Here is a 179759-nt window from a genome sequence, read left to right on the forward strand (position 1 = left end):
GCGGTCGCGCGAGAAGGCGCGTTCCTGGGGTTCGACGGACTGCCCACCTTTGCGAGCGATCTCGCGCCGCCGCTCAGGCGAGAGCGATGCGAAACCTCGGGGGGCCTTGGGATCATCGGACATCGGAATGCTCGGCTGCGGGATCGGCATGTTGCAGCTTTCCGGCGGCCCAGGCCTCAATCTGTCGTCGGCGCGCCGCCAGTCGAGACTTTCCGACAGGCGAGCGCGCCTGCGCCGGCGTGATGCGCACAAATCCGACATAGGCATAGGCTGCAGCCAGGCCGCCGAAGCGCTTGCGGTAGTAATCTGCACTTGGGAGATCCGGATCGGCGTCTATCAGCCTTGGCGTGAGGTCGCCGCTGCGCAGGAATAGCCTGGCGAGGCCTTGCAGGAGATCGTCTTGGCTCAAACTGCGCTTGGGGAAGTGCTTGGGAGCCGTATGGCCAAGCAGCGCGAACGCGGCCCGCAGACTGCCGAAGCGCGCGCGGTAGCTGCGGTAGTACGGCACGCCCATTGCCTTCAAGCGTGCTTCGCTGACCATGCCGTGGGTTGCTGCGATCGCTCCTAGCGCCTCAAGCAGTGCGGCCTCATCGGGGGGCGGGGTGACGTGGAGCGCGACTTGGGCGGCGCCGAAGGCTTCCCGAGAGATCAGCGAAGGGCCCGCACCCTTGACCGTGATCCAGGCGTCCTGCGGGGTGGTCCGTCGCCGGCCCCCGAGCGGTGTCGTTCTACGCTGCGTGGAGAGGTCGCCCATGTACTTTGGGTTGGTGAGGATGTCTCGCACCCGCTCGCCCGACCAGGTGGCCCCGCTGGGGGAGGGGACGCCTTCCTGGTTCAGGGCTCTTGCGATGGCCCCGGCCGTGAGGCCGTCCTTAGCGCAGAGCGCGAACATCCGCTGCACGACCTCGACCTCCTCGGGTGGGCCAGGGGTGACGATGGTGCGCAAGTCCCGATCGCCATTGCGCTCGCCTCGCGCCAGGCGTGAGCCGAGCCTTCCGTCCGCATGGATGACCTGGCGGGCAAGGCCAAAGCCCGGCTCTCCGTGCAGCCAATATCCTTGGGAGGCGTATCGTCGCTGAGCAGTTCTTACCTTGGCGCCAAGCTCGCGTGAAAACTCCGCCGCCATGGCGCGTTTGAGCGCCTTCATCAGGGCGTCAGGGGCTCCGGCTCCTTGCCCGAAAACTTCGGCGCAGTAGACGATACGCACGCCTTCCTGGGCGCAGAGGAACTCATAGTGGGCCGCCTCGTCGGGATCCTGGAAGCGGCCCCATCGGCTGACGTCGTAGACCAAGATCGCTTCAAAGTCGGCCTTCCCGCCAAGGACGGTGGCGAGCAGCTCGCGAAAAGCGGGGCGGTTCTTGGCGCCCACGCCGCTTAGGGCCCCATCCTCGTAGGTTCGGATGATCTCGTAGCCTTGGCTCTGCGCGTAGGCATCGAGCGCAATGGCTTGCTGGGTCAGGGAATTGGGCTGTTGAGGCGTCGACATCCGCAGGTACTGCACGGCGCGGACCTTGGGAGGCTTGGGAGAGCTCGCCTTGGTGCGCGTCACGGCGTTTTGGCCTTGAGGCGGCGCGTGCGGTGGGCCCTGGCGAGCTCGGCGGGCCGGCGTCTGGCGCGGGTCGCTTCGTAGTCGTAGCCGATCAGCTCGTAGGCCTTCATCAGGCTGCCGAACCGATTGGAGTAAGTGGCGGGGCAGGGGAGATCCTCCGCCGCCTTGATGAGCGGGCCCGACAGGCGGCCCTTGCGCCTGGCCAGCGCCTTGAGCCGCGCCAGCATCTCTTCATCGCTCAGCATCACCATCCTGGCCGCAATGATGCGCGCGGCCCGGCCTTGCGCCTCGGCGCTCACCGCCTGCGTCTGCGTCCTCGCCGTCACCCAATCCTTGGGCGGGCGCTTCTGGGGACGGGCGCCCAGCCGCGTCACCGTCCGGCCGAACGCCTGAACACCCGCATAGATCGGGTTGGTCAGCACATTGCTGACCCGCTGATAGGTCCAGGGGCGGCCATCGCCGTATGGGATGTCCTCCACGTTGAGCAGCCTGACGATCCCCGTGCGGCTGAAGTGGTCCTCCAGAAATAGCTGGTAGATCCTGGCGATAACCGCCTGTTCCTCGGGCGGGCCGAGCACCAGCACGACCTTGTCCGAGGCGATCGCCTTCTGCTCTCCGCGCTCCAGAATGGCGACGATCTCGCCGTCGGCGCCCAGCAATGCGCGCCGCAGGCCATAGCCTGGAGGTCCGCCCTGCCAGAGGCCCTTGGCGGCATATCTGCGCTGAGCGCCAGTGACGGTCACCGAGAGGTGGCGGCTGTATTCGGCGGCCATCACTCGCTTGACCTGCTTGAGCAAGGCGCTAGTGACGCCGCCGTCCCCAAACTCCTCGGCGCAGTACACGACGAAGACGCCTTCCTGTCGGCAGACGAACTCGTAGTGCGCGCTCTCGTCGGGATTCTGGAAGCGCCCCCATCGGCTGACGTCGTAGACGAGGATGGTCTCGTAGTCGGCCGATCCGCCAACGACGTCGGCCAGCATCTGCTGCAGTCCCTTGCGGCCAGACGTCGACAGGCCGCTGACGCCGGCGTCGACGTAGCTCCGGACGACCTTGAAGCCGTGACGCTCGGCGAAGGCCTCGATCTGCGCCGCCTGGCCGGCCAAAGAGTAGCGCTGCTGGTCCGACGAGACCCGCAGATACTGCGCAGCCCTGCGCGGCGCTTCCTGCACGGCTAGACCCCAGTGGTCCGCAGGACGCGCCTGGCCTGGTGGGGGGGAATGATCGCGGTGATGTGGGCCGCCCAGCGGATCTTGGCGTCCTCCCTAACAGGGCCCACCACGCTTTCCAGATCGTACCGGCCTCTGCGCGAGCCGCGCAGCAGGCGCTTGACCAGCACCTCGCCCTCGAGCGTCTCGATAACCACCACCTGGCCATACATGTCCGGGGTTGGCGGGGTCCGCTGATCCTCAAAATAGATCAGCCCGCCTTCGTCAGCGACGCCTCGCATCGAATGGCCGACAACGCTCAGAGCCACGGCCTTCTCCGTTCCTCCCGGAGGGAGCGGGACCAGGTCGCCCGTCTCCTGGCCGGTTGCGAAGAGAACCCGGCCCTCGGTGTCGGCGCCGACCCTTCCGATCACGGGGACAAGGACCTCTCGCGAAGCAGGGGGCGGCACGTCCGAATCTGGCGTGCCGGCGCCGTCATATAGCCAGGCGGCCGAAGCGCTGAACGCGGCGGCATACTGCTTAGCCATTGCATAGGAGAAAGGCGCGTTGCCGTTCTCGTTGGAGGCGTAGGTGTTGTAGTTCCAGTGGAAGTGGTCTGCGGCCGCCCGGGCAGTTTTGAACCCCGCCTGGCGGCGGGCGACCTTCAGTCGTGCTGCACGGTCATCGATTACCATGATCCGTATATAACATACATAACGCGCTTGCCAATCGAATGTATGAAACATACGGTGAACGCATGGTGACGCATTCCAAGCCTTCTCTCCCGTCCGCCAAAGACTCGCTCTCTGTCGAGGTCGGAGGTTGGTTCAAGGCCAACGCCACAGGCGCAGGCGTCTTCGTGATCGGCGTGATCCTGGTGATCCTCGCCGCACTTGGCCTATTGCAGGTTTGGTTGAGCTTGCCAGCCTAGTCCCGCCGCTCGGCGTTCAAGTTTATGGTATAGCTTGATGAGAGAGCTTGCCCGCTTGGCGATTGAATTGCTGGGCAAAATGCAGGGGGCGGCGGCTGCCGATTAGGATGACATGGCTCGATTTGGACTGGCGACGGCGTGCGTCGCTGCGTTGGGTCTGGCCGGCCCAGTCGCCGTTCCCGGCTCTGCTATCGCTCATCCGGGTGGCCTGAATGCTGAGGGCTGCCATCACAACCGCAAGACCGGTGACTATCACTGTCACCGCGGCGAGGGCCGCCAGGCCCCGGCTGTTCAGTCCTTTGCGGGCGTAGGATCAGGAGCCTTCCGCAACTGCACCGAAGCGCGTGCAGCCGGCGCAGCCCCGATCCGGCGAGGAGAGCCAGGTTATGGCCCGCACCTTGATCGAGACGGCGACGGAATAGCCTGCGAGCCTTACCGCAAGCGGTGAGCTGAGCGGCGCTCCAGAGGATGTTGCGATTGTATCTGGGCCATCTCGCTCGCTATCGGGCGACGGGCGGCGAACATGGAACTCCGCACTAGGCTCCGCGCCGCCACGTCCTCTTCGTGCGATCAGGCCGAGGGGGCGGTCGGACGCAACGGCGCGCGGCGGCTTCCTTCCCCTGACGCCTGCGGCGTCATTCCTCGCGATGCAAACAAGCCGCCGCGCGCCGTCCTGCGCTGACGCTTCGGGCCTTCGGCTGCGCCCGCCCGTCCCCCCGGCGTCCGTCCGCCATCGAGGCCGCGATCGGCGCGGCCCAAGCAAGGACGGAGATCACCAATGGCCACCATCGGCACGTTTGCCAAGTTCGAGGACGGCTCGATCCAAGGCGACATCAAAACCCTGACGCTCGATGTCAAAGCGGCTCATTTCCGGTTGGCCGAGAAGGACAACGACAGGGCGCCGGACTTCCGCATCTTCGCCGGTCAGACAGAGTTCGGCGCGGCCTGGAAGAAGGTCTCGCGGGACAGCCGCGATTACCTCTCGGTCAAGCTGGACGATCCGAGCTTCGTCGCTCCGATCTACGCCTCGCTGGTCGATGCGGACGAAGGCTACGCCCTGATCTGGTCGCGCAGCCGCGTCGCTGACTGACCTCTTCCGCCGTCCCGGCGGGAGCCGGGCCGGCGGCTCTTTCCGAAAATCAGAACCCAAGAGGCCGCAATGTCGCGCCACCAAACCACTGCGCGTGAGACGCCGCGCCAGGATCTCTATTCCCGCGTCACGTCAACGATCATCGCAGACCTCGAGCGGGGCGTTCGTCCCTGGACCAAGCCCTGGTCGGCCGAACACTTGGCCGGCCAGATCACCCGCCCGCTGCGCTCCACGGGCGAGCCTTACAAGGGGATCAATGTGGTGCTCCTCTGGTGCGATGCGGTCGCTCGCGGCTACTTCGCGCCGATCTGGATCACCTTCCGCCAGGCCCTCGCCCTTGGTGGGCATGTCCGAAAGGGCGAGACGGGCGCCAGCGTGGTCTACGCCGACAAGTTCGTTCGCAGCGAAGCGGACGAACACGGGCAGGATGTCGAGCGTCAGATCCCGTTCCTCAAGGCCTATACGGTCTTCAACGTCGAGCAGGTCGAGGGGCTTCCGGTCCACTTCTATGCCCTTTCAGAGCCGACGATTTCTCCTGCCGCGCGGATCGGGCATGCCGACGCGTTCTTCACCGCGGTTGGCGGTGAGCTGCGTCACGGTGGCGATATGGCCTACTACGCGGTGCACGAGGACTTTGTGCAGGTCCCGCCTTTCGAGTGCTTTGCTGACGCCGAGGGCTACTACGCCACCTTGGCGCACGAATTTACGCACTGGACGCGCCACCCGACGCGACTGGATCGGGACTTCGGCCGCAAGCGCTTTGGCGACGAAGGCTATGCGCGTGAGGAACTGGTGGCAGAGCTTGGCGCGGCGTTTCTTTGCGCCGATCTGGGCCTGGAACTGACGCCTCGGGCCGATCATGCGGCCTATCTCGGCCACTGGCTTGGGGTGCTGAAAGCCGAACCCAGGTTCCTGTTCAGCGCCACAGCGCACGCCCAACGGGCCTGCGACTACCTTCACAGCCGGCAACCCAACTAGCCAAATTAGCCCCGGCGCCATGCCTACGGTGCTGGGGCTTTCTCGCGCTCCCTTGGTCTGGGGGGATGGACCGGTTGGGCGCCGCGTTTGCCTGAGTGTGGGGGGCGAAGGAAAGGACCGGGATGGACAGGAGAGGCTGGAGGGCAAGATAAAAGGGGGAGGGAGGGACGCTCAGTCAGCGCTGAGCACAATCAATCGCTTATGCCTGGAAGCTCAAAGATCCCACGACTTGCGACGAGTTCTGTTTCCCGGGGGTTCAGCGCTTTTCTAGATGGGTATCGCTCCATCAGCCTGCTGCGCGTAACCCGAATCCTCTTCGCCGGACGGCGTCGAGGCACCTTCCGTAATTTCCCTTAGCCCAAGCAAATCGGCGAGATTGGAGGTGCAATCAATTGGCGAGCATGGCAAAGGCGTTATCAAGTTGAACTACATAACCAGCGCAGCATCAGGGCCTATGCCAGTCCGCCGTCGTGTGCTTGCCGCGATCAATGCGGCTATCTTTGTCTTGATCGTTCCCCATGACGCCCTGGCCGCTGAGACACGCGTAGCCGTGGCTGCGAACTTCACACAGCCAGCTAAGGAGATCGCCGCCCGCTTCGAGACCAAGACAGGCCACAAGGCGACCCTGAGTTTCGGGTCATCGGGCCAATTCTTCGCCCAGATCGCCAACGGCGCTCCGTTCGAGGTCTTCCTGTCGGCGGATGTGGAGCGGCCCCAAAAGGCGGAAGTCGAGGGTCTGGCCGTCGCCGGGACGCGATTCACCTACGCGACCGGCAGGCTGGTGCTTTGGAGCAAGGATCCCCGCCTCGTTGATGGGCGGGGGATGATCCTCAGCAAGGGTGGTTTCGAGAAGATCGCGATCGCGGATCCGAAGGCCGCGCCATACGGCCTTGCGGCGGTGGAAACCATGCGCAAGCTCGGAGCATACCAGCAACTGTCGCCCAAGGCGGTAATGGGTTCCTCGATCACCCAAGCCTACCAGTTCGTGGAAACCGGCGCCGCGGAACTCGGCTTCGTGGCGCTCTCCCAGGTGATCGCGCACAAGGAGGGATCGCGCTGGCTCGTTCCAGCGTCGAACCATACTCCTATCGACCAAGACGCCGTGCTGCTCAAGCCGGGCGCCAACAGCGCTGCCGCCAACGCCTTCCTTCAGTTTCTGAAGGGACCAGAAGCCAAGGCTATCATCCTCCAGCACGGTTACGAAGTGCGCTGAGACATGCTGGATATCCTGTGGGTCACGGTTAAGCTAGCTGGCGTCACGACGGCCGTGCTGCTTGTCCTGGCGACGCCGCTGGCCTGGTGGCTCGCCCGCAGCCGTCGCTGGTGGAAAGAGATCGTCGGTGCTCTCGTCTCCCTGCCGATCGTGCTGCCCCCCACGGTTCTTGGCTTCTATCTGCTCATCGCGCTTGGGCCGAACAGCCCGCTGATGGCGCCGCTCCAGGCTCTTGGCGTCCGAACCCTCGCGTTCACCTTCGAGGGGTTGGTGATCGGCTCCGTGGTCTATTCTCTGCCCTTCGCCGTGCAGCCGATCCGCAACGCGTTCCAAGCTGTTGGCGAGCGGCCCTTCGAAGTGGCCGCCACCTTGCGCGCCTCGCCTGTGGACGCGTTCTTCAGTGTCGCACTGCCCCTGGCCCGCCCAGGTTTTGTGGTCGCCGCCATCCTGGTCTTCGCCCACACCGTCGGAGAGTTCGGAGTAGTTCTGATGCTTGGGGGCGGCATCCCCGGCGAGACCGACGTCCTCTCGATCGAGATCTATCGCCTGGTGGAAGCGCTGGAATGGGACAAGGCTCATCAATTGGCGGGGGTGCTGCTGACCTTTGCCTTCGCGGTTATGCTTAGCCTGCTGCTGATCGAGCGGCGCACCGGTCGCCTGCGTCCATGACCATGGCGTGCGACACCATCGAGGCGAGCTTCCGGGGGCAGGTCGGGGATTTCGCCCTGGACATCGAACTCACCGTTCCAGCTGCCGGCGTGACGGTGCTCTTTGGTCCCTCCGGATGCGGCAAGACGACCCTTCTGCGCTGTCTTGCGGGGCTTGAGCGCTTGCCCGGACGCCTGCAGGTCGCAGGCGAGGTCTGGCAGGACGCGTCCGGTTTCTTGCCTCCGCACCGCAGGCCAATCGGCTTCGTCTTCCAGGAGGCCAGTCTGCTGGCCCATCTGTCGGTCCGCAAAAACTTGCTGTTCGGCCGCAATCGGGCCAAGGGCGAAGCGCCAATCGGATTCGATCAGATCGTCGCTCTCCTGAGCCTGGAGTCTTTGTTGGACCGCGGCGTCGCAAAGCTTTCTGGAGGCGAGAGGCAGCGCGTCGCCATAGGTCGCGCCTTGTTGGCGCAGCCGCGGCTGCTGCTCATGGACGAACCCCTCGCGAGCCTCGACCGCCAAAGGAAGTCCGAGGTGCTGCCATACCTGGAAGCCCTTCACGAAGAACTCGCCATTCCGGTGGTCTATGTCACCCACGATTCGGCTGAGGCCGGTCGTCTTGGGGACCGCATGATCCCCATGCGTGATGGCCGCGCAGGACGTGCGGTCGATCTGTGTCGTGGCTCTACAACCACGTCACCTGAGTTTCTGGCGCAACGTCTCGACGAGCGTGGTGCTGAGGGGCTTGTCGCCGAACTGCAGGCCTCCGGCGCCGACCGGCTGCTGGCCAGACTCGCCGTCGCGGCATTGCAGGCAGGCCTGCCGCCGGCAGGGACTTGAGGCTACACATTAGCGCCTCAGCGGATGCGGGAGACCCCGCTTAAGGTCTTCGGCATTTTCGGTTGGGGGCGTTCCCAGGTGGCGGGCGCCTATCCAAGATCAATTGGTTGATTGATCAGGCTCAAAACTCATCCCCTTCAGAAGGCCTAGTCTCCTCACAGAAGGAGAAAACTATGTGGCCGGATGTGACCCTCATATTGCGCGAGTTCGCCCGCCGCCCGCCGCTGGACCTACCTGGACAAATTGACCCCGGCTTGGAGGTCTCCCGGTTGCGCTTGGCTCCTCGGTCAACGACGCCAGCAGCGCGCCGGGGAGGTTTGGAGCTCTTGAACCTCGTTACTCCCCGCCTTCGCTAAGCAGCGCCTACCCACGCGCCGCCAGCACCTGGCGGCCAGATCAAGGTTTGAATTCATGGACTTCTCGCTGAGCGGTCGTCAGTCGTACTGGCGCGACCGTGTTCGCGCCTTCATGGTCGACCACATTTTGCCTGCCGTGCCCGTCTATGAGGCCCAAACCCGGAAGGAAGGCGCTGAGCGCTGGCAGGTCATTCCGATCGTCGAGGAACTCAAGGCGCGAGCCTATGTCAGCGGCCTCTGGAACCTCTTCCTGCCGCCCTCCGAGCACGACGAGGGTGAGTTCCGCGGTGCTGGCCTGACCAATCTGGAGTACGCCCTCTGCGCCGAGGAAATGGGCAGGGTTGGCTTCGCCTCCGAGGTGTTCAACTGCTCTGCGCCGGACACCGGCAACATGGAGGTGCTTCACCGCTACGGGACCGCGGCGCAGAAGGCTGCCTGGCTCGCGCCGCTGATGAGCGGCGACATTCGTTCTGCATTCCTGATGACCGAGCCGGACGTCGCGTCTTCGGATGCGACCAACATCGAGACACGCATCGTGCGTGATGGCGACAGTTACGTCATCAACGGCCGGAAGTGGTGGTCTTCGGGGGTCGGTGATCCCCGCTGCAAGGTCGCGATCGTCATGGGCAAGACCGACCCCGAGGCGGCTCGCCACGCCCAGCAGTCGCAGATCATCGTGCCGCTCGACACGCCCGGCGTCCATATCGAGCGAATGCTCCCGGTCTTCGGATACGACGACGCTCCCCACGGTCACGGCGAGGTGGTGCTGCGCGACGTCAGGGTGCCGGCGCAGAATCTCATTCTCGGGGAGGGGCGCGGCTTCGAGATCGCCCAGGGTCGGCTGGGGCCGGGCAGAATCCATCACTGCATGCGAACGCTCGGTGTGGCCGAGGTCGCGCTGGAGAAGATGACGGACCGCCTTCTGGCGCGCGTCGCCTTCGGCAAGCGCCTGGCCGATCAATCGGTCTGGGAGCAACGGATCGCCGAGGCCAGGCTCGACATCGAGATGACCCGGCTGCTGTGCCTGAAGGCGGCCGACATGATGGACAAGCGCGGCGCCAAGTCGGCCCAGTTGGAGATCGCCCTGATCAAGGTGGCGGCCCCGCGTACGGCGCTGAAGGTCATCGACGACGCCATACAGGCGCACGGCGGGGGAGGCGTCTCCGAAGACTTCGGACTGGCACGGGCCTATGCGGGCATGCGGGCGCTGCGGATCGCCGACGGGCCGGACGAAGTGCACAAGCGGGCGATCGCGCGGCTGGAGTTCGCGCAGCACGGCAAGCGCCTTCGCGCGTGGCGAAATGGTGAAATCCAACCAGATCACGCTCCAGCCTGAGGGCCTGCGCGGGCTGCCGCCGCTTGATTGTCGGCAGCCCGACGCTTGATCTGCATCAAAGATGACGCCAGCGTCATCTTTTAGGGTGTCCTTCAGCCGCATCAGCGGCGAGGGAGGAAAACACCATGCTTCAAGTGAATGAGGTCGCAGGACCGCCGACCGAGATTCAGTATTTCGACGACGAGGATATCGCCGCCCGTCTCACCGATCGTGACGTCGAGACAATCCGCGAGATCTTCCAAACCCCGCTGACCGGTTCCTTCAACTGGGACTATGAGACGGCCAACAGCAAGATCCGGCGGCTCTACGAACTGGGCAAGCGCTTCAACTGGAACGTCGAGTACGACATCGACTGGAGCCAGCCGCGACCTGCTCCGGCAAACGCGGCCGGCGAGCCGGAAGGTTTCGCTGCGCATCCGAAGTTCCAGGCGCTGACTGCAGAGCAAAAGGCCGAGTTCGGCCGCCGCTCAGTGGCCCAGACACTCTCCCAGTTCCTGCATGGCGAGCAGGGCGCCCTGATGGTGGCGTCTCAATTGGTGAGCTGCGCGCCGACCCATGACGCAAAACTGTATGCCGCGTCGCAGACCTTCGATGAAGCCCGCCATGTCGAGGTGTTCCACCGATACCTGATGGAACGCTGCCGCATGATCTATCCGATCAATCCGAGCCTGAAGTACCTGCTCGACAAGGTGCTCACCGATTCCCGCTGGGATTTGAAGTTCATCGGCATGCAGATCCTGATCGAGGGCCTGGCCCTGGCGGCGTTCCAGACCATCCACTCGACCACCGACGATCCGCTGCTGCGAGATGTCGTTGGCCTTGTGATGCGTGATGAGGGTCGGCACGTGGCGTTTGGTGTCAACTATCTCGAAGACTGGATCCGTGCGCTTCCGGAAGACCAGATCGAGGAGCGCGCGCAGTTCGCCTACGAGGCCTGTGTGGTCATGCGCAATCGCTTGGTTTCGACCAATGTGGCCGAGGAGTTCGGCTTCACCCATGAGGAGGCGATCGAGATCAACAACGCCACCCAGGGGGGGCAGGCGTTCCGCACCTTCCTGTTCGAACGCATGATCCCGAACCTCAAGCGGATCGGGCTGCTGACCGACAAGATTCGACCCAAGTTCGAAGAGCTCGGCGTGCTTGAATTCGAGAACCTCAAGCATGACGGAATGATCGATTGGTCGGCGCTTGAGGCGCCGCTCGCCTTGACCAGCCGGACGGCCTGAACCGCGATCGTAGGCATGACGATAGTCAAGCCTGAGATTGTCTTTAGCCACCAAGCGCCCGGCGCTGTCGGCGCGATGAAATGATTGATGTCATGGGAGGACGGTCTACCCGAACCTAGCATGTAGTTGTCCTGCAAACTCAGTCCTCCCAGACGTGCAGTGCGAGCAGGGCGGCCGGCGCGGCGCCGGCAGGGGGCGTTGGCGCCTGCCCGTCCAACGCCCCCTTCACCCCGAAGGGGCGCCGGCGAATTGGATGGCCGATGCAGAATTCAAAAGAGTTGCTGAAGGTTGCGAGCGCGCCGGCCTCTTATCTGCAAACTCTGAGCTGGAGCGCCGAGCACTCAGATGCGCCGCGCAAGCGCCAAAGAACGCGCGCTCGCCTGCTGGCTGCGACGGCGCGCGTCCTGTCTGCCCGGGGCTATGTCGACTTTCGAATTAGCGACGTCGCAGCTGAGGCCGGGATGTCGAACGGCGCCTTCTACGTCTACTTCGCCGACCGTGAGGAGGCCGCGCGCGAGGTCCTCTCGGGCCTGATCCGTCGGCTATACCTATTCGACCGGCTTCAAGGCAGGGACGACAACGGCGTCCTGCTGATCGCTCGCCACCTGGAGGCGCTCCAAGGGGACGCGCCGTTGGTCGGCGCGCTCCGCCAGGCCGCGACGCTCGATGATGTGCTGGCGCGCCTTCGCGCTAGCGCAATCGGGCTCTGGCGCGCTCATCTATGCGCGGTGCTGCTTGGGTCGCCCGAAGCAGACCATATCCTGGGGGAGGGGCCAGGCCCCGATGTCCTGGACCTCATGATCGAGGGCATGGCCTGTCGGGCTGGAGCGCCCATGCTGACGCATAGCGAACTGCTGCGAGTAGCGGCCGAGGTCGCCCAGGCCTGGCGAGCGGCCCAGGCCCCAATGCAGCCCCCGTTTAGCGCGCGTCCGCCTAGGTCCGTGTCGATGCAGCCCCATGCTCCCCCGTTTCGCGTGGCTTGATATTCGACAAGGAAGGTTCCGGGGCGCGGCCCTATGCATCGGCCGAACGGGAATGGTCAATGACTGACACCACCATGTCTGAGGGTGCTGGATCGGTTCGAGTGCTCTTCTTTGGACACTTGGCCGATATCCTCGGCCGCGAGCGGGCGGTGGCCCTGCCGGCTGCAGGATGCACTCTGGGACAGCTTCGCCGACGTTTGGCGGCGGCAGCATGTCCGGAAGGGCGTGCGGCGCTGCTGCGTCCCGACGTTCGCGCATCACTTGACCAGGTCATTTCACACGACCGGACCAGGGTGGAGCGTGGCTCCGAAGTCGCCTTCCTGCCGGTGTTCTCGGGCGGCTGACCAGTGCCGCTTTGCCTCTAATTTCTGCAGACTAGGGATATGAACTCATGAAGTCCGGGATCGACGAGGGCCTTCCATTCTACGCGCTGAACATCGCCGTCCTGACGATTTCCGACACCCGCACAATGGAGACCGATACCTCTGGCGGCCTATTAGCCGAACGCCTGCTGGCGGCCGGCCACAAGCTCGGCGCACGCGCGATCGTCGCTGACCAGGTAGACGCTATTCGTGGCCAGATCCTCTCATGGGCGGCCAACCCGGCGGTCGACGTTATCCTCACAACAGGCGGAACCGGGTTTTCGCCGCGGGATGTTACGCCCGAAGCCGTGCGGCCGCTGCTGGACCGCGAGATGGACGGGTTCGCAGTCGTCTTCCACCAGGCGAGTCTTGGCACGGTCGGCGTCTCGACTCTCCAGTCGCGGGCGCTGGCGGGACAGATCGGTGATCGCTTCATCTTCTGCGTGCCAGGGTCGACAGGCGCCTGCCGCGATGCCTGGGATCTGGTGCTCTCTCAGGAACTCGACAGTCGCTTTCGGCCTTGTTCGCTGGTGGGACAGATCCCCAGGTATGTAGGCGTCTGCGCATGATGGGTTTCGATGAAGCGCTGCAGGTCGTCCTGGGACTAGGGGAGCCGCTCGCCCTCGAGAGGGTGCGCCTTGACGACGCCTGCCAGCGCGTATTGGCCGTGCCTGTAGCGGCACGGAACGCTTCGCCCCCCGTCAATGTATCGGCCATGGACGGCTACGCCGTACGAGACGCCGATCTGCGCGCTGGCGAGGTCACCCTGAAGCTGGCGGGAGACTCGCGCGCGGGCCAGGCGCCGCCCGGTCCGCTCGCCCAGGGAACTTGCCTCCGGGTCTTTACCGGGGCCCCGACCCCATCCGGCGCAAGCCGCGTCGTCATCCAGGAAGATGTCCAGCGCGCCGGCGAGTTCGTGACGTTTAGCGGCGTCGGGCGCGGACGAACCCATATTCGTTCGGCTGGATCTGATTTTCGCGCTGGCGCCATCCTGCTGGAGGCCGGAACGGTGTTGGATGCGCCGCGCATGGTGGCGCTGGCGGCGGCAGATGTCGGCGAGGTCATGGTCTGGGCCCGCCCGCGCGTGCGGTTGATGGCGACCGGCGATGAAATTCGCGAGCCGGGTGGGCTGGGCGAGGGCATTCCGGACAGCGTTTCCTTCGGGGTCGCAGCACTGGTGCGCCAGTGGGGCGGCGTGGTCGTGGGACGATCGCGGCATGCTGATGATCTCGCCGCACTGGAGCAGGCGGCGTCCCGCGCGCTCGACGAAGCCGATATCGTGGTCGTGAGCGGCGGCGCGTCCGTCGGCGAGCATGACCTGGCTCGCGCCATGTTCGCCCCGTTGGGCCTCCACCTGGATGTCGACAAGGTGGCGATCAAGCCTGGAAAGCCGGTGTGGGTTGGGCGCTGCCAAGGCAAACTCATCGTCGGCCTGCCAGGCAATCCCACCTCGGCCATGGTCACGGCACGCCTGCTCCTGGCCCCCCTCATCGCCAAGATGGCCGGCCCTTGCGCGACGCAGGCCAGCCACTGGAAGTGGGAATTGCTGGCGGGCGACCTGCCATGCTGCGGCGAGCGCGAGACCTTTGTGCGGGCCGCTCGATCCCCTCAAGGGATTGTGCCTGTCGGCAACCAGGACGCGGCCGCACAGGCCGCGCTGGCCCGCTGCGACGCCCTCATTCGGCAAGTTCCGGGCGAGCGCGCCAAGATCGCGGGCGAGCCTGTGCTGGTAATGGCGTTTTGAGTGAGTACGGGGATCGCCAGATGAACCGCTTGGTCGATGGGTTTGGTCGCCGTTTCAATTACTTGCGACTCTCTGTCACTGAGGCCTGCAATTTTCGCTGCACGTACTGCCTGCCCAACGGCTACCGGAAATCGGGTCCGATGGAGTTGCTTTCGGTCGAGGAAATCGGACGGCTGACCGAGGCCTTCGCGCACCTCGGCGTGCGCAAGGTGCGGCTGACGGGCGGCGAGCCGACGGTTCGCCGCGACATCGGCGACATCATCGCCTGCGTTGCTGAGACCCCGGGGATCGAGAAGGTCGCGATGACGACCAATGGCTGGAACCTCTCTCGGCGTATCGCCGACTGGCGCGCGGCCGGCCTCACCCATCTCAACGTAAGTCTGGACTCACTGGACGCCGACCAGTTCCGGCAGATCACCGGCCATGATCGTCTCGCGGCGGTGCTGGGCGGTTTGGATCAGGCCGTCGACCTTGGTCTGCCATCGGTGAAGGTCAATGCGGTGCTGCTGAGGGAAACCGCTGAGCGCGGCTTCGCGGAGTTTGCGGCCTTCGTGCGCGAGCGACCGATCGCGGTGCGGTTCATCGAGCTGATGCGAACGGCCGACAACGCCGACTATTTCGCCGCCCACCACGCTAGCGGCCAACTGCTTCGTGACTGGCTCGCCCGCGACGGATGGACTGCTCGCGCGCGTGACGGCGATGGCGGCCCGGCCGTGGAATTTACGCATCCTGACCACCTCGGACGGCTTGGCCTGATCGCGCCCTATTCGGCCGGCTTCTGCGATGGCTGCAATCGCCTGAGGGTCACATCGCGCGGCGCCCTGCGGCTTTGCCTCTTCGGGGAGGGCGGGATGGATCTGCGCGACTTGCTCGTTGAGGGCGCGCAGCCCGCGCTTGAGCAAAGGGTCGCCGAGGCGTTGCTTGGCAAGCCCGCCGCCCACCAGCTGGCAGAGGGGCGGCCGGGGGACCTGCGCAACCTCGCCCAGCTCGGCGGCTAGATCTGAGCGCGCATCAAGCCCGCGGCGGGCCAGAGTTCCCGCTCGGCCTTCCCGGTGGCGCGCTCGCCTTGCGGCATGTGGTTATCGATGAGGGGGGAGGGTTTGGCCAGGCGACGGATGACGGCCGGCCGTGTGAGTGAGACCGTCGGTCCGTTCACGATCACGCCGTAGTTGGTGGTCAGACTGGCGAACGCCCGTGAGAGGTTTTCAGGGGTCATGCCAAGGAGCGCCGCAAGCACCCGCTTCTCATGAGGCAGAGTGAAAGTTTCATGCCCCCCCTGTCGTGCCTGTTGGGACAACAGGTAGTTGGCGAGGCGCTCAGCCCCGCCCCTGAGCTTTTGGCTTTTGATGGCGCGGACAAGGCCGCGATAGCAGCCTGACAGCTCCTCAGCCACAGCGGTCGCGAAGCATGCGTCGGACCTCATGGCGCGCCTCAAGGCCTCACCTGACAGCATTAGGACATCCGAGCTCTCGATGGTCTGAGCGCTCATCAACGCTTCGGTGTCGAGAACTGCCGCGGCAAGAATGAAGGTCGAGACCGGACGCAGAACCGCCAGCGTGGTTTCCTTGTCGTTCCAGGTCCCGCTGAGCTCCACGATTCCGTCCAACAAGACGTAGAGAAAGTCGACCTGATCGCCCTCGGTCAGCAGCGTCGCGCCGGCGCGAAATCGCTGCAGGAAGGCGCCCGATGTAACCAGCGCAAAGGTCTCGTCGCTGACCCCAGAGAACAACGAAAGCGATCGAACACGCTCCAGATCGGCGGATTTCAACGGCATAGGAATCTCCAGCTGTACGCCCGGAGTTTCGATCTGCGGCCGGGGTGGCGCGTTGACATGCGTCAAGTCGGCGGCCGCCTTGCAATTCTTCGCTCCAGACCTTGCAACCCGGCGCAGGCAAAAAGCGTCCCAAAGACTTCCGCGCGCTTGACCTGCGTCAAGTGACCCGGCGTCGCTCCAAGCTACCAGTCTCGTGCGGCCACTCAGGACCGCGAGAGCAATGGGGGTCCGCGTGGACCATGCTGCGATACCTGGCGCGCCTGGCGCGCCTGGCGCGGGCAGAGCGCTTTGGGTCAGCACCTTCTCCTTCACCGCATGCTTTGCGGTGTGGACCATTTTTTCGATTATCGGCATCCAGATCCGTCAGGATCTTGCGCTGTCTGAAGCGCAATTTGGCCTCCTCGTAGGGACCCCGATCCTGGTCGGCTCGCTGACGCGCGTCTTCCTCGGGGTTTGGACCGACCAATTTGGAGGGCGCATCGTAAATCTCGCGGTCATGCTGGCCGCAGCGCTAGCGACCTGGCTGCTCTCCTACGCACAGACCTACCCGCAGTTCCTCCTGGCCGGGGCGGGTGTCGGTCTTGCCGGCGGCTGCTTCGCCGTTGGCGTGGCCTATGTGTCCAAGTTCTTTCCCAAGGAACGCCAGGGCACGGCGCTTGGCATATTCGGGGCCGGGAATGTCGGTGCGGCCGTCACCAAGTTCGCCGCCCCATTCGTGATGTTGGCCTACGGCTGGGAAGCCGTAGCGCAATATTGGTCCCTCGCTCTCGCCGGCATCGCGATTTTCGCGTTCGCCGCGACCCGCGATGACCCCGAAATCGTTCGCCGCCGCGCCGCCGGGGTGAAGGTCGCCGCGACCTTTCTGCAGCTCGCGCCGCTGAAGAATCTGCAGGTCTGGCGCTTTGCGCTCTACTACTTCTTTGTCTTCGGCGCCTTCGTGGCGCTGGCCCTCTGGCTGCCGCGCTATTTGGTCGGCGTCTATGGCCTGGACATCAAGACGGCGGGCTTCATCGCTGCGGCCTATTCCATCCCAGCTTCGCTCTTTCGCATCTTCGGAGGCTGGCTCTCCGATCGGATCGGCGCCCGCAAGGTCATGTATCTGACCTTCGGGGTCAGCCTCATCTGCACCTTCCTGCTCTCATATCCGCCCACTAGCTACGTCATCGAAGGGGTCCACGGACCCATCGAATTCCGGATGGCCACAGGTCTGGTCGCCTTCACTATCATCATCTTCGTCCTCGGCTTCTCTATGAGCCTTGGGAAGGCGGCGGTCTTCAAGCACATCCCGGTCTACTATCCCGACCACATCGGCTCCGTCGGCGGGTTGGTGGGAATGATCGGCGGCATCGGCGGGTTCATCCTGCCGATCGCGTTCGGCGTACTCAACGACATCACGGGCATCTGGACCAGCTGCTTCATGCTGCTCTTCGCGTTGGTCGGCGGGGCGCTCGCGTGGATGCACCTTGCGATCCGGCGAATGGAGCGGGCGAGCGAGCCCGGCCTGCGCAGCCTTCCAGAGCTCCCTGAAATGGCCAGCTTTCATCATTCCGCGTCCGCCAATGTCACGCCCCTGCGTGGCGGCAGGGCGCAATCTTGAGGACGAATGCAATGTCTTCCCGATCCTCTCCACGCCACGTGCTTGATCAATGGGCGCCCGAAGATCCCGCCTTCTGGCAGGGGGGTGGCAAGCGCATCGCCACCCGCAATCTCTGGATCTCCATTCCCAACCTTCTGCTGGCCTTCGCCATCTGGATGGTCTGGTCGATGGTCGTCGCCAAGCTGAAGCTCATCGGCTTCAAGTTTACGACCGACCAGCTCTTCTGGCTCACAGCCCTGCCTGCGCTCACGGGCGCGACCCTGCGCATCTTCTACAGCTTCATGGTGCCGATCCTCGGCGGCCGGCTCTGGACGACGCTGTCGACGCTATCCTTGCTTATTCCCGCCCTGGGGATCGGCTTTGCGGTCCAGGACCTGAGCACTCCCTATAGCGTGTTCGTCGTCTTGGCTCTGCTCTGCGGCTTCGGCGGGGGCAACTTCGCCTCGTCGATGGCCAATGTCTCGTTCTTCTATCCCAAGAGCGAGAAGGGCAATGCGCTGGCCATGAACGCCGGGTTTGGAAACCTCGGCGTCAGCGTGATGCAGTTCATCGTTCCAATGGTGGTCACCGTCGGCATGTTCGCGCCGATCGTCGGGGCGCCGCAGACGGCCGTGGAGAACGGGGTCGCCAGCCAGGTCTGGTTGCAGAACGCCGGCTTTATCTGGGCGCCCTTCATCGTCGCGGCCGCCGCGGCCGCGTGGTTCGGGATGAACGACATCGCCTCGGCCCGGGCTTCGTTCGCAGAGCAGGCGGTGGTCTTCAAGCGCAAGCACAACTGGATCATGTGCTGGCTCTATCTTGGAACGTTCGGGTCGTTCATCGGCTTCTCGGCGGCCTTTCCGCTGCTCATGAAGACGCTGTTCCCCGCTGTGAACGCGCTGCAGCTGGCCTTCCTCGGACCGCTGGTGGGAGCGCTCTCCCGCGCGCTCACCGGATGGCTATCGGACCGGTTCGGCGGCCAGCACGTTACGCACTACGTCTTCCTGGCGCTGGCTGCAGGCGTGCTCGCAGTCCTGCACGGGGTCGGATCGTTCGGAGCCGAACCCTCCTTCCCAATCTTCTTCGCCAGCTTCCTGTGGCTATTCTTCTGGACCGGGGTGGGTAACGCTTCGACCTTCCAGATGATCCCCGCGATCGTTCGGTCAGACATGCCGCGGCTGATGCCGAAGGTTGACGAGGCGGTCCGTCACAAGGCCGCGGAGATGGAATCGGCGGCCATCGTCGGCTTCACCTCGGCCATCGCGGCCTATGGCGGGTTCGTCATTCCCAAGGCGTTCGGCGACTCGCTGAAAGCCACCGGCGACCCGCAGACCGCGCTCTGGATCTTCTTCGCCTTCTACATCAGCTGCGTAGCGACGAACTGGGCCTTCTACGGCCGCAAGTCCTCGCTGCTGCACGCTCCCCAAGCTTCCCTCACGCCGGATGCCGCAGCATGAGCCATACCCTTGATCGCCTCGCCTTCTTCACCCGCAAGACCGAGCTGTTTTCAGACGGCCATGGGGTGATGAACGATGATGACCGCACCTGGGAGGAGGCGTATCGATCGCGCTGGCGCCACGACAAGATCGTGCGTTCCACACACGGCGTGAACTGCACCGGTTCGTGTTCCTGGAAGATCTACGTCAAGGGCGGGATCGTCACCTGGGAGACCCAGCAGACCGACTATCCCCGCACCCGACCAGAGTTGCCCAATCACGAGCCGCGCGGCTGTGCGCGTGGGGCCAGCTACAGCTGGTACCTCTACTCGGCAAATCGCGTGAAGTACCCGCTTGTGCGCTCTAGGCTGCTGAAGCTTTGGCGGCAGGCCCGCGCGGTCGCCTCGCCGGTGGCGGCCTGGGCCTCCATCCAGAACAACCCGGAAAAGCGCGCCAGCTACACATCGATGCGCGGATCGGGCGGCTTCGTGCGTGCAACCTGGGACGAGGTCACGGAGATCGTTGCGGCGGCCAACGCCTACACGGTCAAGACCTACGGGCCCGACCGCGTGTTCGGCTTCTCGCCGATCCCGGCCATGTCCATGGTCTCCTATGCGGCAGGGGCGCGATACCTTCAGCTTCTGGGCGGCGTCTGCGGGTCGTTCTACGACTGGTACTGCGACCTTCCGCCGGCCTCGCCGCAGACCTGGGGCGAGCAGACCGACGTCGCCGAAAGCGCCGACTGGTACAATTCGAGCTTCCTCCTGCTCTGGGGCTCGAACGTGCCTCAGACACGCACCCCGGACGCCCACTTCTACACCGAGGCGCGCTATCGCGGCGCCAAGTCGGTGGTCATCTGCCCGGACTACTCAGAGGCCTCCAAGTTCTCGGACCTCTGGCTCCCGGTGAAGCAGGGCACGGACGCCGCGCTCGCCATGGCGTTCGGGCACGTGATCCTCAAGGAGTTCCACGTCGACCGCGAGGTTCCGTACTTCCGCGACTACCTGCGCCGATACAGCGACCTGCCCATGCTCGTGCGGCTCACGCCGCAGGGCGATGGCTACCTGCCTGAGCGCCTCTTGCGCGCCGCGGACTTCGACGGAGCCCTCGACGAGACCAACAACCCCGATTGGAAGACCGTCTCGGTCGACTCTGAGACGGGTCAGGTCGTGGTTCCGAATGGCTCGATCGGCTTCCGCTGGGGCGAGGAAGGGAAGTGGAACCTCGAGGAGCGCGACGGCAAGGGCAAGGAGGTCTCGCTGAGGCTGGGCCTGAAGGGCGTGCACGACGAGGTCGTTGGCGTGCGCTTCCCGTACTTTGCGAACCGGGCTTCCAACGGCTTCGCCTCCACCGAGCACCCCGACGTGCTCGTCCGCAACGTCCCGGTCAAGCGCTTGAAACTGGCGGAAGGGGAGACGCTGGTCGCCAGCGTCTATGACCTCTTCCTGGCCAACTACGGCGTCGATCAGGGCTTCGGCGGCGATCACATGCCGGCCAGCTATGACGACCTGGAACCCTATTCGCCGGGTTGGGCCGAAGCGATCACCTCCGTCCCGGCCGAGCAGATCATCGCCGTGGCCCGCGGCTTTGCGACCAACGCAGAGAAGACCAACGGCAAGTCGATGGTGATCATCGGCGCGGCGATGAACCACTGGTTCCACATGGACATGAACTATCGCGGCGTCATCAACATGTTGGTGATGTGCGGCTGCGTGGGTCAGTCCGGAGGCGGCTGGTCGCACTATGTCGGCCAGGAAAAGCTGCGGCCGCAAACCGGCTGGGCGCCGCTGGCCTTCGCCCTCGATTGGGTCCGGCCGCCACGCCAGCAGAACTCCACGTCGTTCTTCTACGCCCACACCGATCAGTGGCGCTACGAAACGGTCGGCGTCGACGAGATCCTGTCGCCGACGGCTCCCGCCGGTCCCTGGGACGGCGCCCTGATCGACTTCAACGCGCGCGCTGAGCGAATGGGATGGCTGCCTTCGGCGCCCGCCCTGAAGTCCAATTCCCTGGACATCGCAAAGGCCGCGGCGGCGGAAGGCGTAGATCCGAAGGCCTACACGGTTCGCCAGCTCAAGACGCGCGAGCTCGAAATGTCCTGCATGGACCCGGATGATCCGGCCAACTGGCCACGCAACATGTTTGTCTGGCGTTCGAACCTGCTTGGTTCGTCGGGCAAGGGGCACGAGTACTTCCTCAAGCACCTGCTTGGGGCGGCCCACGGCGTCCAGGGCAAGGATCTGGGCCAAAGCGGCGGCCAGACTCCCAAAGAGGTGGTCTGGAGAGACGACGCCCCGGAGGGCAAGCTCGACCTCTTGGTGACGCTGGACTTCCGGATGTCCACGACGGCTGTCTATTCCGACATCGTCCTTCCGACGGCGACCTGGTACGAGAAGAACGACCTCAATACCTCCGACATGCACCCCTTCATCCACCCGCTTTCCGCGGCGGTGGACCCCGCTTGGGAGTCGAAGTCCGACTGGGAGATCTTCAAGGCGATCGCCAAGAGCTTCTCCGACGTCGCTCCCGAAGTGTTGGGCGTGGAACAGGACGTGGTGCTGACGCCAATCCAGCACGACAGCGCCGGGGAACTGGCCCAGCCCTTTGACGTCAAGGACTGGTACCTTGGTGAGTGTGAGCCGATCCCAGGCAAGACCATGCCTCAGATCACCCTGGTCGAGCGTGACTATCCCAATCTCTACAAGTGCTTCACGGCGCTTGGCCCGCTGATGTCAAAGGCTGGGAACGGCGGGAAGGGACTGGCCTGGCAGACGAACCACGAGGTCGATCTCCTGCGAGACCTCAACGGTCCGGTGCTGGACGAAGGCCTAACCAAGGGCATGCCGCAGATCGACAGCGACATCGACGCCTGCGAAACGATCCTGGCGCTCGCGCCAGAGACCAACGGCGAGGTTGCGGTCAAGGCGTGGGCCGCGCTCGAGCGCCAGACCGGGCGGGAACACACCCACCTGGCCGAGCCGAAGGAAGACGAGAAGATCCGCTTCCGGGACCTGCTGGCCCAGCCGCGGAAGATCATCTCTTCCCCGACCTGGTCCGGTATCGAGAGCGAGCACGTCTGCTACACCGCCGGCTACACCAACGTCCATGAGCTCATCCCTTGGCGCACCCTGACGGGGCGTCAGCAGCTCTACCAGGATCACCTTTGGATGCGGGCGTTCGGTGAGGCGCTGTGCGTCTACAAGCCGCCCGTCGATCTAAAGACGACCTATGTTCAGGGCCTAAAGCCCAACGGCGAACGAGAGATCGCGCTCAACTTCATAACCCCGCACCAGAAGTGGGGCATCCACTCGACCTATTCAGACAACCTGCTGATGCTGACCCTCAATCGCGGCGGCCCGGTGGTGTGGATCTCAGAGGTGGACGCGCGCGCGGCGGGCATCGTCGACAACGACTGGATCGAAGTCTTCAACGCCAATGGAGCGCTCACCGCACGCGCGGTGGTCTCTCAGCGCATCCGCGAGGGGACGACCTTCATGTACCACGCGCAGGAGAAGATCGTGAACACGCCGGGTTCGGAGATCACCGGGCTTCGCGGCGGGATCCACAACTCCTGCACGCGCACGGTGCTCAAACCCACTCACATGATCGGCGGCTACGCCCAACTCGCCTACGGCTTCAACTACTACGGAACCGTGGGATCCAATCGCGACGAATTCGTTGTCGTCCGCAAGATGAAGAAGATCGACTGGCTGGAAGAGACGCTTGTGCCCGGGGAGCTTGGCCAATGAAGATCCGCGCTCAAATTGGCATGGTCTTGAATCTCGACAAATGTATCGGCTGCCATACTTGTTCAGTGACCTGCAAGAATGTTTGGACCAACAGAAAAGGCGTCGAGTACGCCTGGTTCAACAATGTTGAAACCAAGCCCGGCATCGGCTTCCCCAAAGATTGGGAAAACCAGAAGCGCTGGAACGGTGGTTGGGTTCGCAAGGCCAATGGCAAGATCGAGCCGAAGATGGGCCCCAAGTGGCGCATCCTGGCCAAGATCTTCGCAAACCCCGATCTGCCCGAAATCGACGACTACTACGAGCCGTTCGACTTCGACTATGCGCACTTGCAGACCGCGCCGGAGATGAAGCATTTCCCGACCGCCAGGCCGAGATCGGCCGTGAGCGGCAAGCGGATGGAGAAGATCGAGTGGGGCCCCAACTGGGAAGAAATTCTCGGCGGGGAGTTCGCCAAGCGATCGCAGGACTACAACTTCGAAGGCATCGAGCGGGACATCTACGGCCAGTTCGAAAACACCTTCATGATGTACCTGCCGCGGCTCTGCGAGCACTGCCTCAATCCTACCTGCGTGGCGGCCTGTCCCTCGGGCGCGATCTACAAGCGCGAGGAAGACGGGATCGTGCTGATCGACCAGGACAAGTGTCGCGGGTGGCGCATGTGCGTGTCGGCCTGCCCCTACAAGAAGATCTACTACAACTGGGAATCCGGGAAATCGGAGAAGTGCACGTTCTGCTTCCCGCGGATCGAGGTCGGCCAGCCGACTGTCTGTTCTGAGACCTGCGTCGGGCGGATCCGCTACCTTGGTGTGCTGCTCTACGACGCCGACGCGATCGAGAAAGCCGCCTCGACGCCCAACGAGGAGGACCTCTACGAGGCCCAACTCGGCGTGTTCCTTGATCCGGAAGACCCCAACGTGATCGCTCAGGCGCGCGCGGACGGCGTGCCTGAAGCCTGGCTCGAGGCCGCGCGCCGCAGCCCGGTCTACAAGATGGCCATCGAGTGGAAGGTCGCGTTCCCGCTGCACCCCGAATACCGCACCCTTCCGATGGTCTGGTACGTGCCGCCGCTGTCCCCGATCCAATCGGCGGCTTCCGTCGGGGCGCTAGAGATGGACGGCGAGATGCCCGACGTGACCTCGTTGCGCATCCCCGTCGCCTATCTCGCCAACCTGCTCACGGCCGGCAAGGAAGCGCCCGTCGTGCTGGCCCTGGAGAGGATGCTGGCCATGCGGGCCTATATGCGCGCCAAGACCGTCGAGGGGGTCATCGATCACCGCCTGGCCGAGAGGGTGGGCCTGATCGCCGAGCAGATCGACGCGATGTACCGCTACATGGCGATCGCCAACTACGAGGATCGCTTTGTCATTCCCTCGGCGCACCGCGAGAGCGCCGAAGACGCCTATGACCTGCGCGGCTCCTGCGGCTTCACCTTCGGCAACGACTGCTCCGGTGGTCGCACAGAGTCCGGCCTCTTCGGCGCCAACCGGCGCTCGCGTCCCGCATCAGTGATGGAGGCCTAAATGTCTCTCACCTACAAAGCCCTGGCGTTGCTCATCAGCTACCCGACCCAGAGCAATCGCGAACTCCTGCCGGCTGCGGCGGCGGTGCTGAGAGAGGACGAGCAGATCCCGCCGCCGATCCGCGGCGCGTTGGCCAAGCTCGCCTTGCAACTGGAGTTGGGCGACCTGTTCGACGCGCAGGAAGCCTATGTCTGGCTGTTTGATAGGACCCGTTCGCTCTCGCTGAATCTCTACGAGCATGTTCACGGCGAGAGCCGTGACCGCGGGCAGGCAATGGTCGACCTCCTGGAATTGTACAGGAACAAGGGGCTCGAGCTCTCGGCCAATGAGCTTCCGGACCACCTGCCGGTGTTCCTGGAGTTCCTCTCGACCCAGCCGGCCGAGGAGGCCGCCTCGCTGCTGGCGGAGGCCGGCCATGTGCTCCACGCGCTCGGTGAGCGGCTGCACAGACGGGGCAGCGCGTATCGGGCCGTATTCGGGGCTCTCGCCGCGCTCGCCTCGGAAGAAGCCGACAGCGCCATTCTGGCGGCCATGCTGGCCGAGCCCGATGACGATCCAAACGACCTGGAGACCATGGATCGGCTTTGGGCCGAGACCCCGGTCACCTTCGGGCCAGGCGAGGCGGGTTGCCCCAGTCGTAGCGCCCTTGAGCAGCTGACGCCGCCGCGCGGGAGCGTCCCCACACAACGCGGCACGGCGGCCTAGAGGAAGCAAGCTATGGACCTCAATCAGATCCTGTTCGGCGTCTATCCATACGTCGCCCTGTCGGTGCTCGTTCTTGGCTCGGTCATTCGATTTGACCGCGAGCCGTACACCTGGCGGACGGGCTCCTCCCAACTCCTGCGCCGCAAGCAGCTCATGGCGGGCTCGGTCTTATTCCACCTGGGCGTCCTGGCCATCTTCGGCGGCCATTTCGTGGGCCTGCTTACGCCGGTGATCGTCTGGGACACGCTGGGAGTCACCCATGGCGCCAAGCAGATGTTGGCCATCGTGGCCGGCGGGGTGGCTGGAGCGTTCGCCATGGTCGGTGGCCTGCTGCTGCTGCATCGCCGGCTCATGGACCCTCGCGTGCGCGCCAACTCCAGCTTCACCGACACGGCGATCCTCATCATGCTGATGGCCCAGCTGACCCTTGGATTGGCGACGATCCCCATCTCGCTGACCCATAGGGACGGCTCCGAGATGCTCAAGTTCATGTACTGGGCGCAGGGGATCTTCACGCTGCGGCCGGGCGTGGCCGACTACATCGCGGACGCTCATTGGATCTTCAAGGCCCACCTGACGCTCGGCCTCACGATCCTGCTGGTCTTCCCGTTCACCCGCCTCGTGCACATGCTCTCGGCTCCGGTCTGGTATCTGAACCGTCGTGGGTGGCAGCTCGTTCGCACTCGCCGCGTCTTGCCGCGGAAGCCCGAAGCGGCGGCGCCCGTCTATCCTCAACGCGCCGGCCGACCCGCTGGGAAGGCGCATCTGGACCTGGCCGAATGATCGCCTCACGCACCGTGGCGGTCGACGGGGTCGCGATACCCGAGGCCCTGATCGCCCTCGAAGCCCAGAACCATCCAAGCCTCTCGGCGTCCGAGGCGTGGGAAGCTTCCGCCAGAGCCTTGGCGCTCAAGGGGTTGCTGCTCGGCCGCGCCCATGAACTTGGTCTGCGTCCAGAGCCGCAACTGGACGGCGCCGGCCGAGAGGAAACGGATGATGAAGCCCTGATCCGGGCGGTGCTCGACCTGGAAGTCAAAATCCAGGCGCCCACTCGTGCGGAATGCCAGCGCCTCTACGAAGCCAATCGGCAACGCTTCTTGTCGCCGTTGCTCTATCAGGCGTCGCACATCGTGGTGGCGCCACGCGACGCGGGCGAGGCCGCGGCCGACGAGGCCAAGGAGCGGGCGAGGCTGGCGATCGAGTCACTGAGGGCTGGCGCGGCGAGCTTCGACGAAGTGGCGCGGACCCTGTCCGACTGTCCGTCGGCCGCCGAGGGAGGACGACTTGGCCTCCTGCAGATCGGCGACCTGGCGCCGGAGGTCGAAGGTGCGTTGCTGGCTTTGGAGCCCGGAACAATCGGCGCAGAGCCCGTGCGTTCTCGGTTCGGCTGGCACGTCTTGCGCCTGGAGCAACGGGTGGAAGCGCGCGAGCTTCCGTTTGAACAGGTCGAAGACAAGATCCTGTTGCACCTGGAGAGCCGGGCCTGGGCTGCGGCCGCAGCGCGCTACGCCGCCAGCTTGGCCGAGCGCGCCCGCCTGAAAGGCGTGAGTCTTGCCCTTGCGCCGAACGGCGAGATCGGAAACGGGGCGCTGGCTCTGGGCGACATGCTCGATGACGCGCAGGTGGTCGCCCGTGCCGAAGCCTGGCTGGCGGCCGCTGACCCGACGCTGGCCAGCCGCGCAAGCCAGGCGGCCCAAGCGCTCGGCATCAGCGTCCAGGAGTTTGTTCGCCAAAGCGTGGGCGCCTTCGTCGCGGACGCTTCGGATGAGCGCTGGACGCAACTCCTGTCGGCGGCTCAGGGCGACGAGAATCCCGCGCTGGCGGCGGTCCGTCACATCCTGCGATCCCAGCTCGCGCCCGCTCCGCAGACCTTCACGCTCATTCATCGTCGGGGCGGGTGAGGGACGGAAGGGACCAAGATGGGGGAGCGCGATGAGTTCGGGTGACGCCTTACAAATCGAGGACATGCCGCTCGAGTTACTGAGCGCGCCGCTCGACTGGTTCTTCTTCGAGCACCTTCGTCATCGTCAGCTTTGCCGCTTGATAGATGAAGTCGCGCAATCGGCGGAGTTTGAGGCCAGAAGCGTGGCCAGGGTGGTTCGCTTCCTGCGTTTTGAACGCCCGCTGCACATCCTCGATGAGGAGGAAGACCTGTTTCCGCTCCTTCGCCGGCGGAGCCTTCCCGAAGACGAGTTGGAGGGCATCCTTGACCTGCTGTCGGCTGACCATCGAGCGGACGCCGATCGTGCTGGTGAAGCCAGGGCTATCCTTGAGCAGGCATTGGCTGAAGGGAGCCTGCCTGACGGCGAAGGCACCCCGCAGGTCCTGCTGGGCTTTGCGAGCCACGAGCGGCAACATCTGGCGTTGGAAAACGCCGTCGTCCTGCCGATCGCTCGCCTGCGCCTTACGCCCGAGGACCTTGACGGGCTTGCAGGCCGCTTAGCCGCGAGGCGTGGTCTTACCCTGGAAAGACGAGAGCCGGATGGCCGGGGGCAGCCGGCGCCAGGGCGCAGCTTGCGTCGTGCGCACACCCGCCCGATGGCCAGCGGCCCGCGCAAGGGCCCGCCGCCACGCGAGGGCGGGCAATGAGGACTGACTTCGTCACCGTGGTGTTCGCCGGCGGCGATGGGCGGCGAATGGGCGGAGACAAGCCTGCGCGTCTCTTGGAAGGGCGATCTCTTCTCGATCATGCTTTGGAAATAGCCAGGTCGCAGGGCGGGGCGGTCGCTGTCGCCGTGCGCGCGCCGGCCCAAGTCGGTCACCGAAGGGACGTGCCCCTGTTGGGCGACCGGCCAGATTGTCAGGGGCCGCTGGCTGGCTTGATCTCGGCGATCTCATTTGCAGAGGATCGCGGCGCGACTAGCGTTCTGACCCTGCCGTGCGACGCGCCGCGGCTGCCCGCCGACCTGTGGAAGCGGCTGCATGAGGCGATGGGCGAGAAGGACCAGTCGGCCCTCGCGCAAAGCTGCGGCCGTATGCATCCGGCCTGCGCACTCTGGCGCACATCGATACGCTCGACCCTGGAGGCATACAGGCAGGCGGGTGGCGCTTCGCTCAAGGGGCTGGCGGCGGCCGCCGGCATGGCGATCGCCGACTGGGGAGAGATTGATCCGGACCCGTTCGTCAATTTGAACACGCCGGCCGACCTGGCGAAGGCAGAAGCTTGCAGCCCTCTGTTTACGCCCATCGGAACACCACAAGCCGGTCGGAATCTGCAGGCTCGCCAGGCCACTCGTGCTTGAGGCTTCCCCGCAACTGTCGCCGATCGGACGTGCGAGGCTGAAGCGCATTGTCCTTGAGGAAGCCGACGCCGAGCGCCTTGGCTACTCGGACCGCTATGTCGTGGTCGCTCCGCTGGATGGTGATGGTCGGTTGGATGCAGCGGAATGGCGTGCACGGGAGGACGCTTGCCGGGTCGTACGGGAGTTTCCTGGCGGGAGCTGCGCGGAGGGCCGGTTGTGGCATGGCGCGAGGGCCGGTTGGTTCTTTCGCTTCGAGGACACGGGCGGTCGTATCGATGAGGCTGCGTTCCAATTCCATTTGGAAGCGCTTGTGGTGGGCGGGCTGACTTGGATCCGCCGTCGGGGACGCGAACTTGTGTTCCGCGTGATCTCCGTCGCCAAGGCCTGACCCGTCATCGTTGGGGCGTGCGCCTGGAAATGATCAAGTATCAGTTTGACGCCTGCCAAAGGCGGACGGTACGCGACGGCCTAATCTGAGAGCAGACAAAGGGAAAGCTCTCATGACCAAGACCAAAGCCGTCCTTCGTTCAACGCTGCTGCCACTTGCATTTGGCCTGGCGGCCCTTTCGTCAGGACCAACCCAAGCCCAGGATGTCGCCGCGCTCAGTGTGAGCGGCGCTCGCCCGACGACGATGACTGTCCGCGTGTCCGGCCTCGAGATCGACCAGATCCGCCGCGAAGTGCGCACGACGGCCGTCACCGTGTGCCGCAACGCCGCCTTCAACCGAGAACTAGAGTTCTACGACATTGACTGGTGCGCCCAGGCGACCACCGGCCGCACCATGCGCGGTTACAGGGCCGCGCTTCGCGACGCTGACGGGCAAGTTCAAACCGCCAGCATCTCGGTGAGCCTGGCGGCCCGCTGACCGGTTCACTGTCGACGGTTGTTCCTGGTTTGCGCGGGCGCCGAAGTGCGGCGCCCGCCAACGCCAGCCTTTGATCGGCGACCCTGTCGAGCGCCGCCCCGGCGTAGACGGCGCTAGTCCCGTCGCCGGAACTCACTTCCTGAGCGCTCCGCCCGGACCGAACCCCTAGATGTTTGGCCGGGCGTAAGCGCGCCGCCGGCAAGCGGGATCACCGACCGCCGCATGTCGCGCGCGAACCTTCCTCAATGACAAAATCCCCCAAGGAACCCTGCATGCCGGGACTACGAGTACTGTTTGTTTGCTTGGCCGCGTTCGCTCCGGCTGCAGCGTTTGCCGAAACGCCGTCCGAGGGGCGGCTCCTCCTGGATAGCCGCACCAGATTGGAATCGTTTGACCAGGGCGGTCTTGACGCCACGGCGTTCACCACTCGCTTGCGCATGGGGTGGCTCACCCCCACCCGCATGGGAGTGACCGGCTTGATCGAGGCGGAGGCCGTCGCAGTTCTGGGCGGCGCCTACGCCGATGGCGTAACGCCAGATCCGACCCACGCGGTCATTCCCGACCCCGAGATCATGGAGCTCAATCGCGCCCAACTCAGCTGGGCGATGACCACAACTGCGGACCTAACGGCAGGACGCCAGCGCATCATCTTCGACAACGCGCGCTTCATCGGCTCAAGCGGCTGGCGGCAGAACGAACAGACCTTCGATGCGGCCAAATTCAGCTTGAAGCCAATTCCGAAGGCGACCCTGACCTATGCTTATGCCTGGCGGGTTAATCGCAGCCTGGGCCGCGACCATCCCCAGGGCGTCTGGCGCGGCGATCTTCACCTCGTCAACGCAGACGTGCTCCTGCCGAGCGCGAGGCTCACCGGGTATGGGTACTTCCTTGATCTGGACAACGCCAAGAGCCAGTCGTCGGCGACGGTCGGCCTGCGGCTGACGGGCGAGCGCCCGGTGAACGGCGTCAAGGCCACGTGGGAAGCCGAGTACGCCAGGCAGTCCGATTGGGGCAACGCGCCAAGCGACTTTTCACTCGACTACGTGGCGGTCTCGGCCGGACTCAAGACGCAGAGATCGTCTGCCAGCCTGGTCTATGAATGGCTTGATGGCGATGGCCGGCGCGGCTTCCAGACGCCGCTCGCCTCACTGCACGGCTTCCAAGGCTGGTCGGACGTCATCGGAGCGACGCCGGCCACGGGCGTCGCCGACGCCTACCTTCGCGGGACCACGGTCTTTGACGCTGGCAAGGCGGTGAAGCTGAGCGGCGAGCTGCATGACTTCCGGACCACCGACGGAGAACGCATCGGACAAGAGGCGGACCTGGCGGTCAGCGCTCCGCTGTCCAAGTCGGTGAGTGTCGAGCTGGGCGCTGCTCTCTTCGAAGGCTCGGCCGCCGCCTACCCGGATGCGACCCGTTCCTGGCTCACGCTGGAGTACCGGTACTGAGCAGCGGCCCTGCCGACGCGAGCGCGTCGGCAGGGCGCAGCCGGCGGCTATCCGCACTTGGAGTACCCACAGTCGGCGCAGGTGTCGCAGCCCTCGCGACGCATGAGCTCAAAGGAGCCGCAATGCGGGCACGCCTTGCGCTCGCCCATTGTCGCCGTGGCGGGGGAGGGCGTCGCCGCCTCATGCGGTGCGTGCTCGCCATCGGCGCCGGGCTCGGCGGCGCTGCGGCCAAGATGACGCTCGATCACCCCGCCAATGGCCGCCAGCAGTGATGGCACATAGCGTCCCCCAAGCCAGGCGCCGCCGCGAGGGTCGAACACCGCCTTGAGTTCCTCAGGCACGAAGGAAATGTCTCCGCCGCGGCGGAAGACCGCCGAGATCATCCGGGTCAGGCCCAGGGTCCAGGCGTAGTGCTCCATGTTCTTGGAGTTGACGAAGATCTCGATCGGGCGCCGCACGCCGTCGATCTCGGCGTCGTTGATCGTCACATAGACCGCATGGGCGCTTTCCGGCCATTTGAGCTTGTAGGTCGCCCCTTCAAGCAGGTCGGGTCGGGGCGCAAGGACGGGGCTGGACGGCCGCGGCGCGGCCTCATCCTGGACGACGGGCTGGGCCTCGGGCGTCACGGAGAGCACGGCGCCGGTCACCGCGTTCGGACGGTAGGTTGTCAGGCCTTTGCAGCCTAGTCGCCATCCCTCCAAGTAGATGTCGGCGAACTCTTCGAAGCTGATCTCCTCGGGGCAGTTGACGGTCTTGGAGATCGAACTGTCGATCATCTCCTGCGCTGCAGCCTGCATGAGCAGATGCTCGGCCGGCGTGAGGGTCTGGGCGGTGACGAAGATATCCTCCGGCGGGGGCTCCTGGCCGCGCAGACGCTTCCAGGCCGAGAGCGCGAAGTCTTCGACCGCCTCGTCGCGCGTGGTCCCGTCCGGCTGGCGAACCTTGCGATTGTAGGCGAAGGCAAAGACCGGCTCGATGCCGGACGAGACGTTTCCGGCCAGCAGGGAGGTGGTTCCCGTGGGCGCGATGGAGGTCAGGCATCCATTGCGAAGACCGTTGTGCGCGATCAGCGCGCGCGTCTCGCCGTCGAGCGTGGATAGGTTCGGGCGTTCGAGGATCTGCGGATCATAGAGCGGGAAGGCGCCCTTCTCAGCCGCCAGTTGCGCCGAAGCGCGGTAGGCCTCGCGCTTGATCACGCCCATCCAGCGCCTGGTCAATTCCACGCCGTCCGCGGCGCCATAGCGCGCTCCGCAGAAGATCAGGGCGTCGGCCAGTCCCGTCACACCAAGGCCAATCCGCCGCTTGGCCTTGGCCTCCTTCTCCTGCGCCTTGAGCGGGTAGCGGGAGATGTCGATGACGTTGTCCAGGAACCGGACGGCGGTCCTGGCTATGTGGGCGAGGCGCTGCTCATCCAGGCTGGCGTCTGGGGCGAAGGGCGAAGTCACCAGCCGCGCCAGATTGATCGATCCCAGCAGGCATGCGCCATAGGCTGGCAGCATTTGCTCTCCGCAGGGGTTGGAGGCGATGATGGTCTCGCAATAGCCCAGGTTGTTGTTGGCATTGACCCGGTCGATGAAGATCACGCCGGGCTCGGCGCAGTCGTAGGTCGCCTGCATCAGCCGTCGCCAGAGATCGCTGGCGCGCACGACGCGATGAACGACCCCGTCGAACACCAGCGGCCACTCGTCGTCCCGTGCGAGCGCATCCAGAAAGGCGTCCGTCACCAGCACTGACAGGTTGAAGTTGCGCAGGCGAACCCGGTCGCGCTTGGCGTCGATGAAGGCTTCGATGTCCGGATGGTCGATGCGCAGGCAGCCCATCATCGCGCCGCGCCGCTGACCGGCCGACAGGATGGTGCGGCACATCGAGTCCCAGACGTCCATGAAGCTGAGGGGGCCGGATGCGTCGGCGCCGACGCCGCGGACGGGAGCGCCTGAGGGGCGGATGCTCGAGAAGTCCATCCCGACCCCGCCGCCTTGCTGCAAGGTGCGGGCGGCTTCCTGGACCTGTCCGAATATTCCGCCCAAGTCGTCGGGGATCTGGCCCATGACGAAGCAGTTGAAGAGGGTCACCGACCGGGCGGTGCCCGCGCCGGCAACAATGCGGCCGGCGGGCAGGAACTGGAAGTCGTGCAAGATATCCAGGAATTGGTCGGCCCACAGGCTGCGGCAGTCGGGCGGCTCAGCCTTGGCGACCGTTGCAGCAACCCGCGCCCAAGTCTCCTCGATCGCTTGATCACCGCCGTCGGCCGATGAGAACCTGTACTTGCTGGCCCAGATCTCGGCCGCCAGCGGATTGTCGAACGCCATGGCTGTCTCCCTTTAGGAAGACGACGCTGGACGATTCCGGATGAACCGAGTTTGTCGCCCGACAAGGAGCGACCCGACGAATGTCGTTTAGGTGAGTCCCTCACAGGGAGTTTCGCCATGACCCAACTAAGTCTCTCCGTCCCCGCATTGCCAGAAGGGACCGATACGCCCGAACCAGACGCGCTGCTCATCGCGCGCATCGTCGATGACTTCCATATTCCCCACCTGCGAGACCTGCTGGTCGTCATCGAATTGGCGCGGAAAGTCGAAGCAAGCCACGCCGATCACGCACGAGCGCCGATTGGCCTGATGCAGCTGCTCGTACGCTTCTTTGATCACCTCTCGCTCCACCAGGCGAAGGAGGAGGCGATGCTCTTCCCCATGATGCTGCGGGGCGTGGAGGATCTGTCGGGGCCGATCAGCGTCATGAACAGCGACCACGAGGACGTGCGGAGCGATCTGGCTCGACTTACCGAGATCACCGACGGCTTTACCGCGCCGCCAGACGCCTGCGGGTCTTGGACCAAGCTCTATGACCTCTGTCGGAAATTCGACGGAGAGCTGCGCGAACACATCCGCCTTGAGGAGGACGTACTTTTTCCGCGATTCTGCTGATCAGACGGTGGGAGCGACGGCCTGGCTCAGGACGCCGCTTCCGCCATCGCGCGCAGCGCCGCAGGCCTGACGACGGTGATGTGCCGGCGAGAGCTGGAGGTGATGCGGGCCGCGTCCCACGCCGACAACGTGCGGCTTACCGTGTGAAGGGTCGACCCCGTCATTTCGGCCAGTTCTTGACGGCTGATGGGGAAGTCGATCTCGATCCCGTCGGAGGTCGGGCGACCCGCCTTAGCTAGCAGGCCGAGCAATGCACGGGCGATGCGCTGCTCGACGCGCTCTCCTGAGAGTTCTCCAATGCGGCTCTGGAGTTCAAACAGGCGTTGCCCAGCCGACTGGGTGGAGCGGACGGCGATCTCCGGAATCTCCATCATCAATCGCCGCATCGTACTGACGGTCCAGTAGACCTCCACGGACTCGACCACGGCGACCGCATCAGCGGGAAAAGGGCGGCCCATCAGGGCCGCGATGGTGCCGAACATCTCGCCCGGCCCGATGAAGCGGATCACCGAGCGGCCGCCGTCAGGCCGGCCCTGTATGATCTTCACGCGGCCTTCGAGCAGGGTGTGGCAGGTCTCCCCCGGATCCCCCTGCGAGAAGATGGTTCGACCCGACGCGATCTTGCGAACCGTGCCGGCGTTCAGAACCGTCTGGCGGCTGGAGTCGCAGAGGTCGCCGAACAGGTCGGCGCCAAGAAGTACCGAAGGGTGAGCTGTGAGGGACATGCTGACCGCTCTCCTGGCAGCCGAGCCTTCATCCTTTGCGGATTGCATGCTGCTGTCGACTACGGGAACCACCGTAATTGGCGGCGCGCGCGGCAAGCGCGACGTTCTCCAGGATCCCGTTTCCGGGCCGCCCCGTGGCGGTGGTTGCTCCAGCGCAACGTCACGCGGCCGAAATTGCCCGACCGGTGCACCGTCAGCCGTCGCCAACTGCGCGGCCCAGGTTTGAGGCAGACATGGTAGGGACAGCCCAATCTATCCGCAGCCATAGAGGGCTCGCGCTTTTCAGCGGCGGCTTTCGGCCATTCTTCCTCTTCCCGGCGCTCTGGGGGGCCGCGGTGGTGCCGATCTGGATCGCCAGCCTGCATTTTTCAGGCGGCCTTGTCGCAGGTCTCGATGGGCGGGCCTGGCACGTCCACGAGATGTTGTTCGGCTTCCTCGCGGGCATCATTGCGGGGTTCCTGCTCACGGCCATTCCCAACTGGACCGGGCGGCTGCCTGTCACCGGGACGCGCCTTGCAGGTTTGTTTGGTCTGTGGGCCGCCGGACGGGTGATCAGCCTTGCGCCAACGCCCTGGCCGCTGCTGAACGCGGCGGTCGAGTCCAGCTTTCTCGTGGTCTTCGCCGCGGTGGTGTGGCGCGAAATCGTGACCGGAAGGAACAAGAGGAACGTTCCTGTTTGCCTGTTGGTCACGGCGTTGGCATCGGCCAATCTTCTCTATCACTTCGGCGCAGTCTCGGGGGATGCCCAGGCTTTGGGCCAACGCCTGGCCTTGTCCGTCGCCACCGGCTTGATCGCGCTGATCGGGGGGCGGATCATCCCGAGCTTTACGCAGAACTGGTTCGCATCGCAGGCGATCGGGCCAGGACCCGCAGCCTTTGGCGGCTTCGATAAGGCCGTCTTGGGGCTGACGGGAGCGGCGATGGGACTGTGGACCTTCTGGCCGGACCTGCCGCCGGTAGGAGGGTTCATCCTTGTCCTGGCCGGGGCCGCCCATGTCGCGCGGCTGCTGCGGTGGCGGGGTTGGAAGGCGGCCAGCGAGCCGCTCGTCTGGATATTGCACGTCGCCTATCTGTGGCTGGGCGTTGGCCTCGGCCTGCTGGGCGCCTCGGTCTGTTGGCCGGGCGCTGTCGCCCCCAGCACTGGAATTCACGCCATTACCGCAGGGGCCGTGGGCGTGATGACCCTGGCCGTCATGACCCGAGCGACGCTTGGGCACACGGGGCGCGCGCGAGAGGCGGACACGCGGACGGTGGCGATCTATGCGGCCGCTTTGGCGGCCGGGGTCGTGCGGACCGCCGCCCCGTTCGCGGCTGACCATTCTATGCTCCTGCTGGCGGTGTCGGCGGGGCTCTGGACCCTCGCATTCGGCGGCTTCGTGGTCGCCTACGGTCCAATGCTGATGCAGCGCCGCGTGGCGGCCTGACGACAGGAGATTGAAATGACAGAGCCCATGCTTGTGTGCGAGCCGCTGGTCCGCACGCCGGACTACATCAAAGGCGTCATCACCCTGCGCGTTGATCACGCGCCAACGGAGGTGTGGGAAGCGCTCACCCAGCCGCAGCATCTGGCCAACTGGTTGGCTCCGGGGGTGATCGAGCTGCGCGTCGGCGGAGCGGTCAAGCTGGCGTTCGAGCAGAGCGGCGTTGCGATTGACAGCCAGGTGACGGTGTTGCGGCCGCTGCAGGCGATCGGCTTTTCCTGGAGTGGCCCAGGCGAACCCGAGCGGCCGATCGAATGGGCAATTGCGCCGCATCGGCAGGGTACCGAAGTGACGCTGACCCTGCAGGTCCCTCACGCCGAGGACGCGGCCCGATCCTGCGCCGGCTGGGCCGCCCATCTGGAAATGCTTGCGGCGGCCCTGGAGGGAGCGCCGGCCAAGTTTCCATTCGAGACGTTCAAGGCCCAACGCGCCGCCTACCTGGCCGAAGGTGCGCCATCGGCTTGAGGCCCGGTGGTCGGGTTAAGCTGCTTGCGCGAACCGGGCAGGGCGCAGGGCCGATACTTGCAGTCCCTGGTCGATCAGCTCGGCCGGGGGCGGGGCGCCGAGCAGCAGCGCCGCCGCCAGGCGTCCGGACGCCGGCGCGGTCTGGATCCCGATGCCGCCAAGGCCTGCGAACCAGAAGAATCCGGAAGCTTCTTCAGACCATCCAATGATCGGAGCACGGTCGGGAGCGAAGGTCCTAAGTCCTGCCCATTTGTGCCGGATGGCGCGAACGTCGTAGTCGGCGACATCGTGGAACCGCATCATGGCGCACGCGATGTCGAGCGGGTCGGGCTGGGCGTCGCAGGGCGGGCTGGGTTCCTCGTCGGCCGGGGTGATCAGCAGACGACCAGCAAAGGGCCGAAAGTAGAACTGCTCACCGACGTCCTTGACGATCGGCCAGTCCTGAAACCCATCATGTGGTGGCGCATCGACGAGGACGACTGTCCTCTGCAGCGCCTCGACCCGCTTGGGCGCAAGGCCCGCGGCCATCGCCGTCTCATCGGCCCAGGCGCCGGTTGCGTTGACCAGCACCGGCGATTGCATCGTCCAGTTCGAGCCGCGCAGGCGCCAGAGTCCGCGACACCTCGCTATCGAATAGTCGCCCACACCCAGCCGGATCTCGGCTCCATGCTCGCGCGCCTGGCGGAGCCACCCTGAGTGTAGTCGTCCGACATCGATATCACCCGCGTCAGGCTCCAGAACGGCGCCTGCGACTCCTTTCCGCCGCAGGATCGGCACGTGCTGGATCGCCTCGGAACTGGACAACGGGATCGGATTGTCCATGCGACGAGCAAGGTCGTTCAGCCCCGCAAGCTGATCGCTGCGTGCGACATGCATGGCGGCGCGAGGGCGCAGCAAGTTGCCGCCAAAGCCGGGCGGCGGCTCGTGAAGGAAGGCGCGACTGGCGCGGGTGAGGGGGTGGGTCGCCTCCGCGCCATAGGAAGGCATGAACATGGCCGCCGATCGGCCGGTGGTGTGGTAGCCGCTGACCTCCTCGCGTTCGATCAGGGTGACCTTGCAGAACGGAGCGAGATGGGCCGCGATGCTCGCGCCTGCGATGCCCGAACCAAGGACGACAACGTCAGGAGCGCTGCTCAAGTGCGGCCGGCCATCGCCATTCCAGCGACCCCGGCGAGGTAGCCACTAACTGCTGGCCCGGGCAGGCAGCTCGCTGGCAATTCGGCTCGCAGTTCCTCCGCGCTGATCGCGCCGTCGGCGAAACGCCGGTAGACTTCGATCACGCCAATCATGTCGCCACTGTGGGGTGACAGTCGCAGGGCGCGAACACCCGCGGCTTTCAGGGCGTCGAGTGTCGTGTCGAGCACCTGGACGCCCTGCGACATTGTCAGAATCCCGTTGAGCGCAAGGAATCCTTGGCCTTCTAACGTGGCTACCTCCAGGCCATCCGGATCGCGGTCGCAGACAAACTGACAGCCGTCTCGCTGCAGCTTGTGCAGATGGGCATGGTGGCATCGACCGGATAGGGCGAGCGGCAAACGGCCGAAGGAAAAGAGTTCGATTTCAAGGTTGGGGCAGGCGTCGTGGATCGCCCTGATCGCGTCCAGCGAAAGCTCGATGTTCGGACAGAGCCGCTCGCAACCTAACCGGAGAAGCTCCGCAGCCGCCGCTTCGTTGTAGATGTTCAGGAATGGACCGGCGACGAATGACGCGCCGGGCGCAAGGCTGGAGAGGCCCGAGATATCGTTCAGTTCAATTGTGCCGCCGGTCATGATCATGTCCCGCGCACTGCGCCGTTCGCGGGTCGTGATGGGGAGCGAGGGCGTCGACCAGACCACCTCCTTGCCGCTTCGTTCCAGAATGTCGGCAGCTTCGACCTGTGTAGCTTCCAACAAGGGCGCACGCTTTCCGCAAACGACCTCCCCGAGATAGACGCGTTCGATTGCGCTCGCCTCGGCCACCGCCCGATAGAACTCAAGCATGACGGCGGGCGGCCAATTGAACAGCAGAGGACCAAGCGTGAGCGAAATGGCCGTATCCTTCATCGCCAGACCTTCCGGTATGCGCCTGCTGTTTCGCGGCCGCCCTCAGCCAGATCGGTCAGCAGCCTCTCAAAGGGTTCAGTCTCTTCGCCGCGATCGAGCGCATCGATCGCGCCCCTGAACGCCGCGGCGGCGCGCGCGACATAGGCCTTGCCACGTTGGCGTCCCTCGATCTTGACGGCCTTCACGCCGGCGGTCCGGAGCGACTTCAAGAGCCCCATGGCGTTGAGGCTCACGGGTTCTTCGAAGAGATAGCCGTCGCCTTGGCCCGTTGCGAAGCGACCCTTGCAGAGCGTGGGGTAACCCGTGCTCTCCTGAGGTCCAAAGCGATCGATGGCCAGACCAGAGAGGCGAGGCGTCAGCATCCCTCCGGTGCGATCGAAGTCTACCGCCTCGGGCGGAGAGCAGACGCCAGACAGATTGGGGGAACGACCGGTTACATACGACGAGAGGGCGCATCGGCCCTCGGCCATCACGCAAAGTCCGCCAAAGACAAAGGCCTCGATCTCCACCGGGGCTTCGGCCACGATTGCGGCGACCTCTTGGGCTGAGAGCACGCGGGGCAACACCACTCGTTTCACTCCATACGAGCTGGCGTAGAAGGCGATGGCGTCGGCTGAATTGGCCGCGGCCTGGACGGAGAGGTGCAAGCGCATCTGCGGATACTGCGAACTCGTATAGGCGAGCACCGCAAGATCGGCGGCGATAAGCGCATCTGCTCCCGCGGTGGCGGCCACATCGACTGCGCGCCGCCACGACTGCGTGGCGCCGGCGCGGGCGAACGTGTTGACGGCGACCAACACTTTTGCCGAACGCCTGTGGGCGAATGCGACGCTCTCGGCGAGTTCCTCTGGTGAGAAGTTGAGGCCAGGGAAGTTTCGCGCGTTGGTCTCGTCGCGCAGCCCGCAGTAGACGCTGTCCGCGCCGGCCTCGATCGCGCTTCGCAGCATCGCGGGCGAACCGCCAGGGCAGACAAGTTCGATCGAACTCATTGTGTCGGCTCGTTGCGCCGCATCTGACGCGCCGCTGAGCGTGCTGCGCGGGAGGCCTTGTCGAGAAGAGCGCCGCCAACCGGCAGGCCGACCAGATCGGCGACCGAAAGTTCCGCTGCTTCTAGGGCATTGTGGAGGGCCAGGACGGCGCTCGTGTCGCCCTCGACCACAACCGATCGACTGAAGAAGGCGGCGTCCGCGTCGAGGCTTCCGTCGAAGAGGTCGAGCAAGTCTTCCAGGCGCCCTTCGATCCGCGCTGCAAAATCGCCAGGCGAACGCGTCCGGACAACCCGGACAGCACCGTCTGCGCGAGGGGTCAGTGCGAAGGCGACCGGCCAGCGCGCGGGAACGATCAGGTAGGTGGCCCTGTCGTGCGGCCGCATTCGTTCGAAGGGGTTGGGCCGCTTGCGCGACACCCGCCGCAAAGCGCGTCCCAGGACGTGTTCAACAGGCGCCCTCAACGCCATCATTGGCCAAGCCATCCAGTCGAAAGCTGCCGATTGAATTGGACGTCGCGTGTGCATGGGGGCCTCCTGAACACGAAGGCTAGGGCGCGGCTGGCGCGGCCAGAAGGGCGCCGATCAAGTCCCCACTTGATTTGCGATTAGCCCGGGGCGCGGCTTGACGGGCGGGGCAGGTAAGCTTGAGCTCGGTCAAGGCGGACAGCGCCAGCAGGCGCTATCGTCGCTTAGAACGTCCGCGCGTTCATCCTCCAGCGGTCGCGCGGATCGACGCCGAGGGGCCGGACCCCATCCCAATCCGGCCGCGGCGGGGCGCCGGCCGGGGAAGTCGGCGCCCACACCGCCGGACTAGGTCACATCGCTCACAATGCGGTTCAGAGCCTCGCTGGTGATCTGGCGAAGCAAGGCGTCGGGGTTGTGATAAGTCGCACTATTGGCGCCATGCTCCATGCAGGTGACAGAGGCGACCCAGCAGCGTCCTCGCGTCAAAGCGCTGACCAGTTCTTGCGCCTTGTCCAGGACATGCGCGGAGATCGCCTCGCAACTGGTCCCAGGCAGCAGCCGCACGTCGGCGAGCCCAAGGTCGCGCAGAGCCAGGAGGGTTTCGCGTTCTGGGTCGTCTTCGGCCACAAGTAGGGTGTGGTCGAACACTTCGTGGAGCCACTCGCGAATGGGTCCAAAGCCGCCCGCGCCGAAGTCCACGACCCACCCGCGCGCGTCCAATTGCTCTGCCGCGAATTCAAAGCGAAAGCCAAGGGCGTACCCATGGAGAAGCGCACAGTGGCTATCGGCCGCCCACTGCCGATAGGCGCAGGTCAGGCCTCGCTCGGCGGCGTAGATCTTGGTGGAAGTAAAGGCCATTGGGGCGCCTAGGGGCGCAGCCCCTGGCGCGCGCCGAGTTCTGAACTGCGTTCACGGTCAGCCTTGCTGATCAGCGTGATGTCAGAGGGCAGGTGCTTGTCGATGAGTGGGTCTGGCTTGGCCAGCCGCTCGAGCACTGCAGGACGTGCGATCGTTACATTCGGTCCGTCTACCGTAACACCGTAGTCGGCCAAGCTTGCGAAGGCGCGCGAGAGGTTCTCAGGGCTCATGCCCAACAGGGAGGCGACGAAGCGTTTTTCATGGGGCAGGGTCAACATCGCGCCCCCACCCTGGCGGCTGCGCTGCGCAAGCAGGTAGTTGGCGAGCCGTTCGAGGCCGCCGCGAAGTTTTTGGTTTTTTATCGCGCGGACGAGGCCCTGGTAGCAGCCGGAGAGTTCCAGCGCGACGGCGCTGGAGAAGCGCACATCTTCATCAATCGCCCGGCGAAGGGCCGCCCCGGGGATCATCAGGATGTCCGACCAGCCGATTGTTCTGGCGTTCATGGTCGCTGGCGCATCCAGGATCACGGCGGCGAGAATGAACGTCGAGACAGGGCCCAACACCGCAAGGGTGGTCTCCTTGTCGTTCCAGGTGCCGGAGAGCTCGATCGACCCGTCGAGGAGAATGTAAAGGAAATCCACCGGGTCGCCTTCAGTAAGGAGGTCGGCGCCAGCTGGAAATTTCTGAAGGAAGGCGACTGAGGTCAGCCGTTTAAATGTTTCGTCCTCTATCGGCGCAAAGAGCGGCAAGCCGCGCACTCGCTCAAGATCGATGCTCCGGATCGACATGAGCGGCTCCCTGTCCCTGTCGCCTCATTGGCCAGACGCCCAGTCTCCCGCCAAGCTGATCACTGCGCCTTGACCAACATCAAGACTTGTCGCCCAGCTTCGATTTTCTTCGTCTTCCCGCACGCCCGTCCGCCAGCTCGATCGCGCCAGCGACGAGCCAGGCAAGCGCCTCGATGAGCAGGAGTGAGAAGCCGCGCAAAGGTTGCGGCTGCAGCCCTTGGCTGGGTTCGGGCCGGTGTTCCACCGGGCGTGGGCGCTCGTTCACGCCAGCTTGGTGATATCGATCACGACGCCTTCGGTCTCCCGCAGTCGATAGGTCACCGATACCGTCTCGCCGAACCGCTGCTCCATTTGGTGAAGCAATGGGACTGGGTCGTGATCATTGACGAACCGCATGGTCTCGCCCGGCGTCAGCGCCTCAAGCGCGCCAAAAATCGCTGCGTGCCGAAAACGTTTTGCGACACCCCTAGCGTCAAATGGATAGGTCGGGCTCGTGGTCGGCGAGGCGTTGGTTGCATCTGAATTCATGAGAAAGACTCCTCTCGGACCCCTTTTTCCGACAGCTAAACCGCGAGCGGTTTGATTTTTGGCAAGTCGCACTTTGAAGATTGCCGCAAGATGAGCGCCATGCACCAAGGTTCTCATTTCCACCAGCTATTGGCTGCCGCGGTTGCGCAGCGTGAGCCCCAGCGGCTCCTCTTCCTCTTTGCGGCGGCGGAGATCCCAGACCATGCCTCCCTTGAGCAGCAGTCGCGCCATGCGGACGGCGAGGGAGGCGTTCTGACCCCGCTCATGTGTGTCGACAAGGCGCCAGAAGATCTCGCTAGCTTTGACGCGTTGCGAGAAGAGTCGCGCATTGCAGGTCCTGAATGGCAGGTCGTGCTCGTCGCTGCGCTCGCAGGTCAAGGCGGCAAACCGCCAACTCGGCCGCAGATCGATGAGGCTTTGCAGATGATGGTTCGCGATCTGACGGAGGGGCGGGCAGGGCGATTTGCCGCCTACAATGCGCAGGGCGATCATCTGCATCTTGTTTGAGTCTCGATTGCGCCCGCCCCGGCTGAGGCGGACTTCCAGGCGCACGGAGAAAGTTCGGCTGCTGAACGCGTGGGCGGGCGATAAAGTCTGAGGCCGGGACCGGCGAGGACAAACGCCGGTGAGGCGCCAATACGGGGCTACTGAAGAGGGCGCGGGTATCGGGCAGGATATGGCCCCGCTGACTGGGCGCGCCAATGAGCCCGCCGGCCGATCAAGGCTGCATGCACCCGGTTTCGCGCGCCGATCTGGGCCAAAACGACATGCACATGGGCTTTTACAGTCCCGGTGGTTATTCCAAGAGCCTCAGCAATTTCCTGGTTCGATCTTCCCAGCGTCAGTTGTCCCAGGACCTCGAGTTGGCGCGCTGACAGTCCCCGAATACGGGGCGCCTGATCATCCAGTGGTTCGTCATAAGAGGACGGGGAGGCTACGCCATCGAGCGCGGCGGTGAGGGCAAGTTTGAATGCCTCGGCATCGACGTCCTTGGTCAGGTAGCCTGCTGCGCCGGCCCATGTTGCGAGACTTGCAAGTGCGGGATTTGGTCGGTCATCGAGAACGATGACGGGCCCGGGATGGGTGTGAATGACGAGATCCCTCAGCTTCTGAAAGTCGTAGTTCACCGTGAAAAGGTCGATGAGGCAGAGGCTTGGCCTGTCGACCAAGATTGCGTCCAACGCCTCGTCGATCGATGAAGCGAAGCGCGGCTCTACCTGCCCGCAACACTCGGCGAGGATCTGCCCCAGGGCCGGACGCCACATGGGCTTTTCCTCCACTATCAACGCCATTGGCGAACTGGACTCCCTGTTGAGGTGCGGCCCACCAAGCGAGCAGACGCCATCTCACGTGCACGTCTCGGGCTGGTGCTCAGGCGTCAGAAAAGTAGCGACGCCCGCTCGCCCTCCGATTGACTATTATCATCCGCCTATTGGTGGCCTCGCGGCGGCGCCGGTCCGCATTGGCGTCGTGAGACGCATAGATACTTACCCCAGCGCCACCCTCGAGGGTGCAGAGATGATGTATATATCGCAGGGTATATATCGCGATGTATATTGCTGTTGGTATGTATATAATCTGGCGAAATCTAGATTGTGGAAATGGATAATTTGCACGTTAACCAATAATTATTATTACGATCTCAAGCATCCTGCCAAATGGCGGGGGAAAGCGCTTTCATGGCTTTGAGATTGCGGACGGGCGGGCGGCTGGCGGTGGGTTTCTCCGCCATCATTGCTGTGATGATTGTTGTCGTGGGAGTTGCTGCGCCCCGTATTCAAGGCGCGCTTCGAGCCGTGGCGCAGGGTGACGAGCTTCGTGCGCCGGTGGCCACGACCAGCTTGAAGCTGTCGATTGAAACTGTGGCCAGCGCCAATGCACTGCGCGGATACGTTATTACACGTGATCCAGGTATGCGTAAGAATTGGGAGGCGCAGTGGCAGCTCATCGATCGAGACTCTGCAATTCTCGAACAATTGGCGCCCCGCTTCACGAGCATCGAGAACAAGGAAGCGTGGCGAACCGTTTCGGCAACGCTACCCAAGCTCCGGGCGGCGCAGGCATCGGTCTTCACCATCGCCGACGCCGGTGATCAGGCGGCTTCGGTAGAAGCCCTGCAGACCCAAGTCCTTCCCTTGTTCCAGGTAACCCAGGTGCAGCTCGTGGGCGAAAGGGGCGACACAGGTTTGGCAGGGCGCCAGAGCGCCCTCCTCTCCTCTGATCTGAAGGACGCCCGCGCTAGAATGGAGCAGGCCCGTCTGGCCGTGTTCCTTGGACTTGCCGGTTTGGTGCTAGTGGCGAGTGTGATGGGATGGATGACCACCCGCAGCATCGTCGGTCCCCTGACCCAACTCAACGAGCTGCTGCGTGAGATGGCGCAGGGGCGTTTCGACGGAAAGGTCACCGGCACGCAGCGAAGCGACGAGATCGGTGATATCGCCCGCGCGGCAGAGGTGTTTCAGGAAAACGGGATCGCCCGCGCCGCATTGGAGGCCGAGGCTAGGGAATTTCAGGCCAAACTCGACGCCAAGCTGAAGGAGGTCGAGGCGGCATTTGAAGCTGCGGGCCAACAGCAGAAACTGGTCGTCCAGGCGATGGCCAAGCAGCTCTCCGTCCTGGCGCAGGGCGACCTCACCGCCAGGCTCTCGGAGGACGTGGCGGCGGAGTACGCTGAATTGAAGCGGGACTTCAATGCGGCGATTTCCAGCTTGGAGGAAATCGTCTCCGCAGTCGCCGTCACCACGGCCAGCATTGGCGCAAGTTCCGACGAGATGGCCCAAGCCTCAGACGACCTTTCGCGTCGCACAGAGCAGCAGGCTGCGGGACTTGAAGAGACAGCTGCGGCTCTCGACGAGATCACAGCTACCGTACGAGCTACGGCTGAGGGGGCGCATCATGCGAGCGTAACCGTGGCGGCGGCCAAGGCTGAAGCCAAGCGCTCTGGCGATGTGGTCGATCAGGCTGTCCGAGCCATGGGGGAGATCGAAAACTCTTCCCGTCAAATCAGCCAGATCATTGGGGTGATCGACGAGATCGCCTTCCAGACCAACCTCCTTGCGCTGAACGCTGGGGTCGAGGCCGCCCGAGCCGGCGACGCTGGTCGCGGCTTTGCAGTCGTGGCCTCAGAGGTCCGGGCGCTGGCTCAGCGCTCGGCAGAAGCGGCCAGGGAGATCAAGACGCTGATCGCGGCCTCATCCCAGCAGGTCGGGCAGGGCGTCAGCCTGGTCGGTGAAACTGGCAAGGCCCTGCAGTCCATCGTCACTCAGGTCGCTGAGATCGACACGGTGATTGCAACGATCTCAGCTTCCGCCCAGGAACAGGCGACCGGGCTCGCGCAGGTCAACGTTGCGGTCAACCAGATGGATCAGGTCGTGCAGCAGAACGCCGCCATGGTCGAGCAAGCAAGCGCCGCCACCCACTCCATGAAGGGTGAGGGAGGTGAGCTGATGCGACTCATCTCCAGGTTCAAAGTCGGCGGCCGCGCCAGGCCGGGCGCGGCTAGCAGAGCCGTCGGACCCAGGCTCGTTTCGGACGCCGCCGCAGCTAGGCCATCGCCCGCGCGGTTCTTGCGCCAGAAGGCGGCCGCCGCGCTTGGAGGCGTCGCCAACGACGGGTGGGAGGACTTTTGAACCTCGCCGCGACCGGAGCCTGAAGGGCTCAATGCCGCACCACGCGGGCCTCGCCTGCAAGGCCGCGAAGAGGGCGAGAACCAGCAGGCGCGGCCTTCGGCGTAGTGGCGAGGCCGACCGATTGTGGAGAGCCATGACATGCAATTGAATCTGCGCACTGGCGGTCGACTGGCGCTGGGCTTCTGCGCAATCGTCATCTTAATGGTGGTGACTGTGGGCGGCGTGTTGCCGCTCGTCCACGACTCGGTGCGGCGCGTGCGGCTGGGAGATGAACTCCGAGCGCCGACGGCCTTGGCTGCGTTGCGGCTTTCCAGCTCCACCGTGTCTTCGGCCAACGCCTTGCGTGGCTACATCATCACCCACGATCCATCGATGCGCCGTGAATGGGCCCGGCAGTGGGGGCGCATTGAGAAGCTGAGCACCGCCATGAACGCTCTTGCCCCTGGGCTCAGCAGTTCTGAGAGCCGCGCTGCATGGCATGAGCTCTCGGCGATCCTTCCCAGGCTCAAGGCCGCGCAGGCCGCCACCATTGACGCCGCCGATCAGGGCGATGCGGCGGCCGTGGAGAAGGTCTTTACAACCGACGTCCTGCCCCTGTTCCGGCGATCCCAGACCTTGTTGGTGGGGCAGTCTGGCGACGCTGGCCTAGCCGGCCGCCAGGGCGAGCTCCTCTCCTCGGATCTGCAGACTACCCGCCGAAAAATGCAATGGGTCGAGGCGCAAATCCTCCTGAGCCTCGCTGCTCTGGTTGGGCTCGCGGGCCTAGCGGGCTGGCTGACGACACGCAGCATCACGCGCCCCCTGAAACAACTCAACGTGGCTCTTCGTCAAATGGCTAAGGGCCAGTTCGATGTCGAAGTTTCAGGCGCCGATAGAGTCGATGAGATCGGTGATATCGCCAGATCCGCCGAGGTCTTCCGAGAAGATGGGATCGAGAGGCTCCGATTGGAGGCCCAAGCGGCTGAATTTCACAAACATCTTGAGGACAAGCTTAAGGAGGTGGAGGCGGCCTTCGAGGCCTCCGGCCGCGAGCAGAGGCTTGTCGTCGAGGCCGCGGCGCTAGCGGACATTCGAGCGGCCTTGGAGCGATCCGAACGCGCCGAACATAGCCTCCATGTCGCCGTGGAGATCGCCAATCTCCATGTCTATGAGGTCGATTTTGTCCAGCGCAGCTTGACCAACCTGGGCGGACCAGACTCGTTCCTTGGTCGCGGTCTGACCTTCGAAGAGTTTGCACGCGACCCATTCGCCTTGATCCATCCGCTTGACCGAGACGCAGGGATCGCTGCCTGGCAGGCCCATGACGAGTTGGGCCGACCCTTCAACATTGAGTGTCGGATCTACCGCGAGGACGCGGAGGAGGTTTGGGTGCGGTCCGCGGCATCACTGAAGCGGGACGCAAATGGCACGCCGCTGCGACTAATCGGCGCTCTGCAGGACATCACCAACCGCAAGCTCGCCGAGCTTGACCTAATAGCGGCTCGTGACGCCGCTCGGGCGGCGAACGATGCGAAATCCAGCTTCCTGGCCACGATGAGCCACGAAATTCGCACGCCACTGAATGGCATCCTGGGGATGGGAACGGTGCTGTCCAAAGAGGATCTGAGTGAGCGGCAGCAAGGGCAGGTGAAGGTCATCCTGCAGTCCGGTGCGATACTTCTCAGCTTGCTCGATGATCTTCTGGACATCTCGAAAATCGAGGCCGGCAAGCTGACCCTTGAGGGGGGGGAGGTCGATCTGGCTGAGATCGTTCGTTCAGCCGAAGCGGGCCTGACCGTCCTTGCTGCGGAAAAGGACGTGACGGTCTCATGTGTGATCAGCCACGATGCGGAAGGGTTCTTCCGTGGCGATCCCGTGCGAGTTCGGCAGATCGTGAACAATCTCTGCGCAAACGCCCTGAAATTCACCGACGAAGGTCAGATCACGCTCGAGGTCTCAAGCCACGATGAGAACCTCCGGTTGATCGTCCGCGACACGGGCATCGGCATCGCTGCGTCCAAGGTCGGCGAACTGTTCCAGAAGTTTACGCAAGCCGACCCCTCGATCACGCGCAAGTTCGGCGGCACAGGACTGGGGCTCGCCATTTCGCAGGAACTGGCGCGCCTGATGGGGGGCGAGATTACCCTGGAGAGCAAGGAAGGCGTAGGTTCAACCTTCACCGTCCGGCTGCCCCTAACCCGGCTGAGGTGCGGGCGCCCGGAGGTGTCTAGATCCGAGGTTGGAGGCGACGTTGAGTTGGAAGCTGCCGACGCGCTTCGCATCCTCATCGCCGAAGACAATCCGGTGAACCGCATCGTAATCCAAGCGATCCTCGAACAGGCCGGCGTAACGCCGGTTGTGGTCAACGATGGAAAAGAAGCTGTCGAGGCGTGGCGGACAGGGGTGTGGGATCTGATCCTCATGGATGTGCAGATGCCTGTCATGGATGGGATCACGGCAACGCGGCTCATTCGTGAGGAGGAGGTCGGCCGGAATGAATCTCCGACACCAATTCTCGCCCTCACAGCCAATGTGATGACACATCAGCAAGATTCATACAGGCAGGCCGGTATGGATGGCACGGTCGCAAAGCCCATCGACCCGGCAAAGCTGCTGGCCGCTATGCACTCGGTCCTGTGAGGATGGCCCGGTGGTCGTGCCGGCGCCGCCGCGGGCGGGGCGGACAGGCGCGACGTCGCCGATGAACTTCGCCTCGGTAGGTTTTGGTAAGGCGGGGTGTCGTCGCCAACCTAGTGGGAGCGCGACGAGCCGCGCCGCGGGAGACGGATTGGCCAACGCTCCCAGAGCGCGCTGCGGGCCGAACGTCGGTGGGAGCGCTTGGGGCCGGAGGGGCATCAACGCGCTGATCGGCCCATCAAGGGGCCGGCGAATCAACTCGCGCACTCCCAAGTAAGCGTCCTGAAACGCCCTGATTTCGGCTGACCCCTCGTGGAACGGTGAACCGAACCGTGAACACGCCTGCGCGGAGATTGCCCCCAATATGCCCCCAAATTGGCAGGCGGCCTGACAATTAAAAAGGGGTCAGTCCCTAGCGGCTTGAAATATAGGGGGAAAATGGTGGATGCGACAGGGATTGAACCTGTGACCCCCTCGGTGTGAACGAGGTGCTCTCCCGCTGAGCTACGCATCCGCCGCAAGAAGGGTGCGCCTATAGCCGCTAGCTTTGCGCCGGGCAAGCGGTGAGAAGCCGCACACACGCATTTGCCATCTGATCGAAGTGATCGACGAGGATGTCGGGCGCGAGATCGGCGGCGGGGACCTCAGTGTAGCCGAAGCTGACGAGCACCAGCGGAACCTTTGCCGCGCGGGCGGCGCCGGCGTCGGTCGAGGCGTCGCCGACCATCACCGCACGGTCGATGCGGCCGCCGGCGGCTTCGATCGTATGGATCAGGTGGCGTGCGTCGGGCTTGGGGGCGGGGGCGGAATCGGCCCCGACCACGGCGTCGAAAAACTGCGCCAGGTCCAGCTTCTCGAGAATCGGGACCGACAGGCCGGTAAGCTTGTTTGTGCAGACCGCAAGTCTGGCGCCGGCCGCCTTCATCTTCACAAGGCAGTCGACGACGCCGGGAAACGGCCGGGTCAGGTCGGCGCTGTGTTCGTTATAGTGGGCGATGAAGCGCTCGAAGAGCTCCGGCATGTGCTCGGCCGGGATTGGGCGCCCCTGGGCGGCGAAGCCGCGCTCGATCAGCCGCCGCGCGCCATGGCCGATGAAAGGCCGCGCTTCGTCGACCGGCAGGGGAGCAATCCCTTCCTGCGCCAGGATCACATTCAGCGTGCCGATGAGGTCCGGCGCGGAGTCGACGAGCGTCCCGTCGAGGTCAAAGGCGATGGTGGCTCCGGCAAGGGCCGCAAGGTCGCTCGTCTGGGTCAAGGAAAACGCTCCGTCGAAACCGCTCGCCGTTTCGGCTAAAGCCCGCATGATTGCAACATCACCCGACTCGCAAGGACGCTCCATGACCCCACGCGCCGCTGTGATTATGGCTGCCGGCCAGGGCACGCGCATGAAGTCGCCGATCCCCAAGGTGCTGCACAAGGTGGGCGGCCGCGCGATCCTCGACCGGGTGATCGACACGGTGCAGGCCAGCGGCTGCGAGCGCATAGTGGTGATCGTGGGTAATCACAGTCCTGGCGTGCGGGCCCTGGTCGAGACGCGGCTCGGCGCCGGCGCAGTGGCGGTGCAGGACCCGCCGCTGGGCACCGCCCACGCGGCGCTGGCGGCGCGTGAGGCGTTGGCCGATTTCGACGGCGACGTGCTGATCCTGAACGGCGACTGTCCGCTGCTGGAGGCCGGCGACCTGGAGCCGCTGTTCAAGTTGCGCGCCGCCGGGGTCGACATGGCCATGCTGGCGTTCGAGCCGGCCGATCCGTTGCTCTATGGGCGGGTGCTGCGCGGCGCCGACGGCCACGTGTTGCGCATCGTCGAGGCCAAGGAGGCGACGCCCGAGGAACTGGCTGTCAAGGTCTGCAATGCCGGCATGATGGCGGCCGACCGCCGCCGCATGTTCGACTGGCTGTCGCGGGTCACCAACGACAACGCCAAGGGCGAATACTATTTGACCGACACCGTGAAGATCGCGGTGGCCGAGGGCCGGCTCGTGAAGGCGGCCCTGGCGCCGGAGAGCGCCGTGATGGGCGCCGACACCGCCATGCAGCTGTCGCAGGCCGAGGCGCTCTTCCAACAGCGCCGCCGCGCCCACTTCCTGGCCGAAGGCGTGCAAATGCTGGCGCCCGACACCGTGCACTTCAGCTGGGACACCCAGATCGCCGCCGCGGCGATGATCGAGCAGTTCGTGGTCTTCGCGCCGGGCGTCAGCGTCGAGACCGGCGCGGTGATCCGCGCCTTCAGCCACCTGGAAGGCGCCAAGGTGAAGTCTGGGGCGCTGATCGGTCCCTATGCCCGCCTGCGGCCGGGCGCCGAAATCGGTGAGGACGCCCACATCGGCAACTTCGTCGAAGTGAAGAAGGTCAAGGTCGGCGCGGGCGCCAAGGCCAACCACTTGAGCTATCTGGGCGATGGCACCGTCGGGGCGAAGGCCAACATCGGGGCCGGCACGATTTTCTGCAACTATGATGGCTTCGACAAGTTCGACACCCACATCGGCGAGGGGGCCTTCGTCGGTTCCAATTCCTCTCTGGTGGCGCCCGTCAGCATCGGTGCGGGGGCCTATACCGGCTCGGGCTCGGTGATCACCCGTGACGTCGCGCCGGACGCCCTGGCGCTCGAGCGGGGCGCCCAGGTGGAGAAGGAAGGCTGGGCTGCGCGGTTCCGCGCCGCAAAACTGGCCAAAAGGGCGAAGAAATAACGTCGCGGCGGACCGCTGCTTCGCCTATGTGACGAGCCATGAGCACGAGCGCAGACGATCAGAAAAGGGCCGCCGGCGAAGCCGCCGCCGCCTACGTTGAAAACGGGATGACCGTGGGCCTGGGCACAGGGTCGACCGCCGCCTGGTTCGTGAAGGCGCTGGCCGCGCGCGGACTGGACATCATCGGGGTGCCGACCTCGCTGGCCACCGCCCAACTCGCCGAAAGCCTCGGCATCCGATTGGGCGAGCTCGGCGTGGTGAAGTCCATAGACCTTACCGTCGACGGCGCCGACGAGATCGGCCCGGCCTTGTCGCTGATCAAGGGCGGCGGGGCGGCCCTGCTGCGCGAGAAGCTGGTCTGGGAAGCCTCCAAGCGCTGCGTGGTGATCGCCGACGCGGAGAAGCGGGTCGCCAAGCTCGGCAAGTTCCCGCTGCCGATCGAGGTGGTGGCCTTCGGGCACGAGACAACCGCCCTGCGGATCTGCGACGCGCTGGCCGAGTGCGACCTGGGCGTCGCGCCGCGTCTGCGCCTCAAGGACGGGGTCCCAGTGAAGACTGACGGGGGCAACCTTATCTATGACGCAGCTTGCGGGCGCATCGAGGATCCCGCCCTGCTCGCCGACGCGCTGAAGAGCGTGACCGGCGTGGTCGATCATGGCCTGTTCCTCGATCTGGCTGATGTGGCTCTGGTGGGCACGCCCGACGGCGTCGTCACCCTCGAGCCTTAAGGAGTTTCCTGTGGCGAAGTACGACTACGACCTCTTCGTGATCGGGGCCGGTTCCGGGGGCGTGCGCGCCGGCCGGCTGGCGGCGATGAGCGGCGCCAAGGTCGCGCTGGCCGAGGAGCACCGCGTCGGCGGCACCTGCGTGATCCGCGGCTGCGTGCCGAAGAAGTTCATGGTCTACGCCTCGGAGTTCGCCCACCACGCCGAAATCTCGCAAGGTTACGGCTGGTCGCCCAGCGGCGCGGAGTTCGACTGGAAGCGCTTCCTGGATGCCAAGGACCGCGAGATTTCGCGGCTGTCGGGCATCTACGTCACCAACCTCAACAACGCGGGCGCCGAGGTGATCCACGCCAAGGCGCGGCTGCTCGACGCCCATTCGATCGAGCTGATCGGCAAGGGGACGGTCACCGCCGACAAGATCCTAATCGCCACCGGCGGGCGTCCCTGGAACCCGACTGACTTCCCGGGCAACGAGAACATCATCACCTCGGAAGAGGCCTTCCATCTCCCCGAGCTGCCCAAGCGGATCATGATCGCCGGCGGTGGCTACATCGCCGTGGAGTTCGCCGGCATCTTCGCGGGCCTGGGCGTGGACACTACCCTGGTCTATCGCGGCCCCAATCTGCTGCGCGGCTTCGACGATGACGTGCGCTCTCACGTCACCGAGGAAATGAAGAAGCGCGGCGTGAAGATCGTGCTCGGCTGCCAGCACGAGAGCATTGAGAAGACTGAGCACGGCCTGATCAACCACATGACCAGCTGCGGCGACATCGAGACCGACCTGGTCATGTTCGCCACGGGCCGCAAACCGTATGTCGACGGGCTGGGCCTGGAGACCGCCGGGGTGACGCTCAACGAGGCCGGGGCCATCGCGGTCGACAAGTTCTCGAAGACCAATGTCGACAACATCTGGGCCGTGGGTGACGTCACGGACCGCATCAACCTGACGCCGGTGGCGATCCGCGAGGGCGCGGCCTTCGCCCAGACCGAGTTCTATAAGAACCCGACCACCTTCGATCACGACATGGTCGCCTCGGCGGTGTTCTCGCAGCCACCGGTCGGCTCCGTGGGCCTGTCGGAGGCTGACGCCCGCCATCAGCACGGCAAGGTCGACATCTACCGCTCGGTGTTCCGGCCGATGAAGACGACCTTCTACGGCGGCGAGGAACGCTGCCTGATCAAGTTGGTGGTCGAGGAGTCCACGCAAAGGATCCTCGGCTGCCACGTGGTCGGACCCGACGCGCCGGAGATCATCCAGATGGCGGCGGTCGCCCTGAAGATGGGCGTGACCAAGCAGGAGTGGGACTCCACCTGCGCCGTCCACCCGACCCTGGCTGAGGAACTGGTCACCATGCGCGACAAGTACGTGCCGCAGGGTACGGCGGCGTGACGACCACGCCGGCGCAGCTCGCGGATGACCAGGCGAGCGTCGCCTGGTTCGGCTGGGTGTTGGGCTTCGCCTTCATCCTGACGCCGCTGCTGGGCTGGCTTTCACCGCTGGGGTTCGCGCCGCTGGCTGGGCTTTGCGGCCTGCTGTCGCTGCGTGCGCTGCGGATCGGGGAACAGGACCGTCCGGCCGCCATTGCGGTGCTGGTCCTGGTCTCCTGGGGTGTGGCCTCGGTGGCCTGGAGCCCGTTCACCCCGACCAAGTTCGAGAACGCCACCGCGATGAAGCTGGTGGTGCAGGCGGCGCTCTATTGGGCGCTGTTCCGCGCAGCGGGCGCGATGACCTCCGGGACCCGGCGCGTGGCGCTGCAACTGTTGGCGTGGGGCTGCGCGTTGCTGGGCCTGATGCTGGTGACCGAAGCAGCGACCGGCGCGGGGGTCTATCAGGCGCTTCGGGAAGGCATCGGCGATCCGATCCGCCCGGACCTGGCGATCAAGAATATCGCCCAGGGCGGGTTCGTGCTGGCCGTGTTCGCGCCTGCCGCGGCGGTGGCGGGTTGGCGGACGGGCGGCGGCATCTGGCCAGGCGTGCTGATCGCAGCAGGCGTCGTCGCAGCGAGCGTCGGCTTGGCGGCGGACGCGCCGATCATCGCCCTCGTTGGAAGCGTAATCACCGCTGCGGCGACCTATCGATGGCCGGTGGTCGCGCCACGGATCGTGGCGAGCTTGACGGCGATCTACTTCCTGGGCGCGCCCTGGGCGGTGTGGGCGACGCGCAAGCTGGGCTGGTACCAGGCTCTCGAAGCGCAGCTCCCGCTTTCCTGGTCGATGCGCCTGAGTTACTGGCGCCATGCCGCCGACTGGATCGGCGACCATCCATTCCGCGGCTGGGGGATGGACGCGAGCCGGATGTTCGCTCCGGGCATCAAACTGCATCCTCACAGCGGCGGCCTGCAGATATGGCTGGAACTTGGCCTGATCGGCGCCATGGCCGCGGCGGTGTTCTGGGGCGTCGTCATCGCCAGTCAGAGCGCGAAGGAGCGGGACTTGGGTCGCGCCACGGCGGTGGCGACGGCAACCGCTTATTTGACGTTCTGCGCCGTGTCGTTCGGCGTCTGGCAGGAATGGTGGCTGGCCTTGGGCGCGCTGGCAGCTGCGGCCTGCCTAGCCGTGCAGCGCCAGGGACCGTTCGAAAACGACTAGGCGAGGGGCAAAACCTTCCCTTCGTCATCGACTGCACGATCATTCTGGGGTTAGAAGCGCCCCCAGCCTTTCATTCGGGAAGGCTGAAAAATCACAAATAGAGCGTGATGGCCGCCGAACCCGGTTCCCATTCTCGGCTATCATGCTCTGTAGCCCGCCGGTACGCGGGCGCGGAGTTGAGCCATGACCGAGCACTGGACGCCTGCCTCCTGGAGGAACAAGCCCGCCAAGCATCTGCCGACCGACTATCCGGATCTGGCTGAGCTGACCAAGGTGGAACAGGTGCTGCGCGGGATGCCGCCGCTGGTGTTCGCCGGCGAGGCGCGGCGGCTGAAGAGCCTGCTGGGCGAAGTAGCCGAGGGGCGCGCCTTCCTGCTGCAGGGCGGCGACTGCGCGGAGAGCTTCAAGGAGTTCCACGCCGACAATATTCGCGACACCTTCCGGCTGATCCTGCAGATGGCGGTGGTGCTGACCTTCGCCGGCGGCAAGCCGGTGGTGAAGGTCGGGCGCATGGCCGGCCAGTTCGCCAAGCCACGCTCCTCGCCGGTCGAGACCATCGATGGCGTCGAGCTGCCGTCCTATCGCGGCGACATCATCAACGGCATGGAGTTCGAGGAAGGCGCGCGCAGGCCCGACCCGCAGCGCCTGCTGCAGGCCTATGGGCAGTCCGCCTCGACCCTGAACCTGCTGCGCGCCTTTGCCGGCGGCGGCTATGCCGACCTCTACAACATTCACCGCTGGACCCTGGGCTTCGTCGCCGACAGCCCGCAAGGCGCCAAGTACCGCGAGCTCTCGGAAAAGATCAGCGAAGCGCTGACCTTCATGGCCGCCATCGGCGTGACCCCAGACAGCCAGCCCGACCTGCATCGGGTGGAGTTCTTCACCAGCCACGAAGCGCTGCTGCTGGGCTTCGAAGAGGCGATGACCCGCGTCGATTCCACTTCGGGCGAGTGGTACGACACCTCGGCCCACCTGGTTTGGATCGGTGAGCGCACCCGCCAGCTTGACGGCGCGCACGTGGAGTTCTTCCGCGGCATCAAGAACCCGATCGGCGTGAAGTGCGGCCCGACCATGGAGCCGGACGACCTGCTGCGCCTGATCGACGTCCTGAACCCGAAAAACGAGCCGGGCCGGCTGACGCTCTACGGCCGCTTCGGCCACGACAAGATCGCCGAGCGCCTGCCGCGTCTGCTGCAGGCGACCAAGAAGTCTGGGCGCTCGGTGGTTTGGGCCATCGACCCGATGCACGGCAACACCCTGACCGCCGCCAACGGCTACAAGACCCGGCCGTTCGACCGGATTCTGTCCGAAGTGAAGAGCTTCGTGCAGATCGCCGAGTCCGAAGGCGTGCACCCGGGCGGCGTGCACCTGGAAATGACCGGCCAGAACGTCACCGAGTGCCTCGGTGGGGCCCGCGCCCTCAGCGAGGGCGACCTCGCCGATCGCTATCACACGCACTGCGATCCGCGTCTAAACGGCGAGCAGGCGCTGGAACTTGCCTTCCTGGTGGCCGAGAAGCTCAAGGAAGAGCGGCTCGAAGCGGCGCTGCGCGCGGCGGTCTGACCGTCGTGGCCGGCCTGGCGCGGTCGGCGGGACGGACGGCGTTCGGGGGAGATCCGAGCGGCTACCACGCTGCTCGGCCGTACTATCCGGAATGGGTCTACGAGATCTTGCGCGAACGCTGCGACCTGCGAGCCGGCGCGGCGGTGTTCGAGGTCGGGGCCGGGACGGGCACGGCGAGCGAGCGGTTGCTTGAACTTGGCGCCGCGCCATTGGTGGCGATCGAGCCTGACGCGCGGCTGGCCAGGCACCTGAGAGGCCGGATCGCTTCTCCCGAGCTTGAGATCCGCGTCGAAGCCTTTGAAGACACTGAGCTTCCCGAGGGGACGTTCGATCTTGGCGTTGCCGCGACCTCATTCCACTGGGTCGAGCCGGGCAGGGGCCTGGCCCAGGTCGGGCGGTTGCTGAGACCGGGCGGCTGGTGGGCGATGGTCTGGAACGTCTTCGGCGACGAGACGCGGCCCGATCCCTTTCATGACGCGACGCAGCGCCTACTGGGCGACAGCGCGAGCCCCTCGGCCGGCGCGGCCGGCGGTCCGCCCCATGCGCTCGACGAAGTTCGGCGGCGGGCTGAGCTGGAGGCGGCGGACGTGTTCGAGGCGATCGGCTATGAAGCGTGGCCCTGGACGCTGGTGCTCGACCCGGACGGGGTGCGGGCGCTTTACGGCACCTATTCCGAGGTGAATCAGCATGAACCTGCTGATCGCGAACGGTTGCTGGACGCCCTGGCGCAGATCGCCGAGCGCGAGTTCGGCGGGCGCGTAGAGCGCAACATGGTCACCGCCCTGCACACGGCTCGCCGCCGGCTTGTGCCTTAGGAGCCACCCGGCGCCTGGAAAAGCGGCGCCGGGGAAACCCCGCCCTTGCCGTGCGCGGGGCAAGGCGTCACTTTCCGCGCTTCTTTGAAAACCGGTGAGACCATGGCCGATCCGGCCCAGGCGGCCCTTCCCTCGGGAGGGCGCGAAATTAGCGTTGTCCGCACGGAAACCGCGGAGCTGTGGAAGCTCTCCTGGCCGGTGGTGCTGTCGCGCCTGGGCATCATGGTCATGGGCCTGTCCGACGCCATCGTCGTCGGGCGCTTCTCGGCCACCCAGCTTGGCTATCACGCCCTGGCCTGGGCGCCGACCAGCGTGGTGGTGACCATGGCGGTGGGCCTGTTGACCGGCGTGCAGGTGATGACCGCCCGGCGGATCGGGCAGGGCAAGCGCGAGCTGACCGGCGCGGTGTTGCGCCGCGGCCTGGCCTACAGCTTCTGGATCGGCGTCATCTCGATGGCGGTGACTTTGCTAGCCGGTCCGAGCTTCCTGCACGTCATCGGCCTTGAGAAGGATCTCGCCGACGGCGCAGCGCGGGCGATGCTGATCTTCGCTCTGTCGTTGCCTGGCTACGCCTTCAGCGTCGCCGCCAGCTTCTGGCTGGAGGGGCTGGGCAAGCCCAAGCCCGGCGCGGTGATGATGTGGCTGGCCAACGGCGTGAACCTGCTGCTGCTGCTCCTGCTGGTCCCGGGAACGCTCGGCCTTCCCGCCATGGGCGCGGTCGGCGGCGCCTGGGCGACCACCGGGGCGCGGACCTTCCTGGCGATCGTCATGCTGGCCTACATCTGGCGGATGCCCGAGGCGAAGGCGTTGGGCGTGTTCGACAAGCCCGAGCGCGACCAGCCCGCGGAGGCCGAGCAGCGCCGGATCGGCTACGGCGCCGGGGCGTCCAATTTCTTCGAAGTCGCGGCCTTCGCCTCGATGAACATCTTCGCCGGCTGGATGGGCGGACTGACCGTCGCCGCCTGGGCGGTGGTGCTGAACGTAGCGGCGATCATCTTCATGGTGCCGCTGGGTCTATCGACCGGGACGGCGGTGATGGTCGGCCGCGCCTATGGCGCCCGCGACGCGCATGGTGTGACCCGGGCCGGCCTGATCGGCTTCGCGATGACCGCGGCGTTTGGGCTGGTGATCTCGCTGGTGATCTGGCCGAGCGCCGGTTTCATCAGCCAAGCCTACACCTCCGACAAAGCTGTGATCGCCATGGCGTCCGCGGCGCTTGTGCTGTCGTGCCTGTTCTTCCTGGTCGATGCGCTGCAGGTGGTGATCGCCCAGGCGCTACGGGCCCGGGGCGACGTCTGGCTGCCGACCTTCACCCACCTGACCAGCTACGTGCTGGTGATGATGCCGCTGGCGTGGTGGCTGGCGATCCGCATGGAGTTGGGCCTCGACGGTATCGTCTGGGCGGTGGTCGCGGCATCGTTCCTGTCGGCTGGCCTGCTGGGCTCGCGGTTCTGGCAGCTCTCGCGGCGCGGGTTGTAGTTCAACTATTTTCGCGTCGGTGAACGGTCGATTCACGCTGATCTGCGAGGGTCCGCGCCATGTCGATCTCGACCAAGACCGCTGCCCGCTTCCTACTGATCGCCGCCGCCCTGGTGTGCGCGATCGGCATGGTCGGACCATTCCAGGGCGTGGAGAAGAACTTCGTCCCGGCCGACAAGGCCGCGCACTTCATCGCCTTCTACGGCCTGACCGCGCTGATGATGGCGGCGTTCCCGAGGAACCGGCGGCTTGAGATCGCCCTGGCGGCGGTAATGCTGGGCGCGTCCATCGAAATCGCCCAGATCTTCACCCATCGCGGGGTCAGCGCCAGCGACCTGGCCGCCGACGCGGCCGGAGCCTTCGCGGTCTGGGTTCCGATGTGGCTGCAATCGCTGCGCAGCGCGCCGATCGTCGAGCGCCGCGCCGGGGCCGGTGCGCGCGCCGCGAGAAAGGTGGAGGCCTAGGCCTCCACGCCCAGGATCCAGCCTTCCTCGGTCTCGGCGTCGAGGATGACGTCGGCCGCCGCGGATTTGGCGGCGAAGATCGCCCCCAGCTTGCCGGTCTCGTCGAGCCGCGCGAAGTGTTCGGCGGTGACACGCACCTGCACCTGGTCCTTGATCTCGCCGGGCTGAGGCTGGGCCTTGTAGAGCGAGGGATAGACCTCGGCGACCACCACCTCGACGCCGGCCAGATCGGCCTCGGTCAGCGCCTTGAAGCCGGTTTCGAACGGCCAGACCTTCACGCCCTCGCCACGGGCGAGCTTGAGGCGGCGCGCGGCCGGGATGCCGAGGATCGCCTGACCGCCGACCGATCCGTTGTAGTAGAGCTTCCAGATTGACGCCGCGCCCTTGGCCGCCAGGTCCGCGTGCCGGAACTCGGGCAGGTCGTCGGGGCCATGGGCCCGCTGGCGCTTGGGCTGCAGCGTGGTCAGGGCGTCCTTCGGCGGGCAACCCCAGAATGGGAACGGTCCGCCGGTCAGCCGCCGGTTGATCTCCGAGCCGACCCCGAACCGGTTGTTGGTGTTGTCGGCCTTGTCCTTGACCATCTTGTCGAGCTGGTCCCAGACCGCGCGCCAGGCCGGCTCGCCCGGCAGGTTGAGGCCCTTGGCGAGACCGCGCGGGAAGCCCAGCGGGAAATCGAAGCCGACCAGGGCGCGCTCGCCGCGCTTTTTAAAGTCGTCGAGGATGTCGGCGAGCTTCTTCTCGGCCTCGGCGCGAGTGGCCGGATTGAAGGCTTCGAAGGTCAGGCGGAAGCGCAGGTCGCGCTTGAGCACGCCGATCCAAACGGAATCCGGACCGGTGGCCGGCTTGGCCGCAGCACTCCAGTCGACGATCACATAGGCGCTGAAGAGGCGGGACACGGGAAACTCCGAGAAGATCTGACCTTTGGCTTGTAGCGGCTCGCCGGCGGCCGGCCAACGCCCGAAGCGCGGCCGGGCGCGCTCTAGCTCAGCTTGACCAGCATCTTGCCGAAGTTCTCGCCGGAGAAGAGCTTCAGGAAGGCCTCGGGCGCGCGCTCGATGCCCTCGATCACGGTCTCGCGCCACTTGAGCTGGCCGGCGGCGTGCCACTCGGCCAGGTCGTGGTGGAAGGCGGGAAGCAGGTCGTAGTGGCGGGAGACGATGAAGCCCTCCATGCGGATCTGCTTACCGACCGCCAGGGCGATGTTGCGCGGACCGGGCGGCGGCGTGGTGGCGTTGTACAACGAGATCATGCCGCACAGTGCGAAGCGGGCGAACGGGCGGGCCGAGTTCAGCGCCGCCTCCAGATGCTCGCCGCCGACATTGTCGAAATAGACGTCGACGCCTTCCGGCGCGGCCGCCTCCAGCGCCCTGATCAGATCGGGGACAGCCTTGTAGTCGATGGCTTCGTCCACCCCGAGCTCGTCCTTCAAGAAGGCGATCTTCTCCGGCCCGCCCGCCGAACCGATGACCTTGTGGCCCTTCAGCTTGGCGATCTGGCAGACCATCGAGCCGACAGCACCGGAGGCGGCGGAGACGAAGACCACGTCGCCTTCCTTCAAGGCGGCGACCCGCAGCAGTCCGGCATAGGCGGTCATGCCCGGCATGCCGACCGCACCGAGGAACGCCTGGGGCGGCAATCCCATGGTGTCGAGCTTCTGGACCATTGAGCCCTGGGCGGTGAAGGCCTCGCGCCAGCCGTAGTTGGACTGCACCAGATCGCCAGGAAGCAGTGACGGATCGTTGGAGGCGACGACCGTGCCGACCGCCCCGCCGTGCATGGCTTCGCCGAGCGCAAACGGCGGGGAGTAGCTCTTCGCGTCATTCATGCGCCCGCGCATGTAGGGATCGACAGTCATCCAGTCGTTGCGGACCTGAATTTCGCCGGGCGCGAGCCGGTGCAGGGGCACGCTGACGATCTCGAAATTCTCGGCGGTCGGCAGGCCGATCGGGCGGCTCTTCAGGCGGACTTCGCGCGATATGGTCATCAGCGGTCTCCCCAAAACAAATGTTAGGCCTGCGGCGCCGGTGGCGTCGAGTGGGGGTTACGTGTAAGCGGCGCGCTTACGAAGGAATGGAGGCGAGTCCATGGGAGAACCCCTGAAGGGCGGCGTGATCGGCGCCGGGGTCTTTGGCGGCCACCATGCGCGCAAGTACGTCGCCGCGCCGGGCGCCGTGTTGTCGGCGGTGTTCGACAGCCACCACCCGGACCGCGCCGCGGCCCTGGCCGTGCCGCTGGGCGGGCGCGCCTTCCACAAGCTGGAGGAGTTCCTCGAGGCGGTCGACGTGGTCACCGTCGCCTCGCCGGCCAGCGTCCATGTCGAGGGCGCGCTGGCGGCGCTCAAGGCCGGCAAACCGGTCTATATCGAAAAGCCCATCGCCATCAGCCTGGCCGATGCTGACAAGATCATGGCCGAGGCGGCCAAGCAGAAGTTGATGGTGGCCTGCGGACACCAGGAGCGCGTGGTGTTCCAGGCCATGGGCCTGTTCGACATCCCCGAGCAGCCGCTGCGCCTGGAGTCGATCCGCCACGGCACGCCCTCGGAGCGCAGCCTCGACGTGTCAGTCGTGCTGGACCTGATGATCCACGACCTCGACCTGTCGCTTTCGCTCTCCGCAGCTCAGCCGCTGGCGGTGGAAGGCGAGGGGAAAGTCGATTTCTCGGGTGGCTGGGACCAGGCGCGCGCCGAAATCACCTTCGACGATGGCTTCACGGCCCTGTTCGACGCCTCGCGCATGGCGCTGGAGCGCAAGCGCAGCATGAAACTGGTCTATCCGTCCGGCGAGGTCGAGATCGACTTCATTAGCCGCAAGTTCCGCAACACTACGGGCTTTCCGCTCAATCCCGACTATGCGGACACCCCGGCGGTCAAGGACACGCTGCAGACCAGCGTCGACGCCTTTCTGGCCGCGGTGCGCGGTCAGTCGCCGCGCCCGATAGTGACGGCAGACGAAGCGGCCCGCGCGCTAGATTTGGCGCTGGCCGTCGAACAGGCTCTAGAGGATCGCGGCTAGCAGAGTTAGGCTACGCCAACCCAGCGGTGGAGTACGGCCATGACCAAGTTCGCCTACGACTTTGAGTTCCACACCATCGACGGCGGCCACCTGCCGCTCGAGACTTATCGGGACAAGGTCGTGCTGGTGGTGAACACGGCCTCCCAGTGCGGGCTGACGCCGCAGTACGAAGGGCTCGAGAAGCTCTATTCGGACTATCGCGAGCAGGGTCTGGTGGTGCTGGGCGTGCCTTGCAACCAGTTCGCCGGCCAGGAGCCGGGGACGGAAGCCGAGATCAAGGACTTCTGCGAGACCAAGTTCAACATCGACTTCCCGCTGACCGCCAAGGCCGACGTGAAGGGCGACAGCGCCCACCCGTTCTACAAGTGGGCCAAGGAAGTGCTGGGCGAGACGGCTGAGCCTGTATGGAACTTCCACAAGATCCTGGTCGGCAAGGACGGCAAGCTCATCCGGGCGTTTGGTCCGCGGACCGAGCCGCTGGACGACGAAGTGGTCGGCGCGATCAAGGCCGCGCTTTAGGCACGTAGCGAAACTCCACCATGAACACCCGCTCGCCGCGACCGTGGCGGGCGATCGTCATCAGGTCGTCGAGGTCGGCGAAGCCGGAACTGCGCGCCAGTTCCGGCGTGACGTCGATAAGGTCGATCTCGCACAGTCGCGTCACCTCCACGTGGCCGTCGCCGAGCGCATAGCATCCGCCGAGCCGCACGCGCGGCGACTGCCAGATACGGATGCTGCAGGTGACATCGCCGCGCATGATCGGTTCGCGAAGTCGCAGGGTGAAGCTCAGTCCCATGGGGCCAATGCTCCTGTGAGGACCTGGACGCGTCAATGAAGGATCCAAGCCCCATGCGCACAGTCGGACTGCTTGGCGGGATGAGCGCCGAGAGCACCACGCTCTACTACCAGGCCATGAATCGCCTGGTGCGCGAACGGTTGGGCGGACTGCATTCGATCGAGTTGCTGATGTGGTCGGTGGATTTCGCGCCGATCGCCCGGATGCAGGCCGACGGCGACTGGGAAGCGGCCGGCGAGGTGCTGGCCCGGGCTGCGGCCCGGCTCGAAGCGGCCGGGGCGCAGGCGATCATGATCGGCGCCAACACCATGCACATCGTCGCCGACCAGGTGCAGGCGGCGATCGGCGTGCCGCTGATCCACATCGCCGACGCCACGGCCGATGCGGTCAAGGCGGCCGGCTGCTCGCGACCGCTGCTGCTGGCCACCCGCTTCACCATGGAGAAGGCCTTCTACCGCGACCGGCTGAAGGCGCAGGGCGTCGAGGCGGTGGTCCCGGAGCAGGCCGACCGCGATCGGCTGCACGCGATCATCTATGACGAACTTTGCCAGGGGGTGATCTCCCCGACCTCCAAGACCGAGGTGCTCGGGATGATCGCCAAGGCCGCCGCCGCCGACTGCGTGATCTTCGGATGCACCGAGGTGGGGCTGCTCCTGGCGCCGGAGGACCTGAGCCTACCGGTGGTCGACACAGCGCTGGTCCACGCCAAGGCCGGAGTGGACTTCGCGCTCGGCTAGATCAGCTTCTCGTCGTTGTTGAGGTGGAAGGGCGGCTCGTCGTCGTCCGGCTCGGGGCGGTCTTCCGGGGCGGGATGCAGGGGGCTCGGCCCCGTGGGGGGCGTGCGCGGCGCAACCGGACGCCGCAGGATCGCTTCGGCGCGGGCCAGCCAGCGATTGGCCTCCTGCATGGCCTCGGCCGGCGAGGTGGCGCGCCGTCGGGCCTCGTCGCCCGCCAGCCAGAGGTCGAGGTCGAAGTCGGGGTGGTGCGGGTCGTCGAAGATCAGCCGCAAGGTCACACGCGCGGCGTGCTCCAAGGTCTGATCGAGGGCGCGGCGCGGCTCGCCGCGATAGGCCCTGGCCAGCACCTGGCCGTCGACGATGACTTCCGCGCCCATCAGTTCGTCGAGCCGATAGATCAGCAGCCAGCCGCCTGCGTCCCAGGCGACCGCCATCAGGCCGGTCGAGACGTTAAAGCCAGCGCCTCGGCCGCGGCCGCGCGCCACGATCACCGCTTCCGGCGGCCCCTTGAGGACGCGCTTGAGCGCGCGCCGGATGCGCCGCTCCTCGTCCATCAGCCAGATCGCCACACTGCCCAGGACGGTGACGGCGACGCCCGCGAGAGCCAGCAGCAGGAAAAGCCTTGGCCATTCGTTCATGAGGCGACGCTAGCGGGCGGCGACTGAACTGTCATCTCGATGGTGTCTTGTTTGATGGACGACCTCAGCCCGCCAAACTTGGGGCTAGAGCTCCGACCACCACCGCCGCATGCGGTTCAGCATTCTCCAGCTCAGGTAGATCAGGCCTGTTGCGGTGAGCAGCAGGGTGAGCGCCACGGCGATGGCGATCTCCGGCTGGCTCAGCACCAGCCAAAGGCCGCCCGCGGTGACTACGTCTTCGACGCCGCTGACGGCGATATTGCTGACCGGCTCTGGGCTGGTGTTGACCACCGCCCGCGCGCTGGCTTTTGCGCTGTGACTGAGCAGGGCCGCGCCGCCGCCGAACAGGAAGACGACCACCTGCCAGGCCGGGTCGTGGGCGTCGACCACCGCCAGGGCCAGCAAGGCGCCGCCGATGGGTCGGATCAGGGTGTGCGCCCCGTCCCACAGGCTGTCGAACCACATGACCTTGTCGGCGACGAGTTCGGCGACAGCGCCGAAGGCGGCCACGCCGATGACCCATGGATTGGCGAGGGCGTCGAGCGCCTGAACCTGCTGAGGCAGATCGAGCAGACCATAGCGCATGGCCAAGCCCGCGGCCGCTACGCAGGCATAAAGCCGCCAGCCGGCCAAGAAACTCAGGCTCGCGGCAACCCCAACCAGCTCGACCGCGCCCATAGGCCGATCTCTCCCAGCAGCATCCCAGCGGGCAGGCTAGCCCCGATCCGACCCCAGCAGAAGCTTCAGGGCTGGTAGTTGAAGATGTAGGCTTCCTGCAGGAGTTTGTTCTGGCGCATGAACTCGGCCAGGGACTCGTAGGTCGCCGTGCGGATCGTGGCGTCCTGATCGTCGGTGCGCAGGCGCTGGTCGGCAATCGGTCCGAACAACCGCATGACCGCATTGGCCTTCACGACGGTCGGCTGATAGTGCGCCTTCAGATTGGCGGTGATCCGCTGCGGGTCGTCGGTTCGCCAGATCGCGGCGCCAATGACGTTGGCCATGAAGTTGTTGCAGTTCTGGTACTTGCGAGCCCAGGGATTGGCGACCAGCGAATAGGCCGGGTTGTGGACCTTGGCGTAGGTCGGGCTGTCGATCACCGTCAGGATGCGGCGCTGCATCTCAGGGCTGGGAATGATCACCGCCATGTCGTTGACGGTCGAGCCGCGCGTGAAGTCGAGCGGGAAGTCCTGCACCAGCCGGCTCTCGGTCTTGGCCCAGTTCTTTCCGTCGCCGGCATAGAGGTTGTAGACCGCGTAGCCCTTCACCGTGCCGCCGTCGGCGGTCTTGATGTCGCGATAAACCCAGAAGGCGCCGTGGGTGTAAGAGATGCCTTCCGGCAGTTGGTCGCGCATGCGGCCGGCGCGGAACACCATCGCGACCCGCGCGCCCTTGGACGCCAGGTCGCGCTCCAGTTGCTTGGAGAAGTCGGCCGCCTGTTGGGCCGTGAAGTGCGGGACGATGGCCCGGGCCGAACTGTCCTGGGCCAGCGCCGCCGGCGCCGAGGTCATTCCGATGGCGAGCGCCGAGAGCGCGGAGAGCAGAACCCTCATCGCGGTTTCTCAGCCTGATAGGGCACCGCCGGCATGGGATCGGGCGACACCACCACCTTGTCGTCCACCTTCAGTGGGCCCGAAGCGAACTCCGCCGAGGCGCCGGCGGCTTCCGAGACATTGGCGCCGCCCTCGACCGAGGCCGCGCCAGCGCCGACCACAGCTGAGCCGCCCACAACGGACACCCCAGCGGCGACGCTGACTGGAACGGCGGCGACGCCGACCACGGCTTGGACGCCGGAAGCTGTCAGAGCTGCGGCTGCTTCGGACGAGGCGCCGCCGGCCGTGGAGGCGTTGGTGGCGCTGTCCTGCGCCAGCGCGGGGTCCGAAGCAAAGGCGAGACCGACGGCCACGAGCACTAGAGATCGCATGGGATCCCCCTTCGATTGCGAAGCCTTGCTATAGCCCGCAACCGCCTGAACCGGAAATGAACCCTCAGAGATCGAGCTCGACCACGACGGGCACGTGATCGGAGGGCTTCTCCCAGCCGCGCACGTCCTTGTGGATTATGCAGGCGCGCAGCAGGTCGGCGGCCTGGGGCGAGAGCAGGGCGTGGTCGATGCGGATGCCGTTGTTCCGCTGCCAGGCGCCGGCCTGATAGTCCCAGAAGGTGTAGGCTTCAGGGTGGCCGTCGACGGCCATGAAGGCCTCGGTGTAGCCGAGCCACTGCAACGAGCGGAACGCGCCGCGGCTCTGCGGCTGGAACAGCGCATCGCCGAGCCAGTTTTCCGGATGGGCGGCGTCGCGCGGCTCGGGAATGACGTTGTAGTCGCCGACCAGGGCGACCGGTTCCTCGTAGTTCAGCAGTTCGCGGGCGCGGGCGTTAAGCCGCTCCATCCAGCGCAGCTTGTAGTCGAACTTCTCAGTTCCGATCGGATTGCCGTTGGGCAGATAAATCGAGGCCACCCGCACTGGCCGCGGGCCGGAGACCACCGCTTCGAGATAGCGAGCGTGGTCGTCGGCGTCGTCGCCCGGCAGGCCCTTGCGGACGTCTTCCAGCGGTGACTTCGAAAGGATCGCGACGCCGTTGTATGACTTCTGGCCGTGGACGGCGACGTTGTATCCCAGTCGCTCGAAGGCCTCAGCCGGGAACTTTTCGTCGACGCACTTGATCTCCTGCAGGCATGCGACGTCCGGAGCGGCCTCCTCGAACCAGCGCAGCACCGTCTCAAGGCGCGCATTCACAGAGTTCACGTTCCAGGTGGCGATGCGCATCGGGGGCTCCGGATTCGGTTGGCGAAGCTAGAAGGCCCGCGAACGTCGCTCAAGCCCCAGGACGGGTGGTGGGAAGTGGCCGACGATAGCGACAAGGTCCGCTGGTTGCTGAACACCAAGCCGGCGCGTCGCTCCGGCGACGCCCGTGCTAGATCGAAAAGCTGACGCCGCAGCCGCAGCTGGACTTGGCGTTGGGATTGCGGACCTTGAACTCGGCGCCGGCCAGTTCGTCGACGAAGTCGATCTCAGAACCCTTCAGCAGCACCAGCGACATCTCGTCCACCAGGGCCGCGGCCCCGTCGCGCTCGATCTTCAGGTCGTCCGGCTGCGCCACATCGACCAGGTCGAACTGATACTGAAAGCCCGAGCAGCCGCCGCCTTCGACGGCCACGCGCAGCATGATCGGCTTGCCTTCGGCGGCGCCGATGGCGTGCAGCCGCTTAGCTGCGGCAGGAGATAGGGTCAGGTCGGTCGTAGTCATACTGTGGAAAACCTCTGCCTGGACTATATGAGATCGCCAAGCCCTTAGTCCAAGAGGGCGTCTTCAAGCCGAGACCAGATGATCCCGCCCCGCGCGCCCTACGCTGAAGATCCCACCAATTCGCTGGGACGCAAGATCGCCGAGCCCGAGAGCCGAACCCGCACGCCGTTCGCCCGTGATCGCGACCGGATTATCCACGCTACGGCGTTTCGGAGGCTGAAGGAAAAGACTCAGGTCTTCGTAGCGCACGAGGGCGATCATTTCCGCACCCGCCTGACGCACTCCCTGGAGGTCGCGCAGATCGCCCGGTCGCTGGCCACCGCGCTGGGGCTGGAGCCGGACCTGGCCGAGACCATCGCCCTGGCCCATGACCTGGGCCACCCGCCGTTCGGCCACGCCGGCGAGGACGAACTGCAGATCCAGATGGAGAAGTACGGCGGCTTTGATCACAATGTGCAGACCTTCCGGGTCGTCACCAAGCTGGAGCGCCGATATCCGGGCTGGGAAGGTCTGAACCTGACCTGGGAGACCCTGGAAGGGGTCATCAAGCACAACGGCCCGGTTGCCGATAAGCTGGATCGGCCATCGTGGAACGCTATCGCCGAGTTCGACAAGGACTATGACCTCGGCCTGTCCACCTGGGCTTCGGCGGAAGCGCAGGTCGCGGCCTTGGCCGACGACATTGCTTACAACAATCATGACGTGGACGATGGTGTGGCCGCGGGGCTGTTCACCCTGGACGACCTGCTGAACGTGCCGCTGATCGGGCCGATTCTGGCCAGCGTGTACAGGGACTATCCAGGCCTCGATCCGGTCATCACCCGCCTTGAGGCGGTGCGGCGCATGATCGGGGCGATGGTCGACGACGTGCTGGCTGAGACGCATCGACGCGCCGCGGCCGCCCAGGTCGGCTCGGCCGAGGACGTGCGGAACATGGACCACGCGCTGGTCTCGTTCTCGCGGGACATGCTGGAAGACCTCTCGCGGCTTCGCGAGTTCCTGATGGCGCGCATGTATCGGCACTGGAAGGTGAACCGGACCCGCAGCCAGGCCCGCCGCATTCTCGCCGAGATGTTTCAGTTGTTCATGGCCGAACCCGACGTTCTGCCAACGGAATGGTTCGCTCGCTCGCAGAACCGCGACGAGGCCGGCCGGGCCAGGGTGGTGTGCGACTACATCGCCGGCATGACCGATCGGTTCGCCATCGAAGAGCACCGCAGACTTTTCCACCTCGACGTCTGGAATTAGACGACAGGCTGGCTTCGGAAGCCGGGTTCCCTTCGGTAAAATCACCGAAACACCGCATGCGATTCGCACCGCGGTCCCGAGACTTCTTCGGAGCCTTCCATGTCCGACCCCGATCGTGGCGCCTATACGCCGCCGACCGACGCGCCGCTCTCCTTCGATGCGCGCCAGCCGGTGCGCGGCGGAGGTCCCGCGCCCGTGATGTTGATACTCAGCGCGCTCGTCCTGATCGCGCTGGTGGTCGCCATCTTCATGTTCTACCGCTCCGGCGTGCGCGAAGCGGGCCAGCCGCCGCGCACCGTCGGTGAACCGGTCGCCGAGATGAAGGGCCCGCCGCCGGCAGAAGCCCAGCCCGCCGACCCCGCTGCCGGCCTGCAAATCTACCAGTCCGAGAACGGGGAGGCCGCCCCGGCCTCCCCGAACTTCACCGCGCCGCCTGAACAGCCGCAGGCGAGGCCCACTGTGGCTGTGCCGCCGCCGCGTCCGGCCCCGACCGCGCCGATTTCGGCGGCTCCCCTGGCCGCCGCTCCGGCCGCGCCGGCCGCCGGCGCGCTGAAGCCGGCCGTGCAGCCGCCGCCGCTGGTCGCCGCTACACCGGCGACCAAGGTGGTTGCGCCGCCCGCTAAGCCCGCGACTCCTGCGCCGAAGTCCATCGATCAGGCCCTGGCCGCAGCTCCCAAGCCGACCGGCGGTGCGGCCGCCGTGCAGATCGGAGCCTTCTCGTCCCAGGCCCTGGCCGACAGTGAATGGTCGAAGGCCGTCAAGACCTCCGGCGGCGCCGGCAAGGGCAAGAAGGTCGAGGCGGTCCAGAAGGGATCCTCCACGCTCTACCGCACCCAGGTGACCGGCTTCGCCAGCCGCGCCGACGCGTCCGCCTTCTGCGACAAGCTGAAGGCGGCCGGTAAGAACTGCTTCGTGAAGTGACCCACGCCGCGATCCTCGGCTGCTCGGGCCTAAGCCTGTCCCGCGAGGAACAGGCCTTCTTCCGCGACGTGCAGCCGTGGGGGTTCATCCTCTTCGCGCGCAACATCGACACGCCTGATCAGGTCCGGCGCCTGGTTGATGAACTGCGCGCGACGGTCGATCGGCCGGACGCTCCGGTGCTGATCGACCAAGAGGGCGGCCGCGTCCAGCGTCTGGGGCCGCCGCACTGGCGCCGCTATCCGCCGGGCCGGGCCTATGGGGAACTGTCGGCCAACGACCCGCTGCTGCGCCGGGAGATCACCCGGCTCGGTGCGCGACTGCTGGCCTACGATCTGGCGGCCCTGGGCATCAACGTCGACTGCGTTCCGGTGCTGGACGTGCCGGTAGAAGGCGCCCACGACGTGATCGGCGACCGCGCCTACGCCAAGACGCCTGCGGGCGTGGCGCTGATGGGCCGCGCGGCCTGCGAGGGCCTGATCGCTGGCGGGGTGCTGCCGGTCATCAAGCACATTCCCGGACACGGCCGGGCGATGGCCGACAGCCACCTCGACCTGCCGGTAGTCGAGACGCCGTATGACGAGCTCGACGCCTGGGACTTTGCGCCGTTCAAGATGCTGTCGGACATGCCGATGGCGATGACCGCGCACGTGGTCTACACCGCAGTCGATCCCAAGCGGCCCGCCACGACCTCGAAGAAGGCGATGCGCGAGGTGGTTCGCGGAGCCATCGGCTTCGACGGCCTGGTGATGAGCGACGATCTTTCCATGAAGGCGCTGGGCGGCGAGTTCGCCGACCGCGCGCGGCTGTCGCTGGCGGCCGGCTGCGACGTGGTCCTGCACTGCAATGGCGACATGGCCGAGATGCAGGCGGTGATCGGCGGGACCAAGCGCCTGTCCGGCCCGGCCGCGCGGCGCGCCTCGGCCGCCCTCGGCCGTCTGGCCAAGGTCGCCGAACCATTCGACATTGGCGAGGCGCGCGCCCGATTCGACGCGGCGTTCGAGGGACGGTTCGCATGAACGTCTTCCAGCCCAATCTCGATTTCGACGCGGCCAACACCGCGGCCGAGGACGGTGAGGCGCTGGTTATCGACATCGACGGCTATGAAGGGCCGCTGCATGTCCTGCTGGCCCTGGCCCGCAATCAGAAGGTCGACCTGCTCCAGCTTTCGATCACCCGGCTGGCCGAGCAGTATCTCTCGTTCGTTCAGCAGGCGCGGCGGGTTCGTTTCAGCCTGGCGGCCGACTATCTCGTGATGGCGGCCTGGCTGGCCTACCTGAAGTCCCGGCTGCTGCTGCCCAAGCCTGAGCGGCCCAAGGCCGAGGAGCCGCCCGCCGAGGAAATGGCCGCCCAACTGGCGTTCCGACTGGCCAAGCTCGACGCCATGCGCAAGGCCGCAGACACTCTGAAAGACGCCGCCCAGCTCGGCCGCGAAGTGTTCGTGCGTGGAGATCCTGAGGCGATCAAGGTCATTCCATCGACACGGCTGGAGGGAGACCTCTACGGCCTGATGAGCGCCTATATCGACCAGCGCCGCAAGGAGCAGGGGCGCCACTACACCCCGCGAGTTCAGCAGGCCTATCCGCTGGAAGACGCCCGCGACCGCCTGCGCGAGATGCTGCCCGATCTGGGCCGTTGGACGCCGCTGACCGGGGTCGCGCCGCTGCGTCCGACAGGGGAGGGGCCAAGCCAGGCCTCCTATGTAGCGTCTACGCTCTCGGCCAGCCTGGAGCTGGTCAAGGAAGGGGCGCTGGAGACCCGCCAGCTCGAGGCCTTCACCGACATCTATCTGCGCGCCCGCAAGGAGCTGCGGCCGTGACCCAGACTGCCGCCCGCCAGGTCGAGGCCTTATTGTTCGCCGCCGCCGGGCCGCTGAGCCTGGAGGATCTGGCCAAGCGGTTGCCGGCCAATGCGGATGTCGAGGGCGCGATCGCCCTGCTGCAGGAGCGCTATGCGGGCCGAGGCGTCGAACTGGCCTGCGTGGCCGGGCGCTGGCGTTTTCAGACTGCCGAGGACCTAGCCTTCCTGATGACCGAGGAGCGCGAGGAGCCGCGCCGGCTCTCCAAGGCCGCGCAGGAGACCCTGGCGATCATTGCCTACCACCAGCCGGTCACGCGCGCGGAGATCGAGTCGGTGCGCGGCGTGCAGGCCAGCCGTGGAACCCTGGACGTCCTGCTGGAGCTAGGCCTGGTGCGGATGCGCGGCCGGCGCCGTACGCCGGGGCGACCAGTCACTTATGGCACCACCGAGGCGTTCCTCGAGCACTACGGCTTGGCCAATCTCGGCGATTTGCCGGGGGTGGCGGAGATGAAGGCGGCGGGGCTGCTGAGTCTCGACTTGCCGCCGGACTTCAACGTTCCGAACCCAGCGGCGCTGGGAATGATCGAGGAAGACCCGCTGGACGACGAGGCGCCCGAGTTCCATACAGATTTCCTGGGCGGAGACGATCCGGCGCACTAGGACGCGTTGGCGTCTTGTAGCGCGAACGACTATATTCGACTTGAACAAGGGCGGGCGCGCGGCCGAGGTCGGCCGCCGACGTTAAGGAGTTTGGCCTTATGGGCTCATTTTCGATTTGGCATTGGCTGATCGTTCTGGTCGTCGTGGCGCTGATGTTCGGCGGTCGCGGCAAACTGTCAGGCATCATGGGCGACGCCGCCAAGGGCATCCGCGCCTTCCGCGACGGCCTGAAGGATGAGCCGACCACCACCGCCGACGCTTCCAAGCCGCTCCCGGAGCGCGAGAAGGACGAAGCGCGCAGCTGATCGCGCCGTCTTCCCCAAAGGTTTCGCCCGCGCCGGTTCCGATCGGCGCGGGCTCTTACGTCTAGGCTGCCTCACGAATGCTTCCCGATATCGGCGGGCTTGAACTTCTGGTCATCGCGGCGGTCGCCCTGATCGTCGTGGGTCCCAAGGACCTGCCCATCATGCTGCGCAAGCTCGGCCAGTTCACGGCCAAGGTGCGTGGAATGGCCAACGAGTTCCGTGCCAGCTTCGATGAGATGGCGCGCCAGTCCGAGCTCGACGAGTTGCGCAAGGAGGTCGAGGCCATGCGCCGCGGCCAGCTGTCCGACATCGCCGCGGCCGACGCCTCCAAGGCTCAGGTCGACCAGGTCTTCAAGGAGATCGGCGACAGCCTGGAAGGCTCCAACGTCCAGTTTCATCCGCCGATGAGCCACCAGTACGACGCGCCGGCCGAGCCCGCCGCGGACGAAACTGTGGTCGAGGCGCCGGTCGCCGAGGCGCCCAAGCCGAAAGCGCCGCGCGCGGCCAAGCCGAAGGCGGAAACGGCTGCAAAAGCAAAGGCGTCCGCTGAAAAGCCGAAGTCCGCAGCGAAGCCGCGCGCCAAGGCCGGAGCCAAGGCGTGAGCGATCCCCATAACTACGATGAGGCCGACATCGAGGCCTCCCGCGCGCCGCTGTTGGATCACCTGATCGAGCTGCGTTCGCGATTGATCATCTGCGTCGTGGCGATGGCGCTGGGGTTTGCGCTCTGCTTCGGCTTCTCCAAGCAGATCTACATGTTCCTGCTGCATCCGTTCGCCATTGCAGCCCAGTTGCTCGCGGCGGACCAGGCGGCGCACGCCCACCAGGCCAGCGGCTTCGAGCCGATGCGGTTCCTGTCTGGAACCAAGGACCTGTTCCTGGCCCTGGTCGGTTTGCGCGAAGTTCCGGACGCGGCGGGCGCAGAGAAGCTGAAGCTGGTCTTCACCGCGCCTCTGGAATTCTTCTTCACCAAGCTGAAGCTCGCCGGCTTCGGCGCGGTGGTGGTCACCTTCCCGGTGCTGGCCTGGCAGATCTACAGCTTCGTGGCGCCTGGCCTTTATAAGCGCGAGCGCAAGGCGTTCATCCCGTTCCTGATCGCCTCGCCGACCTTGTTCCTGACGGGCGCGGCGCTGGTCTATTACGTTATTCTGCCCTTCGTGCTGTGGTTTTCGCTGTCGCAGCAAATCGTCGGCGACGCCTCGGTGACGGTCGAACTGCTGCCGAAGGTCTCCGACTATCTGAGCCTGGTCACGACCCTGCTGCTGGCCTTCGGGCTCTGCTTCCAGCTGCCGGTGGTGCTGACCTTGCTGGGCATGGCCGGGATCGTGTCGTCTAAGGCTCTAGCGGCCGGGCGACGCTATGCGATCGTCGGGGTCTTCGTGGTCGCCGCGGTGGTGACCCCGCCCGATCCGATCAGCCAGACCATGCTCGCCGTGCCGATCATCCTGCTCTACGAGGCTTCGATCTGGTGCGTGCGCATCATCGAAGCGCGCCGCAAGCGCGAGGATGAGGAGGCCGGCCAGGACATCGTGGCGGTCTAGAGTTTCACCTGAGCCCCCCTGAGGAGGGGTTGGCCCGCTAACCAACGCGCTCTAGAGAAGTCCGCTCATTCCCACCTGCGGCGGACCCATGCACGACATCCGAGCCATTCGCGAAACCCCCGAGCTTTACGAGAAAGCATGGGCTGCGAAGGGACGATCCGGCGCCGCCGCCCAGGCCGTGGAGCTGGACGCCAAGCTGCGCGCCGCCAAGCTCGCCCTCGAGACCGCTCAGAGCCGCCGCAACGAAGCCTCCAAGCTGATCGGCCAGGCCAAGGCCAAGAAGGACGAGTCCGAGGCCCAGCGCCTCATGGCCGAGGTCGAGCAGTTCAAGACCGTGCTGGCCGAACAGGCCGAGCTCGAGGGGCTCGTCTCAGGCGAACTCCAGAACTTGCTGGCGTCGCTGCCGAACCTGCCCATGCCCGACGTCCCCGAGGGCGCCGACGAGAACGATAATGTCGAGGTCCGGCGGTGGGGCGAACCCAATGCGATCGCCAATCCCAAGGACCACGTTGACCTCGGCGAGGCCCTCGGCCTGATGGACTTCGAAGCCGCCGCCCGGATGAGCGGCGCGCGCTTCACGGTGCTGAAGGGCCAACTGGCCCGGCTCGAACGGGCCCTGGGCCAGTTCATGCTCGACATGCAGACCCAGGAGCATGGCTACACCGAGGTCTCGCCGCCGCTGATGGTGCGGACCAAGGCGATGTTTGGCACCGGCCAGCTTCCGAAGTTCGCCGACGACCAGTTCGTGGCCTTCCCGGGCGCCCAGACCGCTCACGCGCTTGAGCTGGAGAAGCTTGATGAGGCTGACGTCCGCTGGTTGATCCCCACCGCTGAGGTCTCGCTGACCAACCTCGTGCGTGAGCAGATCACCGCGGAGGAGGAGCTGCCCCTGCGCCTCACGGCGCTGACGCCCAGCTTCCGCGCCGAGGCCGGCGCCTCGGGGCGCGACACCCGCGGCATGATCCGCCAGCACCAGTTCTACAAGGTCGAACTGGTCTCGATCACCACGCCGGAGGAGTCCGAGGCCGAGCACCAGCGAATGGTTGGCTGCGCCGAGGCCGTGCTGAAGGCCTTGGAGCTCCCGCACCGAACCATGCTGCTCTGCGCCGGCGACATGGGCTTCGGCGCCCGCAAGACCTACGACCTCGAGGTGTGGATTCCGTCGGAAGGCCGCTATCGAGAGATCAGCTCCTGCTCGAACTGCGGCGACTTCCAGGCCCGGCGGATGGACGCCCGCACCAAGAAGGCTGGCGAGAAGGGCACCCGCTACCTCCACACCCTGAACGGCTCTGGCCTTGCTGTCGGTCGCACCCTGGTCGCGGTGATGGAGAACTATCAGGACGAGCAGGGCCGCATCGCCATTCCGCAGGCGCTGCACCGCTATCTGCCTGGCCTGACCCACATTGGTGGCGAATGAGGATTCTCCTCACCAACGATGACGGCATCCATGCTGAGGGCCTGGTGGCCCTGGAGAACATCGCCCGCGAGCTGACCGACGACATCTGGATCTGTGCGCCGGAATACGAGCAATCCGGCGCTAGCCGCGCCTTGACCCTGGCTGATCCCGTGCGGGTGCGGCGGCTGGACGAGCGGCGCTACGCCACGACCGGCACGCCGACCGACTGCGTGATGCTGGCGGTGACCGAGCTGATGGGCGGCCTGCGCCCGGACCTGGTGCTGTCGGGCGTCAATCGCGGCGCCAACCTGGCCGAGGACGTGACGCTGTCGGGCACCGTCGCTGGCGCCATCGAGGGCATGGCCCTGGGCATCCCCTCAATCGCCCTCTCGCAAACGGGCTGGCCGCTGATCGACGGGCAGGGCATGTTCGAGCCTTCCGAGCGCTTCGGGCCGGGGATCGTGCGGCGGCTGGTGGAAATCGGCTGGCCCAAGGACGTGGTGATGAACGTCAATTTCCCCTCGCGGCTGCCGGACGAGATCACCGAGGTGGAGGTCACCCGCCAGACCTTCCGCGACGTGGCCGTGCGCCACGCTGAAAAGCGGACCGACCTGCGTAACCGTGATTACTATTGGATGGGCTTCCGCAGCGAATTGTCGCAGCCGGCCGAGGGAACGGACCTGCGGGCCATTTACGACGGTAAGATTTCTGTCACCCCCTTGCATATCGACCTGACTCACGCCGAAACCGTTCATCGCCTGAAAGGCGTGCTCGGGGGCGCGCCGCCGAAGGCCTGAAGGCGCACATGGCCAAACACGAGAGCGACGAAAATGGGCGGGACGAGCAACTCGCGCGGCTGATCCTGGCCTTGCGCTCTCAGGGCGTCACTCAGGCATCGGTGCTGAACGCACTGGAGTCCACTCCGCGTGAGATCTTCACCCCGGACCTCTTCAAGGAAAGGGCCTTCGAGGATTCGGCTCTGCCGATCGCCTGCGGACAGACGATCAGCCAGCCGTTCATCGTAGGACTGATGACCCAGGCGCTGCAGGTCGAACCGCGGGCGCGCGTGCTAGAGATCGGCACCGGTTCCGGCTACCAGACTACTATCCTCTCCAAGCTGGCCCGGCTGGTTTACACGGTCGAGCGCTACCGCACCCTGATGGGCGAGGCCGAGGGGCGCTTCAAGCAACTGGGGCTGACCAACGTCATCACCCGCTTCGGCGACGGCGGCCAGGGTTGGCCCGAGCAGGCGCCTTTTGACCGCATTTTGGTCACGGCGGCGGCGCCGGATGAGCCCAAGGCCCTGCTTTCGCAACTGAAGCCCTCGGGCATCCTCGTCGCACCAGTCGGACGGGGACCCGTTCAGAAGCTGATCCGCTATCTCGGTGACGGGGAGGGGGGCTTCAGGGCCGAAGTCATGACCGACGTCCGCTTCGTTCCTCTGCTCGACGGCGTCGCCAAGGAGCCGTGAGGTGCGACTAATTGGGTTGGCTTCGGTGTCGGCCGTAACCCATCATTAACCCTGACGCCTCGACTGATTCCGATCCAAATCTCCCCCGGAGCGGCGATGACGCTTTTTCTTCCGCGCACTGTTCTGTTTCTCCTGGCCGGCACGGCGCTGACCGCCTGCACGACGGTCGAGCCTGTGCGCCCGAGCTATCCTGTTCGTCCCAGTCCCTCGCCTAGCCAGCCTGCTCCGATCACACAGCCGCCGGCCGCTGCGAGCCAGGAGGCGGCTCCGGAAGCCCGGCCGACTGCGCCCGTGGATTCCGCGCCGCTGCCGACCATTCAGCCGGCCCGTCCGCTGCCGCCGCCGACCACCACCACTTCGCCGCCCCCAGTCAGCCAGCCGGCCCCGCCGCCTCCGCCGGCCACACAGACCGTCACCCGCGCCACGGTGGCCGGGAAGGTCGTGGAGACCGCCGGCCCGGCCAAGCAGTACACCGTCAAGAAGGGCGACAACCTCGACGCCATCGCCCGCAAGCTCGGCGTCGACCGCAAAGAATTGGCCGAGGCCAACAATCTCAAATCGCCCTACGCCCTGAAGCCCGGCCAGACGTTGAAGGGCCCGAAGGTCGGAAGCGCCAAGGCTTATGTGGTGGGGCAGGGCGACACCCTGTTCGCCATCGCCCGTCGGTTCAGCGTGACACCCGCCGCCATCGCCGAGGCGAACGACCGCGACGTCAACGCGCCGCTCAGCGCCGGGCAGAAGCTGCTGCTGCCGGAAGGCTACAAGGACAAGGGCCCGACCGTGGTCCGCACCCGAGTTCCGGCGGCCACCTCCAGTCTGAACGAACAACTCGCCGCCCAGACGCCGCCGACCCCGCCGCGCGCCACGCGTCCGACCCCGCCACCGCCGGCCGCTGAAGAGGTCGAGGAGCCGGCCGCCACCACCACCGTGCGCAAGGTCACCGGCAAGGTGGTCGACACTACGGGCAAGCCGCGGTCCTACACCGTCAAGAAGGGCGACAATCTCGACGCCATCGCCCGCGATCTGGACACCACGCGCAAGGACCTGGCGGACGACAACAAGCTCAAGGCCCCCTATGCGTTGCAGCCGGGGCAGGTCCTGAAGGGCCCGCCCACCAAGGCCAAGGCCTATGTCGCCGACCAGGGCGACACCCTGGCCATGATCGCCAAGCGCTTTGGCGTCACCCAGAAGGCGCTGGCCGAGGCCAACGGCCTCAAGGTCGGTGCGCCGATCAAGGCGGGACGCCAGGTGATCCTGCCGGCTGGCTACCGCGATCGCGGTCCGATCCGCGAAGAGGTGGCGGCGCCCAAGCCGAAGCCGGCTCCGGCGCCGTACACGCCGCCCGCGACGCCGCCCTACACCCCGCCGTATTCACCGCCGCCTGCCGCGCCGACGCCGCAGGCGAGCCCGCCGCGGACTGAGCCGGCCCTGCCGCCGGTGCGGCCGGCCATGCCCCCGCGCGAGACTCCGGCCCCGGCCCCGGCGCCCACGCCAACCCCAGTCCCGCCGCCCGTCACGCGTCCGGTTCCGCCGCCGACCACCCGTCCGATGCCGCCCGCCACCACGCCCACGCCGACTGCGCCGACGCCTACACCGCCGCTCGCGGCCGGCTCGACGCCCAGCGACGCGCAAATTTCCAGCTTCGGACGCGGTCGGTTCATCTGGCCGGTGCGCGGCGACATGGTCTCCGATTTCGGGCCCAAGGGGACCGGCCAGCGCAACGACGGCATCAATATTCGCTCGCCGATGGGCGAGGCGGTTCGCGCCGCCGCCGCCGGCGACGTGGTCTATGCCGGCGACCAGGTGCCCGGCTTCGGCAATCTGGTGCTGATCAAGCATACCGACGGCTGGGTCACCGCCTACGGCCACATGTCGCGAGTCGACGTGAAGATGCAGCAGAAGGTCGTGCAGGGGCAGCAGATCGGCCAGGCCGGCGCGACCGGCGGCGTCACCGAATCGCAGCTGCACTTCGAGGTCCGCTACGCCCCGACGCCGCAGGATCGTGCGCGTCCGGTCGATCCCAAGCTGGTCTTGCCGAAGTAGGGCGCCCCGCCTTCCGCTCGAGGTCGCCTACAACGGCAGCGGCTTGCCTTGTTCGCCAGCCAGGTCGCGGATGAACTGGTAGGCGACGCGGCCCGAGCGTGAGCCGCGCAGCTGCGCCCATTGCAGGGCTCGGCGGTCGAGCTCCGGATCGGCCAGCCCATACCGCTGCGCGTAGGCGTTCACGGCGGCGAGATAGGTCGCCTGGTCCATCGGCGGGAAGCCGACCCACAGGCCGAAGCGGTCGGAGACGCTGACCTCCTCCTCGGCGTCCTCGGCCGAGGCGACGAGGCCGCGGTCCTCGGTGTTGGTGCGCGGCATCAGGTGGCGGCGGTTGGAGGTCGCCACGAACATCACGTTGGCCGGCGGGCCGGAGACGCCGCCTTCGAGCGCCGACTTGAGCGCCTTGGCGGCCGCTGCGCCTTCTTCGAACGAGAGGTCGTCGCAGAGCACCACGAAGCGCTCGTCGCGCCCACGCAACACGTCGAACAGGGCGGGCAAGGCGGTGACCTGGTCGCGGTCGACCTCGACCAGCTTCAGGTCCGCGTTCGTCTTGACCACCTCCATGAAGGCGGCCTTGGCCAGCGAGCTCTTGCCGGTGCCGCGCACGCCCCACAGCAGGGCGTGGTTGTAGGGCACGCCGCGGGCGAAGCGTTCGAGGTTCTCCACGAAGCGGGATTTCTGGCGATCGACCCCCAGCAGAGAATCGAGCGGCAGCGGATAGTCGGGCGCGGAATGGAAGCCGCCGGTCTCGGGATCGTGACGGAAGAGACGCGCGCCGGCGAAGGCGGGGGCTACCTTGGATGGCGGCGCCAGGCGTTCCAGGGCTTCAGCGATGCGGGTGAGGATCGATTTTAGCGCGTCTTCCATGCCTGCGGTGCTTAGCGGCACAGGGCTTCCATTGCAAAACGAAGACGCAGCGCATAGCTTCCGCCGACTTGAAATCCGGGCCGAGACGCGCCCGACTTTATGAGCTTCGGAGCGCCATGTTCGCCACTCCCGCCTTCGCACAGACCGCCGCAGGCGCCGCTACCGGCGGCCCGCAGGACATGCTGATCCAGTTTCTGCCGCTCGTCGGCCTCGTGGTGCTGTTCTACTTCCTGATGATCCGCCCGCAGCAACGGCGGATGAAGCAGCACCAAAGCATGATCACCAACCTGAAGCGGAACGACACAGTCGTTCTGAACTCGGGCGTGATCGGCAAGGTCGTGCGCGTGGAAGACAAGGAAGTCGGCCTTGAGATCGCTCAAGGGGTCACCGTCAAGGTGGTCAAGGGTATGATCGCCGAGGTCCGCGTCCGCGGCGAACCGGCTCCGGCCAACGACTCCAAGGCCTAAGGGCTCGACCTTCTCATGATGAATCTTTCGCGCTGGAAGGTGATCGCCGTCGTATTCGCGGCGATCTTCGGCGTGCTGTTCACGCTGCCGAACCTGCTCCCGGCAGACGTCCGCGAGAACCTGCCTGGCTTCATGCCCAAGCAGACGCTCAATCTTGGCCTCGACCTGCAGGGCGGTTCGCACCTGCTGCTCGAAGTGGATACGGCGGCGCTCAAGAAGGAGCGACTGACCAATCTGCTGGAAGATGTCCGCACTCAGCTGCGCGAGGAGAAGATCGCCTTCGCCGAGCTGCGCGAGGTCAACGGCGAGGTTAGCGTCCTCATCAACGACCCGGCGCAGACCAATCTGGCGATCAACAAGCTGCGCGCCGCAGTCGCAGCCCCGACTGCCGGCGGCGGGCCCAGCGGCGTCAGCATCACCTCTGATGGCGGCGGCCGTATCCGCCTGTCGCTGTCGCAGGACGCCATGAACGCCGAGGCCGGCCGCGCGGTCGACCAGTCGATCGAGATCCTGCGTCGCCGGATCGACGAACTTGGCACCCGCGAACCGACTATCGTCCGTCAGGGCGTGAACCGCATCGTCGTCCAGGCTCCCGGCGAAAGCGATCCGAGCCGTCTGCGCGCCGTCATCGGCAAGACCGCCAAGCTGACGTTCCAGATGGTCGACGACAGCGTCAGCCTCGAAGAAGCTATGGCTGGCCGTATCCCGCCGGGCTCCGAACTGCTGCCCAGCGAGGACGGCTACACGCCTGCAGTCCTGGTCAAGAAGCGCGCGCTGGTCACCGGCGAGATGCTGACCGACGCCCAGCAGTCGTTCGAGCAGCAGACCGGCCAACCGGTCGTGTCGTTCCGCTTCAACGGACAAGGCGCGCGCCGCTTCGGCGACGCCACGGCTCAAAATATCGGCAAACGCTTCGCGATCGTGCTCGACGGCAAGGTGATCTCTGCTCCGGTCATCCAGAGCGCGATCACCGGCGGCAGCGGCCAGATCAGCGGCAGCTTTACGCCGCAGAGCGCCAACGACCTCGCCATCCTGCTGCGCGCCGGCGCCTTGCCTGCGCCGCTGAAGGTGGAGCAGCAGTCGACCGTCGGAGCCGAACTCGGCGCCGACGCCGTGAAGGCGGGCATCCTCTCGCTGGCCATTGGCGGCGTGGCGATCATCGTCTTCATCATCCTCGCCTACGGCCTGTTCGGCTTCTTCGCGGCTATCGCCCTGGTGGTGAACGTGCTGTTGATCCTGGGAATTATGTCGTTCACGCAGGCGACATTGACCTTCCCCGGCATCGCCGGTCTGATCCTGACATTGGCCGTGGCGGTCGACGCCAACGTGCTGATCTACGAACGGATACGCGACGAAGCGCACGCGGGACGCTCACCCATATCGGCGCTGGAGCATGGCTATTCCCGCGCCCTGGTCTCGATCATGGACGCCAACATCACCAGCGCGATCTCAGCGCTGATCATGTTCCAGTTCGGCTCGGGCCCGATCCGCGGCTTCGCCTGGACCTTGCTCATCGGCGTCGTCACCTCGGTGTTCACGGCTGTCGTCATCACTCAAGTGCTTATCGGCTGGTGGTTCCGCACCACTCGGCCGAAGGCGCTGCCGATCGTATAGGGTTCAGAACATGTGGCCTCTGATCCGACTGCTGCCGCGCGAGTTCCACTTCAACTTCGTGGGACTGGCGCCCTATGCGGCGATCTTCTCGGCGATCCTGATCGTCCTCTCCGGCGCCTCGTTCTTCACCAAGGGCCTGAACCTTGGCATCGACTTCATCGGCGGTTCGATGATCGAGGTGCAGACCAAAGGCCCCGCCGACATCGGCAAGCTGCGTCAGACCATGATGCGGGTCGGCGGCGAAGACGCGCAGGTCCAACAACTCGGCGCCCCCAACGGCGCCATGTTGCGCTTCCGCACCGCGGATGGCGTGAACCCCGTCGAGGGCGCTGACCGCATCAAGGCCGAGCTGACCAAGACCTTCCCCGGCATCACCTTCAAGAAGGTGGAAGTCGTCGGACCGAAGGTCTCGGGCGAGCTGATGCAGGGCGGCTTCATGGCCCTCGGCGTCGCGGTGTTCCTGATGCTGCTGTACATCTGGTTCCGCTTCCAGCTGCAGTTCGGCTTCGGCGCGGTGGTGGGCGTCTTCCACGACGTCCTGCTGACCCTCGGCATGCTGTCGTTCACGCACCTCGAGTTCTCGATGACCTCCATCGCGGCGCTCCTGACCGTGATCGGCTACTCGATGAACGAGAAGGTCATCACCTTCGACCGGCTCCGCGAGAACCTGCGCAAGTACAAGACCGCACCGTTGGGCGAGGTCATCAACCGCTCCGAGAACGAGCGTCTGTCGCGGACCCTGATCACCGGTTCGACGGCGATCCTGGCCCTGTCCGGCGCGCTGTTCTTCGGCGGACCGGTGCTGCTGCCGCTGGTCGTGACTATGGTGTTCGGCATCATCGTTGGCACCTACTCGTCGATCTACGTGGCCCTGCCGATCATCCTGCTCTGGGGTGTGAAGCGCGGCGACGAGCCGGCCGAGCCGCTCAAGCCCATGGCCGCCCGCTAGGGGCGCGCCATGGCTCGCGACGCGCCTCAGATCGACACCTATGGAGACGGCGGCTTCCGCCTCTCCACGGGCCGTCACGAGGGTTCGCTGCTGATCCTGCGCGACGAAGCTCGGCCCTGGCCGGTCCGGTCCATGGCCGAGCTCTCGCCCGAGCACTTCGCGGAGATCATCGAGGCCGGCCGCGGTGAGGTCGAATTCGTGCTGCTGGGCGCCGGCGCGGCCAACGCGCTGCCGCCGCGGGCGGTGCGCGAGGCCCTGCAGCGCGCAGGGATCGGCCTGGAGTTCATGGACACTCCTACGGCCTGCCGGACCTACAACATCCTCACCGCCGAAGGCCGCAAGCTCGCCGCTGCGTTGATTGCGGTCTAGCTTAGCTATCGTCCCCGGACGAAACGGCCTATATCCAAGCGCCTAGGGCTGGAATCGCGAGGGGCTTGAGTCATGTCCGGACTACTATCGAATTTCCGCAACACCATGATCGTGAGCTTCATTCTCGCGCTTATCATGATCGCGGGCTACATGAGCCACTACGGCTCCACCGACCTGATCTTCTGGCAAGCCGTGTTCCGCTGGCTGCACACCTTCTTCGGCATCCTGTGGATCGGCCTGCTGTACTACTTCAACTTCGTCCAGATCCGGAAAATGCCGGACATTCCGGCCGAGCTGAAGCCGGCGGTCTCCAAGTACATCGCGCCCGAGGCGCTGTTCTGGTTCCGCTACGCGGCGCTCGCCACCTGGATCATGGGCGTGATCCTGGCCTTCAACCGCGGCTACCTGGTGCAGGCCTTCACGCTGGGCGCGCTGGACGGCTTCACGGTGCCGCAGCACACCTTCATCGGCGTCGGTATGTGGCTGGCGACGATCATGTTCTTCAACGTCTGGGTCTTCATCTGGCCGAACCAGAAAATCGCCCTGGGTCTGGTCGAAGGCGACGCCGACGCGAAAGCCAAGGCCGGCAAGCTGGCCATGCTGTTCTCGCGCACCAACACCCTGCTGTCGCTGCCGATGCTGGTCACCATGACGATGAACCAGACCATCTTCGGCTAAGCCGACGAACCGTCTAAGATCGGAAGGCCCGCCTCACCTGGCGGGCCTTTTGCATTTGTAGTGATGTCCGAACCCGAAGCCACTTCCGACCTCGACGCCCAGACCCACCGCGTCGACCCCGACCGCTGGCTGTCCAGCCGATTCATCGCCGATCCGTTGGCGCGCGCCGATGTGATCGCGATCTACGCCTTCGACCATGAGCTCGGCCGCGCGCCGAAGGTGGCGTCCAACGCGCTGATGGGCGAAATCCGGCTGACCTGGTGGCGCGAGGTGCTCGATGAGGCCTATGGCGGCCGCCCGGCGCGTCACCATCCAACCGCCCAGGCGCTGACCGCTGCGATCGCCCGATGCAACCTGCCGCGCGGACCGCTGGAGACGATGATCGACGCCCGCTATCGGGAGCTCGATCCTGCGCCCATGAACCTCGCCGACGCCCTTGAATGGGCACGGGGGACCGGCGGTGCAGCAGCGCAGGCCGCAGCCCTAACGCTCGATCCCACGACCGATCTGGACAAGGTGGCGAGGGCCGGCGAAGCCTGGGCGATCGGCCGACTGATGGGCACGGCGGGCATGGAGGGCGAGGCGGCGCAGGCGGCGCTGACCGAGGCGCTGGGCGCTGCGCAGAACGTGTCTGTCTCAGCTTTCCCGGCTGTGGCGCACGCGACCTTGGCGCGGCTTCGCGCCAAGGGGCGTCTGCCGTCCGAGCTGGAGACACGGGCGCGGCTGTTGTGGGCGGCGTTGAGCGGAAGGCTGTAGTCCGCTCAAGCTCCTCCCCGAGGTGTTCCGCTACTCCGCCGCCATCGCCGGCGCGCCCTCGACCCAGTGGCCGAGGTCGGCGAGGGCGCGTTCGCCCATGGCCAGCTTCTTGTTGCGGCCGCGCTCCTTGGAGCCGATGCGGCTACCGTCCTCGCGGCGCTTGGGCCCTGCCTCATCCAGCGGCGGCAGCAGGCCGTAATTGATGTTCATCGGCTGGAACGAGCCCTTGCCGGCGTCGATGTGGCCGCCGGTGATGTGCCCGATCAAGGCGCCCAGCGCGGTCGTCGCGGGCGGAGCTTCGATGGGATTGCCCAGCCGCTCAGCGGCGGCAAAGCGGCCGGCGAGCAGGCCGATGGCGGCGCTCTCCACATAACCCTCGACCCCGGTCACCTGGCCGGCGAAGCGCAGGCGCGGCTGGCTCTTCATGCGCAGCTGGGAGTCCAGCAGCTTGGGGCTGTTCAGGAAGGTATTGCGGTGCAGGCCGCCGAGGCGCGCGAAGACCGCCTTCTCCAGGCCCGGGATCATCCGGAAGATGTCGGTCTGGGCGCCGTGCTTCAGCTTGGTCTGGAAGCCGACCATGTTCCACAAGGTGCCCAAGGCATTGTCCTGGCGCAGCTGAACGATTGCGTGGGCCTTCACCTCCGGATCGCGCGGATTGGTCAGGCCGACCGGCTTCATCGGGCCGTGACGCAGGGTCTCGCGGCCGCGCTCAGCCATAACCTCGATAGGCAGGCAGCCGTCAAAATAGGGCACGTTCTCCCAGTCCTTGAATTCGGACTTCGGACCGGCCAGCAGGGCGTCGATGAAGGCCTCGTACTGGGCCTTGTCCATCGGGCAGTTGATGTAGGCGGCGGTGTCGCCAGCCGGGCCGGCCTTGTCGTAGCGCGACTGCCGCCAGCAGATGTCCATGTCGATCGAGTCGAAGTTCACGATCGGGGCGATGGCGTCGAAGAAGGCCAGCTCGCCTTCGCCGGTCAGCTCCAGAATTGCGGCCGACAGGGCGGGCGAGGTGAGGGGACCGGTGGCCACGATGACGCTGTCCCACTCTGGCGGCGGCAGGCCGGCGACTTCCTCGCGTTCGATGGCTACCAGCGGGTGGGCCTCTAGGCGCGCTGTGACTGCCTGCGAGAACCCGTCACGGTCCACGGCCAGGGCGCCGCCGGCGGGCACCTGATGAGCGTCGCCGCAGCCCATGATGATTGAACCGAGCTTGCGCATCTCGGCGTGCAACAGGCCCACAGCGTTGCCCGTCCAGTCATCGGCGCGGAACGAGTTGGAGCAGACCAGTTCGGCCAGGCCGTCGGTCTGGTGCGCGTCGGTCTTACGGACGGGACGCATCTCATGCAGGACGACCGGAACTCCGGCCTGGGCGACTTGCCAAGCGGCCTCGGAACCGGCCAGGCCCCCGCCGACGATATGAACAGGTTGGATCGACATGCGTGACTAACTAGCAACGTTCCGACGACTTCGCGAGCTAGGCCTTGCGGGGGGGCGGCTGCACCACCAGAATCCGCAGCCAAACAGCGGCCGACTCGTTATTAGCGAGGACTGGCCTGGGGATTGAAATGACCGCGTTTTCGGCGACTGACGCCGCCTTTGAAGGTTTCCGCATCACCCGCGAGAAGCCGAGAATTCTGCTGATCTGGGCGGGGTTCTACCTGATCATCAGCTTCCTCATGCCTATTCTGCTGGTGACCATGGGCGGTCAGGACCTGATGGCGCTGGAAGCGGCCGCCAACAGTCCAGACGCCGATCCGGCCGCCGCGCTTCAGAACCTTGCGGCCTTGGCCCCGATGTACGCGATCCTGCTGCCGGCCGGCCTGGCCGTGCAGGCGGTGCTCGCCGCGGCGGTCTATCGCGCCATCCTGCGCCCGTCGGAGTCGAGCTACGGCTATCTGCGCCTCGGCTCGGACGAGATGCGCCTGGCCGTGCTGACGCTGATCTACTTCCTGCTCACTGCGCTCGCGGTCGTGGCCGTGGTGCTGGTCGGGGGCATCGCTGCGGGGGTCGCCTATTCGGTGATGGGATCGCCGGTGATCGGCGTCGCGCTCGGCCTGTTCTTCCTGGGGCTGCTGTTCTTCGCCGCCGTGCGTCTGTCGCTGGCCCCGGTGATGACCTTCGCCGAGGAGCGGATCACCGTCTTCGAGTCATGGCGCCTGACCAAGGGCCAGTTCTGGAAGCTGGTCGGAGCCTATGCCCTGGCGATCGCCAGCGTGGTGGTGGTGCTGATGCTGGCGACCGTGATCTTCATGGCCATCGCTGCGATCGCGGCCGGCGGCGATATCGCCGCGGTGGCGACTATCTTCACGCCCGACCTCAGTTCGGTCGGCTCCTATTTCACCGTCCCGATGATCGCCTACACGATCTTTGGCGCCTTCCTGAACGCGTTCTACTACGCCGTTCTGGTGGCTCCCGCGGCCGTGGCCTATCGGGAGCTCACCAAGGCTTAGGCCTTAAGCAGCTGCGCTCGGACGGGCGGTCGCCCGTTCGCGCCATGCTTTGAGGTTCTTGAACTCATCCTCGACCGGCAGGCCGATCCATTCGGCGAAGTCGAGTGTCGAGAGCAGGCAGATGTCGGCCATTGTGTAGCTGTCGCCGACGAGGAACTCACGGCCTTCCAACTCGCGGTCCAGGTACTTCTGCGCCCCAACATAGGTCTCCTTGTTGGACTCCCCGAACTCCTTGAACTGGTTCAGCAGAGCCGCGGTGTAGGGGTGCGCGTGGCGCCAGAAATTGCCCACCGGCATCATCACGGCGAACTCGACCCGCCGGATCCACTGGTCGACCAGCGCTTTCTCGACCGGCGTGCGGCCGAACAACGGCGGCTCGGGATGGGTCTCCTCGAAGTAGCGGCAGATGGCCACGGTCTCGGAAATGCAGGTGCCGTCGTCCAGCTCCAGCGCCGGCAGCTGACCCATCGAGTTCTTGGCGCGAAATTCCGACGACTTGTGCTCGCGCTTCATCATGTTGACCGTGGTTTCAGGCAGATCGACGCCCTTCTCGGCCAGGAAAATACGCACGCGGCGGGGGTTCGGCGCCGGCATCGGCGCGCCGTAAAGGATCATGGGGCAGCTCCCTAATGTCTTAAGTATAGGGCGAGGCTATTTCGAACAGGCGTTTGAATGCAAGCGCCATCAGCCGCTGTCATGTGGGAGTCCGAAAGCCGCGAGCGGTGATGCAGGCCCGATGCTAGGATCGAGCCATGACTGAAGGCTTCTGCCTCTTCGACACCGCCATCGGCGTTTGCGGCGTCGCGTGGAACGCCCGTGGCCTGACCGGCGTGATGCTGCCGCTCGTCGAGGGCGGCGATCCGTGCGCCAGGCTCGCCCGGCGGCATCCGAACGCCCATGAGATGGAGCCGACGACCGAGGTCGCCGCCGCGATCGAGGGCATGCAGGCGCTGCTCTCAGGCGAGAAGCGGGACCTGCTGGAGGTTAAGCTGGACGACGCCGAGATCGCGCCGCTGGCGGCGCAGGTCTACGCCATTTCCCGCGCCATTGCGCCGGGCCAGACCCTGACCTATGGCGACATCGCCCGCCGGCTTGGGGATCTCAGCCTCTCACGCGCGGTCGGGCAAGCGCTGGGCGCCAATCCCTGGCCGATCGTCGTGCCCTGCCACCGGATCCTCGCGGCGGGCGGCAAGAAGGGCGGCTTCTCGGCCCCGGGCGGGGCCGACACCAAGCTCCGGATGCTGGAGATCGAGGGCGCGCTGGCCCCCGACACCCTGCCTCTGTTTGACGGGCGCTAGGCCCGGAGCTTGGCGCGGCGCTCGCCTCGCCGTTCTTCCTGCTTCTTGAGGATCTCGGCGAGATAGCGGCCGGTCCAGCTGTGCGAATTTGCGGCGACCTGCTCGGGCGTGCCCTGCGCGACGATCTCACCGCCGCCGTCGCCGCCCTCGGGACCGAAGTCGACGATCCAGTCCGCCGTCTTCACCACGTCGAGGTTGTGCTCGATGACGATCATGGTGTTGCCCTGGTCGGCCAGCTCATGCAGCACCTCAAGCAGCTTCTTCACGTCCTCGAAGTGCAGGCCGGTGGTCGGTTCGTCGAGGATGTAGAGTGTCTTGCCGGTCGCCCGGCGCGACAGCTCCTTGCTGAGCTTCACCCGCTGCGCCTCGCCGCCCGACAGGGTGGTCGCCGACTGGCCGACCTGGACGTAACCAAGGCCGACGCGCTTCAGCGTATCCATCTTGTCGCGGACCGGCGGCACGGCCTTGAAGAACTCGGCGGCCTCCTCGACGGTCATGTCCAGAACGTCGGAAATCGACTTGCCCTTGAACAGCACTTCAAGCGTTTCACGGTTGTAGCGCTTGCCGTGGCAGACGTCGCAGGTGACGTAGACGTCCGGCAGGAAGTGCATCTCGATCTTGATCAGGCCGTCGCCCTGGCAGGCCTCGCAACGGCCGCCCTTGACGTTGAACGAGAAGCGTCCCGGGCCATAGCCCCGCGCTTTCGACTCCGGCAGGCCGGCGAACCAGTCGCGGATCGGCTGGAAGGCTCCGGTGTAGGTCGCCGGGTTCGAACGCGGCGTGCGCCCGATCGGCGACTGGTCGATGTCGATGACCTTGTCGAACAACTCCAGGCCCTCGATCCGCTCGTGCGGGGCCGGAGCGTCGGAGGCGTTGTGCAGCCGGCGGGCCGCGGCCTTGTAGAGCGTCTCGATCGTGAAGGTGGACTTGCCGCCGCCCGACACCCCGGTGATGCAGGTGAAGGTCCCGGCCGGGATCTCGGCGGTGACGTTCTTCAGGTTGTTGCCGGTGGCCCCGACGACGCGCAGCACCTTCTTCTTCGAGATCGGGCGGCGGTCTTCCGGGATCTCGATCTCGCGCGCGCCCGACAGATACTGGCCGGTGATGCTGTTGGGGTTGGCCATCACGTCCTGGGGCGTGCCCTGGGCGATGATCTCGCCGCCGTGGACGCCGGCCGCCGGTCCCATGTCGATGACATAGTCTGCGGTCATGATCGCCTCCTCGTCGTGCTCGACGACGAGGACCGAGTTGCCTAGGTCGCGCAGGCCCTTGAGGCTTTCCAGCAGTCGGGTGTTGTCGCGCTGGTGCAGGCCGATGGACGGCTCGTCGAGCACGTAGAGTACGCCGGTCAGGCCCGAGCCGATCTGGCTGGCCAGGCGGATGCGCTGGCTCTCGCCGCCGGACAGGGTGCCTGAGGCGCGGCTCATATTCAGGTAGTCGAGGCCGACATTGACCAGGAAGCGCAGGCGGTCGTTGATCTCCTTCAAGATCCGCCGAGCGATTTCCATCTGCTTTTCGGTGAGGCTGTCCGCCAGGCCGGTGAACCACTCCTCGGCATGGCGGATCGACAGGCGGCTGGCCTCGCCGATGTGCCGGCCGGCGATCTTCACCGCCAGGGCTTCCGGCTTCAGGCGGTAGCCTTCGCAGGCCTCGCACGGGGTTTCGGACTGATACCGGCCGAGTTCCTCGCGCACCCACGAGCTGTCGGTTTCGCGCCAGCGGCGCTCCAGGTTCGGCAGCACGCCTTCAAAGGTCTTGTTGACCTCGTACTTCCGGGCGTTGTCGTCATAGACGAACTTGATCTTCTCGCTGCCCGATCCGTACAGCACCACGGTCTTGGCGCCCTCGGGCAGCTTCCACCACGGCATGTCCATGGAGAAGCCATAGTGGCCGGCCAGCGCCTGCAAGGTCTGGGTGTAGAGCGGCGAAGGGCCCTTCGCCCAGGGCGCTATGGCGCCCTTGTGCAGGGTCTTTTCCTTGTCGGGCACCACCATGTCGGCGTCGAAGGCGAGCTTCGCGCCCAGGCCGTCGCAAACCGGGCAGGCGCCGTAGGGATTGTTGAACGAGAACAGTCGCGGCTCGATCTCGCTGATCGTGAAGCCGGAGACCGGACAGGCGAATTTCTCGGAGAAAATCAGGCGGCGGGGCTCGGCTTCGCCCTCGGCCTTGTCGGCCCACTCGGCGGTCGCGATGCCGTCGGCTAGCCGCAGCGCCGTCTCCAGGCTGTCGGCGTAGCGGGTCTCCATGCCGGCCTTGGTCACTAGTCGGTCCACGACCACGTCGATGTCGTGCTTGAATTTCTTGTCGAGGGCCGGTGCGTCCTCGATCGGGTAGAACTCGCCGTCGATCTTCAGCCGCTGGAAGCCAGCCTTCTGCCACTCGGCGATTTCCTTGCGGTACTCGCCCTTGCGGCCGCGCACGACGGGGGCCAGCAGATAGAGCCGCTCGCCCTCAGGCAGGGCGGTCAGCTTGTCGACCATCTGGCTGACGGTCTGGCTCTCGATCGGCAGGCCGGTGGCCGGCGAGTACGGAACCCCGACCCGCGCCCAAAGCAGGCGCATGTAGTCGTGGATCTCGGTCACCGTGCCGACGGTGGAGCGCGGATTGCGGCTGGTGGTCTTCTGCTCGATCGAGATGGCCGGGGAGAGGCCCTCGATCAGGTCCACGTCCGGCTTGCTCATCAGCTCGAGGAACTGGCGCGCATAGGCCGAGAGGCTCTCGACATAGCGCCGCTGGCCCTCAGCGTAGATGGTGTCGAACGCCAGCGAGCTCTTGCCCGAACCCGATAGGCCGGTGAGCACCACAAGCTCGCCCCGTGGGATGTCCACGCTGACGTCTTTGAGGTTGTGCTCGCGCGCACCGCGCACGCGGATGAAATTGAGCTGTTCGGCCATGCTTTTCCGGAAACGCTAACAGCCGCTGATCGCCTCAGCGGCTTCCGTCTAATGTAGTTCCGAGACTCACCGATAACACAGGAACATTGCGTGAACAAACCTGGTTGCGGCGATATCACCGGCAGGTTCTAGGTCCGCGCGCGCACAAACCTGTCAGCAGCGTTGTCAGCAGGGCGGCGAAAATTCTCCTCGACTTACGCGGCGGAGGCCCGCCCAGGCTCTCCGAAAATAAGCCGGAGGAAGCCCATGGAACTGTCCAGTCAGCGGCGCTTCGTGACGCCCGCTTCGGCTGAGACCGTCGAGGATCTCGCCGCCCGCGCCATGCCGGGCGAGCCGCTGGAGACCGCGGTCGACAAGATCCGCAGTTGGAACCTGCACATCTTCGCCATGCGCAAGCCGGCCGGGCTGATCCTCGGCAGCGACGTGGTGTTCGTGGAGCCGCCGCGCCGATGAGCGAGGAGGCCGTGATCGCCGGGGCCGAGATCGCCGCCGGCCACGACGGTTCGGCCGAGCTGGTCCTTCGTCTGCGCTATCCGGGCGGCAGCGAGGGGGTGGTGGTGCTGGAGGCCGAAAAGGGCCTGGAGCTGATGGCCGCCTGCGGGGCGGCGCACCTTGATGAACTTGCCGGGCAGTCCTGGCGCAAGCTGCTGTGAGGGAGACCGCTCATGTTCGACGTAATCGTGCGTAACGGGTTCGTGGTCGATGGGTCCGGCGAGAAGGGCTTCCATGGCGATGTGGCCGTGAAGGACGGCCTGATCGCAGCGGTGGGCGCGGTGAAGGGCGAGGGCAGGCGCGTGATCGACGCCGGCGGCCACGTCGTGGCGCCGGGCTTCATCGACCCGCACACCCATTTCGACGTCCAGCTGCTGTGGGACGGGGCCGCGCGCCCGGCCCTGGAGCACGGCGTCACCTGCATTGTGCCAGGCAACTGCTCGCTGTCGCTGGCTCCGATCAGAACCGCCGACCGGCCCAAGGTGGTCGGAATGTTCCAGCAGATCGAGGAGATGCCGCCCGAGGCCTTCACCCAGGCATTCGACTGGAACTGGGAAGACTTCGCCGGATATCGCGACGCCATCTCGGCCAAGCTCTCGATCAATGTGGCGCCGCTGGTCGGCCACAGCGTCATCCGCCTGTGGGTCATGGGCGAGGCGGCCCAGCAGCGCACCGCGACACCCGCTGAGGTGACGGCGATGCAGGAGGTCCTGCGCGAGTGCCTGCAGGCCGGGGCGATCGGGCTCAGCACCAGCTTCGTGGACCTGGACGAGCAGGGCCGTCCGGTGCCCAGCCGCTTCGCCGATTTCGCCGAGCTCGACGCGCTGTCGGCGGTGCTGGGCGAGTTCGGCCGCATGCTCCAGTGCGTGCCGGAGTTCTACGACGTCGACATCACCATCGCCCGGGTCGATCAGCTCGCCGAGCTGTCGCTGAAGCACGCCATTCCGACCACGTTCTCGCCGGTGTTCGACAACACCTCTACGCCGAAGAACGCCCCGCGCATCCTGGCGAGGGTGGAGGAGCAGTTCGCCCGCGGCGCGCGGGTCTGGCCGCAGATGCAGACCCGGCCGATCGACATCAGCCTCTCGCTGCTGCGGCCCAGCCTGTTCTTCGCACGGCTGCCGCGCTGGGTGCGGGTGCTCCGCCAGCCGCTGGAGGCGCGGCTACACGCGCTCAAAGACCCGGAAACCGTCGCCAGGATGGTCGAGGACCTCGGCCCCGACGGCGGCCAGAAGATGATGGGCGGGCTGATCGTCCGCGGGGGCGACGCCGCGCCGGCCGAAATGGTCGGGCGGACCCTGGGTGAGATCGCCGCCGAGCGCGGCGAGGTCCCGGCCCTGGCCCTGATCAACATCTCGCTGGAGCACGGCCTGGACGTCGCGTTGCTGGCCGCCGACATGGGGCACGAGGACACCGCCCGCATCGGGCCGATGCTGGCCCATCCGCTGGTCCATATCGGCGCCAGCGACGGCGGGGCGCATATCTCGTCGTTCTCGACCTACGGCGACACCGGCTACCTGTTCAGCGAGTTCGTCCGCAAGAGCGGCCACCTGAGCCTGGAGCAGGCGGTGCGCAAGATCACCGCCGAGACCGCCGACATCTGGGGCCTGAAGGGCCGCGGCCGCCTGGAGCCGGGCCAGGCCGCCGACATCGTGATCTTCGATCCCGACCGCATTGACCGGGCCGAGGAACGGCCGGTGTTCGACATGCCCGGCGAAGGGATGCGTTACGTCCGTGACGCCCGAGGCGTGGAGGCCGTGCTGGTCAACGGCGAACTGGCCTATGCGAACGGGGCCTACACCGACGCCAGGTCGGGCGTGGTCTGCGTCTAGACGTCCGACGGTTTGGTCGCGCGCCGCTTTCAGCGGCGCCGTGGCGGGCGTAAGTGTAGGTCCTGACTTTACCGAGGGGCTGCTCTTGAACCTTTCCCGCCGACACCTGCTCGCCGCCGCCAGCCTGGCGGCGCTCGTTCCCTTCGATCTGGCCGCCGCCCAGGCGGGCGGCTCGCCTGAGGACGCCGCCTTCGCCAAGGCCTCCAAGGACTGGCTGGAGGGTTCGCTGAAGCAGAGCCCGGTGTTCGCCACCAGCATCGGCGACCACCGCTACGACGCCGAGTTAGACGACGTCAGCGCCGCCGGCCGCGCCGCCCGGATCAAGTTGAACCGCGAAGTCCTGAAGGCGCTGGAGGCGATCCCGCACGCCAATCTGTCGCGCGCCAATCAAGTCGACTCCCGGATCCTGGAGAACCAGGTCCGCGGCCAAATCTGGACCGACGAAGTGCTTCAGGACTGGGCGTGGGACCCGCTGGTCTATTCCAATATCGCCGGCAGCGCGCTGAACACCCTGATGTCGCGCGAGTTCGCGCCGATGCCTGAGCGCCTGCGCTCGGCCACCGCCCGGATGGAGAAGCTGCCGGCCCTGTTGGCTCAGAGCCGCAAGGAGCTGCAGCCGGCTCGGGTGCCTAAGGTGCACGCCGAGACCATGGTTGGGCAGAACAAAGGCCTGCACTCGCTGGTCGCCCAGGTGACCGCGGAGGCCGGCGCGCTGAGCGGGGCCGAGCGCGCCCGGCTCGACGCCGCCGCCGCTGGCCTCATGCGCGCCATCGACGAACATCAGGCCTGGCTGGAGAAACAGCTGGTCCCCAACGCCGCCGGCGACTTCCGCATCGGCGCCAAGAACTACGACCAGAAGCTGGCCTTTGCGCTGAACTCGCCGCTGAGCCGCGCCGAGATCAAGACCAAGGCGCTGGAAGCCCTGACCGGCATCCGTGCCGAGATGTACGGCATCGCCCGCGGCGTGGTGAGCGGCCGGCCCGGGGCGCCGGAAGCTCCGGCCAACCCGACCCCCGAGCAGCAGCAGAAGGTGATCGAGGCGGCGCTGGAGCTGGCCTACGCCAAGAAGCCGCCGCGCAATGGCCTGGTCGAGGAAGCCGAGCGGCAGCTGAAGCAGACCACCGACTTCGTGCGCGCCAAGAACCTGGTCACCGTGCCCGACGATCCAGTGAAGATCATCCTGACGCCGGAGTTCCAGCGCGGGGTGGCGGTGGCCTATTGCGACCCGCCCGGGCCACTCGATAAGGGCCAGAGCACCTTCTACAAGATCTCGCCGATCCCAGACGACTGGACCGACGCCCAGGCGGACTCCTTCCTGCGTGAATACAACGTCTACGGCATGCAGGAGGTGACGATCCACGAGGCGATGCCGGGCCACTACCTGCAGCTCGCCCACTCGAATCGCTATCCCTCGGTGCTCCGCTCGGTGCTGTTTTCAGGCTCGTTCGTCGAGGGCTGGGCGGTCTACGCCCAGGACATCATGGCCGAAGCTGGCTACCTCGACCGCGACCCGCTCTATCTGCTGGCGCACCTCAAGCTGCACCTGCGGGTGATCGCCAACGCGCTGCTCGACCAGGGCGTCCATGTCGACGGCATGACCCGCGACGAGGCCATGAAGCTGATGACCGTCCAGGCCTTCCAGCAGGAGCGCGAGGCGGCCGGCAAGTGGGTCCGGGCCCAGGTCAGCTCAGCCCAGCTGCCGACCTACTTCGTCGGCTGGCAGGAGCACCACGCCCTGCGCCGCGAGGCCGAGAAGCGCTGGGGCGCAGACTTCACCGCCAAGCGCTACCACGACAAGGTGCTGTCGTTCGGCTCGCCGCCGGCGCGGTTCGTCGGTCAGCTGATGTTCGAACAGCCGATCGCCTAGCCCTCGCGGCGCTCGTAGCGTGGCGGGCGCTTTTCAAGAAAGGCGGCGACGCCTTCGCCGAAGTCGCCGTCGAGGCTGGTCAGAATCTGGTTGCGGTCTTCCATGGCGATGACCGCTTCCAGCCCCTGCGCGTCGATGGCGTGGTTCAGCGCTTCCTTGGTCAGGCGCAGGCCAAGCGGCGTGGCGTGCAGCATGTCGGTCGCGAAGGCTTGGGCTTCCGGTCCTACCGCCTCAGGGGCGACCACGCGGCTGACCAGCCCCAGTTGATAGGCTCGCTCGGCGTCGATGAATCGGCCGGTCAGCATGTACTCGGCCGCCACCGACGACCCGACCATGCGCGGCAGGAAGTAGCTGACCCCGATGTCGCAGGCCGACAGGCCGATGCGGATGAAGGCGGCGTTCATTCGCGTCCGCGGGGTGGCGATCCGTACGTCCGAGGCCAGAGCCAGAGCGAAGCCGCCGCCGCTGGCCGCGCCGTCCACGCAGGCGATGATCGGCTGCGGACAGCGGCGCATGGCGATGACGATTTCGCTGATCTGGCGCTGGCCGGTCAGGCTGGACCCGACCGAGCGGGTCCCTGGTGCGCTGGTGTTGCGCTCCTTGAGGTCGAGGCCGGCGCAGAAGGCGCCACCAGCTCCCGACAGCACCACCACCCGCACGTCCCGCCGCCAGTAGAGCCCGACGAAGAAGTCGCGAAGTTCCTCGATCAGCTTGCGGTTCAGGGCGTTCAGCCGCTCGGGGCGGTTCATGGTCGCCCAGGCGACGTCGCCGTCGATGCGAATGTCGAGATGCTCGTACATGGCAGGCTCCGCGAGGTTGGATCGCGAAGCCTGCGCCTGCCGCCGCCGCGTCAGGCAAGCAGGGCTATTTGGCTTTCAGCGCGTCCGCCTGCCTGAGCGCGCGCAGCGCGTTGCCGCCCCAGAACCCGGCCAACTCCTGCTTGGTCCAGCCAGCCGCCACCAGCCGCTCAGTCAGGGCCGGGAAGTAGGTGATGTCCTCGAAGCCCTCGATGCCGCCGCCGCCGTCGAAGTCCCCGGAGACGCCGACATGGTCCTTCCCTGCGACCTTGGCCGCGTGGAGGATGTGCGCCATCAGGTCGTCCATGTTGGCGCGGGGAACGGGATACTTGTCGTCGATGGCCTTGCGGGCGGCGCGATAGGCCTCGCGCTTGTCCGGGGTCACATCGCGAGCCTGGCCATAGGTCTTGGTCAGGTCGATCAGCGCGGCGCGGCGCTCGGGGTTCTCGGGGATGTCCTTCATGTAGTTCGAGAACGCGTTGATCTGGATGACCCCGCCCTTGGCGGCCAGCTTGCGCAGCAGTTCGTCGGATACGTTGCGCGGGTGGTTGTAGATCGCCCGTACGCCGGAGTGGGACAGGATGATCGGGGCCGTCGATTGGTCGAGCATCTGGTCGAGCACGGTGTCGGCGGCGTGGCTGGCGTCCAGCAGTATGCCCAGTCGGTTGGCCTCGGCGACGAACTGCTTGCCGAGCGGCGAGAGTCCGCCATGGATCGGACCCTTAGGGTCGGTCGCGGAGTCGGCCAGGTCGTTGTTGGCGAAATGGACCGGGCTCATCATCCGAACGCCCATGTCGTAGAAGGTGTTCATCAAGGTCAGGTCGCTGGCCACCGGCGAGCCGTTTTCCATGCTGATATAGACGAAGCGCTTGCCGGACGCCGAGATCGCCGCAGCCTCATCGGCCTTGGTCGCCAGGGTGAAAAGGTCGGCGTTCCGGGCGGCCATTTCATGGATCACCATGGTCCGCAGCAGGGCGTGGTCGCGCGCGGCGCGATTGCCCTCCGGCGTATTGGCGCCCTGCGGCGTGAACACTGCGAAGAAGCCGCCATCGACCCCGCCGTCGACCATGCGCGGATAGTCGACCTGGCTGCCGTCTTCGACGCTGTTGCGCTTGCGGATGTCGAAGGTCGGGACGGCCTGATTGGCCGGGGTGTCGAAGTGGGTGTCCAGCACGATCAGGTTCTCGTGCAGGATCCGAACTTCGGGCTTCACCTTGGGCGGCTGGGCGAGAACCGGCGCGGCGCTCGCCAGCAAGGCCGCGAGCGGAAGACCAAACTTGAACACGAACGCCTCTCCCCGAATGACTGCCGGCGAACCTTCAGCATTCGGGGAGGTCGCGCAAGCCTCAGGCTCGATCGATGCGCGCCGCGAAACAGCCCCTGCCTGCGTTGTGGGCATGCAGATAGGCGGCGTTTGGCTGGGCCAGCAGGCGTTCGATGATCGGGGCGAGCTCCGCGCCGGGCGCAATCTCCGCGGCGGTCATCATGCCGTCGGCGTCGAAGGCGCGCAGCGCGATCGCCGGACGCACCGCAAGGCATTGGGGAATTTCGTCGACCAGGTGGGCGGTCTCCTGGGCGGCCTCGTTGACGAAGATGGCGTGGCGCGAGCGATAGGGCGTGTCGGCGGACTGGTGCTCGTAGTTCAGCAGCAGCAGGGTCTGGCCGACCTCGGCGTCGCGCAGGGTGATCCGGCAAGGAAAGCCGATCGGCGTCGTGGCGGTGTGGCGGACGATGCCGCGGGCGGCCAGATCGTCGTCCGACAGGCCAAACAGAGGGCGAAAGGTCTCGACCGGCAGGCCGGTGACTACAAAGGACATGGAGATTTCCTGAGTTGGTGGAGTTTAGAGCGCGTCGTGAAAGATGACGCCGAGGGTATGGCGAGCGCCCGAGCGCAGCTGGCTGACGCCATGGCGCATGTTGACCCGATAGCTGCCGCGGGTCCCACGCACCGGGCGGTGATGGACGGCGAAGATCAGGCCATCGCCCTGCCGCAAGGGTGCGACCTCGACGCGCGACTGCATCCGCGGCCGCTGCTCGGTCAGCACGAACTCGCCGCCGGTGAAGTCGCGGCCCGGCTCGGACAGCAGCACGGCGACTTGCAGCGGGAAGACATGCTCGCCGTAGAGGTCCTGGTGCAGGCAGTTGTAGTCGCCTGGACCGTACTGCAGCAGCAGCGGCGTCGGGCGAAGCTGGCCCGCTTCATGGCAGCGCTGCAGGAACGCCGCGTGCTCGGTGGGATAGCGCACGCCGATCCCCATCTGCTCGTTCCAGCGGTTGGCGATCGGGACCAGGCGCGGATAGAGCGCCGTGCGCATGCCCGCGACCAGGCCGGGCAGGGGATAGGCGAAGTACTTGTACTCGCCCCGTCCGAAGCCGTGGCGGCTCATCACCACCCGGCTGCGGAAGCCGTCCTCGCGGGGATAGAGGCCGACGATCGCCTCGCACTCCTGCGGGGTCAGCAGCCCGGTCAGCATCGCCGAGCCCTGGGCTTCGAGGTCGCGCTCGACCTCCGGCCAGTCGAAGGACGCCAGGCGCCCTTCGCCGGCGCGGGGTTGGAGGGCCGCAGCGCTCATGCCGCCGCCTCGCGCTCGAGCAGGGCCTGCTTGCGCTCGACGCCCCAGCGGTAGCCAGACAGAGCGCCGTCGTTGCGCACCACCCGGTGGCAGGGGATCGCCACGGCCAGGGCGTTGGCGGCGCAGGCCTGGGCCACGGCGCGCACTGCCGAGGGCTTGCCGATCGCCTGCGCCACGTCGGCGTAGCTGGCAGTCTCCCCGGCCGGGATTTCGCGTAGAGCCTGCCAGACCCGTTGCTGGAAAGCGGTGCCGCGCACGTCCAGCGGCAGGTCGAGTCCCAGGCGCGGCTGCTCGACGAAGCCCACGACCTTGGACACCAGCGCCTCGAACCCGGCGTCGCCGCCCACCAGTTCAGCCCGGTCGAAACGGTCCTGGAGATCCTGCACCAGGACCTGCGGATCGTCCCCCAGCAGGATGGCGCAGACCCCTTGCTCGGTCGCCGCCACCAGGATGGCGCCCATCGAGCACTGGCCGATAGCGAAGCGGATCGTGGCCTTCTCGCCGCCCGCCCGGAAGCGGGTGGGGCTCATGCCCAGCACCTGGGCCGACTTCTCGTAGAAGCGGCTGCCGGAGTTGAAGCCGGCGTCGTAGATCGCCTCGGTGACGGTTTCGGCCTCGCCCAGGGCCTGACGGACCCGCTCGGCCCGGCGCGCATCGACATAGGCCTTCGGGGTCAGACCCGTGACCGACTTGAACACCCGGTGGAAGTAGAACGTGCTCAGCCCGGCCGTTGCGGCCATGTCCTCCAGGCTCGGGGCGTCCTCGGCCGCGTCGATCAGGCGGCAGACCGCGGCGACGGCGGCGGCGTTGCGCTCGGCCAGCGGCGGCAGATCGGGCTTGCAGCGCTTGCAGGCCCGGAAGCCGGCGGCTCGCGCCGCGGCGGTGCTGGCGTGGAAGGCGATGTTCTCCGGTCGCGCCGGGCGGGCCGCGCAGGACGGGCGGCAGTACACCCCGGTGGTGCGCACGGAATAGAAGAACGCGCCGTCCGCGGCGCGGTCCCGGGCCCTGATGGCCGCCCAGCGGGAGGGCTCGGTGTCGAATGCGGTCTGCATCTCAGATCTCCATCGTGGAGCGATGGGATAGGCCTCCTGCTGAGCGCTGAAACTCCGGCTCTTGCTTTCAAATCCGCACTGTGGGGCCGGTTCGCAAGCGGGACGGCAGCGCCGCGTCCGAAAACCGCGATTTGCGAAGCGCTGGACCAGGTCCTATATCGGCGGCTCACCAATTTGGAGGCGCTAGACATGGACATCGCGACGGACAGCCAACTCGTCCCGAACGTCAACCAGTCCACGGTTTTCCATGTCCGCCTTCATCACGCTCGACGGCCTCTCCGCAAAGACGCCTGACGGCCGCGTCCTCTTCGACAATCTGACTCTCGCCTTCGGGGCCGAACGCACCGGCCTCGTCGGGCGAAACGGCGTGGGCAAGACCACGCTGATCCGGTTGATGCTGGGGGAACTCCCGCCGGCCGCCGGGGCCGTCCACGTGCGCGGCCGGGTCGGCGTGCTGCGCCAGGCCCTTGCCCCGCCGCCGGGCGCCAGCGTGGCGCAGGTGCTGGGTCTAGCCGACAGCTTGACGCGGCTGGAGCGGGTCGAGGCCGGGGAGGGCAGCGAGGATGATTTCGCCGACGCAGATTGGACCCTTCCGGCGCGGCTGGAGGCCGGGCTGGCGGAAGTCGGGCTTAGTGGCCTGGACCCGCAGCGTCCCGCCGCCGCGTTGAGCGGCGGAGAGGCGACCCGCGCGGCGCTGGCCGGCCTGCTGGCGCAGGAGCCGGACGTGCTGTTGCTCGATGAGCCGACCAATAATCTCGACGCCGCAGCCCGCGAGTTGATCGCCCAGGTGTTGGCGCGCTGGAAGGGCGGGGCCGTGGTGGTCAGCCACGACCGCAGCCTGCTGCGCCAGATGGACCGCATCGTCGAGCTCAGCAGCCTGGGCGCTAAGGTCTATGGCGGGAACTTCGACCTCTACGCCGAGCGCAAGACGCAAGAGGAGGCCGCCGCCTCCCGCGAGCTGGACCAGGCGGAGCGCAACGCCGCCCGGATCGAGCGCGAGGCCCAGGCTGCGCGGGAGAAGCAGGCCCGCCGCGACGCGGCCGGCAAGCGTTTTGCGGCCAAGCGCTCGGAGCCGAAGATCCTGCTGGGCGCGATGGCCGAGCGCGCCGAGTTGACCGGCGCGCGCCAGTCGCAGGTCGCGGCCAAGCTGCGCCAGGAGGCGGCGGCGGACCTCGCTCAAGCCCAGGGGCGGGTCGAGCAGACTCGGCGACTGGCCTTCGAGTTGCCACCCTCAGGCCTGGCGGCGGGCAAGACGGTGCTGGCCTTCGAGGAGGTTGGTTTCGCGTATCCCGGGGCGGCCCCAGCCCTAGGGGCCGTCTCACTGAAGATGACAGGGCCTGATCGCGTGGCGGTGACCGGCCGCAACGGGGCGGGCAAGTCGACCCTGATCCGCTTGGCCGTGGGTGAGCTCGAGCCGACCGCCGGACGAGTGGTCCGAGGCGCTTCGGCCGCGCTGCTCGATCAGAAGACCGCCATGCTGGAGCCGGACGAAACCTTGGTGGAGGCATTCCAGCGCCTCAATCCCAGCGCCAGCCGCAATGACGCTCACGCCGCCCTGGCCCGGTTCCTGTTCCGCAACACCGCCGCCGAGAAGCAGGTCTCCGCGCTCAGCGGCGGCGAGCGGTTGCGCGCCGCCATGGCCTGCGTGCTGATGTCGGCCTCGCCGCCGCAGCTGCTGGTGCTGGACGAGCCGACCAACCACCTGGACCTCGACTCCATCGCCGCGGTCGAGGACGCCCTGCGCGGCTATGACGGCGCGGTCTTGGTGGTCAGCCACGACCGCGACTTCCTGCGGGCGATCGGCGTCCAGCGCGAGGTGACGCTGGGCTAGGCGGCCCCGGGCGAACCCGAGGCCGCCTGATTACCTAGGCTGCGACCGACTGGGCCTTTCGCACGACCCGGAACACCCCGTTGGCGCGCGCGCAGGGCTGTCCGTCGGCGGTGACGAACGCCTGGGCGAAGGCGAGGGTGCTTCCGGGCTTCACGAACACCGTGTCGAACTCCAGCCACTGGCCGATGCTGGCCGGACCCAGGAAATCGAGGGTCAGGTTCACCGTCACCAGGCTGACCGCGTCATCCAGGCGCCGGGCGCAGGAGAGCCCCATGGCGTTGTCCGCGAGCGCGCTGATCAGCCCGCCGTGGACCATGCCGCGGCTGTTGGTGTGGGCCGCCTCGGCCACCAGGCCGAGGACGACGGCGCCCTCGGTCTTGCGGCTGTAGATCGGCTCCCACGGATCGGTGACCGGGCTGTGGCGGTAGTGTCGCTCGAACCCGGTCGGGATGGGGATGGTTTCCTGCATCATCCCATGCCTCACGCAGCCGCCGCCAGCTTGGCCAGGCTGGCCAGGGTTTTGGCGCAGGCCTGGGCCGCTTCCGCGCCCTTGGTCAGGAAGTGCTCGCGGAAGAACGACTGGTGGATGTCGTGCTCATGGAAGTGGTGGGGTGTCAGCACCACCGAGAATACCGGCACCTCGGTGGTCAGTTGCACCTGCATCAGGCCGGAGATCACCGTCGACGCCACGAAGTCGTGGCGGTAGATGCCGCCGTCGACCACGAAACCGGCCGCGACGATCGCGGCATATCGACCGGTCTTGGCCAGGGTCTGGGCGTGCAGCGGGATCTCGAAGGCGCCGGGGGTCTCGAAGCGGTCGATGGCGCTCTCGGAAAAGCCGAGGCCCTCGATCTCCTTGATGAAGCCCCGATAGGCATTGTCGACGATTTCGCTGTGCCAGCCGGATTGGACGAAGGCGATGCGGGCCAAGCGGAATGCGCCGTTGGCGGTGGGGACTTCGAAGTGGGTGACAGTTTGGGTCATGGTCAGATCCCTGAGTGGGTTGAAACCACGACTCAGGGAGACGCTAAGCCCCGGCCAGGGGATTCCCCACGCCAAAGCAGGCGCGAAGACTGGCCGTCGCCAGCGGTTCTCATAACCGGACTCTAACCGTCGGCCCCGGAATCACACCGGATCTGCTGTCCCTGACGGCCTATCGACCACCAGGCGCCCGCGGGCTTGTGCCGTCCTGAAGGACCGCCATCACCGCCGGTGGGGACTTTCACCCCGCCCTGAGAACGCGATCGCCGGAACAGCCCGACGACACCTACAGGCTAGGCCCATGACGCGGGGTCAAACAAGTGTTTAATTCTAATAGGAGGCTTTAGGCCCGCTTGTTCAAGGTGATCGAAGTGGCCGAGGGCGGCGGCGCCGCTGCGCCACCGACGCCATAGCCAGCACCGCTGGTGCGCTTTGAGGCGACCTCCTCGGCGATGGCGCGCACCAGACCTTCGGTAACGGTCTTGGCGGCCTCAAGTGCGCGGCCCTGGCGGGCCAGGACGGCGTCAAAGGCCTCGGTGGCGCGGACCAGCCGGGTACGCTGCAGCAGCGGCGCGCTGGCCACCAGCGCCGGATTGGCCCGCACTCGGGCCGACTCGTGTCGGTAGATGTTGGCGAGCTTCGAGGTCTCTTCGATGTTCAGGGCCGCATCCTGCGGGCGGCGCTGCTCGAATGCCTGGGCCTCTTGCGCGATCAGCTCGGTCAGGCGTTCGGTCAGAACGATCAGCTGTTCAACGCGGTCGTTCGCGTCCGTGGCGGAAATCGCCATGACTTGCTCTCCTAACTCAAACCTTGAAGCTTCAGCATTTCCTCGGTCACGCGGCTGGACAGCCCGATGCCCCCGGTCTTGGAGACCTGCTTGGCCATGGCGTCGCTGAGGAACGACTTGAACGCCTCCTCGCCGGCGCCGCCGTTGAACGGGGCCTCGGCGCCGACATCCTTGAACATCTGGCCCAGCATCACCGAGAGGAACGAGGACTCGAAGTCCTGGGCGGTCTTTTCGATCTGGCCGCGCTTGGCCAGCTGCTCGGCGGTCAGCGGCTGTGTCGCAACGGTCGGGACCGTGAAGGCGGGTGCGAGATCCATTACATCACCTCGATGTCGGCCTGCAGGGCGCCGGCGGCCTTGATCGTCTGCAGGATGGAGATCATGTCGCGCGGAGTGACGCCCAAAGCGTTAAGACCCGACACGAGGGTCGACAGCGAGGCCCCGTCGCGAAGGGTGATGAACTTCCTGCCCTTCTCCTCGTCCACCTGGACGTCGGACTGCGGGACGACGGCGGTCTGGCCGCGGCTGAACGGCGCCGGCTGGCTGACCGCCGGGCTTTCGCGAACGGTGATGGTCAGGTTGCCCTGGGCGATAGCGACCGTGGAGATGCGGACGTTCTCGCCCATCACGATCACGCCGGCGACCTCGTCGATCACCACCTTGGCCGGACTGTCGGTCTCGACGCTCAGGTTCTCGACCTGCGCCATGAACGAGACCATGTCCTGGCCGCCGGGCGAGCGCAGAGTGACGATGGTCGGGTTGTCAGCCCGGGCCGAGCCAGGGAAGCGGGTGTTGACCGCATCGGCGATCTTGCGGGCGGTCGAGAAGTCCGGGTTGCGCAGGGTCATGCGCAGCTCGCCCATATTGGCCAGCTGGAAGCCGATCTCGCGTTCGACGATCGCCCCGCCCGCGATCCGGCCGGCGGTGGGAACACCCTTCGACACCGAGGAGCCCGAGGCACCGCCGGCCGAGATCGAGCCGGTCTGCACTGTGCCCTGGCTAACCGCATAGGCCTGGCCGTCGGCGCCGAGCAGCGGGGTGACCAGCAGGGTGCCGCCCTGCAGGCTCTTGGCGTCGCCCATGGCCGAGACAGAGGCGTCGATCGGCGAGCCGGCCGCGACGAAGGCCGGAAGCCTAGCGGTGACCATCACCGCGGCGACATTCTTGGTGTTGAGGTTGGTGTCGCGGGTGTTGACGCCGAGCCGCTCGAGCATGGCTTCCAGGCTCTGGCGGGTGAAGGGCGCGTTGCGCAGGCTGTCGCCGGTGCCGTTCAGACCGACCACCAGGCCGTAGCCGACCAACATGTTGTCGCGAACGCCCTCGAACTCGACGATGTCCTTGATGCGTGACTTGGCGAAGCTTGGCCCGGCGGCCATGGCTGCGGCGAGAAGCGCGGCGCTGAAGATACGGAACGATCGACGCATGGGACCCCGACGCAAAACAGAGGCAGTGAACTCTCTCGCGGCTATGCGATGCGCGTGCCAGTCTGAAAGGTGAGCAATTTCAATGCATCTACGGTCTGAACGCCTGCGCGCTAGGCGCCTGGCGGCAGTTTTTGCCCGGCATTAACCATACCATAAGCATGGGTGCGGAAAGTCGGGACGAAGCATGGTAGAGGACCTTTCATGAAGGTCAGCGGAACAAGCGGCGTCGGTTCGACGGGTGGTCCCGGCAAGGCCAAGGCGGCCGGCGGGGAAGGTTTCCAGATCGCACAGGCGCCGGCGGCCGCGGGCGCGGCGCAGGTGGCGCGCGCCAGCGGCGTGAGCGGCGTGATGAGCGTGGACGCGCTCTTGGCGCTTCAGGACATCGGCGGGCCGCTGGAGCGCAAACGTCGCGCGGTGGGCCGGGCAGGGCGCATTCTCGACGTTCTCGAAGACGTGAAAATCGGGCTCCTTTCGGGAGAACTTTCGGCTGACGATCTAGAGCGCCTGAAGCAGGCCATTCGGGACGAGCGGCTCGGCACGGACGACGAACGCCTAGAAGGTGTATTGAACGAGATTGAAACCCGTGCTGCCGTGGAGCTCGCAAAGCTTGAACGCGCGAATCGTGCGGCGTAATAGCCTACGAAGAGCGAGGTTCGTTGAAAGCGGATTTCTATTTGGTATAAGCGCCCGGCGCGTTGTCCAGGCAAGTACCAAGGGGGCTTGAGGCGTCTATGAGCACGGCCACGATGTTGGCGGAAAAGCCTGAGTATCGTCCTTCCGAGGACGAGGAGTTCATGAACGAGCGGCAGCTTGAGTACTTCAAGCAAAAGCTGCTCAACTGGAAAGAGGACATCTTGCGGGAATCCCGCGAGACCCTCGCCCATCTCCAGGCCGAGACCGAAAATCACCCGGATCTTGCTGACCGGGCGACGTCGGAAACCGACCGGGCTCTTGAGCTGCGGACCCGGGATCGCCAGCGCAAATTGATCTCCAAGATCGATGAAGCGCTGCGCCGGATTGAAGATGGTTCCTACGGCTACTGCGAAGATACCGGCGAGCCCATTGGGGTCGCCCGGCTCGAGGCTCGTCCGATTGCGACGCTAAGCCTTGAGGCGCAAGAGCGGCACGAGCGCCGCGAACGCGTTCATCGCGACGACTAAGTTTCAAAGGGCGGTCCTCACGGATCGCCCTTTTTTCTCGTTCGTCGCCAGGAACTGTCGCCTACGGGCCGCAGGTCGCCAGCGACGTGCGCCATAGCGCTGGTTGTGGCTGATCGGCATGGGCTCAACCCTGGCCGTTCGCGTTTGTCGGGGTTACATGACGGGCATGACCACTCGCCTCGTCATCGCCGCCATCCAAGCCAACCCGACCGTGGGCGCAATCGCCCACAACGAGTCTCTCGCCCGCGAACGCTTGGCCCAGGCCCGCGCCGCGGGCGCCGACATCGCCGTCTTCTCCGAGCTGTTCCTCAACGGTTATCCGCCCGAGGATCTGGCGATGAAGCCGGCCTTCTGGGCGGGCGGCAAGGCGGCCGTCGAGCGCCTGGCCCTGGAGACCAAGGACGGCCCCGCCGCCCTGGTCGGGGTCATCTGGCCCAACGCCGATCCGCTGAAGCGGCCGCACAACGCCCTGGCCTTCCTCGCGGACGGCGAGATCAAGGGCGTCGCGCTGAAATGCGACCTGCCCAATTACGGCGTGTTCGACGAGAAGCGGGTGTTCGAGCCGGGCGATGCGCCCAGCGTCTTCGAATGGAAGGGCGTGCGCCTCGGGGTTCCGATCTGCGAGGACATCTGGTCGGACGGCGTCTGCGCCGCGCTGCGCGCGCAGGGCGCCGAGCTGCTGCTGGTGCCGAACGGCTCGCCGTTCCGCCGCACCGCCGACGATGAGCGCATGGCCGTGGCCAAGGCCCGTGTGGCCGAGACCGGCCTGCCGCTGCTCTATGTGAACGAGGTCGGTGGCCAGGACGAGCTGGTCTTCGACGGCGGCTCGTTCGCTCTCTCGGCGGCCGGCGAGGTGACCATGCGCCTGCCGATGTTCGAGGAGGCTTTCGCGCTCACCACCTGGGAGAAGGGCGCCTCCGGCTGGACCTGCGTTGAGGCGCCGATGGCCGACTGGCCCGTTGGCCCCGAAGACGTCTATCGAGCCATGGTGCTGGGCTTGCGCGACTACGTGAATAAGTCCGGATTTCCCGGTGTTTTGCTTGGACTTTCCGGCGGAGTGGACTCGGCCATCGTCGCGGTAGTCGCGGCCGATGCGCTGGGCCCGGAGCGCGTGCGCTGCTTCATGCTGCCGTCGCGCTACACCAGCCAGGAAAGCCTCGACGACGCGGCCGGATGCGCCCGGCGGCTGGGTGTGCGCCTGGACGAGATCGCCATCGCCCCGGCTGTCGACGCTTTCGCGCAGATGCTGACGCCGCACTTCGAGAACCGCCCGCCGGACCTGACCGAGGAGAACATCCAGGCCCGCATCCGTGGCCTGTCGCTGATGGGCCTCTCCAATAAGCTTGGCCTGATGCTGCTGACCACCGGCAACAAGTCGGAGATGGCGGTCGGCTACGCCACCCTCTACGGCGACATGTGCGGCGGCTACAACGTGCTGAAGGACGTCTACAAGACCGACGTCTATGCGGTCTGCGAATGGCGCAACGCCAACGATCCGTTCGGCGTCGCCGCCGATCCGATCCCGCAGCGCATCCTCACCAAGGCCCCGTCGGCGGAGCTGCGTCCTGACCAGAAGGACCAGGACAGCCTGCCTGAATACGCCGAGCTCGACGCCATCCTGCATGGGCTGGTGGAGGAGGAGGCGACCCTCGACGAGATCGTCGCCCGCGGCTATGCGCCCGAGACGGTCGAACGGGTGCAGCGGCTGCTCTACAGCTCCGAGTACAAGCGCCGCCAAGCCGCGCCCGGCGTGAAGATCGGCCCGCGCGCCTTCGGCCGCGACCGCCGCTATCCCATCGTCAACGGCTTCCGCGACACGGTGACCCGCAAGTGAGTTCGGCGCCAGTTCTCGAGACCGACCGCCTGATCCTGCGCGGCCACACCAAGGCGGACCTGGACGATTGCGCCACCATGTGGGGCGATGCCGACGTCACCCGCTATATCGGCGGACGGCCGTTCGCCCGCGACGAGGTCTGGGCCCGACTGCTGCGCTACGTCGGCCATTGGCACGAGATGGACTACGGCTTCTGGGCCATCACTGAGAAGGACACCGGAAGGTTCGTCGGCGAGTTGGGCTTTGCGGACTTCATGCGCCCGATGACCCCACCGCTGGGCGACGCCCCGGAAATGGGCTGGGTTCTGGCGCCTGCCGGGCAGGGCAAGGGCTATGCGACCGAGGCGGTGAGCGCCGCCCTGGCCTGGGCTGACGCGCGCTTCGCCAGCGGCCGCACCGTCTGCATCATCAATCCCGAAAACGCCGCCTCGCTGCGGGTGGCGCAGAAGGTCGGCTACCAGGAGTTCGCCCGCACCGACTATCACGGCGAGACGATCCTGCTGGAGCGGTTGCGGGGGGCCTAGGCCAACTGCGCGACGTCGGGAGCCGCGTCCGGACCGGCAGGCGCGCCGCTGCGCAGGGCCGGCACGATGTCCTCGACGCGATCTACCGCCACCCAGCTCTGCATGAAGCTCTGCGGGGTCAGGTGCTGGTCGACAGTGTGCTGGAACAGGTTGAACAGCGGCTCCCAGAAGCCATCTGGATTGTAGAACACCACCGGCTTGCCATGCAGATCCAGCCGCCGCCACGACAGCAGTTCCACCACTTCCTCCAAGGTGCCGATCCCGCCCGGCAGCACGACGAACCCGTCCGAGCGCTCGAACATCATCATTTTGCGTTCGTGCATGCTCTCGACGACCACGGTGTCGACCACGTCCAGCCGCCGCTCGCGCTCCTTGAGGAAGTGCGGAATGATGCCCAGCACCTTGCCGCCGGCTTCGTGCGCGGCGATTGCGCAGGCGCCCATCAGGCCGACCCCGCCGCCGCCATAGATCAGGGTCAATTGCTCGCGCGCCAGGACGCGCCCCAGCTCGGCCGCGCTGGACAGCAGGGCCGGAGCCGCCGCGTCGGACGAGCCGCAGAAGACGCAGACGGACTCAAGGCGTTCGGGCGTGGCGCCCATCAGGTGAAGCTCCAGGAGAATCAACGCGGCGCGCTTGCAGCCGCGGCAGGAAAGACCGATTAGCTAGCTAGGCCCTGGGCCATGGAGATTCAAGCAAGCCGTGCGTCGCGCCTCCGTTCCGTTCCATCCCCTATCGTTGGCGTTGCCGCTGATCCTGTCGCTGGTTGGCTGCGGCGAAGGCCAAGCGCCCGCCGCCGCTCCGGGCAAGGCCTTTCCCGGCCAGGGCGACGCCGGCTACCTGGCCCCGCCCGCGGTGATTTCGACCAAGCCGACGTCGCAAGGCGTGCGGGTTGTCGGGCAGGCCCCGGCCGGCTCGCGGGTGCGCCTGGCGACCCCCGAGGGCGAGGCGCAATACGCTGAGGCGGGCGCCAAGGGCGATTGGGCCCTGGAGCTCCCGGCCTCGACGAAGGCGCGGATCTTCGGGCTGTCCTCGACCCTGGCCGGTCGCCTGATCCAGAGCGAGGGCTATCTGCTGCTGACTCCGGCGGGCGAGCCGGTGCTGCTGCGCGCCGGAGCCGGAGCGCTGCGCGTGGCCCGGTCCGGCAAGAACGGCGTCGACGCCGTCGATTTCGATCGTGAGGGCGGGGCGGTGATCTCCGGGCGCGCCCCGGCCGGGACTGCGCTCTCCATCCTCGTGGACGGGCGCAAGTTCGCCGAGGGCAAGGCGGACTCCAAGGGCCGCTACGCGCTTTCTATGACCCAGCAGCCGCTGGTCGCCGGACGGCGGCAGATAGACGTGTTCGGCGACGCCACCGAAAACCCCGTGATCGTCGATGCGACCCCGGCCCCGCCGCTGTCGAGCGGTCCGTTCCGAGCTTCCAACGTCGACGCCGGACTGCGGATCGACTGGATGACGCCCGGCGGCGGCGCGCAGTCGACCATCCTGCTCAAGTGACGCCAGCTCACGCCGCCAGGCATATGGCCACCCCGGGGGCGATCGCTCCCGCTACCGCGAAGTTCGACTTCTGGCGCTCGATGGCCGACCTGGCGCAACTGGTCATGCGCTCGGGCGCGCCGGGCCTGCGTTGGCGGATCGCCGCCTCGCTCGCCCTGGTGTTCGCCGGCAAGCTGGCCGGCGTCGGGGCGCCGGTGGCGCTCGGCGAGGCGATCAACCGGTTGGCCCCAGGCGGCGGTCAGGCCGCCTCGATCGGCTTCGATTTCCTGATGCTGGCCATGGCCTTCGCCGGTCTGCGCCTCGTGGCCGCCTGCGCGCCGAACCTACGGGACATGATCTTCACCGTGGTCGCCCAATCAACCATGGCCAAGGCCGCGACCGAGACCTTCGCCCACGCCCTGGCTCTGGGCCTCGACTATCACCAGGGCAAGCAGACCGGCAGCCTGTCGCGGGTCATCGACCGTGGCGCCCGCTCCACCGACTTCCTGATGCGCAGCGTGGTCTTCAACCTTGGCCCCACGGCCATCGAGCTGGTCATGGCCATGACGGTCATGGCGGTGCGGCTCGATTGGCGCTTCGCCGCCACCGCCTTCGTGACCATCGTCCTCTATGCGGTGCTGACCTTCCGGATCACCGACTGGCGCCTGGCCCACCGGCGCGAGCTCAACGAGGCCGACAGCCGCACGGCGGGTCTCTCTGTGGACGCCCTGCTGAACTACGAGACGGTCAAGACCTTCGGGTCTGAGGAGCGCACGGTCGGCCGCTACGAGGACGCCATGGCCGACTATGTCCGGGCCGGCGTTCGCGCCAACGCCTCGCTGGCCATGCTCAACGCCATCCAGGCCCTGGTGCTGAACCTCGGCTTGGCCCTGATGACCGTCATGGCCGGCCACGAGGTGCTGGAAGGCCGTATGCGCATCGGCGACGTGACCATGGCCATCCTGCTGCTGATCGGCATCTACGGCCCGCTCAACATGCTGGGCTTCAACTACCGCGAGATCCGCCAGGCCTTCATCGACATGGAGCAGATGGTCCAACTGATGGCGGTGAAGCCGGACATCGTCGATGCGCCGGACGCCCGCGCCCTGCCGCCGGCGACCGGGCAGGGGGCCGAGATCGTCTTCGACCAGGTCGACTTCCGCCACGACGCGCGCTCGACCGGGCTGATCGACGTCAGTTTCCGCGCCGCGCCCGGCGCGACGGTGGCGCTGGTCGGGCCTTCGGGCGCCGGCAAGACCACCGCCATCCGCCTGGCCCTACGCCTGATCGATCCCCAGGGTGGCCGCATCACCCTCGACGGCGTCGATCTGCGCAACGTCAAGCAGGCTGCTCTGCGCCAGGCTGTGGCGCTGGTCCCGCAGGATGTGGCGCTATTCAACGACACCATCGCCGCTAACATCGCCTTCGCCCGACCCGACGCCAGCGCCCAGGACATCCGCGCCGCCGCCGAGGCGGCGGAGCTGGGCGGGTTTATCGACAGCCTGCCGGACGGCATGGCGACCCGCGTCGGCGAGCGGGGACTGAAGCTTTCCGGCGGCGAGCGCCAGCGGGTGGGCATCGCCCGGGCCCTGCTGGCAGTTCCGCGTGTGCTGGTGCTCGACGAGGCCACCAGCGCTCTGGATGGTCCCACCGAGGCGGCCATCCAGGAGACCCTGCGCAAGGTGCGTGCGGGACGCACCACCCTGGTCATCGCCCACCGCCTGTCGACGGTCGTCGACGCCGACCTGATCATCGTCCTGCGCCGCGGCCGCATCGTCGAGCAAGGCCGTCACGCCGAACTGCTTGAGAAGGGCGGCGAGTACGCCGCGCTCTGGCGTCGCCAGACTCGGGAAGGGTGAGGGTGCGCGATGTTCGTCAGCATATCGCAACGCAACGTCACTTGAGGGGGTTAGGGTAGCGGGCCGCTGGAGGGGCCTCCCCATGCTTCCTTACAATCCCTGGCTCAAGCTCTCGCTCGACACCTTCTGGCTCGGTGCGGAGGCCAGCCAAGTCATCGCCCTTCGCATGGCCAAGCTCGCCGCCGGCGGATCCGAGGCGGCCGCCGAGACCGAGCGGATGATGTCTGAGAAGGTGACGGCGGCCCTGGCGGCCCAGACCCAGCTGGTGCTCGGCGCGATGTCGGGATCGGCTCACGCTGGGCCCGCGCGCGCCGTTGCGCTCTATCGCCGAAAGGTTCGAGCCAATCGCCGGCGGCTCGCAAGAGCGTGACTCGGTTCAGATGAATTCACCTGAACCGGAAAAGTCTAAGCGGGCGGCTATTCCGCGGCCTTGGGCAGGTCCTCGCCGCCGACCACGCTCGCTTCGGGCTTGCGGCGATGCGGGAGCCAGCGGGCGCCAGTACGATCCCACAGCCACTTGAAGCGCCGCGAGGCGACCTTCGGGGCGGCCAGCAGGACCGGCGTCAGGATCAGGGTCAGCATGGTCGCGAACGACAGGCCCCAGACCACCGCGCCGGAGAGCTGCACCCACCACTCGGACCCTGGCGCCTTGTACTCCATGTGCATGCCGTGGAAGTTCGGATGCAGCTGGAACATCAGCGGCAGCAGGCCGACAACGGTCACCAGGGTGGTCAGCATCACCGGGCGGAACCGCTGGGTGGCCGAGCGCACCGCCGCCTCGTCGGCCGGGAAGCCCGCGCGGCGCAGCTGATAGTAGGTGTCGACCAGCACGATGTTATGGCCCACCACGACCCCTGCTAGGGCGACGACGCCAGTCCCGAGCATGATCACCGAGATGTAGTCGAAGGTGTGCGCGATATTGACCACCACGCCCAGCAGCACGCCGACCGTGGACAGCGCAACCGCCGACAAGGTCACCAGCACCCCGTAGTACGAGTTGAACTGCCAGAGCAGGATCACCGCCATCAGGAACAGCGACACGGCCATGGCGGTGAGGAAGAACTTGGCCGCCTCCTGGCCTTCTTCGTCGGCGCCGGTGAACTTCCAGCGGACCGAGGCGTCGATACCGGCCTTTTCAAGCCACGGCCTCAGCTCGGCGATCTTCTGGTTGGCGGCCACGCCCTCGATGGTGTTGGCCTGGATCACCACCAGGCGCTGGGCGTCCCGGCGCTGGATCGTCGTCACCTGCTGGGCCGGCGACAGCTTGATGAAGTAGCTGGCCGGCACCGGCCCGAACTGGGTCGGGATCTTCAGGGTGTCGAACGCCGCCACGTTGCGGCTTTCCGGCGGGAAGCGGACGCGGATATCGAGCTCGTCGTCGGCGTCGTCGGGGCGGAAGCGTCCGACCAGCACGCCGCCGGTGACGAACTGGATCGCCTGTCCGACGGCCAGCACGTCGACCCCGTAGCGTCCGGCCGCCTCACGGTCGACGGCCATGTTCCACTCGATGCCGGGCGAGGTGCGGTTGTCTTCCAGTTCGTAAAGCTGCGGGTCGGCGGCGAACTTGGCCTTCACCAGGTCGGCCGCGCGGTTGAGCGCAATCGGGTCCTGGCTGCGCAGTTCGACCTGCACGTCCTTGCCGGTCGGCGGGCCGCCTTGGGGCTCGCGCACCTCGACCTCGATGCCTGGGATGTTGGAGACCCGCTTGCGGACCTCGTTGGCGATGTCCTTGCCGACAATGCCGAGCTTCTGGCGATCCTCGAAGTCCACGAAGTCGAGGTTCATCCTTCCGACCGTGTCGTTCGGCGCCGAGTTGGGACCGCCGCCGGGGCTGGAGGTGCCCGAGCGTGTGTAGATCGAATTGACGCCCTTGAGGCCCTGCAGGCGGCTTTCGACCTGCCGCACCAGCACGTCCTGGGCCTGGGGCGAGAGGTTGCCGCGCGCCTTGACGTAGACGGCCACCCACTCAGGATCCTGCTGCAGGAAGAACTCGGTGGGCTTCTTCTCGAGGATGAAGCCGGCCACCACGGCAACGATGACGCCAAGCGTCGCCAGGCAGGTGCGGCCGGGATGCTTGCCCAGATAGTCGATGGTGCGCGCGTACCAGCCCATGAAGCCGGTCATCTCGCGCGGGTCGCCCCGCTCGGATTTCTCGATCTCTGCCAGGTGGGCTGCGTCCACCGCTGCCTTGCGCCCGAAGATCGAGCCTAGCGCTGGGGTGAAGATCAGGGCGATGAAGATCGACGCGCCCAGCACATAGAACAGGGTCATGGGCAGGAAGCTCATGAACTTGCCGGGGATCGAGTTCCAGAACAGGAACGGCAGGAAGGCGCAGAGGGTGGTTAGGGTGCCGTTCAGGACCGGCCAGAACATCCGCTTGCCGGCCGCGGCGAAGGCTTCCTCCTTCGACAGGCCCTCGGCCATCTTCCGGTCGGCGTACTCCACCACCACGATGCCGCCGTCGACCAGGATGCCGACCGCCAGCACCAGGCCGAACATGACCATCTGGTTGAGGGTCACGCCGTTCGCGTTGAGCATCAGGAAGGCCAGCATGAAGCAGGCCGGGATCGCCGCGCCGACCATCAGGCCCTGACGGATGCCTAGGGTCGCCACGATGATCAGCATGACCAGGATGGTGGCGATCAGCAGGCCGCTCTCCAGCACCACGAGGGTGCGGCCGATGAAGTCGCTTTCGTCGAAGATGTAGGAGACCTTGACCGTCTCGGGCCAGCGCTTCTGCTCCTCGGCGACGACCTTGCGGACCTCCTTGACGGTGTCCAGGATGTTCGCGCCCGAGCGCTTGGAGACCTCGACCGAGAAGGCCGGCTCGCCGTTGAAACGCGTGATGAAGGTGGCTTCTTTGAACGTGCGGCGCACGTCGCCGATGTCGCCGACCGTGATGAGCCGGTCGCCGTTCTTCTTGATCGGCAGGGCCAGGATGTCTTCGGGGCGTTCGACCACGCCGGGGACCTTGACCGCGAACTTGCCGGCGCCGGATTCCAGGTTGCCGGCTGGAACCAGCTGGTTGTTGCGGGCGATCAATTGCGCCAGTTCGCCGGTGGTGACATTGGCCGCCTCCATGCGCACCGGATCGATGGTGACTTCGAGCACTTCCTCGCGGCCGCCGTTGAGGAAGACCTCGAGCACGCCGGGTGAGCTTTCCAGACGGTCCTGGAGGCCGCGCGCGATCTGGAACAGCGTCCGTTCAGGCGCCCCGCCGGACAGAACGACGCCGATGATCGGGTCACCCGAGGCGTTGGCCTCCTCGATGATCGGTTCCTCGGCGTCCGGTGGGAACTTGCCGCGCGCCWGGTCGACCTTGGCGCGCACTTCCGCTAGCGCCTTGTCTTTGTTGAAGTCCGCCTCGAATTCGAGGTTCACGATCGCCATGCCCTGGCGGGAGACGGCGTTCATCTCCTTGATGCCCTCGATCGTCTGGAGCTCGGTCTCCAGCGGGCGGACCAGCAGACGTTCGGCATCCTCGGGACTGACCCCGGGATAGGGCACCACCACGGCGATGAACGGGAAGTCGATGTTGGGATTCGATTCCCGCGGCATCGACAGATAGCCGAAGAAGCCGAACAGGCTGGCGATCAGGGTGACCGCGAGGACGACCTTCCGTCGCTTGATAGCGCCGTCGATCAGAGGTCCGATCATAAGCTCGTCTCCTGAGGAGCGGCCCGCGCGCCTAGCGCGCCGAGGCCACTCGAACCTTCTGACCCTCGGCCACGTACGACTGGCCGACGGTGATCACGCGGACGGGGCCCTTCAGCCCGGTCACCCAGACGCCCTTCGGCGTCTCTTCCAGCACCTTGATCGCGGCGAAAGCGACCTTGTTGTCCGCCAACACGTACCGCACGCCCTGGCGACCGGCCGCGTCAAGCACCAAGGACGACAGCGGCACCAGGTGGGCCGGGCCGGAACCGGAGCTGATACGCACCGACGCCGACAGGCCCGAGCGGGTCATCTGCGGGTTCGCCGCGGCGATTTCGACCCGATAGGTGCGGGTCTGAGCGTCGGCCTCACGGGCCGCGTAGCGGACACGGCCGGTCAGGGTCTCGCCAGACGTCAGCTGGGCGGTGGCGTGAGCGCCGACCTGCACCTTCGAGGCCTCCGTCTCCGGCAGGTCGCCGACGATCAGCAGCGGGTTGAGCTCGATCATCGTGCCGCACGGTTGGCCGGGCGCCAGGTAGGTCCCGATCTCCGCGTCGCGCTTGTCGAACACCCCGTCGAACGGCGCGCGAATGCTCATTTGCTCCACGCCGAGCTCAGCCTGGCGCACATTGGCCGATGCGGCGTCGAGGTTGGCTTGATCTTGGAGCACCTGAGTTTGCGAGCGATAGCCCTTGGCGTGCAGGTCGGCCGAGGCCTTCTGTTGCAACTGGCGCGAGCGGTACATGGCGCGGGCCTGGTCCACGGTTGCCTGGCGGGCGTCCAGGTTCAGGCGGCACAAGATTGTCCCCTTGCGGACGAACGAGCCTTCGACGGCTGGTGTCGCAGCGACCACGCCAGCGGTCTCCGAACGGACAATGACGCTGCGGGCAGCTTCCGTGCGGCCGCGAATGGCCACGTCGTATTCACGGACGGTCTCTGGGGTCAGTACGGCCTGCACAGTCGGCAGCGCGTTGGCCGTGGTCTTGGCTTCCGCCGAGCCCGACTTGCCGGCGCGGCTCATCACGGTGCCGACCGCGAATGCCACGAGCAGCACCGCCACGACGATGACCACGAACAGATACTGAGACTTGAGCCGCATGCAGTCGTTTTCCCCCCGGGCTGCAACGATTTTGCGACCGCAGTGAATCGCAGTCGTACGCCCAGGCCTCTTTAGTTAGGTTGCAGCGTGTTCTGATGCCACCGTTCTGCGACTGCAAATGAAATCGCGGACAGATAGCCGGAACCGCGGATAATGTGCCCCTGGCGCCGCAGGATTGCAGCAAGCCCTTGCTTGGTCTTTAACGCCCACGCTTCGCCGCCGAACTAGGCGGCTTCAAGGAAGAACACCGCCCGTGAAGTATCTGCACACTATGGTCAGGGTCCGCGACCTCGACGCCTCGCTCGACTTCTACTGCAACAAGCTGGGACTGGTCGAAGTCTCCCGCAGTGACAATCCGGGCGGTAGATTTACCCTGGTGTTCCTCTGCGCCCCCGGCGATGAGGCCGCCGCGCGCGAGAGCAAGGCGCCGACGGTCGAGCTGACCTACAACTGGGACCCCGAGGACTACCAGGGCGGGCGAAACTTCGGCCACCTGGCCTATGCGGTCGACGACATCTACGCGGTCTGCCAGCGCCTGGCCGACGGCGGCGTGACCATCAATCGCCCGCCGCGCGACGGCCACATGGCCTTCGTCCGCTCGCCGGACGGCATCTCCATCGAGCTGCTGCAGGCCGGTCCGCGCAAGGAGCCCGCCGAGCCCTGGGCCTCGATGGCCAATACGGGCGCCTGGTGATGGCTGGCAGACTTTCCGGGCGCGCGGCGCTGATCACCGGTGCGGCGGGCGGCATTGGCCTCGGTTGCGCTGAAGCGTTCGCGGCCGAGGGCTGCGATCTGGTCCTTCTCGATCTCGACGAGGCGAGAGTCGCTGCGGCGGCCGCGGAACTGGCCGCGCGCTCGGGCCGCAAGGTCCATGCGCTCGCCTGCGACCTCTCCGACGCCGAGGCGGCCCGCAAGGCGGTGATCCGGGCGGCGGCGCTGCTGGGGCGCATCGACGTCCTGGTCAACAACGCCGGCATTCTGGCTCCGGGCGACATCCTCGACGCCGAGCTCGAGGACTTCGATCGGGTGCTCGCGGTCAACCTGCGCGCGCCCTTCGTGGTCGGCCAGACCGTGGCGCGGCACATGGTCGACGCCAAGATCCGGGGCTCGATCATCAACATGTCCTCGATCAACGCGGTGCTCGCGATCCCCAATCAGATCGCCTACGTCACTTCCAAGGGCGGCCTGGCCCAGCTGACCAAGGCCATGGCTCTGGGCCTGGCGCCGCATGGCGTGCGAGTGAACGCCATCGGCCCCGGCACCATCGTCACCGACATCCTCAAGGGGGTGATGGAGAACGACGACGCTCGCCGCCGGGTCCTGGCGCGCACGCCGCTTGGTCGCTTCGGCGAGCCGTCCGAGATCGGCAAGGTCGCCGTGTTCCTGGCCAGCGACGACAGTTCCTACATGACCGGCCAGACCATCTATCCCGATGGCGGCCGCCTGGCCCTGAACTACACGGTGCCGGTCGCGGAGTAGGGGGCGGCTTCCTTCCCACTCAAGACCGGCTAAAAGCCCCCGATGCTGCGACTGACCGAAATCAAGCTGCCCCTGGACCATCCGCCGGAGGCGCTCCGTGCCGCGGTGCTGGAAAAGCTGGGCGTGCCCGACGACGAGCTGCTGGAGCTGGCGATCTTCCGTCGGGCCAACGACGCGCGCCGCAAGGCGGCGATCCTGATGGTCTACACGGTCGATGTGGTGCTGGCCGACGAGGCCAAGGCCCTGGCCCGTCACGCCGGCGACCGCAACGTCCAGCCGACGCCGGACATGGCCTACCGCCATGTCGCCCTGGCGCCGGCCGATCTGGCGCGGCGTCCGGTGGTCGTCGGCGCAGGCCCGTGTGGGCTGTTCGCCGGGCTGATCCTGGCCGAGATGGGCTTCAAGCCGATCATCCTCGACCGCGGCAAGGTGGTCCGCGAGCGGACCAAGGACACCTGGGACCTCTGGCGGCGCAGCAAGCTGCACCCTGAATCCAACGTCCAGTTCGGGGAAGGCGGGGCCGGCACCTTCTCAGACGGCAAGCTCTACAGCCAGGTCAAGGATCCGCGCTTCCTCAGCCGCAAGGTGCTGAGCGAGTTCGTCGCGGCCGGCGCTCCGCCGGAAATCCTCACCGAAGCCCACCCCCACGTCGGCACCTTCCGCCTGGTGACCATGGTCGAGGCCATGCGCGAGAAGGTCGAGAGCCTCGGCGGCGAGTACCGCTTTCAGCACAAGGTCGAGGACTTCGACATCGTCGAGGAGGGCGGCGCCCGGCGGATCGTCGGCCTGCACCTGCAGGACGGCGGCTACATCGAGGCCGACCACGTCGTGCTGGCCCTCGGCCACAGCGCCCGCGACACCTTCGAGACGCTCTACGAGCGCGGCGTCCATATCGAGGCCAAGCCCTTCTCGCTCGGCTTCCGCATCGAGCACCCGCAGTCCTGGATCGACCGCGCCCGCTTCGGGACCAGCGCCGGCCACAAGGACCTCGGCGCGGCCGCCTACAGCCTCTCGCACCACTGCTCCAATGGCCGCACGGTCTATAGCTTCTGCATGTGCCCCGGCGGCACGGTGGTCGCCGCCGCCTCCGAGCCTGGCCGGGTCGTCACTAACGGCATGAGCCAGTATTCCCGCAACGAGCGAAACGCCAACGCCGGCATCGTTGTCGGCATCACGCCGGACAAGGATTATCCGGGCCATCCGCTGGCCGGCATCGCCCTGCAACGCCACTGGGAGGCCCAGGCCTTCGAGGCCGGCGGACGCACCTACGCCGCGCCCGGCCAGCGGGTCGGCGACTTCCTGGCCGGCAAGGCCTCCACCGCCCTGGGCGAGATCGTCCCGTCCTACCGCCCCGGCGTCACCCCCACCGATCTCTCGACCTGCCTGCCCGACTTCGCCATCGAGGCGATCCGTGAGGCCCTGCCGGCGTTCGCGCGTCAGATCCCCGGCTTCGACGCCGCCGACGCGGTGCTGACCGGGGTCGAGACCCGCACTTCCTCGCCGGTTCGCATCACCCGCGGCGCCGATTTCCAGAGCCTCAACACCACCGGCCTCTACCCGGCAGGGGAGGGCGCGGGCTACGCCGGCGGGATCCTCTCGGCCTCCATCGACGGCATCAAGGTCGCCGAGGCGCTGGCGATGAGCTTAATGGCGGCGGCGCGCGGGGTCGTTTAGTCTGCGCTGATGAGCGCCAAGGCTTCAGACGTGGCCTGCCTAACCGGTATTGAGCGCGACCTGCAGCTGGTCGCGGGCATCGATGCGGTCCCGAAAATTCTCGACATAATCTGCCATATGACCGGCATGGGCTTCGCGGCGGTGGCGCGGGTCACCAGCAGCCAGTGGATCGCCTGCGCTGTGCGCGACGATATCGAGTTCGGGCTTCATCCGGGCGATGAGTTGCCGCTGAAGACCACGCTCTGCGATCAGGTCTGCCGAACTCATGAGGCGGTTGTGATCGACAACGTCGCCGATGATCGGCGCTACCACAACCACCCGACGCCGGCGCTCTACGGGCTGCAGAGCTACATTTCGTTCCCGATCATCCGCGAGAACGGCGAGGTCTTCGGCACGCTCTGCGCGATCGATCGCAAGCCGGCCAAGGTCTCGCGGGGCGAGGTCATGGAGAGCTTCAGGCTGTTCTCCGAACTGATCGCCTTTCATATCGAGGCGGTGGATCGTGTAGCCGCCAGCGAGGCGGCCCTGATCGACGCCAACGAGGCGGCGGTCCTGCGCGAGCAGTTCGTCGCCGTCCTGGGCCATGACCTGCGCAATCCTCTCGCGGCGATCCAGGCAGGCGCGAGCTTCCTGCAGAAGACCCAGGTTGAGCAGAAGACACAGTTCGTCGTGCAGCAGATCCTCGAGAGCGCCGGACGGATGGAACGTCTGATCGCCGACGTGCTGGATTTCGCGCGCGGGCGACTGGGCGGGGGCATCCCCCTGACCCGCCTGCGGCATGTCGATCTCGTCGACCTCATCGAACAAACGGTGCAGGAGCTTCGCGCCGCGTGGCCGGACCGGATGATCGTCACAGAACTGTCCATTACCCGTTCAGTCGGCTGCGATCCCGACCGCATGGCGCAGCTGGTCTCCAACCTGCTCTCCAACGCCCTGACCCATGGATCGGCCAGCGCGCCGGTGCGTGTGGAGGCCCGCACCGACGCCCGCGCCTTCGAGCTCTCGGTGAGTAACGCCGGCGAGCCGATCCCGGGCAGCGCCCTGCCGCAGCTGTTCCAGCCGTTCAAGCGCAAGGAGGGCGGACCCCCGCGCGCCGGCCTCGGCCTGGGGCTCTACATCGCCTCGCAGATCGCCCAGGGCCACGGCGGCGCACTCGACGTTCATTCGACGCCCGAGCAGACCCGCTTCCGTCTGGTGATGCCCCTGGACTAGGCCGCGGCCTCTCCCGGCCCCAGCGCCTGCGTCAACGCCGCCGCCACCGCCTCGGCTATGGCGTCTTGCAGGGCGAACACATCCGACAGCCGACGGTCGAACCGGTCGGACCAAAGGGTGGTCTGGCTCTCGCACTCGATCAGATAGGCGGTGATCCGCACCTGCTCGCCGGAGCGGCGAACCGATCCGTCCAGCACATGGGTGGCTCGAAGCTGCTCGGCCACGTGGGTCAGGGCCTTCTGACTGCCCCGGAACTGGAAGCTGGAGGAGCGGCCGATCACCTTCAGGTCGGTGCGCCGCGACACCGCCTGCAGGATCTCCTCGGATATCCCGTCGGAGAAGTGACCCATGCCCGCCTCGTCCGAGAGGTTCTCGAACGGCAGCACCGCCACCAGCGCCTCGCAGCTGGCTGCAGCGTCGGGGCGAAGCTCCTCCAGCCGGTAGCCGACCCGGGCGATGGTTTCGATGGTCATGCTGACGGCGTCGGGGTCCAGGCGGCGCAGCGCCGCCACGCAGCGGTTGACGGCGTCGTCGCCGACCAGCCGGCCGCTCCAGCAGGCGGTGATCAGATCATCGCGTGAGACGACCTCGCCGCGTCGGCGAGCCAGGGCGGCCAGGACCTGCATGATCCGCGGCTCCAGGACCTCGCGGCGCTCGCCCGGGCCCAGCACCTCGCGGGTCGCCGGCCGGACTTCCATCTGCCCCAGACGGAAGACCGGCTCGTGGGCGAGGTCGATGGGAAGCTCATCGGCGCTCATGGTCTAGCTCGCGGGCGGCTTGCGCCGCCATTGGAATTCCACATCTGGACCTCCTTCGGATCGATAGGCGCTGGCGCGCCGACCGCTAGAAATCCGTCCCTAATGTTGAGAAGAGGCCCCCTCTGGGGAGGTGCGGTGGCGCGGCGACTGGCGTGCTTGAACCGCGCACAAGACCAGCCGGGGATATGCCGCGAGGCGATCCGCTAGAGCTCTATCATGCTGGAATCGTGCGCCCCGGCTCCTGGAGTGTCAAGGCGCGAGGCCGGTCTCGGGTAGAGCCCTGCGGCGTCACCGCTCAGCGGCGCAAACCTCGGCCGTCATCGTCGAACCATCGGCGAACCATCCCGTCCTCCGTCGCGACGGCTCGCTTGTCCGGCGCTCAACTGTGGGGGCGTGGCGATGCTGCCCGCATAGCCGACAGGAGAATGGTGATGGTTCGTCCGACACCTCTACTGATGATCGCGGTGCTGATGGCGGCGGGGGCCTATCCCGCTGAGGGGCAGGAGGGCCCGCTTACGCCAAAGCCGACCATCGTCACGGTCAGGGTGCCGATCGGCGACCTGGACCTCAGCCAGGACGCCGGGGCCGAGACGCTGCTGCGGCGGGCCTCCATGGCGGCCAGCCGCGCCTGCGGCGGCGTGCCTGGAGTGGGCGTGTTCGTGATGGTCGAGACCAAGGCCTTCCGCGAGTGCAGGGCCAAGGCCCTTTCGCAGGCTGTGGCCAGTTTGGACTCGCCGGTGGTCAGCCAGCGCTTCGCCCAGGGCCGGGAGGCGGAGGTTGTGCGGCTGGCGCAGGCGCGGCCTTGACGTCGACCGGCGGCAGGCCTTCGACAAAGGCGCGAAGGTCGGCCGCCGAGCGGTCGGGAATCTGCTCCATCGCCACGTGGCCGACCTTTGGATAGACGATCAGCTTCGCGCCGGGGATCGCCGCGGCCATGGCCTTGCCGTCCGCCACCGGGATCAGCCGGTCCTCCTCACCGTGCATGACCAGAGTCGGGACCGTGACCTGGGCGAAGATGCTGGGGCTCACCGGCGCGCGCGGCTCGGCCTGGCGGGCCAGCAGCATGGCGCGGCGGCCCGGGGCCCTGGCGAAGTCGACATAGCGGTCGACCAGCGGCTTGGTCACCAGGCTCTCGTCGAGATAGGCGTCCTTCAATCCAGGCTCGGCCACCGGGCGCGGATCGGCGTTGCGCAGGACCACCCGGCCCAGCGGATTGGCCATCATCTTGAAGACCAGCGGCGTCGACTTGTTCTCTTCCTTCCGCGGCCAGCCGCCCGGGCTGACCAGCACGAGCCCGCGCAGATCCTGCGGATGGGCGATGGCGTAGTTCCAGGCCACCCCTCCGCCCATGGAATTGCCGACCAGCACGAACGGCGGGAGGTCCAGCTTGTCCGCCGCGGCCTTCACGAAGGCGACATTGCCCTCGGTGCTGGTCGCGTAACCCACCGGCGTGCGCGTGAGGCCATGGCCGGGCAGGTCGATGCTGACCACGCGATAGTCGCCCGACAGTCGCTCGACCCAAGGCTCCCAGGTGTGCAGCGAGGCTGAGAAGCCGTGCAGTAGCACGATGGTCGGCCCCTGGCCCTGGTCGCGATAGTGGGCCCGCGTGCCGTCCGGCAGGGTCATGAAGCGCGAGGCCGGACTGGCGTACTTCGCTTCCAGTTCGGCATAGGGGATGTCGCGGGCGCAGGCGCTCAGCAGGCAGGCGAGCGCGAAGATCAGCAGCGGCCTCATGCGCCGGCCGCCTCGCCCTTGCCGATCCGCGACTGCGCGAACCAGGCGACGATCAGCCCGAAAGCCAGCATGGCCAGGCCGTTCTTGACCAGACCCTCGACGCTGAACTTGGGGAACCGCCCGACCGCCGACAGCGGCAGGACGACGTAGTTCATGACGATGTAGATCCCGACGCCGTAGGCCAGCCCGCCGGCGATCCATTGGCGGCGCAGCCAGGGTAGCTTCAGACTGGCGAGCACGAACACCGCGGCGATGATGATCCCCATCAACAGCTGCAGCACGAAGCCCAGCGCGATGCTCCCGGTCCCGCCGCTGAACGCGGCCTTGCCGATCAGCCCGCTGGCGATGAACTGCAGGATGAAGCCCGGATCCTTGCCGCTGATCAGGCAGGCCGCGCCGATGTCCAGCGCGCCGGCGACCACGCCGCCGAGGATGATGGCGGTCAGGATGGATCTCATGACGTTTCCCCCGTCCGTGTTCCCGGACGAGGCGACGCTAGTTCAAGACCGCGGTTCGCTCAACTTCGGCGGATAGGCGTGGATCACGCCGTTCGGGTCTTCAACGGTGGTCTCGCCGACATAGTTCGGACCGACCGGGACCTTGCCGTGGCCATCGGGGATGTCGAGCACATAGGTCGGCTGGCAGAGGCCGGAAAAGCGCCCGCGCATGGCCCGCATCAGCGCCTGGCCCTCCTCGACGCTGGCCCGCAGGTGCGAGGTGCCGGGCGCCAGGTCACCCTGGTGCAGGTAGTAGGGCTTGATCCGCGTCTCGACGAAGCCGCGCATCAGCTGGCCCAGCACCTCGGGGTCGTCGTTGACGCCCTTGAGCAGCACGGTCTGGCTGATCATCGGCAGGCCGGCGTCGATGATCCGGGCGCAGGCGGCGCGCGCAGCGGGGGTCAGTTCGCGCGGGTGGTTGGCGTGCAGGGCGACATAGACCGCCTTGCCCTCGCACTTGATCGCCTCGACCAGTTCGTCCGTGACCGCCGCCGGGTCCACCACGGGCACGCGGGTGTGGTAGCGTACGACCTTCACGTGCTCGATCGCCGCCAGCCGGTTCGAGATGTCGGCCAGCCTGCGGGGCGAGAGCACGAACGGGTCGCCGCCGGTGACGATGACCTCCCAGATCTCGGTCCGTCCGGCGATGTAGGCGATGGCCGCGTCCAGCTGCGCAGGCGTCAGGTTTGACAGCCCTTCCGGCCCGACCATCTCGCGGCGGAAGCAGAACCGGCAGTAGACCGCGCAGGTGTGAGTGGGCTTGAGCAGCACCCGGTCGGGATAGCGATGGACGACGCCCTCGACCGGACTATGGGTGAAGTCGCCGACCGGGTCGGCGTTCTCGGCCGGAGTTGTTTCCAGCTCGGCCTGAGTCGGCATCAGCTGGCGGGCGATCGGGTCGGCCGGATCATTCGGGTCGATCAGCTCGGCCATGGCCGGGGTGATCGCCAGGGCATAGCGCGCTGCGACGCGCTCGAGCTCCGGCAGCCGCTCCAGCGGCGCCAGCCCGGCGTCGATCAGATCGCTAGCCTTGCGAAGTGTTCCCATCGAGCGCGCATATGGCCCATGCGGGCAGAAGGCGCAAACGCCGCCGTGTCACGCGGAGTGATCGGCCACCGGCGTCCACACCACCTGTTCGATGCGGCTCGCGCCGGTCGCCAGCATGACCAGCCGGTCGAACCCCAGCGCCGAACCGCAGGCCGGCGGCATGTGGGGCAGGGCGGCGAGGAAGTCCTCGTCGATCGGATAGCGCTCGCCATAGACCCGGGCCTTCTCGGCCATCTCCGCCTCGAAGCGCCGCCTCTGCTCGACCGGATCGGTCAACTCGCCGAACGCATTGGCCAGTTCGACGCCGCAGGCATAGAGCTCGAACCGCTCGGCCACCCGGGGATCGCTGGGCTTGGGGCGGGCCAGCGCCGCCTCGCTGATCGGGTACTCGCAGAGGATCGTCGGCCGGCCGACGCCGAGGTTCGGCTCGATCTTCTCGACGAGCACTTTGGAATAGATATCCGCCCAGACGTCGTCGCCGGCGACCCGAACGCCGCTGGCGCTCGCGGCGTTCGCCAGGCCATCGCGGTCGGTCTCGCCGCCCGCCGAGACGGTCGCCAGCAAGTCGATGCCGGCGTGCCGGTCGAAGGCCTCCTGCAGGCTCAACCGTTCAGGTTCCTGGAAGGGATCGCTGGAAAGCTGCCGATAGGACAACGTTTTTGCGCCGATCGTCTCCGCCGCCAGCGCCATCAGCTCGGCGCAGTCGGTCATCAGTTGCTCATAAGGCTCGTGGGTGCGGTACCACTCAAGCAGGGTGAACTCCGGATGATGCAGCGGCCCGCGCTCGCGATTGCGCCAGACGCGGGCGAAATCGAAGATCCGGGTCTCGCCGGCCGCGAGCAACTTCTTGCAGGCGAACTCCGGCGAGGTGTGCAGGTGAAGCGGATGGCGATCACCGGAATTGCCAATAATTTCAGTAGTAAAGGCGTGAAGGTGGGCCTCGTTGCCGGGCGATACCTGCAGCGCCGCGCCCTCGACCTCGGTGAACCCGCGCTCCTCGAACCACCGGCGCGTCGCCCGGGTGATCGCCCCCCGGGCCAGCAGGAACGGCCGCCGGTCCTGATGGATGTCGGCCCGCCACCATGGCGATTGTGAAGCTGTCGGCACAGGCATCCTCTATGCGGCCAATTCGATCATGACTGGCGAATTTCGCCTTCATCGTATAGGTGCGCGGAAAGACCGCCGCTCGGCGGAACCGTGCGGGGGTCGATGGCGGCCCCTCCCCAATAGGCTCGAGGACGAACTACGTGAAGGTCGCTGCCAGCTCGCTCAGGAAAGGCGCCGTCGTTGACATGGACGGCAAGCTCTATGTCGTCCTGACCGCCGAAAACATCCATCCCGGCAAGGGAACCCCGGTCACCCAGCTCAACATGCGCCGCATCTCCGACGGCGTGAAGGTGTCGGAACGCTGGCGGACGACCGAGCAGGTCGAGCGCGCCTTTGTCGACGACCGCAACTACAACTTCCTTTACCAGGACGGTGAGGGCTACCACTTCATGCAGCCCGAGACCTACGATCAGGTCGTGGTTTCGGAAGACACCGTCGGCGACAACGCCCCCTGGCTGAGCGACGGCATGACCGTCGTGCTCTCGGTCCACGAGGGCGTTCCAATCGCCATGGAGTTGCCGCGCCTGGTGACCTTCGAGATCGCCGAGACCGAACCGTCGGTGAAGGGCCAGACCGCGTCGTCCTCGTACAAGCCGGCGATCCTGACCAACGGCCAGCGCGTGATGGTGCCGCCCTACATCGCGCCCGGCACCCGCGTGGTGATCCTGACGGAAGACTGGTCCTACCAGGAACGCGCCAAGGACTAAGGTCCTCTGCAATATACGAAATTCAGCGCCTCCCTCGATCTCGAGGGAGGCGTTTTTCGTTAGGGCTCGCGCCGCGCGGTGACGATCTTCACGGGCTTGGCCAACATCTCACCCTTCATCACACCTTCGCCGGCGGTCGGGGAGGTCGGCTCGGCGAGGATCTTCTTCACCGTGTCCATGCCCTCGACGACCTTGCCGAAGGTCGCAAAGCCCAGGTTGTCGCCGGACTGCTTGGGATCGGCGTCCATGTAGGTCATGTCGCCGACGCAGATGAAGAAGTCCGAAGTGGCGCTCCCCGGCGTCGTGCGGCCCATCGAGATCGCCCCGTTGGTGTGCGACAGCCCGGTCTTGGTCGTGGGCTCGTGCGCGATGGGCTTGAGCACCCGCTTGGGGTCGTTCTGCACGCCGCCCTGGACCAGGCCGTACTCCGGCGCGTTCGGCACCTTGGAGGCCCTGTAGAAGGTCGCTCCATCGAACCGCTTCTCGTCGATATAACGCAGGAAGTTCTTGGCGGTGATCGGCGCCTTGTCCGGATAGAGCTCCAGCACGATTGGCCCGTCCGCAGTCTCCAACTTCACCCGCACGGGGCCGCCCGCTGCAGGCGCCGGCTGAGCAGGGGCCTGGGCCAGGGCTGGGCTCGCGGCCAGAGCAGCCGTCACGGCCAGGAAATCGCGTCGCTTCATCGGCAGGGACTCCAGATCTCGCGCGACTTTAGCGCGGCAAGCTGCGCGCGCAATCGACTGGCGATGTCTGGAAATCCAAGTGGCTCCCCGAGCAGGACTCGAACCTGCGACAAGTCGGTTAACAGCCGACTGCTCTACCAACTGAGCTATCGGGGATCACGTTGGAGGCGGCGATATACCCAGCGCTGGCGGGGTGCGCAAGCGGTCAATTCGACTTTCGCACAGATCAAAAAAAGAGCCCGGCCGAAGCCGGGCTTTGAACGAAGTGTGGTGATGGTGGGGTGTCTTCAAGGAAGACGCAGCCGAGGTTCGGCTTCCATGGTTAAGCGCGGATTAACGTCCGTTCTCGCCATATGATCCTGCGCGACGCCGTGCACCCTCGACGGGGCGCCCGCCCATCGCTACCACCAGGGAAACTTCGAGGTTTAGGGCGGAATGCGTATCCATTTCACCGGGATAGCCGGGGCCGGCATGAGCGCCGTGGCCTTGATGATGCGCAGCGCCGGTCACGAGGTTTCTGGATCGGACGAAGACGTCTTCCCGCCGATGTCGACCTATGTCGAAGGGCTGGGCTTTCCGTTCCACCGTCGATTCGACGCGGCGAATCTCCCCGACGGGCTCGACGTGCTGGTTCTGGGGACCAGCGCCAAGCTCGGCGCCGAATCGAATCCGGAGGTAGCGGCCGCGCGCGAACGCGGCGTCTTCATCACCACCTTCGCCGAAATGCTGGGGAAGGCGACTGAGGGCCGCGAGAACACCGTGGTGGCCGGCTCGTTCGGCAAGTCGACCTGCACCGCCCTGATGGCCCACATCCTCTTCCAGGCCGGCAATGATCCGGGCTGGATGGTCGGAGCCATCTCCCCGTCGCTGCCGGCGACCGGTCAGTGGGGCTCAGGCCCCGTGGCGCTGGAGGGCGACGAGTACATCGTCTCGGCCTCCGATCGGCGCTCGAAGTTTGCGCTCTACCATCCAGATCACCTGCTGCTGACCTCGCTGGTCCATGACCACGTCAACGTCTTCCCGACCTTCGCCGAGTACGAGGCGCCGTTCCGCGAACTGCTTCGCGCCTTACCGGCCGGCGGTGTGGCGGTGACGCGCGACCATCCGGCCGTGCGGACGATCGCCGCCGAAACCCAGGCCCGCATCGTCTGGTACGACACCGCCCCGTGCGACGGCTGGTACAGCCGCAAGGTCAGCTACGGCGAGACCACCAGTTTCGAGCTGGTCGGGCCGGACGGCCGGGTCCTGGCCCTGACCACCCAGCTGCTGGGCGCACACAACGTCGAAAACGTCGTCGGCGTCGCGGCCTATCTGCTGGAGCGGGGCCTGGTGTCCGAGGCTGCGCTGACCACGGGCCTGGCCAGTTTCGCCGGCATCCGCCGCCGCCTCGACCGGCTGAGCACGACCTCGGCTGTGCCGCTGATCGAGGGCTTCGGCAGTTCCTACGAAAAGGCCCACTCGGCGATCGGGGCCATGCGGCTGCACTATCCCGACCGCCCGCTGGTCGTAGTCTTCGAGCCGCACACCTTCAGCTGGCGAAGCCGCGATGCGCTGCCCTGGTACGACACGGTGTTCGAGGGGGCCGCGCGGGTGCTGATCTGCCCGCCGCCGGTGCACGGCGCCGGCAGCCACGATCAGTCGACCTACGAGGAAATCCTCGCCCGCACCCGCGCCGCCGGCGTTGTGGTCGAGGGCGTGGCCAGCGCCCAGGCGGCCATCGAAGCGCTCTCGCACCTGCAAGGTGACGAGGTAGTGCTCCTGTTGTCCTCGGGCCCGCTGCTGGGCCTCCCCGACAGCCTGCCGGCGCTGTTTGATGGGCTCTACGCCGCCCCTGCCTACGCCTGAGGCGCCGCACACCTCTTCGTTGAGCCCGCCCCGCTGAGGGTTGGCTGCGAAGCGCCGCCATTGCAGACTCCCTCGCATCGAACAGTGGGGACGGGCATGCACACCAGGCGGACTTTCGGACTGATGCTGGCGGGCGGGACGCTGGCCGGCTGCGCGACGACCCCTGCAGCCATGGGCTTTTCCGACCCCTTGCAGCCGTCTGGACCCCTGCGCCTGGCCCCAGTGCATGTCTCGGAGGATCGGGTGATCCGGGTCATCGCCGGTCTGCGCCCCTATCGGCCGAGCGGCTTTGTCGTGCGGAGCGAAAAGCTCGGGGACAAGCTCGTGGTCCACAACTACGGCCATGGCGGCGGCGGCATCACCCTCTCCTGGGGCACTTCACACCTGGCGCTGGACGAGGGCTTCGCCGGGCCTGAACGCGACTATGCGGTGCTGGGCTGCGGGGCGGTGGGCCTGGCGACGGCGCGGCTGATCCAGCGGCGCGGCGGGCGGGTGACCATCTACGCCAAGGCGCTGCCGCCCGAGACGACCTCCAATATCGCCGGCGGCCAGTGGTGGCCGGCCTCGGCCTACGACAAGGCGGTGGCGACGCCGCAGTTCATGGAGCAGCTGGTTCGGGCGGCCAAGCTCTCGTATCTCCACTACCAGCAGCTCTCCGGGCCGGAGTACGGCGTCCACTGGACCCGCAACTATGTGGTCGACGAGGACCGCTTCGGGGCCGGCGACTTATTCCAGCGGCTGTCCGATATGGCTCCGGAGCTGAAGACGGTTCCAGCCGGACAGCATCCGTTCGGCAAGTACAGCCTGCAGTACTGGGACAGCATGATGGTCGAGCCGCCGATCTATCTGCAGGCGATGATGGAGGACGTGGTCGCGGCCGGCGGCAAGATCGTGGTGCGCGACCTGAAGTCCCGGAGCGAAGTCCAGGCCCTGCCTGAAGCGGTGATCTTCAACTGCACGGGCCTGGGGGCAGGGGAGCTGTTCGGCGACAAGGAGATCACCCCGGCCCGCGGCCAGCTGGTCGTGCTGCTGCCCCAGCCGGAGGTCACCTACAACCTGATGTCCAATCGCGCCTACATGTTCCCCCGGCGCGACGGGATCATCCTCGGCGGCTCGTTCGACAAGGGGAACTGGTCGACCGAGCCGGATGGCGAACTCACCAAGCGCATCCTTGCGGATCACAAGGCGATGTTCGCCAAGCTCAAAACCTGAGCTACTCCGCCGCCTCCTTGAACTGCGCTCGCTTGGGCCCGAGGTAGCCGAACAGGAAGGCGGCGACCTTGCGCATCTGGATCTCCTCGCTGCCCTCGGTGATCCGATAGCGGCGGTGGTGGCGGTAGATGTGCTCGAACGGCTTGTGCCGGGAATAGCCGATACCGCCGTGCACCTGCATGGCCCGGTCGGCGGCCTCGCAGACCAGGCGGTTAGCCCAGTAGTTGCACATCGAAACCTTGTCGGAGATCTGCCGCTCGATCTCCTTGTGCGGCATGTGATCCATCTCCCAGGCGGTCTTGCGGATCAGCAGGCGCAGCATCTCGCACTGGGTGGCGAGCTCCACTAGCGGCCACTGGATCGCCTGGTTCTCGGCCAGCGCCTTGCCGAAGGGCTTGCGCTGGCGGGCGTACTTCACGCTCTCCTCGATGCAGTAGACAGCCGCTCCCAGCGACGAGGCCGCCTGCCGGATGCGGTTCTGGTGCACGAACGACTGCCCCAACCCCAGGCCGCGATCGATCTGGCCCCAATAGCTGTCCTCCGGGATCCAGACGTCGGTGAAGCTGACCCGCGGGTGGTCGGTCGGCATGTTGAAGGTCCAGAGGTACTCCTCGATCTTCACGCCGGGCGTATTGGCCGGGACGATGAAGCAGGTGATGCCCGTCGCGTCGCCGTCCTTGCCTGAGGTGCGGGCGAAGACCATCACGTGGGTCGCCACGTGCATGCCTGTCGTCCACATTTTCTCGCCCTGGATCAGCCAGCCTGGCTGTCCGTCCTTCTCGTGCGGGACGGCGGTGGTCTCCATGAAGGTTGCATCCGAGCCGTGGTTCGGCTCGGTCAGGCCAAAGCCGGTGCGCATCTGGCCGGCCAGCAGCTTCTCGCCGTCGCGAGCGTACTGTGCGTTGGTCGCGAACTCCTTGAACATCAGGATGAAGGGGTTGTTGCCGACAATCGAGTGCTCGTTCTGTAGGTCGTTGTGCAGGCCAAGGCCCTTGGCCGCCAGGTGCTCGCGGATCACCGCCATGGCCAGGTTTGATCCGTCCTTGCCGCCCATCTCCTTGGGCCAGGCGAAGCGCAGGTGGCCGGCCTCGTCGGCCAGCTTGCGGGCCTTGCCCAGCAATTCCTCCCACTCCTTCTTCGGCAGGCCGCCGGCGTCCCAGTCGGTGCGCTCGTATTCACGGCGATGATCGAAGAAGCGGATATTGTCGTCGGCGTTCTCCAGCGGCTTGATCTCGGCCTCGATGAAGGCGTCGAGTTCGGCCAGGTAAGCCGTCAATTCGGGCGACAAGCTGAAGTCCATCGCGATCTCCTCCCTACGTTTTGAGGCATCGTAACCCAGGTCTGCGCTTCCGCCGGGTCAGGGTCGGCGTTGGTCGACGGAGCGTCTCGCTTCATCGTTTACCGCTCGCCCTTTGCAGCTCGCTCGCCTAGCCCGAACGGACAGAAATTCGGGGATCAAACGCGATGTCGAGCGCGCTGCTCATCAGCTTTCTGGCAGCCCTGACGGCAGGCGACATCGCGCCTTTGGCGGGCGCCTGGTCTCAAAGGTCGTCCGGCCCCGAGCTGACCCTGACGCCGAAGATCAAGATCATGCCCAGCATCGCGGCGACCGGCTTTGCGATCGGAACCTCGGGTGTCGGCGGCTCACAGACCACCACGACGATCCAGAACGACTACAGCTCGGTCCAGACCGATCGGGCGATGACTCTCAGCGTGCGGACGGATGGCGCTTTCACCTGGGTGATCGACAAGAGCCGCGCCTCCGGCAAGCCTGGGTGCAAGGTCGTGACCCGGGAAGAGAAGACCGGCGTGGTCAGGGCCGTCGACGGGCGGGCCACCTTCCAGATCTCCGGCGGCAGCCAGAGCTCCCGCGACACCTGCGACCCGGCCAAGACCAGCACCAGCAGCAAGCCTGCCAGCAGCGAAACCTACAGCTATGCGGTGTCGCCGGCCGGCCTGAAGATCAGCGGCCCTGGCGGCGTGGACTGGGCGTTCAGCGCACGTTGACGCAGCGTCGCCGTTTACATGCGCGCAAAACATCGTCCTGATCGGCGCCTCTAGTCGTGGATGAGGCGCCATGTCCGAACAGGTACTCGAAGCGCTGAAGGGCCTGGCGCCGCGTTTGGGCGGGACGGGGGCGCAGGTCGAAGGCCTGCAGCGCCTGTCCGGCGGGGCCAGCATGGAGACCTGGGCCTTTGCGCTCGCCGGCCCTGGCGGGCGTGAGGAACTGATCCTGCGCCGCCGTTCGGCCCCGATGGATCCGGGCGAGGGGCGGTCGGTGTCGCTGGCCATGGAGGCCGCGCTGATCACCGCCGCACACGGTGTCGGCGCGCCGGTCGCGCCGCTTGTCCACCTGGCCGCGCCTGAGGATGGCCTGGGCGAGGCGCACATCACCAAGCGGGTCGGCGGCGAGACCCTCGGCCGCAAGATCGTGTTCGATCCCAGGTTCGAGGCGGTGCGTCCAAAGCTGGCGCGCCAGTGCGGCGAGATCCTGGCCCAGATCCACTCAGCGCCGCCGCCGCCGGGGCTGAAGACAGTCGATTTCCTGGAGGAGTTGGCCCGCTACGAGGAGGTCTATCGGCGCTCGGGGGCTGAGCGGCCGATCCTGGAGTTGGCGTTCCAGCACCTGAAGAAGCACGCCCCGCCGCCGCGCCCGGCGGTGCTGCTGCACGGCGACTTCCGGAACGGCAACCTGATGATCGACCCGGACAAGGGCGTCGCTGCGGTGCTGGACTGGGAGCTGTCCCACTGCGGCGACCCGGCCGAGGACCTCAGCTGGATCTGCGTCAACTCCTGGCGCTTCGGCCGCGCAGACAAGCCGGTGGGCGGTTTTGGCGAGTATCAGGAACTGCTCGATGGCTACGCCGCGGCCGGCGGGGGAGATATCCCGCTGGCGCGGGTGCGCTATTGGCAGGCGCTGGGCTCACTGAAATGGGGCGTCATGTGTCTGATGATGTACGCCAGCTACGCGGCCGGAACCGAAAGCTCGGTGGAGCGCCCGATGATCGGCCGGCGGGTCTCGGAGACCGAGATCGACCTCGTCACCCTGCTGGAGAACGGCCTGTGATCGATCATCCTCGCGCCGAAGAACTGGTTGAAGCCGTCGCCCGCTGGATCGACAGCGTCCGTCCAGGTCTCCCGCCACGCGACGCCTTCCTGGCCCGTGTGGCCGCCAACGCCCTCAGCGTGGTCCGTCGCGAGCTGATTGAGGGACCGACGGCCGAATTGGCGGCGCAGGCCCGACTGGCGGAACTGCTGGGCCGGGACGGCACGGTGGCCGAACTGAACGCCGAGCTGTGCGCGCGGCTGCGGGACCGGGCTATGGATCGTGACACTCCCGGCCTGCTGGCGGCGTTGCGGGCAAACATCACCGAGCAGATCGCCATCGACCAGCCGAGCTATGCGCCGGAGCCGCGCTGAGCGACAATTCCTGCCCTAGCCGAGGGCCGCGATCGCGGATAGAGCGGCGTCATGCTGAGCCGCGACGACTGCCTGAAACTCGACGCCGACGACCCGCTTGCGGGACGGCGCGAGCTGTTCGACCTGCCTGAGGGAACGATCTATCTCGACGGCAACTCGCTGGGCGCGCTGCCGCGCAATGTCGGTCCGCGCCTGGCTCACGCTGTGGCGCACGAGTGGGGCCGCGATCTGATCACCAGCTGGAACACGGCCGACTGGATCAGCCTTCCGTCGCGGGTTGGGGCGCGGATCGCGCCGCTGATCGGCGCAGGCGCGGATGAGGTGATCGCGGCCGACTCCACCTCGGTGAACCTGTTCAAGCTGGCGGCCGGAGCGATGAAGCTGCGGCCGGGCCGCAAGGTGATCGTCACCGAGCCCGGCAACTTCCCGACCGACCTCTACATCCTGCAAGGCCTGCGCGACTTTCTGGGCGAGGTGGAGCTGAGGGTGGTTGAGCCGGCGGCGCTGCATGCGGCCCTCGATCAGGACGTCGCCCTGCTGCTGCTGACCCACGTCCACTACAAGACCGGCCGCGTGCACGACATGGCGGCGCTCACCGCTCGGGCCCACGAGGTCGGCGCGCTGGCGCTCTGGGACCTCAGTCACTCGGCCGGCGCGCTGGCAGTGGACCTGAACGCCTGCGGAGCGGACCTGGCGGTGGGATGCGGCTACAAGTACCTCAATGGCGGCCCAGGGGCGCCGGCTTTCCTTTTTATCGCCAAGTATTTGCAGACGGAATTTAAGACGCCTCTGACCGGCTGGATGGGCCACGCCGCGCCATTCCAGTTCAACGACGACTACGCCCCGGCGCCCGGCGTGCTCCGCGGTCTCTGCGGTACGCCTTCGGTGCTCGGCCTCACCGCCCTGGAGGCGGCGCTGGAGGCGTTCGAGGGCGTCGACATGGGCCAAGTGCGCGCCAAGTCGATGGCGCTTGGCGACCTCTTCCTCGACCTGGCGCTGGAGCGCTGCGAGGGCTTCGGCCTCGGTTGCTCGCGCGACGCCTCAGGGCGCGGCAGCCAAGTCGCCCTGACCCACCAGCACGGCTACCCGATCATGCAGGCCCTCATCGCCCGCGGGGTGATCGGCGACTTCCGCGCGCCCGACGTTCTGCGCTTCGGCTTTACGCCGCTCTATGTGCGTTATGTCGATGTCTGGGACGCCGTCGATCGCCTGGCCGACGTGATGGCCGGCGAGGAATGGCGTCAGCCTCAATTCAACGAAGTCTCGGCGGTCACATGAGCGACAACCTGCACACTCCGCCGGCCATGAGCTATGGCGACTATCTCGGCCTCGACACGCTCCTGGCTTCGCAGAACCCACGCTCGGACGAGCATGACGAGCTGCTCTTCATCATCATCCACCAGGCCTCGGAGCTGTGGCTGAAGCTGTCGCTGCACGAACTGTCCGGCGCGCGCCAGCACATCCGCCAGGACGACCTGGGTCCCGCCTTCAAGATGATCTCCAGGGTCAGCCGCATCCAGGGCCAGCTGATCCAGTCCTGGGACGTGCTCGGCACCATGACGCCCAGCGACTATCACGCCTTGCGCCCGCATCTGGGCCAGAGCTCGGGCTTCCAGTCGTTCCAGTATCGGATGCTGGAGTTCCTGATGGGCGCCAAGGACGCCGCGATGCTGCGCGTCCATGAGGGGGCCGAGGTCCATGCCGCGCTGAGCGCGGCCCTGGCCGAGCCCAGCCTCTATGACGAGGCGATCGCGCTACTGGGGCGGCGGGGCTTTGCGATCCCGGCCGAGGTGCTCGAGCGCGACTGGCGCCAGGCCCATGTCTCGCATCCGGCGGTCGAAGCGGCCTGGACCGAGGTCTACCGCAATCCCGACGAATACTGGGATCTCTACGAACTGGCCGAGAAGCTTGTCGACCTGGAGTTCCGCTTCCAGCAGTGGCGGTTCGCCCATCTGAAGACCGTCGAGCGGATCATCGGTTTCAAGGCCGGAACGGGCGGCAGCGCCGGGGCCGCTTATCTGGCCAAGGCGCTGGAAGGCTCGTTCTTCCCCGAGCTCTTCAGGGTCCGCACGGTTCTCTAGCCCAGGGCGTGACAGCCGTAAGTGGATGCCGGTTACGGCGCCCGTCACGCTCGAGAGGAAAGGCGTTAGGCGGCGGCCTTCCAGACCGGCTCCAGGGCTGCGTGGGGCGGGCAGGGGGCGACCAGTGTCTGCGGCAGGCCGACCATCTCGTTGGCGAAGCCGTGGTTGACGTCGCGGTGATGGGCCTCGTCGGCGCGGACCACCAGCACCACATCGCGCAGGGTGGCGTTGTCGGGCAGGCCCCAGTAGCGCTTGGCGAGCTCCGGCGCGGCGATGTTGGCGCTACGGCCCTCGTCGATCTCGGCGAGGTAGTGGGTGTAGCTGATCACCGCCTCTTCCTCGAAGTAGCCGACCACGCGGTGGGCGGTCTTCGGCGAGACCAGGTAAAGGCCGAAGAAGAACAGGTAAAACACCCACTGCACCGCCACGACCACGAAGCGTTCGAACGCGGTCGGCTTGCAGACCTCGATGAAGGTCATCAGGTGCATCCGCTCGTTCTCGGCCTCGTCCATCAAGGTCTTGATCCAACCCTTGTCGTCGCACATGCGGCGCAGGCACTTCAGGTGGGTGAGCGTGGCGCCGACCATCCCCGGCACGGCGGCGACGGTTTCCAGGACCACGGCGCGGTGGCCGTAGCGCTTGGCGAAGAAGGTGTCGGCGCAGAACCTCAGCAGCTTCACGAAGCCGAAGGCGACGGTGTCCGAAACCCCGACGGGCTTGTGATGGACGGCGGTGTCGACGAGGGGGGCGGTCATGTCCGTTTCCTGACTGCCGGCCGCTGATTGGGGCCAGCGATGAGGTGGGATAGGCCCGCGCTCGTCCGGACGACATTCGTGTCTAGATCTTAAGGGGTATTCCGTAGCCGCCGGCCCGTTATGGTTCAGGTATGGGTGCGGGCGAACGATGGACCAGGAGCCGGCAGATTAGGTTTCAGAACCTGTGGACGGGGGCGCTGCTGGCGGTGCTGGGCGCCCTGGCCGGCGTGGCGGCGCACCTGGTGTTGGAGCCGATCGTCGGCGAGCGCGTGGCCTTCCTGGTCTTCGTGCCTGCTGTGGTGATCGCCTCGGCCTGTTCGGGCGTGGTTCCAGGCTCCCTGGCGGCGCTGCTCGGCCTGGCTGGCGGCCTATTCCTGGCCCAGCGCAGCGGTCATTTCGGGGACGCGGACGTGGCCAGCGCCATCGTCTTTGCTGGCGTCGCCGGCGCGATCATCATCGGCGGGGAATCGTTCCAGCGGTCGCGGCGCGAGGCGATCGCGGTCAATCGCGACCTGGCCGCCCGCGAAACGCACCTGCGCTCGATCCTCGACACGGTGCCCGACGCCATGATCGTCATCGACGAGCTGGGGATCATCCAGTCGTTCTCCAGCGCCGCTGAGCGGCTGTTCGGCTGGAACGCCGAGGAGGCGATCGGGCGCAATGTCAGCCTGCTGATGCCGACGCCGCACAGGGAAGCGCACGACGGCTATTTGGCTCGCTACTACCGCACCCACGAGCGGCGGATCATCGGTATGGGTCGTGTGGTGGTCGGCGAGCGTAAGGACGGCTCGACCTTTCCGATGGAGCTGGCAGTCGGCGAGATGCGCACCTCCGACGGCCGGTTCTTCACCGGTTTCGTCCGCGACCTGACCGAACGCCAGCAGACCGAGGCGCGGCTGCAGGAGCTGCAGTCCGAGCTGATGCGGATCTCGCGACTCACCGCGCTGGGGGAAATGGCCTCGGCCCTGGCGCACGAGCTGAACCAGCCGCTGACCGCTATCGCCAACTACTTGCGTGGATCGGTGCGGCTGCTCGGGCAGGAGACCCTGCCGCGCGAACGCCTGAGCGAAGCGCTGGGCAAGGCCAGCGAACAGACCCTGCGTGCCGGCGACATCATCCGGCGGCTGCGGGACTTCGTGGCCCGCGGCGAGACCGAACGCCGCGTCGAGAGCCTGCCCAAGCTGATCGAGGAGGCCGGCGCCCTGGCCCTGGTCGGCGCCAAGGAGCACGGCGTGCGGGTGGCCTTTGATCTCAGCCCGTCCGTGAATCTGGTGCTGGCCGACAAGGTGCAGATCCAGCAGGTCATCCTGAACCTGATCCGCAACGCCATGGACGCCATGGAGGACAGCCCGCGGCGCGAGCTGCGGGTCATCACCCGCCCCGCCGGCCCGGAAACGGCTCAGATCACGGTGGCGGACACCGGCCCTGGACTGAGCCCCGAAGTCGCCGATCAGCTGTTCCAGCCCTTCATCACCACCAAGCGGCATGGCATGGGTGTCGGCTTGTCGATTTCACGCACGATCGTGGAAGCGCATGGCGGGCGCATATGGGCGGAAACGGCTCCGGAGGGCGGGGCCCGATTCCACTTCACCCTGCGCAGTGTTGAAGTTGAGGATCTCGATGGCTGAAGACCTGGTGCACGTGATCGACGACGATCCGGCGGTGCGTGACTCGCTGTCGTTCCTGCTGGAGACGGCGAATCTCAGCGCCCGCACCTACGACTCGGCGGCGGCCTTCCTCGAAGCCCTGCCAGATGTGAAGCGCGGCTGCGTGGTGACCGACGTGCGCATGCCGGGGATGACCGGCATCGAACTGGTCAAGCAACTGCGGACACAGGGCTTCCGGCTGCCGATCGTGATGATCACCGGCCACGCTGACGTACCGCTGGCGGTCGAGGCCATGAAGGCCGGCGTCGCCGATTTCATCGAAAAGCCGTTTGACGATGAGGTGCTGCTGGGCGCGATCCATGCCGCGCTCAGCGAGGGCGAAAAGGGTCGCCGTGGCGCGGCCGAAACCGCCGAGATCGCCGCCCGCATGGCCTCGCTCTCCGGACGGGAGCAGGAGGTGCTGGACGGGCTGGTCGCCGGCCACGCCAACAAGGTGATCGCCTACGACCTGGGCATCAGTCCGCGGACCGTGGAGATCTACCGGGCCAACGTTATGACCAAGATGAAGGCGGCCAGCCTGTCCGAGCTGGTTCGCATGACCATGCTGGCCGAGCGCGGCTGAGCGCTTAGCGCGGCGGCTTGGCCCCCATCGAGCTCCAGACCGCCACGCCGCCCAGGGTGAGGGCGAAGGCCGAGAAGGCGACGACGACCAGGGTCAGGTACATTTCGGCGAAGGTCATAGTGGGCTCCTTGTTCGTGAGCCCACGGTGACGCTGTCGCCGCTCCGGGAAAATTCGTGAGCTCTCCTTAAGGGCTCTTACGGAGCCACCTGGCGGCCGCCCTAGATCGCGAACTCGACGCCTTGGGCGAGCGGCAGGTCCGTGCCGTAGTTCGTGGTCTGGGTCTGACGGCGCATATAGCCCTTCCAGGCGTCGGAGCCCGACTCGCGGCCGCCGCCGGTCTCCTTCTCGCCGCCGAACGCCCCGCCGATTTCCGCTCCGGAAGTGCCGAGATTGACGTTGGCGATGCCGGTGTCGCTGCCCATCGCCGACGTGAAGAGCTCGGCCTCGCGCAGGTCATTGGTGAAGATCGAGGCGGACAGGCCTTGCGGCGCATCGTTGTTGCGGCGGATGGCGTCGGTCAGGTCGCTGTAGGCCATGACGTAAAGGATGGGCGCGAAGGTCTCGCTCATCACATTGGCCCCGACCTGGTCGAACTCGACGATCGCCGGCTCCACGTAGAAGGCGGCGGGATGGCTGTCGGCCATGACACGGGCGCCGCCGGTGACGCGGCCACCTTGGCCGACGGCGTCCTTGAGCGCCGCCTGCATGGCGGAGAAGGCGGCGTGGTCGATCAGCGGGCCGACCAGGGTGGATTCCTCGAACGGGTCGCCGATGCGCAGTGAGCCGTAGGCGCGCTTCAGCTTGGCGGTCAGTTCGGCGTGCAGCGACTCGTGCACGAACAGCCGGCGCGTGGTGGTGCAGCGCTGCCCTGCCGTGCCGGCGGCGCCGAACACGATGGCGCGCAGGGCCAGGTCCAGATTGGCGCTCGGCGCGACGATGACCGCGTTGTTGCCCCCGAGTTCCAGGATCGTCTTGCCGAAGCGGGCGGCGACGCGGGGCGCGAGTTCACGGCCCATTCGGGTGCTGCCCGTGGCGCTTACCACCGCCAGCCGGCGGTCGTCGGCCATTGTCTCCCCGGCGATGCGATCGCCGATGATCACCTGCACCAGGTCTTCCGGGGCTTCGTCGAAGTCCGCCGCGGCCTGGTTGAACAGGGCCAAGCAGGCCAGGGCGGTCAGTGGCGTCTTCTCCGAAGGCTTCCAGACCACGCTGTCGCCGCAGACCAGGGCGAGGGCGGCGTTCCAGGCCCAGACGGCGACCGGGAAATTGAAGGCGCTGATGACGGCGACCGGACCGGCCGGGTGCCAGGTCTCGGACATGCGGTGGCTCGGGCGCTCGGAGGCGATGGTCAGGCCATAGAGTTGGCGCGACAGGCCGACGGCGAAATCGCAGATGTCGATCATCTCTTGGACTTCGCCCAGGCTCTCGCTCAGCACCTTGCCGCATTCGAGGGTGACGAGTTGGGCGAGGTCGCGCTTGGCCGCGCGCAGCGTCTCGCCGAACCGCCGAATCAGCTCGCCGCGGCGGGGGGCTGGGACCTGACGCCAGGCCTGGAACGCCAGAACCGAGGCGGCGATCTTGGCTTCGACCTGCGCCGGGCCGTCGGTCTTCACGCGGGCCAACACCGAACCGTCGATAGGGCTGATGACCGCCAGGTCGCCATCTGGCTGGTCGCCCTGGAAGGCTTGCAGAAACGCCGCACGCGCGGCGGGGCGGGCGAGGTCGACATTGGCAGGGAGGGAAGCGAAAAGAGCTTGGGACGCGCCGTTGGGCATGAACTCGGTGATCCGGGATGCGGCGCGAACGGCGCCTGCTTGCCAGATTGCTTCTACATGGGGCGATGGGCTTTGCAAATTGCAAAAATATTGATCAAATCGTCACCGTTCGTCGATCATGCTTTTCCGTCGTGGAAATAGCGGCATACAAATGCGGCGGCGCCCCACGCGGTGCAGCTAGCGAGCGGAAACAAGATCCTAGATGGCGACTCTCTCCAAGCGCGAACAAGAGCTTCTACAGCTCCTCCGCGAAGATGCCCGCAAAAGCGTAACGGATCTGGCCAAGGAACTGGGGGTCAGCCGCCCCACCTTGCAGAACATGATGAAGAAGCTCGATGAGGTGGCGATCAGCCGTTACACCGTCGAGCTGAAGCCAACTTTCGCCAACGCCCCGATTCGCGCCTACGTGCTTCTGAACCGCGATCCGCGGAAGTCGGGGGATATCCTCGAAGTCATCAAGCAGTTCCCGACGGTTCGCTATGTCTGCACCATCACTGGGGAGTTCGACGTGATCGTCGAGCTGGAGGCCGGCCAGTACGAAGATCTGGAGGCTATTTTGCACGGTCTCGAGTTGATCGACGGGGTCTCCCGCACCCAGACTTACATGGTGCTCTCAGAGAATTTCTCTCAGAAAGACATGCCCTTCCTGCCGACTTCGGGGTCTCAGGCTGTCGAGCGATAGCTTTCAGAATGGCAGGTCTCAGCTGGCAGAATTTTACAAATATGTATTAGTGACTTGCCAAAATCGAAAGTTTCCATTCTAATATGTAAAGGAAGGCGGGGCTGGCTGTTACAGATTGCCGCGCCGCTACGGGCGACGGGTGCGCCTGCCTTTAGGGGGATGGCGCGATGTCGACGCGAAGGGCTCTGCTGCAGACTGCAATGGCGGGCGCCGCCCTGGCTGCAGCGCCCCGCGCCTTCGCCGCCGCCGAGGCGCCGGTGGTGTTCGACGCCTTGGGCGAGATGCGCACGCTCTACACGCCCGAGCTGGTCGAGCAGATCCTGGCCAGTGGCACCCGGGCCATCGCCGTCACGGTGACCGACCCCAAGGTCGAGATCGATAAGTCGCTGGCCCAGACCAACGCGGACCTCGATCTCTACGACCGCTACTACGACGCCCATCCGCAGCTGTTCATTCGCACTCTGCGCGCGGCCGACGTCGATCGCGCCGCCGCCGAGCGCAAGATTGCGGTCTTTTATAACCTGCAGAATTCGACGCCGGTCGAGGCCGACCCTGGCCAGATCGCCGTGCTGCGCGCCCGCGGCGTGACCAGCATCCAGCTGACCTACAATGACCTCAATCGCTCGGGCGCAGGCTGCTTCGTCGACGAAGATCCAGGCATCACCGCGTTCGGCCGCGAAATGGTCGCGCGGCTCGAGTCCGAGCGCGTGCTGGTCGATCTCTCGCACGGCGGGATGAAGACCATCGCCGGCGCGGTCGCCGCCGCCAAGCGGCCGCTGATTATCTCCCACACCGCCTGCAAGGCCCTGTGGGAGCACCGCCGCAACACCACTGACGAGAACATCCGGGCCGTGGCGCACAACGGCGGGCTGGTCGGGATCACCCAGATCCGCACCTTCCTGACCGCGGCCAGGACCGACAACCTGCACTTCTATTTCGACCACATCGACCACGCGGTGAAGGTCGCCGGCATCGACCATGTCTGCATCGGCAGCGACCGCGACCACCGCGTCGTCCCGGACACCGAGGAAGAGCTGAAGATCCTGCTCCAGGAGGAGGGATCGCAGATCACGTCGGCCGACTGGCCGCTCTACCTGCAGGGCATGAACGGCCCGCGGCGGATGGAGGTGGTGCGCGATCAACTGCGCAAGCGCCGCTACAGCCAGGCGCAGATCGACAAGCTGATGGGGAACAATGTCCGTCGGCTCTACCGCGACGTGATCGGGTAGGCCGCCCTCGGGCGGCGGGCATTTTGAGTGAAGTATTGGGAGGCTTTTGGATGAGCGGTTTCAGAAACGCGCTGATGGGCGCGGCGCTGGCGGCGATGGTGGCGGGCGCGGCGAGCGCCCAGACCCCGCCCGACAGCTATCAGGGCAAGGACCTGTTCGGGAACGCCCTCTACGCCAAGGGCCGCAACCCGGTGAACGTCGGCTCGGGCGATGACCTGCAGAAGGCGGCCAATGACGCCAAGGCCGCCTACGAAGCCAACATGACCATCGACAGCGCGACCTGGTACGCGCGCCTGCTCGGCTATCAGGGCCTGCCCAAGGACGCCATCGAAGTCCTGACCGCTGCGCTGAAGAAGTATCCGGACTCGCCCAAGCTGCTGCGCCATCGCGCGCACCGCAATTTCAGCATCCGCGAGTTCGACAAGTCGATCGAGGACGGCCTGAAGTCGGCCAAGCTCTACGAGAACAAGCCGCTGGAGCGCGAAAAGCTCGGCCCGTTCCCGGCCAGCCCGGACGTGGTGCAGTTCTACACCTACTACCACCTGGGCCAGGCCTATTTCGCCAAGCACGACTTCGACAACGCGGCCAAGTGGTTCCGCCGCGCCGGCGAGATCGGCGAGGGCACCGGCGGCCCGCCGGACGTCACCGCCTCGCTGTACTGGGAGTACCTGTCCCTGGCCCGCGGCACGCACTACGCCGAGGCCAAGGCGCTGCTGAAGAACTACGACATCGATCTGTACGACCTGCGGGACAATCCCGAGGGCAACAACTACTTCGACGGCATCCAGCTCTACAAGCAGCTGCGCGACCCGCTCGACTTCTATTCCGAGCGTGACACCGGCAAGGCCTTCAGCAACTCGGACGGCATCAAGTCGTCCACCAGCTACAGCCTTGCCCAGTACTACATCCTCCGGGCCGAATACGACAAAGCCAAGCCGCACCTGCGCAAGGCGATGGAAATTCCGACCTGGAGCTTCTTCGCACGCATCCAGGCGGAGTCGGACTGGGTGCTGCTGTTCGGCAACGAAAAGCCCTAAGGGCGCCGGCCGCCGGGGCGGCCAAGAGTAAAATTTACGGGGATAGACAGATGCAAAATCAAAGGCGCTACGCCTTGCTTAAGTGCGGCGTAGCGGCGGCCGCTGTGCTCGCCGCTGCGACGCCGGCCATGGCCCAGGACGCCGCGGTCGAAGAAGTCGTGGTCACCGGCTCGCGGATCGCGCGCCAGGACCTGGTCAGCTCCAGCCCGGTCACCACCGTGACCGGCGAGGACCTCAAGGTGGCCGGCTCGGCCAGCGTCGAGGAGTTCCTGAACAGCCTGCCGCAACTGGTGGCCGGCGCCACCAAGTCGACCAACGTGACGGGCCAGGCCGACGCCACCGCCAACCTCAACCTGCGCGGCCTGGGCGCCAAGCGGACCCTGGTGCTGGTCAACGGCAAGCGGTTCATGGCTTCGAACCAGCAGGGCATCGTCGACATCAACAACATCCCCGCCTCGCTGGTCGACCGGGTTGAAGTGGTGACCGGCGGCGCCTCGGCGGTCTACGGCTCGGACGCCATGGCCGGCGTCGTGAACTTCATCCTCAAGAAGAACTTCGACGGCGTGAAGCTCGAGGGCCAGTACGGCATCTCGGGTCAAGGCGACGCCCAGGACTGGTCGACGGCGCTGACCGTCGGCGCGCACAACGAGAAGGCCAGCGCCTGGCTCTATGTGAACTACCAGGACCGCGCGGCCCTGCGCGGCAACGCGCGTGACCTGTCGCGCTACTCCACCATCGACTCTGGCGGCGTCTTCGTGCGCAGCGGCACCGCGGGCCGGGTCGGCGGCACGCTGATCGGCGTTCCGACGCCGAACGGCACGGGCGGCTTCACCAATCGCGACTACGCGCTGGACAACCTGGTCCCGCGTCCGTTCGTGGCGGCGACCGACACCAACTACGAACTGCAGCAGGACTACGCGATCCAGACGCCGCTGCAGCGGACCAACGTCTACGGCCGCGGCACCTACGACTTCGCCGACGAAGTCCGGGGCTATGTGGAGTTCGCGTACAACAACGTGAAGTCCAGCGCCGTGCTCGCCCGCACCGCGCCGAACATCCGCGAGACCACCAACGTCCCGGGCCTGCCCTACAACGCCTCGTTCGTCAGCCCGCAAATGGCTGCGCTGCTGGCCGCGCGTTCGAACCCGACCGCGCCGTTCGCCGTGCGTTTCGAGGCCCCCAGCCAGTTCCCGAAGCGTGACATCGCCTTCGCCCGCGACCTCTACCGCCTGATGGGCGGCTTCGAGGGCGACCTCGGCGACTGGAAGTGGGACGCCAGCTACAGCTACAGCCACCTGGCCACCACCGAGGTTCAGAAGGGCGACATCTCTCGCCGCACCTTCGTCGAAGCCTCGACCCCCAGCATCACCGACCCGACCAAGTGCGCCAGCGGCAACCCGCGTTGCGTGCTGGTCACCAACCTGACCGACTGGTCGCCGGCCCTGGTCAACTTCCTGCGCGTCGACAACCTGTCGACGACCGAGCTGACCGAGAAGATTCTGCAGGCCAACATCTCCGGCTCGCCGTTCAGCCTGCCGGGCGGTGAAGTCGGCTTCGCCTTCGGCGTCGAGCATCGCGACGTCTCCAGCGCCGACAACCCGGCGCCGGTGCTGCTGGACTTCGCCTCCGCGGGCTTTGGCGAGCGTAACGCCACGGCCGGCGAGTACGACGTGAACGAAGTCTATGCCGAGGCCATCGTGCCGATCGTCGGCGACCTGCCGTTCGTCGAGTACCTGGGTCTGGAACTGGCCGCGCGCTACTCCGACTACTCCACATCCGGCGTCGTGAAGACCTACAAGGCCGGCGGCGAGTGGCGGATCAACGGCGACGTTCGCCTGCGCGCCCTCTACCAGCGCGCCGCCCGCGCGCCGAACATCGCCGAACTGTTCGGAGGCCTGGTCAACACCTACCCGGCGATGACCGACCCGTGCTCGCGGACCGCCAATCCGACCGGCCAGGTGGCTGCGCTCTGCATCGCCCAAGGCGTGCCGGCCTCGGCCATCGGTTCCTATCAGCAGAACGGCGCGGCGATCGAGGCGCGGCTGGTCTCCAACGAGAACCTGAAGGTCGAGACCTCCGACACCGTCACGCTCGGTGCGGTCTGGACCCCGTCCTTCATCCCGGGCTTCAACCTCACGGTCGACTACTTCGACATCAAGATCGACGACGCGATCGAACGTCTCGGCGGCGGCCCGCAAGGCACCCTGGGCGCCTGCTTCGCCAGCAATGATGTGAACAGCGACTTCTGCCGCACCTTCACCCGCTCGCGCTCGACCTACGAGATCATCGACTGGGGCGTGCCGCTGGCTAACGTGGCGAGCCTGCAGACCGCCGGTATCGACATGGCCGCCAACTACGGCTGGACCGTGGACAGCTGGGGCATCGGCGGCGAACCCGCGCGCTTCAACGCCGCTGTGGTCGGGACCTGGGTGGACAAGAACACCTTCCAGGCCAACCCCACCGCTCCGGTCGTCGACCGCGTCGGCACTGTTGGCGGCGACACCCCGGCGATCCCGGAATGGCGCTGGACCGGCCAGCTTGGCTACAGGAGCGCCGGCCTCGAGGTCTCCTGGCAGGTCGAGTACCTGTCGTCGGTGAAGGACCGCAAGTACGCCAACGCGATCCTCGCGGGCGCTGCCGATCCGAAGGCCGGCATCGCCGCGCCTGAGGTCGAGGCCTACGTCTACAACAACGTCCGCGCGGCCTACGGCTGGGATCGCTACGAGATCTCGGGCGGCATCCGGAACCTGTTCGACAAGCAGGCCCCGCGCCTGTCCTCGCCGATCGAAGGCAACACCGATCCGAACACCTACGACGTGATCGGCCGCTTCTTCTTCGTCGGCCTGTCGGCGAAGTTCTAAGTCTGAAACTCCCTGACGGTCCCTGAGGTCGGGATCGTCAACTGCGGCAGCCCCCCGCCGCGAGAGCGACCGGCGCGCCCCACGCGCCGGTCGCTTTCTTTTGCCCGCAGCCCCAGGAAGAGAGCCTGACGGACGTCAGGCTTCGCGACGCCGACGGGACTGCGACAAAGGACGAGGCGCTCGCGACACGTCGCCCGCCTGTCCTAGCTCGCCTCGGGCGGCAGTCTGCGCGCCGTCAGCTCGATCCAGAGGTAGAGGCCAAGGATGATCAGGGCGAAGACGCCCGCGCCCGCCCACATGGTCTGTTCGGGGAGGGCGGCCGGCGCGACAGCGATCGGGGAGGGGTTGTTCGTGCTGACGATCAGGCCGGCCAGCGCGACGTTGAACAGGCTCTCGCCGACGATGAAGCCCGAGGCCAGCAGCACGCCCAGTCGCTGGGCGGCCGCGCCATGCGGCTTGGCGGCGACCCAGCGGTCGTAGGCCCATCCGATCACCGCCCCGGCCACCACCGGCAGATTCACCGCCGCTGGCAGGTAGATGGCGATGCCGACGCCCAGCGGCGGCAGGCTGTACTTGCGGGTCCGGCGCAGCAGCTCGTCGATCACGACCAGCACGACGCCCAGCGCAACGCCGGCGCCGATGAAGGTCCAGGGCAAGTCGCCCTGGATCACGCCCTTGGCCAGGGTCGAGATCAGCACCGCTTGCGGCGCGGCCAGTGGCTCGTCGGAGATGGTGTTGAGATTGGCGGCGCCGGCGAAGCCGAAGGCCTTGTTGAGGACGTCGAGGATCGGCGGGATCACGCAGGCTCCGGCGATCACCCCAACGATCAACGCCACCTGCTGCTTCCAGGGCGTGGCGTCGACCAGCTGGCCGGTCTTCAGGTCCTGCAGGTTGTCGTTGGCGATCGTGGCGACGTTGAGCAACACGGCGGTGACGAACAGGGCGTAGGCCACCATCGCGCCTTGGCCGGTCGGCCCGACCGTGTTGGCGGCCAGCGCCACCAGCAGCAGCGAGGCGCCCAGCACCGAGAGGATGGCCAGGCCCGAGACCGGGCTGTTGGATGATCCGATCAGCCCGGCCATGTAGCCGCAGACCGCCGCCACCAGGAACCCGGCGACCACCACATAGAGGACGCCGCCTGCAATCAGCGGGACGATGATGTTCTGCAGCGGCCCGGCCGCCAGGAAGCTGCCCAGCAGGATTGCCAGCGGCACGAGACTGGCGAGGATTACCGCGCCGACGATCCAGATCGGGATGTCGCGCTCGGTGCGCGGCAGGGACGCGCCCTGGCCGCCGGCCCGCAGGCTGGAAGCGCGCATGGCTCCGACCAGCCCGACCCAGACCGGGGCCGCCAGCTTGGCCAGGGTCCAGATCGCCGCCGCGCCGATGGCCCCGGCCCCGATGAAGCGGACGTTCGGGGCCCAGGCGGACTGCGCCGCGTCGGCGGCCGAAGCGGCCAGGTCCGGGTGCAGGTGGGTCATGATCGGCACCGCCACGCCCCAGGCGATCAGCGTCCCGACCAGCATGGCCATGCCGACTGCCACGCCCATCAGGTGACCGGCGCCGATCAGGGCCAGCTGCAGTCCGCTGGCCAGGCCGGTGGCGGTAGTCGGCGTCGGGCGGAACCAGAAGGAAATCTCAGAGGCCAGCAGCCGCATTCCGGCCGCCGCGGCTACGGCGGCCGAACCGACGGAGCCGATGATCACTGCCCGCAGGCCGGCGCTGGCTTCGGCCCCGCCGGCGGAATCACGTGCGCCCGATCCAACCTTTAGCACCTCGGCGGCGGCGCGGCCTTCGGGATAGGGGAGCTCCGAGTTGGTCACCAGGGCCCGCCGCAGCGGGATCGTGTACATGACTCCAAGCACACCGCCGATCACGCAGATCCAGAATGAGGTCCAGAACGGGAAGCCGGTCCACCAGCCGACCATGACCAGGCCGGGCAGGACGAAGATGATCGAGGACAGCGTCCCGGCGGCGGAGGCCACCGTCTGGACGATGTTGTTCTCCCAGATGGTCGAGGTCTTCAGGCCCCGCAGGATGACCATCGAGATCACTGCTGCGGGGATGGAGGACGCGAAGGTCAGCCCGACCCTCAGGCCCAGATAGACATTGGCCGCCGTGAACACGACGGTAATCAGGCACCCCAGCGCCAGACCCCGCAGGGTCAGCTCGACCCGCTTGCCGTCCGCTTCCATGCGACTCCCCCGAGCGCGTTCGTTCAGGTGCAAGTGGTGGCAGTCGCTGGACCTGGGTGCAACGCTCTAGGAGGCGGCCCGCTGCAGCGGCGGGGCGAAGGAGGGCGAGACGTTCGGGAAGCGCAGCTTGGTTTCACCCACCTCGTGCTTGAGGTTGAGCTTCGGGAACAGCAGCTCGGCGACCCGGTAGGCTTCCTCCAGGTGCGGATAGCCCGAGGCGATCACCGTATCGATGCCGATCTGGGCGTACTCCTCCAGCCGCTGGGCGATGGTGTCGGGATCGCCGACCAGCGCGGTGCCGGCCCCGGTGCGCACCAGGCCGATGCCGGCCCACAGGTTGGGGCTGACCTCCAGATTGGCGCGGCTGCCGTGGTGCAGGGCGCTCATCCGCGCCTGGCCGACCGAGTCCGAGCCCTTGGCCATGGCGGCCTGGAAGGCGGCGATGGCGTCGTCGGTGACGTACTTGATCACCTCGTTGGCGGCGTCCCAGGCCTGGGCCTCGGTCTCGCGCACGATGATGTGCAGGCGGATGCCGAAGCGGATGGTGCGGCCCCGGCGGGCCGCGCGCTCGCGCACGTCGTCGATCACTTCCTTCAGCTGTTCCGGGGGCTCGCCCCAGGCCAGATAGACGTCGACGTGCTGGGCGGCGATCTCGCGGGCGATGTCGGACGATCCGCCGAACCAGATCGGCGCATGCGGCTCCTGCACGAACGGGAAGAGCAGGCGGCCCTTCTCGATCGACAGATATTTGCCGTGCTGAGTGACGGTCTCGCCATTGGCCAGTCGCCGCCAGATGCTGAGGAACTCCTCGGTCTGAACGTAGCGTTCGTGGTGGTCGAGGAAGAGCCCGTCTGCCGCCAGGCCCTGCGGGCTGCCGCCGGTGACGATGTTCATCAGCGCCCTCCCGCCGGTCAGCCGGTCCAGCGCCGCGGCCTGGCGCACCGCCTCGGCCGGCGCGGTCAGGCCGGGGCGCGAGGCGACCAGGAACTTCAGCCGCTCGGTAAAGGGCGCGATCGAGGCCGCGGTGATCCAGGCGTCGGTGCAATGTGCGCCGGTCGGCAGCAGCACGCCGGAATAGCCCAACCGGTCCGCGGCAATGGCGATTTCCTTCAGGTACGAAGGCGTCGGCGCGCGGTCGGTCTCAGGGTGGCTCAGATAGGCGTTGTCGCCTGCGGACGGGATGAACCAGAGAAAGTCCAGCGGGGTCTTGTCAGCAGACATGGGTCGCTCTCCGGGGCGCGCGTGAGCTTTTAGCCTACTGAATAAGTGGGAATTCGAGCGTCCGAGAATTCCTGTCGCCAGGCCCCAGCTTTTCCAACGATTAGAGCTTGCCGAAACGCCCGCAGAAATTCTGCCGCAACCATAATCCTATTCATATTATAGGAATAACGCAGGACGCCTCCTCCCCTTGGCGTCCTGCCAAGCGGGGAGGGGCGCGCGGTCTGGGGGGCTAGCCGCGCGCCCGTCTTCCGTCAGAGGCCGCCAGCCTTGCAGACATAGTCCCACTCCGCCTGCGTCACCGGCTGCACCGACAGGCGGAACGAGGTAACCAGCGACATGCCGGACAGCTTGGGATCGGCCTTGGCCTGCGCCAGCGAATAAGGCTTGGGCAGGGGCTTCAGCGCCTTGATGTCGACGCAGACGAAAATCCCCTTGGGATCGGTCGGGTCGATGTAGTGCTCACGGACCACCTCTGCGACGCCGACGATCTCCTTGCCGGCCTGCGAGTGGTAGTAGAACGCCTGATCGCCGAGCTTCATGGCTATCAGGTTCAGCTTGGCGGTGTGATTGCGAACCCCCGTCCAGGGCTCCCCCGCCGCGCCCTTGGCGACCAGGTCGTCCCAGGAGAACACGTCCGGCTCGGACTTCAGCAGCCAGTAGGCCATCGGGCGCCTTTCTCGAACGATCCTGCGTTGCGGCCCAGACCCTAGCGCCGGCTCCGCACGATCTCCAGAGCCCGCGCCAGCACCGGATCGTTCACGGCTTCCACGATGGGCGTGACGATCGCGACGTCCGGCGTGACGCCCCGCGCCGCCCGGTCGCCGTTGGGGCGCACGATCAGCGCCTTCGGATATCCGACCACCACGCCGGTGCGCGGCAGGGTGAAGCGCTCCATGGCCCCGAAGGTGGTCGCCAGGTCCGAGGTCTCTTCGCCGAGGATCACGCCGAACCGATCATCCTGGATCGTCGCTGCGATCGCCACCGTATTCGAATAGGAGTGCCGGTTGATCAGGGCGTAGACCCGGCCGCCGAACCGTTTCGCACGCGGCTGCGCCACCGGCACGGGGAAGTCGATGACGGTCCCGGGCGCGACCCCCTCGAATGCCTTGGCCATTACCGCCGAAATGCCGGTCGGGTCGTTGCCGGGCGTTAGCAGCCGCTTCTGGTTGGACGCCACCGTGGCGTCGCTGACCTTGATCTGGAAGCGCGAGTTGAAGCGGAACGGCTTGTCGGCGAACCAGGCCACCATCAGGTCGCTGAAGCTGTTGTCGCCGCCCGGATTGTTGCGCAGGTCGATGATCAGGTCCCTCGCCCCGGCGGCGATGAAGCTCTCGAACGCGCCGTCGATGAAGCGCCCAAAGCTGCGGTTGTCATACATCAGCGCTTCGCCGCCCTCGACGTTGTAGGTCGGGCCGGGCCGCAGATAGGCCACCCCCTCGCCGAGCATACGGGCTTCGCGCTTCTCCCAGCTCAGGTCGAGGCTCGGAGGCAGTTTCGCCGCCGCGGCGGTCATCTCGCTATGGGAGCGAGCGGGGACCTTAACGTCGAACGGCTTGCCGCCCGCATGGGCCACTTTCAGCTCGAAGCCGGGCGCCGGCCCCAAGGTCGTCCAGACCACCCGCGCGAAGTCCCACTCCAGCATGGCGCCCAGCATGTAAGGGGTGTCGGCCGAGATCTGGCTCGAGGCGCGCTCCAGCCATCGGCCGACGGGCTCGCCGTTCAGCGAAAGGATCTCGTCGCCGGCCGCAATGGCGTCCAGCCCGCTTGCGTTGCGCGCCACGAACACCCGGCCATCGGTCACGCGAACCTCCAGCGGGAACATCGGGGCCTCCGCGGCGCGGGCGCTCCGGAACGCCCCGCCGGCCTCGTCGATGCGCGCGTGGGCGATCATGCCGAACGCCACGAAACGCTGAAAATGCTGGGCGATCTCGGCGCGGGTCATTGGCCGGTCGATCGCCGCGTCCATCTGCTTGAACATCGCGTCGTAGTCCGGCTTGCTCCTGCGGGCGTAGAGGTCGAAGTGCGATGCCTGGAGGGTCGCGTAGAGCTCAGCGAAGTCGGCCTTGATCGCCGCCGGGGCGAGGCTCTCGCTCGGGGCCTGGCTCACCTGCGCCATGGCTGGCGACATCGGACCAGGGACCGCCAAGGCGAGCAGGCCGGCGCCGAGCGCCGCCGCAAGCATGATCCGCATGACATCCTCCCAAGCAGCCCGCTGCCGGGCCGAAGCAAGCGCGACCATACTGGCGCCCGGCCGCTTTTGTAGCGGGCCGATGCCGAGCCCATGCTAGATTCCGCCAGATGGATGAGTGGACTGGGCGACAGGCCCCGATGGATTATTCGGTGGCGCTTCGCGAGGAGCTGGCCGCGCGTTGCCAGGCGTTCCCGCGGATCGTGCATCAGGCCGCCGGCCTCAAACCAGCGGCGGTGACGATTGCGGTGGGAGCTGGGGACGACGGCTCCGGCGCCGCCGCCTTCCTGCTGACCCGGCGCGCGGCGACCTTGCGCGCCCACGGCGGCCAATGGGCTTTGCCGGGCGGGCGTTGCGACCCGGGCGAGACCCTGGAGCAGGCGGCCCTTCGTGAGCTGGAGGAGGAACTAGGCCTGCGCGTGCCGGCCGGCGACGTGCTCGGCGTGCTGGACGACTATCCGACCCGCTCTGGCTACGCGGTCTCGCCGGTGATCGTCTGGCTGGACGACGCCAGGGGCCTGGCGCCCAACCCGCAGGAGGTCGCCTCGGCGCACTGGGTGCGGCTGGACGAGCTCGAGAGCGACGACGTCGTCACGTTCGAAACCATCCCGGAGAGCCCGCGGCCTCTGATCCGGCTGCGTATTGGCGAGCATCATATACACGCGCCGACCGCCGCCCTGGTCTACCAGTTCCGCGAACTCGTGGCCGGCCGGGTCACCCGGGTCGCCGAGCTGGAGCAGCCCGTGTTCGCCTGGCGCTGAGCGCAGCCGTTAGGGCAGATTAGCCGTTCAGCATTAAGGCAAATTAGGAGTAATTAAGAATAATAGGCGACAGTAAAGGCGGATTGAAAATTAATGTAACCTATTGGTTGAGTTAACTTGCCTGCTGCAATTGCCATATATAACTTCGTTATATGAGCAGCGTGGCCAATGCCCCGGTGGCCGTTATTTTTTGGAGTGGACATGAATAGGTTTGCCAAGATCGCGCTGGGCGCCTTTGCCGCCGCCGCGATCGGTGGTTCGGCCCAGGCGGCGACGATCGTCAGCGCCTGCAACGCCAACCAGATCAGCCCGGACGCCGTGGCCTGCAGCGGCTGGTTCGAAGGCAACCTGCTGAACACCTCCGGTACCCATATCCAGGACCAGAAGGACGCGCTGGCGTCGCTGGGCTTCGTCTGGAACGGCGTCTGGGCCCCGGTCGAAGCGACCAAGGTCCTTCCGGTGGACAACACCTACGACTTCGCCGCCCTCCTGAATGGCGACACCTGGATCGGCGTCCACAAGGGCAACGGCGGTCAGGGCGGCTTCTCTGGCACGGCGTTCTTCAAGCTGAACGCCAACAACCTCGACACCTTCAAGCTCGACCTCAACGGCGGCTCGACCGCGGTGCTCTACAAGACCGGCTCGGCCGTTCCTGAGCCGGCGACCTGGGCGATGCTGATCGCGGGCTTTGGCCTGGCCGGCTCGGCTATCCGCCGTCGCCGCGTGCAGACCGCGCTCGCCTAGTCAGGCGTCGATCGCTAGACGACAAGGCCGCGCCTCTCGGGCGCGGCCTTTTTCGTGCGCGCGGCGCTGGCTGGCGAACGAGAGCGTCCTGCGCCTATGATCGGCTCAGATCGGACGGCGATGTCCCGCCCGGCAAGGGAGCGCGCCATGCCCATCGAACTGGTCAACCGGGTCGCCAGCACCCTCCAGCCGAACGAGCATCCCTATCTGAACGGGGCCTGGACCCCGCAGTACGAGGAGTTCAACGGCAGCGAACTGGAAGTCATCGGCGCGATACCTGCCGATATCGACGGCGTTTACGTCCGCAACACCGAGAACCCGGTGCACCAGCCGATCGGCCGCTACCACCCGTTCGACGGCGACGGCATGCTGCACGTCATGAGCTTCAAGGACGGCAGGGCGGCCTATCGCAACCGCTTCGTCCGCACCAAGGGCTTCCAAGCCGAGGAGGAGGCAGGCCGCGCGCTGTGGGCCGGGCTCGCCGAAAACCCCGCCAAATCAGAGCGTAAGGGTTGGGGCGCGCATGGCGGCCTAAAGGATTCCTCTTCCACCGACGTGGTGATCCACGCCGGCAAGATCCTCTCGACCTTCTATCAGTGCGGGGAGGGCTATCGCCTCGACCCCTACACCCTGGAGCAGGACGGGACCGAGGCCTGGACCCCGATCGACGGCATCTCGGCCCACCCCAAGGTCGACGAGCACACCGGCGAACTGCTGTTCTTCAACTATTCCAAGCACGCGCCCTACATGCACTACGGCGTGGTCGGCCCGGACAACCGGCTCAAGCACTACACGCCGGTGCCCCTGCCGGGCGCACGCCTGCCGCACGACATGGCGTTCACCGCCAACTACTCGATCCTCAATGATCTGCCAGTGTTCTGGGAGCCGGAGCTGCTGGAGAAGAACCTGCACGTCGTCCGCTTCCACCGCGACATGCCCTCGCGGTTCGGGATCATTCCCCGCTATGGCCAGGCGCAGGACGTGAAGTGGTTCGAGGCCGAGGCGACCTACGTCCTGCACTTCCTCAACGCCTATGAGGACGGCGACGACGTGGTGCTGGACGGCTACTTCGAGGAGAACCCAGAACCCAAGTCGTCGAACAGCGCCCCGCCCGGATATGAGCGGATGCTGGCGTTCCTGGATCAGGATGAGTTGAGGCCCCGGCTGCATCGCTGGCGCTTCAACATGAAAACCGGCGCCACTGTCGAGCAGCGCCTGGATGATCGAAACCTGGAGTTCGGGATCATCAACAACCAGTTCGCCGGCCGCAAGTATCGCTTCGGCTACAGCGCGGTCTCCAAGCCCGGCTGGTTCCTGTTCACCGGCCTGGTCAAACACGACCTGGAGACCGGCGAGAGCCGTACGGTCGAGTTCGGTGAAGAACGCTATGGCAGCGAACCCGGCTTCGCGCCGCGGATCGGGGCCGTCGACGAGGACGACGGCTATTTGGTGACTTTCGTCACCGACATGGCCGCCGATCGTTCGGAATGCGTGATCTACGACGCCAGGAAGTTGGCTCAGGGTCCAGTGTGCAGGATCGTGCTGCCGGGACGGATCTCCAGCGGAACCCACGCCACCTGGGGCCAGGGCGAGACGATCCGCGCGGCCCAGGGCCGCTAGGCCTACCAGGTCTTCAGCGGCCGCGTGGCCATTGGCGCCTTGTAGATGTAGACGGGCTGTTTCGCGCTGACCGGCTGCAGCAGGTTCTGCTTGGCCGAGGGCTGGGTCTTGAAGCTTGTGAGCATGAGCGAGGGAGCCGATTTCGGCGTGGCGGGCCGCTCCGGCTGAGCCGGTACGCTCACAGCCGCTGTCGCGCTGAGCGCAGCAACCAAGGCGACGATCTTCACGCGCCTGCCTCCCAAATGTCTTGGCCTTCTGATGGGCCTGACAAGGAGGCTGCACCGCTTCCGGCATCAGCGCAAATCCAATCCGTGTGATGACGGTCCGGTTGACGCCACGCCACCGTTGGCGGGACCGCTCAGACATGGGACGGTGGTCTCAAGCCGGTCGGGCATTAGACGAGGGAACGACGCGATGGGTCCGTTCAAGCTGCTGATCAACGGTCAGCTGGTCGAGGGCGACAGCACCATGCAGGTGCTCAATCCGGCCACGGAGGCCGTGCTGGCAGATTGCCCGCGGGCCTCCAAGGCGCAACTCGACCAGGCAGTCGCCGCCGCCAAGGCCGCGTTCCCGGCTTGGAGCGCCAAGCCGATCGACGAGCGCCGCGCGGCGCTGCTGGCCATGGCCGACGCGATCCAGGGCGCAGCTCCCGAACTTGGCCGGATACTCACCCAGGAGCAGGGCAAGCCGTTGCAGGACGCTATGGGCGAAGCCTTCGGCGCGGCGGCGTTCTTCCGCTATTTCGCCAGCCTCGACATCCCGATCAAGATCATCGACGACAGTCCGACCCGGAAGGTCGAGCTCCGCCGTCGCCCGCTCGGCGTCATCGGTGCGATCGTGCCGTGGAACTTCCCGCTGATCCTGATGGCCTTCAAGGTTCCGGCCGCCCTGCTGGCCGGCAACACGGTGGTGCTGAAGCCGGCCGGCACCACCCCGCTGGCGACCCTGAAGATCGCCGAACTGGTCAAGGACCTGCTGCCGCCTGGCGTGCTCAACGTCATCGCCGACGCCAACGACCTGGGCGGCGAGCTCACCAAGCACCCGGATATCCGCAAGATTTCTTTCACCGGCTCGACAGAGACCGGCAAGCGGGTGATGGCCGGCGCGGCCGAGGCGCTCAAGCGCATCACCCTGGAGCTGGGCGGCAACGACGCCGGCATCGTGCTGGGCGACGTCAATCCGGCCGAGACCGCCCCCAAGATCTTCGGCGCCGCGTTCCAGAACTCCGGCCAGGTCTGCATCGCCATGAAGCGGGTCTACATCCACGAGAGCATCTACGACGCCATGTGCGACGAACTGGCCAAGCTGGCCGAGGCGGCGGTGGTGGGCGATGGGCTGGAGCAGGGCACCCAGTTCGGTCCGCTGCAGAACAAGGCCCAGTACGACAAGGTGCTCGGCTACATCGAGGATGGTCGCAAGGACGGCAAGATCATCGCCGGCGGGGTCGCCCCGGAAGGCAAGGGCTACTTCATCCGCCCGACCATCGTGCGCGACATCACCGACGGCTCGCGGCTGGTCGATGAGGAGCAGTTCGGCCCGGTGCTGCCGCTGATCAAGTTCTCGGACGCCGAGGACGCCCTGCGCCGCGCCAACGCCTCGGATGTCGGGCTGGGCGGCTCGATCTGGTCGAGCGACCTCGACAAGGCCTACGACCTCGCCGGCCGGATGGACACCGGCACGGTGTGGATCAACAAGCACGCCGAACTCGCCCCCAACATCCCGTTCGCTGGCGCCAAGTTCTCAGGCCTCGGGACCGAGCTGGGCGAGGAAGGTCTGCTGGAGTTCACCCAGTCGCACGTCATCAACATGGCGCGCTGATCGTCGCAGGGCCCGCGCTGCGGGCCTCGCGCCTCAATACTTCGGAGTGGTCGTCGTGGTCGTAGACGTGCCGTGACGGCCGTCCTGCTTCACGTCGCGCTTGTCCTGCCGGCACTCCGAACGGTTCTTTTCATCGCCTGCCTTGCACTCCTGCTTCACTGAGCGAGAGGTCTGGCGCGTGTCGCGGCGGTCGTCCCGATTCTCCATGCCGCGGGTCTGCGCCTGAGCGGGCTGCGGATATGAGCTGATCGCTATAGGACCGCCGACGACAGCCAGAAGGGCCAGCAGGCCCACAAACTTTTCCATGATCACCACCGTTTACGTGAAACAGCGTTGCTCGTAGGCCTTCGCGGCGGCCTCCGCACTCGGGTGTTACCCTGCGTCGCGGGCGCCGTTGCCGGACCCGCCGCGGTTATCTTATTGAATTATCTGTGAAAAATTTTGGAGGCCTGACCGAGAATCGAACTCGGGTGCACGGATTTGCAGTCCGCTGCGTCACCACTCCGCCATCAGGCCGCCGCCAGCCGAAGCCGGGGAGGGCGGATCACTAACCGAAGCGTCCGCCCACCGCAATCCTATCTCAAGCGCCGATTGCCTTCCGGTTAAGCGCGGACCTATAAGCTCGCCAAAGTTCACGCCTTTCCCCGTCGAGGAATCATGGCCGCCGATCTCGCCGCCGCCCGGCTCAACATGGTTGAGAGCCAAGTTCGCACCAACGATGTCACCGATGTGCGGATCCACGACGCCATGCGGGCGCTGGCCCGCGAGAACCTGATTCCCGCCGACAAGTCGTTCCAGGCCTATGCCGACGTCCACGTCGAATACGCGCCGGGCCGCTACCTGCTGCGTCCGCGCGAGGTCTCCAAGCTGCTGCAGGCGCTGCGGCCGATGGAGGGCGAGCGCGCCCTGGCCATCGTCGCGCCCTACGCCGCCGCCGTGCTGCACGCCATGGGCGTCTCGGTGGACATTCTGGACGGCGAGGACTTGAAGGCCGTTCAGGGTGAGAACTACGACCTGATCATCGTCGAGGGCTCGGTGACGCGTCCGCCGCAGGCCTGGCTCGACGCCTTGGCTCCGGCCGGCCGGCTTGGCGTCATCGAATGCGAGGGCCCGACGGGCAAGGCCGTGCTCTACACCCGCGCCGACGATGGATTTGGCCGTCGCAACCTATTCGACGCCACCGCGCCAGTCCTCCCGGGCTTCGAACCCCAGACCGGATTCGCGTTCTAGGTTTCGCCGCGAGCGGCATTCATTGCCCGCTGTCACGCTCTAGATGGCGCGCTTGAAACATGGTCGAAACTGCGCCGTGAAAAAAGCTTAAGGTAGCGCCCACTAGTCCGGGCTCGAATAGCCGGTCATATAGAGCCGGTCTCACTACGCCGTTTCGGGGATAACCATGTTCAATAGTCGTCGCGGGGGTTTGTTGGCCGCGGTCTACAGCGCAGGACTTGCGCTGAGTATCGCCGCGCCGGCTTCCGCCGAAACCTTGGCCGAGGCGATCGCGCTGGCCTACGACTCCAACCCGACCTTGCAGGCGCAGCGGGCCACCCAACGTGCTCTCGACGAGAACTGGGTGCAGGCTCGTTCCGGCTACCGGCCGAACGCCTCGCTCGGCGGGAACTTCTCCTACAGCGAGCTGCGCACGCCCAATGGCGCCGGCTTGGTCGATACCGACGGCGACGGCATTCGCGACACCATTGTCCGCGGCAAGCGGGAAGACAACAACGCCAGCGCCACCCTGTCGCTGACCCAGCCGATCTACACCGGTGGCCGCGTCGCCGCCGCGGTGAACGCCGCCGAGGCCGACATCCTGGCCGGCCGCGAGGCGCTGCGTCGCACCGAAGCCACCGTCATGCAGTCGGTGATCCAGGCCTATGCGGACACCCGGCGCGACCAGGAAGGCCTGCGCATCCGCGAAGAGAACGTCCGGGTGCTGCAACGCCAGCTGGACGAGTCCAAGGCCCGCTTCGACGTCGGCGAGATCACCCGCACCGACGTCGCCCAGTCCGAAGCGCGCCTGGCCGCCGCCGAGGCCCAGCTTTCCCAGGCCCAGGCGCAACTCGCCGCCAGTCGCGCGGCCTACGCCGCCGTCGTTGGCCAAAATCCCGGCGACCTGGCCGGTGAACCCGATCTGGCCGCCATGCTGCCGGCCGATGTCGCTCAGGCCTATGAGGCCGCCGAGGTCGACAACCCCCAGATCCGCCAGGCGGAGTACGCTCAGCAAGCCAGCCGCGCCCGCGTGGCCGGGGCCAGGGCTGAGCATATGCCGAACCTCGGCATCGGCGGTTCGGTCGGCTACGGCGGCACTGCCGACCCCTGGGCCGGCGAAGACGCTGCCCGCCAGGTCCGCGCCACCGCAACCCTGACCATCCCGCTGTTCACCGGCGGCCTGACGTCCTCGCGCGTGCGCGCGGCCATGGAGCGCAACAACGCCGACCGGATCGGCGTCGAAGTGGCGCGCCGGGCGGTGATGCAGAGCCTGACCCAGTCGTGGAACCAGCATCTGGCCAGCCGCTCCAGCATCAGTTCCACCAACCAGCAGGTGAATGCGGCCCGCATCGCGGCCGAGGGCACCCGCCAAGAGCAGCAGGTCGGTCTGCGCACCACCCTCGACGTGCTTAACGCCGAGCAAGAGCTGCGCAACGCGGAGCTGTCGCAGGTCGCCGCCCGCCGCGACGAGTTCGTGGCCGCCGCCCTCGTGCTGGTGCAGATGGGCCGTCTCGAAGGCCCGATGCTCGAGCCGAGCATCACGCGCTACGACCCGACCGCCAATTTCAAGCATAACCGCGTGACCTGGGGCTGGGTGCCTTGGGAAGAGCCGATCGCGGTGGTGGACGGCGTCCTGACGCCGAAGACTGTCGAGAAGCCGGCGACCCAACCGGTGACGCAGCCGGTCACCCAGCGGGTCGCCCCCCCGACGAAGTAGGGCAATTGCAGCTCCTAGTCGCCTGCGAGGCGAATAGGAGCTTGCGCCTTCTGGCGGAAATTGCAGGATCACACCGTCGCGCCTAGCTTGGCGTGACGGATTCTCTCTCGCACCCAGGCGACGGCCCTCGAAATGTCCGAACAGACTTCGCAAGAACCGACGATGGAGGAGATCCTCGCCTCCATCCGCCGCATCATCTCGGAAGATGACGCGCCGGCGGACGCCGCTGCGCCCGAGGCGGAGCCGGAACCCGAACCGGTTGAGGCTGCTGCGCCGATCATCGAGCCCGAGCCCGAGCCGGAGCCCGAGGAAGACGACGGCGTCCTGGAACTGACCGAGCGGGTTGAGACCGTCGGCGATCTCGACGTCTACACGCCGAGCGTCAGCGACGATCCCGAGCCCGAACCCTATACGCCGCCGCCGGCGCCCGTCGTCGAAGTCGGCGAGGGGTTGGTCGGCGCCCTGGCCGCCAACGCAGCGGCCTCGGCCTTCGGCCAGCTGTCGGCTGCCATCCAGATGCCGGCTGACGGCCGCACCCTGGAAGACGTGGTCCGCGAACTGCTCCGCCCGCTGCTGAAGCAATGGCTGGACGACAACCTGCCCGGCATCGTCCAGACGACCGTCGACCAGGAAGTCGAACGCATCGCTCGCGGCCGAGTACGCTAACGAACGGCGAGCGCCGCTCCGCGAGGGGCGGGCTCTCGCACCCATTTCCGATCGACCCGGCCCGGTTTCCGCCGCGCCGGGTCGATTGATTCCGGGTCATCGCGCTTCCACGCCGATGATCGAAAATGTATGCAGCGCCTCTGATGCTTGAAAAGAACTTCGACCCCACGTCCGCCGAACCCCGTCTCTATGCCGAATGGGAGGCTTCGGGCGCGTTTGCGCCGTCGTCCGACCCGGCCGCTGAGACGTTCTCGATCGTCATCCCGCCGCCGAACGTCACCGGTTCGCTGCACATTGGCCATGCGCTGAACAACACGCTGCAGGACGTGCTGACCCGCTTTGAGCGGATGCGCGGCAAGGCGGCGCTGTGGCTGCCCGGGACCGACCACGCCGGCATCGCCACCCAGATGGTGGTCGAGCGCCAACTGGCCGCCGCCGGCAACATCGGCCGCCGCGACATGGGGCGCGACGAGTTCATCGCCAAGGTCTGGGAGTGGAAGGCCCAAAGCGGCGGGACCATCACCAACCAGCTGCGCCGCCTGGGCGCTTCCTGCGACTGGAGCCGCGAGCGCTTCACCCTCGACGAGGGGCTGTCGGCCGCGGTCCGTAAGGTGTTCGTCACCCTGCACAAGCAGGGGCTGATCTATCGCGACAAGCGGCTGGTGAACTGGGATCCGCACTTCCAGACCGCCATCTCCGACATCGAGGTCGAGCAGAAGGAAGTTGACGGCGCCTTCTACCACTTCGCCTATCCGCTCGAGGACGGCAGTGGCGAGATCGTCGTCGCCACCACCCGTCCGGAGACCATGCTCGGCGACACCGCGGTAGCGGTGCATCCGAGCGACGAGCGCTACAAGCACTTGATCGGCCGCGCCGTGCGGCTGCCGATCGTGAACCGGCCGGTGCCGATCATCGCCGACGAGTACGCCGACCCCGAGAAGGGCTCCGGCGCGGTGAAGATCACCCCGGCGCACGACTTCAACGACTACCAGGTCGGCAAGCGCAACAACCTGCCGATGATCAACATCTTCACCGACGATGCGAAGATCAACGAAAACGCTCCGGCCGAGTATCGCGGCCTGGACCGCTTCGAGGCCCGGAAGAAGGTGGTCGCCGCCTTCGAGGAACTGGGCCTGCTGCGAGAGATCGAGAAGACCCGCCACGCCGTCCCGCACGGCGACCGCTCGGGCGCGGTCATCGAGCCCTACCTGACGGACCAGTGGTACGTGGACGCCAAGGTCCTGGCCCAGCCGGCGATCAAGGCCGTCGAGGAAGGCCGCACGGTCTTCGAGCCCCGCCATTGGGAGAAGACCTACTTCGAGTGGATGCGGAACATCGAGCCCTGGTGCATCTCGCGCCAGCTCTGGTGGGGTCACCGCATTCCGGCCTGGTACGGCCCGGACGGCAAGATCTTCGTCGCCGAGACGGACGAGGGCGCCAAGGCCCTGGCCCGCGAACACTACGGCCACGACGAGCCGCTGCGCCAGGACGACGACGTCCTCGACACCTGGTTCTCCTCAGGCCTGTGGCCGTTCTCGACCATGGGCTGGCCGGAGAAGACGTCCGATCTCGAGCGCTTCTACCCGACCAGCACCCTGATCACCGGCTTCGACATCATCTTCTTCTGGGTCGCCCGGATGATGATGATGGGCCTTCACTTCATGGGTGAGGTTCCCTTCGACCGCGTCTTCATCAACGCCCTGGTTCGCGACGCCGAGGGCAAGAAGATGAGCAAGTCCAAGGGCAACGTCATGGACCCCTTGGAGCTGGTCGACGAGTACGGGGCTGACGCCCTGCGCTTCACCCTGACCGCCATGTCGGGCCAGGCGCGCGACATCAAGCTCTCGCGCCAGCGCATCGAGGGCTATCGCAACTTCGGCACCAAGCTGTGGAACGCCGCCCGCTTCGCCCAGGTCAACGGCTGCGCCCGCGCTGAGGGCTTCGATCCCGCCTCGGTCGAGAACGTCCTCAACCGCTGGATCGTCGGCGAGACGGTGCGCACCGCTCACGCCGTGACCAAGTCGCTGGAAGGCTGCGGCTTCGACGGCGCGGCCACCGGCCTCTACCGGTTCATCTGGAACACCTTCTGCGACTGGTACGTCGAGCTCGCCAAGCCGATCCTCAACGGCGCGGACGAGGCCGCCAAGGCCGAGACGCAGGCCACAGCCGCCTGGGCGCTGGACGTGATCCTGAAGCTGCTGCACCCGGTCATGCCGTTCCTGACCGAGGAACTGTGGGCTCAGACCGCCGACCTCGGCGCGCCGCGCGGGGAGGGGATGCTGATCACCTCCCGCTGGCCGCAGCTGGCCGACAGCCTGATCGACCCCGACGCCGACGCGGAAATCGGCCTGATCGTCGCCGCAGTCAGCGAGGGGCGCTCGGTCAAGGCCGAGCTCAACGTCCCCCACTCGGCCCGCCCGCCGCTGCTGGTGATCGAGGTTAGTGAGGGCCAGCGCAAGGTGTTCGAGGCCAACGCCTCGGTCATCGCCCAGACCCTGCGGGTCGCCGAGGTGAAGTTCGTCGAGCAGGCGCCGCAGGGCGCCATCCCGTTCGTCGTCAACGGCGCCACCCTGGCCCTTCCGGTCGCCGAGTTCATCGACCTGACGGCCGAACGCGCCCGTCTGGCCAAGGAAATCGCCGGCCACGCCTCCGACATCGCCCACGTGAACAAGAAGCTCGGCAACCCGGCCTTCGTCGCCAACGCCAAGGAAGAGGTGGTCGAGGAGAACCGCGAGCGCCTGGCCGAATCCGAAGCGGCCAAGGCCAAGCTGGAACACGCGCTCTCGCTGCTGGAGGCGGTGGTCTGAACAAGGACCGGTGGCTCCGCCTCCGGAGGAGCTGTCGGCCGCATGGCTGACTGAGGGGGACTTGGACGGCTAAGTCCGATTCCCCTCCGTCTCGCCTTTGGCGATCCACCTCCCCCAGAAGGGGAGGAACTGTTCTCCCCGCGTCAAACGTCTGTTTGCCTCTGACGCTAGGTTATGCTTGTTCACCTATGACGACGCGGGCGTGTGAATGCCCGCGCGAGCATTAGGAGAACGCCTATGTCCGAGGCTGAACTGCCGGCTGGCTGGCCCGCCATGTCCATCGCCCAAGCCCACGCACTGATCACTGCGCCGGGCACGCCGGCCGAGATCGAGACCGTCGTCATCAACGGCGTTCCGACCCGGACCTGGAAGAACCTGCCCCCCTCGATCCGCTCCATCGTCGAACTGGGCCGCGCCCACGGCGAAAGGGTGTTCCTGGTCTATGAGGACGAGCGCGTCACCTTCGAGGCCTTCTATCGCGCCGTCTCGGCCTTCGCCCGCCAGCTTGCGGCCGATGGCGTAGGGAAGGGCGACCGCGTCGCCGTGATCATGCGCAACCTGCCGGAGTGGCCGGTGGCCTTCTACGCCGCCGCCTCGCTGGGCGCGATCGTCACCCCGCTGAACGCTTGGTGGACCGGCCCGGAGCTGGAATACGGCCTGACTGATTCGGGCTCGAAGGTCGTGGTGATGGACGCCGAGCGCTATGAGCGCCTGACCGAGCACCTGCCCAACTGCCCCGATCTCGTCCGCGCCTATGTCAGCCGCGACCGCGAGGAGATCGCCCATCCGCTAGTGACTACCCTGGAGAGCGTGCTGGGCGGCGCCAACGATTGGGCCAAGCTGCCCGACCAGCCGCTGCCGGACGTCGAGATCCTGCCCGACGACGACGCCACCATCTTCTACACCTCGGGCACCACCGGGAAGCCGAAGGGCGCCCTGGCCACCCAGCGGGGTGTGAACTCCAACATCATGGCCGGCGCCGTCGGGGGCGCCCGCGCCTTTCTGCGCCGCGGCGAAGCCCCGCCGGAGCCCGATCCCAATGCCCCACAGCGCTCGTCGCTGATCTCGGTGCCGTTCTTCCACGTCACCGGCTGCTTCGCCGTGCTGAACCCGTCGCTGGCCGGCGGCGCCAAGCTGGTGATGATGCACAAGTGGGACGTGATCCGCGCCTTCGAACTCATCCAGCGCGAGAAGGTGCAGTCGGCCGGAGGCGTGCCGACCATCGCCTGGCAGCTGATCGAGCATCCGGCCCGCGCCAACTACGACCTCTCGTCCCTGGAATCGGTCGCCTATGGCGGCGCGCCCTCGGCCCCCGAGCTGGTGCGCAAGATCAAGGAAACCTTCCCGAAGTCAGCCCCCGGCAACGGCTGGGGCATGACCGAGACCTGCGCCACCGTCACCACCCACGGCGCCGAGGACTATGCCAACCGCCCCGACAGCTGCGGCCCGGCGGTCCCGGTCAGCGACCTGCAGATCCGTGATCCGGCCGACGGCGTCACCGTGCTGGCCGCGGGCCAGGTCGGCGAGCTGTGGGCGCGCGGCCCGCAGATCGTGAAGGGCTATTGGAACAAGCCGGAAGCCACCGCCCAGACCTTCGTCGACGGCTGGGTCCGCACCGGCGACCTGGCGCGCGTTGATGAGGAGGGCTTCTGCTTCATCATCGACCGGGCCAAGGACATGCTGATCCGCGGCGGCGAGAACATCTACTGCATCGAGGTCGAGAACGTTCTCTACGATCATCCGGCGGTGATGGACGCGGCGATCGTCGGCATTCCGCACCGGACCCTCGGCGAGGAGCCGGCCGCGGTCGTCACCCTCAAGCCTGGCGCTAGCGCCACCGAGGACGAGCTGCGGGCCCACGTCGCCGAGCACCTGGCCGCCTTCAAGGTGCCGGTGCAGGTCCGCTTCTGGCATGAGACCTTGCCCCGCAACCCGAACGGCAAGATTCTCAAGAACGAACTGAAGAAGCTGTTCGTCGAGGAGCAGGCGTAAGCCTGAGACGCTGTTGGGCCGAAAACGCGCGGATGTCGTCCTGGTCGAGCGCGGCCTGTTCGACAGCCGCGCCAAGGCCCGCGCGGCGATCGAGGCCGGCGGCGTCGCAGCCGACGGCCGCCGCCTCGGCAAGCCTTCGGAACTGATCGAAGAGCATGCCGAGATCGAGGCCGCCGCCGCCCATCCCTATGTGGGCCGCGGCGCGCTGAAGTTGGTCCACGCCCTGGATCTGTGGCCAGTGCAGGTCGAGGGGCGCACGGTGCTGGACGTCGGCGCCTCGACCGGCGGCTTCACCGAGGTCTGCCTTGAGCGCGGCGCAGCTCGGGTCTACGCGGTCGATGTCGGGCGTGGCCAACTGCACCCCAAGCTCGCCGGCGATCCGCGCGTGGTCTCGCTCGAAGGCGTCGATGCGCGCAACCTGGACGCCCACGTTATTCCGGTCGCGCCGGACCTGGTGGTGACTGATGTCAGCTTCATCGGCCTGGCCAAGGCGCTGCCTGCGGCGCTTCGCCTGGCGGCTGGCGGCGCGGACCTGGTCGCCCTGGTCAAGCCGCAGTTCGAGGTCGGGCCGGAGAACGTCGGCAAAGGCGGGCTGGTCAAGGACGAGGCCGCCCGCGCCCGCGCCCTGGCCGATGTCGCCGAGTTCCTGAAGGTCTCAGGCTGGATCGTGCGCGCCACCGCCGACAGCCCGATCGTCGGCGGCGACGGCAACCACGAGTACCTGCTGTGGGCGTCCCGCCCCTAGAGCGTGCGCCAGAAGGCCTGCTCGACGGTGAGCACTTCGAACAGCTTCTTCTCATTCGCCGTGCGCAGGGCCGCCAGGTAGTCCGCGCTGGCCTGGACCGTCCCCATCAGCTTGTCGACTGCCGCCAGGTCGTCGAGCCTTGCGACCCAGATCACGTCGTTGAAGCCGCCGACGCGATTGGCGACCTCGATCTGTACGCCGGACGCCTTGGTGACGATCTGAGCGACCTCCATCGCCCAGGCGATGGCGTCCGGGATCGGCCCGGTGATCCTCGCGCGGGTGGAGAACATGATCATGGCTTCCTCCGTCTTTCTTCGCTTGCGCCATGCAGTCGGCATAGCGCTGACCCTCCGATGACATCGGCGGGTTGACGCATTCGCAAAAGCACTGGAATCGGCGCTGACTCTCATTCGGAGTCGGCGAACACTAGGGCGCTAGATGCGCCTCGGGACCGTGGGAGGCAATTACAATTCAGACGCTATCGTGTGCTCAATAACGTGGGCGTCAGTTCCCTCGACATCTCAAATGCGCGAACGACTATTATGTCGGGATTTCAACTATTTCGACGGGCGGCGCTATAATCTGAGGTGGCGTCCCGAAAAATGAGAAGCCGCCCGCGCTGGGCGGGCGGCTTCCGTCCGTCGAATACGCCGACGGGCTCCCCCTTGGGAGGGAAGGTTAGTCCACGACCTGATAGTTGCCGCTGGCGTCCTGGCAAACGCGCACGAAGCGCTTCTGCGTGCGGCCATCGGGCAGGTAGATCGGGCTCTCGGCCAGGGTGCAGCCATCGGCCTGCGGGGGCGCCTGGACCACGCGATAGGGCTCGCTGCGATCGTAGTCGCGACGCTCGTCATAGGCCGGCGCATAGGCCGGCTCCTGATAGCGCTGGCCGTAATAGCCGTTGTAGCTGGTCTGCGGCGCGCGATAGGCGGTCGTCGGAGCGCAGGCCGCTGAGGTCTTGCCGACCGCCGCGCCGCCCATGGCGCCCAGGGCGCCGCCCAGCAGCGCGCCTTCGGTGCGAGCGTTGCGGGCCGCGGCGTTGGAGCCGATCGCCGCGCCGAGGGCGCCGCCGATCAGGGCTCCGACCGTGCCGCGGCTGGTCGTGTCGCGGCGGCACGGGTCGTAATAGGTCCCGCTATTGCCGTAGTAGCCGGCCGACTGCGCCGCGGCGAAGGTCGGAACGCTGGCTGCGGCGCTCAGGGCCATGACCCCGGCCACGCCAGCTAGCGTGCTTTTGGCGAAGGTCGAACGGAAGTTCATCGTCTAATTCCCCTGGACTTGAACAGAATGATCGGGCGCGAGGGCCCTAGGTGCGGCCGCTCGGACGCCACGTGCCGTCACGGCCGCGGCAGACTTCGTAGCTGTGGTTGCGACCGCCGTAGGATTCCTGGACCCAGCGGCAGTTGCTGCTGGTTTGGGCGTAGCTGCTGGGCTGGTAGTTGTTGCTTGAGCGCGTCGCCGGGCGCGGGGCAGGGCGGTAGTTGGCGCACTTGGCGTTGCTCTTAGCGATCTGGTGACCGGCCACGGCGCCGACCGCGCCGCCCAGCAGGGCGCCTTCGGTCTTCACGCCCTTGGAGGCGACGCCGCCGCCGGCCAATGCGCCGACCAGGCCGCCGACGATGGTGCCCTTGTTGGCCTGCTGGCGTTGCTGTTCCTGGCAGGAGGCATAGGACTGCGCCGAGGCGACGCTCGGGATCGCGACCGGCGCGGCGATCACCATCATCCCGGCGGCGGCGAGAGCAAGGGCGCGGTTCATCGGCTTTCTCCTTTAGTCATTCGGTAGGCGGCGCCGAGGCCCCGCCTGCGCTATGGAACTTGGCTGAACGAGTCTGAACGGAGCTTGAGTGGCCCGTTCATCTACGTTCATCTTCATTGACGCCCTTCCCGGTAAGGGTTTGCGGCGTTCGAACCTACGAAACGAGCCTTGCAGTATGCGACGTCCCCGGCCCCATAGGGCCCGACCCACCGACGCTTCCTCCGGCCCCATGGTCGAGGTTCAGATCGAGGCTGTAGGCGGCGAAGGCGACGGGATTGCGGCAGGTCCGCTCTATGCGCCCTTCACCCTGCCGGGCGAGCGCGTGCGCCTCGCGCCCGGCCCGCAGCGCCGTGAGGTCGAGGCCATTCTCGAGCCCAGCCCGCAGCGCATCGCCCCGCCGTGTCCGCACTTCGGGGTCTGCGGCGGCTGCGCCCTGCAGCACTGGGAGCATGGCGCCTATCTGGCCTGGAAGGTCGAGCGTCTGGTCGGCACCCTGGCGCGCGAGCGCATCGAAACCGAAATTCTGCCGGCCTTCGCGGCAGCGCCGCACACCCGTCGCCGGCTGGCCCTGCACGCCCGGCAAGGACGCAAGGATAGTGCGCGGCTGGGCTTTAAGACCCGCAAGTCTTGGGACGTCATCGACATCAGCGCCTGTCCGATCGCCGATCCGGCCTTGGAAGCGGCCCTGCCGGCCTTGCGCCGGATGGCCGCCCCGCTGTTCGAGCATCCGAAGTCTGCGCCGACCCTGCACGTCACCCTGACCGCCACGGGGCTGGACATCGACATCTCCGGCGTCGAGCGCAAAAGCGGCGGTCTTTCCGCCGACGCGCGGATGCGCATGGCCGAAATCGCCGCCGAAGCCGCCTTCGCCCGAGTCACCCTGGACGGTGAGGTCGCCTATATGGAGCACCAGCCCACCGTCCGGATCGGCGGGGCCACGGTGGCGCTGCCGGCCGGAGCCTTCCTGCAGGCGGTCCCCGCAGCCGAAGACGTCATGGCCGCGCAGGTGGTCGAGGCCGCCGCGGGGGCTGAGCGCATCGCCGACCTGTTCTGCGGGGTCGGCACCTTCACCTTCCGGTTGGCCAAGATCGCCCCGGTCCTCGCTGCCGACGGCCACGCCCCGGCGGTTCGCGCCCTGCAGGCGGCGGTTTCCACCGCGCCCGGCCTGCACGGGATCACCGCCGAGGCCCGCGATCTGACCCGCCGGCCGCTGCTGGCCGAGGAGATGAAGAAGATCGACACCGTGGTCTTCGACCCGCCGCGCGCCGGCGCCGCCGAGCAGGCCGCCGAAATCGCCCGCTCGAAGGTGGTTAGGGTGATCGGCGTGTCCTGCAATCCCGCGACCTTCGTCCGCGACGCCCGCACCCTGATCGACGCCGGCTTCACCCTCGAACGCGTTTTGCCGGTCGACCAGTTCCTGTGGTCGCCGCATGTCGAGCTGGTGGGAGTGTTTAGCCGCTGACGGTCGCCGCCGCGCCTGGCTCATCGAAGGTTTGAACCCTCAGCGCGTGGGTCTGGGCGTCGGTCAGCTGGCGGACAATCGTCCGCAGCAACAGAATCAACGGTATTGCAAGGCAAGACGACGCCAGCGAGAGCTGTTCGCTCAGCACCAGCGTGCTTTGCGTCTGCGTGCCGACGCTGATGCGGCCCGACGCATTTCCGAGGATGCTGGTAAGCAAGAATAGCCCCCACCACCAGTTCAGCAGGTCGGGCGCAGCCGCCTGCCGCCAGTCGCCTGGCGCGTGGCTGATCCGCCAGGTTTCACGCATGGCCCTGAACGGCATGACCAGGTTTGCGAACGGAACGAAGAACCAACCGACCGACCAGCCGGGGGAGATCGTCTTGCCCCGGGTTAAGGTCGAGGCGTTCAGATTGACCCGATAGATCCACTTCAGGGTCAGGAACGCCGCCACGACGTAGACCCCGAGATAGTAGAGCGCGACGAAGCTGACCGCCGGCATGGTGTCGTAAATCGACGCTTGTCCGCTCGAGAGCCGATTGATTTCCACCATCGACAGGGCCGCCATGGCGACTTCGCCGATGAGCAGAAAGGCCTGCACGTTCAGCACAGTCTTCGTCAGCGGCTGCGGATCGATCGGGCCGACTCGTTTGGCCATCGGGCTTCCCCCTCCAGAATACCCCATAGGTTGCATCGCTTTCCTGAACTCTACAATACCGTGATCACCCGAACAGGTCGCCCTGGTCGCCGGCCTTGGGCGGGACCTTGAACTGGCTGAGGTCCAGGGCGCCCAGCTTGGTGTTCAGGCCCAGCCGCTTCTTGGCCGCTGCGAAGCGCTGGGCCATCAGGTCGGCGATCGGGCCTTCTCCGCGCATTCGCTTGCCCCAGTCGGGATCGTAGTCCAGCCCGCCGCGCATCTGGCGCACCAGCGACATCACCCGGCTGGCGCGGTCGGGATGGTCGGTGGCCAGCCACTCGCGGAACAGGTCCTTGATCTCCCGCGGCAGGCGCAGCGCCACATAGCCGGCGCCGGTCGCGCCAGCCTCGGCGGCGCGCTCCAGCACCGCCTCCATCTCGTGGTCGTTGAGGCCTGGAATAGCCGGGGCGAACATCACCACCGTCGGTACGCCGGCGTCGGCCAGGGCCTTGATCGTGGCGATCCGCCGCTCCGGCGTCGCCGCCCGCGGCTCCATGCTGCGCGCCAGCTTTCGGTCCAGCGTGGTCACCGAGATCGCTACCCGGCACAGGTTGCGCTGGCCCATCGGCCCGATGATGTCGAGGTCGCGCTGGATCAGCGCCGACTTGGTGATGATCGAGCACGGATGATTGAAGCGGCTCATGACCTCCAGCACCCCACGCGTCACCCGCGCCGTGCGCTCGGTCGGTTGGTAGGGGTCGGTGTTGCCGCCGATATGGATGAATTCGGGCCGATAACGTGGCGCGGACAGCTCCTTCTCCAGCAGCCCGGCCGCCTCGGGCTTGAAGAACAGCTGGCTTTCGAAATCGAGCCCGGGCGACAAGCCCATATAGGCGTGCGCCGGCCTGGCGTAGCAGTAGATGCAGCCGTGCTCGCAGCCCCGGTAGGGATTGATCGAGCGCGAGAAGCCGACGTCGGGACTGTCGTTCTTGGCGATGATGGTCTTGGCCTTCTCGGCCGTCAGCGTGGTCTTCAGCTGCCCGGGTTCAGGATCCTCCAAGGTCCAGCCGTCGTCGAACGCCTCGCGGACCTGGCTCTCGAACCGTCCGCTGGCGTTGGAGCGCGCGCCGCGGCCCCTGACCGTGATCTGCTGGGTGAATGTGCTCACCGCGCCATCATAGGCGTGGGAAAGAACAAAGCAAGAACATATGGGGCGCGGCGCTTGACGCGCGCGCCGAAGCGTCGCCTCAAGGTAGGATGATCTCTGTCGTCATTCCCACCCTGAACAGCGAGCGCGAGCTGGCCGCCCTGCTGCCGGTGCTGGTGCCGGCCGCGGTCGATGGCCTGGTGCGCGAGGTGATCTGCGCGGACGCCGGCTCGACCGACGCGACCCTCGACATCTGCGAGGACGCCGGCGCCGAGGTGGCGTCGGGCCTGGCGGCGGCCGGCCGCAAGGCCAGGGGTGACGTGCTTCTGGTTCTGCCGGCGGCGCTGAGGCTGCGCCCGGGCTGGGAAGAGAGCGTTCGGCGGCACCTGGATCGCCAGGGCGGCGCTGCGCTGCTGTTGGCGGAAGCGCCCAGCCTGATCGAGCGGCTGACGAGGCCGAAGCTGGCCGGGGTGCTGGTGGGGGCGGCCGCTTTTGCGAAGATCGCGCCGGCCGATATCGCCGACCTGCGCCGCCGGCTCGGCCGCGCGGCCCTGCTCAGCTAGCGGTCGAGCCGCGCGTCGACGAAGCCTGCGCCCTTGGCCACCGCGTCCAGGGTCTTGGTGTCGAGCCCGAACTTTTTGCGATAGGTCCAGTAGCCGGCCATCACCTTCTCGACGTAGTTGCGGGTCTCCTGGCTGGGCAGGCACTCGATCAGCATCAGGCTGTCGGCCTCGTCGCCGAACACCTTGGCCGTCTTCAGCAGGGTGCCGGGACCGCCGTTGTAGGCCGCGACCGCTCGCAGGATGTCGTAGCCGACTCCGCGCTCCATCAGCCAGGTCACATAGTCCTGGCCGACACGCAGGTTGAAGGCCGGGTCGAACATCGGGCTCATGTCGGCCTTGAGCTTATCGTCGCCGGCGGCGCGGGCGGCGGCCTCCGGCATCACCTGCATCAGGCCCACCGCGCCCGCTGGCGAGACGGCCTGCGGGTTGAAGCGGCTTTCCTGGCGCACGATCGCGTAGACCAGCGCCTTGTCGATGGTGAAGCCTGACCGCGGCTCGAGCACCGGCGTCGGATAGTCCGGCTCAGGCGGGGCGCGGGTGATCGGCAGCGTCGAGGCGACGTCGGCGTCCGAGGTGAGCGGCGCGTTCAGCGACAGGATCAGCGACATCCACTGGGAGCGCTCCTCAGCCGTCCTCGCCAGCGCCAGGCCGGCCCGAAGCTCCAGCCCAGCCTCGACCGGCAGCCCGACCTGGGCGAGGGCGGTGGCGCGATGGGCGCGGGCGTCGTCGCGGATGAACGGGGTCAGGTGCGCGCTGGGCGCGGAAACGAAGGCCGCCGGGGTGAGTTCGGGGGCCGGGGCCGCCGACTTGGCGTCGTCCAGCGCGGCCAGCCGCACGCGGCGCTCGGCGATCATGCCGTAGAAGGTTGCGGGGTGGCGCGCGGCCAGCTTCAGGAAGCCTTCCGCGCGGGCGGCGTCGCCCGCCTGCTCGGCGGCGCGCGCGGCCCAGTAGCCTGCGCCCGAACGCAGCCAGGGATCTTCCTGCTCGTCCCGCGCGACCTGACTGAAGAAGGACTCGGCCAGCGCGTAGTTCTTGAGGCGATAGGCGGCCAGGCCGGCGATCCAGCGCTCTCCGACCGCGGGCGCCAGTTCCAGCGCCTTTTCGACATCGCCCGAATAGAACGCCTGCCGCGCCGACAGCGTCCGGTCAGGCGAAGCCTTGCCGGAGATGCCCTGGGCGGTGACTTCGACGCGTCGCCAGTCGGCGCCGGCCAGCAGCGGCGGCCTCAGGGGCTTACCGCCGATGATCGGCTTACGCTTCTGGGCGAGGGTGTAGACACGCTCGGCGCCGGGCAGGTCGTTGTACTGCTCCAGCCAGCGCGCCAGATCGTCATAGGTCGCCTGTCCGCCCGGCCGCATCAGTTGGCGGAAAGCCAGGTGCCCGGCCAGGGACCGATCCTTGATCTCGGACGTTTGCATTTCGGCGTCGATGAAATCGCCACGATCGACCGCGTCGAACGCGGCCGCGTAGCGTTGCGCATCCCAAGGGCTCAGGGCCATGGGCGCGGCTTTCGTCGTACCTGCAATGGCTGCGCAGATCATGGCCAAGGCCGTGATCCGCATGCCTGTGCGTCCCCGCATGCGATCCCCACGTCGCCGCCTCTACGCGCGGCTAAAACGTGGCCCTCAGTTCCCGTGACGCTTGAGTCTTAAGCGCCACGGTCCGGGCGATCAAGCCGCTCGGCCAGGGTCAGAACGTCGCTCCAGGCTTTCTTCTTGGCTCCGGGCTGCCGCAGCAGGAAGGCCGGATGCAGCGTCGGCATGGCCGGCAGTTCTAGTTTTCCGTCCTCCGAACGCCACTCGAACCAGCGACCGCGAAGCGAAAGTATGCCCTCGTCGCGCTTCAGCATCGACTTCGCCGAGGGTGCGCCGACCAGCAGCAGCATGCGCGGCGAAATAAGCTCAACCGCCCGCTCTACAAAGGGTTGGCACACCATCTGCTCCTGCAGCGAGGGCGTGCGATTGCCCGGCGGACGCCAGAAGACGGTATTGGTGATGAACACCTTGTCGGAGAGCCCCGCCGCCGCCAGCATCCTGTCGAGCAACTGACCGGCGCGGCCGACGAAAGGCTCGCCTTGCGCATCCTCATCGGCCGCCGGACCCTCGCCGATCACAATTAGCGGCGCAGTGGCCGATCCGCGCCCGAACACCGCCTGTTTGGCGCCTTCGAACTTCAGCGGGCAGCCGTCGAAGCTCGCGATCGCGGCCTTCAAAGCCTCCAGATCCTGGGCCTCAGAGGCCAGACGGCGCGCCTCCAGCACCGCCGAGGCGACGTCGGCGGCTACGCCGGGGCGCGGCGCCGGGGCCGGCGCGGCCGGCGGTTTCTTCTCCGCCGGCTTGGGCGCGACGAACTTCCCAGCCTCGATCCGATCGATCGGGGTATCGAGCAGCATGGCGTCCACGCCCGCCTCGGCCCAGAAGGCGAGGAGGCTCTCAGCCGTGCGATCGAGGGTGGAAGCTTGCGTCATCAGGTCTCTAAAGGGCGTCTATAGCGGAGTTCGCGCTTGACCGCCCGAATGCAAGCTTCGAATAAGTCGCGCGAAGGATCAACGCTGCGTGTAGCAAAGGGGAGGGGAACCCCGGGCGCGGCATTTTGGGAGTTACGGGGATCATGAGCGACACCATCGCCACTGAGACAATCGAACGCGAAGCGATGGAATACGACGTCGTGATCGTCGGCGCCGGGCCCGCGGGCCTATCGGCGGCCATCCGCCTGAAGCAACTGGCCGAAGCGGCCGGCAGCGAGATTACGGTCGCGGTGCTGGAAAAGGGCTCGGAAGTCGGCGCGCACATCCTGTCCGGTGCGGTCATCGACCCGAAGGGCATCAACGAGCTGCTGCCCAACTGGAAAGAGCTGGGCATTCCGCTGGAGACCAAGGTCACCCGCGACAAGTTCGTGATCCTCGGCCCGAACGGCGATCTGGACATCTCCTTCCTGCCGTTCCCGAAGTGGATGCTGAACCACGGCAACTACATCGCCTCGCTCGGCAACGTATGCCGCGCCCTGGCGACCCACGCCGAGGGCCTCGGCGTCGAAATCTATCCAGGCATGGCCGCCTCGGAAGTCGTCTACAACGCTGACGGCTCGGTGAAGGGCGTCGTCGCCGGTGTGTTCGGCATCGACAAGGACGGCAATCAGACCGCCGACTACCAGCCGGGTATCGAGCTGCACGCCAAGTACACCTTCATCGGCGAGGGCGTCCGCGGCTCGCTGGCCAAGCAGCTTCAGGCCCGCTTTGGCCTCACCAACGGCCGGGAACCCCAGAAATTCGGGATCGGCATCAAGGAGCTGTGGCAGGTTCCGGACGAGAACTTCGAGCCCGGGCTCACCCAGCACACTTTCGGCTGGCCGCTGGACAACCAGACGGGCGGCGGCTCGTTCATGTACCACTTCGGGGACAACTACGTGGCCATCGGCTTCGTCGTGCACCTGAACTACAAGAACCCCTGGCTCTCGCCCTTCGACGAGTTCCAGCGCTTCAAGACCCATCCGGCGATCCGCGACTACCTGGCCGGCGGCAAGCGCATCGCCTACGGCGCCCGCGCCATCACCGAGGGCGGCTCGCAGTCGCTCCCGCAGCTGTACTTCCCGGGCGGCGTGCTGCTGGGCTGCTCGGCCGGCATGGTCAATGTCCCGCGCATCAAGGGCAGCCATAACGCCGTGAAGAGCGGCATGATGGCAGCCGAGGCCGCCTTCGAGGCCCTGACCGCCGGGCGCGCCAGCGACGAGCTGGTCGCTTACGAGGAGGCCTACAAGAAGTCCTGGATCCACAAGGAGCTGTGGGCGGTCCGCAACTTCAAGCCGCTGTGGTCGAAGTTCGGCACCATCCCGGGCATCGTGCTCGGTGGCCTGGACGCCATGATCGGCAACATCCTGGGCGGCTGGTCGCCGTGGGGCACGCTGAAGCACGGCAAGTCCGACGCCGAAGCCACCGGCCTGGCCAAGGATTACAAGCCGATCGTCTATCCGAAGCCGGACAACGAATTCAGCTTCGACAAGCTGTCGTCGGTGTTCCTGTCCTCGACCAATCACGACGAGAACCAGCCGGCCCACCTGAAGCTGAAGGACGCGAGCGTCCCGATCGAGGTGAACCTGCCGCGCTTCGGCGAGCCGGCGCGTCTGTTCTGCCCGGCCGGCGTCTATGAGGTGCTGTACGACGAGGCCGGGAACAATCCGAAGTTCCAGATCAACTTCCAGAACTGCGTCCACTGCAAAACCTGCGACATCAAGGATCCGTCGCAGAACATCAACTGGACCACGCCGCAAGGCGGCGACGGCCCCAACTACCCGAACATGTAGGGCGGTTTTCACGCTCCGACATCGCGCCGCCCTGGCCTCCAGGGCGGCGCTTTGCGTTTGGATCCTGAATTAACCCGAGTTCATCGCCGACGCCTTGAACTCGCTCGCGAAAGCGCCGAGGGTCGGGGCATGCGCCGTCTGCTTGTCGCCATCGCCCCGCTTCTGCTTGTCGCCGCCTGCGCCACGGCGCCCGAGGAGGTCGCCTGGACCCCGCCCGTCAACGACGGCATGGGCGGTTCGGCCTATGGCGCGTTCCTGGCCGGCCAGGGAGCGCTGAACGACGGCGCCGGGGCCGAGGCGGCTGCCTATTTCGCCAAGGCCGAGGTCGAGGGCGGGGCCAGCGATTTGCTGCGCGACCGGGCCTTCACTGCCGCGGTTCTCGCCGGCGACATTCCTAAGGCCGCCAGCTTGGCGCCTGAGGGGGCCGAAGCCTCGGAATCGACCAAGCGCCTGGGCCAGCTGGTCAGGGGCGTCGAGTACATGGCCACTGGCGAGGGCAAGGCCGCGCAGGCCACACTCAGCGCCGACGCCATTGGCTTCCCCCACCGCGGCGCCGCTGCGCTGCTCGCCCCCTGGGCGGCGGCCATGGCCGGCGACGCCGAAGGTTCGCTGGTTCGCCCCGAAATGCGCGGCGATCGCGTGGTCGACTATTTCGGCCAGCTCGGCCAAGCCTACCTGTTCGAACGCGCCCGTCGCTATGACGAGGCCGAGACCGACTACAAGGCCATCACCGGCGGCGACACCCCCGGCGACATCGCCGTCCTGGCCTATGGCGGCTTCCTTGAGCGGCGCAACCGCCGTCCCGACGCCATCGCCCTCTATGACCGGGCCCTGCAGAACCAACCTTCCAACCAGGGCCTGGTCGCCGCGCGCGCCCGCGCCGAGAGCGGCAAGGGCGCGCCGCCCGCGCCGACCCTGCGCCAGGGCTCGGCCCAGGTGCTGATCGCCCCCGCGGCCGGCATGCTCGCCGCCCGCCAGGAACAGCTCGGCCTGGCCTATCTGCGCCTGGCCCTGCGGCTGGATCCGGGCCGCAATGAAGCCTGGCTGATGGTCGGCGACCTGATGGAGGCGGCCGGGGACATCGAAGGCGCCCGCGCCGCCTATGCTCGTCCCAAGCCCGGCTCGGTGGAATATGGCGCGGCCCGCACCAAGCTGGTCTGGAGCTACCAGAACGCCAAACAACAGGATCAGGCGCTAAAGCTCGCGGCCGCCGACGCCGCCGGCCCGGATCCCGAAGCCAAGGTCACTTACGCGGACATCCTGCGGGCCAACGACCGCTACGCCGAGTCCGCCCAGGTGCTGACCGAGGTCATCGCCGCCCGCCCGGCCCCCGATTGGCGGCTGCTCTACATGCGTGGCGTCGCCTTCGAGCGGGCCGGACATTGGCCCCAGGCCGAGAACGATCTGGAGGCGGCTCTGAAGCTGCGTCCGGACGAGCCGGAGCTGCTGAACTATCTGGGCTATTCCTGGATCGACAAGGGTGAGCGGATGGCCGAAGCCCTTGGCATGGTCGAGCGCGCCGTCGCCGCCAATCCGCAATCGGGCGCGATGATCGACTCCCTCGGTTGGGCCCACTACCGGCTCGGCGACTACAAGAAGTCGGTCGACCTGCTCGAACAGGCGGTCGAACTCGAGGCCGGCGACCCGGAGATCAACAACCACCTCGGCGACGCCTACTGGCGGGTCGGCCGGCGGATCGAAGCTGAGTATCAGTGGCGCCGGGTGCTGACCCTCGATCCCGACGATCGGATCAAGGCCGACGTGAACGCCAAGCTGGCTTCCGGCCAAGGGCCGCGCGGCCCCTCGGCGACCCCCCGCGTCGCCGGACAGTAGTGCTCCCCGTGGCCTTCGCGCCGGCGAAGATCAACCTGTTCCTGCACGTCGGGGCGCCCGGCGCTGACGGTTATCACCCGCTCTGCAGCCTTATGGTCTTCGCCGACATTGGCGATCGCGTGGCGTTGCATGAAGCCGATGTGCTCAGCGTGCGCGTGAATGGCCCCTTCGCCGGCATGCTGGGGAGCGAGGGCGACAACCTGGTGCTGCGCGCCGCCCGGGCCCTGCTGGCCAAGGCGCGCGGGCCCCAGCCGCTGGTCGGCCTGTCGCTGGAAAAGCTGCTGCCGGTGGCCGCCGGCCTCGGCGGCGGCTCTAGCGACGCCGGGGCTGCGCTGCGCCTGCTGCGCACCGCCCTGGACGTGCCGATCGACGACGCCGGTCTGGAAGGCGTCGCCGCTTCGCTAGGCGCCGACGGCGCGGCCTGCTTGTGGGGGCGACCCGTGTTGGCCCAGGGCCGCGGGGAGCTCCTGTCTCCGGCGCCTGGCCTTCCGGCGATCGAGGCGGTGCTGGTCAATCCAGGCGTCGGCGTCTCGACCCCCGCCGTCTACGGCGCGCTCGACACCGCAGGTAGTTTCGGCGACATCGCGCCGCCGCCCATGCCCGACGCCTTCGAGAGCGTCGAAGAGCTGGCCGGCTGGCTCTGCATGATGCGCAATGACCTCGAGGCGCCGGCCGTCGCCCTGGCGCCGGAGATCGGCGACGTGCTGGCCACCCTCGCCGACGAACGCGAGACCCTGATCGCCCGCATGTCCGGTTCCGGCGCGACCTGCTTCGCCATCTGCGCCGGCGACATCGAGGCCGACGCCCTGGCCGAACGGGTGGCCGCACTACGCCCCGGCTGGTGGGTGCGACGCTGCCGCCTGGGCGGCCCCTGGCCGGACGCGTAAGCGCGCTCTGACGCCTAACGAAAAACGGGGCCCCGAAGGACCCCGTTTCCAGAACTTTCCGAGATGGATGCGGGCGGAGGTCTCCCCAGGCCCCCGCCCGCGCTCGCCCCCTAGGTGTGGTAGGCGCGCTCGCCGTGCTCGGTGATGTCCAGGCCCTCTTCTTCGGTCTCCACCGACGGGCGCAGGCCCACGGTGAACTTGATCACGAAGAAGACGATGGTCGACATGACGCCCGACCAGCCGATGGCCACCAGGACGGCCTTCAGTTGAGCCATGACCTGGGTGCCCATGACGTAGGCGGCCGTGTCGCAGGTCGAGATGTCGCCGTCGAGGGCGCAGGTGGTGTAGTCGACCACGCCGGCGCCGCCCCAGGCGGGGTTGACCAGCAGGCCGGTGGCCAGGGCGCCGACGATGCCGCCGATCGCGTGGATGCCGAAGGCGTCCAGGCTGTCGTCGTACTTCAGCGTGTTCTTGATGGTGGAGCAGAAGAACACGCAGATCGGCGAGACCACGAGGCCGAGGATCACGGCGCCCACCGGGCCGGAGAAGCCGGCGGCGGGGGTGACGGCGACCAGGCCGGCGACCAGGCCCGAAGCCAGGCCGAGCATGCTGGCCTTCTTGCGGGTGATCCACTCGACCGCGACCCACGAGATACCCGCGGCGGCAGTGGCCACCAGGGTGTTGATCATGGCCAGCGCGGCGTAGCCGTTGGCTTCCAGGTTCGAGCCGGCGTTGAAGCCGAACCAGCCGACCCACAGCAGGCCGGCGCCGACCAGGGTGAGGGTCAGCGAGTGCGGCGGCATGGCTTCAGTGCCGTAGCCCTTGCGCGGACCGACGATCAGCGCGCCGACCAGGGCGGCGATACCGGCGTTGATGTGCACCACGGTGCCGCCGGCGAAGTCGAGAGCGCCGAAGCTCCAGATCAGACCCGCTTGGATCGGATCCTTCGGCGCGGCCGCGACCGCGTCGGGACCCGCCCACCACCAGACCATGTGGGCCATCGGATAGTAGGAGAGGATCGGCCACAGGATGGCGAACAGCACCACCGCGGCGAACTTCATCCGCTCGGCCACGCCGCCCAGGACCAGGGCGGCCGTGATGCAGGCGAAGGTCATCTGGAAGCAGATGAACACCAACTCGGGGATGGCGATGCCCGTGGAGAACGTCGCCACGGTCGAGGCCGGGGTCACGTCCTTCAGGAACAGCCGTCCGGCCCCGCCGACGAAGCTGTCGAGACCGCCGCCGTCGGTGAAGGCCAGGCTGTAGCCGTAGAAGAGCCAGGCGATCATGCCGATGACGGTCACGGTCGAGACCTGCATCAGCATCGAGAGCATGTTCTTCTGGCGGACCAGGCCGCCGTAGAACAGGGCCAGGCCCGGAATGATCATCAGCAGCACCAGGACGGTGGAGACCAGCATCCAGGTGGTGTCGCCCTTGTCCACGGTGGGAGCCGCAGCCTCGGCGGGGGCGGCGGCTTCGGCGGCGACCGGGGCCGCGGCGGCTTCAGCCGCCGGCGCCGGAGCAGCGGGCGTGG

At 66.7% G+C, this 179759-nt stretch carries 172 protein-coding genes, 3 tRNA genes, 1 pseudogene and 1 riboswitch (1 of these 177 only partly in view); of the genes and pseudogenes, 107 read left to right on the forward strand and 69 right to left on the reverse strand.

The features are described 5' to 3' along the window. The 4 genes in view from AC1DQJ_RS01095 to AC1DQJ_RS01110 are tightly spaced (at most 2 nt apart) and all read right to left on the reverse strand, a layout consistent with a single transcriptional unit that may run on beyond the window. Window positions 1-123, reverse strand: the 5' portion of a protein-coding gene (locus AC1DQJ_RS01095) for a con-10 family general stress protein (protein WP_477599403.1). 66 nt of this gene lie to the left of the window's left edge; only the first 123 of its 189 coding nucleotides appear in the window; its start codon is at window positions 121-123; its stop codon lies off the left edge, out of view. Continuing rightward, entirely contained in the window at window positions 113-1549 is a 1437-nt protein-coding gene (locus tag AC1DQJ_RS01100; RefSeq protein WP_477599405.1) for a recombinase family protein, read from the reverse strand. The genes AC1DQJ_RS01095 and AC1DQJ_RS01100 overlap by 11 nt, the downstream gene beginning before the upstream one ends. Continuing rightward, complete coding sequence (locus AC1DQJ_RS01105) at window positions 1546-2718, reverse strand: recombinase family protein (protein WP_477599407.1); 1173 nt, start codon at window positions 2716-2718, stop codon at window positions 1546-1548. Before AC1DQJ_RS01105 ends, AC1DQJ_RS01100 begins: the two co-directional genes overlap by 4 nt. A 2-nt stretch (window positions 2719-2720) precedes the next feature. After that, complete coding sequence (locus AC1DQJ_RS01110; protein ID WP_477599409.1) at window positions 2721-3389, reverse strand: S24 family peptidase; 669 nt, start codon at window positions 3387-3389, stop codon at window positions 2721-2723. A gap of 62 nt (window positions 3390-3451) precedes the next feature. Between AC1DQJ_RS01110 and AC1DQJ_RS01115 the strand changes: the two genes are divergently transcribed. From AC1DQJ_RS01115 to moaA, 14 genes are all read left to right on the forward strand, one after another. Continuing rightward, the gene (locus AC1DQJ_RS01115; protein WP_477599411.1) at window positions 3452-3625 is read left to right on the forward strand and encodes a hypothetical protein; all 174 of its coding nucleotides are present in this window, start codon (window positions 3452-3454) and stop codon (window positions 3623-3625) included. 112 nt (window positions 3626-3737) lie between these two features. Further along, the gene (locus AC1DQJ_RS01120; RefSeq protein WP_477599413.1) at window positions 3738-4073 is read left to right on the forward strand and encodes an excalibur calcium-binding domain-containing protein; all 336 of its coding nucleotides are present in this window, start codon (window positions 3738-3740) and stop codon (window positions 4071-4073) included. 330 nt (window positions 4074-4403) lie between these two features. Continuing rightward, window positions 4404-4715 carry a DUF736 domain-containing protein gene (locus AC1DQJ_RS01125; protein ID WP_477599415.1) on the forward strand — a complete coding sequence of 104 codons (312 nt, stop codon included), beginning with the start codon at window positions 4404-4406 and terminating at the stop codon, window positions 4713-4715. A 69-nt stretch (window positions 4716-4784) separates the two neighbouring features. After that, window positions 4785-5693 carry an ArdC family protein gene (locus AC1DQJ_RS01130; RefSeq protein WP_477599417.1) on the forward strand — a complete coding sequence of 303 codons (909 nt, stop codon included), beginning with the start codon at window positions 4785-4787 and terminating at the stop codon, window positions 5691-5693. Window positions 5694-6147: 454 nt separating this feature from the next. Beyond that, window positions 6148-6906: a molybdate ABC transporter substrate-binding protein gene (gene modA, locus AC1DQJ_RS01135; protein WP_477599727.1), complete on the forward strand. Its 759-nt coding sequence runs from the start codon at window positions 6148-6150 to the stop codon at window positions 6904-6906. Between the two features lie 3 nt (window positions 6907-6909). After that, window positions 6910-7575 carry a molybdate ABC transporter permease subunit gene (gene modB / locus AC1DQJ_RS01140; RefSeq protein WP_477599419.1) on the forward strand — a complete coding sequence of 222 codons (666 nt, stop codon included), beginning with the start codon at window positions 6910-6912 and terminating at the stop codon, window positions 7573-7575. A 2-nt stretch (window positions 7576-7577) separates the two neighbouring features. Next, window positions 7578-8393, forward strand: coding sequence for a molybdenum ABC transporter ATP-binding protein (modC, locus tag AC1DQJ_RS01145; RefSeq protein ID WP_477599421.1), 816 nt, complete (start codon window positions 7578-7580; stop codon window positions 8391-8393). A gap of 411 nt (window positions 8394-8804) precedes the next feature. Beyond that, window positions 8805-10085 carry an acyl-CoA dehydrogenase family protein gene (locus AC1DQJ_RS01150; protein WP_477599423.1) on the forward strand — a complete coding sequence of 427 codons (1281 nt, stop codon included), beginning with the start codon at window positions 8805-8807 and terminating at the stop codon, window positions 10083-10085. Window positions 10086-10210: 125 nt separating this feature from the next. Beyond that, the gene (locus tag AC1DQJ_RS01155; protein ID WP_477599425.1) at window positions 10211-11311 is read left to right on the forward strand and encodes a ferritin-like domain-containing protein; all 1101 of its coding nucleotides are present in this window, start codon (window positions 10211-10213) and stop codon (window positions 11309-11311) included. Between the two features lie 260 nt (window positions 11312-11571). After that, the gene (locus tag AC1DQJ_RS01160) at window positions 11572-12294 is read left to right on the forward strand and encodes a TetR/AcrR family transcriptional regulator (protein ID WP_477599427.1); all 723 of its coding nucleotides are present in this window, start codon (window positions 11572-11574) and stop codon (window positions 12292-12294) included. A 59-nt stretch (window positions 12295-12353) separates the two neighbouring features. Then, the gene (locus AC1DQJ_RS01165; protein ID WP_477599429.1) at window positions 12354-12638 is read left to right on the forward strand and encodes a MoaD/ThiS family protein; all 285 of its coding nucleotides are present in this window, start codon (window positions 12354-12356) and stop codon (window positions 12636-12638) included. A gap of 47 nt (window positions 12639-12685) precedes the next feature. Then, window positions 12686-13225 (forward strand): molybdenum cofactor synthesis domain-containing protein, encoded by a 540-nt coding sequence (locus AC1DQJ_RS01170; protein WP_477599431.1) that lies wholly within the window; start codon window positions 12686-12688, stop codon window positions 13223-13225. Then, complete coding sequence (locus tag AC1DQJ_RS01175; protein WP_477599433.1) at window positions 13222-14400, forward strand: molybdopterin molybdotransferase MoeA; 1179 nt, start codon at window positions 13222-13224, stop codon at window positions 14398-14400. The genes AC1DQJ_RS01170 and AC1DQJ_RS01175 overlap by 4 nt, the downstream gene beginning before the upstream one ends. 20 nt (window positions 14401-14420) lie before the next feature. Continuing rightward, the gene (gene moaA, locus AC1DQJ_RS01180; protein WP_477599435.1) at window positions 14421-15398 is read left to right on the forward strand and encodes a GTP 3',8-cyclase MoaA; all 978 of its coding nucleotides are present in this window, start codon (window positions 14421-14423) and stop codon (window positions 15396-15398) included. Here moaA and ftrB (AC1DQJ_RS01185) read toward each other — a convergent pair. Further along, window positions 15395-16174 carry a transcriptional activator FtrB gene (gene ftrB, locus AC1DQJ_RS01185; RefSeq protein ID WP_477599437.1) on the reverse strand — a complete coding sequence of 260 codons (780 nt, stop codon included), beginning with the start codon at window positions 16172-16174 and terminating at the stop codon, window positions 15395-15397. The genes moaA and ftrB (AC1DQJ_RS01185) overlap by 4 nt on opposite strands. Before the next feature lie 232 nt (window positions 16175-16406). On the opposite strand from ftrB (AC1DQJ_RS01185), the gene AC1DQJ_RS01190 reads away from it, so the two are divergent. The 11 genes from AC1DQJ_RS01190 to AC1DQJ_RS01240 all read left to right on the forward strand — a co-directional run bounded on the left by AC1DQJ_RS01190 (window position 16407) and on the right by AC1DQJ_RS01240 (window position 30716). Continuing rightward, window positions 16407-17771 carry an MFS transporter gene (locus tag AC1DQJ_RS01190; protein ID WP_477599439.1) on the forward strand — a complete coding sequence of 455 codons (1365 nt, stop codon included), beginning with the start codon at window positions 16407-16409 and terminating at the stop codon, window positions 17769-17771. An 11-nt stretch (window positions 17772-17782) separates the two neighbouring features. Next, on the forward strand, window positions 17783-19207 hold the full coding sequence (locus AC1DQJ_RS01195; RefSeq protein WP_477599441.1) for a NarK family nitrate/nitrite MFS transporter: 1425 nt from the start codon (window positions 17783-17785) through the stop codon (window positions 19205-19207). Further along, a complete protein-coding gene (locus AC1DQJ_RS01200) occupies window positions 19204-22935 on the forward strand; it encodes a nitrate reductase subunit alpha (protein ID WP_477599443.1) in 3732 nt (1243 codons plus the stop codon). The genes AC1DQJ_RS01195 and AC1DQJ_RS01200 overlap by 4 nt, the downstream gene beginning before the upstream one ends. Window positions 22936-22955: 20 nt before the next feature. Then, window positions 22956-24455, forward strand: a complete 1500-nt coding sequence (gene narH, locus AC1DQJ_RS01205; protein ID WP_477599729.1) for a nitrate reductase subunit beta — start codon at window positions 22956-22958, stop codon at window positions 24453-24455. After that, the gene (gene narJ / locus AC1DQJ_RS01210) at window positions 24456-25160 is read left to right on the forward strand and encodes a nitrate reductase molybdenum cofactor assembly chaperone (RefSeq protein WP_477599445.1); all 705 of its coding nucleotides are present in this window, start codon (window positions 24456-24458) and stop codon (window positions 25158-25160) included. A 12-nt stretch (window positions 25161-25172) separates the two neighbouring features. Then, window positions 25173-25943 (forward strand): respiratory nitrate reductase subunit gamma, encoded by a 771-nt coding sequence (narI, locus tag AC1DQJ_RS01215; RefSeq protein ID WP_477599447.1) that lies wholly within the window; start codon window positions 25173-25175, stop codon window positions 25941-25943. Between the two features lie 14 nt (window positions 25944-25957). After that, on the forward strand, window positions 25958-27061 hold the full coding sequence (locus tag AC1DQJ_RS01220) for a peptidylprolyl isomerase (protein ID WP_477599449.1): 1104 nt from the start codon (window positions 25958-25960) through the stop codon (window positions 27059-27061). Between the two features lie 31 nt (window positions 27062-27092). Continuing rightward, window positions 27093-27749: a hemerythrin domain-containing protein gene (locus AC1DQJ_RS01225; RefSeq protein WP_477599451.1), complete on the forward strand. Its 657-nt coding sequence runs from the start codon at window positions 27093-27095 to the stop codon at window positions 27747-27749. After that, on the forward strand, window positions 27746-28402 hold the full coding sequence (mobA, locus tag AC1DQJ_RS01230) for a molybdenum cofactor guanylyltransferase (RefSeq protein WP_477599453.1): 657 nt from the start codon (window positions 27746-27748) through the stop codon (window positions 28400-28402). The genes AC1DQJ_RS01225 and mobA overlap by 4 nt, the downstream gene beginning before the upstream one ends. A gap of 500 nt (window positions 28403-28902) precedes the next feature. After that, window positions 28903-29268, forward strand: a complete 366-nt coding sequence (locus tag AC1DQJ_RS01235; RefSeq protein ID WP_477599455.1) for a hypothetical protein — start codon at window positions 28903-28905, stop codon at window positions 29266-29268. A 272-nt stretch (window positions 29269-29540) separates the two neighbouring features. Continuing rightward, window positions 29541-30716 (forward strand): alginate export family protein, encoded by a 1176-nt coding sequence (locus AC1DQJ_RS01240; RefSeq protein WP_477599457.1) that lies wholly within the window; start codon window positions 29541-29543, stop codon window positions 30714-30716. A gap of 47 nt (window positions 30717-30763) precedes the next feature. On the opposite strand, the gene AC1DQJ_RS01245 is transcribed toward AC1DQJ_RS01240, so the two are convergent. Further along, window positions 30764-33025 (reverse strand): adenosylcobalamin-dependent ribonucleoside-diphosphate reductase, encoded by a 2262-nt coding sequence (locus AC1DQJ_RS01245; RefSeq protein ID WP_477599459.1) that lies wholly within the window; start codon window positions 33023-33025, stop codon window positions 30764-30766. 117 nt (window positions 33026-33142) lie between these two features. Here AC1DQJ_RS01245 and AC1DQJ_RS01250 point away from each other — a divergent pair, with 117 nt between their 5' ends. Beyond that, a complete protein-coding gene (locus AC1DQJ_RS01250) occupies window positions 33143-33640 on the forward strand; it encodes a hemerythrin domain-containing protein (protein WP_477599461.1) in 498 nt (165 codons plus the stop codon). Between the two features lie 26 nt (window positions 33641-33666). Here the strand turns inward: AC1DQJ_RS01250 and AC1DQJ_RS01255 are convergent, their stop codons facing one another. Then, complete coding sequence (locus tag AC1DQJ_RS01255; RefSeq protein ID WP_477599463.1) at window positions 33667-34365, reverse strand: Crp/Fnr family transcriptional regulator; 699 nt, start codon at window positions 34363-34365, stop codon at window positions 33667-33669. 77 nt (window positions 34366-34442) lie between these two features. Here AC1DQJ_RS01255 and AC1DQJ_RS01260 point away from each other — a divergent pair, with 77 nt between their 5' ends. Both AC1DQJ_RS01260 and AC1DQJ_RS01265 read left to right on the forward strand, forming a co-directional pair. Beyond that, a complete protein-coding gene (locus AC1DQJ_RS01260) occupies window positions 34443-35789 on the forward strand; it encodes an NnrS family protein (protein ID WP_477599465.1) in 1347 nt (448 codons plus the stop codon). A gap of 15 nt (window positions 35790-35804) precedes the next feature. Next, window positions 35805-36311 (forward strand): SRPBCC domain-containing protein, encoded by a 507-nt coding sequence (locus AC1DQJ_RS01265; RefSeq protein ID WP_477599467.1) that lies wholly within the window; start codon window positions 35805-35807, stop codon window positions 36309-36311. 15 nt (window positions 36312-36326) lie between these two features. On the opposite strand, the gene AC1DQJ_RS01270 is transcribed toward AC1DQJ_RS01265, so the two are convergent. The 9 genes from AC1DQJ_RS01270 to AC1DQJ_RS01310 all read right to left on the reverse strand — a co-directional run bounded on the left by AC1DQJ_RS01270 (window position 36327) and on the right by AC1DQJ_RS01310 (window position 43272). Beyond that, window positions 36327-37448: an NAD(P)/FAD-dependent oxidoreductase gene (locus tag AC1DQJ_RS01270; RefSeq protein ID WP_477599469.1), complete on the reverse strand. Its 1122-nt coding sequence runs from the start codon at window positions 37446-37448 to the stop codon at window positions 36327-36329. Continuing rightward, a complete protein-coding gene (gene ubiV / locus AC1DQJ_RS01275; protein WP_477599471.1) occupies window positions 37445-38353 on the reverse strand; it encodes a ubiquinone anaerobic biosynthesis protein UbiV in 909 nt (302 codons plus the stop codon). Before ubiV ends, AC1DQJ_RS01270 begins: the two co-directional genes overlap by 4 nt. Next, window positions 38350-39342 carry a ubiquinone anaerobic biosynthesis protein UbiU gene (gene ubiU / locus AC1DQJ_RS01280; protein WP_477599473.1) on the reverse strand — a complete coding sequence of 331 codons (993 nt, stop codon included), beginning with the start codon at window positions 39340-39342 and terminating at the stop codon, window positions 38350-38352. The genes ubiV and ubiU overlap by 4 nt, the downstream gene beginning before the upstream one ends. Then, window positions 39339-39866, reverse strand: a complete 528-nt coding sequence (gene ubiT / locus AC1DQJ_RS01285) for a ubiquinone anaerobic biosynthesis accessory factor UbiT (RefSeq protein ID WP_477599475.1) — start codon at window positions 39864-39866, stop codon at window positions 39339-39341. Before ubiT ends, ubiU begins: the two co-directional genes overlap by 4 nt. Before the next feature lie 285 nt (window positions 39867-40151). Beyond that, complete coding sequence (locus AC1DQJ_RS01290) at window positions 40152-40664, reverse strand: 6-pyruvoyl trahydropterin synthase family protein (RefSeq protein ID WP_477599477.1); 513 nt, start codon at window positions 40662-40664, stop codon at window positions 40152-40154. Window positions 40665-40672: 8 nt separating this feature from the next. Further along, the gene (ftrB, locus tag AC1DQJ_RS01295) at window positions 40673-41452 is read right to left on the reverse strand and encodes a transcriptional activator FtrB (RefSeq protein ID WP_477599479.1); all 780 of its coding nucleotides are present in this window, start codon (window positions 41450-41452) and stop codon (window positions 40673-40675) included. Between the two features lie 261 nt (window positions 41453-41713). Then, the gene (locus tag AC1DQJ_RS01300) at window positions 41714-41980 is read right to left on the reverse strand and encodes a DUF2249 domain-containing protein (protein WP_477599481.1); all 267 of its coding nucleotides are present in this window, start codon (window positions 41978-41980) and stop codon (window positions 41714-41716) included. 126 nt (window positions 41981-42106) lie between these two features. Further along, on the reverse strand, window positions 42107-42478 hold the full coding sequence (locus AC1DQJ_RS01305; RefSeq protein WP_477599482.1) for a hypothetical protein: 372 nt from the start codon (window positions 42476-42478) through the stop codon (window positions 42107-42109). 146 nt (window positions 42479-42624) lie between these two features. Then, window positions 42625-43272: a LuxR C-terminal-related transcriptional regulator gene (locus AC1DQJ_RS01310; protein WP_477599483.1), complete on the reverse strand. Its 648-nt coding sequence runs from the start codon at window positions 43270-43272 to the stop codon at window positions 42625-42627. Between the two features lie 423 nt (window positions 43273-43695). On the opposite strand from AC1DQJ_RS01310, the gene AC1DQJ_RS01315 reads away from it, so the two are divergent. Beyond that, window positions 43696-45609 carry a methyl-accepting chemotaxis protein gene (locus AC1DQJ_RS01315; RefSeq protein ID WP_477599485.1) on the forward strand — a complete coding sequence of 638 codons (1914 nt, stop codon included), beginning with the start codon at window positions 43696-43698 and terminating at the stop codon, window positions 45607-45609. 138 nt (window positions 45610-45747) lie between these two features. Next, window positions 45748-48228: a hybrid sensor histidine kinase/response regulator gene (locus tag AC1DQJ_RS01320; RefSeq protein WP_477599487.1), complete on the forward strand. Its 2481-nt coding sequence runs from the start codon at window positions 45748-45750 to the stop codon at window positions 48226-48228. 436 nt (window positions 48229-48664) lie between these two features. On the opposite strand, the gene AC1DQJ_RS01325 is transcribed toward AC1DQJ_RS01320, so the two are convergent. Continuing rightward, window positions 48665-48739: transfer RNA gene (locus tag AC1DQJ_RS01325), tRNA-Val, on the reverse strand. Window positions 48740-48766: 27 nt separating this feature from the next. Beyond that, complete coding sequence (gene gph, locus AC1DQJ_RS01330) at window positions 48767-49528, reverse strand: phosphoglycolate phosphatase (RefSeq protein ID WP_477599731.1); 762 nt, start codon at window positions 49526-49528, stop codon at window positions 48767-48769. Here gph and glmU point away from each other — a divergent pair. The 8 genes from glmU to AC1DQJ_RS01370 all read left to right on the forward strand — a co-directional run bounded on the left by glmU (window position 49527) and on the right by AC1DQJ_RS01370 (window position 58547). Next, window positions 49527-50912, forward strand: coding sequence for a bifunctional UDP-N-acetylglucosamine diphosphorylase/glucosamine-1-phosphate N-acetyltransferase GlmU (gene glmU, locus AC1DQJ_RS01335; RefSeq protein ID WP_477599489.1), 1386 nt, complete (start codon window positions 49527-49529; stop codon window positions 50910-50912). The genes gph and glmU overlap by 2 nt on opposite strands. A gap of 38 nt (window positions 50913-50950) precedes the next feature. Then, on the forward strand, window positions 50951-51640 hold the full coding sequence (gene rpiA, locus AC1DQJ_RS01340) for a ribose-5-phosphate isomerase RpiA (RefSeq protein ID WP_477599491.1): 690 nt from the start codon (window positions 50951-50953) through the stop codon (window positions 51638-51640). Window positions 51641-51650: 10 nt separating this feature from the next. After that, a complete protein-coding gene (gene gor, locus AC1DQJ_RS01345; RefSeq protein ID WP_477599493.1) occupies window positions 51651-53027 on the forward strand; it encodes a glutathione-disulfide reductase in 1377 nt (458 codons plus the stop codon). Further along, window positions 53024-54226, forward strand: coding sequence for an O-antigen ligase family protein (locus AC1DQJ_RS01350; RefSeq protein WP_477599494.1), 1203 nt, complete (start codon window positions 53024-53026; stop codon window positions 54224-54226). Before gor ends, AC1DQJ_RS01350 begins: the two co-directional genes overlap by 4 nt. A gap of 183 nt (window positions 54227-54409) precedes the next feature. Continuing rightward, window positions 54410-55789: a class II 3-deoxy-7-phosphoheptulonate synthase gene (locus AC1DQJ_RS01355; RefSeq protein ID WP_477599496.1), complete on the forward strand. Its 1380-nt coding sequence runs from the start codon at window positions 54410-54412 to the stop codon at window positions 55787-55789. Window positions 55790-55794: 5 nt separating this feature from the next. Next, the gene (locus AC1DQJ_RS01360; RefSeq protein WP_477599498.1) at window positions 55795-56604 is read left to right on the forward strand and encodes a class I SAM-dependent methyltransferase; all 810 of its coding nucleotides are present in this window, start codon (window positions 55795-55797) and stop codon (window positions 56602-56604) included. A gap of 102 nt (window positions 56605-56706) precedes the next feature. Further along, entirely contained in the window at window positions 56707-58083 is a 1377-nt protein-coding gene (locus AC1DQJ_RS01365) for an MATE family efflux transporter (RefSeq protein WP_477599500.1), read from the forward strand. A gap of 59 nt (window positions 58084-58142) precedes the next feature. Further along, a complete protein-coding gene (locus AC1DQJ_RS01370; protein ID WP_477599502.1) occupies window positions 58143-58547 on the forward strand; it encodes a VanZ family protein in 405 nt (134 codons plus the stop codon). On the opposite strand, the gene AC1DQJ_RS01375 is transcribed toward AC1DQJ_RS01370, so the two are convergent. Together AC1DQJ_RS01375 and AC1DQJ_RS01380 are read right to left on the reverse strand one after the other, a co-directional pair. After that, complete coding sequence (locus AC1DQJ_RS01375; RefSeq protein ID WP_477599504.1) at window positions 58544-59443, reverse strand: cobalamin biosynthesis protein CbiG; 900 nt, start codon at window positions 59441-59443, stop codon at window positions 58544-58546. The two genes, AC1DQJ_RS01370 and AC1DQJ_RS01375, sit on opposite strands and share 4 nt — an antisense overlap. 83 nt (window positions 59444-59526) lie before the next feature. Then, a complete protein-coding gene (locus tag AC1DQJ_RS01380) occupies window positions 59527-60531 on the reverse strand; it encodes an NADP-dependent oxidoreductase (protein ID WP_477599506.1) in 1005 nt (334 codons plus the stop codon). Between the two features lie 100 nt (window positions 60532-60631). On the opposite strand from AC1DQJ_RS01380, the gene AC1DQJ_RS01385 reads away from it, so the two are divergent. Together AC1DQJ_RS01385 and AC1DQJ_RS01390 are read left to right on the forward strand one after the other, a co-directional pair. Beyond that, a complete protein-coding gene (locus AC1DQJ_RS01385; RefSeq protein WP_477599508.1) occupies window positions 60632-61558 on the forward strand; it encodes a Gfo/Idh/MocA family protein in 927 nt (308 codons plus the stop codon). Between the two features lie 39 nt (window positions 61559-61597). Further along, on the forward strand, window positions 61598-62077 hold the full coding sequence (locus AC1DQJ_RS01390; RefSeq protein ID WP_477599510.1) for a glutathione peroxidase: 480 nt from the start codon (window positions 61598-61600) through the stop codon (window positions 62075-62077). Here AC1DQJ_RS01390 and AC1DQJ_RS01395 read toward each other — a convergent pair. After that, entirely contained in the window at window positions 62061-62354 is a 294-nt protein-coding gene (locus tag AC1DQJ_RS01395) for an ASCH domain-containing protein (RefSeq protein WP_477599512.1), read from the reverse strand. The two genes, AC1DQJ_RS01390 and AC1DQJ_RS01395, sit on opposite strands and share 17 nt — an antisense overlap. Window positions 62355-62407: 53 nt before the next feature. On the opposite strand from AC1DQJ_RS01395, the gene AC1DQJ_RS01400 reads away from it, so the two are divergent. Then, a complete protein-coding gene (locus tag AC1DQJ_RS01400) occupies window positions 62408-63091 on the forward strand; it encodes an aspartate/glutamate racemase family protein (protein ID WP_477599514.1) in 684 nt (227 codons plus the stop codon). Here AC1DQJ_RS01400 and AC1DQJ_RS01405 read toward each other — a convergent pair. The 6 genes from AC1DQJ_RS01405 to erpA form a co-directional block, all read right to left on the reverse strand. Next, window positions 63088-63729: a hypothetical protein gene (locus tag AC1DQJ_RS01405; RefSeq protein WP_477599516.1), complete on the reverse strand. Its 642-nt coding sequence runs from the start codon at window positions 63727-63729 to the stop codon at window positions 63088-63090. The two genes, AC1DQJ_RS01400 and AC1DQJ_RS01405, sit on opposite strands and share 4 nt — an antisense overlap. 84 nt (window positions 63730-63813) lie before the next feature. Beyond that, entirely contained in the window at window positions 63814-64407 is a 594-nt protein-coding gene (locus AC1DQJ_RS01410; RefSeq protein ID WP_477599518.1) for a DUF4126 domain-containing protein, read from the reverse strand. Between the two features lie 65 nt (window positions 64408-64472). Beyond that, window positions 64473-65279, reverse strand: a complete 807-nt coding sequence (locus AC1DQJ_RS01415) for a DUF2145 domain-containing protein (protein ID WP_477599520.1) — start codon at window positions 65277-65279, stop codon at window positions 64473-64475. After that, a complete protein-coding gene (locus AC1DQJ_RS01420; protein WP_477599521.1) occupies window positions 65276-65650 on the reverse strand; it encodes a hypothetical protein in 375 nt (124 codons plus the stop codon). Before AC1DQJ_RS01420 ends, AC1DQJ_RS01415 begins: the two co-directional genes overlap by 4 nt. Window positions 65651-65714: 64 nt before the next feature. Further along, window positions 65715-66494 (reverse strand): exodeoxyribonuclease III, encoded by a 780-nt coding sequence (gene xth, locus AC1DQJ_RS01425; RefSeq protein WP_477599523.1) that lies wholly within the window; start codon window positions 66492-66494, stop codon window positions 65715-65717. A 148-nt stretch (window positions 66495-66642) separates the two neighbouring features. Then, window positions 66643-66975: an iron-sulfur cluster insertion protein ErpA gene (erpA, locus tag AC1DQJ_RS01430; RefSeq protein WP_477599524.1), complete on the reverse strand. Its 333-nt coding sequence runs from the start codon at window positions 66973-66975 to the stop codon at window positions 66643-66645. Window positions 66976-67053: 78 nt separating this feature from the next. Between erpA and AC1DQJ_RS01435 the strand changes: the two genes are divergently transcribed. The 12 genes from AC1DQJ_RS01435 (at window position 67054) to AC1DQJ_RS01490 (ending at window position 78356) form a co-directional block, all read left to right on the forward strand. Then, on the forward strand, window positions 67054-68223 hold the full coding sequence (locus AC1DQJ_RS01435; RefSeq protein WP_477599526.1) for a deoxyguanosinetriphosphate triphosphohydrolase: 1170 nt from the start codon (window positions 67054-67056) through the stop codon (window positions 68221-68223). Between the two features lie 99 nt (window positions 68224-68322). After that, on the forward strand, window positions 68323-69144 hold the full coding sequence (ftsN, locus tag AC1DQJ_RS01440) for a cell division protein FtsN (protein WP_477599528.1): 822 nt from the start codon (window positions 68323-68325) through the stop codon (window positions 69142-69144). Continuing rightward, a complete protein-coding gene (gene nagZ, locus AC1DQJ_RS01445; RefSeq protein ID WP_477599529.1) occupies window positions 69141-70160 on the forward strand; it encodes a beta-N-acetylhexosaminidase in 1020 nt (339 codons plus the stop codon). The genes ftsN and nagZ overlap by 4 nt, the downstream gene beginning before the upstream one ends. Next, the gene (locus tag AC1DQJ_RS01450) at window positions 70157-70960 is read left to right on the forward strand and encodes a segregation and condensation protein A (RefSeq protein ID WP_477599531.1); all 804 of its coding nucleotides are present in this window, start codon (window positions 70157-70159) and stop codon (window positions 70958-70960) included. Before nagZ ends, AC1DQJ_RS01450 begins: the two co-directional genes overlap by 4 nt. Next, window positions 70957-71601, forward strand: coding sequence for an SMC-Scp complex subunit ScpB (gene scpB / locus AC1DQJ_RS01455; RefSeq protein ID WP_477599533.1), 645 nt, complete (start codon window positions 70957-70959; stop codon window positions 71599-71601). The genes AC1DQJ_RS01450 and scpB overlap by 4 nt, the downstream gene beginning before the upstream one ends. Before the next feature lie 98 nt (window positions 71602-71699). After that, on the forward strand, window positions 71700-71906 hold the full coding sequence (locus AC1DQJ_RS01460; RefSeq protein WP_477599535.1) for a twin-arginine translocase TatA/TatE family subunit: 207 nt from the start codon (window positions 71700-71702) through the stop codon (window positions 71904-71906). A 77-nt stretch (window positions 71907-71983) separates the two neighbouring features. Continuing rightward, entirely contained in the window at window positions 71984-72508 is a 525-nt protein-coding gene (tatB, locus tag AC1DQJ_RS01465; RefSeq protein ID WP_477599537.1) for a Sec-independent protein translocase protein TatB, read from the forward strand. After that, the gene (gene tatC, locus AC1DQJ_RS01470) at window positions 72505-73446 is read left to right on the forward strand and encodes a twin-arginine translocase subunit TatC (RefSeq protein ID WP_477599539.1); all 942 of its coding nucleotides are present in this window, start codon (window positions 72505-72507) and stop codon (window positions 73444-73446) included. Before tatB ends, tatC begins: the two co-directional genes overlap by 4 nt. A gap of 88 nt (window positions 73447-73534) precedes the next feature. Continuing rightward, window positions 73535-74863 carry a serine--tRNA ligase gene (gene serS, locus AC1DQJ_RS01475; protein WP_477599541.1) on the forward strand — a complete coding sequence of 443 codons (1329 nt, stop codon included), beginning with the start codon at window positions 73535-73537 and terminating at the stop codon, window positions 74861-74863. After that, window positions 74860-75639 (forward strand): 5'/3'-nucleotidase SurE, encoded by a 780-nt coding sequence (surE, locus tag AC1DQJ_RS01480; RefSeq protein ID WP_477599543.1) that lies wholly within the window; start codon window positions 74860-74862, stop codon window positions 75637-75639. The genes serS and surE overlap by 4 nt, the downstream gene beginning before the upstream one ends. A gap of 8 nt (window positions 75640-75647) precedes the next feature. Further along, on the forward strand, window positions 75648-76313 hold the full coding sequence (locus AC1DQJ_RS01485) for a protein-L-isoaspartate(D-aspartate) O-methyltransferase (protein ID WP_477599545.1): 666 nt from the start codon (window positions 75648-75650) through the stop codon (window positions 76311-76313). A gap of 96 nt (window positions 76314-76409) precedes the next feature. Next, a complete protein-coding gene (locus tag AC1DQJ_RS01490) occupies window positions 76410-78356 on the forward strand; it encodes a LysM peptidoglycan-binding domain-containing protein (RefSeq protein WP_477599547.1) in 1947 nt (648 codons plus the stop codon). Window positions 78357-78383: 27 nt separating this feature from the next. Here AC1DQJ_RS01490 and AC1DQJ_RS01495 read toward each other — a convergent pair whose 3' ends face one another. Further along, entirely contained in the window at window positions 78384-79223 is an 840-nt protein-coding gene (locus AC1DQJ_RS01495) for an ATP-binding protein (protein ID WP_477599733.1), read from the reverse strand. Window positions 79224-79402: 179 nt separating this feature from the next. Between AC1DQJ_RS01495 and yajC the strand changes: the two genes are divergently transcribed. From yajC to AC1DQJ_RS01525, 6 genes are all read left to right on the forward strand, one after another. Next, a complete protein-coding gene (gene yajC, locus AC1DQJ_RS01500; protein WP_477599735.1) occupies window positions 79403-79690 on the forward strand; it encodes a preprotein translocase subunit YajC in 288 nt (95 codons plus the stop codon). Window positions 79691-79705: 15 nt separating this feature from the next. Further along, a complete protein-coding gene (gene secD / locus AC1DQJ_RS01505; RefSeq protein ID WP_477599549.1) occupies window positions 79706-81304 on the forward strand; it encodes a protein translocase subunit SecD in 1599 nt (532 codons plus the stop codon). Between the two features lie 10 nt (window positions 81305-81314). Then, the gene (secF, locus tag AC1DQJ_RS01510) at window positions 81315-82253 is read left to right on the forward strand and encodes a protein translocase subunit SecF (protein WP_477599551.1); all 939 of its coding nucleotides are present in this window, start codon (window positions 81315-81317) and stop codon (window positions 82251-82253) included. Window positions 82254-82262: 9 nt separating this feature from the next. Further along, entirely contained in the window at window positions 82263-82622 is a 360-nt protein-coding gene (locus tag AC1DQJ_RS01515) for an Mth938-like domain-containing protein (RefSeq protein WP_477599553.1), read from the forward strand. A 72-nt stretch (window positions 82623-82694) separates the two neighbouring features. Then, the gene (locus tag AC1DQJ_RS01520; RefSeq protein WP_477599555.1) at window positions 82695-83300 is read left to right on the forward strand and encodes a urate hydroxylase PuuD; all 606 of its coding nucleotides are present in this window, start codon (window positions 82695-82697) and stop codon (window positions 83298-83300) included. Between the two features lie 63 nt (window positions 83301-83363). After that, window positions 83364-84056: a squalene/phytoene synthase family protein gene (locus AC1DQJ_RS01525; protein ID WP_477599557.1), complete on the forward strand. Its 693-nt coding sequence runs from the start codon at window positions 83364-83366 to the stop codon at window positions 84054-84056. A gap of 30 nt (window positions 84057-84086) precedes the next feature. Here the strand turns inward: AC1DQJ_RS01525 and trmFO are convergent, their stop codons facing one another. After that, on the reverse strand, window positions 84087-85493 hold the full coding sequence (trmFO, locus tag AC1DQJ_RS01530; protein ID WP_477599559.1) for a methylenetetrahydrofolate--tRNA-(uracil(54)-C(5))-methyltransferase (FADH(2)-oxidizing) TrmFO: 1407 nt from the start codon (window positions 85491-85493) through the stop codon (window positions 84087-84089). 128 nt (window positions 85494-85621) lie between these two features. Here trmFO and AC1DQJ_RS01535 point away from each other — a divergent pair, with 128 nt between their 5' ends. Next, window positions 85622-86506, forward strand: coding sequence for a hypothetical protein (locus AC1DQJ_RS01535; RefSeq protein WP_477599561.1), 885 nt, complete (start codon window positions 85622-85624; stop codon window positions 86504-86506). A 3-nt stretch (window positions 86507-86509) separates the two neighbouring features. On the opposite strand, the gene AC1DQJ_RS01540 is transcribed toward AC1DQJ_RS01535, so the two are convergent. Then, entirely contained in the window at window positions 86510-87121 is a 612-nt protein-coding gene (locus AC1DQJ_RS01540) for a glutathione S-transferase family protein (RefSeq protein WP_477599563.1), read from the reverse strand. A gap of 137 nt (window positions 87122-87258) precedes the next feature. On the opposite strand from AC1DQJ_RS01540, the gene AC1DQJ_RS01545 reads away from it, so the two are divergent. Continuing rightward, on the forward strand, window positions 87259-87804 hold the full coding sequence (locus tag AC1DQJ_RS01545) for a methylated-DNA--[protein]-cysteine S-methyltransferase (protein ID WP_477599565.1): 546 nt from the start codon (window positions 87259-87261) through the stop codon (window positions 87802-87804). On the opposite strand, the gene uvrA is transcribed toward AC1DQJ_RS01545, so the two are convergent. Then, a complete protein-coding gene (gene uvrA, locus AC1DQJ_RS01550) occupies window positions 87801-90698 on the reverse strand; it encodes an excinuclease ABC subunit UvrA (RefSeq protein WP_477599567.1) in 2898 nt (965 codons plus the stop codon). The genes AC1DQJ_RS01545 and uvrA overlap by 4 nt on opposite strands. A 246-nt stretch (window positions 90699-90944) precedes the next feature. Here uvrA and AC1DQJ_RS01555 point away from each other — a divergent pair, with 246 nt between their 5' ends. The 4 genes from AC1DQJ_RS01555 to AC1DQJ_RS01570 all read left to right on the forward strand — a co-directional run bounded on the left by AC1DQJ_RS01555 (window position 90945) and on the right by AC1DQJ_RS01570 (window position 94889). Further along, window positions 90945-91151: a hypothetical protein gene (locus AC1DQJ_RS01555; RefSeq protein WP_477599569.1), complete on the forward strand. Its 207-nt coding sequence runs from the start codon at window positions 90945-90947 to the stop codon at window positions 91149-91151. Beyond that, window positions 91148-91351, forward strand: coding sequence for a hypothetical protein (locus AC1DQJ_RS01560; protein WP_477599571.1), 204 nt, complete (start codon window positions 91148-91150; stop codon window positions 91349-91351). Before AC1DQJ_RS01555 ends, AC1DQJ_RS01560 begins: the two co-directional genes overlap by 4 nt. Window positions 91352-91363: 12 nt before the next feature. Further along, window positions 91364-93022, forward strand: a complete 1659-nt coding sequence (locus AC1DQJ_RS01565; protein ID WP_477599573.1) for an N-acyl-D-amino-acid deacylase family protein — start codon at window positions 91364-91366, stop codon at window positions 93020-93022. An 85-nt stretch (window positions 93023-93107) separates the two neighbouring features. Beyond that, window positions 93108-94889, forward strand: coding sequence for a DUF885 domain-containing protein (locus AC1DQJ_RS01570; protein ID WP_477599575.1), 1782 nt, complete (start codon window positions 93108-93110; stop codon window positions 94887-94889). On the opposite strand, the gene AC1DQJ_RS01575 is transcribed toward AC1DQJ_RS01570, so the two are convergent. The 5 genes from AC1DQJ_RS01575 to ada all read right to left on the reverse strand — a co-directional run bounded on the left by AC1DQJ_RS01575 (window position 94886) and on the right by ada (window position 99311). Continuing rightward, entirely contained in the window at window positions 94886-95689 is an 804-nt protein-coding gene (locus AC1DQJ_RS01575) for an enoyl-CoA hydratase/isomerase family protein (RefSeq protein WP_477599577.1), read from the reverse strand. The two genes, AC1DQJ_RS01570 and AC1DQJ_RS01575, sit on opposite strands and share 4 nt — an antisense overlap. Before the next feature lie 64 nt (window positions 95690-95753). Beyond that, window positions 95754-96971 carry a dipeptidase gene (locus tag AC1DQJ_RS01580; protein ID WP_477599579.1) on the reverse strand — a complete coding sequence of 406 codons (1218 nt, stop codon included), beginning with the start codon at window positions 96969-96971 and terminating at the stop codon, window positions 95754-95756. Between the two features lie 61 nt (window positions 96972-97032). Next, complete coding sequence (locus AC1DQJ_RS01585) at window positions 97033-97503, reverse strand: DUF1203 domain-containing protein (protein WP_477599581.1); 471 nt, start codon at window positions 97501-97503, stop codon at window positions 97033-97035. A 24-nt stretch (window positions 97504-97527) separates the two neighbouring features. After that, the gene (locus tag AC1DQJ_RS01590) at window positions 97528-98259 is read right to left on the reverse strand and encodes a 2OG-Fe(II) oxygenase (protein WP_477599583.1); all 732 of its coding nucleotides are present in this window, start codon (window positions 98257-98259) and stop codon (window positions 97528-97530) included. Then, window positions 98256-99311: a bifunctional DNA-binding transcriptional regulator/O6-methylguanine-DNA methyltransferase Ada gene (gene ada / locus AC1DQJ_RS01595; protein WP_477599585.1), complete on the reverse strand. Its 1056-nt coding sequence runs from the start codon at window positions 99309-99311 to the stop codon at window positions 98256-98258. The genes AC1DQJ_RS01590 and ada overlap by 4 nt, the downstream gene beginning before the upstream one ends. A 247-nt stretch (window positions 99312-99558) precedes the next feature. Here ada and AC1DQJ_RS01600 point away from each other — a divergent pair, with 247 nt between their 5' ends. Beyond that, the gene (locus AC1DQJ_RS01600) at window positions 99559-101142 is read left to right on the forward strand and encodes an ABC-F family ATP-binding cassette domain-containing protein (protein ID WP_477599587.1); all 1584 of its coding nucleotides are present in this window, start codon (window positions 99559-99561) and stop codon (window positions 101140-101142) included. 34 nt (window positions 101143-101176) lie between these two features. On the opposite strand, the gene AC1DQJ_RS01605 is transcribed toward AC1DQJ_RS01600, so the two are convergent. The 5 genes from AC1DQJ_RS01605 to AC1DQJ_RS01625 all read right to left on the reverse strand — a co-directional run bounded on the left by AC1DQJ_RS01605 (window position 101177) and on the right by AC1DQJ_RS01625 (window position 104333). Further along, window positions 101177-101614, reverse strand: a complete 438-nt coding sequence (locus AC1DQJ_RS01605) for a PaaI family thioesterase (RefSeq protein WP_477599589.1) — start codon at window positions 101612-101614, stop codon at window positions 101177-101179. An 8-nt stretch (window positions 101615-101622) separates the two neighbouring features. Beyond that, a complete protein-coding gene (locus AC1DQJ_RS01610; protein ID WP_477599591.1) occupies window positions 101623-102126 on the reverse strand; it encodes a 6,7-dimethyl-8-ribityllumazine synthase in 504 nt (167 codons plus the stop codon). Window positions 102127-102226: 100 nt separating this feature from the next. After that, window positions 102227-102386, reverse strand: a riboswitch (FMN riboswitch). Window positions 102387-102466: 80 nt separating this feature from the next. Next, complete coding sequence (locus AC1DQJ_RS01615) at window positions 102467-102910, reverse strand: flagellar basal body protein (RefSeq protein ID WP_477599593.1); 444 nt, start codon at window positions 102908-102910, stop codon at window positions 102467-102469. Window positions 102911-102921: 11 nt separating this feature from the next. Beyond that, window positions 102922-103227: a rod-binding protein gene (locus AC1DQJ_RS01620; protein ID WP_477599595.1), complete on the reverse strand. Its 306-nt coding sequence runs from the start codon at window positions 103225-103227 to the stop codon at window positions 102922-102924. After that, window positions 103227-104333 carry a flagellar basal body P-ring protein FlgI gene (locus AC1DQJ_RS01625; RefSeq protein ID WP_477599597.1) on the reverse strand — a complete coding sequence of 369 codons (1107 nt, stop codon included), beginning with the start codon at window positions 104331-104333 and terminating at the stop codon, window positions 103227-103229. The genes AC1DQJ_RS01620 and AC1DQJ_RS01625 overlap by 1 nt, the downstream gene beginning before the upstream one ends. A gap of 201 nt (window positions 104334-104534) precedes the next feature. Here AC1DQJ_RS01625 and fliX point away from each other — a divergent pair, with 201 nt between their 5' ends. The 4 genes from fliX (at window position 104535) to AC1DQJ_RS01645 (ending at window position 107851) form a co-directional block, all read left to right on the forward strand. Further along, a complete protein-coding gene (gene fliX / locus AC1DQJ_RS01630) occupies window positions 104535-104966 on the forward strand; it encodes a flagellar assembly regulator FliX (protein ID WP_477599599.1) in 432 nt (143 codons plus the stop codon). Window positions 104967-105064: 98 nt separating this feature from the next. Then, window positions 105065-105493 (forward strand): RNA polymerase-binding protein DksA, encoded by a 429-nt coding sequence (dksA, locus tag AC1DQJ_RS01635; RefSeq protein ID WP_183769634.1) that lies wholly within the window; start codon window positions 105065-105067, stop codon window positions 105491-105493. A 166-nt stretch (window positions 105494-105659) separates the two neighbouring features. Then, complete coding sequence (locus tag AC1DQJ_RS01640; RefSeq protein WP_477599601.1) at window positions 105660-107327, forward strand: NAD+ synthase; 1668 nt, start codon at window positions 105660-105662, stop codon at window positions 107325-107327. Beyond that, window positions 107324-107851: a GNAT family N-acetyltransferase gene (locus tag AC1DQJ_RS01645; RefSeq protein ID WP_477599603.1), complete on the forward strand. Its 528-nt coding sequence runs from the start codon at window positions 107324-107326 to the stop codon at window positions 107849-107851. The genes AC1DQJ_RS01640 and AC1DQJ_RS01645 overlap by 4 nt, the downstream gene beginning before the upstream one ends. Here the strand turns inward: AC1DQJ_RS01645 and AC1DQJ_RS01650 are convergent. Continuing rightward, window positions 107848-108450, reverse strand: a complete 603-nt coding sequence (locus AC1DQJ_RS01650) for an LOG family protein (RefSeq protein WP_477599605.1) — start codon at window positions 108448-108450, stop codon at window positions 107848-107850. The genes AC1DQJ_RS01645 and AC1DQJ_RS01650 overlap by 4 nt on opposite strands. Before the next feature lie 100 nt (window positions 108451-108550). On the opposite strand from AC1DQJ_RS01650, the gene AC1DQJ_RS01655 reads away from it, so the two are divergent. From AC1DQJ_RS01655 to AC1DQJ_RS01665, 3 genes are all read left to right on the forward strand, one after another. Further along, window positions 108551-109345 carry a hypothetical protein gene (locus tag AC1DQJ_RS01655; RefSeq protein ID WP_477599607.1) on the forward strand — a complete coding sequence of 265 codons (795 nt, stop codon included), beginning with the start codon at window positions 108551-108553 and terminating at the stop codon, window positions 109343-109345. 23 nt (window positions 109346-109368) lie between these two features. Then, entirely contained in the window at window positions 109369-111183 is a 1815-nt protein-coding gene (locus AC1DQJ_RS01660; protein ID WP_477599737.1) for an ABCB family ABC transporter ATP-binding protein/permease, read from the forward strand. 82 nt (window positions 111184-111265) lie between these two features. Then, window positions 111266-111553: a hypothetical protein gene (locus AC1DQJ_RS01665; protein ID WP_477599609.1), complete on the forward strand. Its 288-nt coding sequence runs from the start codon at window positions 111266-111268 to the stop codon at window positions 111551-111553. A gap of 47 nt (window positions 111554-111600) precedes the next feature. On the opposite strand, the gene AC1DQJ_RS01670 is transcribed toward AC1DQJ_RS01665, so the two are convergent. Together AC1DQJ_RS01670 and AC1DQJ_RS01675 are read right to left on the reverse strand one after the other, a co-directional pair. Beyond that, window positions 111601-114840 (reverse strand): efflux RND transporter permease subunit, encoded by a 3240-nt coding sequence (locus tag AC1DQJ_RS01670; protein ID WP_477599611.1) that lies wholly within the window; start codon window positions 114838-114840, stop codon window positions 111601-111603. A gap of 31 nt (window positions 114841-114871) precedes the next feature. Then, complete coding sequence (locus tag AC1DQJ_RS01675) at window positions 114872-115936, reverse strand: efflux RND transporter periplasmic adaptor subunit (RefSeq protein ID WP_477599613.1); 1065 nt, start codon at window positions 115934-115936, stop codon at window positions 114872-114874. Window positions 115937-116189: 253 nt separating this feature from the next. Here AC1DQJ_RS01675 and AC1DQJ_RS01680 point away from each other — a divergent pair, with 253 nt between their 5' ends. Genes AC1DQJ_RS01680 through AC1DQJ_RS01695 form a run of 4 tightly spaced genes read left to right on the forward strand, consistent with a single transcriptional unit; the run spans window position 116190 to window position 120301 of the window. After that, window positions 116190-116630 (forward strand): VOC family protein, encoded by a 441-nt coding sequence (locus AC1DQJ_RS01680; protein WP_477599615.1) that lies wholly within the window; start codon window positions 116190-116192, stop codon window positions 116628-116630. After that, entirely contained in the window at window positions 116630-117415 is a 786-nt protein-coding gene (locus tag AC1DQJ_RS01685) for an SDR family NAD(P)-dependent oxidoreductase (protein WP_477599617.1), read from the forward strand. The genes AC1DQJ_RS01680 and AC1DQJ_RS01685 overlap by 1 nt, the downstream gene beginning before the upstream one ends. A 42-nt stretch (window positions 117416-117457) precedes the next feature. Then, a complete protein-coding gene (locus AC1DQJ_RS01690; protein ID WP_477599619.1) occupies window positions 117458-119089 on the forward strand; it encodes an NAD(P)/FAD-dependent oxidoreductase in 1632 nt (543 codons plus the stop codon). Between the two features lie 30 nt (window positions 119090-119119). Further along, window positions 119120-120301 carry a sensor histidine kinase gene (locus tag AC1DQJ_RS01695; RefSeq protein WP_477599621.1) on the forward strand — a complete coding sequence of 394 codons (1182 nt, stop codon included), beginning with the start codon at window positions 119120-119122 and terminating at the stop codon, window positions 120299-120301. Here AC1DQJ_RS01695 and AC1DQJ_RS01700 read toward each other — a convergent pair. After that, window positions 120298-121059 carry a winged helix-turn-helix domain-containing protein gene (locus AC1DQJ_RS01700; RefSeq protein ID WP_477599623.1) on the reverse strand — a complete coding sequence of 254 codons (762 nt, stop codon included), beginning with the start codon at window positions 121057-121059 and terminating at the stop codon, window positions 120298-120300. The two genes, AC1DQJ_RS01695 and AC1DQJ_RS01700, sit on opposite strands and share 4 nt — an antisense overlap. Window positions 121060-121490: 431 nt before the next feature. On the opposite strand from AC1DQJ_RS01700, the gene AC1DQJ_RS01705 reads away from it, so the two are divergent. Then, window positions 121491-121865, forward strand: a complete 375-nt coding sequence (locus AC1DQJ_RS01705; RefSeq protein ID WP_477599625.1) for a UrcA family protein — start codon at window positions 121491-121493, stop codon at window positions 121863-121865. Here AC1DQJ_RS01705 and AC1DQJ_RS01710 read toward each other — a convergent pair. Genes AC1DQJ_RS01710 through epmA form a run of 4 tightly spaced genes read right to left on the reverse strand, consistent with a single transcriptional unit; the run spans window position 121801 to window position 125444 of the window. Further along, on the reverse strand, window positions 121801-122793 hold the full coding sequence (locus AC1DQJ_RS01710; RefSeq protein ID WP_477599627.1) for an alpha/beta fold hydrolase: 993 nt from the start codon (window positions 122791-122793) through the stop codon (window positions 121801-121803). The two genes, AC1DQJ_RS01705 and AC1DQJ_RS01710, sit on opposite strands and share 65 nt — an antisense overlap. Beyond that, entirely contained in the window at window positions 122790-123251 is a 462-nt protein-coding gene (locus tag AC1DQJ_RS01715; RefSeq protein ID WP_477599629.1) for a hypothetical protein, read from the reverse strand. Before AC1DQJ_RS01715 ends, AC1DQJ_RS01710 begins: the two co-directional genes overlap by 4 nt. Before the next feature lie 42 nt (window positions 123252-123293). Further along, window positions 123294-124337 carry a lysine-2,3-aminomutase-like protein gene (locus AC1DQJ_RS01720; protein ID WP_477599631.1) on the reverse strand — a complete coding sequence of 348 codons (1044 nt, stop codon included), beginning with the start codon at window positions 124335-124337 and terminating at the stop codon, window positions 123294-123296. A 48-nt stretch (window positions 124338-124385) separates the two neighbouring features. Next, window positions 124386-125444, reverse strand: coding sequence for an EF-P lysine aminoacylase EpmA (gene epmA / locus AC1DQJ_RS01725; protein WP_477599633.1), 1059 nt, complete (start codon window positions 125442-125444; stop codon window positions 124386-124388). A gap of 140 nt (window positions 125445-125584) precedes the next feature. On the opposite strand from epmA, the gene efp reads away from it, so the two are divergent. Next, entirely contained in the window at window positions 125585-126151 is a 567-nt protein-coding gene (gene efp / locus AC1DQJ_RS01730) for an elongation factor P (protein WP_477599635.1), read from the forward strand. A gap of 59 nt (window positions 126152-126210) precedes the next feature. Here efp and AC1DQJ_RS01735 read toward each other — a convergent pair whose 3' ends face one another. Then, window positions 126211-126834: a peptidylprolyl isomerase gene (locus tag AC1DQJ_RS01735; protein ID WP_477599637.1), complete on the reverse strand. Its 624-nt coding sequence runs from the start codon at window positions 126832-126834 to the stop codon at window positions 126211-126213. Window positions 126835-126914: 80 nt separating this feature from the next. Further along, window positions 126915-126990, reverse strand: a tRNA-Asn gene (locus AC1DQJ_RS01740). A gap of 279 nt (window positions 126991-127269) precedes the next feature. On the opposite strand from AC1DQJ_RS01740, the gene AC1DQJ_RS01745 reads away from it, so the two are divergent. Both AC1DQJ_RS01745 and AC1DQJ_RS01750 read left to right on the forward strand, forming a co-directional pair. After that, window positions 127270-128679 (forward strand): Mur ligase family protein, encoded by a 1410-nt coding sequence (locus AC1DQJ_RS01745; protein ID WP_477599639.1) that lies wholly within the window; start codon window positions 127270-127272, stop codon window positions 128677-128679. 96 nt (window positions 128680-128775) lie between these two features. Continuing rightward, a complete protein-coding gene (locus AC1DQJ_RS01750) occupies window positions 128776-129891 on the forward strand; it encodes an FAD-dependent oxidoreductase (RefSeq protein WP_477599640.1) in 1116 nt (371 codons plus the stop codon). Window position 129892: 1 nt separating this feature from the next. On the opposite strand, the gene AC1DQJ_RS01755 is transcribed toward AC1DQJ_RS01750, so the two are convergent. Continuing rightward, window positions 129893-131191 (reverse strand): acyl-CoA dehydrogenase family protein, encoded by a 1299-nt coding sequence (locus AC1DQJ_RS01755; protein WP_477599642.1) that lies wholly within the window; start codon window positions 131189-131191, stop codon window positions 129893-129895. 164 nt (window positions 131192-131355) lie between these two features. Here AC1DQJ_RS01755 and AC1DQJ_RS01760 point away from each other — a divergent pair, with 164 nt between their 5' ends. From AC1DQJ_RS01760 to kynA, 5 genes are all read left to right on the forward strand, one after another. Beyond that, the gene (locus AC1DQJ_RS01760) at window positions 131356-131898 is read left to right on the forward strand and encodes a hypothetical protein (RefSeq protein WP_477599644.1); all 543 of its coding nucleotides are present in this window, start codon (window positions 131356-131358) and stop codon (window positions 131896-131898) included. A 70-nt stretch (window positions 131899-131968) separates the two neighbouring features. Beyond that, window positions 131969-132958: a phosphotransferase family protein gene (locus AC1DQJ_RS01765; protein ID WP_477599646.1), complete on the forward strand. Its 990-nt coding sequence runs from the start codon at window positions 131969-131971 to the stop codon at window positions 132956-132958. Further along, window positions 132955-133311: a DUF6285 domain-containing protein gene (locus AC1DQJ_RS01770; protein WP_477599648.1), complete on the forward strand. Its 357-nt coding sequence runs from the start codon at window positions 132955-132957 to the stop codon at window positions 133309-133311. Before AC1DQJ_RS01765 ends, AC1DQJ_RS01770 begins: the two co-directional genes overlap by 4 nt. A 51-nt stretch (window positions 133312-133362) precedes the next feature. Next, a complete protein-coding gene (gene kynU, locus AC1DQJ_RS01775; protein WP_477599650.1) occupies window positions 133363-134589 on the forward strand; it encodes a kynureninase in 1227 nt (408 codons plus the stop codon). Then, complete coding sequence (kynA, locus tag AC1DQJ_RS01780; protein ID WP_477599652.1) at window positions 134586-135392, forward strand: tryptophan 2,3-dioxygenase; 807 nt, start codon at window positions 134586-134588, stop codon at window positions 135390-135392. The genes kynU and kynA overlap by 4 nt, the downstream gene beginning before the upstream one ends. A gap of 65 nt (window positions 135393-135457) precedes the next feature. Here kynA and AC1DQJ_RS01785 read toward each other — a convergent pair whose 3' ends face one another. After that, the gene (locus AC1DQJ_RS01785; RefSeq protein WP_477599654.1) at window positions 135458-136147 is read right to left on the reverse strand and encodes an alternative oxidase; all 690 of its coding nucleotides are present in this window, start codon (window positions 136145-136147) and stop codon (window positions 135458-135460) included. Between the two features lie 131 nt (window positions 136148-136278). On the opposite strand from AC1DQJ_RS01785, the gene AC1DQJ_RS01790 reads away from it, so the two are divergent. Together AC1DQJ_RS01790 and fixJ are read left to right on the forward strand one after the other, a co-directional pair. Next, window positions 136279-137775, forward strand: coding sequence for a sensor histidine kinase (locus tag AC1DQJ_RS01790; RefSeq protein ID WP_477599656.1), 1497 nt, complete (start codon window positions 136279-136281; stop codon window positions 137773-137775). Further along, the gene (gene fixJ, locus AC1DQJ_RS01795) at window positions 137768-138376 is read left to right on the forward strand and encodes a response regulator FixJ (RefSeq protein WP_477599658.1); all 609 of its coding nucleotides are present in this window, start codon (window positions 137768-137770) and stop codon (window positions 138374-138376) included. Before AC1DQJ_RS01790 ends, fixJ begins: the two co-directional genes overlap by 8 nt. Before the next feature lie 219 nt (window positions 138377-138595). On the opposite strand, the gene amaB is transcribed toward fixJ, so the two are convergent. Further along, a complete protein-coding gene (gene amaB, locus AC1DQJ_RS01800; RefSeq protein ID WP_477599660.1) occupies window positions 138596-140152 on the reverse strand; it encodes an L-piperidine-6-carboxylate dehydrogenase in 1557 nt (518 codons plus the stop codon). Window positions 140153-140354: 202 nt separating this feature from the next. On the opposite strand from amaB, the gene AC1DQJ_RS01805 reads away from it, so the two are divergent. From AC1DQJ_RS01805 to AC1DQJ_RS01820, 4 genes are all read left to right on the forward strand, one after another. Continuing rightward, window positions 140355-140834: an Lrp/AsnC family transcriptional regulator gene (locus AC1DQJ_RS01805; protein WP_477599662.1), complete on the forward strand. Its 480-nt coding sequence runs from the start codon at window positions 140355-140357 to the stop codon at window positions 140832-140834. A gap of 167 nt (window positions 140835-141001) precedes the next feature. After that, complete coding sequence (locus AC1DQJ_RS01810; RefSeq protein WP_477599664.1) at window positions 141002-142063, forward strand: dipeptidase; 1062 nt, start codon at window positions 141002-141004, stop codon at window positions 142061-142063. A 50-nt stretch (window positions 142064-142113) separates the two neighbouring features. Next, window positions 142114-143100, forward strand: coding sequence for a tetratricopeptide repeat protein (locus tag AC1DQJ_RS01815; RefSeq protein ID WP_477599666.1), 987 nt, complete (start codon window positions 142114-142116; stop codon window positions 143098-143100). Window positions 143101-143150: 50 nt separating this feature from the next. Continuing rightward, window positions 143151-145961 (forward strand): TonB-dependent receptor plug domain-containing protein, encoded by a 2811-nt coding sequence (locus AC1DQJ_RS01820; RefSeq protein ID WP_477599668.1) that lies wholly within the window; start codon window positions 143151-143153, stop codon window positions 145959-145961. Between the two features lie 203 nt (window positions 145962-146164). Here the strand turns inward: AC1DQJ_RS01820 and AC1DQJ_RS01825 are convergent, their stop codons facing one another. The 4 genes from AC1DQJ_RS01825 to AC1DQJ_RS01840 all read right to left on the reverse strand — a co-directional run bounded on the left by AC1DQJ_RS01825 (window position 146165) and on the right by AC1DQJ_RS01840 (window position 151568). Further along, window positions 146165-148156, reverse strand: coding sequence for an OPT family oligopeptide transporter (locus tag AC1DQJ_RS01825; RefSeq protein ID WP_477599670.1), 1992 nt, complete (start codon window positions 148154-148156; stop codon window positions 146165-146167). A 66-nt stretch (window positions 148157-148222) separates the two neighbouring features. After that, window positions 148223-149377 carry an FMNH2-dependent alkanesulfonate monooxygenase gene (ssuD, locus tag AC1DQJ_RS01830; RefSeq protein WP_477599672.1) on the reverse strand — a complete coding sequence of 385 codons (1155 nt, stop codon included), beginning with the start codon at window positions 149375-149377 and terminating at the stop codon, window positions 148223-148225. A gap of 251 nt (window positions 149378-149628) precedes the next feature. Continuing rightward, on the reverse strand, window positions 149629-150042 hold the full coding sequence (locus tag AC1DQJ_RS01835; RefSeq protein WP_477599674.1) for an EVE domain-containing protein: 414 nt from the start codon (window positions 150040-150042) through the stop codon (window positions 149629-149631). A gap of 41 nt (window positions 150043-150083) precedes the next feature. Then, window positions 150084-151568, reverse strand: a complete 1485-nt coding sequence (locus AC1DQJ_RS01840) for a S41 family peptidase (RefSeq protein WP_477599675.1) — start codon at window positions 151566-151568, stop codon at window positions 150084-150086. 107 nt (window positions 151569-151675) lie between these two features. Here AC1DQJ_RS01840 and AC1DQJ_RS01845 point away from each other — a divergent pair, with 107 nt between their 5' ends. The 3 genes and pseudogenes from AC1DQJ_RS01845 to AC1DQJ_RS01855 all read left to right on the forward strand — a co-directional run bounded on the left by AC1DQJ_RS01845 (window position 151676) and on the right by AC1DQJ_RS01855 (window position 154690). After that, window positions 151676-152326 (forward strand): NUDIX hydrolase, encoded by a 651-nt coding sequence (locus AC1DQJ_RS01845; protein ID WP_477599677.1) that lies wholly within the window; start codon window positions 151676-151678, stop codon window positions 152324-152326. A gap of 642 nt (window positions 152327-152968) precedes the next feature. Beyond that, window positions 152969-153070, forward strand: a pseudogene (locus AC1DQJ_RS01850) (PEPxxWA-CTERM sorting domain-containing protein); the annotation flags it as partial. Window positions 153071-153217: 147 nt separating this feature from the next. Beyond that, on the forward strand, window positions 153218-154690 hold the full coding sequence (locus AC1DQJ_RS01855; RefSeq protein WP_477599679.1) for a carotenoid oxygenase family protein: 1473 nt from the start codon (window positions 153218-153220) through the stop codon (window positions 154688-154690). A 2-nt stretch (window positions 154691-154692) separates the two neighbouring features. Here the strand turns inward: AC1DQJ_RS01855 and AC1DQJ_RS01860 are convergent, their stop codons facing one another. Beyond that, window positions 154693-154917 (reverse strand): hypothetical protein, encoded by a 225-nt coding sequence (locus AC1DQJ_RS01860; RefSeq protein WP_477599681.1) that lies wholly within the window; start codon window positions 154915-154917, stop codon window positions 154693-154695. 187 nt (window positions 154918-155104) lie between these two features. On the opposite strand from AC1DQJ_RS01860, the gene AC1DQJ_RS01865 reads away from it, so the two are divergent. Beyond that, window positions 155105-156508, forward strand: a complete 1404-nt coding sequence (locus AC1DQJ_RS01865; protein ID WP_477599683.1) for an aldehyde dehydrogenase family protein — start codon at window positions 155105-155107, stop codon at window positions 156506-156508. Between the two features lie 33 nt (window positions 156509-156541). Here AC1DQJ_RS01865 and AC1DQJ_RS01870 read toward each other — a convergent pair whose 3' ends face one another. Together AC1DQJ_RS01870 and AC1DQJ_RS01875 are read right to left on the reverse strand one after the other, a co-directional pair. Then, entirely contained in the window at window positions 156542-156814 is a 273-nt protein-coding gene (locus AC1DQJ_RS01870) for a hypothetical protein (protein WP_477599685.1), read from the reverse strand. A 136-nt stretch (window positions 156815-156950) separates the two neighbouring features. Continuing rightward, window positions 156951-157024 (reverse strand) — tRNA-Cys (locus AC1DQJ_RS01875). A 141-nt stretch (window positions 157025-157165) separates the two neighbouring features. Here AC1DQJ_RS01875 and AC1DQJ_RS01880 point away from each other — a divergent pair. The 6 genes from AC1DQJ_RS01880 to AC1DQJ_RS01905 all read left to right on the forward strand — a co-directional run bounded on the left by AC1DQJ_RS01880 (window position 157166) and on the right by AC1DQJ_RS01905 (window position 165644). Next, the gene (locus AC1DQJ_RS01880) at window positions 157166-157738 is read left to right on the forward strand and encodes a protein-L-isoaspartate O-methyltransferase family protein (protein ID WP_477599687.1); all 573 of its coding nucleotides are present in this window, start codon (window positions 157166-157168) and stop codon (window positions 157736-157738) included. A gap of 166 nt (window positions 157739-157904) precedes the next feature. Beyond that, window positions 157905-159434: a TolC family outer membrane protein gene (locus AC1DQJ_RS01885; protein WP_477599688.1), complete on the forward strand. Its 1530-nt coding sequence runs from the start codon at window positions 157905-157907 to the stop codon at window positions 159432-159434. A gap of 132 nt (window positions 159435-159566) precedes the next feature. Beyond that, window positions 159567-160100: a DUF2497 domain-containing protein gene (locus AC1DQJ_RS01890; protein ID WP_477599690.1), complete on the forward strand. Its 534-nt coding sequence runs from the start codon at window positions 159567-159569 to the stop codon at window positions 160098-160100. Between the two features lie 143 nt (window positions 160101-160243). Further along, window positions 160244-162907 carry a valine--tRNA ligase gene (locus AC1DQJ_RS01895; protein ID WP_477599692.1) on the forward strand — a complete coding sequence of 888 codons (2664 nt, stop codon included), beginning with the start codon at window positions 160244-160246 and terminating at the stop codon, window positions 162905-162907. A 237-nt stretch (window positions 162908-163144) separates the two neighbouring features. Next, entirely contained in the window at window positions 163145-164899 is a 1755-nt protein-coding gene (locus AC1DQJ_RS01900) for a class I adenylate-forming enzyme family protein (protein ID WP_477599694.1), read from the forward strand. Window positions 164900-164912: 13 nt separating this feature from the next. Continuing rightward, a complete protein-coding gene (locus AC1DQJ_RS01905) occupies window positions 164913-165644 on the forward strand; it encodes a TlyA family RNA methyltransferase (protein ID WP_477599696.1) in 732 nt (243 codons plus the stop codon). On the opposite strand, the gene AC1DQJ_RS01910 is transcribed toward AC1DQJ_RS01905, so the two are convergent. The 3 genes from AC1DQJ_RS01910 to AC1DQJ_RS01920 form a co-directional block, all read right to left on the reverse strand. Further along, window positions 165641-165940, reverse strand: a complete 300-nt coding sequence (locus tag AC1DQJ_RS01910) for a hypothetical protein (RefSeq protein ID WP_477599698.1) — start codon at window positions 165938-165940, stop codon at window positions 165641-165643. The two genes, AC1DQJ_RS01905 and AC1DQJ_RS01910, sit on opposite strands and share 4 nt — an antisense overlap. Before the next feature lie 382 nt (window positions 165941-166322). Beyond that, window positions 166323-166904, reverse strand: coding sequence for a glycine zipper 2TM domain-containing protein (locus tag AC1DQJ_RS01915; RefSeq protein ID WP_477599700.1), 582 nt, complete (start codon window positions 166902-166904; stop codon window positions 166323-166325). A gap of 46 nt (window positions 166905-166950) precedes the next feature. Beyond that, window positions 166951-167400 carry a glycine zipper 2TM domain-containing protein gene (locus AC1DQJ_RS01920; protein WP_477599702.1) on the reverse strand — a complete coding sequence of 150 codons (450 nt, stop codon included), beginning with the start codon at window positions 167398-167400 and terminating at the stop codon, window positions 166951-166953. Window positions 167401-167629: 229 nt separating this feature from the next. Here AC1DQJ_RS01920 and AC1DQJ_RS01925 point away from each other — a divergent pair, with 229 nt between their 5' ends. After that, window positions 167630-168862: a class I SAM-dependent RNA methyltransferase gene (locus AC1DQJ_RS01925; RefSeq protein ID WP_477599739.1), complete on the forward strand. Its 1233-nt coding sequence runs from the start codon at window positions 167630-167632 to the stop codon at window positions 168860-168862. Here the strand turns inward: AC1DQJ_RS01925 and AC1DQJ_RS01930 are convergent. Then, a complete protein-coding gene (locus tag AC1DQJ_RS01930) occupies window positions 168852-169517 on the reverse strand; it encodes a DUF4328 domain-containing protein (protein ID WP_477599704.1) in 666 nt (221 codons plus the stop codon). The two genes, AC1DQJ_RS01925 and AC1DQJ_RS01930, sit on opposite strands and share 11 nt — an antisense overlap. A 64-nt stretch (window positions 169518-169581) precedes the next feature. After that, window positions 169582-170664 (reverse strand): PA0069 family radical SAM protein, encoded by a 1083-nt coding sequence (locus tag AC1DQJ_RS01935; RefSeq protein WP_477599706.1) that lies wholly within the window; start codon window positions 170662-170664, stop codon window positions 169582-169584. Between the two features lie 89 nt (window positions 170665-170753). Here AC1DQJ_RS01935 and AC1DQJ_RS01940 point away from each other — a divergent pair, with 89 nt between their 5' ends. Next, entirely contained in the window at window positions 170754-171206 is a 453-nt protein-coding gene (locus tag AC1DQJ_RS01940; RefSeq protein ID WP_477599708.1) for a glycosyltransferase, read from the forward strand. Here the strand turns inward: AC1DQJ_RS01940 and AC1DQJ_RS01945 are convergent. Next, window positions 171203-172786: a lytic transglycosylase domain-containing protein gene (locus AC1DQJ_RS01945; RefSeq protein ID WP_477599710.1), complete on the reverse strand. Its 1584-nt coding sequence runs from the start codon at window positions 172784-172786 to the stop codon at window positions 171203-171205. The genes AC1DQJ_RS01940 and AC1DQJ_RS01945 overlap by 4 nt on opposite strands. 68 nt (window positions 172787-172854) lie before the next feature. Next, window positions 172855-173673, reverse strand: a complete 819-nt coding sequence (locus AC1DQJ_RS01950; protein WP_477599712.1) for a uracil-DNA glycosylase — start codon at window positions 173671-173673, stop codon at window positions 172855-172857. 143 nt (window positions 173674-173816) lie between these two features. Here AC1DQJ_RS01950 and AC1DQJ_RS01955 point away from each other — a divergent pair, with 143 nt between their 5' ends. The 3 genes from AC1DQJ_RS01955 (at window position 173817) to AC1DQJ_RS01965 (ending at window position 178225) form a co-directional block, all read left to right on the forward strand. Further along, window positions 173817-175505: an electron transfer flavoprotein-ubiquinone oxidoreductase gene (locus AC1DQJ_RS01955; RefSeq protein WP_477599714.1), complete on the forward strand. Its 1689-nt coding sequence runs from the start codon at window positions 173817-173819 to the stop codon at window positions 175503-175505. 129 nt (window positions 175506-175634) lie between these two features. Beyond that, window positions 175635-177338 (forward strand): tetratricopeptide repeat protein, encoded by a 1704-nt coding sequence (locus AC1DQJ_RS01960; protein ID WP_477599716.1) that lies wholly within the window; start codon window positions 175635-175637, stop codon window positions 177336-177338. 8 nt (window positions 177339-177346) lie between these two features. Continuing rightward, complete coding sequence (locus tag AC1DQJ_RS01965; protein ID WP_477599718.1) at window positions 177347-178225, forward strand: 4-(cytidine 5'-diphospho)-2-C-methyl-D-erythritol kinase; 879 nt, start codon at window positions 177347-177349, stop codon at window positions 178223-178225. Window positions 178226-178335: 110 nt separating this feature from the next. Here the strand turns inward: AC1DQJ_RS01965 and AC1DQJ_RS01970 are convergent. After that, window positions 178336-179759 (reverse strand): ammonium transporter (locus AC1DQJ_RS01970; RefSeq protein ID WP_477599720.1); only part of this gene is annotated, 1424 nt, incomplete at its 5' end.

Source organism: Phenylobacterium sp. P4_E10 (assembly GCF_056401675.1).

Bases quoted from the DNA above. Each gene is read 5' to 3' on its own strand.
- AC1DQJ_RS01815 (WP_477599666.1), top strand. From the start codon at position 142,114: ATGAGCGGTTTCAGAAACGCGCTGATGGGCGCGGCGCTGGCGGCGATG.
- AC1DQJ_RS01225 (WP_477599451.1), top strand. From the start codon at position 27,093: ATGAGTTCGGGTGACGCCTTACAAATCGAGGACATGCCGCTCGAGTTA.
- AC1DQJ_RS01380 (WP_477599506.1), bottom strand. From the start codon at position 60,531: ATGACCATATCGCGCGAAGTCCGCCTGAAGAGCCGCCCGATCGGCCTG.
- AC1DQJ_RS01675 (WP_477599613.1), bottom strand. From the start codon at position 115,936: ATGCGGCTCAAGTCTCAGTATCTGTTCGTGGTCATCGTCGTGGCGGTG.
- AC1DQJ_RS01880 (WP_477599687.1), top strand. From the start codon at position 157,166: ATGGCCGCCGATCTCGCCGCCGCCCGGCTCAACATGGTTGAGAGCCAA.
- AC1DQJ_RS01545 (WP_477599565.1), top strand. From the start codon at position 87,259: ATGACTGAAGGCTTCTGCCTCTTCGACACCGCCATCGGCGTTTGCGGC.
- AC1DQJ_RS01565 (WP_477599573.1), top strand. From the start codon at position 91,364: ATGTTCGACGTAATCGTGCGTAACGGGTTCGTGGTCGATGGGTCCGGC.
- AC1DQJ_RS01305 (WP_477599482.1), bottom strand. From the start codon at position 42,478: ATGCAGATGATCGCCCTGCGCATTGTAGGCGGCAAATCGCCCTGCCCG.
- AC1DQJ_RS01840 (WP_477599675.1), bottom strand. From the start codon at position 151,568: ATGCGGATCATGCTTGCGGCGGCGCTCGGCGCCGGCCTGCTCGCCTTG.
- AC1DQJ_RS01175 (WP_477599433.1), top strand. From the start codon at position 13,222: ATGATGGGTTTCGATGAAGCGCTGCAGGTCGTCCTGGGACTAGGGGAG.
- AC1DQJ_RS01560 (WP_477599571.1), top strand. From the start codon at position 91,148: ATGAGCGAGGAGGCCGTGATCGCCGGGGCCGAGATCGCCGCCGGCCAC.
- AC1DQJ_RS01650 (WP_477599605.1), bottom strand. From the start codon at position 108,450: ATGGGCGCCACGCCCGAACGCCTTGAGTCCGTCTGCGTCTTCTGCGGC.
- dksA (WP_183769634.1), top strand. From the start codon at position 105,065: ATGAGCACGGCCACGATGTTGGCGGAAAAGCCTGAGTATCGTCCTTCC.
- AC1DQJ_RS01745 (WP_477599639.1), top strand. From the start codon at position 127,270: ATGCGTATCCATTTCACCGGGATAGCCGGGGCCGGCATGAGCGCCGTG.
- AC1DQJ_RS01300 (WP_477599481.1), bottom strand. From the start codon at position 41,980: ATGAATTCAGATGCAACCAACGCCTCGCCGACCACGAGCCCGACCTAT.
- modC (WP_477599421.1), top strand. From the start codon at position 7,578: ATGGCGTGCGACACCATCGAGGCGAGCTTCCGGGGGCAGGTCGGGGAT.
- AC1DQJ_RS01615 (WP_477599593.1), bottom strand. From the start codon at position 102,910: ATGGCGATTTCCGCCACGGACGCGAACGACCGCGTTGAACAGCTGATC.
- AC1DQJ_RS01590 (WP_477599583.1), bottom strand. From the start codon at position 98,259: ATGAGCGCTGCGGCCCTCCAACCCCGCGCCGGCGAAGGGCGCCTGGCG.
- AC1DQJ_RS01495 (WP_477599733.1), bottom strand. From the start codon at position 79,223: ATGGAAGACGCGCTAAAATCGATCCTCACCCGCATCGCTGAAGCCCTG.
- surE (WP_477599543.1), top strand. From the start codon at position 74,860: ATGAGGATTCTCCTCACCAACGATGACGGCATCCATGCTGAGGGCCTG.
- narI (WP_477599447.1), top strand. From the start codon at position 25,173: ATGGACCTCAATCAGATCCTGTTCGGCGTCTATCCATACGTCGCCCTG.
- AC1DQJ_RS01605 (WP_477599589.1), bottom strand. From the start codon at position 101,614: ATGATGCAGGAAACCATCCCCATCCCGACCGGGTTCGAGCGACACTAC.
- AC1DQJ_RS01435 (WP_477599526.1), top strand. From the start codon at position 67,054: ATGATCCCGCCCCGCGCGCCCTACGCTGAAGATCCCACCAATTCGCTG.
- AC1DQJ_RS01765 (WP_477599646.1), top strand. From the start codon at position 131,969: ATGTCCGAACAGGTACTCGAAGCGCTGAAGGGCCTGGCGCCGCGTTTG.
- AC1DQJ_RS01855 (WP_477599679.1), top strand. From the start codon at position 153,218: ATGCCCATCGAACTGGTCAACCGGGTCGCCAGCACCCTCCAGCCGAAC.
- trmFO (WP_477599559.1), bottom strand. From the start codon at position 85,493: ATGTCGATCCAACCTGTTCATATCGTCGGCGGGGGCCTGGCCGGTTCC.
- ftrB (WP_477599479.1), bottom strand. From the start codon at position 41,452: ATGTCGATCCGGAGCATCGATCTTGAGCGAGTGCGCGGCTTGCCGCTC.
- AC1DQJ_RS01130 (WP_477599417.1), top strand. From the start codon at position 4,785: ATGTCGCGCCACCAAACCACTGCGCGTGAGACGCCGCGCCAGGATCTC.
- AC1DQJ_RS01900 (WP_477599694.1), top strand. From the start codon at position 163,145: ATGTCCGAGGCTGAACTGCCGGCTGGCTGGCCCGCCATGTCCATCGCC.
- AC1DQJ_RS01390 (WP_477599510.1), top strand. From the start codon at position 61,598: ATGACCAAGTTCGCCTACGACTTTGAGTTCCACACCATCGACGGCGGC.
- AC1DQJ_RS01820 (WP_477599668.1), top strand. From the start codon at position 143,151: ATGCAAAATCAAAGGCGCTACGCCTTGCTTAAGTGCGGCGTAGCGGCG.
- AC1DQJ_RS01160 (WP_477599427.1), top strand. From the start codon at position 11,572: ATGCAGAATTCAAAAGAGTTGCTGAAGGTTGCGAGCGCGCCGGCCTCT.
- AC1DQJ_RS01490 (WP_477599547.1), top strand. From the start codon at position 76,410: ATGACGCTTTTTCTTCCGCGCACTGTTCTGTTTCTCCTGGCCGGCACG.
- AC1DQJ_RS01555 (WP_477599569.1), top strand. From the start codon at position 90,945: ATGGAACTGTCCAGTCAGCGGCGCTTCGTGACGCCCGCTTCGGCTGAG.
- AC1DQJ_RS01750 (WP_477599640.1), top strand. From the start codon at position 128,776: ATGCACACCAGGCGGACTTTCGGACTGATGCTGGCGGGCGGGACGCTG.
- AC1DQJ_RS01955 (WP_477599714.1), top strand. From the start codon at position 173,817: ATGAGCGACACCATCGCCACTGAGACAATCGAACGCGAAGCGATGGAA.
- AC1DQJ_RS01885 (WP_477599688.1), top strand. From the start codon at position 157,905: ATGTTCAATAGTCGTCGCGGGGGTTTGTTGGCCGCGGTCTACAGCGCA.
- modB (WP_477599419.1), top strand. From the start codon at position 6,910: ATGCTGGATATCCTGTGGGTCACGGTTAAGCTAGCTGGCGTCACGACG.
- AC1DQJ_RS01960 (WP_477599716.1), top strand. From the start codon at position 175,635: ATGCGCCGTCTGCTTGTCGCCATCGCCCCGCTTCTGCTTGTCGCCGCC.
- yajC (WP_477599735.1), top strand. From the start codon at position 79,403: ATGCTGATCCAGTTTCTGCCGCTCGTCGGCCTCGTGGTGCTGTTCTAC.
- AC1DQJ_RS01395 (WP_477599512.1), bottom strand. From the start codon at position 62,354: ATGGGACTGAGCTTCACCCTGCGACTTCGCGAACCGATCATGCGCGGC.
- AC1DQJ_RS01895 (WP_477599692.1), top strand. From the start codon at position 160,244: ATGCTTGAAAAGAACTTCGACCCCACGTCCGCCGAACCCCGTCTCTAT.
- AC1DQJ_RS01735 (WP_477599637.1), bottom strand. From the start codon at position 126,834: ATGAAGCGACGCGATTTCCTGGCCGTGACGGCTGCTCTGGCCGCGAGC.
- AC1DQJ_RS01785 (WP_477599654.1), bottom strand. From the start codon at position 136,147: ATGACCGCCCCCCTCGTCGACACCGCCGTCCATCACAAGCCCGTCGGG.
- AC1DQJ_RS01805 (WP_477599662.1), top strand. From the start codon at position 140,355: ATGGCGACTCTCTCCAAGCGCGAACAAGAGCTTCTACAGCTCCTCCGC.
- AC1DQJ_RS01265 (WP_477599467.1), top strand. From the start codon at position 35,805: ATGACAGAGCCCATGCTTGTGTGCGAGCCGCTGGTCCGCACGCCGGAC.
- AC1DQJ_RS01310 (WP_477599483.1), bottom strand. From the start codon at position 43,272: ATGGCGTTGATAGTGGAGGAAAAGCCCATGTGGCGTCCGGCCCTGGGG.
- AC1DQJ_RS01165 (WP_477599429.1), top strand. From the start codon at position 12,354: ATGACTGACACCACCATGTCTGAGGGTGCTGGATCGGTTCGAGTGCTC.
- AC1DQJ_RS01790 (WP_477599656.1), top strand. From the start codon at position 136,279: ATGGGTGCGGGCGAACGATGGACCAGGAGCCGGCAGATTAGGTTTCAG.
- AC1DQJ_RS01195 (WP_477599441.1), top strand. From the start codon at position 17,783: ATGTCTTCCCGATCCTCTCCACGCCACGTGCTTGATCAATGGGCGCCC.
- AC1DQJ_RS01370 (WP_477599502.1), top strand. From the start codon at position 58,143: ATGTCGATCTCGACCAAGACCGCTGCCCGCTTCCTACTGATCGCCGCC.
- AC1DQJ_RS01920 (WP_477599702.1), bottom strand. From the start codon at position 167,400: ATGAACCGCGCCCTTGCTCTCGCCGCCGCCGGGATGATGGTGATCGCC.
- AC1DQJ_RS01525 (WP_477599557.1), top strand. From the start codon at position 83,364: ATGTCCGAACCCGAAGCCACTTCCGACCTCGACGCCCAGACCCACCGC.
- AC1DQJ_RS01240 (WP_477599457.1), top strand. From the start codon at position 29,541: ATGCCGGGACTACGAGTACTGTTTGTTTGCTTGGCCGCGTTCGCTCCG.
- AC1DQJ_RS01155 (WP_477599425.1), top strand. From the start codon at position 10,211: ATGCTTCAAGTGAATGAGGTCGCAGGACCGCCGACCGAGATTCAGTAT.
- AC1DQJ_RS01355 (WP_477599496.1), top strand. From the start codon at position 54,410: ATGACCGAGCACTGGACGCCTGCCTCCTGGAGGAACAAGCCCGCCAAG.
- modA (WP_477599727.1), top strand. From the start codon at position 6,148: ATGCCAGTCCGCCGTCGTGTGCTTGCCGCGATCAATGCGGCTATCTTT.
- glmU (WP_477599489.1), top strand. From the start codon at position 49,527: ATGATTGCAACATCACCCGACTCGCAAGGACGCTCCATGACCCCACGC.
- fixJ (WP_477599658.1), top strand. From the start codon at position 137,768: ATGGCTGAAGACCTGGTGCACGTGATCGACGACGATCCGGCGGTGCGT.
- narJ (WP_477599445.1), top strand. From the start codon at position 24,456: ATGTCTCTCACCTACAAAGCCCTGGCGTTGCTCATCAGCTACCCGACC.
- AC1DQJ_RS01940 (WP_477599708.1), top strand. From the start codon at position 170,754: ATGATCTCTGTCGTCATTCCCACCCTGAACAGCGAGCGCGAGCTGGCC.
- secF (WP_477599551.1), top strand. From the start codon at position 81,315: ATGTGGCCTCTGATCCGACTGCTGCCGCGCGAGTTCCACTTCAACTTC.
- AC1DQJ_RS01640 (WP_477599601.1), top strand. From the start codon at position 105,660: ATGACCACTCGCCTCGTCATCGCCGCCATCCAAGCCAACCCGACCGTG.
- AC1DQJ_RS01625 (WP_477599597.1), bottom strand. From the start codon at position 104,333: ATGCGTCGATCGTTCCGTATCTTCAGCGCCGCGCTTCTCGCCGCAGCC.
- AC1DQJ_RS01385 (WP_477599508.1), top strand. From the start codon at position 60,632: ATGGGAGAACCCCTGAAGGGCGGCGTGATCGGCGCCGGGGTCTTTGGC.
- AC1DQJ_RS01700 (WP_477599623.1), bottom strand. From the start codon at position 121,059: ATGAGCGCCGATGAGCTTCCCATCGACCTCGCCCACGAGCCGGTCTTC.
- AC1DQJ_RS01485 (WP_477599545.1), top strand. From the start codon at position 75,648: ATGGCCAAACACGAGAGCGACGAAAATGGGCGGGACGAGCAACTCGCG.
- AC1DQJ_RS01870 (WP_477599685.1), bottom strand. From the start codon at position 156,814: ATGGAAAAGTTTGTGGGCCTGCTGGCCCTTCTGGCTGTCGTCGGCGGT.
- tatB (WP_477599537.1), top strand. From the start codon at position 71,984: ATGCTTCCCGATATCGGCGGGCTTGAACTTCTGGTCATCGCGGCGGTC.
- AC1DQJ_RS01665 (WP_477599609.1), top strand. From the start codon at position 111,266: ATGCTTCCTTACAATCCCTGGCTCAAGCTCTCGCTCGACACCTTCTGG.
- AC1DQJ_RS01540 (WP_477599563.1), bottom strand. From the start codon at position 87,121: ATGATCCTTTACGGCGCGCCGATGCCGGCGCCGAACCCCCGCCGCGTG.
- AC1DQJ_RS01460 (WP_477599535.1), top strand. From the start codon at position 71,700: ATGGGCTCATTTTCGATTTGGCATTGGCTGATCGTTCTGGTCGTCGTG.
- AC1DQJ_RS01915 (WP_477599700.1), bottom strand. From the start codon at position 166,904: ATGAACTTCCGTTCGACCTTCGCCAAAAGCACGCTAGCTGGCGTGGCC.
- ubiT (WP_477599475.1), bottom strand. From the start codon at position 39,866: ATGCACACGCGACGTCCAATTCAATCGGCAGCTTTCGACTGGATGGCT.
- AC1DQJ_RS01420 (WP_477599521.1), bottom strand. From the start codon at position 65,650: ATGCGATCTCTAGTGCTCGTGGCCGTCGGTCTCGCCTTTGCTTCGGAC.
- AC1DQJ_RS01450 (WP_477599531.1), top strand. From the start codon at position 70,157: ATGAACGTCTTCCAGCCCAATCTCGATTTCGACGCGGCCAACACCGCG.
- amaB (WP_477599660.1), bottom strand. From the start codon at position 140,152: ATGCCCAACGGCGCGTCCCAAGCTCTTTTCGCTTCCCTCCCTGCCAAT.
- AC1DQJ_RS01245 (WP_477599459.1), bottom strand. From the start codon at position 33,025: ATGGCGTTCGACAATCCGCTGGCGGCCGAGATCTGGGCCAGCAAGTAC.
- AC1DQJ_RS01690 (WP_477599619.1), top strand. From the start codon at position 117,458: ATGCTGCGACTGACCGAAATCAAGCTGCCCCTGGACCATCCGCCGGAG.
- AC1DQJ_RS01755 (WP_477599642.1), bottom strand. From the start codon at position 131,191: ATGGACTTCAGCTTGTCGCCCGAATTGACGGCTTACCTGGCCGAACTC.
- AC1DQJ_RS01405 (WP_477599516.1), bottom strand. From the start codon at position 63,729: ATGAACGAATGGCCAAGGCTTTTCCTGCTGCTGGCTCTCGCGGGCGTC.
- AC1DQJ_RS01170 (WP_477599431.1), top strand. From the start codon at position 12,686: ATGAAGTCCGGGATCGACGAGGGCCTTCCATTCTACGCGCTGAACATC.
- AC1DQJ_RS01930 (WP_477599704.1), bottom strand. From the start codon at position 169,517: ATGGCCAAACGAGTCGGCCCGATCGATCCGCAGCCGCTGACGAAGACT.
- AC1DQJ_RS01835 (WP_477599674.1), bottom strand. From the start codon at position 150,042: ATGGCCTACTGGCTGCTGAAGTCCGAGCCGGACGTGTTCTCCTGGGAC.
- AC1DQJ_RS01600 (WP_477599587.1), top strand. From the start codon at position 99,559: ATGTCCGCCTTCATCACGCTCGACGGCCTCTCCGCAAAGACGCCTGAC.
- AC1DQJ_RS01760 (WP_477599644.1), top strand. From the start codon at position 131,356: ATGTCGAGCGCGCTGCTCATCAGCTTTCTGGCAGCCCTGACGGCAGGC.
- AC1DQJ_RS01925 (WP_477599739.1), top strand. From the start codon at position 167,630: ATGGTCGAGGTTCAGATCGAGGCTGTAGGCGGCGAAGGCGACGGGATT.
- narH (WP_477599729.1), top strand. From the start codon at position 22,956: ATGGTCTTGAATCTCGACAAATGTATCGGCTGCCATACTTGTTCAGTG.
- AC1DQJ_RS01535 (WP_477599561.1), top strand. From the start codon at position 85,622: ATGACCGCGTTTTCGGCGACTGACGCCGCCTTTGAAGGTTTCCGCATC.
- AC1DQJ_RS01365 (WP_477599500.1), top strand. From the start codon at position 56,707: ATGGCCGATCCGGCCCAGGCGGCCCTTCCCTCGGGAGGGCGCGAAATT.
- AC1DQJ_RS01685 (WP_477599617.1), top strand. From the start codon at position 116,630: ATGGCTGGCAGACTTTCCGGGCGCGCGGCGCTGATCACCGGTGCGGCG.
- AC1DQJ_RS01410 (WP_477599518.1), bottom strand. From the start codon at position 64,407: ATGGGCGCGGTCGAGCTGGTTGGGGTTGCCGCGAGCCTGAGTTTCTTG.
- AC1DQJ_RS01715 (WP_477599629.1), bottom strand. From the start codon at position 123,251: ATGAGATCCATCCTGACCGCCATCATCCTCGGCGGCGTGGTCGCCGGC.
- secD (WP_477599549.1), top strand. From the start codon at position 79,706: ATGATGAATCTTTCGCGCTGGAAGGTGATCGCCGTCGTATTCGCGGCG.
- AC1DQJ_RS01575 (WP_477599577.1), bottom strand. From the start codon at position 95,689: ATGTACGAGCATCTCGACATTCGCATCGACGGCGACGTCGCCTGGGCG.
- AC1DQJ_RS01125 (WP_477599415.1), top strand. From the start codon at position 4,404: ATGGCCACCATCGGCACGTTTGCCAAGTTCGAGGACGGCTCGATCCAA.
- mobA (WP_477599453.1), top strand. From the start codon at position 27,746: ATGAGGACTGACTTCGTCACCGTGGTGTTCGCCGGCGGCGATGGGCGG.
- AC1DQJ_RS01950 (WP_477599712.1), bottom strand. From the start codon at position 173,673: ATGACGCAAGCTTCCACCCTCGATCGCACGGCTGAGAGCCTCCTCGCC.
- AC1DQJ_RS01585 (WP_477599581.1), bottom strand. From the start codon at position 97,503: ATGTCCTTTGTAGTCACCGGCCTGCCGGTCGAGACCTTTCGCCCTCTG.
- AC1DQJ_RS01945 (WP_477599710.1), bottom strand. From the start codon at position 172,786: ATGCGGGGACGCACAGGCATGCGGATCACGGCCTTGGCCATGATCTGC.
- kynU (WP_477599650.1), top strand. From the start codon at position 133,363: ATGCTGAGCCGCGACGACTGCCTGAAACTCGACGCCGACGACCCGCTT.
- serS (WP_477599541.1), top strand. From the start codon at position 73,535: ATGCACGACATCCGAGCCATTCGCGAAACCCCCGAGCTTTACGAGAAA.
- xth (WP_477599523.1), bottom strand. From the start codon at position 66,494: ATGCGCATCGCCACCTGGAACGTGAACTCTGTGAATGCGCGCCTTGAG.
- AC1DQJ_RS01520 (WP_477599555.1), top strand. From the start codon at position 82,695: ATGTCCGGACTACTATCGAATTTCCGCAACACCATGATCGTGAGCTTC.
- ftsN (WP_477599528.1), top strand. From the start codon at position 68,323: ATGTCCGACCCCGATCGTGGCGCCTATACGCCGCCGACCGACGCGCCG.
- AC1DQJ_RS01120 (WP_477599413.1), top strand. From the start codon at position 3,738: ATGGCTCGATTTGGACTGGCGACGGCGTGCGTCGCTGCGTTGGGTCTG.
- ftrB (WP_477599437.1), bottom strand. From the start codon at position 16,174: ATGCCGTTGAAATCCGCCGATCTGGAGCGTGTTCGATCGCTTTCGTTG.
- rpiA (WP_477599491.1), top strand. From the start codon at position 50,951: ATGAGCACGAGCGCAGACGATCAGAAAAGGGCCGCCGGCGAAGCCGCC.
- gph (WP_477599731.1), bottom strand. From the start codon at position 49,528: ATGCGGGCTTTAGCCGAAACGGCGAGCGGTTTCGACGGAGCGTTTTCC.
- AC1DQJ_RS01825 (WP_477599670.1), bottom strand. From the start codon at position 148,156: ATGGAAGCGGACGGCAAGCGGGTCGAGCTGACCCTGCGGGGTCTGGCG.
- AC1DQJ_RS01235 (WP_477599455.1), top strand. From the start codon at position 28,903: ATGACCAAGACCAAAGCCGTCCTTCGTTCAACGCTGCTGCCACTTGCA.
- AC1DQJ_RS01320 (WP_477599487.1), top strand. From the start codon at position 45,748: ATGCAATTGAATCTGCGCACTGGCGGTCGACTGGCGCTGGGCTTCTGC.
- fliX (WP_477599599.1), top strand. From the start codon at position 104,535: ATGAAGGTCAGCGGAACAAGCGGCGTCGGTTCGACGGGTGGTCCCGGC.
- AC1DQJ_RS01705 (WP_477599625.1), top strand. From the start codon at position 121,491: ATGGTTCGTCCGACACCTCTACTGATGATCGCGGTGCTGATGGCGGCG.
- AC1DQJ_RS01620 (WP_477599595.1), bottom strand. From the start codon at position 103,227: ATGGATCTCGCACCCGCCTTCACGGTCCCGACCGTTGCGACACAGCCG.
- AC1DQJ_RS01845 (WP_477599677.1), top strand. From the start codon at position 151,676: ATGGATGAGTGGACTGGGCGACAGGCCCCGATGGATTATTCGGTGGCG.
- AC1DQJ_RS01720 (WP_477599631.1), bottom strand. From the start codon at position 124,337: ATGGGAACACTTCGCAAGGCTAGCGATCTGATCGACGCCGGGCTGGCG.
- ubiV (WP_477599471.1), bottom strand. From the start codon at position 38,353: ATGAAGGATACGGCCATTTCGCTCACGCTTGGTCCTCTGCTGTTCAAT.
- AC1DQJ_RS01660 (WP_477599737.1), top strand. From the start codon at position 109,369: ATGGCCACCCCGGGGGCGATCGCTCCCGCTACCGCGAAGTTCGACTTC.
- AC1DQJ_RS01415 (WP_477599520.1), bottom strand. From the start codon at position 65,279: ATGAGGGTTCTGCTCTCCGCGCTCTCGGCGCTCGCCATCGGAATGACC.
- AC1DQJ_RS01910 (WP_477599698.1), bottom strand. From the start codon at position 165,940: ATGATCATGTTCTCCACCCGCGCGAGGATCACCGGGCCGATCCCGGAC.
- ada (WP_477599585.1), bottom strand. From the start codon at position 99,311: ATGCAGACCGCATTCGACACCGAGCCCTCCCGCTGGGCGGCCATCAGG.
- AC1DQJ_RS01890 (WP_477599690.1), top strand. From the start codon at position 159,567: ATGTCCGAACAGACTTCGCAAGAACCGACGATGGAGGAGATCCTCGCC.
- AC1DQJ_RS01400 (WP_477599514.1), top strand. From the start codon at position 62,408: ATGCGCACAGTCGGACTGCTTGGCGGGATGAGCGCCGAGAGCACCACG.
- uvrA (WP_477599567.1), bottom strand. From the start codon at position 90,698: ATGGCCGAACAGCTCAATTTCATCCGCGTGCGCGGTGCGCGCGAGCAC.
- AC1DQJ_RS01290 (WP_477599477.1), bottom strand. From the start codon at position 40,664: ATGGCCTTTACTTCCACCAAGATCTACGCCGCCGAGCGAGGCCTGACC.
- AC1DQJ_RS01250 (WP_477599461.1), top strand. From the start codon at position 33,143: ATGACCCAACTAAGTCTCTCCGTCCCCGCATTGCCAGAAGGGACCGAT.
- ubiU (WP_477599473.1), bottom strand. From the start codon at position 39,342: ATGAGTTCGATCGAACTTGTCTGCCCTGGCGGTTCGCCCGCGATGCTG.
- AC1DQJ_RS01255 (WP_477599463.1), bottom strand. From the start codon at position 34,365: ATGTCCCTCACAGCTCACCCTTCGGTACTTCTTGGCGCCGACCTGTTC.
- AC1DQJ_RS01515 (WP_477599553.1), top strand. From the start codon at position 82,263: ATGGCTCGCGACGCGCCTCAGATCGACACCTATGGAGACGGCGGCTTC.
- AC1DQJ_RS01200 (WP_477599443.1), top strand. From the start codon at position 19,204: ATGAGCCATACCCTTGATCGCCTCGCCTTCTTCACCCGCAAGACCGAG.
- AC1DQJ_RS01810 (WP_477599664.1), top strand. From the start codon at position 141,002: ATGTCGACGCGAAGGGCTCTGCTGCAGACTGCAATGGCGGGCGCCGCC.
- ssuD (WP_477599672.1), bottom strand. From the start codon at position 149,377: ATGTCTGCTGACAAGACCCCGCTGGACTTTCTCTGGTTCATCCCGTCC.
- AC1DQJ_RS01110 (WP_477599409.1), bottom strand. From the start codon at position 3,389: ATGGTAATCGATGACCGTGCAGCACGACTGAAGGTCGCCCGCCGCCAG.
- erpA (WP_477599524.1), bottom strand. From the start codon at position 66,975: ATGACTACGACCGACCTGACCCTATCTCCTGCCGCAGCTAAGCGGCTG.
- AC1DQJ_RS01115 (WP_477599411.1), top strand. From the start codon at position 3,452: ATGGTGACGCATTCCAAGCCTTCTCTCCCGTCCGCCAAAGACTCGCTC.
- moaA (WP_477599435.1), top strand. From the start codon at position 14,421: ATGAACCGCTTGGTCGATGGGTTTGGTCGCCGTTTCAATTACTTGCGA.
- AC1DQJ_RS01610 (WP_477599591.1), bottom strand. From the start codon at position 102,126: ATGACCCAAACTGTCACCCACTTCGAAGTCCCCACCGCCAACGGCGCA.
- AC1DQJ_RS01710 (WP_477599627.1), bottom strand. From the start codon at position 122,793: ATGAGGCCGCTGCTGATCTTCGCGCTCGCCTGCCTGCTGAGCGCCTGC.
- AC1DQJ_RS01865 (WP_477599683.1), top strand. From the start codon at position 155,105: ATGGGTCCGTTCAAGCTGCTGATCAACGGTCAGCTGGTCGAGGGCGAC.
- AC1DQJ_RS01150 (WP_477599423.1), top strand. From the start codon at position 8,805: ATGGACTTCTCGCTGAGCGGTCGTCAGTCGTACTGGCGCGACCGTGTT.
- kynA (WP_477599652.1), top strand. From the start codon at position 134,586: ATGAGCGACAACCTGCACACTCCGCCGGCCATGAGCTATGGCGACTAT.